Source organism: Nonomuraea sp. NPDC052634 (assembly GCF_040678535.1).
Classification (GTDB): domain Bacteria; phylum Actinomycetota; class Actinomycetes; order Streptosporangiales; family Streptosporangiaceae; genus Nonomuraea; species Nonomuraea fastidiosa.
The window spans coordinates 557,998-781,915 of the sequence record NZ_JBFATY010000001.1; the positions used below are offsets into that span (position 1 = coordinate 557,998).

The following is a 223,918-nucleotide window of genomic DNA, read 5'->3' on the forward strand; positions in this document are numbered from 1 at the left end:
AGCGGGTCGGGCTGGCCGATCGCGCCGCCGCCAGGCCCCGGCAACTGTCCGGCGGGCAGGCGCAGCGGGTGGCGCTGGCCCGCGCGCTCGCCGTACGTCCCGAACTGCTGCTGCTCGACGAGCCGCTGGCCGCGCTCGACGCCCACACCCGCTTGGAGATCCGCTCAGGGTTGCGCCGCCACCTCGCCGATTTCGACGGCGCGACCGTGCTGGTCACGCACGACCCGCTGGACGCCATGGTGCTGGCCGACCGGCTGATCGTCATCGAGAACGGCGCCGTCGTCCAGCAGGGCGCCCCCGCCGAGGTGGCGCGCCGCCCGCGTACCGACTACGTCGCCCGCCTCGTCGGGCTCAACCTCTACCGGGGCACGGCGGACGGGCACCAGGTCAAGGTCGGCGAGGTGCCGCTGCATGCTTCCGAGCAGCTGACGGGGCCGGTGTTCGTGGCGTTCCCGCCCGGTGCCGTCGCGCTCTACCGTTCCCGTCCCGACGGCAGCCCGCGCAACCTCTGGCAGGCCCGCATCGACGGGATCGAACGGCACGGCGACAACGTCCGCGTCCACCTCGACGGCCCGATCGCGGTGTTCGCCGACATCACGCCCGCCGCCGTGGCCGACCTCGACCTGAGCCCGGGTCAGCGGATCTGGGCGTCGGTCAAGGCCACCGAGACCCACGCGTACCCGGCATGAGCGCCTGGCGAGGCCCGCGCCGCTTCCCGTCTGAGCAGGCGGTACGTCGCCCTGCACGCCGCCTCCCGCCTGCTCCTGTGACGGTCGCAGACAGTAAGGGTTGAGGCGTATAAGGCCCTTACGCAAGCCTGTACGCCATGGCGCCATCCGATCACGACATTTCAGGAATCGTCCCGACTTGCCCGTCATGTCGGATCCCGTGAGGGCGGCGGGCCGGTACCGCTGGGTCGTCCTGGGGGTCGCGACGTTCACCCAGGCCGCGGCGGCGTTCTTCGTGCAGGGCATCGGCGCGATGAGCGTCCACCTGCAGCGGGACCTCGACCTGAACACCACCCGCCTGGGCCTGCTGCTGTCGGCGGCTCAGCTCCTGCCGCTGGCCGGGCTGCTGGTGGCGGGACGGCTGCTGGACCGGCACGACGAACGCTGGGTGGTCGGCACCGGCGCTCTCGTCGTCGCCGTGGCGCTGGCCGCCGGCAGCCTGGCCCCCGGATACGTCTCGCTGCTCGCCGCACTGCTGATCGTCGGCGCCGGATACAGCACGATCCAGCCGGGCGGCAGCAAGTCGGTGGCGTCCTGGTTCGACACCTCGCAGCGCGGCCTGGCCATGGGGATCCGGCAGGCGGGGCTGCCGCTCGGCGGGGTGCTCTCCGCCTCCGCGCTGCCCGCGCTGGCCACGGCCTTCGGCTGGCGCTCGACGCTGGTGGCCGGGGCGCTCGTCGCGCTGGCGGGGGCGGTCGCGTTCATGGCCTTCTACCGCCGCCCGCCGCACCGGCCTCCCGCGCGGACGGCGTCCCCCATGCGGCTGGACCTGCTGCGCGAGCCGTACATGAAGAAGGTCATCCTGTCCGGTACGTGCCTGGTGTCGGTGCACAGCGGGCTTGGCGTGCTCACCGTGCTCTACCTGCACGAGGTGGCGTCCATGGAGGCCGCCCCGGCCGCGCTGGTCTATGTGGCGGTCCAGTGCGCCGGTGCGCTGGGCCGGGTCTGCCTGGCGGCCTGGAGCGATCGCCACAAGTCCGGCCGGTACGCCTGCGTGCTGGCCTGCCTGGCCGCGGTGATCGCCGGGATGGCGCTGCTCGCCACCCCCGCCGGCCGCTCCCCCGCCGTCGCCTGCCTGCTCTTCGTCTGGCTCGGCTTCTTCGGCATCGGCTGGTACGGCCCGTGGGTCGCATATGCGGCCGAGGCGGCGCCGCCCGACCGCACCGGCTTCGCGCTGGGGCTGGCCATGGCGGTCAACCAGGTGGCGATCATCCTCGCGCCGCCCGCGCTCGGGCTCCTCACGGACGTGACCGGGGGTTTCGCCGCCGCCTGGGTCCTGCTCGCCGTGCTGACCGGGCTCACGCTGGCTGCGACGGCCCGGCGTACCACGGTAGGCGGTGGCCGGCCAGGGCGGATCGCGTGACGGGTCTGCCATGGCCGCCCTTCCCGTCCGCCGTTCCCCGCTCCTCGGCTGCGCCTTCCGGGCAGCGCAACGATGATGCCACGGTGTTCCCCGCAGGGTGGGGCGCCGAGGGTGTTATCGGTCGATCCCGCGGCCGTCGAGGAGGTGAGCGGCATCGGCACGGTGGTCGCCCGCACCAAGACGACCCCATGTACGAGAACACGATCCTGGTGTTGGAGAACACGCTCATCGACGTCGGCGCATCGGGCGGCGACGAGGCGCTGGAGATAGCACGTGGCAGGCTGGAGCAGCGCGGCTGGAAGGTCGTGGGCTCCAGCTACAAAGTGCTCTTCCTGGAATCCGCCAGGTGGGAGGGGACGTCTGTGAACGTCACCAGCGTCGAGCAGGTGCGGCAGGTCGGGCCCGAGCCGGAGGGGGAGATCCTTCAGGTGATGCGGTCCGATCCCGAGAAGGCGGATGAATACCTGCTGGTGACCATGTCGTCCGAGGGGTGACGGGGTGGGATCGGGAAAGAGGTAGCCGATCCCACCCCGGGTGGTCACGCGTCGGCGATCACGATGTCGTCGAGGTGGAGGACCTCGCCGGCGTCGCCGTCACCCGTCAGCTCCAGGGCGACGGTGGCGGTGCCCGCCGGGGCGGTGAGCTCGGCGGTGAACTCCTTCCAGCTCGTGCTCAGCCCGTCCAGCGTGATCTCGTCGCTGCGCAGCAGCTCCTCGCTCGAGTCGCGCCACAGCACGCTCAGGGTCGCGGCGGAGACGCCGGGGCTGCCCTGCCTGGCCCAGAAGCCGATCTGCTTGCCGCCCTGCCTGGCGGTGAAGCCGGGCCAGTTGTCCGTGGTGACGCCCCAGCCGTGGGCCTCGGTCACCTCGACGCGCAGGCCGTAGCCGCCCTCGTGGGCGGCCTCGGCCGACCGCTCGGCGGAGGCGCTGTACCAGGCGGCCCAGGTGCCGATCGAGCCTTCGAGGGTCGAGGTGTCGGTGTCGAGGGCGTTGGGCGTCGGCGGTTCCTCCGAGGAGCCGTTCAGCGTGCTACCGGCGTCCTGGTTGTACGGGGCGGCGCGCCACACGTCCCAGGTGACCGTCTCGCCCCAGCCCTTGGCGAACTTCCAGTCACCGATGTAGGTGTTGTCCGCGAAGCTGTTGCCGGCGCTGAACATGACGTTCTGCTGGATCTCCGTCACCGTGTACGGCGCCCACGACATGTTGTCGGCGCCCTGGGCGTACAGGGCCTGAACCCCGCAGTAGGTGCCGGCGCAGGGCACGTTCGAACGCTCGAAGCGGAACTCGTTCCCGGTCACCTTCACGTTGCGCGAGTGCCAGCGGCAGTCGGTGCGCAGCGGCTCGTTCGCGATGCCGGTGTAGCAGGGGTGGGTGTCGTTGATGGGGTTCGGGTAGTCGGTGTTGTGCGGTTCCGGGATCACCGTCGGGGAGACGAACGGCGTGCAGTAGCTCTTGCTGGTGTTGCCGTTGCTGTTGCAGAAGCGGTTGGCGTTCTCGAAGATCGAGACGCCGGAGAAGTTGTCCTCGAAGTAGTTGTCGGCGATGTTGAGATCGGTGCTGCCGCTCACCTCGCTCGGGAGCCTCGCGTCACCGCCCGACTCGGAGATGTAGATGGCGGGCGACGGGGAGCCCTGGTTGTCGTTGCCGCCGACCCAGCCGTTCTTCTTGAAGACGTTGCGGGTGATGGTGGCGTTGTAGCTGATCTCGTACCAGATGCCTTCGCTCTCGTTGTGCTCGATCCAGTTGCGGTCGAACAGGAAGTCGACGTTGTTGGTGTCGGCCCAGAGGCCGACGCCCAGGTTGTCGTGCACGTAGTTCTGGGTGACGGTGGCGCCTTCGACGTCCCAGAACTTGACGCCGCCGCTGCAGCCGCAGCCCTGCTCCCTGGTCTCCCAGTCGTCCTGGTTGTTGCCGGCGATCTCGTTGTTGTGGACGACGAGGTCCTTGACCGCCCGCTCGCCCTCGATCTCTTCCCGGTACGCGCTGGCGCCGTACTGGCCGTTGTCCTTCAGGCAGCTGAAGCGGACGGTGTTGGCGTTGCCGAGGAACACGGCGGCGCCGTCGTTGTGGTGGGCGTAGAGGTGCTCCATGACCCAGCCGGAGGCCGCGTCGTGGTTGATGACGCCCTCGTTCTTGTTGTCCGCGCCCCTGCCGAAGTTGCGGATCTCGAGGTAGGCGATGCGCACGTTCGAGGCGTGGCCGGTGAAGGCGTAGACGTTCTTGTTCATGCCGTCGAGGACGGCGCCCGGAGCGCCCAGGAAGGTGCTGCCGTCTCCGGGGGTGATCTGGCTGTACTGGCCGTCGCCCAGAGTGTGGACGCCCGGGGCGAACCAGTACGTCTTGCCGCTCTGGCCGAAGTCGAAGCCCGCGTTGTCGCCGGCCGGGACCACGATGGCCCCCTCCGGCGCGCTCTCCGGGCCGTCCTGCCACGTGGCGTTGTCGCAGACCCGCATGGCGTCCGGTAACTCGGTGTACCAGCCGCCGGACGCGCTCTCCGCCGAGGCGGCGGCGCCGGTGGTCTGCCCGGCCAGGAGGCCGGCGGTCGTGACCACGGCGAGTAACGCGCCCACGACAACAGGGTGTCGCATGAATGCTCCCGTTCTGAGGGTGATGTTCGGTGATCACGCAGGCTAGCGGCGAAGATCACCTTCAGTCAGCCGATTGGCACCTTTCTGCACCCTCTGTCCACTTCGGTCCATCCACCCCCTGCCGCTAATTGATATGAAACTTATATAACATGAGTTTCATATCAGAAGGGACATGTCATGATCCTTGTCACCGGTGCCACCGGCACCATCGGGCGTCCTCTCCTCTCCTTCCTCGCCGCCGAAGGCGTGCAGGTACGCGCCGTCACCCGCGATCCGCAGGCGAGCGGTCTGCGGGCGACGTCGTACGCGGCCCGTACGCCTCCTTCGCCGAGCCGCTGATCCACGAAGGGGACCTGGCGGAGGTCGCCGTGCGGGCGCTCCTCGGCGAGGAGCTCACCTTCATGAAGGTGCCGCTCACCGGCCCGGAGCCGATCTCCCACGAGGAGCTGGTGGTCACGATCGGCGAGTTGATCGGCAGGCCGCTGCGCTATCAGGAGATCCCGCCGGACGCGTACGGGCAGAGCATGATCCGGCGCGGCTTCCCCGAGCCGTTCGTGCAGGCATTGCTGGCCAGGTACGCCAGAGGCATGGGCCCCGCCGAGGCCGTCACCGGCGAGGTCGAGAGGATCCTCGGCCGACCGGCGCGTACGTACGCCGCCTGGGTGGCCGACCACGCCGGCGCCTTCCGCGCCTTGCGCGAGGGCTGACGCCTCAGCGAGGCGTCCCGAGACGCCCTCAGTCTGGCTCGCCGAACGCGATCGGCCCGAGGTCGGCGGCGGTCTGGGCCAGCGCGCGCACGTGCGGGCCGTCGGCGGCCGTCGCCCAGACCAGGGCGAAGTGAAGGGCGGGGGCGTCGCGAAGCGGCACGAAGACGACGCCGGGCGGGCTGTTGTACCGGGCCGCGATCTCGCCGAGCGGGTGGACGCAGCGACCGGCGGCGACCAGGGTGAGGATCTCGTGGAACGTCCGCGCGACCGGCCCGCGAGGGACCCGCCGCCCGGACGGCGTACGGACGGGGACCATGGACGCCACCCAGTACTCGGGCGCGCTTGGCCCGAGGTCCACCACGTGCTCGTCGGCCAGATCCTCCAGGGACGCGCTGCCGCGTTCGGCGAGCGGATGACCGGCCGCGACCGCCAGCACCCGCCCGCTGGTGAGCACGGTCGGGCCGACGGTGAGATCGGGCTCGGCCACCGGTAGCCACAGCACGTGCGCGTCGGCCTCTCCGGCGCGCAGCGCGCCGAACGGGTCGCCGCCGGTGACCTCGCAGAACTGCACGTCGCCGCCGGGGTGGCGGCTGCGGAAGGCGTCGACGAGCGGGCGCAGCACGTACCGGGCATGGCCGAACACGCCCACCCGCAGGGTCCGCGCCGCACCGGCCGCCCTCGCCCGGGCGAGCCCTTCCTGGATCAGCTCGTACGCCTGCGCCAGGTCCTCGCGCAGCCGCCGCCCGACGGGGGTGAGGGTGACGCGGCGGCTGGTGCGGTCGAACAGCGCGACGCCGAGCCGCCGTTCCTGCCTGCTGATGGCCTGGCTGACGCGCGCCTGCGAGACGCGCAGGCGTTCGGCGGTGCGGCCGAAGTGCAGTTCCTCGGCGAGCGTCAGGAAGATCTCGATGTCCCTCAGCTCCACGAATAACCCCCATGTTATGGATCGCCGCTCGAACCTTACGTTGTTCCGCCGCCCCCTCGTTCCGATGCTGGAACCCCAGCATCGGAACGAGGGGGAACCCATGAGCGACATGCGAGCCATCGCCGACCGCGTCGAGATCGAGGCGCTGCGCGGCGAGCTGACCGACGCGGTGCTGACCCGGGACTACGACCGCGTCGAATCCCTGTTCACGCCCGACGCCGCCATGCGGTGGCCGCACATCGGCAGGGAGTTCGTGGGCAGCAAGGAGATCCGCGCCGGGATCGAGTGGGGGCAGGGATTGTGGGAGTTCTTCGTACAGAACGTCCACCCCGGCGTCATCAGGATCGACGGCGACACCGCGACCGGACGCGCCTACATCCACGAGTTCGGGCGCATGCGCGACGGCGCCTCCCACGCGAACTACGCCGTCTACCACGACCGCTACCGGCGCACGCCCGACGGCTGGAAGTTCGCCGAGCGCGTCTACGAGGTCAGGTACGCCGACGACAGCCCGCTCCCGGGCTCGGCACCCACCAGGTGAACCGGACCGGACGGGTCGGCGGAGCGCCGGCCCGTCCGGTCCCGCCGCGCGCGGCTCAGTTCGACAGGGCGGCGAACGCGCCCGGCTGGTACGAGCCGCCCGGGTTGTGCACGATGACGTTCATCCGGGTGGCCGCGTTGATCAGGGAGACCAGGCAGACCAGCGCACCGACCTGGTCGTCGTCGTAGTGCTCGCGCACCGCCGCCCAGGTCTCGTCGGACACGCCGCCGTCACCGAGCCGGGTGCCCTCCTCGGCGAGCGCCAGCGCCGCCCGCTCGGCCTCGGTGAAGACCGTGCTGTGCCGCCAGGCGGCGACCAGGTTGATCCGCAGCGCGCTCTCCCCCGCGGCCGCGGCCTCCTTGGTGTGCACGTCGACGCAGTATGCGCAGCCGTTGAGCTGGGCGACGCGCAGCTCGACCAGCTCGCGCAGGGTCTTCGGCAGCGTGGACTGGTCGAGGATCGCCGAGACGCCGAAGAACCGCTTGGCCACCTTCGCCGCCGTGGGGCTGTCGAACAGGTTGAAACGAGGCTCCATGATTGTCCGTCCTCACTAGGTTTGTCGCGTACTGGACGACCACGAGATGCCGGCGCCCCGCCCCGTGTGACGGCGCGGCGATGTGACATACGCCACCAGCCCCGGATGTCACAGAACGGCGGTGACGGGCATCTCGTGTGCGACCCGGCAGTCAGCGAAACAGGCAGGAGCCGACCCGATGAACGACCCGGCAGGTGTGGACGTGGTGACCGAGGCGTTCGTCACGCATCGGAACCTGCTGTTCACCGTGGCCTACGAGCTGCTCGGCTCCGCCGCCGACGCCGAGGACGTGCTGCAGGAGACCTGGCTCCGGTGGGCGGGCGTGGACGTCGAGGCCGTACGGGACCATCGTGCGTACCTGGTGCGCATCGTCACCAGCCAGGCGCTCGGCCATCTGCGCAGGCTCGGCAGGCGCAAGGAGTCCTATGTCGGCCCCTGGCTGCCCGAGCCGCTGCTGACCTCGCCCGATGTGGCCGACGACGTCGAGCTCGATCTGCGGCGCCTGCTCGGCATCCTCGCGCCGGACGTCGTCCTGCTCACCGACGGCGGCGGGGTCGTACGCGCGGCGCTCGCGCCGATCGTGGGGGCGGACGAGGTGGCCCGCGTGCTCTGCCGGCTCCACTCCACGGTCTCCCTGGAGCCCGCGCAGGTGAACGGCCACCCGGCGCTGATCGCCCGGCAGGGCGGCGAGCTCGACTCCGTCCTGGCGCTGCGCGTCGACGGCTCCCTCATCACCGGCCTGTACGCCGTCCGCAACCCCGAGAAGCTGTCCCGCATGGACCGGGTGACCGCCCTGCGCCGCTGAACGCGCACAAGCCATCACCCTGCGATTACGCCGCCGTGGACGTCGCCGGCCGGCCTGCACGATCACCTCGCGGCCGCCGCGCACACGTCCAGGGCGTCGCGGGGTCGCGCGGAGCTTCTCGCGTGACCGCCGAAGTGTTTCGAGCCGCATAAAATACGCAGGTCGTACCCGCCCGCGGAAGGCCCATCGCATGACGTCCTCGACCTCCGGAGAAGCCGAGCCCGCGCGGCGGCGGCGCCGGGTGACGAGCGAGATCAAGGAGTCGCTGCGCGCGCTGAGCATCCAGCTCTCGCTGCTCAACCATCAGGTCGGTGCGCACGCGGGTCTCAAGGACGTCGATCTGTCGTGCCTGGACATCATCAACCGGTACGGTCCGATCAGCCCCACCGCCTTGGCCCGCCGCGCGGGCCTGCACCCGGCCACCATCACCGGCATCCTCGACCGGCTGCAGCGCGGCGGCTGGGTGACCCGGGAGCGCGACCCGGAGGCGTCCGACCGGCGCGCCGTCATGGTGCGGGCGCTCAAGGAGCGCAACGCGGAGCTGTTCGAGCTGTACGGCGGCATGAGCTCGAAGATGGACGACATCTGCGACCGGTACACCGATGCCGAGCTCGACCTGCTCGCCGACTTCCTCCGCCGCACCACCGACGCCGGGCAGGACGCCACCGGCGACCTCGCCCGCCGCTGAGTTCCACGGCCACCGTCGCCCGCACGCGGCTGAGGCCCGCGGCCGGACGCCGGCACGCCCGGCCTGTCAGTGGGCCGCGCGCGGTCGAGGCCCGAAGCCCACGGCGCGCTTGAGGTACTTCCAGGCCGCCGTGGTGAACCCCCTTCGCCGGAGTCTCCGCGCCCTGCCGGTCGATCTTGGCGTAGAGGGCTGAGCGCAGGCTCCTGTCGTCTCCGGTCATACCTGACGTCGCGTCACCCGCGCCTCAGGATGCGAAGACTTAGCGTATGGTGTACGGTACTTCGTACGACAACGACATGAGGAGGGGCGGCGTGTACCGACCGAGCGCTGACGAGCTGAAGAGCATCGACGACTGGTTCGCCACCTACGACGCGCTGGCCGAGCAGGGCGCGATCGAGGAGCTGGCCGATCTGGCGGTGTTCCCCATGAACGTGGTCACCGACGTGCCTGACGGTTACGCGAGCGTCAAGCAGTGGACGCGGGCCGAGTACATCGAGGCGATGAAGGAGTCGATGGGCGGCGGCACCGCGGGGCTCGATCTGCGCTCGACCCGCACCCCGCGCTTCCTCAGCCCGAACCTGGTGATCGTCGAGACCGAGGCCACGATGACGATCGACGGGCAGGAGCAGCGGATGCACTACGCCGACCTGCTCGTGCGCACCGAGGACGGGTGGGCGTTCCAGACCATGGTGCAGGGCGGCTGGGGGTACGGCTGGCCGCCGGCCAGGCGCGGCTGACCGCTCCCTGACTGCGTGCACGGCCGGCCTCCCGCCGCGCGCGACCGGGCACCTCAGGACGCCGCCCCGCCGCCGTGACGCGACGGCGGCGGGGCCGGGCGTGTACCGGGCGGGACGGCTCGACGCGGCGGCAGCCGTCCGCCGGACACGGTCGTGTGGGGCTCAGACGTCCCAGCGCTGGTTGGCGCCGCCCCAGCAGTCGTACTGCTGGATGCGGGCGCTGTTCGCCGTGGACTGGCCGGACACGTCGAGGCACTTGCCCGAGTGGCGGGCGACGATCTCCACGTAGCCGGTGCCGGACACGGGGCGGAGCTGCCACTGCTGGTTGGTGCCGGTGCCGCAGGCGTACTGGATGACGGGCGCGTTGTTCGCGGTGGAGGCGTTGTTGACGTCGAGGCACTTGCCGGAGTGCTGGGCCACGATGTTGTAGTAGCCGTTGCCGAGATCGCGCAGCTGCCACTGCTGGTTGGCGGCGCCGGTGCAGGTGTACTGGATGATCTCGGCGGCGTTCGCGGTCGACGCCTCCAGCACGTCGGCGCACTTGCCGGAGTTCTGGTTGACGATCTGAGTGGTCGGTGTGCTGCCGCCGTCGTCGACGTCGTCGCCCCAGCCGTAGCGCAGCCGGTCGGCGCCGGACTGGTTGCGGATCGTGAGGTCGAGGTTGGTGCCGCTGCCGCTCTTGGCGTACATCGAGTACCAGTCGTAGCCGATGTCGCCGGGCTTGCCGCCGAGCGCCGGCCAGTACGTGCCGCCCATGGCGTTGTCGCGCATCACCTGGGTGACGGCGCGGATGTGGCGGACGAAGTTGTCCGGGCTGTTGGGGTCGAGGTAGTTGAGCCCGTTGTTCATCGGCGCGCCGAACTCGGTGACGATCGCCCGCGAGGCGCAGCTCCCGAGCCGAGTCTGTACATGGGAGCGCCAGCCGTCGTAGGTGTTCTCCGGATAGAAGAACGCATAGTGGTGGAACGAGAACAGCGTGCCGGCGAAGCGCGAGTCGCCGCACAGATCGCGCAGGTCCTGGCTGTAGCCGGTGCCGCCGATGAGCACCCGGCCGTGCGGGGCCGCGGAGTGCCGGCTCAGCCAGTCGGCGGCGAGGTTGCGCCACTCGGTGGAGCTGTAGCCGTGGGGCTCGTTCATCGGCTCGAAGTAGACGAGGTTGTTGGAGGCGTACTGGGAGGTGACGGTGGACCACATCGAGTGCCACGCCGTCAGGTTGGTGATGCGGCCGCCCGATGCCGCGCCGTCCTCCCAGTACGCGAGGATGACCTTCCACCCGCGCGCCGTGGCGGCGTCGATGGCGCCGCGGTAGGCGTTCCACCAGGCGGTGCCGACGGTGTGGGTGTTGATCGGCAGCCGGACCGTGTTGACGCCGAGCGTGGCCTGCATGTCGTCGTAGACCGCGTTGGCCTTGGCCTGCACGGTGGCGTAGCTGTCGGAGCTGCTGAGACCGTCGATGACGAGCGGGCCGGTGCTGAAGTTGTCGCCGAGCACCGCCCAGTTGACACCGCGGAACTGGGCGGTGGCGGCCACGGCGGGCGTCGCCCCTAAGCTCACCGTGATGATCGGCAGGAGGACCAGCGCCGCCAGCCCGGCGAGCAGCTTCCTGGCTCGGGATGTGTCCATGAGCGAACCCTTCTCGTACGCCGTCGCCCCACGGAGATCACTTCGCCTTACAGCGCCAAGTTAGCGCTAACACGGCGGCGGGAAAAGGCTCGTGAGAACCGGCACCGGCGACCCGCCGCCCCGGCCTTCCGACACGCCCCGCTCGACGTGCGGCTTCGACCCAATGGGCCCCTCCGATGCCGATGAAATTTTCACCTTGCCGAAAGTTTTAGCGGCGCGCCGTTGAACCAAGTCAAAGCCGCTTTCTCACGCCTTCGGCCGTTCTTTCCTGACCACCTCGAGTTGACATGACACAGCCCGAGAGTTGACCTTTTTGGGAGCGCTCCCACGACTTTTCATCCGGCTTGTGGAGATGACACAAGGCGGCACGGTGAGAGCCCTGCCGAGAAAGGACGCCCGCCATGGAAACACTGGTCAAAGAGCGGCAGGATCTCTTCCTGGCCCTCTACAGAATGGTGCTCGGTCTGCTGTTCGCCTGCCACGGCGCCGCCACTCTCTTCGGCGTTCCCGGCGGGCCGCAGGGCGGCGCGCCACCGGCGTTCGCGGAATGGCCGGGCTGGTACGCCGCCGTCATCGAGCTCGTCGCCGGCGGACTGGTGCTTCTCGGCGTGGCCACCCGCGTCGCCGCGGTGATCTGCTCGGGCACCATGGCCTACGCCTACTTCGTCGTCCACCAGCCGCAGGCGTTGTTCCCCATCGAGAACGGCGGCGAGAAGGCCGCCCTGTTCTGCTGGGGTTTCCTGCTGATCGCCGTACTCGGCCCGGGCCGCTGGGCGCTGTCCACCCTGCGTACTCGCCAGGAGGAGTCGCTCGCCCGCTGACGCCGCCTCACGCTGGACCCACGCCCCGTGCGATACACGGGGCGTGCGGGCGTCACCTGCCGGTGGTGCGCGCGGCCAGTTGCTTGGCGACGTCCTTGACCGGGTTCAGCACCCGCTCCTGGCTGAGGGCCGTAGTGCCGGAGTCCGGGCCGGCGGTCGTGGCCACGGTCGACAGACCGCCGAACGTCACCTGGACGACCTGACCGCCCACCCGGTAGACGAGGACCGCCTCGCGCCGGTTGACGATCTGCGTACTCGTCTTGATCTGGACGAACGCCTCCTCGCCGATGCCCGCCACCGCCACCGGCCCGCTGTCCTTCGTCAGCCGCTCGGACACCCCGGCGGGCGTGGCCGCGGCGGCCTTCTTCTTCTCCCGGAACTCGACACGGGCCGCGGCGGCTCCCTTCTTCATGGTCGTGACCTGGACCCGCAGGTCCACCATGTCGTACGCGGTCTCGCCGCTGCCGTCGGGCTCGAAGGTGCTGCTCCAGCTGCACACCGCCCAGCGCTCGTCGGAGTACTCGTTGTTGCGGGCGCTCGTCCTGGCCTTACCGACGTACTTGCGCACGGTCTCCGCCGGGAGCGCCTTGCACACGTCCTGCCCCCTGGAAGCGGCGGTGATCCGGCCGGCCTCGCCGCTGTCGTCGTCCCTCCGGGTGCCGCCCTTCAGCAGCGCGGCGGCGAACGCCTTCGCCGCCTGCTGCGCGGAGCTCATCACCTGCGACTCGGGAAGCCGCCGGTAGCCGCCGTTCAGGCCGGGCAGGCTGTCGTACCCGCTGTAGCGGAGGATCACCAGAGCGCCGGAGAGCTCGAAGGTCACCTCGGCGTCCACGCTCTTCGTGGGCGTGCCGGTGTCCACGGTCGTGAACGCGTACGACGACTCACCCAGGCCGGGAACGCTGGTCAGCCTGCCGAACCTGGTCCCCGGAGGCGGGTCCGCCAGCATCTCCTGGGTGTCCTGCTTCTTGATGCCGAAGTGCCGCTGCGCGTTGAAACCGCCCTGGGCCTTGTCGTAGGTGAGCAGGCTCACCTCGAGGTGGCGCTTGTGATCGATCCTGCCGCTCGGCTGCTCGCCCGAGTTCCACTCGCAGGTGCTCTCGGCGGACGACAGCGTGGAGGTGTCGTCGGCGGGGTTCTCCTCCGCGTTCGGCACCAGCTTCTTCAGCAGAGCGGCGGGGAAGATCGAGCAGAGGTCCTCGCCTTTGTAGGAGGCCAGCCGGACGGCCGCTCGCTCCTTCTCCGGCTCGTTCTCCTCCGGCGCCGTCGCCCCCGTACGCGCGCCGTCGTCGCCGCCGCGCCCCGGCTGGGGCGGCAACGCGCAGGCGGTGGCGCCACCGCCACCGGCCAGGACGAGAGCGAGGATCGACGCGAGCAACGGTTTGTGGGGCGAATACGACATGGCCGCCGATCGTACGAACCCACGTTGGTGCGAAGTTGGTGCGCTTCCGCCTGGACGGCTACTGCGGCGGGTAGCCGGCGGCGCGGAACAGGCGGTCGCGGGATGCCGCCGCCTGCTCGAACACCGTCTCACCACCCTTCAGCACACCGCCCTCCTTCAGGACCCGGCCGCCGACGAGCACGGTGTCCACATTGCCCGCGTGACCGCCCGCGACGATCGCGGCCGCGACGTCGGTGGCGGGCAGCAGGTTCGCGTGGTCGAGCCTGATCATGATCAGGTCGGCCTGTTTGCCGGGCGTCAGGCTCCCCGTACGGTGGTCGATCCCGCAGGCCCGCGCGCCCTCGATGGTGGCGAACGAGATCAGGTCCGCGGAGCCGAAGGTGGGCAGGCCGGGGGCGCGGTCCATCGGGCCGGCCGCCCCGGCGATGACGAGCTGCTGGTAGGCGAGCGCCGCCCGCATGACGCCGAACATGTCGCCACTGACGATGGTCTCGGTGTCGACGCTCAGGCTCGGGCGTACGCCCGCGGCGAGCAGCCGGTTGGTCGCCGGCTGGCCGAGCCCCGGCATGAAGACCTCCAGCGCGGAGGCCACGGACGCGGTGGCGCCGTGATCGGCGAGCATCCGCAGCTCCTCGTCGGTCGAGGTGCAGCAGTGGATGAACGTCATGTCGGAGCCGAGCAGCCCCGCCTCGGCCAGCTTGCGGATGGCCTGCTGCTTGGCGCCCCATTCGCCGAGACCCACGTGCATGCTGATGCGGAGCCCGAGCTCCCTGGCGAGCCGGATGTCGTGCTCGGCCACCTCGAACGTGGACAGTTCGGGGCCGCGGAGCATCGCGTTGAGCGTGACGCGGGCGGTGTCGTCGGCGAGCACCTCGGCGCGTACGCGCCTGATGTCCTCAGGGTGCGTCCTCGCGCTGCCGAACTGCCACTCCTCGGCCTCCGTTGACGGCCAGCCGTGGTCGAAGACGGCGCGGATGCCCGAGTCCCAGTGCGCGTTGATGGCGGCGTCGGTGTGCTCGGAGCTGTTGCTGATGTGCGACTCGTCGCGCACCGTGGTGACGCCGGCGTCGATGGAGAGCAGGTCGGCGGCGAGGTTGCCGATGTAGACGTCCTCGGGCTCGAAGTACTGGCCGAGGCCGATCTGGATGGCGTTGCGGTACTCCTGGTAGGTCCAGGACGGGCCCAGGCTGCGCAGCGCTCCCTGCCAGTTGTGGCGGTGGGTGTCGATGAAGCCGGGGAGCACGGCGCTGCCGGAGCCGTCGATCACGCGGGCGCGGTCGTCCTGGAGGTCGCGGCCGATCGCCTGGATCGTTCCATCGGCGATGAGGACGTCCCCGACGAGGTCGCCGAGCTTTTCGTCCTGCGTCATCAGGTACGCGCCCTTGATCAGGATGCGTTCGTACGACATGGTTCTTCCTTCTCGTGGTTCAGGAGGTCTTGGCGGCCGGCGTGCGGCGGGCGGCGATCGAGACGGCCGCGAAGGTGAGGAGCGCGCCGGCGACGGTGAACGCGCCCGGCGCGTGATCACCGGACGGCAGCACGGCGTCCAGGACGATCGAGCCCGCGAGCTGCCCGGCGATCGATGCCATACCCAGCAGGAGCACGCCGATTCTGCGGACGAGCACGGCGGCGGTGCCGATGAACACCACCCCGCACAGGCCGCCGAGATACATCCACCACGCGGTGGGCTGCGCGGGGCCGGATGGTCCGCCGGCCAGGGTCTTGGCGGTCAGGGCGAGGCCGAGGAAGATCGACCCGACGGCGAAGTTCACCCAGGTGGCGGCGAGCGGCGAGGCGACCGCCGCCCCGGTGGCGCCGTTCATGGCCTGCTGCAACCCCAGCAGGAGACCGCCGAACACGGCGAGCAGCGCGGGGAACAGCACCGTGGCCGCCGACGGCACGCCGGAGAGCCCCGGCAGGGCGGAGACCACCGCGGCCACCAGCGTGAGGAGCGCGCCCGCCAGGCGATGGACGCTGGGCCGCTGCTTGACGCCGCCGCCGACGCCCCGGGCGTCGACGATAAGCCCGCCGATGGTCTGTCCCGCGATGGCCGACACGGTGAACACCGCGATCCCCGTGACGAGCGCCACCGTGGACTGCGCCAGCGCGAACGTCCCGCCCAGCACGCCCGCCAGCAGGTAGCGGCGGGGCAGGCCGCGCTCGCGCGTGGCGGCGGGCACGTCCTTGAGCGCCCGGCGCAGCCCCGGCAGGAAGAGTGCGAGCACGCTCATGATGATCAGGCCGCCGGTGAAGCTGATGGCCGCGGCGGCGATCCCGTCGCCGAGCCGGTGGCTCAGCTCGGCGTTCAGGCGGGACTGCACCGGTACGACGGTGCCCGCCGCGACGGCCGCGACCACGGCCAGGACGCGCGAGCGGGACGGTGACCGGGCGGGCGCCCGGCGAGACATGGTGGTCGAGGTCATGGAGCCTCCCCTGGGTCGGTGTGCGTCAGGAGGCGGCGGCGAGCGCGCCCGCGGCGATGTCGTCGAGGATCGACGGACGCTCCGGGGCCCAGCCGAGGATCCGCCGCGCGGCCTCCCCGCCGGCCTGCTGGTCGAGCAGCAGGGCCTCGCCGAGCAGCCCGAGGCGTTCCAGCGTCTGGACCACCGTCTCAGGGGCGACCCGGCCGTCCAGGCCGATCGTCCGGCTCACGGCCTCGGTGATCTCGCGGACGGTGGGGTTCACGCCGCTCGCGCCGATGAAGTACGAGCCCGCGGGTGCGCCTTCCAGCGCCCGTACGTAGAGGTCGGCGAGGTCGTCGACGTGCACCGTGGCCCAGTGCTGGTCGCCGTGGCCGATCATGGTGAGGGCCGGTGCGTCCCCCTCGGTGCGCGGCCCGGCGGCGACCAGGTTCACCAGCCCGCCGCCGTGGCCGTAGACCAGGGCGGGGGCGATCACGACGCCGCGCACGCCCGGCGCGGCGAGCACGCGTTCCCCGATCGGCACCCGCCAGGCGGTCAGGCGCGGCGGGTTCATCGGGCTCGACTCGGTGATCGCGGCGCCGCTGCCGTGCACCCACGCCCCCGTGGTGTGGACGTACGGCCGGTCGCTGCCCTCGAGCGCGGCGAGGATGCTCGTCGCCGCCGAGTCGTCGATCCGCGCGCTGGATCCGTCGGCGGGGAGCGCCGTGTGGATGACGCCGTCGGCGGCGTCGGCGAACCGTCGCACGGAGGGGCCGTCGGCCAGGTCGCCGATGACGGGCTCCGCTCCCCTGTCTCTTACGATCTCCGCCTTGTCCGGGTCGCGGACCAGTGCGCTGACCTGGTGCCCCGCAGTTACCAGCCTGTGGAGGACCGCCGCGCCGACGTAGCCGGTGCCGCCGGTGAGAAATACGCGCATGAGTCGTCCTTCGTCGCGATGTCGTGGATGGCGGCCTGCATGTCGAGAGCCGCATGCCCACTCTCACCGACGCTGACCTATCGCGTCCAACGAAGAGTTCCGATGCCGTTATCGTGTGCTTCGATAGATGAGGGAGGGCGGCATGGACGAGCGCAGGCTGGAGTACTTCATCGCGGTGGCCGAGGAGATGAACTTCACCCGCGCCGCCCAGCGCCTCCAGGTCACGCAGTCGACGCTGTCGGCGGGCATCAAGGCACTGGAGAGCGAGCTGCGCGTCGAGCTGGTGTCGCGTTCGACCCGATCGGTGCATCTCACCGAGGCGGGGTCGGCGTTCCTGCCCGAGGCCAGGGCCGCGCTGGAGGCCCTCGACCGGGCGCGCGCCGCCGTCGAGCCGGTCTCGTCCGGCCTGCGCGGCAGCCTCACCGTCGGCATGCTGACCAGCATGACCATCGTGGACGTGCCCGCGCTGGCCGGCGACTTCCACCGCAGGCACCCGGGCGTGCTGCTGCGCATCTCCATGTCGCAGCGCGGAACGGCGGGGCTGGCCGAGCACATCAAGGAGGGCCGCATGGACGTGGCCTTCGTCGGCACGCACCTGCGCGACGAGCACCTGCACGTCGTACCGATCAAGAGGTACGACCTGCGGCTCCTCGTCCCCGAGGACCACCCGCTGGCGCGGCGCGAGGCGGTGAGCCTGGCCGACGTCGCGGGCGAGCCGTTCATCGACATGCCGCTGGGGTTCGGCCAGCGGCACCGGGTGGACGAGGCGTTCGCCCGCTCGGCGCTCACCCGGCAGGTGCGGGTCGAGGTCTCCGACATCACCACGATCCCCCAGTACGTCGCCCACGGCCTCGGCGTGGCGCTCCTGCCCGAGGCGCTCGGCGTACCGCCGGGCGTGCGGGCGCTGCGCCTGGACGGGAAGCGGCTGTCCTGGACGCTCTGTGCGATCCGCTCGGCCCGGCACAAGCCGACGCGGGCGCTGCACGCGTTCCTCGACCTGCTCCCCCAGCACATCCACCACGAGCGCGCCTTCTGAACGCCGGCCGGCCCCAGCGGCGGTGCGAGGTCAGCCCGCGGGTGCTTCGATGATGACCGTGTGGCTGGCCTCCGCCGGTCCCGTGCGCGAGTCGCCGGGCCATCGCAGCGTGTAGGTGTACTCGCCGGGCTCCGGGCTGTCTCTGAAGGTGAACGTGCCGATGCCGCCCTGGTAGATGTTGCCGGTGACGGTCTGGCCGTCGCTCTTGCGGGTGCGTTCCATCGGGATCCAGACGTTCTCCGGCCGGTCGGTGCCCACGGCTTCCAGCGATCCCCAGAGCCGCAGCGTTGTGCCGGCGACCGCGGTGGCCGGTCCGTTCAGCGTGAGCACGGCCTGGTATCTGACCATCATGGTGACCGACGCCTTGCTCCACCGGCGCTTGCCGTCTCCGTCCCACAGCACGGTGTAGGTGGTCTGACCGCCGGCCGGGGGTGTGTCGTTGATCGTGTAGGTGCCGTCCTCGGCGGTGGTCACGCCGGGCAGGGTCTCGGTGGTGCCGTCGCCGGCCGTGCGGGTCACGATGAGGGGCTGCGCGCCCGGGGCCGTGCCGTCGGGGAAGGTCAGCCGTCCTGTCATGGTGAACGGGACGTGCACCGTCGCGCCGGGCTCCGCCGTCAGCGTCAGGGAACTCTCCGGCTTCACGTCGTGCAGCCGCCACAGGTAGATGCGCTCGTCCGCCTGCACCAGGCTGTAGATGTCACGGCCGGCGTAGGCGCTGCTTCCGCGTGCCACTTCGCCCTTGGGAGGGTTCGCGGTGAAGAGTTCGGCGCCCGACGCCCTGTCGTACACCGTCATCCCGAAGCCCAGTGTGCGCCCGCCCGCGATGTAGGCGCCGTCCGGGCTGATCGCGACGGACCGGGGGTAGCCCTCGGCCTCGGGTCCCTTCTGGTAGTCGCGCACCTTGGTCAAGGTGACGGCGTCCCACATGCTGAAGGCATCAGGAAGCGTGAACGCCGAGATGATGTACGAGCCGTCCGGAGTGACCGCGACGTCATCCAAGCCGTGATGATCGTGGGCGTGTCCGTCGATCTCGCCGCGCAGGACGGGAGCGGCGCCGCTCACGTCGTAGACGAACAAGTCGGCAGGGCTCAGCGTTTCGCCCAGGACCAGCGTGTCGCCGGCCGCCGCGATGAGCGGACCCGCCTTCAGCAGCGAGGTGTCGACGTTCACCGGCTCGGACTCCGGTGTGGAGAGGTCGAGGCCCAGCACGCCCCTCTCGCCGCAGGAATAGGCGACCCACAGGCGGTCGCCGGTGAGCGCCAGATCGTAAGGGCAGCCGTAGTCGCTGAGGTTGATGCGCCGCGCGATCTCCCGCGTGGCGATGTCGATCTCGGCCACCTCTCCGGAGCCGGACAGCGCCGCGTACACGCGGGTGCCGTCAGCTGTCGCGATCAGTCCGTGGGCGCCGGAAACATCGGTGATCGTTTCCTCGACCTCGCCCTTCCTGTCGGTGAAGACGATGCGATCGTCGAGGGACACGACGACCTTGTCACCCGCGACGACGATGTCGTTGCGGTTCGAGGGGACGGGCCCGAGGTCGGTCAAGGTATCGTCGGCCGCGGCCGTGGGCGCCACGGCGACGACCAGGCCGGCGGCCAGAGCCAGAACTCCACCGATCACGGACGATCGTGACGCGATGGACCTGCGCCGGACAGAGGATAAGAAGCGCACGCACACCTCCGCTTCTCGTGAAGACGAAACCCCACGATCAAGCCAGACGGAGATATGCGCGTCAAGATCGACATCAGTGAAGCCGGTCCTACGTCTGGTGACAGTGCCGCCATCACAACAGGTCAGCATGTGCGCGATCACCGAAAGAGCAACGGCGCGGAAAGCGCGACCACGCGAAATGATCCGCCGTCATTAGGATCGAAGTGATGATCTCCGTTAAGCCACCAGAGAGGCGGCGAACACCTCCGGCGCGGCAAAGGACCATCTCAGGCGAGGACGGGAAACCCATGGACGTCACGGTCATCGCGGAAGGCTCCGATCGAGGAGATTTACTCCGTTCCCTGCGAGACTGGCTGAGCGATGCTCCCGAGTTACGCGGGCGGATCGACGGCGTGGAACGGCCGCCGGAGCCCGGCACCCTGGGTCCGCTGCTGGAGGCGCTGTCGGTGGCGCTCGGGCCGGCCGGGGCGGTGACCGCGTTCGTGACCGGGCTCGTCGCCTGGCTGCGCACCCGCCGTGGTGAGGTGAGCATCAAGGTGACGCTCCCCGACGGCACCTCGCTGGAGCTGACCGCGAAACGCGTCGCCGGTCTCGACAGCACCGCGCTGCAGCAGCAGGTGACCGACGTCGCCGCCCTGCTCAAGCAGCATCAGCGGAACGCCGACGAGCCCGAGCCACGCGCGCTGCCGTGACCGACCTGTCGGGCCCCGGCGTACGGGTGCTGCTGATCGCCACGGCGCATCACGAGAACCCGGGGCTGCCGTCGGTGAAGGCGGTCGCCACCTCCTCCGAGGACCTCGGCAAGGTCCTGACGGAGCGCTGCGGCGTACGGCCCGACCGCCTGCGCACGCTGCTCGATCCGCCCGACGCGCGGACCATGGCACGGGCCGTCGCCGAGGAGGCGCAGCGCGCGGAAACGGTGCTGCTCGTCTACTTCATCGGGCACGGCCTCATCGGCCCGGACGGAGAGCTGTACCTGGCGGCGTCCAGCACCGACCGGCTGACTCCCGGGATGGCCGAGCACCAGGCTCTGTCGTTCTCCTCGCTGCGGCAGGCCCTGGAGGCGAGCCGGGCGTCGTCCGTCGTCGTCGTCCTCGACTGCTGTTTCTCCGGGCGAGCGTCCTTGGGAGGGGGCGCGGCCCTTCCCATGACGCCCGCGCACGGCATGTACCTCATGAGCTCGGCCGAGCAGCTCGCCCTCGCTCCCCCGGATGCGAAGCACACCGCGTTCACCGGCGCGCTCATCGACCTGCTGACGAACGGCGACCCGCGCGGGGTCCAGCCGCTGACCCTGGACGCCGTGTTCGACGGAGTGTTCCGTGCCATGAGCGAGCGGCAGGGGCCGCTGCCACGGCGTCAGGCCGGGGACCGCTCGGGGCACCTCGTCATCGCGCCGAACCCGGCGGTGCCCGCGAGGCCGGAGGTCCAGGAGGAGCCGGAGCCCGCGCCGGGCCGCTGCCCGTACCTCGGTCTCGACGCGTACGGTGTGGACGACGCCGGCGTGTTCTTCGGGCGCGACCGCATGACGGAGCGGTTGTTCGCCGCGCTCGCGGAGGCGGCCGAGCCGGGTCCGCTGATCTTGGTGGGCCCGTCGGGTTCGGGGAAGACGTCACTCCTCAATGCCGGTCTCACGGCGAGTCTGCGCGAACGGGGCTTATCGGGCACCACCTCTTGGCTTCCGCTGCGCCTCACTCCCGGCGGTGACCCGCTGCGGCGGCTGGCGGCCGCGTTCGGGACCGGCCCTGAGGACGCCGACGCTCTGCGCGACAGCCCCGATCACGCCGTCGAGCTGGCGGAACGGCTGCTGGCGGGGCGGCCCGAGCAGCGGCTGATCGTGCTGGTCGACCAGTTGGAAGAGCTGTTCACCCTCTGCCGGGTGCCGTCGGAGCGGGCCGCGTTCCTGCGGGCGGTCACCGCCCTGGCGTCGAGGGCGCCGGTGGTGCTCGCGCTCCGGGCCGACTTCTACGGCCAGGCCGCCGCCCATCCCGAACTGCTCACCGCCCTGCGCGACAGGCAGGTGCTGATCGAGCCGATGACCCCGGACGAGCTCCGTTCCGCCATCGAAGGGCCCGCGGCGGCCGCGGGGCTGATCCTCGACGACGGTCTCGCCGACATCATCCTGCACGAGTTCGGAGCGACCGCCGACCGGCAGCCGACCGCAGGGGCGCTGCCCCTGCTGTCCCACGTGCTGTGGGCGACCTGGCTGCGCCGGGTCGGATCGCGGCTCACCGTCGCCCAGTACCGCGCCACCGGCGGCATCGCGGAGGCGATCAAGACCACGGCCGAGAAGGCGTACGAGGAGCTCGACCAGCAGGCGAAGGAGGCCGCGCGGCTCATGCTGCCCCGGCTGGTGCGCGTCGGCGAGGACTCCGCCGACACCGCCCAGCCCGTCGACCGCTCCACGCTGCTGCAGGGCCTGCCCGACCGCGCGGCCGGGCAGCGGGCGCTGGAGGCGTTCATCGAGGCTCGCCTGCTGACGCTCGACCACGACTCCGCCCGCATCAGCCATGAGGCGCTGCTGCGCGCCTGGCCACGGCTGGCGGAGTGGGTGGACGCCGACCGAGAGTGGCTGCGTGCCCGGCAGCAGCTCGCCGCCGACGCGCGGGCATGGGAGCAGGCCGGACGGGAGCCGTCGCTGCTGTATCGGGGCAGCAGGCTGGCCGCCGTCCGGGCGCGTGCCGAGTCCTCGTCGGCGAGCGCGCTCGAACCCGATCCCGTGATCGCCGAGTTCGTCGCGGCGTCCTGGCGGCAGGAGCGGCGGAGCGTGCGGCGGGCCCGGATCGTGATGGCGTCCCTGCTGGTCCTGGTCGTGCTCGCGGCGTCCGGCGGGGTCGGCTCCTTCGTCTTCCAGCGGCGGGCGGAGCAGGCGTCAGAACGCGACCTCGCCAGGTACCTCGCGGCCGAGGCCGAGAGCCTGCGCGAGGAACAGCCCGGCCTGGCGAAGCAGCTCAGCCTGATGGCGTACCGGATGAACAAGGAGGCGGGGCGCGGCGCGCTGCTCAACAGCAGGCGCACACCCGGTGTGATCAACGAGGACGAGCCGGCCTACGACCTCGCCTTCAGCGGCGACGGGCGCGTCCTCGCCATCTCGGCCGGCAGGGCCGTCGAGCTGCGGTTCGAAGGTGGTTCCCGCCGGGTCGAGCCGCAGGACGTCGACCTGATCGGCCCCGTCGTGCTCAGCCGGGACGGCCGGACGCTCGCCATGGTCACGTACGGGCCGCAGACGAGGATCCGGCTGTGGGACGTCGCCGATCCCCGCCGTCCCCGGCAGGTCTCCGCATCCGACCTGGACCAGGCCGCCTACTCGCTCGCGCTCACCCCGGACGGCGGGATCCTTTACGCCGGTACGCAGGCGGGCGAGATCCGGGTCTGGGACGTCGCCGACCGCGCCAGGCCCCAACCGTTGCCGCCGCTCAAGGCGCATTCCTCGCGGGTGGACTCCCTGGCCGCGTCCACCGAACGCGACCTGCTCGCCAGCATGAGCGTGGACGGCCGCATCCAGATCTGGACGGCGGCAGGCTCCGGACGGCCCGACCGGGTCGCGGTGCTCGAAGGCGCGAAGTACCGCCACGACACCAGGACGAACCCTCAGCCACTGCACCGGGTGGCCTTCGATCCCCATGGGCGGCTGCTCGCGGCAGCGGTGGCGGGGAGCACCTACGACAAGCTCCGGCTATGGCGGCTGGACGAGCCGGGCCGCCCCAGGCGCGTGGGCACGGAAGAGAAAGGGCCGGCAGGCGACCGGCCGTTGCCCGGCTGTCACGACAGCGTGGATTCCGTGGCGTTCAACCCGGCGCACCAGTATTTCGTCGGGACCTGCGGCCGCTCCTGGCACGTCCAGTTCTACACGAGGACCGATGAACCCGCATCGATCAAGACCGGTGCCTCGGGAGAGGGCGCCGCGGCAACGGAACGCGAGGCGGGCATGGTCCTGTTCGACCCCGCTCATCCTCGCAGAATGTTGCAGGCCACGAACCGTGGGGTTCGCGTCTGGGACATCGACAACTACGGCCAGCTCGGCGCCGAATCGGTCATCCCGATAGAGCCCGGAGGCGGAGCTCACTTCGATCACCGCCGGGCGGGGGACAAGGAGCTGCTCGCCCTTGAAGGGAGTACGGGGAATTTCCTCATCGACGTGACGTCCACGCGAGAGAGCGAGGTCCTGGCCGCGACCCGCTCCCCCGGCCTGCTCTACGGCGCCGGCATCGCCCTCAGCCCCGACGGACGTCTGCTCGCCGACGTGGAGATGTTCGAGAAGGTGAACAAGAAAGGCGAGAAAGCAGATTACGTGGGTCTGCGGCTGCGCACGGCCGCCAAAGACGCGCCTTTGCTGGCCACCATCGAAGAGCTGGACAACGGTGTGCAGGGGATCGCCTTCAGCCCCACCCGGCCCATCCTTGCGCTCTCCGATCTCAGCGGCTTCGTCAAGGGGAACCGCAAACCGCCGGTCGTACGGATCTACGACATCGCCGACCCCAGGCATCCGCGGGAGATCAGCCAGATCAAGGCGATCACCAGTCAGTTCGCCTTCTCGCCGGACGGTGAAACCCTCGTCCTCGTCGACGCACCCCGCACGGATCCCGCTCAGCCACAGGCCAACGACAGCGATCTGTTGCAGGGGTGGGATGTCACGGACCCAGCGCGGCCCGAGAAGGTGTGGGAACGGAACGTTCAGGGCGGGATAGGTTCTGCGCGGATCGCGTTCCGGCCGGATGGCAGGCTCCTCGCCGTCTACGACCCCGCCGGGACACTGACCCTGTGGCGTATCGCGAACCCCCGGTCCCCCGAAGCGGTGACCCGCCTCACGCTGGGCAACGACGGCGGTCCCCTCGGCTTCAGCCCCGACGGGACCCTTCTCGCCCTGGTCGCGGACCACGGCGGAACCGGCAAGGAGCGCATCGAGATCTGGGAGGTGAGCGACACGGGCTCTCCCAAGCTGCAGTCTTACCTGCCCAGCGAGTCGTCGAAATCGATCTCGGCACTCGCCTTCAGCCCGGATGGGCGCTTCCTCAACACCGTGCGAAGCGGTGCGGGTGTCGACACCTGGGACATGAGGCCGGAGAGCGTGCTCAGAGACATCTGCGCGGCGGTCGGCGACCCCATCACCCCCGAGCAGTGGCGGCGATACCTCCCTGACCGGCCGTATGAGCCTCCGTGCGGCCAGAAGGTCACCGTTCGATGAAGTGAACGGTACGTTCAGCCGCAGCCTGCGGTTCGTTATAGTGAACGTATGATTCACCCAATAGGGACGGACACCGAACAGGTCAGCGTCTACCTCGACGACACCTACCTGGCAGAGATCGACACGCGGGTGATCGCGACCGGCAAGCGGGACGGCACGTCGTGGGCGGCCGTCGAGCAGTGCCCGTTCCACCCGCAGGGCGGCGGGCAGCCCGCCGATCGGGGCTGGCTGGACGACGAGGAGATCGTCCCGGTACGTGACCACGAGTCGGGCCTGGTGGTGGCGATGGCGCCGGAGGGCGGCAGCCTGCCGCCGTTCACCGAGGGGCAGCCCGTACGGGCGCGGATCGACCTGCGGACCCGGATGCTGCATGCCGCGCTGCACACGGCGGGACACCTGGTCGAGGCGATGGGCCAGCGGCAGGGATGGGAGAAGGTGGGCAACAACCACTTCCCCGGTCAGGCGCGGATCGAGTTCCTGATGCCGGAGGCGGAGACGCGGCTGGCCGATCCGCAGGGCCGGGAGGAGGTGACCGCCACCCTGCAGGCCGCGGTGGTGGAGGCGATCAAGGATGATCTGCCGGTTTTCGCGCGGAACGACGGCGAGCGGCGGCGCATGGTGCACATCGACGACCTGCACGCGGTGCCGTGCGGCGGCACCCACGTGCGCAGCCTCGCCGACCTGGCCGAGGTGACCGTGACGGGGCTGAAGGTCAAGAAGGGCCGCATCCGCGTCTCCTACACCGCCGCCCACAGGAGCGCCTGATGACCGCCCCCGGCCGGCAGCCGGTCAGCAGCACCGCGGCCGCGATCGGCGCGAAGATCCGCCTGCGCCGCCAGCAGCGCGGCATGAGCGCGGCGGAGACGGCGCGGCGCGCCGGGCTGAGCAAGGCCACCTTGTCGCAGCTGGAGGCGGGCAAGGGCAACCCGACCATCGACACCCTGGACGCGATCGCCATCGCGCTGGGCATCCCGCTCGCCGACCTGCTGGCCCGCGAGGCCGACACCGGCCCGGTCTACCGGCCGGGCACGCCCGCCGCGCCAGGTGAGGTCTCACGCGAGCTGCTGCGCCGCATCAGCAGCGGCAACAGCCTGGAGATCTGGCGTCTGCGGGTGCCGCCCGAGACGGAGCTGGCCGGGGTGCCGCATGCGACCGGCACGATCGAGCACCTGCTGGTCTCCTCCGGGCGGGTGACGGCCGGACCCGTCGATGCCCCGCAGGAATTGAACCCCGGCGATATGCTCGCCTTCGCCGGCGACGCCCCGCATTTCTACCGCACCGACACCGAACCCGTGGACATCACCGTCGTCCTGGCCTCTCCTATCAACCCTTGAAAACCACCGATATAAGGAAAGGCGCATTCCGCGCACGGTCGAACACGCAAGTCGAGGCCGCCGAGGGTGGAGCGCGTTCAGGCGAGGGTCTCGGCGTCGAGGCGGCCCTCGCCGCGGCCGGGGATGGTGGCGTCGCACATGAGGATGGCGGCGCCGCCGATGTGGTGCGCCTCGTTGATGGGCCGGTCCCTGGCGGCCGTGGAAGCGCTGGCCGGCTCTGGAACTGGCGAGCACGATCCGCCATGACGGCAACGGCGGCGTCCGGCCTGGACGCGGCGTCGCAGGTGCCGTCCATCGTCCAGTCGGGCGCGGGCCCGCAGGCGAACATCGGCACGTGAGCCGCGCGGCGGCCGGGTGACGGTGTCCGCAGCCATCACCCGGCCCGCTGCCGAGGACGGCCGGGTGATGGCGCGCTGGACCCCCACCACCCGGCCTGGTGTCCCGGGTGCTGGACCGCCACCCCCGGTCTGCTGTCCGGGGCGCTGGACCGCCACCCCCGGTCTGCTGTCCCGGGCGCTGGACCGCCACCCCCGGCCGCCCGCATGGGGACAACAGACTCAATGCGGCATGGGCCCAAGATCGATGCGATGGACCTGCGCCGCCGACTCGATCACCAGTGCCCGCTCCTCCTGCCGCCAGGTCACGGGCCGCCCGTTGCCGAGCGCGCGCACCCCGGTGATCTCCCGGTCGAGCAGCCCGGACGCCCGCCCGAGCCGCCGCAGCACCACCGGTCCCCGAACCGGCTCGGCGAGCGCGATGGCGTAGAGGGACGTGCCGGTGGCGGTGTAACGGATGTCCTCGGCGGTCATCGCGCCGCCCTCGTTGAAGCCCTGGGCCCTGAGCGCGGGCGGGTCGTCCGCCGACGGTCCCTCGCCGAACACCTTCCAGGGGACGGTGTCGAAGATCGCTTCACCGTTGACCGCGAGCCAGTCGCCGATGCCGGCCAGGATCGCCCGCTCGTCGTCGTCGATCTCGCCATCGCCGGTGATCGGGACGCTGAGCAGGAGGTTGCCGTTCTTGCTGACCACGTCGGCGAGCATGCCGATCACCTGCGCCGCGCTCTTGTAGCCGTGCTCGGCGAGCCTGCGCTCGTCGTAGTGCCACGAGCCCAGGCAGGTGCAGGTCTGCCAGGGTTCCGGTTCGATGCGGTCGCTCGCGCCGCGCTCGACGTCCCAGGTGAGGGCGCGCCGCTGCCGCTCGTCGAGGATCTTGCCGCAGACGACCATGTCCTCGCTGAGGTTGTACAGCTCGGCCGCGATCTCCAGCCCGACCGGGCCGCACTGGTGCAGCGGCAGCACGGTGTCGTCGAAGTACACCAGATCCGGCCGGTACTTTCCGGCCAGCTGCAGGGTCCTGGCCTTGAAGTTCGCCTGGTAGGCGGCGTCCGGCCAGTGCTCGGGGTCGGGCCAGTCCCAGGTGCGGTTGACCGTCTCCGGCTGGTCGAAGCCGGGGACCGGCCGGTGGTTCTGGGCGTACAGCTCCTGCGGGTCGAGCCCTTCCCACCAGGTGCCCGCGCCGTCCGCCTTGGTCAGCCGCCCGTCGTACGGCACGCCCGCCAGCGGCCCGCCGGGATCGGCGCCCTGGCTCGGCTCGTACCACGACCAGGCGTGCGCCGCGTGCACGCTCACCCCGAACCGCAGCCCCTGCCCGCGCGCAGCGGCGGCCCACTCCCCCACGATGTCGCGGCGCGGGCCCACCCGCACCGAGTTCCACGCGTGGTGCGGGCTGTCCCACAGGTCGAGGTTGTCGTGGTGGTTGGCCATGGCCACGAAGTAGCGGGCACCCGTACGCGCGTACAGGCCGAGCAGTTCCTCAGGATCCCAGCGAGCCGCCTTCCACTCGTTAATGACGTCTTTGAACCCGAACTGCGACGGATGCCCGTACCGCTCCAGGTGGAACCGGTAGGCGTCGGTGCCCGGGAGGTACATGTTCCGGGCGTACCAATCCCCGAACCCCGGCTGACACTGCGGCCCCCAATGTCCCCAGAGCCCGAACTTGGCCTTCGGGAACCACTCCGGCGTCTCCCGCTCCTCCAACGACTCCCACGACGGTGTGAACTGCACGACTCTCCTCACTCTTCGCCGGCTGTCACAAGGATGGTGCACGAACCCGGAACGCCACCGCCCAGGCCCGCCTGCGTCGCACATCGCACAGGCGTTCCGCGCGGCCGAGGCCGGCTGGAATTCCTATCGGGACGGGTCCCGGCCGGCGCGTGGATACTGACCTCATGTGGTGGCGACGTCGCAAACGGTCCCCGTACGAGCCCGGCGTCCGCGCGTACGGCGCGTGGCGCGTCTACGCCGACTCCGTCGAGGGCAGCGACCACATCGTGGACAGGAAGGACAACGGTCACGTCTACGAGGTGTCCTGGGTCAAGACGGAGGCCATCGCACTGGAGTACCTGCGCCGCCGGGACGTCCGCCGAGAGGGCCACTACGTGATCGTGGAGACGCCGCACCGCGACCTCGGCCGCGACATGATCATGATTTTCGACGAGGCCGACGGCTCCTTGATCGAGATACCCGAGCGCACGCCGCTTCCGCAGCCGACGCCGTCGCCGACCCACTGCGCCCGCTGCGGCTACCCGGTCCTGCCCGTCACCGATGTGACGCCCTCCTCCTGCGGCGACCCGGACTGCGGCCACCCCTGGCACACGGCGGACTTCGCGTGGAGTGCCGACCGGGTGATCCTTGCCGGAGCGGGGTACCGGTGCACGCAGTGCCGGAGCGCCGCTTGCCGGGCCTGCTACGAGGCCACGGGCAGCGAACAGACGACGATCACGCACGGCTTTCTGTGGGATCCGGACGACGAGCAGCCACATCCGTCAGACGAGATCCTGATGCGCCTGTGCTGGATCTGCGGGAGTCCCGTCACGATTCTCGACGAGTGATCGGCCTCGCCGCTCACCGGCGGCCACCGGGCGGCTCGCAGCGGACGGAGGGCGTGGCCGCCGCCGTCACACCGTCGGTCGCGCTTCAGGCTCCTGCGCGCCGCTACCAGGTTGCGGGCGCAGGCCGTCCATCATGACCGTGACGAAGCCGGCGGCGAGCTCCGGGGAGCTCTCGCTGGAGCGGGCGATGGCGTAGGTCGCCTCGCCCAGCAGCACGGTGGTGACGGCGGGGTGGATGTCGGTCCTGATCGCGCCGGCGTCGCGCGCCCGCGCGAGCATGGCGTGCAGGGCGTCGCGGAGCTCGGTGCGCAGCGTGGCGGTCAAGGGGAGCTGCAGGCCCTCGAGCTGCCCGCTCATGACCCGGTGGGCGGCCTGGAAGTCGATCAGTTCGAGCAGGAACGCGCGCAGCGCCGCGCCCGGGTCGTCCTCGGTCAGTGCCTCGCGGGCGCGCTGGACGAGCGGTTCGAGCAGGTCGGCGGTGGCCGCGTCGATGAGCGCGTCCTTGGTGCCGAAGGCCCGTACGACCGTCGCGGCCCCCAGCCCGGCCTGGCGGGCGATGGTCTCCACGGTGAGCGTCGCGCCGGGCCGGACGAGCAGTGTCTTGGCCGCTTCCAAGGCGAGGTTCCGGTTGCGTATCGCATCCGCCCGGCGCGGCTGCTGCTGGGCCGCCTTGGGGGTCGACATCTGGAACGCCCTCCCACGTCAACGAACTGGAACGCTTATTCCGGTTGGACGCTATCCATCTGGGGTGGGCACATGCAAGCTTCACCGCTCACGCACGGTCGAGGACGCGGCGCAGGGCGGTGGTGGCGGCGGCGAACTCGGCGTCGCCGAGGAGCGTCGAGCCCCATTCGAGCAGCGGCCGCCGCGCCTGCTGGATGCGGGCGGCGGCGAGCCGGGCGACCTGCTCGATGGTGTCGCGCTGCACGTCGATGACCGCATCGACCAGGCCCTCCAGGGAGGGCAGGCCGTAGGCGGCGGCGAAGAGCTCTCCGGCGGCGCCGGTCGGGAGGTTCGGGGCAGCGCAGCCGGCGCAGGCATTCGGCGTCGTCGCGGAAGGGGGCGACGGGGGCTTCTGCGGCTCTCCCGGCGCGATCGGGATCGTCTCCAACGGGCGCACCTACACCTGCCGTGGCGGGCACTGGCGACGCTGCCCCGGCCGGTCACGCGTACGCGCGGCAGTGCGCGGTCATGGGGTGCCGGCGTGGGAGCGCTTCTCCTCGTCGGCGAAGCGTTCCCAGGCCGACTGGCGGGTGATGCCGAGCGCCGCGCCGATCCTGGCCCAGCTCACGCCCCGGGCGCGCAGGTCGGCGACCCTGCGGCGCAGGCCGAGCTCGACCTGGGTGCCGACGGCGTCGATCCTGGGCAGGGCGCGCAGGATCTCCTCGTCGGACATGCTCCCCCATTCGGGGATCTCCGGCTGGGACGGCCCGGCGCCGGCGGCCAGGATGTCGTTGCAGGCCGCGACGCATTGGTCGCAGATGTAGATGCCGGGCCCGGCGATGATCTTGCCGACTTCGGCGGCCGCCTTCCCGCAGAACGAGCAGTGGGGCGGAGGAGTGGAGCTCATGCGCGTGCGCCCTTCCGGCGGAGACGTTTGTCAGGTTAGCCCTGACACCTGTACGCGAGAGCATACGGCGTCAGGGCAGCCCTGACAACACGGTCAGCCGGTCACGGTGATGCGGTAGGTGCGGCCCGCGCGGCCTGACACGGTGATGACGTCCGGCTCGGGGCGCTCGACCTTCACGGCGTCGCCGGTCCCGGTGTCGGTCACCTTGACTTCGCCCGTGAACGCGCGGCTGCGGACGTTCACCGTCGCCGTGCGGTCGAAGGCGATGCGGACCTCCGTGGCCGCGCCGGACCTCCAGGTGGCGTCCACCGTGTGACCGCCGCGCCCGCGCAGGCCGCGCACCTCGCCGTTCGGCCAGGCGGGCGGCAGAGCGGGCAGCACGTGCAGCTCGCCGGCGTGGCTGTGCAGCAGCATCTCGGCGATGCCGGACGTGGCGCCGAAGTTGCCGTCGATCTGGAACGGGGGATGCAGGTCGAACATGTTGGGCGCGAGCCGGTCCGTACGGACGAGGAGGCGGAGCAGCTCGTGCGCCCGGTCGCCCTCCTCCAGGCGCGCCCAGTAGTTGATCTTCCAGGCGAGCGACCAGCCGGTGCCGTCGTCGCCGCGCAGTTCGAGGGTGCGCCGGGCGGCGTCGTGCAGCTCGGGCGTGCCGCGCTTGGTGATCTGGTTGCTGGGGTGCAGGCCGTAGAGGTGGGAGACGTGCCGGTGGTTGGTCTCGGGCTCGATCCAGTCGTACAGCCACTCCTGGATGTTGCCGCGCGAGCCGATCTTCATGGGGGCGAGCCGGTCGCGGGCGGCGAGGACCTGCTCGCGGAAGTCCGCGTCGACGCCGAGCGCGTCGGCGGCCTTGGCGCAGCCGTCGAACAGGTCGCGCAGGATCTGGTTGTCCATCGTGGGCCCCGCGCAGACGCTGGCGTCGGGGTGGTGGGCCAGCTCCGGCGAGTTGGACGGATTGGTGACCAGGTAGCCGAGGTTCGGCTCCTCGACGAGCGTGTCGAGGAAGAACTGCGCGGCGCCCTTCATGGCCGGGTAGTGCTCGCGGAGGAAGCCGAGGTCGCCGGTGAAGGCGTAGTGGTCCCAGATGAGGGTGGCCAGCCAGGCGCCGCCGGTCTGCCACATGCCCCAGAACGCGCCGTCCACGACGGACGTGCCCCGCCAGGCGTCGGTGTTGTGGTGGGTCACCCAACCGCCGGCGTCGTACTGCGCCTTGGCCGTGCGTGCGCCGCTGACCGCCAGCTCGTCGATCATCTTGAAGACCGGCTCGAAGCACTCCGGCAGGTTCGTGGTGTCGGCCGGCCAGTAGTTCATCGGCAGGTTGGCGTTGATCGTGTATTTGGAGTCCCACGCCGGGCTCAGCGAGTCGTTCCAGATGCCCTGCAGGTTGGCCGGTTGGGTGCCGGGCCTGGAGGAGGAGATCAGCAGGTAGCGGCCGAACTGGAACAGCAGCACGGAGAACTGCGGGTCGTCGGTGCTCGCGTGCTGCGCGATCCGCACGTCGGTGGGCTGGTCGGCGGCCGCGGTGCGGCCGAGGTCGAGGGTGGTGCGCCCGAACAGCCGCCGGTAGTCGGCGACGTGCCGCCCTCTGAGGTCGTCGTACGCTCTGCCCGCGGCGGCGTCGAGGTGGCGGCGGGCGATGCCCTCGTGGTCGCCGCTGACGTCGCGCCAGTCGCGGTAGCTGGAGCCGATGGAGATCAGCAGCGTCACGCTGTCGGCGTCGCGCACCTGGAGGGTGCCGTTCGAGCTGCTGACGGTGCCGCCCTCGGCGACGGCGCGGGCCAGGGCGAGGAACTTGACGGAGCCCTTCAGCCCTTCCATGTCGCCGGAGACGCCGTCGAGGCCCACGGTGGTCGCGTCGGGGCTGGTCAGCGTCGTCCGCTGGGGGCTTGCGAACGTCGCGGAGAACGTGATCGAGCCGGGTGTGTCGGCGGTCAGGCGGACGGCGATCACCTGGTCGGGGGCGCTGGCGAACACCTCGCGCCGGTAGCGCACGCCGTTCCGCCGGTAGGACACGCCCGTGATCGCGGTGGTGAGGTCGAGGTAGCGGTGGTACTCCGCGACGGCGGCGCCGCCGGGGAAGGTGAGCCGCAGGTCGCCGACCGTCTGGTAGGCGAGCTGCCCGGCGGGGGCGCCGAGCATGGCCTGGTCGATGAGGGCCTGGGCCTCGCTCCACTTGTCCTGGAAGACGAGCTGCCGGATCCGGTCCAGCTCCTGCGCGCCCCTGGGGTTGCTCTGGTCGTACGGGCCGCCCGCCCAGACGGTGTCCTCGTTGAGCTGCAGCCGCTCGGTGTCGGTGTTGCCGAACACCATGGCGCCGAGGCGGCCGTTGCCGATCGGCAGGGCGCGCAGCCAGTCGGTGCCGGCGCTCTCGTCGTACCAGAGGGCGAGGTCGTGGGCGGCGCGCACCTCGGGAGGCGGCGCGACGGCGGCCCTCGCGGTGGCCGTCCAGGACAGCGGGAACATCGCGGCACCGGCACCGACAGCGCCGAACTTCAGAACTTGCCTTCGCGATACATCGGACATCTCTGTGATCGTCCCCTTGGGGGTCGCGGGCTTACGGGGGCGCGCCGACTTCCTGGAGGAAGGTAAAGCGGCATGACGGTGCCCGTCAACCGGCCGATCACGCATCGGACAGGAAAATCGGCGCCCGAAACACCCGGCGAAGGAACGACAACTAACATCGGATCTCTATCGTCAACGCCGCGCCGCCCTGAAAGTTTCAAGCCCGCCGGCGCCGCATCGTGATCTCCCCGGGCGCGAAACGCCAGGCGAGAAGGTGTGCCCGCCGCGACGCCCCCACCGGCGGGCGGATCCCGTCATTGACTCCGCCCAGGCCCTCGGCTGTACTCCGCGACAGGAGCTTCACGTACCCGCTTGATGTTAGCGCTAACAGCACCTGCCACAAGGGAGACCATCGGTGAAATCCGTCCTGCGCACGGTCCTGTGCACCATGGGCCTGCTGCTTCCCAGCGTGCTGTTCCCGTCCGCGGCCGCCGCCGACAACCCGATCGTGCAGACCATCTACACGGCCGACCCCGCGCCCCTCGTCCACGACGGCCGCCTCTACGTCTACACCGGCCACGACGAGGACGGCTCCACGTGGTTCACGATGCGCGAATGGCGCGTCTACTCCACCACGGACATGGCCAACTGGACCGATCACGGCTCGCCCATGAGCCTGGAGACGTTCGCCTGGGCCGACGACAACGCCTGGGCGGGCCACGTCGTCCACCGCAACGGCCGCTTCTACTGGTATGTGCCGGTACGCCACCGCGCCACCGGCTCGATGGCCATCGGTGTCGGGGTCTCCGACAGCCCCACAGGGCCGTTCCATGACGCCCTCGGGCGCCCGCTCGTCAACAACAACGAGATCGACCCGAACGTCTTCATCGACGACGACGGCCAGGCCTACCTGTACTGGGGCAACCCCAACCTCTGGTACGTCCGGCTTAATCCCGACATGATCTCCTACTCCGGCGCCCCGACGCAGATCCCGCTCACCACCGCCGGGTTCGGCACGCGTACCGGCAACCCCGACCGCCCGACCCTGTACGAGGAGGGCCCCTGGGTCTACAAGCGCAACGGCCTGTACTACATCGTCTTCGCCGCCGAGTGCTGCTCGGAGTTCATCGGCTATTCGACCGCGCCCACCCCGACCGGCCCGTGGACGTACCGCGGCACGATCATGCCCACCCAGGGCAGCAGCTTCACCAACCATCCGGGCGTCATCGATTACCGGGGCGGCTCGTACTTCTTCTACCACAACGGCGCGCTCCCGGGCGGAGGTGGTTTCACCAGGTCAGTGGCCGTCGAGAAGTTCAGCTACAACGCGGACGGCACGTTCCCCACGATCACCATGACCACCGCGGGGCCGCCGCAGATCGGCACGCTCGACCCGTACGTCCGCCAGGAGGCCGAGACGACCGCGTGGGCCCAGGGCGTCGAGACGGAGCCGTCCAGCGAGGGCGGCATGAACGTCGGCTATATCGAGAACGGCGACTACCTCAAGGTCAAGGGCGTCGCGTTCGGCGGCGGCGCGTCCTCCTTCACCGCCCGCGTGGCCTCGGCCACCGACGGCGGCCGGATCGAGCTGCGGCTCGACGGCCCCACGGGCACCCTCGTGGGCACCTGCACCGTCACCGGCACCGGCGGCTGGCAGAGCTGGACCTCGGTCAGCTGCCCGGTGTCCGGCGCGACCGGCACGCACGACCTCTACCTCCGCTTCACCGGCGGCAGCGGCTACCTGCTGAACGTCGACTGGTGGCGTTTCACGTCCCAGTGAACCGCCGGACGAGCCCCCGTACCCCCCGTTGAGGAGAGACTTCGATGACCAGGAAACGAACGCGCATCTCTCTCGCCCTGACCATGCTGCTCACCATGACGGCGGGCGCCATCGTGACCGGCCCGCCCGCGCAGGCGCTGGAGAACGGCGTGGGCCGCACCCCGCCGATGGGCTGGAACACCTGGAACACCTTCGGCTGCAACATCAACGAGACGCTGATCAAGCAGACGGCCGACGCGCTCGTCAGCTCCGGCATGCGCGACCTGGGCTACGAGTACGTGGTGGTCGACGACTGCTGGTTCGCGCCCGAGCGCGACTCGGCGGGCAACCTGCAGGCCAACCCGTCCAGGTTCCCCAGCGGCATGAAGGCGCTCGGCGACTACCTGCACGCCAGGGGCCTGAAGTTCGGCCTGTACCAGGCGCCGCTCGACCGGACCTGCGCACAGTACTTCGGCAGCTATCCGGGCGCGACCGGCAGCCTCGGCCACGAGGAGCAGGACGCCCGGCAGTTCGCCGCCTGGGGCGTCGACTACCTCAAGTACGACTGGTGCTCCCCCACCGGCACCATCGACGACCAGGTGCGCACGTTCGCGAAGATGCGCGACGCGCTGGCCGCGACCGGCCGGCCGATCCTCTACAGCATCAACCCCAACAGCATCCACGAGAAGACCGGGCCGCAGCGTGACTGGGGCGACGTCGCCAACATCTGGCGCACGACCGAGGACATCACGAACGCCTGGGACACGGGGCAGACCAACGGCTACCCGATGGGCATCAAGAACATCGTGGACGTGAACGTGCCGCTCGCGGGTAACGCCCGGCCGGGACAGTTCAACGACCCGGACATGATGGTCGTCGGCCGCGGCGGCATGAACGACACCGAGATGCGCAGCCACTTCGCGCTGTGGGCGATCATGGCCGCCCCGCTGATCGCCGGGAACGACATCCGCAACATGGACTCCGCCACCTCGACGATCCTGAAGAACGCGAACCTGATCGCGATCAACCAGGACCCGCTCGGCCTGCAGGCCGTTCAGGTCGGCTTCGACGGAACGCGCCGCGTGCTGGCCAAGCGGCTGAGCAACGGCGACGTCGCGGTCGCGCTGTTCAACCAGGGCGGCAGCACCACCACGATCAGCACCACGGCCGCCGCCATCGGCCTCACCGGCGGCCCGTTCACGCTGCGCGACGCCTGGACGAACGCCGTCACCACGACGACCGGCACCATTTCGGCGACGGTGCCGGCGCACGGCACCGCCGTGTTCCGCGTCAGCGGCGGCACCCCGGCCCCGCCGCCCGTCCGCATTCAAGGGGCGGGCTCGGGCCGCTGCCTCGACGTGACCGAAGCCTCCCAGGCCAACGGCACCCCCGTGATCATCTGGGACTGCCACCAGCAGGCCAACCAGCAGTGGACCGTGACCGCCGACGGCGAGCTGCGCGTCTACGGCGGCAAGTGCCTGGACGTCGAGCAGGCCGGCACCGCCGATGGCACCGCGGTCATCATCTGGGACTGCAACGGCCAGGACAACCAGAAGTGGCGCTTCAACGACGACGGCACCATCACGGCGGTGGGCGCGGGCAAATGCCTGGACGTGGCGGGCAACGCCACCGCGAACGGCAGCCGGCTGCAGATCTGGACGTGCACGGGTGCGGCCAACCAGCGCTGGTCCCGCATCTCATGACGCGTTCCCGTCAGAGAACCAGAGCGGAAGCCACCGCCTCACCTGGAGGACGGCCGACGGTGTCGATCGCATCGGAGCACCAGGCCGAGGTCTGCCCTTTCCGGCGCAGGCGGACTACGCTCAACCGAAGGGAGAGCAAGGAGTGAGCCATGGCACGTGTGCTTGTTCTGGCCGGTGATGCGGCGGAAGAGCTCGACACCATGTACCCCGTCTTCCGGCTCCGCGAGGGAGGACACGAGGCGGTCGTGGCCGCCCCCACCACCCGCGCGCTGAAGCTGGTCGTGCACGACTTCGAACCCGGGTGGGACGCCTACACCGAAAAGCCCGGCCACCAGCTGCAGGTGGATCTCGCGTTCGGCGACGTGCGTCCGGAGGAGTTCCAGGCGCTGGTGATCCCGGGTGGGCGTGCGCCGGAGTACATCCGCACCGATCCCCACGTCGGACCGATCGTGCGCCACTTCTTCGAGCGCGGCCTGCCGGTGGGCACGATCTGCCACGGCCCGCAGGTGCCGGCGGCGTTCGGGCTGCTGCGCGGGCGCAGGACGGCGGCGTTCCCGCCGCTGAAGACGGACATGGAGCTGGCGGGCGCGACGTTCGTCGACGCGCCCGACGTGGTGGACGGCTCCATGGTGTCCTGCCGCGGCTGGCCTGACCTGCCGGAATGGTCGCGGGCCTTCATGCGGGTGCTCGAGGGCGCGGCTGTGACGGTCTAGGCGGGTGTCCCAGGGTCACGGCCCCGGCGTCAAGGGGCCGTGACCCTGGGCGGTCATGCGCAGGTGTAGCCGGACGGCAGGGCGCTGTCGCCGTTCGGCCTGCTGACCTGGAAGCCGACGCTGGTCGTCGCGGCTCCCGGCGCGAGCGTGCCGTTGTGGCCGACGTTCCTGACCGTGACGGTCTGGCCGCTGGTGGTGACGTCGGCGTTCCATGAACCGGTCAGGGTGTGCCCGGCGGGCAGGGTGAAGGTGACGGTCCAGCCGGTGATCGTCGAGGTGCCGGTGTTGGTGACGGTGAGCGGCTGGATGACGTAGCCGTTCCCCCACTCGGACTGCACGGTCGGGACGGCCGAGCAGGTGCCGTCGCTCGGACCCCCTTCCTGGGTGGTGATCTGGACGGTGTCGGAGACCGGCGAGACGTTGCCGGCGGCGTCGCGCGCCCGGACCTGGTAGCGGTAGGTCGTGTTCGGGGTCAGGCCCGTGTCGGCGTACGAGGTCGTGGCCGAGGTGCCGACCTGGGCGAAGGTCCTGCCCGACGCGCCCGGTGCGCGCAGGATGTCGTAGCCGGTCACGCCGGTGTCGTCCGTGGCGGCGGTCCACGTCAAGGTGGTGCCGGTCGCGGTGGTGCCCGAGGCGGTGAGCCCGGATGGGGCCGTGGGCGGCGTGGTGTCGTTCGATTGGGTGGTCAGGCCGAAGAACTCGACGGCGTAGCGGGCCATGCCCGACTGCGGGAGCGCGTGGCCCGCGCCCTGGATGCTGTACGCCTCCACCAGCACGGTGCCGGACGCATCGGCGTAGCGGCTGCGGTTCCAGCCGGCCTGCGGGCTGTCGGTGGAGGTCGGCGTATGGCTCAGCCCGAACACGTCGGTCCACTGCTCGATCGACTCGCGCAGCAGCGAGTACGGCACCAGGGTGTCGGCGGTGCCGTGCCAGAGCTGCACGCGCGGGCGGGCGCCGGAATAGCCGGGGTACGCCTGGCGTACCGCGTCGCCCCACTGCTGGGGTGTGCGGTCCATGCTGCCGCCGGTGCACCTGCTGCTGCCCGGCGGGTAGTCGGAGGCGCCGGCGAAGCAGTCGAACGGCACGCCCATGAAGGACGCGCCCGCCTTGAACACGTCCGGGTAGACGGCGAGCATGTGCTGGGTCATCATGCCGCCGGACGAGCTGCCGGTCGCGTAGACCCGGTCAGGGTCGCCCCCGTAGGTCCGCTCGACGTAGTCGATCATGGACAGGAGCGAGACGGGATCGCTGCCGCCGCCGCGCCGTTTGGCCGCGTCCGACCAGGTGTCGAAGCAGTTGCCGAACCCGGCCGACTGGGTGGCGGTCGGGTAGATGACGATGAAGCCGTACCGGTCGGCCAGGGACGCGAACTCGCTGCTCTGGTGGAAGCCGGGGCCGGAGCCGCCGCAGCCGTGCATGGCGACCACGATCGCGGGCGAGGCGGGGCGCGAGTCCGGTACGTAGACGTGCATCCGCATGTTGCCCGGGTTGCTGCCGAAGTTCGTCACCTCGACCAGGGTCGCGGCGGCGGCCGGTGAGCCGGCCACCACGGTCATGACGGCGAAGAGCGCCGCGGCGCAGGCGTGGGCCAGCACTGTGGTTAATCGTGTCATTTCGCGATCCCTTTCTCCGTCTCAGCGTGTGGATCCGGGTTGCTGGAAAATAAAAGCGCCGCGGCACGTCGTCAATGGACGCCCGGCAGGCGCGTTCACGCGATCATTCGGAGAAAGGCCGTTTCCGCTGGTTATCAAGTACCTTGACATCAAGGTCCTTGATACATGTTCAGGAAACTTACATCGGCGCCCGGGCGCGATATGGTCGGCTGGTGACCGATCCGGCTGTCCCCGCGGCCGCCGCGCCGCACGCACCGCCGCCCCACGTGAGCTATCTGGTGTTCCGGCTGGAACGCCGCATCCGCGCCTGCCTCGACGAAGCGCTCGCCCGGCACGGCATCACGACCACCGAGTACATGGCGCTCAGCGAGTTACGCCTGCGCGACGCGCCCTCGTCGGCCGACCTCGCCCGCATCGCCTTCGTCACCCCGCAGGCGATGAACCTCGTCATCCGCGATCTCGAAAAGCGCGGCCTGATCGCCCGCGAACCTCATCCCGACGGCGGGCGCGCCCTGCGTACCCGTCTCACTGCTGAAGGGCTGCGGAAGCTGCAGCGCTGCGACCGCTCGCTCGACGGCATCGAGGCCGTCATGCTCGCCGACGTCGACGCCGCGGACCGCAGGAGGCTCGCCGAGACGCTCACGCTGTGCGCCCGAGCCCTGCACCCCGAAGCCCACCCCCTCCCTCCGGACCTCCACAGCGCGGAGAACCCGCCTCCGACCAGGCCGTAGCCCTCGCCCGCGGGCCGCGCCTCACCGGCGCAGGCCCGCATGTCACCGCCGCCTGCGGCGCTCCACCCCTAGGTGCATCACGCCGCCTGTGCCGAGGGCGCCAACGACACGTTGGAGCGGCTGGCGGAGGCTCGTGAGAAGGCGAGTTCGGCGGGCTGGTCGGGCTGGAGAAGACCGTGCAGGGCTCGGGCTGGGGCGTGCCGGCCTGGGAGCCGGTCGGCCGTCGTCTGGTGGTCGAGCAGGTCTACGACCACCACGGCAACGTCGGCATGAACACCACCCCGCCGCTCGTCTTCGACGCCCGGGAGCACGCCTGCCACCTGCAGTACCGCAACGTCCGCCCGGACGACGTCGAGAAGCTGTGCGACCTCATCGACTGGAACGGCGTATCGCCCGCTACGACGCCGCGCGCGGCACCTGACGCGGCTCAAGACGGCGGCGTCCGCCCGGCCCGAGCTCGGTCCGTGGGGCCGGGCGGACGCCGCACCTCACGCGCGGAGCGGGATGGGGGTGGGTGCGGGGACCGCACCGGCGGAGTCCCGCGCCGGATGAGCGCGGTCTCGGATATCTCGGTCTCGGCACTCACGCCGAGGGGCTTGCTCTGGTCGTCGATCGCCGGGCATCGCTCACTGCGCCGCGACGACTCCCGGCGGGTCGTCGCAGGGGACGGGGCCTGGGGCCGAGCGGCCCCGGCCACCCTCCTGACGGTTCGGTCACGTGCGTGCCTGACTGCCGTTCTGGCCTTCGCCGATGATCGCCTCGTGGGCGTGCTCGGCGAACTCCGCCGGGCTCGCCCGTAGCAACGAATTGATCAGACGGAGATTGACGGGCCGGCTCTCCTCGAGGTCGGGGCCGGTGATGCTGGCCGTCTGAGGGGCCTTCCCGGTGAAGGTGACCCTCATGCGCCAATGGTGGCGCTCAACGGCGATCACTGGACCCTCGGCGGACGCCACCTTCCATCCGTGGCGGCGCGCGCGTTGGGTTAACGCCTCAGGATGCATGTGATTTGTCTTCCTCGTCGTCGTGGTGGACGCGGCGGCGGAACGGGTCGCGCTCCCCCGGCCGCGCGCGGTCAGAGGTCCGGGTCGAACGCGGAACCTCCGTCGTCGGAGGGTGCACCGGGCACGTTCACGGTGTGCTCGGACTCGGGACGCTCGGAAAATGCCGGACGACCGTACGCCTGCGCGGGCGACGGCGCCGGGGGGTGGCCACTCCCCCGGCCGTGGAAGGGATCGATCGGGCGCGCTGCGCCGCCGGCGGTCGTGCCGCCGTGGTGGGCGTGGTCGCGGCCCGTTGCTTTCACCTCGTCTCGGTGACCTCCCCTGCGCTGTCGATGCTACGCGCGGGAACCGGGTGGCCGGTTCCTCGCTCCTTCCGTAGATGTGATGGGAGGAGCAGGGGCGATGGTTCCCATCGGATCAATCTTGTCCCTGAGCTCGTGAGTTGCGGCGTCCGTACAACGACTTCAGGTCGAGCCGTTTCCTCGAAGAACCGGGGTACACCACGACCAGGTGCTCCTCTTCTCCCCCGCGCGTCACCCGGACGTACACGCGGAGCCGGTAGCGGCCCTTGCCGTTGATCGCGAGGTTCGGCATCGGCGCGCCCGCGCCCACCTCTCCCCCGTCCATCTCCGGGACGGTGAGCCGCCCGCCGCGGGTCGTGATCGGCACCTCGTGCACGGTGTCCCACCCGCCCGTACGGGGCGGCGGCGCCTTGCGGAAGGCTTTGACCGTGAGGCAGAGGCCGGTGACGTCGGCGACGTGCCCGACGAGGACCGCGGTGGGGGTCACCCCGAGCCCCGTCTTGTTGCCCTTCTGGTAAAGCTCGTCCATCGTCCGGTCCTCCCCCTCCCCTTGCTCATCTGCGGGGTCGTAGACGAGGTAGCCGGGGTCGCCGTCGACGAACAGGAAGTAGTAGGCGGTGGCCTGGACGACGCCCTTCGTCCTGGGCCACGGGTCGCGGCACGTCGCGTTGTGCTCGGCGACGTAGTCGATCTCCGCCTGCTTCCGCTCCTCGCTCGACCTCAGCAGATCGGGGTGGGTCTTGCCGACGATCTCCGGGCAGACGTAGACGAGGTCCCACGGATCGGCGCCCCACTCCGCCCGCGGGCTTCCCGCCTCCCTCAGCAGCGCCTGCTGCTTCGCGGGGTCCTGCGTACGGCACAGCGCCCGCCCGTACGCGAGGATCGCCTGGTCCGGCATGCTGTCCGGGAACATGGGCGGCGTCCCCTGGCTGCCCTCGCGCGCCAGGCACAGGAACACGGCCTCGCGCCGCGCCGGGTCCAGGTCGCCGGACTCCGGCCGGTCGTAGCAGTCCTCCGCCGCGCCGGTGAAGGTGCGGCGCGCGTGCTCCTCCGGCTGGACCAGCACGGCGATCGGCAGGAGGGCCAGGGCTGCCACGGCGGCCCGGTACGCCCGCCCGCGCGACCGGCGCCCGGACGCCGACGGGACGGGTGCGACGGGCATCTCCCTGGCGGTCGCCGCGAGATAGAGCGCGCCGGTGAGCCGTATGACGTCGGTGACCACAATCCACACCAGCGGGCCCTCGAAGTCCGAGCCGCCCACGAAGAAGACCGGGTACGCCGACGCGACGGAGACCGTCGACAGCCAGCCCGCGCCCAACGTGCCGCGGCTCCACCGGCCGTCGCGCCACTGCCCGGCGACGGTGAGGGCGGTCGTCGCCAGGGCGGCCACGATGGAGCCCACCGTGTAGACGGTGCCGTATCCGGCATCCGTGAGGCCGAGCGAGCCGAGCAGGTCCACCACCGCCAAGGCCAGCTCGCACGCGAACATCACCCCCGCCACGGCCCGCAGCACCCGGGACCGCCAGCGGATGACGAGCAGCAGCAGCGTGTCGATCGCGGCCCATAGCGCGAGCTGGAAGGCCGCGCCTGCCGCGTCGGAGATCCACGAGATCGGCGCCCACAGCACGAGACCGTCCGCCACCGCCAGATAGAGCAGCAGGCGCAGCGCCCGTTCCCGCCCGCTGAGCGGCCCCGGCTCCGGGGGACGCAGGATGATCCACAGGGCGGCGGCCTTCACCGGAGCGGCGGCGAGCAGCGCCGTGACGACGGCGAGGCCGTAAGGGCTGCGGTGGAAGAACCCGATGTACGGCGGTGGCGACCATTCGACGGCCACCCAGAGCACGTCGTCGCCGAGTATGAGGCCCGCGATCGCGCCCAGCAGGACCAGACTTACCAATCCGATCCTGATATAGCGCCATAAATCAGCTGATAACACGGGAGCGGAGCTTATCGGGCGCCACTCTCAAAAAAGCGGCGCCAGGAAGCGGAAGCCCTTCCCCGCCCGCCGTTCGATATGCGATCGAGACCTGCTCAGACCCGGTACCACGAAAACTCCCCAAAAGCCGCCAAAGAGGCACGGACCGCCGGAGAAAAACGCGAAGGGCGAATACGTCGTGGCACCACGGACATCACATATGATCGCCACCGGCACAGGCCGCACCCGCGCGTTCTCCTTCGGCGGATCGCCGATCGTGCGGCCGTTGGTTCGTGCCAATATGGGGGCGATGCTGGAGTGGGCGAGGGCCTGACACCGAGGGAGCATTGATGCCGGCTGCCGACATGAGCGACCTGAGCGACGTCACTGACGGCACCGGGCTCTGGTCCGCGCCCACGACGCTGCGCGCCCTCGTCGGGGCCCAGTTGCGGCGGCTGCGGGAGGCGCGCGGGGTCAGCCGTGAGGAGGCCGCGTTCCTCCTCCGAGGCTCGACCTCGAAGATCAGCCGGATGGAGGCCGGCCGCACGAGTTTCAAGGTGCGCGACGTCGCCGACCTGCTCACCCTGTACGGCGTCACCGACGAGGGCGCGCGGGCCAGCCTGCTCGCCTTGGTGGAGCAGGCCAACGCGCCGAGCTGGTGGCAGGAGTACCGCGAGGCGATCCCCGACTGGTTCGAGCCCTATCTCGGCCTCGAGCAGGACGCCTACCTCATCCGCGCCTTCGAGGTGCAGCTCGTGCCTGGCCTGCTGCAGACCGAGGCGTACGCGCGGGCGGTCATCGCCCAAGGCGCCACGGGCAGCGTGCTGGAGCAGCGGGTGGCCGTGCGGATGCGCCGCCAGAGCGTGCTCACCGGGGACGATCCGGCGAAGCTGTGGGTGGTGCTGGACGAGGCCGCGCTGCACCGCCGCGTCGCCGACGAGGCCACCATGCGCGCCCAGTGGGAGCACCTGGCGCGCATGAGCGAGCTGCCCCACGTCACCATCCAGGTGCTGCCGTTCACCTCCAGCGAGATCGCCGGCGGCATCGGCCCGGTGACGATCCTGCGCTTCCCGCAGCAGCAGCTGCCCGACGTCGTCTACATCGAGCAGCTCACCACCGCACAGTACGTCACCAAGAGCGCCGATGTGCTGCCGCACCACGCCCTGATGGACGAGCTGGGGCTGGCCGCGCTGCCGCCGGACGAGACCGCCGGCCTGCTGCGCGACCTGGCGGCCACACCGTCAAGCTGAGCAGCGCTCAGGGTTTGCGGGCGACGCCGCAGTACGCGTCCACCGGGTCGGGCGATCCGGTGACCGCCTCCGCCTCGGAACGCCACTGCGAGACCGACACGACACCCGGCTCGATCAGCTCCAGGCCGTCGAAGAACCGCTCGATCCTGGCGGGGGTGCGCAGCTCGTAGCTGTAGACGTGGCCCTCGTCGCGAAGCTGCTCGGCTTCGGCCGCCGCCTCCGGCTTGACCGTCTTGGTGCCGTCCTCGATCATCAGGTAGCTGCCGGACGGCAGCGCGTCCATGTAGCGCCGGATCAGCGCGTAGGCCTCGTCGTCGTCGCGTACGGTGCCGAGGACGCCCAGCATCATCACCGCGGCCGGCCGGCTGAAGTCGAGGGTGCGGGCCGCGCGGGTGAGGATGTCGTCGGGGTCGCGCACGTCGGCGTCCAGGTAGTCACAGCTCCCATCGGGGTGGCTGGTCAGCAGGGCGCGGGCGTGCAGCAGCACCACCGGGTCGTTGTCGACGTAGACGATGCGGCTGGACGGGTCGACGCGCTGGGCCACCTCGTGGGTGTTGTCCTCGGTGGGCAGGCCGGTGCCGATGTCGAGGAACTGGCGGATACCCTCGTTCTCGGCGAGGTGGCGGACCGCCCGGCGCAGAAAGGCCCGGGTGTGCAGCGCGATCTCCTGCATGCCGGGGTAGTGCTTTTCGAGCATGTCCGCGAACTCTTTGTCCACGGGGTAGTAGTGCTTGCCTCCTAACCAGTAGTTCCACGCTCTCGCCTGGCTGGGCCGGCTGGTGTCGATCCGGCTGAGCGGGGAGTCGTCGGCCACGGGCTGCTCCTTGTCGGGGTGAGGGGTGCCGCCTTTTCGGCATTTGCCTGTTCTACCAAGCACCGGCCCCTGTGTCAGGGGAGCCCGCCGGCCGGCACGACTCAGCGGGTGACGGCCGCCTCCGCCTGCCAGCAGTGCGTCCAGTGCCCGTCCCCCAGCTCCGTGCGCCCCGGCACCTCGGCCGAGCACACCGGCAGCGCCACCGGGCAGCGCGGGTGGAACCGGCAGCCGCTCGGCGGTGCGATGAGGCTGGGCGGCTCGCCGTGCCGCTCGCCCGCAGGCGGCGCCACCCGGTCGGGGTCCGGCGCCGACTCCAGCAGCAGCTGCGTGTACGGGTGGCGCGGCGACTGCGTGAGCTCCTCGCTGGGCCCGCTCTCGATCAGCCGGCCCGCGTACATGACCGTGATGTCCTCGGCGAAGTAGCGGGCGCTGGCGATGTCGTGCGTGATGTAGAGCAGCGCCAGCCCGTTGTCCCTGGCCAGCCCCTCCAGCAGGCGCAGCACGCCGAGCCTGATGGACACGTCCAGCATGGACACCGGCTCGTCGGCGATCAGCGCGACGGGCCGGACGGCGAGCGCCCTCGCGATCGCCACCCGCTGCCGCTGGCCGCCGGACAGCTCGTGCGGCATCTTGTCCATGAACTGCTCGACCGGGGTGAGGCTGACGCGTTCGAGCAGCTCGGCGACCTGCTCGCGCTCCTCGGCGTCGGTGCGGGCGTGGCCGTGCAGCCGCAGCGGCCTGGCCAGGTGGTAGCGGACCCGGTGGAAGGGGTTCAGCGACGCGAACGGGTCCTGGAAGATGAGCTGGACCTGCCGCCGGTACTCCTTGAACGCGGGGCCGCGGTGCGCGCGTACCGGCTCGCCGTTGAGCAGCACCTCGCCGGAGGTGGCCGGATAGACCTGGGCGAGCAGCCGGGCGACCGTGCTCTTGCCGCAGCCGCTCTCGCCGACCAGCGCCGTCACCGTGCCGGCGCGCAGCGCGATCGAGACGTCCTCGACCGCCCGCACCGGCGGGCGCTTGCCGAAGCGGCCGCGCGGGCCGCGGGCGGCGGTGAAGTGCTTGGTCAGGTTGCGTCCCTCGAGGACGACGTCGTTCATGGCGGTGTTCATGACAGCCCCCTCCCGTCGTTGAGCAGGCACGCGACCTCGCCGTCCGCCTCGGACCGCAGCACCGGGAGGGTCTGCGAGCACTCCTCCATCGCCTTGGCGCATCTGGGGTGGAAGGCGCAGCCGGGCGGCAGGGTGCGCAGGTCGGGCGGGGTGCCGGGGATGCCGAGCAGCTCCTCGCGCGGGCCGCGCAGACGGGGGAAGGAGCGCAGCAGGCCCAGCGTGTACGGGTGGCGCGGCGCCCGGTGCAGCGCCTTGGCCGTCCCGGTCTCCACGACCCGGCCCGCGTACATGATGGCGATCCTGTCGGAGATCTCCATGAGCAGCGACAGGTCGTGGGTGATGAAGACGACCGCGAAGCCGTACTCCTCGCGCAGCGCCCTGATCTCGGCGAGGATGTCGCGCTGCACCACCACGTCGAGCGCGGTCGTCGGCTCGTCCATGATGATGATCTCGGGGTTGAGCGCCAGCGCGATGGCGATGGCGGCGCGCTGGCGCATGCCGCCGGACAGCTCGTGCGGGTAGGAGCGGCGGCGGTCGGCGCTGATGCCGACGCGCTGCAGCAGCTCCACCGCCCGCTCGGTGCGCTCGGCGCGGGACATGCCCGGCGCGTGGATGCGCAGCACGTCGTCGATCTGGGCGCCCACGGTGCTGACCGGGTTGAGGGAGTTCATGGCGCTCTGGAAGACGACGGCCAGCTCCTTCCAGCGGAAGGCGCGCAGCTCGTTCTTGCCGAGCGAGAGCACGTCCACGGCGGTGCCGTCCTGGCGGCGGTAGGTGACCGTGCCGGAGGTGACGGTGGCGGGCGGGCGCAGCAGCCTGGCCACCGCGTTGGCCATGGTGGACTTGCCGCTGCCGCTCTCGCCGGCCAGGCCGAGGATCTCGCCGCGGCGCAGGTCGAGCGAGACGCCGGAGACCGCGTGCACGGCTCCGGAGCCGGACAGGTAGTCCACGCTGAGGTCGCGGACTTCCAGGACGTTCATGATGCGCGTGCCTTCCTGGGGACCTTGATCGTGCGCAGCCGCGGGTTGGCGATCTCGTCGATGCCGAAGTTCACCAGGGCCAGGCCGGTGCCGATGAGCGCGATGCACAGGCCGGGCGGGATGAACCACCACCAGGCGCCGATGAGCAGCGCCTGCCCGTTCTGCGCGAAGTACAGCATGCTGCCCCAGCTCACCGTGGACAGGTCGGCCAGGCCCAGGAACGACAGCCCGGCCTCGGCCAGGATCGCCGAGACGACGGTGGCCAGGAAGCTGGTGGCGATGACGGGCAGCAGGACCGGCAGGATCTCGAAGAAGACGATCCGCAGCGGCCCCTCGCCGCTCGCCCTGGCGGCCTGGACGAAGTCGCGGCGGCGTACCGACAGGGTCTGGGCGCGCAGCACGCGCGCGCCCCACGCCCAGCCGGTCACCGCGATCACCACGGCGACCGAGGTGACGCCGCGCTGCGGCAGGTAGCCGGCCAGCACGATGATGAGCGGCAGCGCGGGCAGCACGAGGAAGATGTTGGTGAGCACCGACAGCACCTCGTCCACGGCGCCGCCGATGTATCCGCCGACCAGGCCGACCGCGACCGCGAGCACGGTCGCGATGACCGCCGACAGCACGCCGACGCCGAGCGAGACGCGGGCGCCGTAGACGAGCTGGACGAGCACGTCCTGACCGGTCTGGGTGGTGCCGAGCCAGTGCTCGGCCGACGGGGGCTGCAGCCCGGCGTCGCTGGTGGCGGCGGGATCGGCGCCGATGAACAGCGGGCCGAAGATCGCCACCAGCGCGAAGAAGGCGAGGATCCCGGCCCCGATCTTGATCTTCATTCCGACTCCTGCCTGGTCCGGGGGTCGAGCACCACGTACGCCAGGTCGGCCAGGAAGTTCGCGACGAGCACCGCGAGCGAGATGACGAGGAAGATGCCCTGCATGAGCGGGAAGTCCTCGTTCTCCACGCCCTTGAGCAGCATCGAGCCGATGCCCGGGTAGGAGAAGACGATCTCGGTGAGCACCGAGCCGCCCACCACGAAACCGAGCGACAGCGCGAAGCTGGTGATGTTGGGCAGGATGGCGTTGCGGGCGGCGTAGGCCCACATGACCCGGCGCGAGGTCAGGCCCTTGGCCTCGGCCATCACCACGTAGTCCTCGCCGAGCGTGGTCACCATGACGTTGCGCATGCCGAGGATGCGGTCGGCCATGGAGGCGACGACGATGGTGATCGCCGGGAGGGCGGCGTGGTAGAGCACGCTCTGCACGAACTCGGCGTTGAAGCCGGGCGTCACGTCCAGCCCGTACGCGCGGCTGACCGGGAACCACTGCAGGGTCACGCCGAAGACGAAGACCAGCGCGAGCGCCACCCAGAAGTAGGGCACCGCGTGCATGAACGTGGCGGCCGGCAGCACGCCGTCCAGCCAGGTGCCGCGCTTCCACGCCATGATGACGCCGAGCGCGGTGCCGATGAGGTAGCTGATCAGCGTGGCGACGCCGACGAGCCCGATCGTCCACGGCAGGCTGTCGGCGATCACCGTGGAGACCTCGGTCGGGTAGAAGGTGATCGACCGGCCCAGCTCTCCGTGGGAGAGGTTGACCAGGTAGTCCACGTACTGCTGCCACAGGCTCGCGTCGCTGATGCCGAACGCCTTGCGCATCGCGTCGATGGCGGCCGGCTCGACGTTGCCCTTCATGCGGGCGACCAGCAGCTCGACCGGATCCCCCGGCATGAGCCGGGGGATCAGGAAGTTCAGCGTGATGGCGGCCCAGGCCGTCAGGAGGTAGAAGCCGAGCCGCCTGGCCAGGAACCTCACGTGCCCGCCGGCTTCAGTCGCAGCAGCACCATCGCCGCGTCAGGCGAGGTGTAGGGGGACGGCATGGCGTACGGGTCCTGCTCGGAGGGCCAGCCGACGTACTTGTTGGTGCGGAACTGCGCCCAGGACGGGCTGTAGAACAGCGGCAGCGCGGGCAGCTTCTCGATCATGATCTTGGCCAGGCCCTGGGTGGCCTTCTGCTGCTCGGCCAGGTCCTCGGTGGCGGCGTACTCGGCGATCAGCTTGTCGGTCTCCTCGTCCTTCCACCGCTCGTAGTTGCCGGTGGAGGACTCGCCGACGGGCTTGGCGAGCTTGCCGTAGAGCAGGCTGCGGAGCTGGAAGTACGGCGTCGGGCCGGCCGGGGTGCCCCTGATCGACAGGTCGTAGTCGCCCTTGCCGACCTTGGAGACCCAGTCCTGGAAGGCCACTCCCCTGGTCTCGACGGTGATGCCGACCTTGGCGAGGTCCTCGCGGATGAGCTGCGCGGCGTTCACCCAGTCGGTGTACGGCGACGGCACCAGCAGCTCGAACGTGAGCTGCGCCGGGTCGATGCCCTTGAGCAGCTCCTTGGCCTTCTCGATGTCCACCTTGTAGGCGGCGTCGCGGTACTCCTCCGGCACGTACGCCTCGCCGCCCGGCATCGTCACGCCGCTCGGGTGGGCGACCTTGGTGTAGTCGCGCTCGGCGATCCGGACAATCTTCTCCCGGTCGATGGCGAGGCTGATGGCCTGGCGCACCTCGGGCTTGCCCAGCACCGGGTGGGTCAGGTTCGGCAGCAGCGTCACCAGGCCCTCGGGCGGGAAGAAGTACTTGTTCTGCTCCGGCTTGCCCTGCACGTAGATCTTGTCGATGTCGGGCACGAACGCGCCCGCCCAGTCAACCTCGCCCTGCTGCAGCGCCGTCTGCAGCGCGTTGGCCGTGTACGCGGGGAAGCGCACGACCGGCACCTCGGGCTTGCCGGGCTGCCAGTAGGACGGGTTCTTGACCAGCTCGTAGAGCTGGGCGGAGAACTTCGACAGCGTGTACGGCCCCGTGCCGACCGGCTTGGGGTTGGTGAAGGTCGCCGGGTCTTTCTCCTTCTCCCAGATGTGCTTGGGCACGATGGGCGAGTTACCGGCGATGTCGTACAGCTTGGCGTAGGAGGTGGCGGCGAAGTCGATGCGCACCTTGTCGGGCGCGAGCACCTCGGTCCCCTCGATCTCCAGCGCGCTCTTGTTGAGCTGCGGGTGCTTCTTCAGCATGTCGAAGGTGAAGGCGACGTCGTCGGCGGTGAACGGCTTGCCGTCGGACCACTTGACGTTCTGCCGTAGCGTGAACGTCACCGACTTGCCCTTGTCGGACCACTCGTGCTCCAGCGCGAGCCAGGGCGTGATCTCGCCCGGCTTGAGCTTGTTGAAGAACATGAGGGTCTCGTGGATCATCCCGCTGGTGCCGAAGTTCACGCCTTCGAGGTGGTACGGGTTGAAGTCCTCCTGGAAGGTGCCCGCGTCCACGGCGTGCACCACCAGCGGCGGCGCGTCCCCGCTCTTGGCGGCGCCACCGCCGCCCCCGCCGCCGGAGCAGCCCGCCAGTGCCAGTGCCAGCGTGGCCGCCATCGCCGCGATCCGGCTCACCGGTCGTCTCATGCGGAGGCTCCCTTCCCGAAGTACTTGGTGCGCAGCTGCCGCGAGCCCTTGGGGGCGGCGAACGCCTGGGCCCGCTTGAACCCGGCGGGGGCGCCGCGCACGATCGTCAGCGCGCGGTAGTAGTCGACGTAGGGGAAGCCGTAGGTCTCGCCCCTGGCGTAGGCGTAGCCGGTGATGGCCTGCGACCAGATCTCGTACGCCTCCTCCTCGATCTCGACGAACGTGTCGGGCGCGAAGCCTTCGGCGTCCTCCCAGTTGTCGGCGTAGTAGAGCTCGCTCGCCCAGTAGGCCGGGTGCTCGCGCTCCAGGGTCTTCAGCCCGCCGTAGAAGCGGGCGTCCTCGACGATGCGGTGGGTGCGGGCGTGGTCCTTGTGGATCGAGGCGCTCCAGTGCGTGATGATCACGTCGGGGCGCAGCTCCCTGATCATGTCGCCGACGCGCATCTTGGTCTCGTCGTCCTCGGGCAGCAGGCCGTCCTCGTAGTCGAGGAAGCGCACGCCCGCGCCGATCCGCTCGGCGAACGTCTCAGCCTCCTCGCGCTTCTGCTTGGCGTAGTCGGAGACCGGCATGCGGGGGTGGCCGCGCTCGCCGAGCGTCAGGTGCAGCAGCGTCGCGCGGTCGCCGCGCAGCACGTGCTGGGCGAGCACCGCGCCCGCGGTCAGGTCCATGTCGCCCGCGTGGGCCCCGATGGCGAGAACGTGTGTCATGCGGATCGCCTCATCACGTGGAACTTTCTGGTGATCTCGTAGCCGGCCTTGGTGTAGAGGTGGCCGGCGGGGCTGGTGGCGCCGGTCCAGAGGAACCAGGAGGAGTGGAGTCCCTCCGCGCGCATCCTGGTCATGGTGAGGTGGAGGAGGATCTTGCCGAGGCCGGTGCCGCGCAGCTCGGGGTCGACGCCGAACGGGCCGAAGCGCTCGGGGATGCCGCGGTAGGCGGCGTACAGGGCGAAGCCGGCGATGCGGCCGTCCTTCTTGGCGATCACGATGCGCTCGGGGTTCCGGTGCCCGCGGATGGCCTCGCCCCAGTCGGGGTTGAAGGCGCCGGCGGCGAACCTGATCAGCTCGGGCAGCTCGCCCACGGTGGGGCTGCGGAAGTCGTACCCCTCGCGCTCACGCTGCTCGCGCAGCTCGCGTACCTCGGGCGGCGCCTGGTAGCCGACGAGCGTGCGGTCCATGGCGACCGGCGAGTAGAGGGTTGTGAAGCCGAGCTGTCCGAGGAGCCGGTATCCGGCGGGGTAGAGCTCGGCGTCCGCGCCCGGCAGCACGTAGAAGGGGGTGTAGGAGGAGAATTCGATCTTCGTGCGGCCGAGGCCCTCCAGGAACGCGACCGCCTCCTGCAGCAGCCGCCGGCCCAGGCCGCCGCCCCGGCGCTCGGGGACGACGAAGAAGAACGGGATCCAGCCGACGTCCGGCTCCAGGTCGGTGCCCGGCGCTAATGGGATCAGGCGGCGGACGGCGTACGCACAGCCCACCACCTCGTCATCCTCCACGGCCACACGCAGGCCCTCGGGGTCGAAGTTGGGGTCGAGCAGCACGCAGTCCTTGAACCAGCCGGCCGTCGTCGGGTCGGCGGGCATGCTGCGGTTCCAGGCGTCGACCAGCGCGGTCTCATCACCGGGCTGGAACGGGCGGACGGTGGCCATGGGGGGAGCGGTCCTTTCACCTTTGCACTCCCGCCACAGCTTTCCCAGTGTCAACGGGCCAGGTCAAGCGGATTTCGGAAGAAATTTTCTAACAAGTCAGTCATGTGGAAAATTGTTTTCGTATGCGGTATGTATGGATAGTTCACCCTGTTTGAGGTGTATCGCGGGCGCTGATCCCGCGCTGCCTGGATGCCGGCGACCGGGCGCGGGCACGCCGGAAGCCGGGCCCGGCGGCGCCGGACCCGGTCCTGGTGGTGCCGCGTTCAGTCCTTGTCGTGGGCGAGCGGGCCGGACAGCGTACGCGCCAGCAGGCCGAGCAGCGCGTCAGCGGCCTTGCCCAGCAGGGCGAGCAGCAGGATCGACAGCAGCAGGATGTCCGTCCTGCCGGTGTTCTGGCTGTCGATGAGCAGGAAGCCGAGCCCCATCGAGGAGGCGATCAGCTCGGCGGCGACGAGGAACAGCCAGCCCTGGGCGAGGCCGAGCCGCAGCCCGGCGAGCACGGACGGCGCCGCGTACGGAAGCTGGATGCGGGTCAGCAGGCCCACGCCGCGCAGCCCGTACGCGCGACCGGCCTCGACGAGGTGCGGATCCACGTGGGACAGCGCCGAGGCGACGGTGGTGTAGACGGGGAAGAACGCGCCGATCGCCACCAGCACGATCTTGGGGGCCTCGGCGATGCCCAGCCAGAGCACCAGCAGCGGCACCCAGGCCAGCGACGGCACCGCGCGCAGGGCGGCGACGCTGGGCGCGAGCAGCGCCCTGACCGGGGCGTACAGGCCGACCGCCGCGCCCAGCAGCAGCCCGGCGACCGCGCCCGCGGCGAAGCCGAGCAGCACCCGCTGACCGCTGATCGCGATGTGCTGCCACAGCTCGCCGCGCTGGATCAGCTCGCCGACCGCCGCCAGCACGGCCGACGGCGCGGGGAGCTGCGCCGGGGTGAACACGCCCGCCGCCGCGGCGGCCTGCCAGGCGGCCAGCGCGATCAGCGGCACCACCAGCCCGGCGGCGACCCGCCCCACCTGCGCGAACCGCCGCCCTCCCGCCCGTGCGCTCCCCCGGTCCGGCGGCGGGGTCGCGGGGCGTTCCTGCGTGCGGTCCAGGCTCGGCGTTCCGGTGGGGCGGGTGGTCACGACGCCGCCTTCGCCTTCGCGGCGAAGCCCGGCTCGAACAGCGAGTCGAGCGCCTTGCGCGCCTCGTCCTCGGAGCGGACCTGGCTCTCGCGTACGAGGGTCGGCAGGATGCGTTCGAGCACCGTACGCTGCTCGGCGCCCGGCACCGGGCTGATGTCGGTCTTCGTCCGCTCCTTCAGCACCACCGAGGCGACCTCGGGCGTGAGCTTGGCCTCCTGCGCCAGCAGCTTGACGGCCTCGTCGGGGTGCTCGGCGACCCACGCGCGCGCCCGCTCGTAGGCGTCGACCACCTTCTGCGCGAGGTCGGGGTGGTCCTTGATGAAGCCCTCGCGGGCGTTGAGGAAGCCGTAGGTGTTGAAGCCGGGGTTGCGGTAGACGAGCTTCGAGCCGGCCTCCAGCTCGCTCTGCGCCATCATCGGGTCGAGGCCGGCCCAGGCGTCCACGTCGCCGCGTTCCAGCGCCGTCCTGCCGTCGGCGTGCTGCAGGTTGACGACCTCGACGTCCAAACCGCCGAGCCCGGCCTCCTCCAGCGTCTGGAGCAGGAAGAAGTACGGGTCGGTGCCCTTGGTCGCGGCGACCTTCTTGCCCTTGAGCTCCTTGACGTCCTTGATCGGCGAGCCCTTGGGCACGACGAGCGCCGTCCACTCGGGCTGGGTGTAGATGCCGATGGTCTTGATGGGCGTGCCGTTGGCGCGGGCCTGCAGCGCGGCGGCGCCCGCGGTGGAGCCGACGTCGATGGTCTCGGCGCGCAGGTTCTCGTTGGCCTTGTTGCTGCCGGCCGACAGGACCCAGGTGACGGTGGTGCCCTTCAGCTCGTTCTCCAGCCAGCGCTGCCGGCGGATGACCAGGCTGAGCGGGTTGTAGTAGGCGTAGTCGAGCCGGAGCTGCCCCTGCGCGGGCGCCGCGGTGTCGCTCTCGCCCTGCACGCAGCCGGTGGCCAGGGTCGCGAGCAGCGCGGTGGTGAGCAGGAGGCGACGGTGGATCATGGTGTTTCCTTCAGGGGCTTCATGACGGCGCCGCCTCTTCGGCGGGGACGGGCCTGGGCACGCCGAGCCGTTCCAGCAGGTCGGCGCGGAGCTCGGCGAGCTCGGGGTGTGCGCGGTCGCGCGGCCGCGGGTGCTTGACGTCGAGCGTGGTCACCACGGTCGCGCCGGGCTCCGGCGGGACGCTGCCGAGCATGACCACCCGGTCGGCCAAGTGCAGCGCCTCGTCCACGTCGTGGGTGACGAGCAGCACCGTCGTCCCGGCGCCGCGCTGCACGTCGGCCAGCAGGTCCTGCATGCGCAGCCGGGTCAGCGCGTCCAGGGCGGCGAACGGCTCGTCGAGCAGCAGCACACCGGGTTCCCTGGCGAGCGCTCTCGCGAGGGCGGTGCGCTGCGCCATGCCGCCGGAGACCTGGCGGGGACGGTGCCCGTGGAAACCGGCCAGGCCGACGACGTCGAGCCAGTGCCGGACGATGCGGTCGCCCTCCGCCTTGCGGGTGCCCTTGGGCAGGCCGAGCCGTACGTTCCCGGCGAGGTCGCGCCAGGGCAGCAGGCGCGGCTCCTGGAAGACGACGGCGCAGCGCTCGTCGATGCCCGTGACGGCGCGCCCGTCCACCAGCACCTCGCCCGCCGATGGCGTGTCGAGCCCGGCCACCAGCCGCAGCAGCGTCGACTTGCCGCAGCCGCTCGGGCCCAGGATGGCGACGATCTCTCCGGGCGGGAGGTCGAGGTCGATGTCCCGCAGCACGGCGTGACCGTTGCCGAAGGTGTGGCCGAGGGCGCGCAACCGCACCCCTGCGGCACGTGCCGCCATGCCCCTCCCTTTCCGAAAATTCTCATTACCTACAGGTTGTGCATGATTCTGGCACGCGTGACCACTCCTTGGGAAGCCCGTCTCACCTTGTGAACAGTCCGCGTTCGCGGGGGTGGCCGGTTCACCCTCGGTACGGGCGACCGGTGGCCTTGCGGACGGCCTGATCCAGACCGGCATCGACGCCTCCTGAGAGGACGTCGTCGAGGCGAGCGTGACCGCGACCTGCACGATCCCGGTGTCAATGCCGGTGTAGACGAGTACGCCCGTGGACATCACGACGATCAGCCCGTTGGAGTGGTCGGCCCTCTCGATCGGCGGCTCGCCGCCGTCCGGCAACGCCGAAAGCGTGGTCGGCCACGCCTACGTCCGCTTAAGCCTCCGTCCCACGCGTGCTCTCAGCGAGCGGCCGGTTTCACCAGGCCGGCGTCGTAGGACAGCGCCACCACCTGGGCGCGGCTGCGCAGGTCGAGCTTGGCCATGATCCGGTTGATGTGCGTCTTGACGGTGCCTTCGCCGACAGACAGCCGTTCGGAGATCTCCTTGTTGGACAGGGCCCGCCCGACCAGGCTCAGCACCTCGAGTTCGCGAGCGGTGAGCCGGTCGAGCCCGGGTGGCGGCGAGCTGCTCGGCGGGCCGGTGAACGCCTCCATCAGCCGTTTGGTGGCCGACCGTCGAACAGGGCGTGGCCGGCCCGTTGAGCGCCGGTGGGGGTGAGGGTCTTCGTGGTGACGGCAGAGATCTTCCCGTCAGCGACCTGGTAGGAGTGCTCGGTGTCAGGGGTGGCCGTGGTGGGGCGGCCGGGCAGCCATACTTTGGTCAGGCGGCCCAGCCCGTCGTAGGCGAGATGGGTGGTGCGACCTGCCGCGTCGGTCTGCGCGGTCGGACGGCCGTGCGCGGGGTCGAGGGTCTCGGTCGTCACGTGCGCACTGGCCGGGTCGTCGGGGTCGACGGGCGGGCCGGTGGTGGTGACTTTGGTCGTCAGCCCGGCCGTCTCCGTGTACGTGGTCGTCGTCGTGTGACCGAGAGCGTCCGTGACCGCCGTGACCCGGCCGTGATCGTCGTAGGTGGTGCGGGCGGTGGGCACATACCTGGCGGTCGTGCCGTCATGGTCTGCGATCTTCTCCACGCGGGTGACGTCGCCCCTCGTAGGGGTGGTACCGCCGTCGTAGAAGGTGCGCACGTCGGAGACGATGTCCTTCGGCCTCTCAGGTGTTGCGGAGCAGCGGACGGCGACCGTCTCGACGCGTGAGGGCAGCACGCGGATCCACGCGTCGGCGTTGACCGCGTACGTGGTGCGGGTGCACAGGTCGTCGTCATCGCGTGCGATGTCGCCCTGATCGTCTTCCTGGACGGGCAGACCCGTCACGGTGTCGTACTCGGTGTCGGTGTGGGTCTCCCGCCACGTGCCGCCGTCCATGGCGGTCCAGGTATGCCTCGCGGCGACGCCGGTGAGCACCGCGTCTGACGTGCCCCAGGAGCGGGTACGTGAGGCGGTCTTATGCCGCCCTGGCGTGTTGACGGTCTTGCTGTGCACGCTGCCGCCCGGCTTGGTGTAGACGATGTGCTTGAGCTCGAAGCCGGCCAGGTCGTTGTGGTCGGGGTGGGTTCCGCCCTCGCCGTCGGCGACGCTGACGCTTTTGGTACCGCCCGAGGCGTTGAGCCGGTCGCCGTGCATGCCTCGCAGATACAGGCGTTCCTCCAGGGTGAGCGGCTCACCGTCGCCGCCGGTCAGAACCTGGACATGGCCGTAGCCGGGCCACTGTGACCAAGTCTTCTCCTTCGTCTTGGTCAGGCCGTCGTCGTCGTCGAAGTGCCAGGCCGCGCCGCCGAGGTAGCGGTACTCCGTGACCATGTCGGGCCCGCGGGCGGTGCGGTCGGACTCGATGATGGTTGAAGGTGACCTCGGGAAGCGTCACTGCGGTGCCGGACGCCTTGCCCGTGTGCGTGATTCCCTTCAGGAGGAGCGCCCGATCGACGTCGGCGTCGCCCCAGGCGTGCCGCAGGGTCCAGGTGTCCACATCGCGGTAGGTGCCGTCGTCCTGCCTGACCTTGGTGGTGACGCCCGTGAGCCGGTGACGGGACCAGAAGGTGGGGGCGATGAGCCCGGCCTTGGTGCATTGCGACGTGCAGTTCTGGTCCCACGGCACATCCGGCCAATGATCAGGATTGCTGCCGATCTTCGAGGAGGCGCAGTCGAACGCGTCAGTGGGGATGCACCGCTCAGAGGTCTCGAACACCACCTTGGCCGGCGGCGGGGCGAACGGGTCGTCGGAGCGCAGCCCGTACTCGATGTGGGTCAGCCGGCCGCCACGGTCGTACTCGGCGTCGTCGGTGAGCGAGACGTTGCGACCGTAGCTGTTGCGTTCCTTGTCGTAGTAGTACGCGATGGCGTTGCCCCGGGTGTCCACGACGTAGTCGAGGTTCCACCGCCACGCCTGGCGGCAGGACGACCGCGCGAACCCGGCCGTGTCATGGCAGGGCTCGCCGGCGTCGTTACCGAAGACCGGCATCGTCCACGCGGAGGAGGTCTCGCCGCGGTCGGAGGTCCAGCCGGGCAACCGGTTCAGGCCGAAGAAGTACTGGGTGCCATCGGTGGCGGTCGCCTTCCAGTACTCCCCGTCCTTATCTCCGTTCGTGCCGCCGGTCATCTTCTCGAAGCGGGTGCCGTCGTCGCCGCGCATGCGCCACGTGCCGTCCGCAGCCTTTATCAGCTCTCCGCCCCTGCCGTTCCAGATGACGGTGGCGTTGTCGTAGGCCCAGCACTGGTCGCCGGGGTCCACGCCGTTGCTCTTGGGGGCGCCATCGTCGGCGCAAGGCTTGTAGCTGCGTTCGATGAAGCCCGGCCACAGGTCGAAGCCCTCGCCGACCCAGGACGGCTGGTTGTTGGTCGCGGAGGTCCTGCCGTCCACGGAGGCGGCGGAGTAGCCGATCGCGAGCTGCGGGGTAAGGCCGCCCGGCACCGGCGGTACCCGCAGCGGGTACGACCACGTGAAGTCGCCGGAGTTGCCGCTGCTGTTCCAGGTCGCGGCCGGAGCCAGCGGGGTGGCCCGATAGTCGCCGGCGGCACTCGCGGGTGCGGCGACGGCGGCGAGCACGGCGGTGCCTGCGGGGAGGCCGGCGGTGAGGGTGCGGGACTCGGCGTCGTTGCGGCCGGCCACCGGTGTGGCGGTGCGGCATGCGGGCAGGTCGGGGGTGGTCAGCGCGCACTGTGGCAGCTTGACGAGACGTAATCGGGAGCCGTACGAGCCGCCGTAGGCGGTGGCGAAGGGGGCGTAGTCCACGGTTACGGCGGCGGGGCCGGAGCTGTCGACCCTCACTGACAAATCGGCACCCGCTTTCGCGGCCGTGCTCCGGTCGAGGAGGCGAACCCGGGCGGCGCCCGTCGCTCGCACCGCCGACGTGTCTCCCGCGGCCGGCCAGCGGGGTCGCGGCGCGTCCCGGCCTGCCGCGGGGTCCGGGACGCGGGCACGAACCGGCACCTTCTTGCCTCGCACCGCCCACCGATCGTCGCTGACCTCGGGCGGGCCCATGACGGCGGGTTCCTGTTGGGGCGGGACGTGCAGCGGGCTCATCATCACGACGGCCACCGTCACCGCGGCCAACGACGCCTTACCTGTCCGCACAAGACCTCCTCTGACGACCAGCGAAGGAGCATCAGTGACCGGGCCCGGCCGGCTTGGACAAAACGTTAAGGAAGGCGAGGTGGTCGATCATCAATCCGGGACTGGGTCTCTGCCTCCACCGGAGCGTGTACCTCAGGGCGGCCTCTCCACCCTGAGGCGGACGCGACGTACCCCCAGAGGTGGACCCGGATGGTTGACAGCCGTGCGGGCCGTCTAGGGGCGCCGTACGCGGTAGCGGTGGACGACGGCCTTCGAGATCGTGCGCGTCTCGACCAGGTCGAGGTCCACCTGCCGCTTGCCCTGCGGAAAGAACGGCACCCCGCCGCCCACCAGCACCGGATAGACGACGGCCCGGTACTCGTCGATCAGGTCCAGGGCGGCCGCCTCGGCGGCCAGGCTCGCGCCGCCGATCGCGATCTCCCCCTCCCCCGGCTCGGCGCGCAGCCGCGCGATCTCCTCGGCCAGGCCGCCGGTGGCCAGGCGGGCGTTGCCCTTCACCTCGGTCAGCGTGGTGGAGAAGACGACCTTCGGAAGCGGGTTCCACAGCGCGATCCATTCGCGCGTGTCGTCGTCGAGCGACGGCTCCTGGTCGGCGGTCTCCCAGAAGAGCATCGTCTCGTACAGCCGCCGCCCCATCAGGTGGACGCCGACCTGCCGCAGCTCGTCGATGTGGTAGCGGAAGATCTCAGCGTCGGGCTCGGCCCAGGCGAAGCCGCCGTCGGGGCCGGCGATGTAGCCGTCGAGCGAGACGCCCATGGAGTAGGTGACGCTGCGCATCGGGGTTCCTCCTCGGCACTTCGGGTTCCGAGGTATGACCGCCGGCCGCAGCGGAACTCATCGTTCGCGCACGAACCTCGTACGCACGCCCCTGAACTCGAAGTCGTAGACCGTGTGGTTGACCTGGAGTCCGTCCACGGCGCCGATGAACGGGTTGTCGCGGCCCTTGGAGATGCCGAGGCTGAGGCTGATCACCGCGTCCGGCATCTTGGCCTTGAGTTCGGTGAACGAGCACGGCGACGCCTGGGTGCAGGTGATGGCTCCGCCCGTGGCGCCGGTCGCGTACCACCTGCTGCCGTCGGCGGAGGCGTCGTACTGCTGCCACTGGTTGACCTCGCGGGTCGCGGGTGCGGACGGGCTGGTGGAGGTGTCGGGCAGGTAGACGAGGCTGGTGTAGTCGGCCGGGCCGACGTTGGGGTCGGCCTCGATGGTGATGTTCGGCAGGCTGACGCCGGTGAGGCTGTCCATGCCGGCGAACACCCAGTACTTGAGCGTCTTGATGGACGACAGCCGCGTGCCCGCGAAGATCTTCTCATTGCCCCACGCGATCTTTTCGGCGCCGCTGCCGACGATGATGCCGAGGCTGCCGTGCCCGTACGGGGGCGGCTGGGTGGCGGCGAAGGTGGAGCCGGTGCGCCCGTAGGGGCCCTCGCGCAGGACCGCGTTCGGCCCGCCGATGGTGTTGCGCCCGATGATGCCCCAGTGGCTGGCGGTGACGATGCCGGGCAGGACGGCCGCACTCGCCGGAGGACCGGCGTCGGCCTGCTGCGGTTGCGTGTCGCCGTACGCGGCCATGGGTGCGGACATCAGAAGAGCCGCCGCCGTGATGATGAGGCCGGAACACCGGCCATGAAATGCATCCATGAATCCCCCAGAAAACGAATTTCCTTTGAATGTCGCGCATATCGGACATGTCGTCGTGCTAGCCCGACGGCGAGCGCGGATCATGTCTTTTCCTGGGGAAACGCGGGCTAAGCGCGGCCGTCGCCGAATTTGGGGAAATGCTTGATCAGGTACGCGGTGACGTGGTTCCGGTTTTTCGTCCGGAACCCCGCCTCAAGTCGTCGTCAGCGGGAAAAGGCGGGCAGGTTCCCGGAGATCCGCCAGGTACGGCCGCCGGCAGGTCACAGCAGTTTGTCCGGGGTGATCGGCAGGAGCCTCAGAGGCCGGCGTTGGAGGTGCGCGCGTCGCGGCGGTCCGCCTCGGTGGCCTCGGCCAGCGCCTGGCCGATGCCCATCGCGACGCCGCCGATGCCCCGGGAGCGCGCGGTGCGGGGGTTGAGGATGCGGCCGGCCTCGATCACCTTGACGTGCCTGGTCACGCGGACCGTCCCGAGCTCCGGGTCCACCTTCACCTCAGCGAAGTCGGCGCCGAAGGCGCGGCTCGCGATCGTCGCCTCGTGGGGCGGTGGCGGGTTGTGGCCGCCGGTGGCGTCCACGGGCTGGAGCCGGTCGCGGCACAGGATGCTCGCGTACCGCTCGCCCCTGGAGCGGCCGCCGCGGACGTACAGGTAGCCGTCGTCCACCAGGACGTCGTCCGGCGGCGCGCCCCCGCCGGATCCGCTGCAGCGAGTGCGGCCGCTCCTCGTCGTGGACGCCTCGCTCATGCCGCCCGGCGAGCGTGCCGACCGGCCCCGGTTCCGCGAGCCGCGCTACCGCGACCGCGACCTGTTCGACGGCGTCGCGGCGCTGCACGGTCTCCCGGCCGAGGGCGACGACGCGCTGACCCGGCGGTCGCCGCTGACCGGCAGGCTCGACCGCCTGGTCACCCGGCACGCCACCGCCCCGGACGCGGCGAGCCCCGCACTGCGCCACCGTGCTCTGCCCGAAGTGCGCGAGCTCCTGCACGAACGGCTCGACGAGCCGGCGGCGGGCAGGAGCGTCGCGGAGGTGGCCGGCGAGCTGGGCTTCCTCCACCAGAGCCACCTCGACAGGCACTTTCGGCAGTCGTTCGGGATGAGCGCGGGCGCCTTGGCCAAGACCGTACGGTAGCGCGCTCGGCCCCTGCGGCCTGCTCGCCCCGGTAGCGCGCCCGGGGTGCGCCCGGGGGACGTTCGGCCTGGCGGCCCGCAAGAACGCGCCCTCATGCGGCTCAGGCTCTCGCTCTCGCGGGCCGTCCAGGTCAGACTCCGGCCGTCACGTTGACGCCCGAGCCGACCGAGCGCTGGGTGGTCACCTCGGTGACGAGGTTGCCCGTCGAGGTGACGGTGAGCTGGTTGCCGCCCCGCTGGTACGACAGGCCGGTGCCGGAGCCGTTGCCGCGGATGACGTTGCCGGTGACGGCGACGTTCCCGGTGCCGTAGTTGACCCTCGTGATGGCCACGTACGTGGTCCCCGTGCCGCTGAACTGGAAGACGCGGTTGCCCGTGATGGTGCTCGCGGCGTCACCCTGGACGGCGGCCTCGATGCCGTAGGTGGCGAAGTCCTCGATGTAGTTGTCGCTGAGGCTGGTCGCGTAGAGGCGGTCCGCGTTGATGCCGGCACCGCCGACGTTGTAGACGTGGTTGCGCTCGATCACCCAGCCGGCGCTGTTCTCCAGCTTGATCGCGTCGCCCCCGGTCTCATCGATCCAGGTCTCGGTGAGGTTCCAGTCGGTCACCGCATTGTCGCCCTCCTCGACGTAGATGCCGTTCTGCCCGGACTGGTCGATGAAGAGGCCGTGAATGCGGCCGTTGACCATGCCGCCCGTGGGCGCCACTGTCGTCCCATCGCGCGCGATGCTGGTGATGTGGAGTCCGTTGGCCTTGGCGTTCTGGATGTGCAGGTTCTCGATGACGCAGCCCCAGGCGCGGATCAGCACTCCGTCTCCGCCCGAGGCGTTCCCGGCGGCGTTGGCGTCGATGGTGAGATCGCGTAACACGACGCGCCCGTCGGCGGTGGCGTCGTTGTCGGCCCACGACTTGGAGGCAAGCACGGCAGGAAGGTTGCGGTTGTCGGCCTGCTTGAGGAGCGTCGTGGGGCTCTCTCCCCGGTAGGTACGGTCACCGGCCAGCAGGACGGTGCTGGTGATCAAGCAGGGACCGTCGATGATGATCTCGTCGCCCTCGTCGGAGCCGTCGATCACCGACTGGATCCTGGCGGCATCGCCGTCGTTGTTCGCGCAGGTCGCGGTGATCCGCGCCGCCTCCGCCGGATCCGCGTCACCGAGTATCGCGACGCCGGCGGCGGCCACGACGGCGGTCAGGGAAGCGACCGTCAGTACCCGGCGTACGGCGGGCCTCAGATGTGCCATGAAGTCTCCTGTCATCTGCTGCGGAACGCCATGATGATCATGGCGCGCCTTTAGTGAACAATGAGACGAGGCACAACGAAAGTGGTGATTTTTCCGTTACGGGACGAGCGCCGCGACGACGGCCGGAGCGAGGCGGGAACCCGCCTCGGGCGTCAGGTGATCGGCTGCCGGGTGAGGCCCAGATCGGCGCCCTTCGGCTCCTTCACGGCGGTGACGGCGGCCAGCGAGATCACGCAGAGCACCATGATGTAGCCGCCCACCGACAGCGCCGATCCCGTGCTCTGCACCAGGGCCTCCGCGATCGTGGGGGCGAACGCGCCGCCGAGGATCGCGCCGAGCGCGTACCCGATCGCCGCCCCCGAGTAGCGCACCGATGCGGGGAACATCTCGGCGTACATGGCCGACATCGGGCCGTACGACAGGCCGAGACCGACGGCCAGGACGAGGACCGCCGCGGCGAAGAGCCAGATCTGGCGGGTCTCCATCAGCAGGAACAGCGGGATCATCCAGACGAACACCAGCGCGTAGCCGATCTGGAACGTGCGGACGCGGCCGATGCGGTCGGACAGCGCGCCGCCGTACAGGGTGAAGATCAGCCACGCGACCGAGCCGGCGACGGTGGCGAGCAGCACGGACGGACGGGGCAGGCCGAGCGCGGTGGTGCCGTAGCTGATGAAGTAGGCGATGAGCAGGTAGCCCGCCGCGTTGTTGGCGACGAAGATGAGCGCGGTCAGCAGGACGTTCTTGCTGTGGCCGCGGAACAGGTCACGCAGCGGCGCCGACGAGGTCTTAGTGCGCTGCTGCAGCTCCTTGAAGACCGGGCTCTCCTCCACGGCGCGGCGCACGAGGTAGCCGATGATGATCAGGGTCAGCGAGAGCAGGAACGGCACCCGCCAGCCCCACGCCTGGAACTGCTCGGGAGTGGTCACCGTACTCATGATCCACAGGACGCCGGTCGCCAGGATGAGCCCGATCGGCACGCCGATCTGGGGGAACGTGCCCCACCAGCCGCGGCGCTCGCGCGGCGCGTGCTCCACCGCCAGCAGGGCCGCGCCGCCCCACTCGCCGCCCGCGGAGAAGCCCTGCACGATGCGCAGCAGGATGAGGGCGATCGGCGCCGCCACCCCGATCGACCCGTACGTGGGCAGCAGGCCGATGAGCGTGGTGGCCCCGCCCATGAGCAGGAGCGTCATGACCAGCATGCGCTTGCGGCCGAGCCGGTCGCCGTAGCGGCCCGTGACGATCGCGCCGAGCGGCCGGAACAGGAAGCTGATGCCGATCGTGGCCAGTGAGATGATCGTGGCCAGGCCGGGGGCCTGCTCGTTGACCGGAGCCAGGAACAGCGGCCCGAACACCAGGCCGGCGGCCTGGGCGTAGATGAAGAAGTCGTACCACTCGATGGTGGTGCCGGCCAGGGTGCTGGCGAGGACCTTGCGGTCGTCGCCGGTCATGGAGCGGGGTTCACTCGTCACGTCGGCTCCGTTCGTGCTGGTGGGGGGTTCCGGACAAGGGCCGCTGACGATCACCTCGCCGGGGATGGTGCCTCACCATTCAAACGCGCGCGATGTGAATTTGTCAGCGTCGCAATTCGATAACGGGCGTGCCGGAACCCTGGTGCGGGTGCGTCAGGGGCGTAAGTCGCGGGAGGGGCGGATGAGGCCGGTCTCGTACGCGAGGATCACCGCGTGCACCCGGTCGCGCAGCAGCAGTTTGCTCAGCACGTTGCTCACGTGGGTCTTCACCGTCTGCTCCCCGATCGTCAGGTCGGCCGCTATCTCGGCGTTCGATCGGCCACGGGCGATCAGCTCCAGTACCTCCCGTTCCCTGGCGGTGAGCGTGCTGATCTCGGGCGGCGCGGGCCGGGCGGTACGGGCGGGCGGCCGGGCGCGGACGAACTCGCCGATGAGCCGCCGAGTGACCGACGGTGCCAGCAGCGCCTCCCCGGCGGCGACCACGCGTACGGCCTCGACCAGGCCGGACCGGCGCACGTCCTTGAGCAGGAAGCCGCTGGCGCCCGCGCGCAGCGCCTCGAAGACGTACTCATCCAGGTCGAACGTGGTCACCATGAGCACCTTGACCGGGTCGGCCACGCCGTGGCCGGCCAGGCGGCGAGTGGCCTCCAGGCCGTCCATGCGGGGCATGCGTACGTCCATGAGCACGACGTCGGGCCGCCACCGGCGAGCCGCCTCGACGGCCTGCACCCCGTCGGCGGCCTCGGCGACCACCTCCATGCCGGGCTGGGCGTCCAGGATCGCGCGGAAGCCGGCACGTACCAGCTCCTGGTCGTCGGCCACGACGATCCTGATCGTCATCGCGCCCGGCTCCCGATCGCCCTGATCGTCATCGTCCGCCGCCGATCGGGAGCCGGGCCACCACGGCGAAGCCGCCCTCGGGCCGGGCTCCGGCGGTCAGCTCGCCGCCGAAGAGCTGGACACGCTCCCGCATCCCGACCAGCCCGTGCCCGCTCGAACCGTTACCGTCCGCACTCCGCTCGCTGAGACCGTGCCGGTCCGCACCCTGCCCGCTCGGATCGGAGCCGTCGCAATCGTGCCGGTCCAGGCCGTCGCCCCCTCCGCTCCCAGGACCGTCATCGCAGACCTCGATACGAAGGTCGCGTTCACCGTGCCGCACCCGTACGCGCACCCGCGCCCCGCCCGCGTGCTTGACCACGTTCGTCAGCGCCTCCTGCACGATCCGGTACGCCGACAGCTCCACCCCGGGGGGCAACGGCCCGGCGGGCCCGTCCATCTCCAGCGAGGCCGGCACTCCGGACCGGCGCGCCTGTTCGACCAGTTCGGGCACCTGCGCCAGCCCGGGTTGCGGAGCGAGCGCGCCCTCCCCCTGCGGGCTCTCCTCGCGCAGCACGCCCAACAGGCGGCGCATCTCGGTCATGGCCTGCCGCCCGGTCTCGGCGATGGTGTCGAACGTCCGCTCGGCGGCCTGCGGGTCGCGTTCGGCCAGCACCGGCCCGGCCTCGGCCTGCACCACCATCATGCCGACGTGGTGGGTGACGACGTCGTGCAGTTCGCGGGCGATGCGGGCGCGTTCGGCGGCGACCGCGCGGCGGGCTTCGAAGTCGCGTTCGCGGGCCAGCAGCTCGGCGCGCGCCTCCAGTTCGGCCGTGTACGCCCGCCTGATCCGCGCGCTGTCCCCCAGCACCCAGGCTCCGGCCAGCAGCAGCATGGCGAAGGCGACGTCCAGCAGGTCGCTGTCGGTGGCGGGCACCAGCGCGACCACCGCCACGCCGACCCCCGCGAGCACGCCCACGACGGCGGAGACGGTCCTGCCGCACCAGGCGACCATGGTGTAGAGGGCGACGACGCCGCCCGGCGCCACGGGCGTGACCAGGTCCGGGAAGGGCGCGGCGCCGTAAACGGCGGCCACCGCGCCGGCCCCGAGGTTGATCCACAGCGGGTGGCGGCGCCGCCAGGCCAGCGGCAGCGTGCCGAGCAGGACCAGGATCACGGCGAGCGGCCCCGGGCGCGGCATGTGCTCGGCGGCGGCGCGGACGAAGAGCGCGATCAGGGAGATCGCCGCGAGGAGCACGGCGAGCGCCCCGTCGGCGGCCACCGGGTGCTCCCGGATCCAGGCCGCCACGCGTTTCGTCGGCATACGCCCAAGTATGAGGCGCTGCGGCGCGCTTGACCTCCCTCTCAGGAGGGAGCCTCCCCAGGCCGGGTGAGCCGGAGGTTCGGTGCGGCGGGGGATCCGGTACGGCGGCCCGCCGCCTACCGTCAGAGGTCAGAGGGATCCCGCTGGAACACCGGTTCACCGTTCTCCGACCGCTGCCACCAGGAGGTCCCCCATGTCCGAGATGCCGCTCCCCCGCGCCATGGGTGCGTCGCTGCGCGCCACGTTCTGGGATGAGGCGCGCGGCTACCAGCGGCTGGCGTACGTCGTCGGCGCCGCCCTCGTCCTCACCGGCCTCGCGCACGGCGCGATCTGGGCGGTCGTCGGCGGCCCGATCGAGGGGCCGCTGTCGTGGCGCAAGCCGGCCACGTTCGGCCTCTCGTTCGGCCTGACCACGCTCACGCTCGGCTGGATCGGCGGCCACCTGCGGGTGCCGGCGTGGTCGGGGTGGCTGGTGTCGGTGCTGCTGTGCGTCTCGACCGCGCTGGAGGTGGTGTGGGTGAGCGTGCAGCGCGCGCGTGGCGTACCGTCGCACTTCAACGACATGACGGCGCTGGACGGGGCGCTGTTCACGGCGGGCGGCGTCACGATCGCGGTCACCGACATCGCGCTGCTGCTGATCACCGTGGCGGCCTTCACCGCGTGCACCGCGCCCGCGCCGATGGCGTGGGCGATCCGCGGCGGCATGCTGGCGCTGCTGGCCGCGCAGGTGGTCGGGATGTGGATGATCGTGCACGGGATCGGCCTGCTCGACGCCGGCGCCTCGCCGCTGACGCACTCGATGAGCACGTACGGGCGGGCGGGCGCGATGAAGTACGCCCACGCGGTGCCGATGCACGCGATCCAGGTGCTGCCGGGGCTGGCCTGGCTGATGGGCTTCAGCCGGCTGTCCGAGCGGGCGCGGCTGGTGGCGATGAGCGCGGCCATCGCCGGGTACGCGAGCCTGTTCGCGGTCGCGCTTGGCCGTACGGCGCTGGGGCTGGAGCCGTTCGACCTGCTCAGCCTCTCGACGCTGCTGTACCTCGTGCCGGCGCTGCTGCTCGGCGCGGCCTCGGTGGCGACGGCGGCCGGGCTGCGCCGCCGGTCAGGGCTCGGCTGACAGCCGCCTGCGCACGTCGGCGGTCAGCTTGTCCAGCAGCTGGACGAGGGTGGCGCGCTCCTCCGGGGTCAGCCCGGCGACCAGGGACGCCTCGCGGCCGAGCACCGAGTCCACCGAACGTTCGATGAGCGCGTGCCCCTCCTCCGTCAGCGTGACGACGACGCTCTTGCGCCCGGTGCCGCCGGGCGCGCGGTGGATGAGGCCCTCCCGCTCGGCCCTGGCCACCCGCTGGGAGATCGCTCCTGCCGTGACGAGCGTGCGGCGGGCCAGCTCGCGGGTGGTCAGCCGGTACGGCGGCCCGGACCGGCGCAGCACGGACAGCAGATCGAGCGTGGCCGCGTCGATCCCGGCGGCGCGCAGCACGCGGGCGCGGTCGTCGGCGAACAGCTTCGCCAGCCGCCAGATGGGCGTGACGATCTCGATGGACGAGGTCGGCGTGCCGGGGCGCTCGCGCTGCCAGGCGGCGGCGATCTCCGCGGGACTGGTGGGGGCGTCGGCCATCTCGGAACCCTTCGCTATATTTAGCCCTAAACATACCTGCCGTCAGGAGGGACTCATGGGCAGGACCGTACTGGTCACCGGGGGAACCAGCGGCATCGGCCGGGCCATCGCCGCCCGTTTCGCCGCCGACGGCGCGGACGTCGTCATCACCGGCCGCCGCGCCGCCACCGTCGAACCCGCCGCCAAGGAGCTCGGCGTGCGCGGGGCCGCCTGCGACGCCACCCGTCCCGATCAGGTCGCCGCGCTGGCCGCCGAGCTGAGCGGACCGCTCGACGTGCTGGTGAACGCGGCCGGCGGGCTGCCCGCCACCCCACCCGAGGGCACGCCGCCGCTTGAGGCGCTCGCCCTGCAGTGGCAGTCGAGCCTGTCGCTCAACGTGGTCAGCGCCGCGCTCACCACGGCCGCCGTACAGGATCGGCTGGCGCCCGGCGGCACGGTGGTCAGCATCGGCTCGATCGGGGCTGAACGGCGCGGCGGCTCGTACGGCGCCGCGAAGGCCGCGCTCGCCGCCTGGAACGTCTCGCTCGCCGCCGAGCTGGGCCCACGCGACGTCACCTGCAACGTCATCTCGTCCGGTTACGTCGCCGGCACCAACTTCTTCGGCGACGGCATGACCGAGGAGCGCCACCGCGCGCTGGTGGAGGAGACGCTGCTGAAGCGGCCCGGCACGCCCGATGACATCGCGCAGACCGTCTTCTTCCTCGCCTCGCCCGGCGCCCGCCACATCACCGGCCAGACCATCCACGTGAACGGCGGCGCGTTCACCACCCGCTGACCTCGCCCGGCAAGGCCCCGCACCGGCACGGAAAACATGACAGGCGTTGTCGGCTTTTCTCGTTACGTTCGCCGCATGAGCAATCATCCGAACCTGCGAGGCAAGGTCTGCCTGGTCGCCGGCGCGACGCGGGGCGCCGGCCGGGGCATCGCCGTCGAGCTGGGCGCGGCCGGCGCCACCGTCTACGTGACCGGCCGCACCACCCGGCGGTCGCGATCCGAGTACGACCGCCCCGAGACCATCGAGGAGACCGCCGAGCTGGTGAACGCGGCCGGCGGCCACGGCATCGCCGTACCGGCCGACCACCTCGACCGCGACCAGGTCAGGTCGCTCGCCGAGCGCATCGGCCGCGACCACGGCCGCCTCGACGTGCTCGTCAACGACATCTGGGGCGGCGAGCACCTCGCCCAGTGGGACACCCCGCTGTGGGAGCACGACCTGGACGCCGGCCTGCGCCTGCTCCGGCTCGCCGTCGACACCCACGTCATCACCAGCCGCTTCATGCTGCCCCTGCTGATCAAGCGGCCCGGCGGGCTGGTGGTGGAGATGACCGACGGCACCAAGGAGTACAACGACCGCAATTACCGCGTCTCGTTCTTCTACGACCAGGCCAAGAGCGCGGTCATCCGGCTCGGTTACGCGCAGGCGCACGAGCTGCGCCCGTACGGGTGCGCGGCGGTGTCGCTGACCCCCGGCTGGCTGCGGTCGGAGATGATGCTCGACCACTACGGGGTGAAGGAGGAGAACTGGCGCGACGCGACCGCGCGCGAGCCGCACTTCGCCATCTCGGAGTCGCCCCGGTACGTCGGCCGCGCCGTCGCCGCCCTGGCCGCCGACCCTGACGTGATGCGGTGGACCGGCCGGTCGCTGTCGAGCGGGCAGCTCGCGCAGGAGTACGGCTTCACGGACGTGGACGGCTCCCAGCCGGACTGCTGGCGCTACCTGGTGGAGGTCCAGGACCCCGGCAGACCCGCCGACGTCACCGGCTACCGCTGACCTCCGCCGGCGACGGCGGTACTAGACCACGTCGAACTCGTTGCCCTCGGGGTCGAGCATCGCCACCGCGTAGTGGTCGGCCCCGGGCTGCGAGTGCACCCGTACGACGGACGCCCCTGCCTTGACCAGCCGCTCCACCTCGGCATCCACTCGCGCTCGCCTGGTCTCCAGGGGCGTTTCGTCGCGCTTGCCGCCGACCAGCACGTCCAAATGGAACCGGTTCTTCACGACCTTGCCCTCGGGCACCTGCTGGAACCAGATCCTCGGCCCGCGCCCTTCCGGATCGACGATGCTGTCGTTGCCGTCGCCCTCGCCCAGCTCGTCCTCCGGCACGCCGATGCTGCGCCAGTACGCCCGCCACGTATCGAAGCCATCCGGCGGCGGCTCCAGCTCGTAGCGCAATGCGTCCGCCCAGAATCGGGCCATCCGCTCAGGATTCGCACAATCGATCACCAGTTGATACGAGACCATGCCCGCCATCCTGCCCGAGGCCCGGCGATTCGGGGTGCTCGTCAGGCCGAATATCGAGGCCGCTGATCAAGCTCCGGTGACCGGCACGCGAGGAGGCACCGCATGAGCACGATCGCGCCCCGGGCGGGCGACGCGCTCCCGCGTGATCGCTCACGTGTCGAGAGACAGGAGCGGAAGGCTGCGCCCGGAGATGGAGCCGGACGGGGCCAGACCGATCCGGGCGGCGCCCATCGCCAGGTAGAACGGCTCGGCGTGCGGGTCCGCCTCGATCAGCAACCGCACGAAGCCGAGCCTCCGCGCGGCGGTCACCGCGTGCTCGAGCAGCAGGCGGCCGATGCCGTGCCCGATGGCGTCCGGTTCGACGAAGAGCATGCCCAGCTCCCCCTCCGGCGGATCGCCCTCGACGGTGACGAACCCCAGCACGCGGCCGTCCCGTTCGGCCACCGTCGTCCGCCGGGCCTCCACCTGCGATGCCGGGACGGTGAGCTCGTCCCGGCAGGCCGCCATGAACGTCTCGTCGTAGCCCCAGTAGGCCTTCGAGCGCAACGCCAGCTCGCTCAGCGGCTCCGCCTCGTCCGGCCGTGCGGCCCTGACCAGCACGTCCGTTCTCCTGCTCATGCTCTCCTGCCTGGTCACAGGCCCACCGCACCGTCGATGCCCTGACGCAGGAGGTCGGCGTGGCCGTTGTGCCGCCCGTACTCCTCGATCATGTGGAGGAGCACCCAGCGCAGCGTGATCGTACCGCGCCAGGGGTCCGTGCCGGTGATCTCCAGGTTCGCCGCCCCGGCCACGAACCGGTCGGCGAAGTCCACCTCGTCGTGCCAGAGCCGCCACGCCTCGGCGACGATCTCCGCGTCAGGCACGGCGTCGTCGAAGGCCGCGTCGGGACGCTCCTCGGTCTGAAAGTACGGGCCGGCCGGTTGCCCGGCCATGTCCCGGCGGAACCAGCGCCGTTCGACGTCGGCGAGGTGCCGTACGAGCCCCAGCAGCGACAGGTTCGCGAAGGGCACCGACCGGCGGGCGAGCGCTCCCGGGTCGAGGTCCTTGCACTTCAGCTTCAGCGTCTCGCGATGCCAGCGGAGGCAGGCGGCGAGCATCGCCTTCTCGTCCCCCCGGGCCGGCACGGCGGGCCTGGGGTCGCTGTCCTCGGGCACGAACAGCTCGGCGAACATCCGCATGTGGATCTCACCTCGCTCGCGCGGACTCGGCCGGCGCGGCGGCGAGGCGCTCGCGCAGCGCCGCTTTGACGGCGGGCCATTCCGGGGCGATCACCGAGAACATGGCCGAGTCGCGCAGCAGGCCCTCCTCACCCGGCGCCCAGGAGGGTGACCAGCTTCGCAGGACGCCCTCGAAGTGCGCGCCGAGCCGCTCGATCGCCCGGCGTGAGCGGTGGTTGCGGGCGTCGGTCTTGAGATCGACGCGGGTCACGTTCAGCGTTTCGAACGCGTGGGTGAGCAGGAGCAGCTTGGCCTCGGCGTTGATCATGGTGCCCTGGGCCGAGGCGGACAGCCAGGTCCAGCCGATCTCCACCGCGCGCAGCTCGTCCCGGCCCGGCCACGTACGGGGATCCCAGAGCCCGGTGCATCCCACCGCCTTCCCGTCGCTCAGCCGAATCTGGGCGAAAGGGGTCAGCCCCTCGCGGGAGAGCTGGGCGCGCAGGTAGGCCGGGACCTCATCGGCGCGGGGCACGAGGGTGAAGGCGTAGGAGGAGCGGTCCTCCTCGGCGGCCTCCGCCAGATCCGCCGCGTGGCTCATCGCCAGCGGCTCCAGGCGTACGCGAGATCCGGTCAGCACGGGAACGTCGAGCCGGCGGTGCATGCGGTCTGCCACCTTTCTGCCGAGCGGGGTGCGGGGAGCACGGCGTGAGCGTCATCGGCGAGCCTCGGCCGGATTTGTATGGTACACCCTACAAATTAACGGTTGTGGGGGAGCTGCACCGGCATCTGGGGAGGTTCGCCGTGGCCGGGCACGATGCTCCGGCTCACCGCCCTGCCGGACGCCTCCTATGCTGGCAGCACGATCTAGACCCGCATCCGCGAGCAGCTGAAAGGCCATCAAGCAGTGGTACGCCCGCCGGGACCGGACCGGCCGCTCTACATCCGCATCGCCATGTCGCTCAAGGCGCGGATCCTCGCCGGAACCTACCCGCCTGGTAGCCGGCTGCCGCCCGAAGAGGAGCTCGCGGCCGGCTTCGGCGCCAGCCGCAGCACCATCCGCCAGGCCATCGCCGACCTCCGCGGCAAGGGATATCTCACCAGCCGGCGCGGCTCGGGCACCTACGTGAACACCGAACCGCCGATCGAGCCGCTGTCACCTCGTTCGGGGCCGGTCTACACCGGTTTCCTCGACGACCTCGACGATGAGGCCCACCACGTCCACGAGCTGCACCGATCCCGGCGGACCATCATCGCCGACGAGGCGCTCGCCGCTCGGCTGCACATCCCTGCCGGCAGCCCGGCCGTCCGCTTCCGTGGCACCCGGGTGCGCGATGGCAAGGTCTACGGTGTCGCCACCGACATCCTTCCCGCGGACGTCGGTGACCGGATCGACGCCCAGGTGCTCCAGCGCTGTGCGACCGTCGTCGACGCGCTGGCGGCCGTGGGCCATCGCGTCCAGGAAAGCCTCCAGCGCGTCGAACCGACCTCGCTGGACCCCGCCACCGCCCGGCTGTGCGGCGCTTCCCCCGGCGAGCCCGCCCTCTCCATCACCGGCGTCGCCTACCGTAAGGACGGGACGCCGATCGACGCCTACACGCTCGTCGTCATCAGCGGGTACGGCATCGGTCTGCACCTCGTACGCGCCAGTGACCAGGTCACAGACGCCGAGCACTCCCGAGCCGTCGGCCTTCACCTCCAGCCCTGACATGCAGAGCCCGACCCGCACGTGGCGAGCGCGGGTCGCGCGCGGCTTGCGGGGTCTTCACCACCGATACGTGGGCGAAGCCGTCAGCGAACGGCTCGGTTCCACCGCCCGACGGGCGCAGGTTCACGGTCGCGGCGGCCGGTTCCAGCGCGCGGTTCGCCGTTCTGACGTCGGATCGACGTCCACGCACGCGCCGCCCCGCCGCGTGCGGACGGCGCTCGGGTGCTGCACGAAGCCGAACCCGCCGGGGGAAGAGCGCGCACCTCGCGGTTCTCCCCCGCACGGGGACAGCGCTTCCGCCGGCTTGCCCGGACCGGCGAGCGGCGGCGGAGGTATCGGCCTCCGTCGCATGGCCCTCGGAAGGCGGCGTGCCTGGACGGGTTCCCGCCCTTCCCTTCTCGGACGACTTTTCCGCGGCTCGCTCCCGGGCTGCCGCGCTTCGTCTCAGCGACATTCAGGAAACCGTGATCGTGTTGGCGCCGGGTGGTATGGCTGTTTGATCGTCTTCATCTGCGGTGCCGTAGTCGCCGACGAACGCGCCTACATTTTTTCGTTCCCGGCGACCCGGCCGTGCCGGTCGTCCGGTCCGGACCCGGTGCGCGAAACTCACCTCAGCCGGTGAGCAACAGTCGACTTCCCACCTCTTCGTACTTGCTTTCTGAAAGCTTCTTGTACGACTTGCACCGTTCATACCAGAAGTCATACGGATCACCGGCAACTCACGGCACAAAAATCTCGATGAACGGTACAGCGGGCGGCGACGTTGACTGGGACACCCGACGAAGGCCGACACGGGAGTCAACGACACGCACCCGAGAAGGAAACGGCGGCCCACCCTCTGCCGTATACATTTCGGCCGCACCGATTGATCAGATAACGGCTCTTCGAATGCACCCGGACGCCCCAGGTCTATGCACCACTGCTCAACCTGAGTATGATTCAGGCATACGGTCGTTCAATAGGGTCGGAGGGTGCCTATGGACCCAGCCTATGATCACGATCCGTTCTTTGAACCGGTGATCGCCGACCGGTTCGAGCGCCGATTGATTGCCGATCTCGCGGCGGGTCGATGCGCAGCCATTCGAGTGCCGGGCTTTTTCTCGCCAGACGAGTGTGCGCTCGTCTTGGACGCGCTCCTCAAGGTGGAGTTCGCCACGTACGGCCGGCAACGAGTGCGGCCCGAAGTGATGCGCTTCGGCGTAGGCGTCAGCGACTACCGCAAGAACGGAACCATTTCCGACGACTATTGGACCGCGGTCGACGAGAGCAGGCGCGCTTGGGATGACCTGAAGCTTCCGTTCGACCCGTTCGAACTATGCCGGAGCCGATTGGGCGCCGAACTGCCACAGCCAGTGGAAGTCGCCCGGCATGGCGGCCGACCCATGGGCGCCGGAGTCGCCCGCGAGCCCAACCAAGGGTTTCTCGTGCACTTCGACGACGCGCAGCGTGAGTTCTCCGGCCCTTTCCTCGACGCCGACATCATCTGCCAATTCGCCTTCAACCTGTATCTCAGCGTACCGGACGAAGGAGGCGAAACGGTTGTCTGGCGACACCGTTGGCATCCTGCCGACGACAAGCACAAACCCGCTGGATCCTACGGTTTCGAAGAGTCCGTCGTCGGCGATGCCGAATCCTTCCACATGCGGCCACGAACCGGCGAAGCCGTGCTACTCGATCCGAGAAACTTTCATGCGGTACGACCGAGCAACGGCGGCCGCAGAATAGCCCTCGGCTTTTCCGTCTCCATGGCGGATACCGGACAATTACTGACTTGGGGTTGACCACCGCGCCTGCACAACTTCAGCAAAGCGGTTGTCGGCCACTTATCGAAGAGTTTAGCGTGCCCTCATGGAGATTCTGCGGTACACGGCCTTCAGCGAAAGTACCGACGGCGGTAATCCCGCGGGGGTCGTATTCGACGCCGCGGGCCTCGACCCGAAGCAGATGCTCGAGATCGCCGCCGAAGTCGGCTATTCGGAGACCGCCTTCGTCACCGGGAGAGCCGACCGGCACCTAGCCGTCCGTTACTTCAGCCCGATGGTGGAAGTTCCTTTTTGCGGTCATGCCACCATCGCGACGGCCGTGGCCTTCGCCGACCGGCATGGCCCCGGAGAACTGCTGCTGGACACGCAGGCCGGTCCGATCGAAGTGTCGACTTCGGTCACGCACACCGGGCTCACGGTCGCGACCCTCGTCAGCGTGCCACCGCACGTCGATGATCTGGACACGACACTCCTCGACGAGCTTCTTGCAGCCCTGCGCTGGTCGCGAACCGACCTCGATGCCGGCCTCCCGCCGAAAGTCGCTCACGCAGGCGCTTCTCATCCGATCATCGCCGCCCGGACCCGTGAACGCCTTGCGCATCTGTCTTACGACTTCTCCCTGCTCGCCATGCTGATGGAACGTACCGGATGGACGACCATCGACCTCGTCTGGCGGGAGAGCGACGACATCTTCCATGCCAGGAATCCCTTCCCACCCGGGGGCGTCGTGGAAGATCCCGCTACTGGCGCGGCGGCTGCGGCGCTCGGCGGTTACCTGCGCGCGTTGAAGCTCGTCGCGCTCCCGGCGACGGTAACCGTTCTGCAGGGCGAGGACATGGGTCGCCCCAGTACCATCACCGTGTCCATCCCACAGGATCCCGCTAGCGGTATCGCCGTCACAGGATCAGCGCTCAGGCTGTGATCTGAAGGCCCACCTCGCTTCGGCACCGCATCCCGGGTACCGCGTGGCTGGGATCAGCATCACGCAGTGGACGTGGCGTGTCATCATGGTCACCGCCACGATTGGCCGTCGGTCGTTGTCCCTCGAGTGCCGGCACGGACGGGCCAGGGCGGTGATCAGAGCGTTCGCGCCCCTTGGGCCGGATCAGGTCAGCGTCGGTGGCGGGGATGAGCGATGCGGGACCTACGTATCGATGTGCAGCGTCAGCTCAATTTCGACGGGAGCATTCAGGGGTAGCACCGCGACCCCGATCGAAGTGCGCGCGTGCCGTCCCGCTGCTCCGAAAACCTCGCACAGCAGATCACTGGCGCCGTTGACAACGTCGGCTTGTGAGGTGAAGCCAGGCGCCGACGATACATAGCCGACCACCTTCACCACGCGCAGTATCCGGTCGAGCCCCACAGCGGCATCCGCCGCCGCCAGTGCGGCAAGCGCGCACTGCCGCGACAGACCGGCTGCGACCTCCACCGATACTTGATCGCCGACCCTCCCGGTGACGACCACTTCCCCACCGGTCATCGGGATCTGGCCGGATACGAACAAGAAGTCCCCTGCGGCAACAGCCGGGACATAGGAGCCTTTCGCCGGGCTGACGGGCGGCAGCTTCAAGCCGAGTTCTGAGAGCCTCGCAGAAGGAGTTCCCCTTCTCATAGGTACAAGGTACGCGACCGCATGGTCAGCGCACAGCATTTTGCCGGATGTCCGAATTATGCATGATTCGCCGAACTTGACCACTGCGCATCAGCCGCCGCAATCATATCCAATCTTGACATCTTCCTCTTGGGCTACACAAAAGTCCGACTATGGGGACTATCGTGATGAACACCGACCACTAACGGACGATGATGAGACGGAGGGGTAGCGTGGGGAAAGATCGCATCTACGTGGTTTTTATCCATGGCCTCTTCTCAAGCCCCAAGACCTGGAAGCACTTCGAGTGGACAATCCGCACGGATCCTGACCTATCAGACAAAACCACCTTGCTTCACTTCGGCTACTCCTCTCCATTCTTCATCACAAGATTCTCGAGAAAAATACCGACATTCAACGACATTGCCGACAATTTAGGATCGTTCCTTCGAAGCAATGTCGCAGACGGACACAAGGTGTTCCTGGTGACGCACAGCCAGGGAGGCATCGTCGCACAGATCTTCCTGTCAAAGGCCCTGCGGAACGGTGCCTCATACGATCTTTCCCGGATCAGCCACCTGCTCATGTACGCCTGTCCTAACGCGGGCTCAAAGATCGCACTCGGGCTGAGAAGGCTGCTGCTCATCCGGCACCCGCAGGAGTGGCTGCACCGCCGCATGCAAGCGGACGTTCCGGCAATCGAGACCCTTGAGGAGCGTTGCCCCTTCCCCATAACGGCATGCGGCGGTGCCACCGATGGCGTGGCGCCCAACGTCGACGCCACCTATCCCTTCCGCAACAGGGAGACGGTCCCCGGCGACCACAAGTCGATCATTCGGCCGCGCGGCCCGAGCGACGAGTCCTACCAGCTCTTCAAACGTCTTATCCGCCAATATCTGGCATCAGACGGCGGACGTAGCGCTCCACTGGGGGCACCGGCCCCGCCGGCCCCCATCCCCTCCCTCGACGGTATCGCTCAGGTGTCGATCGAACCGCCGTGGTCGCAGCGGGAGGTGAGCGATCTACAGGGTCGCGCCGAGGATGTCGAAGCCATACTGGCCAGCAACGCGAAAGTCCTCGTGCTCGCCGGACTGGGCGGTGTGGGGAAGAGCCGCGTGGCTCTTGAAGCGGCTCACCGGATGCGTCCTCAGCGCGACGTCTGGTGGATCAACGTCACCGAACTTCATACCGCAATGCAGCAACTGGGACTTCGCCTCGGCATTCCGAAGAGCACCCTCGTCGAAGCGACGAGCGCGCGGAACGTTCCGGACGTGATCTGGAACGCACTCGAGAACCATGGACGCCCCTGGCTCATCGTTTTCGACAACGCCGACAACGCCGACTCCCTCGCAGCAGGCATCGGACGAGTCGCCGACGGCAGAGGCTGGCTGCGCACACCCGCTACCGAACACGGCCGGGTCATCGTGACCAGCCATGACCGCAACGAGACCACGTGGGGACCCTGGTGCCAGATCAGGACCATCAATCCCCTGGCAGAAGATGACGGCATAGCGATACTGACCAAGACGGTCGGACAGCCATCAGCCGGGACACGAGAAGACGCGCGACTGCTCTCCAGGACGTTGGGCGGCCTCCCGCTCGCGCTCTGGTGCGCGGCGAGGCACATCAAGAACAGCTTCGAACAGTCCGGGGAGACCGGACACACGTTCACCGCCTATCGGCGTGACCTGGAATCCCGCCTGACAGCGGTCCCCGGATGCGGTCCTTTGGATCAAGAGCTGGGACTGGAGCTGGTGTACGAGGTCTTCAAGATCTCACTCGACGCACTGGCGAAGAGCGGGATGCCTCAAGCGGCACCACTGCTGAAAGTGCTGGCCTGCATGAATCCCAGTGCCATCCCCTATCCGGTGCACACAGCGGAGAAGCTGGCTCACGCCGACTTGTTCGACGGTCACCCCACTCCGGACATCGACAGGATCCTGCAACGACTGAACGATGTCGGCCTCGTCACTTTGCAGCCGGTCCGTGGACAAGGGAACCGGCTGGGTGAATACCTGGCCCAGACCGTCTCCATGCACCCGGCCGTACACCTGGTCCTGCGCACTGACCGCGACGTGATGAGCCGGCCACGTGCCTACTACGGCTTCGCGCTACGACTGCTGGAAGACGCTCTCGGCAAGTCGGATCCCGATCAGAGCGAAGACCGTGCGCTGTGGCAGTTGGTTGCGCCGCATGTCGTGCAAATCACCGACACCGTCGTCGCCACCCTTCCGCACGAGCAGGACCTCATTCGCAAGGCCCTTGGCCTGGCCCGTTCCACGAGCCGCTACTTCATCGCGGCCGGCCTCCTGTCACCGGCCAACGACTTTCTTCCCCGGTTGATCGATCGTTGCGGCTCGTACGGCTTCTCCTCGGATGACAGGGAGATCATGGCACTGCGTCATGAGCACGGACGCATGCTGATCGAGATCGGAGAGGCCGAACTCGCCGAGACACGCCTGCGCGAGCTGATCGCGGATCGCGCGCGCGTACTCGGCGAGAACGACCGCGATACGTGGGCAAGCCGGCACAAGCTCGCCAAAGCGATCCTGGTCCAGGAGGGCCGCTGGCAGGAGGCAGAGCAACTCCTCTGGGGGATTCTCGAAGCCGAGGACGCGCTCGACCCGAACCATACGGACAGCATGGTCGTCAAGCACAGCCTCGCCCGCGCCATCCTCGCGCAAGAAGAAAGACGGGCTCCGCTGGCCGAACGGATGTGCCGGGAAATCCTGAGTCAGTGGGATCCAAGCGGGACTTCACCTCTTAACGAGGTCCTTTTCGTGCGAGGCACGCTGGTCCGCGCATTGCATGTCCAGCGACGTATCGACGAAGCAAGGCAGGAGGCGGAGGCTACGCTCGCGCGCAACCAGGAACGCCTGGATGAGGTCCACGCCATGGCGCTGACCTTCTCCTACATCGCCATCCTGCTGGAGTTGAACGAGCTGAGCAAGGCATACGAGCAGGCCAACGCGCTGCTTGCGCGCCGCGCCCGCGTACTGGGAGATCGTCATCCGGACACCGCACGGACGCGCAAACTCCGTGACGACATCCGGAAACTTCTTCATGGTCCGGAATGAGCGCCCGCCTGCAGGGAAGTCGGCTAATCGTCAACTCCACCAGGCTGACACCGGAGGCGGTTGCAGGCTATTTTGAATGAGCCACGTACACAGATCACCATGTCGAAGGGGACACATATGTCGAAACCAGAGCATGTGCCACAAAGCCCTGCAAGCGACGAAGACCTGACACGCGACGATCTCGCCTTGGTGGAGATTGCCCAGCGACTCGCACGCCAAGCCCTAGAGTCGGAGTACCAAGCCGCCGAATTGAGAGTAAAGGCGGCCGAAATAATCTGAATTCGGCCAGCATGAAACGACAACTCGCCGTGAGCGCACACATGTCGCGCAAGCGGACTGGGCTGGCAACACACCGACCCAGGACGACGCTCACGTCAGGCGACAGGTGAACGATGGCATGCACAGGAGCACGGCAAACGGCGGGCCCGCGTAGCCGACGTCCCAGCAAAGGGGCCCGCCGGACTCTTCGTGCGCTGTCGGGCGACTGCCAGCCGTGAAGTCGAACGGAACACCTACCGCCGGTCACGAACTGCGACGTCGAATGACGTTCTGGAGACACTGAGCGCGCGGCACGAGGTCAGCGTATGGCGACTCGGCGATGTGAACCGCCTTATGTGTCGCAGACAATTCCATAAGGCAGCCCGTCGGATCGTCGCATCGAATTCGACGATTCACCGCGCGAAAAATTCGCCCCACTTTCAGGAATGACTGTGCGACGCGATCGGCAAGCACCGTTCATTATCCATTGGTACGCTCGCTCAACCGCGCCCCTGACGGGCGGATGACGATGAGGACGGTCATGTCGCCCGGCCAGCACCCGATCGGTGGCCATGGCTGAGCATCACGGCGAAATCCACGGTGTTCGTGGCCCCGCGGAGTTCGCGCGTTTCCGGGAATGGCTTGGCGGCGCGGTCGAAAACGATCGTCGATCGAACGGTCAGGTGACGGTGAGGACGAGTTTGCCGCGGGTGCGGCCTTGTTCGCCCTGGCGGTGGGCTTCGGCGGCCTCGGCGAGCGGGTACGTCTGCTCCACCTCGACGGTCAGGTCGCCCTCGTCGATGAGGTCGGCGATGCGGGTGAGGGCGGCGCCGTCGGGCTCCACCAGGATGCCGGTGGCTCGTACGCCCTGCTCGCGGGCGCGGTCGAGCAGTTCGGCGGCCACGCCGGACGGGACGGCGATGAGCAGGCCGCCGGGGCGCAGGACTCCCAGCGAGCGGGTGCTGGTCTGGTCGTGGACGTCGCCGATCAGGTCTATGACCACGTCCACGTCGCGTACGGCCTCCTCGAAGCGCGTGGTGGTGTAGTCGATGAGCTCGTCGGCGCCGAGCGAGCGCAGCCAGTCGTGCTTGGCGGACCGGGCGGTGCCGATCACGTGCGCACCCGCGTTCTTGGCGATCTGCACCGCCAGGTGGCCGACGCCGCCGGCCGCCGCGTGGATGAGCACGCGTTGCCCGCTGCCGATGTGCGCGGTGTCGATGAGGGCCTGCCAGGCGGTGAGGGCGGCCAGGGGCGTACCGGCGGCGGCCACGTGGCCGATCGAGCGGGGCTTGCGGGCGAACTGGCGGGACGGCGCGGTGACGTACTCGGCGTACGCGCCCGCCTGGCGCGGGAACCACGGCATGCCGAACACCTCGTCGCCCGGCTGGACGATGGTCACGCCGAAGCCGACCTCCTCCACCACGCCGGAGACGTCCCAGCCCAGCACGAACGGCGGGTCGCCGAGCACCCCCGCCATGCCGGAGCCCTGGCGGGTCTTCCAGTCGACGGGGTTCACGCCGGCGGCGTGCACGCGTACCAGGATCTCCGTGGGCAGCGGCGCGAGGCGCGGCACCTCGGCCAGGTGCAGCACCTCGGGGCCGCCGAAGGTGTCCTGGGTGATCGCGCGCATGGTGGGTGGCATGGGCTTGGGTCCTCGCTCGGCTCGTACGCCGGACGCCGATCGCCCGGCCGCGACCGGAAGTACCCGGAGCCTGGTAGTGGCTAGCAGAAGGCATTTCTAGCTTTCGGCAAGCAGCGTCCGGTTCTCCTGGTTTCGCGTCCACCCGACTGCTCGACGTCGCCCACGCCGCCCGGCCCGGCCCTCCGCGGCGACCGGCCACACGGCCCGCACCGCTCACAGCCCTCCGCCCCGACCGGTCACACGGCCGCGCGGCCGGACAGCCGCGCGGCCGCATCCCAGCGCTACGGGCGCGTGGTTCCCGCCGGGTACGGGCGGTTGAAGCGGGATGGGGTGAACGGGATGTACCGGGGAGCGGGGTCGGCTCCCAGGCGCGCCGCGCGGGCGTTCATCGCCGGAGCGGACGTCGCCGGCCAGCGGCCCGTGCGCAGCCGGTCGAACATGACGGCCAGCGCGGCGTGCTGCTCCGCCGGTGAGAAGTCGCAGTGGCCGGCGCTCTCGGTGTACGTCTGGCGGAGCAAAGAGCCCGCTCCCGCCCGGCGCACGTTCTCCTCGTACGCCTGCTGCTGGGCCACGGTGGAGATCTGGTCGCCGATGTTCGACAGGGTCAGGACGGGGATGCGCAGCCTGCCGTCCAGCACGAGACCTCGGGCGAACCGCTCGACGGCGTCCGGGTCGGCCGCGATGCGAGGCGCCGCGGCCAGCGTCTTCAGGTCGTCGGCGAGCTTCAGCCCCGCGGCCGTGTAGAGCTCGTCCACGGCGCGCCGCAGCGCGGGCTCGGCCCGGCGGAGTTGCGCGGCGTAGTCGACGCCGGTGTTCCACGACGGGTTTCCGCCCACCACCTGCATGAGCTGGCGGCGGCTGCTCATGGCCTGCCCGACGTACGGCAGGGGGCCTCCGGCGAGCGCGAGGTAGGCGCCCTCTTCGAGAGCGGCGGCGTCGCCGGGTGCGGGCGGCGGTGGCGTGCTGCCGTCGGGGTTCCTGCCCCAGGCGGGAAGCTGGCCGATCGCGGCGGCCAGCGCGATCCTGGCCCGGCCCTCAGGGGTGCGCTGGGCGGCGGCGAGGGCGTCGAACCACGCCTGGCGGGCCGACTCGACGTCCTCCGGGATGTCGATCACCGGGAGTCCCGGGGCGACCAGGCGTTCCAGCACGAACATCGTGTCGAGCTTCTGGTTCCACTGGGCGACGGATCCGCTGAGCCCGCCGCACATGGGGACGGCGGCGTGGAAGGCGCCGGGGTGGAGCTGTGCGGCACCGGCGGAGACGAAGCCGCCCATGGACGCCCCTGAGGCGACGGCGTAGCGGGCCCTGCCGTACGCCTGCTCGAAGCGGGCCAGCGCTTCGGCCTGGTTGTCGATGGCGGCGCGGAGGTTCCAGCCGGTGATCTCCCGGCTGGTCCCGCCTCGGGCGACACCGTCGGCGAGCAGCCGGGCGGTCAGCTCCTCGTTACGGCCGGTGCCGGCGAAGTCGAGGGCGACGACCACGGTGCCGTTCCAGCGGGCCGGGACGACGAACTCGTAAGGCGTGCCGTCGCTGAGCGTGCCGCTGATGCAGGTGGGACGGGCGGGCGAGCCGGGCAGGCACGGCGTCCCGCCCCGCCGTACGTGTGAAGCGGCTGCGGGGGTTGCGGTGGTCTTCCCGGCGGCGGCGCCGGGGACGGAACCGGCGCCGCCACGCGAGACGGCGGCGGCCGGAACGGCCGTGATGGTGGCGGCCGAGACGGCGGTCGTGACCGCGACGGCCAGGCTCAGCATCGCGGATGCGCGGCGGCTCACAGCGACAGCCCCTTCGACTCGACCGTCCAGCCGTCCTCCCCGCACAGCCCGCAGTCCGGGCCGACGAAGCGCGCCCCGGCCTTCCGGTCGCCGCGCAGGGTGTAGTCGAACCAGTCCGCGGCCACCTGCCAGCCCGTCGTCGCCTGGAGCCCGGCGATGAAGCCGACGTGCCCGGCGCTCGCGTTCGAGGCCAGCACGGCGGGGACGTCGAGCAGGGCGTAGTTGTCGATGCTGTTCTGGTACGCGACGTCGTCAGGGCCGCCGTTGACCAGGAGCGTCGGCGTGTGCAGATCGGCGAGGCGGTCGCGTCCGTATCCGCCGAACGCCGGCTCGGGCAGGTACCCGGTGTTGAACCCGGCGACCGCGTCCACGATCGGGTCGGTGCCGGCGGCGAGCGCTTCGACGCCGCCGCAGCTGTGGCCGAGCACGCCGACGCGCGTGGTGTCGGCGCGGCCTTCGAACTGCTTGCGCGCCTGCTTCGATTCGGTGGCCCAGCGGGCGGCGGCGAGCAGCGCCTCGGGGTGCGCGATGGTCTCCTCGGGCGTGCTCGGTACGGGGAAGTCGGACACACCGCCGTTGGCGATCACGATGTACCCCTGGGAGGCAAGGCCGGTGAGGAACGCGATGCCTTCGAGGTTGCTCTTCGCGCAGGCGCCGTTGCCGTGGACGATCACGGGCAGGCTGCCCTTGCGCAGCTTCTTCAGGTCGGCGGGGCGGTAGACGGTGTGGCCGGGGAGCCCGTCGGCGGCCTCTCTGACGGTGGGCAGGACGGTGCGGGCCGCCGCGGGAGCCGGCGGTAAGGGGTTGCGGGCGGGCGAGGCCGTCGCGGCGGGGACGGAGCCGGCGAGGACGACCGCTCCCACGGTCGCCGCCAGCAGCATCCGGGCGGTCTTGAAGCGGGCCGACATCGGTGTGTGCCTCCACATCGGATGGGTGAGGCCGGCAAGAGGGTCGTGCCGGGAAGGGTTGGACGCGGACGAACCCGGCTGGGCCGGGAAGCGGGGTCAGGTGCGGGGGACGAAGCGCAGCGGGGCGGACTTGGGGCCGAATTCGAGCCAGTTGAACATCTCCACCTCGCCGTCCGCCGCGACGAGTGAGGTGCAGGAGAGCAGCTCGCCGAGGGCGGCGGCCAGCTCAAGGCGGGCCATCGCGGCGCCGGGACAGCGGTGCGGGCCGCGGCCGAACGCGAGGTGCCGGTTGGGCCGCCGTTCCAGGTCGAGCCGGTCGGCGTCGTCGAACACCGCCTCGTCCCTGTTCGCCGAGGGGAAGATCATCGCGATCGGCTCACCGGCGCGGATCGTGCGGCCGCCCAGTTCGACGTCCCGGGTGGCGGTGCGGGCGAACACCCGGTAGGGGGCGTACAGCCGCAGCAGCTCCTCGATGGCGGCGGGCAGCAGGCCGGGGTCGGCGCGCAGCCGGTCCTGGAGCGCGGGGTCGCGGGACAGGTGGACGGCGGCGCTGCCGAGCACGGCGTGCGGCGCGCCGATGCCGGCCACGACGGTCTGCCGTACGGTGGCCACGACCATGTCGTGCGGGATCGGCCGCTCAGGGTCGCGGGACGCCTCCAGCAGGCTGGACACCAGGTCCTCGTCCGGGTCTCGTGGGTCGGCGGCGCGTTCGGCGACGATGGTGCGGGCGATGGCGTACAGCTCTTCGCTGGCCGCGGCGACCCTCGCCCGGTCCATCTCCTGGATGGCGAAGCTGTACTCGACGCCGATGCGGCGGATCTCCAGCACCTGCTCGACCGGCAGCCCGAGGAAGATCGCGAAGCACTGCGCCGCGTACGGGAGCGCGAACTCCTGGGAGTAGTCGCCGCGGCCGCGCGCCAGCAGCGGCTCCAGCAGCTCGCGCGCGGCCCGCGCGAAGGCCGGTTCGAGCCGGCGTACGACGGCGCGGCGCAGCACCCGGTCCATGGGGGCGCGGTAGACGCCGTGCTCGGGCGGGTCGAAGTGCAGCGGCGGGCGGCGCTGGGTGCGCGGCACGTGCGGGACGACGTTCTGGGTGGCGGTGCTGAACGTCAGGCTGTCGCGGGCCACCCGCAGCACGTCCTCGTAGCGGGTGGCGGCCCAGAAGCCGCCGAAGGCGTCGCTCCACGGCACCGGGCAGCGCCGCCGCAGGCCGGCGTAGACGGCGTGGGAGCTGTCGAACGTCTCGGGCGCGGTGGGATCCCAGTCGGAGGCGCGGCCGGGGTCCGCGGTGGTGGTCATGGCAGAGTCCCTTCGTCGCGGGCTCGTCCGGTCACGGTCACAGCAGGTGGCGGCGGGCGGTGCGGGCGAGCGTCTCGATGGCGTACACGACGACGGCGATCGCGATGACGATCGCGGCGGTGGTGTCGTAGCGCAGTGTGGCGATCGACTCCTGCATGAGGTAGCCGACGCCGCCCGCGCCCGCGATGCCGAGCACGACCGACTCGCGCAGCGCGAGGTCGGCGACGAACAGGCCGTTCCCGGTGAACGCGGGCACGAACTGCGGCCAGGTCCCGGCGGTGAACGCCTGCCAGCGGCTCGCGCCGACCGAGGTCAGCGCTTCGCGGGGCAGCGGGTCGAGCTGTTCGAGCGAGTCGGTGAAGAACTTGGCGGCCAGCGCCGTGGAGGAGATCCACAGGGCGAGGAAGCCCGCGAACGGCCCGAGCCCGAGCGCGGCGACGAACAGCAGCGCGTACACCAGGTCGGGGACGCCTCTGACCACCACGAGCAGCACCCGCAGCGCCGCGCCGAGTGCGGGCCATGGGGTGGTATTCGCGGCGGTGAGCAGGGCGGCGACCAGCCCGCACGCGGCGCCCGCGGCCGCCGCGCCGAGCGCCATGAGCAGGCTCTCCAGCACCGCCATGAGCAGGTCGAGGGTGAACGCGGGCGGCCACATGCCGGTGAGCAGCGCGCTCAGGTTGGGCCATGCGGACGACAGCCGGCCGGGATCGGGGCGCACCGACCACAGCGCGACCAGGAAGATCACGAGGGCGGCGGTCGCGCCGAGCACGCGCAGCACCCGGCCGCGGTCCCAGCCGACGTCGTACGGTGCCCGCCCGGCGGGCAGCGCGGCGGCGCCCGGCGTCCGCCCGGTCGATCGGCGGCGCAGCGCCACCGACAGCAGTTCGAGCAGCAGGACGAGGGCGACGATCACGCAGATGATGCCGGCGGCGCGGTGGTAGTTGAGGCTGCCGAGCGCGGTCTGCAGCGCCACGCCGATGCCGCCGGCTCCGACGATGCCGAGCACGGCGGAGGCCCTGATGTTGATGTCGAGCCGGTACAGCACGATGGCGGTCAGCGCGGGCAGGACACGGGGCAGGACGGTGGCGGCGGCCACCTGCGCCTCGCGGGCGCCGCACGCGCGCGCCGCCTCGGCGGGGGCGGGGTCGGTCTCCTCGATGGCGTCGGCGAGCAGTTTCGCGATCATGCCGACCGAGTGGACGGCGACGGCGAGCGCGCCGGCCGCCGGGCCGAGCCCGAAGATCCTGACGAACAGGATCGCGAAGGCCAGCGTGGGCACGGCTCTGGTGAGCACGATAATCGCGCGGGCGGCCTGCCGCGTCCACGCGCTTCCGCGGTGGGTGCGCGCGGCGGTGAAGGCCAGCGGTACGGAGGCCACGGTGGCCAGGCCGGTGCCCGCGACGGCGATGAGCAGCGTCTCGGCGATCATGGACGCGACGTCGCCGGCGGCGGGGAAGGTGGGCGGCCACATCCGGGCGAGCAGCCGGGCGGTGTCGTCGAGCCCGGCGGCGAGCGTGGCCGGGGACAGGCCGATCCACCAGAACGCCAGCCAGGTGACGGCCACGGCCGCGCCGAGCAGCCCGGCCGCGACGAGCGCGCGGCCGCTCACCGGCGGCCGGAGGGGGCCGGGGTCCTGCGCGGCGGTGGCGGAAGGGGCAGGGGCGGTGTCAACCATCGCGGGCCCCCGCGAGGTCGTAGATCGTCCGGAGCCGGGCGGCGGTGAGGTCGCGGGCGGGCTCGTCCAGCACCAGGCGGCCGCCGCGCAGCGCCACCACCCGGTCGGCGGTGGACAGCGCCAGCTCGACCTGGTGCAGGCTGCACAGGACGGAGATGCCGTCCTCGGCGCTGATGCGCTTGAGCGTGTCGAGCACGAGCACGCTCGCCGCCGGGTCGAGCGAGGCGACCGGCTCGTCGGCGAGGATCAGCTCGGGGCCCTGCAGCAGCGTGCGGGCCACCGCGACGCGTTGCTGCTGGCCGCCGGAGAGCGTGTCGCAGCGCTGGAAGCGCTGGTCGGCCAGGCCGACCCGGTCGAGCTGCTCGACGGCGCGGGCGCGCAGCGCGCGCGGGTAGCTCATCACCCCGTAGCGGGGCAGGCGCAGCGTGGCGAGGGCTCCCATGAGCACGTTCTCCATCGCCGACAGCCGCCCGACGAGGCCGAACTGCTGGAAGACGAAGCCGACCCTGGCCCGCAGGGCGCGCAGCCGGGCGCGGGAGCAGGCGGCCGGGTTCTCCCCCAGCGTGCTGACGGTGCCGCGGTCCGGCAGGTGCATGCCGTTGACCAGCCGCAGCAGCGTGGACTTGCCGGCGCCCGACGGTCCCGTCAGGGCGACGAAGCTCCCGCGCGGCACCTCCAGGGAGACGCCGTCGAGCACGGTGACGCCGTCGAAGCTCTTGCCGACGTCCGACAGGCGCAGGACCGGGTCGCCGTTCGTGATCTCAGCCACCGGACGTGCACACCTCCGCCTTGGTGACCTCGCAGATGCGGGTGATCGGCTGGTAGGTGGCGTCGGTGGCCTTGACGAACGTCCAGGCGGTGGAGGTGCCGAGCGTGCAGGCGGGGGCGCCGGCGTGCTCGCCCCAGGTCTTCGGCCCCTTGATCTCGCTGCCCTTGCACAGCCCGGCGGAGGCGGCGCCGGTGGCGGTCAGGCCGGTCACGGCTTTGGCGATCTTGTCGCGTACGTCCTGCGGCAGCCAGGTGCCCACCACGATCGGCGGTCCGGGGATGAGCGGCGAGGTCCACACCTTGGTGACCTGTCCGGGCTTGAGCTGGCCGCGGGCGGGCAAGAGCTGGTCGATGAAGACGTCGCCGACGAAGGCGATGTCGCAGTCGCCGGCCAGCAGCGAGGCGACGGCGGTGTCGTGCCCGTGGGTGAACACGGTCTTGACGTCCTTGTCCACGTCGACGCCGGCCTCGCGCAGGGAGGCGAGCGGCTGGAGGTAGCCGGTGGTCGAGCCGGGGTCGGTGAAGCAGACGTCCTTGCCCGCGACGTCCTTGAGCGAGGAGATGCCGCTGTCGCCGCCGCGGGTCACGCCGTAGGCGTACGCGCCGGGCTCGCCGCCGGGTTCCGCGACCGGCACGGCGACGGGCTCGACGTCGGCGCGGGTGCGGGCGAGGTAGTAGCTGAACGCGCCGTAGACGGCGACGTCCACCCGCTTGGCGACCTGCGCCTCGACGACGGCCGCGTTGCTGGTGACGGCCTGGAAGCGGACGGGGATGCCGAGCTCTTTGCCAAGGGCGGTGACGATCGGGGCGAACGACGCCTCGAGGTCGTCGCTCTGCTCTGACGGGATGGCGGCGAAGACCAGCTCGGCGGGCCGGCCTCCGTCGGCGGACGCGCTGCGGGTGGTGCTTCCGGGGCCGGCGCCGCAGGAGGGCAGGAGTGCGATCGCGGCAGCCGCCGCGATGGCGCCCAGAGCTGACTTGCGGAACATCGAGGCTCCTCACATGCAGGTGGTCGGGCCAAAGTAAGCAGCCCTCACACCATTGTCAACACTTATGTGACGACCGTAGGATTTGTGTCGAATAACATCGGCGACTCGATCCGGACGAGCGTCCCTCGATGTGTTGCCTTTCTTTGCGTTGCAGCTTCCCACCCCTGGAGGCGGACATCAATCCCCTTATCGTGATCAAACGGGCATCCTGCGCCGCGACGGTGCTCGCGGCGCTCGCCCTCGCACCACCGGCATCCGCCCAGGCCGCAGGGAACGGCCCGCTCAGTCTCGCGGGCGTGCACCCGAGCGGCGCCACGTACGCGATCGAGGTCCCGCGCGACTGGAACGGCACCGTGCTCTCCTTCACCCCCGGCTACGGCCAGGGCGCCGGTCCCGAGCACCGGCCGGCCGAGCTCGGCGGCGACGCGGCCTCGCGCGCCTGGTTGCTGGCCCACGGCTACGCGCTGGCCGGGACCCGCCCGTACGGCGACGGCTGGGCGGTCGAGGAGAGCCTGCGCGCCTCGGCCGAGACGCTGGCGACGTTCGCGAAGGCCGCCGGCGAGCCGGAGATGACGCTGGCGTGGGGCGCGTCGATGGGCGGCGCCATCGCGGCGGGCCTGGCGGAGCTGCGGCCCGATCTGATCGACGGCGCGCTGCCGTACTGCGCCTCGGTCGCCGGGCCGGTGGCGATGCTCAACCAGTCGCTGGACGCGGCGTTCGCGTTCAAGACCCTGCTCGCACCCGGCGAGGACGCGATCAAGCTGGTCCGCCTGGCCTCGGCGGAAGAGGAGGCCCGCAGCACGGCGGCCGCCCGCGAGGTGCTGGAGGCCGCGCAGCAGACGGCGCAGGGCCGGGCGCGCATCGCGCTTGCGGCCGCCTTCGCACAGGTCTCGACCTGGTCGGTGCCGGATACGCCGGAGCCCGCGCCGCACGACTGGGAGGGGCAGCAGGCCCAGGAGTACGCCGCGTTCATGGCGACCGTCTTCTCCCCGCGCCATCCGCTGGAGCAGCGGGCGGGCGGGAACTTCTCCTGGAACACCGGGGTGGACTACCGCAAGCAGCTGCGCGAGTCGGGGCGCGAGCGGCAGGTGCGCGCGCTCTACGAGCGGGCGGGGCTGGACCTCGACGCCGACCTCGCGGCCCTGGCCAAGGCGCCCAGGGTGGCCGCCGACCCGGAGGCGGTGGCGTACATGGAGGACTACTTCACCCCGCGCGGCCGGCTGGGCGTGCCGGTGCTGACGCTGCACGAGCGCGGCGACAACTACCCCACCGTCACCCAGGCCCGCGCGTACGCCGACGCGGTCAAGCGAGCCGGGAAGGGCCCGCTGCTGCGGCAGGCGTACGTGGACAGGCCCGGTCACTGCCGCTACACCGGTGCGGAGTTCGCCGCCGCGGTCGAGACGTTGCGCGACCGGGTCGCCACCGGCCACTGGAAGGACACCCATGCTCACGGGCTCGGCCGGCTGGCCGCGCGCCTGGCCGACGCCGACCCCGGCCTGGGAAGCGCGCAGTTCACCGATCACCGTCCCGGCCGGTTCCTGCGCCCGCACGTGCCGCGATGAGAGGAGATCGAGATCGGTGAGGACGTAGGATTCAGCCGGCCGCAGCCGACAGGACTTCAGATGATGGGGGGCGCCAGGTGACCGCGTCGCCGGAGCCCGGCGCCCTGCCCAGAGCGCGGCAGGGGGCCGAACCTCAGCGCCTGCTGACCACGCTGCTGGGCGACTACTGGTTCTGGCGGCAGGAGCACATCCCGTCGGCGGCGCTGGTCCGCCTGCTGGAGGAGTTCGGCATCACACCGGCCGGGGCCCGCGCCGCGCTGCGCCGGGTCACCTCGCGCGGGCTGCTGACCAGCTCGCGCAACGGCCGCACGACCGCGTACGGGCTGCCGCCGAGGGCCCATGACGTGATCGTGGCGCACATGCGCAGGCTGCTGACGTTCGGCGCGGTCACGCCGCGCTGGGACGGGCAGTGGACGGTGGTCGCGTTCTCGGTGCCCGAGGAGCAGCGCGACGTGCGCCGCGCGCTGCGCGACGGGCTGCGCCTGCTGCACTTCGGCATGGTCTTCGACGCGGTCTGGGTGTCGCCGCACGACCGGGCGGACGACGCTCTCGCGCTGCTGAGCAGGCTGGGCGTGCGCGGCGCCGCGGTGTTCCGCGCCCGCGAGATCGCCGGCGGCGACCTGGAGCCGGTGCTGGAGCGGGCGTTCGACGTGAACGCGCTGCGCGAGCGCTACGCCCGCTTCATCGAGACCCACCGGCCGATCGCCGAGCGGATCGCGGCCTCCAGCCCGCCGCCCGCGGAGGCGCTGCGGCTGCGCACCGCGATCATGACGGACTGGCGGACGTTCCCCGCGCTCGACCCCGACCTGCCGGCCGAGCTGCTGCCGGACGGATGGCCGCGTGCTGAGGCCAGGCGGCTCTGCGTGGAGATCTACGACTCGCTCGGCAAGCCGGCCGAGGAGCGCTTCCGCGAGATCCTCGCCGGGTTCGACCCCGAGCTGGCCGGGCTGGCGGCGCATCACACCTTCGCGCAGGCGGCCACGCTGGAGTCGCCGGTGATCCGCCGCCGTACGAGCTTCGACGAGGACACCGACCGGGCCCGCCTGGACCTGCTCGACGAGAACGGCCGGTCCCGCCAGAAAGCATGACATCTCGATAACGACCGCACTTGCAAACGTTGTCAATATACTCGGGATGTGAATGATCGGAAGCTGTCTGAGGCAAGAGACATCGACTTTCCGCGCTTCCAGGTGGGCACGCCCCCGCAGCACCTGATCACGACGCTGCTCGGGGACTATTGGATCAGCCGGCCGGAGCAGCTGCCGTCGGCGGCCCTGGTGCGGCTGGCCGAGGAGTTCGGCGTGTCCGCCGTGGCCGCCAGGGCCGCGCTGAGCCGCCTGACCAAGCGCGATCTGCTGGTGTCGTCCAAGTCGGGGCGGCGCACCTATTACCGGCTGACCGACCAGGCCGCCGCGGTGCTGCAGGAGGGCCGCCGGCGGATCATGTCCTTCGGCCTTGAGCAGGGCCCTTGGGACGGCCGGTGGGTGATGGCCGCGTTCTCCATCTCCGAGGAGCAGCGCGACCTGCGGCACACGCTGCGCGCGCGGCTGCGCTGGCTCGGCTTCGCCCCGCTCTATGACGGGCTGTGGGTCTCGCCCAGGGCGGACGCCGACGGCGCGGCGGCGGTGCTGGCCGAGCTGGAGATCCCCATGGCGACGGTGTTCCGCGCCGAGGCGCTCGGCCTGCCCGGCATGCGCGCCCCGCAGCAGGCGTGGGACTTCGACGCGCTGCGGCGCGCGTACGACGACTTCATCGCCCGGTACGAGCCGCTGCTCGACCGCGTGCGCCGGGGCACGGTCGGCGCGTCGGAGGCGCTGGTCGCGCGCACGGGGCTCATGGACACCTGGCGGACCTTTCCCAGCCACGACCCCGACCTGCCCGCCGAACTGCTGCCCGCCGACTGGCCGCGCGCCGCCGCCCGCGACCTGTTCGTGGAAATATACGACACCCTCGGGCCGCTCGCCGAGTTCCGCGTCCGGCAGATCGTCGCCGGGTTCGACCCCGCGCTGGCCGAGCTGGTCTCCCACCACCGGACGGGCTCCATCCTCACCCCCACCTGATCGCCCCTCCTGATCGCGCTTCCCCGCTCTCCGCCGCACAACGGGCCCTTGACAGCTGTGCACCTCAACGTGTGACACTTGCCCCAACGACCGCACATCCAAGTGCATCATTAGCTGGTCGCGGAAGGACCCCCCATGAGACTGTCCAGGACCATGCTCGCGGGAGCGGCGGCGGTGGCTCTCGCCTCCGTCGCGGCGTGCGGCGGAGGCGACGGTGAGGCGCAGCGGCCGGCCGGCGCGACGGCTCTGTACGACGCTCTACCCGATGCCATCAAGGAAGCGGGCGTCATCCGATTTGCCGGTGATTCGCATCCGCCGTACCGGATCGTCGCCGACGACGGCAAGACCGTCACCGGCATCGACAAGGAGCTGCAGGACGCCCTCGGCAAGGCGCTGGGCGTGCGCACCGAGATCTCGATCGTGAGCGGCCTGCCCGCGGCGCTGTCCGGCATGCTCGCCTCCCGGTACGACGCCTTCAACGGCCCGGTCAAGGACACCGCCGAGCGCGAGAAGCAGTTCGACGCGATCGTCTGGATGGTCACCAGGACCTCCTACCTGATCCCCAAGTCCGGCTCCGCGGCCATCAAGAGCTCGGGTGACCTGTGCGGCAAGCGCGTCGCGGGCACGGCGGGCAGCATCGTGGAGGACCAGGTCAAGCGCCTGACCGACTGGTGCGCCAAGCAGGGCAAGCCGAAGATCGACTTCATCGGCTTCGCCGACACCAACGGCACCATCCTCGCCGCCAAGTCCGGCCGCGCCGACGCGGCGGGCATGACCGAGAGCGCCGCGCTCGACGTGCTGAACAAGGAGAAGGACGCCTTCACCTACGTCACCCAGACCGACGAGCAGGGCGCCGGCGTCGATCAGCTCGCGATGCTCGTGCCCAAGTCCAGCGGTCTCGGGCCGGTCATGCTCGACGCGTTCAAGGAGATCTTCAAGAACGGCGAGTACAAGCGGATCATGGACAAGTACGGGCTCCAGAACGTCGCGGTCGAGGAGCCCGCGATGAACACGGCGGCCGGGCGATGAGCGTCGCCCCGCAGGCCGCCGCCCGGCCCGTGGACGTCGCCACGGCCCGGCCGCGCATCCGTCCCCTGCGCTGGGTGGCCGGGGCCGTGCTGCTCGTCCTGGCCGCGCAGTTCGCCTGGTTCCTCGTCACCAACCCGCGCTTCGAGTGGCCGGTGGCCGCCCGCTACCTGTTCGACCCGAACATCCTGCGCGGCCTCGGCATGTCGCTGCTGCTCACCGTCATCGGCATGGTGCTGGGCAGCCTGCTCGGCGTGCTGCTCGCGGCCGGCCGGCTGAGCGGCTTCAAGCCGGTGTCGTGGGCGTGCGCGATCTACGTGGCGGTCTTCCGCGGCATCCCGCCGCTGGTGCAGCTGATCTTCTGGTTCAACCTCGGCTACCTGCTGCCGCGCATCTCGCTGGGCGTGCCGTTCGGCCCGACCTTCGTCTCGTGGCCGACCAACTCGGTGATCAGCTCGCTGACCGCCGCCATCATCGGGCTCACCCTGCACGAGGCGGCGTACATGGCCGAGATCGTCAGGGCGGGGATCCTGGCGGTGGACTCAGGGCAGCGCGACGCGGCCCGCGCGATGGGCTTCACCGCCGCGCAGGGCTTCGTCAAGGTGGTGCTCCCGCAGGCGATGCGGGTGATCGTGCCGCCGACGGGCAGCCAGTTCATCAGCCTGCTCAAGGGCACCTCGCTGGTCAGTGTGATCGCGATGGCCGACCTGCTGTACTCGGTGCAGGTGATCTACAACAGGACGTACGAGATCGTCCCGCTGCTGATCGTCGCCTGCGCCTGGTATCTGGCGGTGGTCACCGTGCTCTCGCTCGGCCAGCGCCGCCTGGAGCGGCACTTCGGGAAGGGGCAGCGGTGAGGGAGACGCCGGTGCTGCGCGTCTGCGACGTGCGCAAGCGGTTCGGCGGCCACGCGGCGCTCGACGGGGTGAGCCTCGACGTGCACGAGGGCGAGGTCGTCACCGTCATCGGCCCGTCCGGGTCGGGCAAGTCCACGCTGGTGCGCTGCGTCCACCAGCTGGAGAGCATCGACGGCGGCGCGATGTACCTCGACGGTGAGCTGCTCGGCTACGAGATGCACCGGGGCCACCTGCGCCCGCTGCCGGACCGCCGGGTGGCCGCCCAGCGCAGCCGCATGGGCATGGTCTTCCAGCAGTTCAATCTGTTCCCGCACTGGAGCGTGCTGCGCAACGTCGTCGAGGCGCAGGTGGCGGTGCACGGCCGCGATCCGGAGCGGGCGCGCGCCGAGGCGCTGCGGCTGCTCGACCGGGTGGGCCTGGCGGACAAGGCGGACGCCCATCCCCGGATGCTCTCCGGCGGCCAGCAGCAGCGGGTCGCCATCGCCAGGGCCCTGGCCACCGACCCGCGGATCATGCTGTTCGACGAGCCCACCAGCGCCCTGGACCCCGAGCTGGTCGACGAGGTGCTGAGCGTGGTGCGCGACCTGGCGCGCGGCGGCATGACCATGATCATCGTCACGCACGAGATGAGCTTCGCCCGCGAGGTGGCCGACCGCTGCGTCTTCATGGAGCAGGGCCGCGTGGCCGCGACCGGCACGCCCGAGGAGATCTTCGACTCCCCCGCCTCGCCCCGCCTGCGGGCCTTCCTGTCGCGCTTCACCGGGCGCGCGGAGGGGGCCCCTTCGGACCACGTGCTTGAGGAGGAGAGCACTTCGTGAGCCTCACGGTGATGGCCGTCGGCGACCTGGTCGTCGACGAGCCCGATCCCGCGTCCTTCTTCGACCCCGCCCGCGAGACGCTGGGCCGTGGCGACGTGGTGATCGGCCACGTCGAGGTGCCGCACAGCACCTCCACCGCCCAGGTCAGCACCGACGTGCCCGCACCGCCCGCCGACCCCGCCGCGCTGCGCGCCGTCGCCGAGGCCGGCTTCCACGTGGTGACGCTCGCCGGCAACCACGTCTACGACGCCGGCGACCAGGGCGTGGCCGACACCATCGCGTACGCGGCCGAGGCCGGGATGGTCACGACAGGAGCCGGCATGACGCTCGCCGAGGCCCGCCGCCCCGCCGTGGTGACCCGCGACGGGCTGCGCGTCGGCGTGCTGAGCTACAACTGCGTCGGTCCCCGCGAGTCGTGGGCGACCAGCCGCAAGCCGGGCTGCGCGTACGTCAAGGTGCTCACCCACTACGAGCTCGACCACGCGAGCCCCGGCGGCCCGCCGACCGTCTACACCTTCGCCGCCCCCGAGTCCCTGGAGCAGATGGCGGCCGATGTCAAGGCGCTGGCCGCCGAGGCGGACGTGGTGCTGGTGTCGCTGCACAAGGGCGTCGGGCACACGCCGGCCGTGCTGGCGATGTACGAGCGGCCCGTCGCGCACGCCGCGATCGACGCCGGCGCGCACGCGGTGTTCGCCCATCACGCCCACATCATGCGCGGCGTGGAGATCTACCGCGACCGGCCGATCTATCACGGGCTGGGCAACTTCGTCACGGTCACCCGGGCGCTGACGCCCGCGCCGGGCGACGAGGGCGAGCGGGCCGCGTGGGCGCGCCGCAGGGTCGAGCTGTACGGCTTCGCCCCCGACCCGGACATGCCGTACTACCCGTTCCATCCGGAGAGCCGCAACACCGCGATCGCGCTGTGCCGTTTCGACCGGAACGGCCTCGTCTCGGCGGGTCTGCTGCCCTGCTGGATCGACGGCGCGGGACGCCCGGTGCCGCTCGGCGACGGCGAGCAGGGCCGCGAGGTGGCGGCCTACATCGAGCGCATCACGCGGCAGGCGGGCCTGGAGACGGAGTTCCGCTGGGAGGGTGATGAGGTGGTGCTGCGTGGCTGAGCGCCCGCTGGCCGGCCGTACGGTGATCGACCTGACCACCGCGCTGTCGGGACCGTACGCGACCCTGCTGCTCGCCGGGCTCGGCGCCCGCGTGATCAAGGTGGAGAACCCGCTGACCGGCGGCGACAGCTCCCGCAACAACGCCCCCTACCTCGGCGCGGACGGCCTGTCGCTGGCCCGCCGCGGCGAGGACGACATGTCGGTGTCGATGCTGCTGCGCGGCCGCAACAAGCAGAGCGTCACGCTCAACCTCAAGCACCCCAAGGCCCGCGACGTGCTGGCCGGCCTGGTCAGGGTCGCCGACATCATGATCGACAACTACAGCGCGGGCGTGACGGCGCGGCTCGGCATCGGCCACGACTGGGCGAGCGCGATCAACCCGCGCATCGTGTGCACGTCGATCAGCGGCTTCGGCGGCCAGGGCGGTCCCGGCTCCGGCAAGGCGATGGACACCATCATCCAGGCGCTGAGCGGCGTGATGATGACCGCGGGCGCGCCGGGCGAGCCGCCGGTCCGCTTCGGGCTGCCGGTGGGCGACCTGGTCGCCCCGCTGTACGCGGTGATCGGCACCCTCGCTGCGGTGCTGCAGGCCGACGCGACCGGCAGGGGCCAGCACGTGGACGTGTCCATGCTGGGCGCGCTCACCTCGCTGGTGGCGTGCGAGCCGTTCGACGCCTACGAGAAGCTGGGCCTGCCCATGCGCACGGGGGCGACCGTGCCCAGGCTGGCCCCGTTCGGAACGTTCCCGGCCGCGGACGGCTGGTTCGCACTGTGCGGACCCACCGACGCGTTCGCGCGCGGCCTGTTCACCGCGATGGGCCGCGACGACCTGGCCGCCGACCCGCGCTTCGCCTCTCGTGACGCGCGCGTGGCCCACGCCGGCGAGCTGCACGAGCTGGTGGGCGCGTGGGCGGCGCAGCGCCCGCTCGCCGAGGTGCTGGACCTGCTGGCGCGGCACGGCGTGCCCGCCGCCGAGGTGCGCGAGCCCGGCGACGCCGTACGCGACCCGCTCGTGCTGGAGCGCGAGGAGGTCGTGCCGCTCGCGCACCCGCGCCACGGCGACCCGGGCGACCTGTACGGCACCGGCGTGCCGATCCGCTTCTCCGGCGCGGAGGCGGCGCTCGACCGGCCGGCGCCGGCGCTCGGCGAGCACAACGACGAGATCTACGGCGGGCTGCTCGGCTATTCCCCCGAGGAGCTGAAGGCGCTGGCCGAGGAAGGGGTGATCTGACGTGGTCACCGCACTGGCCGCCTTGGAGGAGGCCTACGCGCGGCGCGGCGCCCCGCCGCCCGGAAGAGACGGCCCGCCCGCACAGAACGGCTCGATCGCACAGAACGGCGCGGCCGCGCAGAACGACTCGGCCGCGGACAACGACTTGGCCGCGCAGAACGACTCGGTCGTACAGGACGGCCCGGTGGTCGGATACGTCGGCGCGGACGTGCCGGTCGAGCTGCTGACCGCCGCCGGGATGCGCGCGGTGCGCCTGACGGGCGACCCGGAGTCCGGCTCCGCGCTCGGCGACCGCTACCTGGGACGCGGGGTGGACCCGGCGGCCCGCTCGGTACTCACCCGGCTGCTCGAAGGGGCGTTCGGCGACCTGGACAAGGTGGTGGTCTCGCACGACTGCGAGGCGTCGCTGCGGCTGTTCTACGCGCTGCGCGAGCTTCGCCGCGTCGAGCCGGAACGGGGGCTGCCCGAGGCGTACCTGGTGGACCTGCTCCACCTGCCGCACCGCACGACCGCCCGCTACAACCGGCGCAGGATCGGCGAGTTCGCCGCCCGGCTCGAGGCGTGGAGCGGCCGGCCGCTCGATCTCGCGGCAGCGGTGGCGGCGCACGACGAGCGGCGCCGGCTGCTGGCCACCGTCGCCGAGCTGCGCAGGGCCGTGCCGGCCCGGCTCACCGGGCGGCAGTTCCTCGCGGCGGCGAACGCGGCCCTGCCGGTGCACGAGCACGTCGCGCTGCTGCGCCGGCTGCTGGACGAGGCCGACCGGCTCGGCGAGCATCGCGGGCGGCGGGTCTTCCTCAGCGGCAGCGACCACGACACCCCGCACGTGTACGAGGCCATCGAGGCCGAGGGCGACGTCATCGTGGGCGAGGACCACTCGTTCGGCGACCTCGCCGTGACCGGTCCCGTCGGCACGGCGAGCCTCGACGCGCTGGCCGAGCACTATCACCGCCATGGCCTGACCGCGCACCGGGCCACGCCTGGGGCGCGGGCCGCGTACGCGGCGGTGGCCGTGCGCCGCTGCCGTGCCGAGCTGTTCGTCGCCTACTGCCGCGAGTCGGACGAGGCCCCCGCCTGGGACTTCCCCGCCCAGCGCGCCGCCATGAGCATCCCCGCCGTGCTGCTCGAACGCCAGGAGTACGGGCGCGCCGACCTGACCGCCCTGCGGAAGGAGCATCCATGCCCCCAGTGAGCTCGCGCAGCGTGAAGTCGCTCGCCACGGCGGCGGAGGCGGGCAGGCACCAGCGCGAATGGTTCGCCGAGCTGCGCCGCAGGGTCGCGGCGGGCGAGCCGTTCGCCCTGCTCAACGCGGACGTCCCGCACGAGATCTTCCGCACGATGGACATCCCGTACGTGGTGGGCCAGTGGTGGGCGTCCCTGGTGACCGCCAAGCAGCGCTCAGGGCACTACCTCGACCTGGTGCGGCGGCGCGGCTACCCCGACTACTCCGAGCAGTACAACGCGGTCACGCTCGGCTCCGCGTTCGACCCCGAGCCGGATGAGGGCCCGTGGGGGGGCCTGCCGAAGCCGGACATCATCGTCGGCGAGGCCACCGGCGACGTCACCCGCAAGATCTTCGACATCTGGGGGCACGAGCCCGGGGTGACGTTCTTCCCCTTGGAGAGCGCGGCGGAGAACGAGGTCCCGGTCAACTGGTGGGAGCTGATGCCGCACCGATGGGAGGAGGCGGTCGGCACGGCCCGGCTCGACCTGCTCACCGCCGAGCTGGAGAACCTCGTCAGGTTCCTGGAGACCACCACCGGCAGGCGGTTCGAGGAGTCCCGCTTCCGCGAGGTGATGGCCCTGGTCAACGAGCAGGAGGAGTGGAACAGGAAGGCCCGCGACCTCATCGCCCGCGCCCGTCCCGCGCCGTTGAGCGTGGTGGACAGCATCCCCAGCGTCATGCTGCCGCAGTGGCATCGCGGCACCACGTGGGCCCGCGACCTCGCGCGGAGCTTCTACGAGGAGGTGCGCGAGCGGGTGGAGGCCGGCGTGGGCGTCTGCCGCGAGGAGCGGGCCCGGCTGATGTGGATCGGCCGGGGACTCTGGTACGACATGGGCTTCTACCAGCGCTTCCAGGAGGAGTACGGCGCGGTCTTCGTCTGGTCGATGTACCTCGCGATCGCCGCCGACGGCTACATCCGCTACGGCGACGACCCGATGCGGGCGCTGGCGGCGCGCTTCGCCGCCTTCGGCGACCAGCTCTACACGCCGCCGTGGTCGAGCGAGTGGTACGTCAAGGAGGCCCGCCTGCACGGCATCGACGGCGTGGTGCACCTGGTCTCCGACGACCCGCGCGGCAGCTACTTCACGGCGAGGGCGCTGGAGTCGGCCGGGTTCCCGGTGCTCGAGGTGCACGCCGACAACGTCGACACCCGCACGTTCGGCGGCGACGTGGCCGATCGCGTCGCTCAGTGGCTGGAGACCGTGGTGCTGCCGCGGGCGGGCTCGTCACGGACCTCGGCCGTCTCGACGATCTCCGACGCCAGCTTCGCCGCCGGCGGCTCGTAGAGGCGGGCGAGGCGGTGGAAGACCTGCTCGGCGCGGATCGCCGGCCAGTCGGGCGGCAGGTGCTCGGCGGGCAGGTGCGGGTCCTGCCGGATGAGCTGCAGCCAGTCGGTGTGCAGCAGGAGCTGGCGGGCGAGGTCGTCGGCGGCCTCCGGCAAGGGCCGCTCGGTGTCCCAGCGCTCCAGGAAGGCGCGGTAGCGGGCGGCGATCTCCTCGATGCCGAACGCCTTGCGGACGATGTCGGCCGACTCGGTGGGCCCGAGCGCCCTGGCCTGCAGCACGGTGACGTGGTCGGTCACCCGCAGGCCGCTCCCCGCGAGGGAGGCTTCGAGCGATGTGAGGATGCCGCCGACGTCCTTGGTGCCGGGTGCGGCCCACAGGCCGCTCTGCAGCAGCCCGAAGCCGGCCCAGATGAGCTGGGAGCGCAGGTCGTGGCGGGTGGGGCGGAGGCTGTCGGGCAGGGAGAAGCCGACGAGCGTCCAGGTGCCGTCCCACTCGCGGTTGACCGCGCCGGTCTCCCAGACGCGGCGGCGGCCGTCCTCCAGCACCTGCTCCGCGCGTTCCGTCAGCCCGAAGTACGTCTTGCGCCCGCGCCGGTGGCGCTCCAGCAGGTTGCGCTTGGCCATCCGGGCGAGCGTGGACCTGACGGCCTCCTCGGAGACGCCGAGGCGGGCGAACACCTCGATGAAGCTCCCGGAGTACACGGCCGTGCCACGGCCCAGGACGTAGATCCCCAGGAAGCTGAGCAGCAGGGACTGCGGCCGCGCGGCCGAGGCCGCCTGCCGGCTGTCGTTGGCCGTGGTGCTCGCCGTGTCGTTCACGGTGTCGTTCGCCGTGCCGTTCCCGGTGTTGTTCGCCTGCGTACGCGTCACAGCACGAGCGTAGGCAGACCCCTAACGTTGGGCAAATCTTTGACGCCCGTCAGAACAGTGACATATATTCGCTCTCGTCCGCCTTACCACCTCAGGGGGAATCCCATGGATCTTTCCGGCAAGGTCGCCGTTGTCACAGGTGCGGGCCGCGGGCTCGGCCGCGCGTACGCCGAGGCGCTCGCCGCGGCCGGAGCGGCGGTGATCGTCAACGACGTGGACGCGGAGGCGGCGGCCAAGGTCGCCGCGGGCATCACGGATCGGGGCGGCAGGGCGCGCGACGTCGCCGCCCCCGTGGGGTCGTCCGAGGCGGCCGAGCGCCTGGTCGAGGCCGCGACCAGCGAGTTCGGGCGGCTGGATGTGATGGTGACCAACGCCGGCATCCTGCGCGACAGGGTGCTGTGGAAGATGTCGGACGACGACTTCGACGCGGTGATCGACGTGCACCTGCGCGGCACGTTCACCTGCGCGCGGGCCGCCGCGGTCAAGATGCGGGAGCAGGGCGACGGCGGCCGGCTGATCCTCATCTCCTCCCCCGCCGGCCAGCGCGGCAACTTCGGCCAGACCAACTACGCCGCCGCCAAGGCCGGCATCGTCGCCATGGCCAGGACCTGGGCGATGGAGCTGGCCAGGGCGAACATCACGGTCAACGCGGTCGTGCCGGTCGCGGCCACCGAGATGACCAAGACGATTCCGGCGTTCGCGCCCGTCATCGAGGAGGCCGAGCGGACCGGCAAGCCGTTCCCCGACTGGCTGCGCAAGGACGAGGGCATGGGCACCGTCGAGGACGTGGCCGGGCTGATCGTGTTCCTCGCCTCCGACGCCTCCGCCGGGATCACCGGCCAGGCGATCGGCATCGGCGGCGACCGCCTCGCGCTCTGGTCGCACCCCGCCGAGAAGGCCGTCGCCTTCCGTGACGGCGGCTGGACGGCCGACGCCATCGCCGAGTCCTGGCGGTCGGGGGTCGGGGCCGAGCCGGAGACGTACGGCATCCCCGCGCCCAAGGCGCCCGCCGAGACCGGCCAGGGGGCCTGAGATGGCGGGCATCGACGTCGGGAACCTCGTCGCGATCGACGTGCACACCCACGCCGAGATCTCCAAGGACGGCCACCGCTCGCTGAGCCCCGAGCTGTTCGGCGCCTCTGAGGAGTACTTCAAGGCCCACGGCCACCGGCAGCCCACCATCGCGGAGACCGCCGCGTACTACCGCGAGCGCAAGATGGCCGCCGTGGTGTTCACCGTGGACGCCGAGCACGCCACCGGGCACCCGCGCATCTCCAACGAGGAGGTCGCCGAGAGCTGCGCCGAGCACGCCGACGTGCTGATCCCGTTCGCCAGCGTGGACCCGTGGAAGGGCAAGGCCGGGGTGCGCGAGGCGCGGCGGCTGGTCGAGGAGCACGGCGTGCGCGGCTTCAAGTTCCACCCCAGCATCCAGGGCTTCGCGCCCAACGACCCCATGGCGTACCCGCTGTACGAGGCCATCGAGGAGCTGGGCGTGCCCGCCGTGTTCCACACCGGGCAGACCGGCATCGGCGCGGGCGTCCCCGGCGGTGGCGGCATCAGGCTCAAGTACGGCGACCCGATGCTGGTGGACGACGTCGCCGTGGACTTCCCCGAGCTGCGCATCATCCTCGCCCACCCGTCCTTCCCCTGGCAGGACGAGGCGCTGGCGGTGGCCGTGCACAAGCCGTACGTCTACATCGACCTGTCCGGCTGGTCGCCGAAGTACTTCCCGCCGCAGCTCGTCAGATACGCCAACTCGCTGCTGAAGGACAAGGTGCTCTTCGGCTCCGACTACCCCGTGATCACCCCGGACCGCTGGCTCAGCGACTTCGACAAGCTCGAGATCAAGCCAGAGGTCCGCCCCAAGATCCTCAAAGACAACGCCGCCCGCCTGCTCGGCCTGAAGGAGAACGCCTGATGACCATCACCGCGCACGGACTGTCGGAGATCAAGGCCCTGGCCGGCAAGGACCTCGGCCACACCGGCTGGCTGGAGATCACCCAGGACCGCGTCAACACCTTCGCCGACGCCACGAACGACCACCAGTGGATCCACGTCGATCCCGTCAGGGCCGCCGAGGGGCCGTTCGGCGGCACGATCGCGCACGGCTATCTGACGCTGGCGCTGCTCATCCCCCTCTTCGGGGAGCTGCTGGAGATCCAGGGCGTCAAGATGAGCATCAACTACGGCCTGGACAGGGTCCGCTTCCCAGCCCCGGTGAAGGTGGGCGCGCGGGTACGGCTCGGCGGGGTCGTCGCCTCCGTCGAGGACGTCCCCGGCGACGGCGTGCAGATGCACCTCGACTTCACCGTGGAGATCGAGGGGTCGGACCGGCCGGCCTGCGTCGCCCGCGCCATCTACCGCCACTACGCCTGAGCCGCGCCCGATCCTGGCCGATCCCCACGGATCACCGCCGCCCGCCCCTGGCCGATCCCTGCCCGAACCTGCCGATCACCGCCGTCCCCGACCCCTGACCGATCCCTGCCCGAATTTGCCGATCACCGCCGTCCCATACCCCCTGACCGATTTCTGGCCTGTTCCACCTGATCCTGGCCGATCCCCCCGCCGACAGGAGGCCGAACACCGATGCGCAACGCCGGACTGGGATGCTGGCCCGCCCGCAGGGCCAGGATGACGCCGGAGCGGACCGCGTTCATCTTCGCCGACCGGCCCGTCACCTACGCCGAGGTCCACGACCGGACCACGCGGCTGGCCGCGCAGCTGCGCGCGTCAGGGGTGCGGGCCGGCGACCGGGTCGCCTACCTCGGCCGCAACCACCTCGCGTTCGTCGAGACGATGTTCGCCGCCCACGTGCTGGGCGCGATCTTCGTACCGCTGAACTTCCGGCTGGCGGCGCCCGAGGTCGCGTACATGCTCGGCCATTCCGGCGCCGACGTGCTGGTCTACGCGCCCGAGTGCGCCGAGGTCGTGCGCGCGCTGCCCGGCGACGCGGCACGCCCGCGCGAGATCGTCGCGCTCGCCGACCCCGCGCCCGGCGAGCGGCACTACGACAGCTGGCTCGCGCAGGGCGACCCCACCCCGATCGACACGCCCGTACGCCTCGAGGACCCGGCGCTCATCCTCTACACCTCCGGCACGACCGGACGGCCCAAGGGCGCCACGCTCACCCACGGCAACCTGGTGTGGAACTGCTTCAACCTGCTGCTCGGCGTCGACGTCACCAGCGACGAGATGACGCTGATCAGCGCGCCGCTGTTCCACGTCGCCGCGCTGAACCAGACCCTGCTGCCGACGTTCCTCAAGGGCGGCTGCTCGGTGGTCATGCCGTCGTGGGAGGTGGACGCCTGCTACGACCTCATCGAAAAGCACGGCATCACCTGGATGTTCGGGGTCACCACGATGTTCGCCGCGTTCGCCCGCTCGCCGAGGTGGGCCGGGGCGGACCTGTCGTCGCTGCGCCACCTCATGGCCGGGGGCGCGGCGGTACCGGCCGCTTTGATCCGCACGTACCAGGAGCGCGGCCTGGTCTTCTGCCAGGGGTACGGGCTCACCGAGACCGCTCCCGGCGCCACCTTCCTGGAGGCCAGCCAGAGCACGCGCAAGGTGGGCTCGGCGGGGGTGCCGGTGTTCTTCGCCGACGTACGGGTGGTGCGCGCCGACGGCACCGACGCCCCGCCGGGCGAGCCGGGTGAAGTGCTCGTCCAGGGCCCGAACGTGACGCCCGGCTACTGGCGCGACCCCGAGGCGACGGCCGCCGCGTTCACCGGCGACGGCTGGTTCCACTCCGGCGACGTCGCGGTCCTGGACGAGGACGGTCACCTGTACGTCGTGGACCGGGTCAAGGACATGTTCATCTCGGGCGGGGAGAACGTCTACCCGGCCGAGGTCGAGGCGGCGATCTTCGAGCATCCCGCCGTCGCCGAGGTGGCCGTGCTCGGCGTGCCGGACGCCAAGTGGGGCGAGGTGGGCCGGGCGTTCCTGGTCCTGCGTCCCGGCGCTCGGGTCACGGCCGAGGAGCTGCGGGACTTCCTCCGGCCGCGGCTGGCGGCGTACAAGATCCCGGTGTACGTCGATGTCGTGGACGAGCTGCCGAAGACGGGCTCCGGAAAGATCCACAAGCCCCGGCTGCGCGATCTCCCGCTCCCGGTCTCCCGGTGAGGACGCCTCGCGAGGTCAGCGTCGCCCCTGCCGGCCTCCCGGTGAGACGCTTCACGAGATCAGCCCGAACCCCTTGATCGCGCGTGCGAAGTGCCCGCTCAGCTCGGCGTCGATGCGCTCGGACGCGCCGGCGGTGAGCAGCCCGTCCTCGGGTGCGGGGGTGTCCGCACGATCCCCGGCGTCCGTACGATCCCCGGCGTCCGTACGGTCGCGGGCGGCCGCCCGGATCTCGGCCGCGCTCTGCCCGCGTAGCGCGGCGGCCTGCACCGGAGCGAGGAAGCGGCCGTCGCGCAGCAGCCCGTCGAGTTCGGCCGGCTCGGCGTCCGTGGCGACGCGGAGTACCCGCTGAAGCTCCTCGGCCGCCGCGTCCCCGCGCGCCGCCTGGACGAGCCGGGTCAGCGCCCACTCCAGGGCGAGGACCGGCAGGCCGAGCACCGCGCCCAGCCCGCGGCCCATCGTGCCCATGCCGGCGTAGGCGCCGGACGGAGTGCCCGCCGAGCCGAGCGTGGCGCCGATCCGCGTGTGGACGTCGGAGCGTCCCGGCGCCTCCTTGCCGCGCAGCAGCGACTCGCGCCAGACGGCGAGACCGGCGAGCGCGCCGCCGACGATCCGCCCGTCGTCGGGCTCCGCCGCGTACGCCCTGGCGAGCAGCACCACCCGCTGCCGCGGCGACAGCACGAGCCACGGCGGCAGCCCGATCAGCAGCACGCGACGGCGTCCCGCCCGCAGCACCTCGGTGGCCACGGCGAGATCGCACACGGCCAGCGTCTCGGGCGGCTCGACCCCCATCGCGCGGGCCACCCGCTCGGCGGCGGCGTACAGCTCGGGCGCGGCGGAGCGGCCGAGCGCCTCGGCGTCGGCGGGCAACCGGCGCGCCCTGGGCAGCAGCAGCACGCCGATCCCGATGAGCAGCAGCCCGATCAGCCAGAAGACAGCGAGGCGGGCGTTCGCCCAGATGATCCAGCACCCCACGGCCATGAACGCCAGGGTGAGCGCGTGGACGAAGAGCGATAACAGCAGGGCCGCCGCCCTGGACACGCTGCGCATGATCCCACCTTCCGGCCGACGCCCCTGCGGCGATTGAATCAAGCGGCGATCAGGCGCGCCACCGGCGCGTACCCGCACAGAGCATCCGATAGGTTCGTCCCGATTTGTCGCTGATTTCGGGTTGGGGATTGGATGTCGGTACGCCGGACGGTGCTGGGCCCGGCTCTCGTCACGGGCCTCGCGGGTTGCGGAACGCTGCCGCCGCTCATCCCCGGGCCGGCCCAACCGACCCCCACGACGCCGGCCACGACGCGGGCCATGACGCCGGCCACGACGCGGGCCATCGGGTTCCCATCCGCCTCCCCCTCGCCGACGCCCCCGGCCACCCCCGCTCCCTCCCCCACCGGGCGGCCCTTCACCGCCGCCCAGGCCGAGCAGGCATTCCGGCAGTGGGTGGCCGCGTACAACAAGGCGCTCAAGAAGCCGAAGTGGTGGCGGAAGAACGACACGCTCGACGCGCTGTTCACCGAAGGGCCCTGCACGAAGGCGTGCTCGAACGTACCCGCGAGGCGATGGGCACGTCGCCGGGGCACCGGCCGATCGCCATCCAAGGCACTCCGGTCATCTACGTGGTGCGGCCGGAGAACCAGCCGGGTTTCGCGGACTGGTTCATGGCGCAGGCGACGTACCAGGACACCAAGGGCCAGGTGCGCCCGCACCTGCTGAGCTTCCTGCGCCGGAGGGACGAGTCGTCGTTCAAGCTCGCCGTCGCGACGCCGGTGCACTGGGGCCGGCGGGTGCCGAAGGCGGAGCTGGACGCCGACGGCTACGTCAGCATGCCCAGCGACGCGATCGCCCTCGCGGTGACGGCGGAATACCAGAACTTCTGGAACCACGGGAAGAAGGAGGGCGAGTCCGGCTACCGGCTGGCGAAGAACAGCTTCGGCCGCAAGGCGTTCCCCGAGGTCTCCCAGGGCGCGTACGTGGCCTTCCGTGGCCGCAGCTCGATCTACGGCTTCACGACGGCGGACGGCGGCTCGTTCTTCCTGTTCGCCATGCTGAACGACAAAAAGCACGTCAACCCGGTGCTGAACGAGGCGGTACTGGTCCCCAAGGGCAGCAAGACGATCCAGGAGATCGGCGCGAACTGGTTCTCCTGACCCCGCGCCTAGCTCCACCAGCCGGGGACGACCTCGACGTCCTCGCGTTCCAGCGCCGCGTGCCAGACGGGGTCGCGCAGCAGCCGCGCCTCCCACGTGCGCACGATGCCGTCGGGTCCGGTGACGGCGTCCTCGCGCGAGGGGTGCAGGAACAGCTCGCTGGTGCCTTCCGGCAGGTCGGCGAGCCGGCGCAGGTAGTCGTCGCGGAGCCGTTCGTAGGTGCCGAGGTCGGCGGCCGTACGGCGGTTGGTGGCGATCGTCTGCGGCAGGGCGACGCCGAGCGAGTCGGCGAGCGCGACGGCGCCCTCGTGGGCCGCGGCGAGCGGCGGCGGCAGCGGCCCGCCCATGTACGGCTCGGGGTCGCGGGGCAACCGGAACGCCAGGCCGTGGCGGGCGCACCACTGGAGCGTCTCGGCGAGGAACGACCTGCCGTGCAGGCCGTACACGGTGCCGGCGTGGGAATCGGCGGCGACGGGCGCGAGGTCGTGCTCGCGCATCCAGGCGAGCTGGGCGTCGGCCTCGCCGATGACGTCGCCGGCCTTGCCGCGCGCGGCGAAGGCGAAGGGGTCGTCGGTGAGCGTGCCGTCGGGGCCGGCGATGCTCGCCGCGCCGTTGAGCGGCCGCCAGCGCGGCACCCCGCGCTCGCTGGTGAGCGTGATGTGCAGGCGCGGCAGCACGCCCAGCTCCCGCACCCGCCGGGCGGCGCGTTCCGCCTCGGGCGAGACGCAGATGAGCGTGGTGGCGCTGACGTGGCCCTCGGCGAGCAGGGAGGCGATGACCTCGGTCGTGCCGGGCTCGCGCCCGAGGTCGTCGGCGGTGATGACGACGCGGCGGCTCATTTCGGCTGCTCCACGGCGGACTGCTGTTCTGCGGACTGCTGTTCTGCGGGCGTCTCGATCGGGACGGAGATGAAGCGGGCGGCGACCGCGCCGATCGCGGTCAGCACGAACGGATAGACGCACAGGTAGACGCGGAACGCCAGCCCGGGATCGCCGCCGGGGTCGTCGCCCGAGTTGTAGCCGAAGAACACGCCCAGCGAGGTGAGCGCGAGCCCGGTCACCACGCCATTGAGCCGGCCGAAGAAGCCGAACGCCGACAGGAACAGTCCCTCGCGGTGCTCGCCGTTGCGTGCCGCGTCGGCGTCGAGGACGCGGGCGACGATGAGGTCGTTCGTGGCGAGCATGCCCGACCAGCCGGCGCCGACCAGCACGCCCGCGGCGATCGCGGTGACGAGGCCGGTGGCGAAGAACAGGGCGGCGAAGCTGACCGCGAGCACCGCGAACGCCAGCCGCCATGTCCACAGCGCGCCACGGCGGGCGACGACCCGCGTCCAGGCGACCAGGCCGCCGGCCGAGACCAGGATGACGATGCCCTGGAGGTAGAGGGCGTGGCCGACGGGGAGGCCGAGCGAGTAGCGCACGTACAGCTGGATGCCGGAGAGCACGAGCGCCATGGCGACGCCGTAGCAGGCGCCGGTGAGGCCGACCGTCCAGAACAGCCGGTTGCGCAGGATCGACCAGATGCTGCGCAGCAGCAGCGGGCGCTCGCGGGTGGCGTAGCGGGGGTTCTCGCGGGCGCTCAGCGCCATGAACACGATCACGGCGGCCGCGATGACGCCGTAGATGATCGCGGTCGTCCGGAAGCCCTGGGTGGAGGTCTCGGTGCCGAACACCTGCGTGGTGAGCACCGGGGTGACCGCGAGCGAGATCACCAGCGCCACGAGCTGGAAGCCCTGGCGCAGGCTGTTGGCGACGGCGCGATCGCGCTCGCGCGGGTAGAGCTCGGGCAGCAGCGCGCCGTAGTTCGCGTTCAGCATCGAGTCGAAAGCCTCGCACAGGATGGCGAACACCGCGAACCACAGCAGCAGGCCCATGCCCTCCAGTGACTCCGGCGCGGAGAAGAACGCGATCATGCAGGCGGCCAGCATGGGCGCGCCGACCAGCAGCCACGGTCGGCGGCGGCCGAAACGGGTGCGGGTGCGGTCGGACAGGTGGCCGAGCACCGGGTTGTCGATGGCGTCGATGACCGCGTAGATCACCATGACCACGCCGTAGGCGCGTACGTCGAGCCCGAGGATGTCGACGTAGAAGAGGATCATCGACCCCTTGATCATGTTGATCGGGATGGAGGTGCCGAACATTCCGACGGCGTAGCGCCAGGCGGGAGTCCGTCCCGGGGAGGGGGCCGGGCCGGGGAGTGACACGCGATCACCTTCCTTGCCGTTCGCGACTGCCGCGCCGTTGCGCTGCACGGCGACACGTTCGCAGGCCGAGGCGAACGGCGGGTGATGCGCGGGCGGGCCGGACGTCGACAGACAGTGTCGCGCTCGGGGGTCGCGAGCGGGTCACGGCTTTCGGGCGCGCGCGGCTCGGATGCGGGGGCGAAACAGCGAGCGCCGCCGTGCGCTCCCTGCGGAGCTCATCGGCGGCGCGGCGCTTGCAGGGCCGGAACGTCAGATCGCCAGCAGGTCGAAACCGCCGTCGGCGAGCCGGCCGGTGTTGGTGTCGTAGACGTTGACGGTGATGGTGTTGTGCTGCCAGCACGTCGCGGACGGGTTACGGTAGGCGATGTTCGGCAGCCTCCGCGGTTCGCGCGGGGTGAGCTGGATGAGCGTGTGGGGCGCGGACACCTTGTGGCTCAGCTGGATGCAGTACTTGCCAGTGCCTGCCCGCCACGACCGCAAGACGTTCGTCCCGTTGTTCAGGGTGCCGTCGGAGTTGATGATGGCCGCGGCCGTGTCGTAGAAGTCGGCCGGGCTCGTGGACTCGGCGTGCGCGGGAGAAGCCGCAGCCGCGATGAGACCGGCGACCGTCAGAGCGAAAGCGCCTGACACAGTACGACGGAGCATGTGTTTTCCTTTCGTTCGCGTCCCGATAGGAAGCAAGAAAGAAAGTAAGACCGCGTCTGCCGCGATGCCGCGCGCCACCCCGACAAAGATGATCAAGAAACCTTGGTCGTTCTCAAGAGAACCCATGACCATCCCGCCAGGGACATCGGTTCCCCACGGCCTGGACAGGGGATTCCATGAGGAATCCCGGCGCAGGTAAAACGAACGTTTCCGGGCCCTCCCTTTTTGTACCTCCGGACCATTCGTGCGCCCCTTCCGCGGCCATTCCGGCCGTCCCTCGAATTTCGTCTCGGGTGCGCCTTCGCATACCTCTGTACGGCCGTCCTCCGCGCCGTTACCGTAGGGCTGCGAACTTCTCGTGGTGGGGGGAGGTGCCCGTGCCGGACCTGACGTTCGCCACGCAGCGGCTACCCGGGGTGAGCGTGATCTCCGTGGCGGGCGAGATCGACGCCGTCACGGCCGTACTGCTCGACCGGCAACTGCGCGCGACCCGCCGCGCGCCCCATGAGCACCTGGTGATCGACCTCAGCGACGCCCACTTCCTGGGCAGCGCCGGGCTGCGGGTGCTGCTCAACACGCACGCCTTCGCCCGTCAGCACGGCGGCACCCTGCGTCTGGCCGCGCCGCATCCCCGGCTCGCGGCCATGATGCGCTTCACCCGCGCCCATACCGTGCTGCACGTGCACGACACCGTGGAGGAGGCGGTCTTGGCGGCCCTGCGGCTGCCCGCACCGGCGGCCGCGCAACCGGCCATCGAGGCGGCGCCGTCGTAGCGCGTCGCCCGCGGAAGCCCGTCAGTTGAGGCCCGGCCAGCGCCTGAAGCCCGGCCAGCGCCGCCCGGCCTGGCTCATTCGTCGGCCTTCGTCTCCTCCTTGACCGGGGCGGTCTCCTCCGGGTCCGGCATGTCGTGCTGGGTGAACATGTCGATGAGGAGGCGGACGGGCAGGTCGGCCTCCGTCGGGTACCGGAACCGGGCGTCGGGGTTGAGGCTGTACTCGTTGCGCCGGCCGACGCGGTCGATGGTGACGTAACCGGCTTGCTGCAGGTCGGAGACGATGCCCTGGACGGCACGCTCGGTGATGCCGATGCCGGCGGCGATGTCACGGACGCGCGCCCGCGGGTTGCGGGCGATCTCCACCAACACGCGGGCGTGGTTGGTCAGGAAGGTCCAGGAGCTGGATCGGTTCACGGACGTGCTCACGAAATCTCTAGTTGTACCAGATCAGGCGGTTCGCGGCGCGCTCCCCCTCGGACGGGCCGGACACTCGGCCCTCGAACGCAGGACCGCTCGTACGGACGCGTAGACGCTCGGAGATTCGGACGAGGGCCCCAGGACGAAGATCACACGAAGAGCACTTCCGGTATTGCAATTCGGGCATTAGGCTGCAGAGCCTGAGACGAACGTCGGACCGACCTCGCCCGGGAGGACGCCATGCACGTTCACATCGCATACCGGCCCAGCGGCAGCCTGGCGCGCGCCGCATCGCCCCTCACCCTCGAACACCGCCGGCACACCGCGGGCCTGGTGATCACGGTGCTGGGCGAGGTGGACATGACCAATGCCGCCGTACTTGAGCAATACGTCCGCGAGCACGCGTCGCCCGGGGAGCGGGTGGTGCTCGACATGACCATGCTGACGTTCATCGACAGCAGCGGCCCGCGGGTCCTGGAGAACCTGCACGTCGCCCTGCGGCACGCGGGCGGCTCGCTGCACCTGAAGGGCGTCCACGGCGTACTGGCCCGGCTGATGGAGATCACCGGCCTGCTGCCGATACTGAACATGGAGAGCTTCACTGGCTCACCGCCGCCGGGCCCCACACGGCCATGACGGCCGCGTCCACGTCACCGTGAACGCGCAGCGGCACGTACAGGCCGGTGCTGTCCATGAACCTCAGCCCCATGAACCTCAGCCCGCCGAGGTCGAGGATCAGCGGGCGGAGCCAGAGGCGGTCCCGCTCACCTGCGTGTCCGAGGGGGTCCAGGCCCGACGGCAGGCACGGAAGCCGGTCGCGCTCGATGGCGGATTGCGGCCGGTCGGCGTTGGCGGCGTCCAGCCCACCGGCCACGGTGAGCCGGACGCCGCCCCGCAGCGGGGGCTTCCGAGCCTCAGCCGGCCGACACCGAGAAACTCCTGGTGTGGAAGTCCAGACCGCCACTGGACGAGGTGATCTCGTATCCGAACTGCACGTCGCCCAGCGTCACGTCGCCGAACCAGTTCCTGTCGCGCAGCCAGGTCAGCACGGCCTTGATGTCCACGGTTCCCGCGTAGGCGTTGCCCTGGCGGACGAAGGAGAACACCTGGTTGGACCCGTTGGAGCCGCGGTAGACGTCCCAGGAGTGGCCGCCGACCGAGGCGCTGGTCTGGTACGACCCGAGCGGCCCGACCGGGCCGTACTTGTTCATCCAGAGCATGATCTCGTAGGTGTGGCCGTCGCACCAGATGTCGTACGCGGTCGCGTACGCCCCGGCGTTCGGCACCGACACGTCGAACCGGCTGGTCACGCTGCCGAGGGAGCTGATGCGGCGGTTCACGTTCCTGGTGGCGTTGGGGTAGGACTTGACGCCGCCGGTGTTGGGATGGTTCGCCCAGACGCCCCAGTCGCTGTACGAGTTCGCCCAGATGGTCTGCGGGCCCGCGCCGCTGCCCCAGATGTTGTTGTAGAGCGTGTAGCCGCCGTTGGTCCAGGTGCCCCACTGGTCGGACGACGACCAGACGGCGGCCTGGGCCGGCTGGGCGAGCACGGTGACGAGCGCGACGATCACGGAGACGGGGATGAGGAGGCGGAGCTTGCTGAACATGTTCTCCCTTTCCGCTGGGGTCCACCCGCCGGCACCTGTCTGACGGTGTTGTCGAACGCTTGTCGAAGCGCTTCGACAATCGTTCGACGAACAGCAGCTGGGTTCCGGCGGGGAGGTGGAGCCACCGTAGATCCGCGTACGCGAGATGGAAACTGCGACGAGCAAGCCCTCCTAACAGCCGCAGGTCAAGCCCGACCGCCCATGAAACTTTCACACGTTGTGAGGTCTTCGCCCCTCGGAGGCGGTACGCGACCGAACGACTGCCGCCGCTGCTCGATCAACCGACGTGACACATCGTGTAGAGCCCCGCCATGTCCGTATTGATATCCGCGATCACCTGATTGGGGTCGCCACCGGTCATGCCGGTCAGGCGGAAGTTGAGTTCCTGGAACTCAGCGGCCAGCCGCCTGATCGTCGCCGCCACAGGTTCCTCCGCACGGAGACCCGCCCCCATCAGTTCCTGGTACGCCTGTTGAGCCGCGGCCGCCTGACCGCTGCGGCCGGTCCCGGCGTTCCTGCGATATCCGGCCAAGGCCGCCTCCGCCTGGTCGCAGCCGTCGGGCCGGACGGATGCCGGCGTCGGCTCGGCACTTCGCACCTCGTGCGAACGAGGTGACGGCGTAGGTGCAGCAGGCTCGGGCGTCGGGTCATCAGTCGGTGGACCCTCCTGTGTTGGAGGAGATTGAGGGACTTCTTCCGAAGGAGATGGAGTCGGGGTCGGACTCTCGATCACGGTGACGCCCGGGATCGGAGTCGGGGCGGAGGTCCCAGATGTCACCGACGGCCTCAGGTAGGCGACGAGCGCGACCAGAGCCGCAAGCGAACCCGCGATCGCACTCACCGCCGTCCAATTGAAACGCGACCCCACTCCCCCACCACCCGTCCCCGCCGTCCCGCTGTCAGCCATGCGCTCATCGTGGCCGACGCACCGAACCCGGTCCAGGACGTCACCCACAGCCGTTCTTGATCTACCGGAGATGCCGGCCCAGCGGCGACATTCGAATGCCTCAAATCTCGCGGAGGATGACAAATCAACCCGCGCCCTAGCGACCATATCTACAGCCAGCAAAAAGGAGCGACGCACGATGAACCGCGATGCGCCGCCGGGCGCCCATGTCCGGATATATACGGATTTACAAGCGGCGAGGTCATGGCGGGAGTTTGGGCGCTGCGTGCGGGCCTGCTAAGGTCCGAAACTGCATCACGGGTGCTGCTCATAACAAGTACGCATGCCATGCGGACGAATGTTGTCGAAGCGTGACATCTTAGGATTTTGTGGCGGGCGAGACGACCGGTCTGGAAGAGGCCCTCAGTCGCGTGGTGCGGCTGGCGGGCGATCATATCGGCGCGCTCGACTCCACGTTGCGCCACATGGCGGCCCACGCCTGGGTCGGCGGCGGCGCGGCCCCTTTCACCCAAGCCACCCAGGACCAGCGCACCCGGCTTCAGCGGGCCTTCGAAACCGCGGCAGCGCAGATCGTCGAGCGCATCCGGGCCCAGGGCGGAAACGCCACCGCTCCATCACTGGCGACCGCGCTTCCGGTCAGCACGTCGACGCGCGGCGGCTTCTCGGGGATGGACGTGGGAGTGATGACCCGCATGGTGGCCGACCTGGAGCGCGCCGGACACGACCTGCCCGCCGCAGGAAGCCGGCTCTCCGCAGCGTTGGGCTCGGTTTGCGTCAGCCCCGTACCCGCCCAACAAGTCGCGGCTGTGGGCACCTGGGCAACAGGGCAGGCCGCCGACCTGCGCAGGCGGCTGACCGTGCTCCAGCAGCGCCCCGACGGTGCCTTGGCGAACGCGGCCCTGCTCGGCTTCGGGCTGTTCGGCGGGTTCGCACCCGATCCGGACGGCGTCGGCGGCCTCCTCGCCGCCGCCGCGAACGGCGACACCGCGGCGCTGAAAAAGGTGGTGGAGGCACAGAACACCGGCAAGGACCCCACCCTCGCCGCCCGCGTCCACGCCTGGTGGCAGATGCTCGACCCGGCCGCTCGCCAACGCCTCATCGACGCCGAGCCCCGGCTGGTCGGCTCACTCAACGGCGTACCCGCCGCCACCCGCGACAGCGCGAACCGCGCCTATCTCGGCATGCGTAAGAGCGTGATCAACAAGCAGTTAGCGGAACTGCGCGAGATGGCAGAAAACATGAAGGGAGGGGCACGGCAGACTCAGCTACTCTTCGAAATAGATGCGCTGGAGGAGGAACTCCGCAAGATCGCGGCCGTCGAAAGGAGCCTGGCGATGGGCGGAATCGAGGGTCGCCCGCCGGCCCTTCTGCTCCAGGTCGATTTGGCCGGGCTCGGTAAGGCGGCCATTTCGTTCGGCGACCCCGACAAGGCGGACTCAGTGGTCACCTCCGTACCGGGCACGGGCAGCACATTGGAGGGGATCGGCGGTGACGCAAATCGCGCCGCAATGCTGTGGGACCAGTCCAACAGCTCCTCTCCTGACACAAAAGTCGCTTCGATCATTTGGCTTGGCTATAAGGCACCGCAACTCGACGCCAGCGTTCTCTGGGCCGACTCGTCAGTGGCATCGCCCAAGCTCGCCGAAGACGGAGCGGGTCCACTGGCAGGTTTCCTCGACGGTTTGCACGCAACACACCAGCCGACCGGAACGCCTCGCTTCACCGTTCTGGGCCACAGCTATGGCAGCGTGGTGACCGGTATAGCCGCCCAGTCGAGGAAAGGAAGATTCGCCGACCAACTCATTCTGCTGGGAAGCCCTGGCACTATGGCGGCAAAGGCCAGCGATCTCGGGGTGAAGCATGTGTGGGTAGGCGAGTCGCCGCAAGACCCTATCGCCGATCTTGGCCATCTTGGAATGAGCGGCGGACGGCACCCGATCTCGGGCATCCTGCATCCCTGGCTTCCGAACGGCGAAGGCCCTTTCGGGACCGACCCCAGCAACATCGCCTTCGGCGCGAACCGCTTTGTCGTCGACCCTACGCCTGCCGGGTGGACCGGCTACAGCCTTGACGCTCACTCCGGCTACTGGGCTCGGGGTTCATCCTCTTTACTGAACATGGGGCACATTATCACCGGCAGGTACCAGGACGTGGATAAACTGCCGACACCGCGCTCACGCTCTGCTCAGGATCCGGTGCCCCGGTCATCACCCACTTCGCAGTCCTCATCCACATCGCCGGGAGACTGAATGTTCCGCACCGTCCGGTTGATTCTGGTTATCGCGGCAGTGATTAGCATCGCCGGATGCGAACCCGGCGGAACTCTTGGAGGACGCATGAACTCGTCGGCCGACGAGCCAACGATCACCAAGTCGCAGGCGCTCACTCGCATCGAGCAATTGATCAACGGAACCGTCGGAGTGATTCGTCCTAAGCCTCGACTGGAGCTTTATAGGCCCAGCCTCATTGACGGTGTTTGCGACAATCCATTGGGCCCCGGCTTTGAGGACCCGATAGAAGTCAGCCGCGAGTACCACCTGGAAGGACTACCCAAAGACGAGAACGCCCTTAGAAGAGTGGTCGCCGACGTCAAGGCGTACTGGCAAAAAGAGGGGCACAATATCACGGCTGAGCACGAAAACGGACTACAACTGTTCGGGCACTCCCGCCCCGACGACTTCCTCATCACCATCGGTCGAGTAGCCGACAACGTGCTCACCCTCACCGCCACCTCGACCTGCCTCTGGCCCAACGGCACCCCCGAGCCATCCCCTACAACCACACCCTGACGCATCCGCTCGATGGCTCCATCGAAGCTGAGCCCGTTCGTCAGGCAGTGCGATGAATTAGCCGCCTCGCCGCGTATCCGCAGCGCAGCGGGCCCGCCCGCCAGTCCTCATTCGCCTCGGCGACGCTTCTCCAGCGCAGCGCGAGTTCCGCGGGTTCCTCGTCGCCGTCCTCTTCCTCCGGGTCGCATGGGTCTATGACGGTGACGAGCCGGCCGTACTCGGTGTGGACGATCTGAGCATCCCCGTTCGCGTTCCGGGACACGCTCGTAGCCCGGCCGTCGCGCGACAGCCCGGCCGGCAACGGCAGGCGGGAACTTTGGAACCCGTTCGGCTCCGGGACGAGGGTCCCTGGGCCCCAGCTTTCCCGCGTAAGCGGCCCCGTGGTTTCAGGGCGCGCGGCGTAGGCCGCCGTGACCGTCTCGAAGATGGTGCGGTGAGCGATCGTGTCAGGCAGTCCGCCGATCCGGAGCAGCGCATCCTCGGCTTCCGGGCCGTCGCACCACGTCAGGTATGAGAGGTGGGGCATAACTGCCGGTCATCAGAGATCTCGGCCACTCCGCATCTTGGGATCGGCAAGTGTGCGAACCCGGCATGGAGTGTTGCGTCAACAGCCCGCTGAACAGGTGCCCCGATGTCGGGCTTTGGTCGGGCTGACATACTGGCGGGCGTGTTCGATCGGGGTGTGATGCGGGTGGTGGCGGCGGCCGTCGTTGATCAGGGGCGGCTGCTCGTCGTCAGCAAGAAGGCCGCGCCGGGGACGTTCTACCTGCCCGGCGGGAAGCCGGAGGCCGGGGAGAGTCCGGAGGAGACCCTGGTGCGGGAGCTGAAGGAGGAGCTCGGCGTCGCGCCGCGCGATCCGGAGCTGTTCTGCGAGGTCGAGGACGTGGCCGCGCTCGAGGGTGTACCGATGCGCATGACGGTGTTCACGGCCGCGCTCGCCGGACGCCCTGAGCCTGCCGCCGAGCTCGCCGCGCTGGGGTGGACCGATGGGCGTGACGGCTATGAGGCTCGGCTGGCTCCGGCGGTTCGCCATCACGTGGTTCCGCGGCTGATCGAAGCCGGAGCCCTTCGCCCCGCCCCATGAGACCCCACTCCGGGCAGGCGGCCTCTCAGCCAGCCGGTGAGGTGAGGAGTTCGCGGGCCAAGGTTTCGGCCCACCATTGTTCGACGCGGTCCGGGGACCAGCCGCGTTCCACGGTGAGCGTGGTGTAGACGTCGATGTTGCACAGGGCCGCGTAGATGTCGGTGGCGGTGCGGACGTCCAGGCCCGGGCGGAGGGTGCCGTCCGGCCAGGAGGAGAAGACCGTCAGGCGGGTCTCGTCGGCGCGGGCACGGCTGTCGCGGTAGAGAGCGGCGAGCTCGGGCTCGGTGCGGGCGGCTTCGCGCAGCGGCACGATGACGTCTCCGGCCTGCTCGAACAGCCGCCGGTCGAAGGCCGCCATCGCGGCGAGCTGGCGTCCGGGGGTCGCCTCCGGTGCCTCCAGCTCGGCGAGCTGGCGCGAGAGGTCGGCGGACAGGCCGGCGGCGTCCGCCAGCGCCCGGTCAGCCCCGTCTTGTTGCCGTACACCGAATACACCGTCGGCACCGAGACCCCGGCCTCGCGTGCGACGTCGCGTACGGTCGACGCACCCCAGCCGCGCGCGACGAAGAGGCGGCGCGCGGCGCGGGCTATCTCGGCGCGGGTCTCCATCGCCTGCGCCGTGCGGCGCAGCGAATCGTAGCGGCGGCGCGCCGGAGGCAGGGAGCGCGCGGCGAAAGCGCAGCAGAGGCGGGGAGCGCTGTGCGAACGCGCGGCGACGGGTGGAACCGTCGGCGATGGGACGGGCCGGCGGGGCGACCCGTCCCATCGACCAGGCACGGACGGTCGGCGCGACGGGCGGTCAGACCAGGGAGCGGACCGAGCCGGGAGCGCAGGAGGAAGAGGAGGTGGCGTGGAGGCGGTCGGCGAGGGAGTCGGCGATCTCGCCCACGCGTACAGCGGTGTTGGAGAGCAGGGTCGAGGTCAGGCCGTGGGTGTGCTCGCTGGCCCCCTGGACGTAGATGCCGCAGCGCAGCTCGGGTGAGGTGGCGATGCGGTAGTCGCGGCCGAGGCGCACACCGCCACCCGGGAGGCGCTCGCACAGGCGGCCGGTCTCGCCGAGGAGGGTGAGCGGGTCGGTGGGGCGGTAGCCGGTGGCGTAGACGAGGACGTCGGCGTCCAGCAGGGTGCGCTCGCCGGTGGGCAGGAACTGGACGGCGACGCGCAGGCCGTCGTCGTCGCGCGAGACGTCGGTGAGGCGGGAGGCGTTGAAGATGCGCAGGCGTTCCTTGCCCTGCACCTTCTCCTGGTAGTGGCGGCGGTAGAGCTCGTCGATCAGCTCCAGGTCCACGACGGAGTAGTTGGTGGAGGCGTGGTACGCCCGCAGGCGCTCCTTCACGTCGTCGGGGGCGGCGTAGAAGTGGTCGACGGCGGCGGTGTCGAAGATGCGGTTGGCGAAGGAGCTGTCGTCGGCGGGGGTGTAGCCGTACTTGGCGAAGACGGCGCAGACCTCGGCGGCGGGGAACGCCGCGTGCAGGTGGCCGGCCACCTCGGCGGCGCTCTGCCCGGCCCCGACGACCACGAACCTGCGGGGGTCGCGCAGCGCGGGCAGCTTGTCGAGGAGCTCTTCGCTGTGCCAGACGCGCTCGTCGCTCACCACGCCGTCGGGCAGGACGGGTTCGAGTCCGGCGGCGAGCACGAGGTTGCGGGCGCGGCGGGTGACGAGGGTGCCGTCGCCCTGGCGGGCCACCACGTCGAGGAACTCGATGGCGCCGTCCACATGCACCGGGGTGACGCCGACGACTTCGGAGGAGTATTCCACCTGGCCGGTGAAGCGCGCGGCGGCCCATTCGAGGTAGTCGTGGAACTCCAGCCGGGACGGGAACATCGTCTTGTGGTTGATGAAGTCGAGCAACCGCCCCTTTTCCCGCAGGTAGCACAGGAAGCTGAACTCGCTGGCCGGGTTCCGCATCGTGACCAGGTCCTTCAGGAACGACACCTGCATCGTGGCGCCTTCGAGGAGCATGCCGCGATGCCAGCCGAAGGCGGGCTGTTTCTCCAGGAACACCGCGTCGGCTCCGTCACCGTGACGCTCTTTCAGCGCGATGGCCAGGGCCAGATTGGAGGGCCCGAAGCCGATGCCGATGAGGTCATGGACGTGCTGCTCCGAGGAGGACATGGAGGCCTTTCTGACGACCGGACCGGGGATGGAGACGAGGCCCAAATTAGGTTAGCCTTGCCTAATTAAGGTCACCCTAACCGAAGCGGTTCCTCTCGACAAGGAGACACCATGCGGGTCGTGATGTTCGGCTACCAGACCTGGGGGCATCGCACGCTCCAGGCGCTTCTGGACTCCGAGCACGAGGTCGTGCTCGTGGTCACACACCCCAGGAGCGAGCACGCGTACGAGAGGATCTGGAACGACTCGGTGGCCGAGCTGGCCGAGGCCCACGGTGTGCCGGTGCTGCTGCGCAACCGGCCGGACGACGAGGAACTGATGTCCCGGCTCAAGGAGGCCGACCCCGACCTCATCGTCGCCAACAACTGGCGCACCTGGATCCCGCCGGAGATCTTCAACCTGCCCCGTCACGGCACGCTCAACGTGCACGACTCGCTGCTGCCGAAATACGCCGGCTTCTCCCCGCTGATCTGGGCGCTGATCAACGGCGAGAAGGAGGTGGGGGTGACCGCCCACATGATGAACGAGGAGCTGGACGCCGGTGACATCGTGGTGCAGCGCGCGGTGCCGGTGGGCCCGAAGGACACGGCCACGGACCTGTTCCACCGCACCGTGGACCTGATCGGCCCGATCGTCACCGAGGCGCTCGACCTCATCGGCTCCGGAACGGCCGTCTTCACCCCGCAGGACCGCTCGCAGGCGAGTTTCTTCCACAAGCGCTCGATCGAGGACGGCAACATCGACTGGACCTGGCCCGCCGAGGACATCGAGCGGCTGGTCCGCGCCCAGTCCGACCCGTATCCCAACGCCTTCACCTACTACAAGGGCGAGCGGATCAGGGTGACCAAGGCGTCGGTGTCGCGCGGCTTCTACGGCGGCACGCCGGGGCGGATCTTCATCCGTGAGGGTGACGGCGTGGTCATCGTGGCGGGCGCGGAAGCGCGCAAGGGGCGCTCTCACGGTCTGGTGATCGAGCAGGTACGTACGGAGGACGGCGCCGAGCTGCCCGCCACCGAGCTGTTCCGCAGCATGGGCGGTTACCTCACCCGCCGGCCCTAGACCCGGCGGCCCGGAACCCGGCACCCCAGGCCCCGGCAGTCCTGGCCCTGAAGCCCTCGACGCGGCCAACGATCACCCGAGCGTCCAGGCGACGTCCCGCAGCAGGGCGCCCCGCCAGCCCGCCCGGTCGTGGCCCGAGGGCGAGCGCGACACCCGCACGGCGGCTCCGGCCTGCTCGGTGAGGCGTTCGACGCGTTCGCAGTGCGGGAGCATGCGGCGCTCGTGCTCCCCCACGTCGAAGGCGACGCGCAGGCCGGACAGGTCGGGGCGGTCCCGCTCCAGGCGGGCGGCGATGGCGCCGCCTGGCAGGCCGTCGAGCGGGTCGGTGCGGTCTTCCGCCCCGGGCGCCCACCAGAAGGAGCCCGACTGGCAGGCGACCCCGGCCAGCAGGCCGGGGAACTCCAGCGCCGCGTACAGGGCGCTGAGCCCGCCGAGGCTCTGCCCGGCGGCCACGAGCCGGCCGAGGTCGGCGGGCACGCCGCCGCCGGCGATCAGCGGCAGCAGTTCGTCGCGGACGGCCCGCCACAGCTCGGGGCGGCAGGCGTACTCGTGCTCGCGGTCGCGCGCGGGCAGGAAGACGAGCGTGACGGGCGGCACCGCGCCATCGGCCACGGCCGCGTCGAAGGCGGTCATGGCCGGGTGCAGATACAGCCAGTCGTCGCCGTCGAGCAGCAGCACGAGGGGCCCGCCACCGCCCGCCGGATGCACGCGCACGGTGCGCCGCCCGCCGAGCAGCGCGCTGGTCCAGCGCAGGCGGATTTCGGGGAGCGGCAGCACGTCGTCGGGGCCGATGGCGGGCCAGTACGGCTGCCCGGGCACGTCGGGGGTGGCCGCGATGGACCGTTCGCCGCCCGCGCCGACGGGGTTGAGCGGGTCGGCGTGCGCGCCGTCGCCGGTGAGGATCCGGTACGTCACCCGCAGCCGCGCGGGCATGGCGACCTCGGCGTACCAGCAGTCGGTCTCGCCCCAGCGGGCCAGCGGCACCGGCTCCGGCAGGCTCTCGAAGGAGAGGGTGGCCGGGCCGCCGCGCCACAGGAAGAGCGTCATCCAGCCGCCGCCGTCCGGCGCGCTGACGGGCGAGCGCGCCGCCTGCCAGAACTGCTCGGTGCCGGGTTCGCCGGTGAGCCCGTACCGGGCGAAGGTCTCTCCCATGCGCGCGTCCCTTCCCATCGACCGCGAACTAAGGATAGCTTTACCTAAGTCCGATCTTCCCAGCACGAAGGAACTGCCGACGTCGCCATGAGCACGACTGCGATGAAACGTGCCCGCCGGCGGCGGGTTCTCGGCGCGGGCGGGCTCGCGCTGGTCCTGGTGGTCGCGGCGGGCGCGTCGCTGGCCGTCGGGGCCCGCGCGCTCAGCCTCGGCGAGGTCTGGCAGGGCCTGTTCGGAGCGGCGGGCGGCGATCAGCGGCTCACCGAGATCGCGCTCATCGTGCAGACCGTACGGGTGCCGAGGACCGTGCTCGCGATCGCGGCCGGCATCGCGCTGGGCGTGGGCGGGGCGCTGATCCAGGGCTACACCCGCAACCCGATCGCCGACACGGGCCTGCTCGGGGTGAACGCGGGCGCCTCGTTCGCGGTGGTCACCGTGATCATCCTGTTCGGGCTGGCGAACCCGTACCAGTACGTGTGGTTCGCGTTCCTGGGCGCGGCGGCGGCCGGGACGGTGGTGTTCGGGCTGGCCAGCCTCGGCCAGGGCGCGGGCAGCCCGCTGACGCTGGCGCTGGCCGGGCAGGGCATCGCGGTGTTCCTGGCCGCGATGACGACGGCGATCGCGCTGACCGACCAGACCTCGCTGAACGCCCTGCGGTTCTGGAACGCGGGCGGCGTGGCCGGTGTGGGCTTCGACGTGATCTGGCCGGTCGTCGCGTTCATCGGGGCGGGGCTGGTGCTGGCGGCGACCACGCTGCCCGCCATCAACCTGCTCAACCTGGGCGACGACGTGGCCCGTGCGATGGGCGTGAACATCGCGCGGAACAGGACGGTGGGCGTCGTCGCCATCACCGTGCTGGCGGGGGCGGCGACGGCGGCCTGCGGGCCGATCGCGTTCCTGGGGCTCATGGTGGCTCACATCGCCCGGTACGTGACCGGGCCCGACTATCGCTGGCTGGTACCGTTCGCCGGGCTGCTCGGCGCCGTCGTCCTGCTGGCCTGCGACATCCTGGGGCGCGTGGTGACGCGGCCCGGCGAGTTGCCGGCGGGCGTCGTCGTCGCCCTGGCCGGCGCCCCGTTCTTCGCGGCGCTCGTGTGGCGCGGAAGGTTCAGGAAAACGTGATCGGGACCCTGGTTCGAGGCGTGCGGGGCGTCCGGGTCGGCCGCGCGTCGTTCGTGTGGCGGCCGTGGATGGTGTGCGTGACCCTGCTGCTCGCGGCGGCGGCGTTCCTGGTGTTCTGCCTGTCGATCGCGCTCGGCGACTTCCCCATCGCGCTGCCGCAGGTGGTGGCGACGCTGTTCGGGCAGGGCGAGCGGGTGGACGAGTTCGTGGTCTTGGAGCTGCGGATGCCGCGCGCGCTGGCCGGGCTGGTGGTCGGGGTGGTGCTGGGCGTGTCGGGGGCGATCACGCAGTCCATCGCGCGCAACCCGCTGGCCAGTCCCGACGTGCTGGGCATCACCGGCGGCGCGAGCATGGTCGCGGTGTTCCTGGTGACGGTGACGGGCGGGGCCGCGTCGGCGATCGCCGGCACGGTCGGCCTGCCCGCGGCGGCGCTGACCGGCGGCCTGGGCACCGGCCTGCTGGTGTATCTGCTGGCCTGGCGGCGCGGCATCGACGGCTTGCGGCTGATCCTCATCGGCATCTCGGTGAGCGCCGTGGCGGAGGCGATCACGGTGTGGCTGCTCGCCACGGCCGACATCCGCGACGTGGCCAGGGCCCAGGCGTGGCTGGTCGGGTCGCTGGACTCGCGCACCTGGGAGGAGGTGTGGCCGGCGCTGTGGTGCGGGCTGGCGCTGCTCGCCGTGGTGGCGTACGTGGCCTTCCACCTCAAACCGCTGCATTTCGGCGACGAGGTGGCGACCGGGCTGGGCGTGCGGTTCTCGATGGTGCGCGGCGTGCTGCTGCTGTGCGCGGTGCTGCTCGCCGGGGTGGCGGTGAGCGCGGCGGGGCCGGTGCCGTTCGTGGCGCTGGTGGCGCCGCAGGTGGCGATGCGGCTCACCCGGTACGCGACGCCGCCGCTGGTGGCCTCGGGTCTGACGGGCGCGCTGCTGCTGATCGGCGCCGACCTGGTGGCGCGCACGGCGCTGCCGGTGGCGCTGCCCGTCGGCGTGGTGACGGCGGCGATCGGCGGCCCGTTCCTGGTGTACGTCCTGGTGCGGGCCAACCTCAGGAGAACCAGAGGTCGCTAGAAAGTTAGGTTAGCCTTGCCTAACTAGTTCGTGTTACGGTTTGCCTGCCCCACGTCGGTGGTGCAGCCACAGCACGACAGCAAAGGGACTTGCGGATGCTCTCCCCTCGATCCACAGTTGCGAAGACCCTGCGGCGGTTGACGGTGGTGTTGTCCGCCGCGGCCCTGCTCGCGGGGTGCGGGTCCGGAGCCGCGGAGCAGCCGGACGCGACCACCGGCGCGAGCGCCGCCGCCGGCTCGGGCGGCGCGTTCCCCGTCACGGTGGAGCACGCCTTCGGCACCACGGAGATCACCAAGGCCCCCGAGCGGGTCGTCTCCGTGGGTTACACCGACGACCAGGCCGTCCTGGCGTTCGGCATCAAGCCGGTCGGCATGGTGGACCAGTACCCGAACCCGCCGGGCACGACGCCCGACATCAACACCCAGTGGCCCTGGGTGAAGGACAAGTGGGGCGACACCCGGCCCGAGGTCGTCATGACCAACGGCGACTCGGGCCCCAACTACGAGAAGATCGCCGCGCTGCGGCCGGATCTGATCGTCGCGGTCTACTCGGAGATCGACCAGGCGGCCTACGACCGGCTGTCCAAGATCGCGCCGGTGGTCGCCCGTACCAAGGCCGAGAAGGAGCCGTTCAGCGCTCCCTGGCAGGACAACGCGCTGCACATCGCCAAGGCGCTCGGCAAGGCCGAGGAGGGCGCGAAGATGGTCGCGGAGATCGACGCCAAGCTCAAGGCGGCGCGCGACGCGCACCCCGAGTGGGCCGGGAAGACCGCGGTGGCGCTGTCCTGGTACAAGAACTCGGTCGCGCCCTTCACCACCACCGACGTGCGCGGCCGGCTGGTGACGGGCATCGGCTTCAAGGGCCGGCCGGAGATCGACGAGATCGCGGGCGGCAGCTTCTACACGGTGCTGTCCCCCGAGCGCATCGACCTGGTGGACGTCGATCACATCTTCGTCATCGCCGACCAGGCCGACCAGGACGCGCTGAAGAAGTTCAAGCTGTTCGCCAACCTGCCCGCGGTCAAGAACGGCAACGTCTCGTACCTGCTCGACAGCGAGGGCCCGGCGATCGGCGCGGCCATGTCGCAGAGCACGCTGCTGTCGCTGCCGTACGCGATCGACGAGCTCGTCAAGTCGGTGGAGTCGTGACAAGGACGCATTTCCGCGAAGCTTCGGCGGTCCTGGTGTGAGCACCGGGACCGAGACCGCCCTCGCCATCCTGCGCACGGCGAGCGCGCGCGAGGCGGCCAGGTGGGTCGTGGCGCACTGCCGCGACACGCCGTGGCTGACCGCCGCGACCGCCGTGACCACGGTGGCGGGGGCGGCGCTGCAGGTGCTGCCGGTGTTCCTGCTCGGCCAGGTGGTGGACGGCGTGATCGCCGGGAAGCCGCACGACCTGCTGGTCACGATCGGGGTGCTGCTGGCGCTCGCCCTGCTGCTCGGCACGGTGGCCGCCGCTGCGTCGTCGTACCTGATCGGGCGGCTCGGCGCGGACCTGCTCGCCCGGCTGCGCGAGGGCGCGGTGCGGGCGGTGCTGGGCCTGCCGAGCGCCAGGATCGAGCAGGTCGGGCACGGTGACGTGCTGTCGCGGGTGGGTGACGACGTGGCCGTGGTGTCCAAGGGCATCCGCACGGCGATCCCCACCCTGTTCTCTGCGGCGGTGCTGGTCGTCATCGCCACGGCCGGCATGTTCGGCCTGGACTGGCGGCTGGGGCTGGCCGGCGCGGGGGCGCTGCCCGCGTACGCGCTGGCGCTGCGCTGGTACCTGCCCCGCTCCGCGCCGCTCTACCGCCGGCAGCGCGAGGCGCAGGCCGACCGGGCGCAGGCGCTCATCAGCGGGCTGAACGGCATCGGCACCGTGCGGGCCTACCGCCTCGAACCGCTGTTCCGCGAGCGGGTGGCCCGCGAGTCGTGGCGGGTGCGGAACCTCGGCATCCAGGTGTTCCGGCTCTTCGGCCGGTTCGTCGGCCGGGAGAACCGCGCCGAGTTCATCGGGCTCACCCTGATCATCGTCGCCGGGTACGTGCTGCTGGAGACCGGCCAGATCACGCTGGGCGAGGCGTCGGTCGCGCCGCTGCTGTTCCACCGGCTGTTCAACCCGCTCGGCTCGATCATGTTCACCTTCGACGAGGCGCAGAAGTCGGGCGCGAGCCTGGCCCGGCTGGTCGGGGTGCTGAGCGAGGCCACCCAGGAACGCCTGGCGGGCGCCCCTGACATCGCCCCTGCGGGCCCCGGCCCGCAGGCGGTGACGGTGGAGGGGCTGACGTTCGGCTATCCCGGCTCCGACCGGCCGGTGCTGCGCGATGTGAACCTGACGATCCCGGCCGGGCGCTCGCTCGCGCTGGTCGGGGCCACGGGCGCGGGCAAGACGACGCTGGCGGCGCTCATCGCCGGCATCGGCACCCCGCAGGCCGGCTCGGTGCGCATCGGCTCGACCTCGATCTCCGACCTGGACGAGGCGGACGCGCGGGCACTGGTGAGCATCCTCACACAGGAGACGCACGTGTTCTCCGGCACGCTCGCCGACGACCTGCGGCTGGCCGCGCCGGAGGCGAGCGACGCCGAGCTGATGGACGCGCTGCGCACGGTGGGCGCGGAGCCGTGGGTGTCGGCGCTGCCCGACGGCCTGGACACGCTGGTCGGCGAGGGCGGCGAGCGGCTCGACGGCACCAAGGCGGCGCAGCTCGCGCTGGCCCGGCTGGTGCTGGGGCGGGCGCCGGTGGTGGTGCTGGACGAGTCGACCGCGGAGGCGGGCAGCCAGGGAGCCGCCGAGCTGGAGCGCGCGGTGCTGGCCGCGTGCCGGGGGCGTACGGCGCTGTTCGTGGCGCACCGGCTGACGCAGGCGATGACCGCCGACCGCATCGCGGTGCTGGAGGCGGGGCGGGTGGTCGAGGAGGGCACCCACGAGGAGCTGGTGGCCGCGGACGGCCGGTACGCGCGGCTCTGGCGGGCCTGGCGCGAGTCTGGTTAGCCGATCATTGTTAGGTTAGGCTTACCTTACTTACGAACGTCTGAAGGGGCGGCTGAGGTCTTCATGCTTCGACCAAGCACTCGTGTGGTCTCCCTCTCTCCCGAACGGCTGGCCGGCCTGCGCCGCCGGGCCGGCGACCATCCCGACGGGGTTCTGCTGGAGGCCTGTGCGATCGGGCTGGCGTACTGGGCGGACGGGCCGGACGGCATCGACGGGCTCGCGCTCACGCCCGGCACGCCGTTCGCCGACGTGCTGGCCTGGGCGGCGGGCGGCGGCCGCGCACCGGAGCGCTGGCGGGCAGACGGCCTCGGCATCGCCGTCCCGGAGGGCGTCGATCTCGCCGACGCCCAGCTCGCGCTGGACGACCTGGCCGACTTCCCCGACCGGCCCATCGGCACCATCGCCCCGTCGAGCATCGAGATCCGGCTCGCCCAGCTCGCCCGATGGAACGACACCCGCGCCGACCGGGTCAGGCCGACCATCGTGGAGCTCTTCCACGAACAGGTACGCACCCGTCCCGACGCCGTCGCCATCGTGGACGAGCGCCGCACGCTCACCTACCGCGAGACCGCCGAGCTGGCCCACCAGCTCGCCCACCACCTCATCGAGCGCGGGCTGGCCGCCGAGCAGACCGTCGGCATCTCGCTGGAACGCTCGGCCGAGATGGTGATCGGGCTGCTGGCGGTGCTCATGGCGGGCGGCGCGTTCGTGCCGCTCGACCCGCACTGGCCGGCCGAGCGCCGCGCCCAGGTCATCGCCGACGCCGGGCTCGTCGCGCAGCTCGACCGCACCGGCGAGCACGACCCCGCAGAGCCGGACGCGGTGGCCGTGGACCTCGACGCCTGGGGCTACGGCTGCTACCCGGCCACCGAGACCGGGGTGACCGTGCCGGGGCCCGCGCTGGCGTACGTGATCTTCACCTCCGGCTCCACCGGGCGGCCCAAGGGCGCGATGATCCGGCATGAGGCGATCAGCGAGCGGCTGCTGTGGCAGTCGCAGGAGATCCTCGGCTTCGGGCCCGACGACGCCTCGCTGTTCAAGGCGCCGCTGTCGTTCGACATCTCGATCAACGAGATCTTCCTGCCGCTGGTCTGCGGCGGCCGGCTGGTGGTGCTGCGGCCCGGCGGCGAGCGCGACCCCCACCACCTGCTCAGCGTGATCGCCGAGCAGCGGGTGACGTTCACGTACCTGGTGTCGTCGATGCTGGACGTGCTGCTGGAGATGGCCGGCGACTCGGGTCGCCTGGACAGCCTGCGGCACGTGTGGTGCGGCGGCGAGGTGCTCACCCCCGAGCTGTACGAGCGGTTCCGCACCCGTCTCGGCATCCCCCTCTACCACGGTTACGGCCCGGCGGAGGCGACGATCGGCGTCTCGCACGTCATCTACCGGGGCGAAGCCGAGCGCCTGTCCACCTCGATCGGCAAGGCCAACCCCAACACCTGCCTGTACGTGCTGGACGACGAGCTGCGCCCGGTGCCCGTCGGGGTGGGCGGCGAGCTGTACGCCGGCGGTTTCCTGCTGGGCCGCGGCTACGTCAACGCGCCCGGCCTGACCGCCTCCCGGTTCGTGGCCAACCCGTTCGCCTCCGACGGCTCCCGCCTGTACCGGACCGGCGACCTCGCCAGGTTCGCCCCCGACGGGTCGCTGGACTTCCTCGGCCGCGCCGACAACCAGGTGAAGATCCGCGGCATGCGGCTGGAGCTGGAGGACGTCGAGGTCGCACTCGCCGAGCACCCGGGCGTGCGGCACACGTGCGTGGCCGCCAAGAAGCACGCATCGGGCGGCACCTACCTGGTGGGGTACGTGATCCCGGCGGCCGGCCACGAGGACCTGCGGCCTGAGGACGTCCTGGAGTGGGCCGCCGGGCACATGGTCGAGTACATGGTGCCCGCGCACGTCGTCGTCATGGACGCGTTCCCGCTCACCCCCAACGGCAAGCTGGACCGGCGCGCGCTGCCCGACCCCGAGCCGCGGGCCGAGCGGGTCGTCGCGCCCGCCACCGAGGAGGAGCGCGCGGTGTGCGCGGCCGTCGCGTCCGTGCTCGGCCTGGACGAGACCGGCGCGGCCGGCGCGGTCGGCGTGGACCGCAACTTCTTCCGGCTCGGCGGCGACAGCATCCTCGTGATCTCGCTGATCAGCGCGCTGCGCGAGCGGGGCCTGCACATCACGGCGGCGCAGGTCTTCGCCTCCCCCACGCTGGGCGCGCTCGCGGCGGTGGCCCAGCGGGAGGACGCCGCCGCCGACCCCTCCGACGTCGCCACCGGGCCGATCACCGGGTCGCCGATCCTGCGGTGGCTCGGCGAGACGACGGACGCGATCGGCGGGTTCGCGCAGTCGGTGGTGCTCAACACGCCGGACGGGCTGACCGGCGAGGCGCTCGATGCGATGCTCGCCGCCCTGCTCGACCGGCACCCCATGCTGCGGGCGCGGCTGGTGCGCGGCGAGCGCTGGGGCTTCGACGTCCCCGCCGCCGCTGCTCACCAAGGCGGCGCGCTCTGGGAGGAGAGCGACCGGAGCCTTGATGAGTGCGTGGACCGGGCCGTGTCGGCGCTGGACCCGGATGGGGGCGTGATGCTGCGCGCCGTGTGGCGGCGGGCGGAGCGGCAGCTCGTGCTGGCCGCGCACCACGTGGTGATCGACGGCGTCTCGTGGCGCATCCTCATGGACGACCTGGCCACCGCCTGGCGGCGGCTCTCCTGCGGGGAGCCAATCGCGCTGCCGCCCGCGGGCACGTCGTTCCGGCGCTGGACGCAGGTGCTGGAGTCGGCGGACTTCGCGGCCGGCCGCGCGTACTTCGCCCGCCCGCTTCCCGGCGCGGACCTGCCGCTGGGCAGGCGGCCGCTGGAGGCGTCGGACACCGTGGCCCGCGAGCGCACGCACGTCGTCACCGTCGGCCCTGAGGTGACCGCCGCGCTGCTGGGCGACCTGCCCGCGAGGTTCCACGCGAAGGTCAACGACGTGCTGCTGACCGCGCTGGCCGTCGCGCTCGCCCGCCGCCGCCGCGACCTGGGGCAGGAGCAGACGTTCGCGCACGTCGAGCTGGAGGGGCACGGCCGCGAGGGACGGTTCGTCGCCGCGTCGGCCGGGTTCGAGCCCGAGCTGTCGCGGACCGTGGGCTGGTTCACCACGTTGTTCCCGGTGACCGTGGACCCGGGCGCGGCGGACGACTTCACCGACCCCGCATACCTGGCGGCGGCGCTGAAGCGGGTCAAGGAGGACCTGGCCGGGGTGCCGGGCAACGGCCTCGCCTACGGCGTGCTGCGCCACCTGCGCGGCGTCGCGTTCGACGCGCCCGCGCCGCAGGTGCTGTTCAACTATCTCGGCAGGTACGAGGCGGGCACGCGGGCGGACTGGCGGCTCGCGGTCGCGACGGGGCAGCTCGGCGAGCGGCGCGACCCGGGGATGCGGCTGCCGCGCCCCCTGGAGTTCAACGCCATCGCCGAGCCGGGGCCGACGGGCGCGTACGAGCTGGTCACCACGATCTCCTGGCCCGAAGGAGTCTTCACCGGCGCCGACATCGAGGCGCTGGCCGGCTACTACCGGCAGGCGCTCGAGTCGCTGGCCGCGCTCCAAGACGGCGGCCACTCCCCCAGCGACTTCCTGCCGCTCGTCCTCACCCAGGCCGACGTGGACGCCCTCGACGGCCCCGCGCTGCGCGACATCCTCCCGCTGACCCCGCTGCAGGAGGGCCTGTACTTCCACTCGGTCTTCGACGGCGAATCGGCGGGCGGCTACGTCGAGCAGCAGATCATCACCCTGGACGGCCCGGTGGACGCCGACCGGCTCGCCGCGGCGGCCACGAGGCTGCTCGCGCTCTATCCGAACCTGGCGGCGCGGTTCGTGGCGCTCGCCGACGGCCGCGTCGTCTCGGTGCTGGAGGACGGCGTGCGCGCGCCGTTCTCCACGCTGGACCGGCCCGGCATCACCGACGAGGAGCTGCGTGACCTCGCCGAGCGGGACCGGCGCGCCGGGTTCGACCTCGCGACGGGGCCGCTCATGCGGTACACGCTCATCCGCCGGAGCCCCGGCCGGCACGTCCTGGTGCAGACCGTGCACCACATCGTCGCCGACGGCTGGTCGGTGCCGGTGATGCTGCGGGCGCTGCTGGACGAATACCACCGGCCGGGCAGCGGGTACGCGGACGACGGCTTCGCCGCGTACGTACGGGAGCTGGCCGGGCGGGACGACGCCGGGAGCGAGCGGGTCTGGCGCGAGCAGCTCGACGGGCTGGCGGGCCCCTCGCTGGTGGCCGAGGGTCACACCCCGTCGGACCGGTACACCGACGTCACCGAGATCCCGGACGCCGACATCGACGAGGCCGCTCGGGCGGCGGGGGTGCCGCTGAGCGTGGCCGTGCACAGCGCGTGGGCCGCCACGCTGGGCGGCATCCTGCAGCGCACGGACGTGGTGTTCGGCTCCACGGTGTCCGGGCGGGAGGTGGACGTCCCCGGCGTCCAGGACATGGTGGGGTTGCTGATCAACACGATCCCCGTGCGCGCGCGGTGGGACGCCGCTACCACGGCGGGCGAGCTGCTGGAGTCCGTGCGCGCGCACCAGAGCGCGGTGCGCGGCCACCAGCACGTCTCGCTCACCGCGATCGGGCGGGCGGCGGGCGGCGGGCCGCTGTTCGACACGCTCGTGGTGTTCGACGTCGCCACCGACGTGGCGAGCCTGCGCAGGCCCGGCGACGACCTGATCATCACCGAGGTCGTGAACGAGGGCGCGCCGCACTATCCGCTGACCCTGGTCGTGGCGCGGGAGCCCGGCGGCGGGCCGCGCTTCACCCTCATCTACGACGGCGCGCTGCTGCGGGAGCGGGGCGCGCGGCACATCCTGGGCACGTTCACCCGCACGCTCGTCCGGTTGCTCACCCGGCCGGACGGCCCCGTCAGCGAGCCCGCACCGGCCCTGCCCGCACATGGCGGTGAGCACATCACGCTCGGCGGGCTGTTCGACGCCGCCGCCGCGCGGCACCCCGATACCGTGGCCGTCACCCAGTGCGCGCTGGACGGCGGCACCCGGTCGATGACGTACCGGGAGGTGCGGGAGGCCAAGGAGCGGCTGGCCTCGGCGCTGCGCGCGGCCGGGGTGGGGCCCGGCGACCGGGTGGCGGTCGCGATGCCGCGCTCGCTCGAACAGGTCGTCGCGATCATCGCGGCCGTCACGGCGGGCGGCGCGTACGTGCCGCTCGACCCGGCGTACCCGGACGAGCGGCTGGCGTACCTGCTGGCCGACTCCGCGCCCAAGGTGGTGCTCGCGGACCGGGAGCGGCGCGACCGCATGGCGCGGCTGGCCGGCGGGCGGGTGCCCGTGCTCGTCCAGGACGACGACCTGCCGCTCGACCCCTCCAGGCCGCGTGTCGCCGCGCACGACCCCGCGTACGTGATCTACACCTCCGGCTCGACCGGCCGGCCCAAGGGCGTGGTGGTGCCGCACTCCGCCGTTCTGTCGCTGCTCGCCGGCACATGGCCGGACATGCGGTTCGGACCGGATGACGTGTGGGTGCAGTTCCACTCGGCGTCGTTCGACTTCGCGGTGTGGGAGCTGTGGGGCGCGCTGGCGCACGGCGGTGAGCTGCTGGTGCCGGAGTACGCGCTCACCCGCTCCCCCACCGACTTCCACCGCCTGGTGCGCGAGCGCGGGGTGACCGTGCTGAACCAGACACCCTCCGCGTTCTACCAGCTCGCCGAGGCCGACCGGCACGCCGATCAGCGCATGGAGTCGCTGCGGCTGGTGATCTTCGGCGGCGAGGCGCTGGACCTCGGACGGCTGCGCGGCTGGGTCGGGCGGTACGGCACGCGCGCGCCCGAACTGGTCAACATGTACGGCATCACCGAGACCACCGTGCATGTCACCCACCGGGTGCTGACCGACGAGGACTTCGCGGGCTCCGCCGTGTCGCCGATCGGGCGGGCGATCCCCGGCCTGGTCACGTACCTGCTGGATGAGCTGCTGCGGCCGGTGCCGCCCGGCCGGGCAGGCGCCGTTTACGTGGCGGGTGCGCAGCTCGCGCTCGGCTACCTGGGGCGGCGCGGGCTGACCGCGTCGCGGTTCGTGGCGGATCCCTTTGCCGGTGACGGGTCCAGGATGTACCACACGGGCGACCTGGCGCGGCGGACGCTGGACGGGGAGCTGGAGTTCGTCGGGCGGGCCGACGACCAGGTGCAGCTCAAGGGGTTCAGGATCGAGCTCGGCGAGGTCGAGTCGGCCATCCGGGACCTGGACGGGGTCGTGGACGTGGCCGTCACCGTCGCTCCGTCCGGTGACCATCTCGTGGCGCACGTGGCCGGCCGGGTGCCGGACGACTGGGCCGGCCTGCTGGGGGCGCGGCTGCCCGCGTACATGGTGCCGGGGCTGATGCTGCCGATCGACGCGCTGCCGCTGACCGTCAACGGCAAGCTGGACCGCGCCGCCCTGGCCGCCCGCACCGCCGGACAAGCGGACGCCGCCTCCTCTCACCCCTCACCCGCGCCGGGCGTCGAAGCCGTCGTGAGTGCGCTGGTCGGGGTGTTCGCCGAGACGCTGCCGGGTGTCGAGGTGGACGCCGACACCGATTTCTTCCGCGCCGGGGGCGACAGCATCGTGGCCATAGCCCTGGTCAACCGGGCGAGGGCGCTCGGGCTGCCGGTCACACCGCGCGAGGTGTTCCTGTTCAAGACGCCGCGCGCGCTCGCCGAGCACCTGGACGTGCCCGCCGAACCGGCGCCCCAGCCCGTCGCGCCCGCCATGCCCGCCGCCCGTGCGGACGGGCCGTTCGCGCCGACCCCGATCATGCTGCGGCAGCGCGAGCTGGGCGGCTCGCCGGCCAGGTTCGCGCAGGCCAGAACGCTGGCAGTACCGGACGAGGCGGGCTTGGCGGACGTCGAGCGGGCCGCGAACGCGGTCGTCGCCGCCCACCCGGCGCTGCGGCTGCGGCTGCGGATCGAGCACGGCGTGTGGACGCCGTGCACCGAGCCGCCGAGGCCCGTCGCCGTCGTCCGGGCGGCCGGGACCGACGCGAAGGCGGCGGCGGACGAGGCGGCCGGGCGGCTGGATCCCGAGTCCGGAAAGATGGTCGCGTTCACCTGGCTGGAGGCGTGCCGGACACTCGTCGTCACCGCGCACCACCTCGCCGTGGACGCGGTCTCCTGGCTGGTGCTGCTCGACGACCTGGCCGCCGCGCTGAGGGGCGCCGGCCTGCCGCCGGAGACGACGCCGTACGCGGACTACGCCGACGCCCTGGCCGCCACCGCCGCCCACGGCACCGGTTCCCTCGGCCGCTGGCTCACCACCCTGGACGCGCCCCCGCTGCTGCCCGGCACGCCCGGGGGGCGGCGGACGGTGACGGTGGAGGTCGCGCCGGAGGTCAGCGCGGCCGTCACGCGGGACGCGCCCGCCGCGCTCGGCGTCGGCGTGACCGAGCTGCTGTGCGGGGCGCTGCGGGCCGCGCTGACCCGCGTCCAGGACGTACCGGATGATCTGGCGATCGACCTGGAACGGCACGGCCGGGTCCCGGTGCTGCCGCACCACGACTACACGCGCACGGTCGGCTGGTTCACCTCGATCGCGCCCGTCCGGCTGGCCCCGCACACCGACCCGGTGGCGGCGGCGCGCGAGCTGGCCGAGCGGCAGCCGGACGAGCACGCGCACCTCGCCTACGGGCGGCTCCGCTACCTCAACCCGCAGACGGCCCCGCTGCTGACCGGGCGGCCGCAGGTGCTCTTCAACTACCTCGGCCAGGGCAGCGAGTCCCAGGCGGTGGAGGTCACGGGGGACGCGCCTTGCCATTACGCGGTCGAGGCGGACGCCTGGCTGGAGGCGGGCACCGGGGCGCTGCGTGCCACGTTCGCGCTGGCCGAGGGCGTACCGGACGAGCTGGCCGAGCACTGGCGGGACGCGGTCGGCGAGGTCGCGCGGGCCGCGGCGGCGGCCGAGCGGACCGCGCCGGTGACCCCGCTGCAGCAGGGCCTGTTCTACCAGGCGCAGCTCTCCGGCCCCTCCGGGCACTACGTGGCGCAGAGCTGCTTCACCTTCGACCGCCGCCTGGACCCCGAGGCGCTGGCCGACGCGATGGCGTACGTGATCGCCCGGCATCCCGGCGTCGGGGCCGGGTTCACCACCGGCGCGGACGGCGTGCCCGTCCAGGTGCTGGCGGCGGGCCGCCGGGTGGAGGTGCGGACCGTGGAGGTGGCGTCGGACGCCGAGGCCGAGGAGTTGCGCACCCGCGACCGGGCCACCGGCTTCGACCTTGAAGATCCGCCGCTGATCAGGATGACCGTGCTGCGCCGCCCGGGCGGCGGGGACGTGCTGCTGCTCAGCTACCACCTGCTGCTGTGGGACGGCTGGTCGCGCGAGATCGTGCTGCGCGACCTGTTCGCCGCCTACGAGGCGGTGCTCGCCGGCCGGCCGCTCGACCCGGCTCCCGCGACGCCGGGCTTCGAGGAGTACGCCCGCGCGCTCGCCGCCCGCGACCCCGCGCCGGCCAGGCGGTTCTGGGCCGAGCAGCTCGCCGGCCTGCCCGGGCCGACGCTGCTCGCGGGTCCCGCGCCGAAGCTGCGCGACGGGCTGCCGCAGGCGCTCGTACGGACGCTGTCCGCCGAGCGGTCGGAGCGGCTGCGCGCGGCGGCGCGGACGCACGGCGTCACCCTCAACACGGTGCTGACCGGCGCGTTCGGCCTGCTGCTCGGCGCGCACACCGGCCGCTCGGACGCGGTCTTCGGCGTCACCGTCTCCGGCCGCGACGGGCAGCAGTTCCCGGGCCTGGACGGCATGGTGGGCGTGCTGCTCAACACCGTCCCGATGTGGACGCGGCCCCGCCCGGCCGGCACCGTAGGCGACTATCTGGCGGAGGTGCAGGGGGCCAGGGCCGCCGCGATGGAGCACGAGCACCTGGGGCTGGGCGACATCCAGCGCGACACCGGCCACGACACGCTGTTCGACAACCTCTTCGTGCTGCAGAACTTCCTCGACCCGGACGCGCTGGAGGAGATCAACGCCCGGCACGGCATCGTCGAGGTGCGCGCCGACGACTCCACGCACTACCCGTTCACCTGGGTGGTCACGCCGGGCGAGCGGCTGACGGTGAAGCTGGAGTACCGCGACGGCGACACCGCGCGCGCCGAGCGGCTCCTGGACGACTACCTGCTCCTGCTCGACGAGCTGGCCCGCGCCGGCGGCCCGGTCGCGGCCCTGCCCGGCCTGGGCCCGACGCCGGTGCCGGGCCCGCGTACGGACGTCGGCACCGAGACCGTGGTGGACCTGTTCGACCGGGAGGCCGAGCGTTCCCCGCACCGGACGGCGCTCGTCGCGGGCGGCGCGTCGATGACGTTCGAGCAGCTCAAGGAGCGCAGCAGGGCGGTGGCCGGGGTGCTCGCCCGGCGCGGCATCGGCCCCGAGCGGACCGTCGCGCTGGCCGTCCCGCGCTCGCTCGACTCGATCGTGGCGCTGTTCGCCGTGCTGCGGACGGGGGCCGCGTACGTGCCGCTGGAGCTGGACCACCCGGACGAGCGGATCGCCGCGATCGTCGCCGACGCCCGCCCCGACGTCGTCCTCACGGTGAGCGCGGTCGCGTCCCGCCTGCGCGGCACCGCCGCGGAGCTGATCGAGCTGGACCGGCCGCTGCCGGAGGCGGAGCCGTACGTGACGTTCGCGCCCGGCGACCCCGACCGGCTGCGGCACCCCGCGTACGTCATCTACACCTCCGGCTCGACCGGGCGGCCGAAGGGCGTGGTGACGGAGTACGCCGGGCTGACGAACATGCTGCTCAACCACCAGCGCCGCATCTTCGAGCCGGTGCTGGCCGAGCACGGGCACCGGGTGTTCAGAATCGCGCACACGGTGTCGTTCGCGTTCGACATGTCGTGGGAGGAGCTGCTGTGGCTCGCCGACGGCCACGAGGTGCACATCTGCGACGAGGAGCTGCGCAGGGACGCGCCCCGGCTGGTCGCGTACTGCCTGGAGCACGGCATCGACGTCATCAACGTCACCCCCACCTACGCCCAGCAGCTGCTGGCCGAGGGGCTGCTCGACGACCCGGCGCGGCGGCCCGCGCTGGTGCTGCTCGGCGGCGAGGCGGTGACGCCCGGCCTGTGGTCGCGGCTCGCCGAGACCGAGGGCACGTGCGGCTACAACCTGTACGGGCCCACCGAGTACACGATCAACACGCTCGGCGTGGGCACGTTCGAGTGCGCCGACCCGGTGGTGGGCGTGCCGATCGACAACACCGACGTGTACGTGCTGGACCCGTGGCTGCGCCCGGTGCCCGACGGGGTGCCCGGCGAGCTGTACGTCTCGGGCATCGGCATCGCGCGCGGCTACCTCGGGCAGAGCGGGCAGACCGCGCACCGGTTCGTGGCCTGCCCGTTCGGCGAGCCGGGCGAGCGGATGTACCGCACCGGCGACCTCGTGCTGCGGCGGCCCGACGGCAACCTCGCCTACCTGGGCCGCACCGACCAGCAGGTCAAGATCCGGGGACACCGGGTGGAGCCGGGCGAGGTGGAGGCGGCGTTCGCGGCGCATCCGGCGGTGCGGTTCGCCGCGGCGGTGGCGCAGCCCGACCCGGGGGTTGACGGGGCGTACCGGCTGGCCGCCTACCTCGTGCTGGACGGCGCGGACCTCACCTCGGTCGCCGCCGAGGTGTGCGCCGCGCTGCCCGACTACCTGCGGCCCACCCACTACGCGCAGGTCCCCGCGATCCCGCTGACCGTGAACGGCAAGGCCGACACCAGGGCGCTGCCCGAGGCCAAGCCGCTCGGCGCGCTGACCTCCGCGGGCGAGCGGGGGCCCGCGACCGAGACCGAGGCGGTGGTGTGCGCGCTGTTCGCCGAGACGCTCGACCTGGACGACGACGAGGTGAGCGCGGTGAGCGACTTCCTGGCCATGGGCGGGCACTCCATGCTCGCGCTGCGGCTGGCCGGTCTGCTGCGCCGCGAGTTCGGCCCGGTCGTCACCGTACGCGACCTGTTCACCCTGAGAACCCCGCAAGCGCTGGCCCGCCACATCGATGAGCACTCCTGACATGACCGAAGAGACTCCTGTGCGCACGGGCTCCGACGTGCTGCGCGCCGCGCTGCGCCGCAACGCGCGCGCGATGACGGCGGGCACCCTGCTCATGGGGATGTACCAGGCGGCCGAGACCGCCTTCCCCATCGCGCTCGGCCTCATCGTCGAGCACACGCTGCAGGAGCGCAGCCTGGGCTCGCTGGCCCTGTCGATCGCGGCGCTCGCCGTGATCGTCACGACGGTGTCGCTGTCGTGGCGGTTCGGGATGCGCATCCTGCAGAAGGCCAACACGACCGAGGCGCACCGCTGGCGGGTCAGGATCGCCTCCTGCGCGCTGCAGCCGGTCGCCAGGGACACCGGGCTCAAGTCCGGCGAGGTGCTGACCATCGCCACCGAGGACGCCGACCAGACCGCCGACATCATCGAGGTGGTGCCGCTGCTGATCAGCTCGCTGGTCGCGGTCGTGGTGGCGGCGGTGGCGCTGGGCATGGCCAGCATGCCGCTCGGCCTGCTGGTGATCGCCGGCACGGCGGCCATCCTGTCGGCGCTCAGCGTGCTGTCGCGGCGCATCGGCGCCGGCACCCGCGAGCAGCAGGCCAGGGTGGCGCGGGCGGGCGCGAAGGTCGCCGACCTGATCAGCGGCCTGCGCCCGCTGCACGGCTTCGGCGGCGGGCACGCGGCGTTCCTGTCGTACCGGAAGGTCAGCGCGCACGCCCGCGACCAGGCGGTCACCGTCGCCAAGGCCGCAGGCGCGTACGCCGGGACCGCGCTCGCGCTCAACACCCTGCTCGCCGCCGCCGTGACGCTGACGGCGGGCTGGCTGGCGCTGTCCGGGGAGATCTCCATCGGGGAGCTGGTCATGGCGGTGGGGCTCGCGCAGTTCATCATGGAGCCGCTCAAGCTGTTCTCCGAGATGCCCAAGTACGTGACGGTCGCGCGGGCGTCGGCCGACCGGATGGCGCTGGTGCTGGCCGCGCCGCCGGTGGCGGCGCCCGGCTCCGGGCATCCGCCTCCGGACGGCGACCTGGAGGTGGACGGCCTGCGCTTTGGGGCGCTCGACGGGCTGAAGTTCCACGTGCCCGCCGGTTCCTTCGTGGCGATCGCCGCCTACGACCAGCGCGCGGCGGCCGACCTCGTCGCCGTCTTGGGGGCGCGGGTGCCGCCCGGCGCATACGAGGGCGTGGTGCGGATCGGCGGCCGGGACATCCGGGAGCTGTCGGTCACCGGGGTGCGCGAGCATCTGCTGGTGAACCCGTACGACGCGGAGATCTTCGCCGGCACGCTGCGCAGCAACATCGACCCGTCGGGCACCGGCCGCGACGTCGCGGCGGCGGTGGAGGCGTCCATGCTGACCGACGTCGTGGCCCTGCACCCGGAGGGGCTCGACCATCCCGTACGCGACCGCGGCGCGAACCTGTCCGGCGGGCAGCGGCAGCGCCTGTCGCTGGCCCGCGCGCTCGCCGCCGACCCCGCCATCCTCGTGCTGCACGACCCGACCACGGCCGTGGACGCGGTCACCGAGCAGCTCATCGCCCGCAACCTGGCCGCGCTGCGCCGTGGCCGCACCACGGTGGTGATCACCGGCAGCCCGGCGCTGCTGGACGCGGCGGACCGCGTCCTCGTCCTGGACGGCGGCGTGATCGCCGCCGAGGGCGCCCACCGTGACCTGCTGTCCCGCGACGACACCTACCGCCTGGCCGTCGCCAGGTGAAACACCTAGAGAGGAACGAGCATGACCAACCCCTTCGACGACGCGGACGGCCGCTTCCTGGTGCTGGTCAACCCGGAGAACCAGCACTCGCTGTGGCCGTCGTTCGCGCCGGTGCCCGCCGGGTGGACCGTCGTGCTGCCCGAGACCACCCGCGCCGCCTGCCTGGAGTACATCGAGACGCACTGGACGGACCTGCGGCCCCGATCGCTGGCCGAGAGGGCCGGGAGCGCCGGGAGCGCCGGAAACGTGGACACGTGACCTGACCTGATCTCCCGACTGTTTACGAGCCGCCGGTCGGGGCAGACGCGCCGCATGCCTGTTGTGGACCAGACGCTGATGTTGTTGCTCAAGGGATACGCCTGGCTCCCCGACCTGCGCAGGCGGGCGGCGGGCGACGTGGTGCGCACGCGCGTGCTCGGGCGGCGGGCGACCGGCCTGTGCGGTCCCGACGCCGCGCGTTTCTTCTACGACGAGGAGAACGTGGAGCGGCGGGCGGCGCTGCCCGGCCCGGTCAGGAGCACGCTGTTCGGCCACGGTTCGGTGCACGGCCTGGACGGCGCCGCACACCGGGTGCGCAAGGCGATGTTCACCTCGCTGTTCAGCGGGCCCGCCGTGGCCGCGCTCGTCGCGCACGTCACCACCGAGTGGGATCTCGCGGTGGCGTCCTGGGAGGGGCGGCCGGTGGTGCTGTTCGACGAGAGCGCCCTGATGCTGACCAGGGCGGTGTGCGAGTGGACCGGGCTGGCCGTGGACGAGGAGGACCTGCCGGAGCTGGCCGCCGACCTGGTCGCGATGGTGGACGGGCTGGGCACCGCCGGGCCCCGGCACTGGCGGGCCAGGCAGGCGCGGCGGCGGCGCGAAGCCTGGCTGGACCGGCTGGTCCGCGACCTGCGCAACGGCTGCGAGGAGGCGCCGCCCGACTCCGCCGCCGAGGTGGTGGCCGTGCACCGCGACGCCGGCGGCCGGCCGCTGCCCCCGCGCGTGGCGGCCGTGGAGCTGCTCAACGTGCTGCGGCCGACCGTGGCGGTCTCCTGGCTCATCACGTACGCGGCGCACGCCCTGCATCGCCGGCCCGAGCATCGTGCCCGGCTGGCCGGCGGCGACCCGGAGTTCGCCGAGGCGTTCGCGCACGAGCTGCGGCGCTTCTACCCGTTCGCGCCGCTGCTCGGCGGCCGGGCCGCGCGCGAGCTCGACTGGCGCGGCACGCACATCCCCCGCGGGTCGCTGATCCTGCTGGACGTGTACGGCCAGCACCACGACCCGAGGTACTGGCGTGACCCGTACACGTTCGACCCCCGCCGCTTTCTCGGCGCCGCGCCGGGCCCGTACGACCTGATCCCTCAGGGCGGCGGCGACGCGCACAGCGGCCACCGCTGTCCCGGCGAAGCGCTCACCATGGCACTGCTGCGCGCTGTCGCGCCCCGCCTGGCCAGGCTCGACTATGAGGTGCCGCGCCAGGACCTGACCATCTCCCTGCGCCGGATGCCCGCCCGCCCGGCCAGCGGCTTCATCCTCGTCCCCGCCCGCCCCGCACCCCTGGCGTCCCCGGCCTCTCCCTTCCCGCACGCCGGGCGCCGCGCCCCCGCCTGACCCTTCGCCTTGCGCTGCCTTGCCTGGCTCGCCGCGCGAGCGGAGCATGGGTGCCCATGATCAGAGAACCGCAGATCCTCGCCTGCTCCGGCGCGCTGTACCCGCCCGCGGACTACCGCCACCCCGGCGCCCAGATCTGGCAGGCCATGCGGCTGGCGGACGTCCGCAGGCCGCGCGTGTGCCTCATCGCCACGGCCACCGGCGACTCGCGCGAGCACATCACGGGCTGGTACGAGCGGGCCGGCTCGTTCGGGGACGCGGAGCTGTCCCACCTCACGCTGTTCACCCAGCCGAACGTGCCCGACGTGCGGGCGCACCTGCGCGCCCAGGACGTGATCTTCGTCTCCGGCGGCAGCGTGGTCAACCTGCTCGCCGTCTGGCGCGCCCACCGGCTGGAGGAGATCCTGCGCGAGTGCTGGGAGTCGGGGGTGGTGCTGGCCGGGCAGAGCGCGGGCAGCCTGTGCTGGCACCTCGGCGGGGTGACCGACTCCTTCGGCGACCGGCTGGATGTGGTCGCCGACGGCCTGGCGTTCCTGCCGTTCTCCAACGGGGTGCACGAGGACGGCGTGGCCCTGCACTATGTGGGGACCCGCTTGCATGAGGCGGTGGCCGTGCTGCCGGAGCGGCATGCCTGCTTCATCGAACCGGGGCCGGGCGGAAGCCATCGGGAGACGGCGATACCTGCTCGGCTCTGGATGCCCTGAGAGTTTCGTCTCGGACGCTTCCGTGGCGGCGCATCCATATTTTATGCTTTTCCTACCCGAACACTGGGTTATTGTCGCCGACCGGAACAGGAAGACGCACCGATGAGCTCCGAGTTCCTCTGGTACATCCCGAACCAGAACGACCCAGGCCACCGCGGCGACGACGTCGTGGAGGGCCACAACAGCCTGGAGACCCTCACCAGTCATGCCCTGGCGCTGGAGAAGCACGGCTGGGAGGGGGCGCTCATCGGCACCGGCTGGGGGCGTCCCGACACCTTCACCGTCGCCACGGCGCTGGCCGCGCGCACGACGACGTTCCGGCCGCTGATCGCCGTGCGGCCCGGCTACTGGCATCCCGCCAAGTTCGCCTCCGCCGCCGCCACCCTCGACCACCTGACCGGCGGGCGGGTGCTCGTCAACATCGTCTCCGGCAAGGACAACCTCGCCGCCTACGGCGACAGCGAGGGCGACCAGGCCCAGCGCTACGCCCGTACCAGGGAGTTCCTGCAGATCGTGCGGCGGCTGTGGACCGAGGAGGACGTCACCTTCCACGGCGAGCACTTCCAGGTCACCGGCTCCACCGTGCGGCCGCGCCCGGTCGTCAGGGGCGAGCGCCGCCATCCGAGGCTCTACTTCGGCGGCGCGTCCGAGGCGGCCGAGCGGGTGGCCGCGACGGACGCCGACGTGCAGCTCTTCTGGGGCGAGCCGCTAGACGGGATCGCCGAGCGCATCGACCGCCTCAAGACGCTCAGCGAACGGCTCGGCAGGGAACTGCCGCCGCTGGAGTTCGGGCTGCGGGTGACCACGTTCGTCCGCGACACCACCGAGCAGGCGTGGGCCGACGCCGAGGCCAAGGTCGCCAAGATGTCGCAGGACGGCACCTTCCGCGACCCCAACCGGCACACCGCCGTCGGCCAGCAGCGCCTGCTCGGCCTGGCCGCCCGTGGCGAGGTGCTCGACGACAACCTCTACACCGCGCCCGGCAAGTACGGCGGCGGCGGAGCCGGCACCACGTGGCTGGTGGGCTCGCCTGAGGACGTCGCCAAGTCGCTGCGCCGCTACCAGGCGCTCGGCATCACGCACTTCATCCTGTCCGACACGCCGTACCTGCCGGAGATCAAGCGCCAGGGCGAACAGCTCCTGCCCCTGCTCCGCGCCTGACCCCGCCCCCTTCTGTGCTTTCACGTGCCCGGCGGGCTTCTCCTTGGTCCGCCGGGCTCTTTCTCCGCCGGCCGGCACCTTGTTTCTTCGCCGGCCGGCACCTTGTGGTTGCACCGCCCCCGACTTCCCAGCCCGCGACCGCGAGGCGGTGTCCGGCTCATGAGGAGGCTGCTCGTCCTGGTGGCGGCGCTGGCGCTGACCGCCTGCGGGCAGGCGCCTGCCGGCCCCGAGCCTCGGGAGCGGGGTTTCTCGTCACGGTGGAGAACTGCGGCCGTACGCTCACCTTCGGCCGCCCGCCGTCCAAGGCGGTGACCGGCTACCACCCGCCGCTGGAGACGCTGCTCGCGCTCGGGCTGGGTGACCGGGCGCACGTACGTCGGGGAGAGCGCGTTCCTGCCGGGCCAGAAGGAGCAGTACGACAAGATCCCGCAGATCTCCGGCACGACCATGCTGCCGCAGAGGGAGGTCATGCTCACCCAGGGCGCGGACTTCGTCCTGGACAACAGCGTGGCGGAGCTTCGACGCCGCCGGCGGCTACGCGACCGTGGAGGAGCTGGACGCGGCCGGCAGCCCCGTCTACATCCTGGGCGGCCGGTGCGGCCCCGAGGAGGTGCCGCAGTTCAGCATCGACGACACGCTCACCGGCCTGCGCTGCGAGGTGCTCACCGCCGAGCCGATCGCGCAGGTGTACGGAGTTCGCGCGACGCGCCGCACCCAGCTCGTCGTCGACCGCCTCGAGGACGACTGAGACCCCTGCCGGTCATCACAAACGGATGAGGTCGGCGACCTCCTCGGACAGGCCCGGCGAGGTCATGACATGGCCCATCCCGGGCACGACGTGCAGGACCGCGCCGGGAATCGCGGCCGCCAGCGCCTCACCGTGGGCCAGGGGATAGAGCGGATCCCGGTCGCCGTGCACGATCGAAGTCGGCGCGCTGATCGACGACAGCGGGGCGTCCAGGGAGGGATCGTCCAGCCACACGGCCCGGTGATGGCTGGCCGCCGCGCCCGGATCGACGGCCCGCGACAGGGCCAGCTCCAGCATCGCCCGGGCGGCCGGCTCACCCGCCAGTGCCCGCTTCATCGCCGGCCTCGGATCGTGCCCCATCGGCGAGCTGGACATGATGGTCAACGACCGCGCCCGGTCCGGCGCATGCGCCCCGAGCCACTGGGCGATCATGCCGCCCAGCGAGGTGCCCGCCACGTGCGCGGCGCCGACCCCATCACCATCAGCACGGCGGGATCATCGGGATCTCCGGTCCGTTCGGTCCATGACCGCACCGGCCCGGAGTCCACGAACCGCTCCTGCGCGTTCAGCATGGAGGCACGCTAGCGGCCGCCTGCCGCCGGGCTCCAACCCTTATCGGATTCGAGGTGCGAGCGCCGGCCTCGGCAATCCGCCGGGCCGGCACGTGGCCCTGCAGGCCGGCAGGACCACGCGGCCGAGCTGGGCGCCATCCCCGCGAACCCCGCGAAAGTCGAGGTGCATCCGCGGGTGCCGCAACAGCCCCGACCCGACACCGAGGCGGTCACAGCCGACGCGCTGATCGACCTCGTCGCCGGCGGGGCGGTGGCCCGCCGCCTGCGCCGGCTTCAGGCCGAGGCGCGGGCGGAAGGAGGCTCCCGGCGGAGCGCCGACCGCGGCGAAGAGCCGCCGAACCGCGGTGAGTCAGTCGGTGGGTTCGGCGTCAGGGCGGATCTCTTCGTCGTCGGTCGCCGCCTCGCGCCGTTCGTCCTCGACCTTCTGCTCGAGGTCGGGCGGTGGATCGATGGGCTCGGCCGGGATGGGGCGGCGGCTGGCTCTCAGCTCTACGCCGGCCCGCTTGGCGATCGTGTCGCTCTCCCCGTTCACCTTGCCGACGGCCGGGGGCAAGGAGGTGCCTTCGTCCTGTTGTGTCATGCCCGGGCCCCTGCCCGGGAACGGGGTCGCCACTCCACACAGCGATCGCACAAAACGGACATATGCATAGATTTGGGGCGATGTGGGTAGGTTGCGAGCAGGGATCGATTGCCCACCCCGCAAGGAGTGCTCCGGCTGTGGGGAAGCAGCCGGAGCACTCCTTGCCTCGGCTCACCAGGCCACGGCGAACGTCCCTCCGCCTACGAGCCGGCGGGTCTCATGCGGGAGTGCGTCGCCAAGGATCGGTTGGCGGCGATGTCGGTGCCGGTGGAAGCGGCCGATGAGGGTGAGGGCGGAGCCGACGCTCTCCGGGTCCTCCACGCGTTCGTCACCGTGCGTGTCATCGTCGCTGATCGTGAAGCGCAGCCCCGTCCATCAGGTGATCCAAAGCGTGCGGTTCGCCCCCGCGCCGCCCGCCGGTTGCCGGGCGAGAACGGGTCGAAGGAGACGATCACGCGCCCATCGCGGGCGTCGTCGCTCCTGCGTGGGCGGCTGGACGACGTGGACGCCGGCCACGCTCAATCGCTCGTACTCGGCTTCGATGTCATCGGCCTCGAACAGCACGTAGCCGGGCACGCCGGAGGGCGTCTCGGGCCATTGCGGATCGGCCTTCATCAGCACCGGGCGGGTGCCGCCGCCGGGAGGCGCGACCTCCAGCCATCGGTTCTCGCCGTAGGGCATGTCCCCAGCGTCGCACGGCACTACGACGACGACGGAACAAATTCGTCCGAAGATCCTACGATTCTATTGTCGGTGCCGGGTGATATGCCGGAGGATGTCAGTGCTTGAAGGAGGCATCGATGGCTGAGTCCCGTACCGCGATTCTCGACGGCTTGCGCATGCACTACCTCATCGAGGGCGACGGCCCGCTGCTGGTGCTGCTGCACGGATGGCCGCAGACCAGCCACTGCTGGCATCGGATCATGCCGGAGCTGGCGAAGCGGTTCACCGTCGTCGCGCCCGACCTGCGCGGCTACGGCCTGACCGACAAGCCCACCAGCGGTTACGACAAGCGCACGATGGCCGCCGACGTCCGCGCGCTCGTACGTTCGCTCGGCCACACGAGGGTGACCCTGGTGGGCCACGACCGCGGCGCGCGGGTCGCGCACCGCTACGCGCTCGACCACCCCGACGAGGTGGAGCGCCTGGTGGTCATGGACATCGTGCCCACCAGGGAGATGTGGGCCCGTTTCGACATGAAGACCGGCGTGGCGCGCGGCACCTGGCACTGGACGTTCCATCTGCAGCCCGACCTGCCGGAGCGGCTGGCGGGTCACGACGTGCGCGGCTACCTGGACTACTTCTTCGACAAGTGGACGGTGCACCGGGCCGGGCTCGACGTCGAGGAGTACGTCAGGGCGTTCGAGCGGCCGGGCGCGCTGCGGGCGGGCTTCGACGACTACCGCGCCTCGTTCCCCGACGACGCCGAGCACGACGAGGCCGACTGGCGGGCGGGCCGGCGGCTGGAGATGCCGGTGCTGGCGCTGTGGGGTTCGGCGGGCCTGCTGAGCACGCTGCCGGTGCTCGACATCTGGCGGAAGTACGCGCGTGACGTGCGCGGCACGGTGATCCCCGAGTGCGGGCACTTCCTGGCCGAGGAGCGTCCCGATGTGGTGCTCGCGCACCTGCGCGACTTCTTCGACGGCGCGGCGGAGCCGCCGCGGCCCGAGGAGCGGCCGGTCCGCGCGGACGTGACGCTCGGCGAGATTCAGATCCGCGACCCGTTCCTGCTCAGCGTGGGCTCCACCTACTGGCTGTACGGCAGCACGGACCCCGACATCTGGTCGGGCCCCGGCGTGGGCTTCGACACCTACCGCAGCGAGGACCTGCGCACCTGGGAGGGGCCGTTCCCGGCGTTCCGTCCGCCCGCGAAGTTCTGGAGCAAGGGCCAGTTCTGGGCGCCGGAGGTCCACCCGTACAGCGGCCGCTACTACATGTTCGCCACGTTCACCGCGCCCGACGGCTACCGGGGCACGCAGGTGCTGGTGGCCGACACGCCGGAGGGGCCGTTCCAGCCGTGGAGCGACGGCGCGGTGACCCCGCGCAAGTGGCAGTGCCTCGACGGCACGCTGTTCGTGGACGAGGCGGGCGATCCCTGGATCGTCTACTGCCAGGAGTGGCAGCAGGTGCACGACGGCGCGATGTGGGCGCAGCGGCTCAGCGCCGACCTGCGCGAGACGGCCGGCACGCCGGTGTTCCTGTTCAACGCCTCCGACGCGCCCTGGGTCAGGCCGCTCGACCGTCCGTCCACGCGTGATGCGAAGCTGCCGTCGTACGTCACGGACGGCCCGTTCCTGTTCCGGCTGTCCAGCGGCCACCTGCTCATGCTGTGGTCCAGCTACGGCGATAAGGGTTATGCGATGGGCATCGCCCACTCCGAGAGCGGCCTGGTGACCGGGCCGTGGACGCAGGAGGAGCGGCCGCTGTGGGCGGAGGACGGCGGCCACGGCATGATCGTGCGGCTGCGTGACGGCTCGCTCGCCCTCACCCTGCACCAGCCGAACGATTCACCGAACGAGCGGGCGGTCATCCGTCCGCTGGTCGAGCACGAGTCGACGGTCACGCTGGCCGAGCCGTCCGGCGCCTGAGTCACACCGCGCCGCGCGACGGCTGAGTCACACCGCCCGGCCCGGCACGGCCTCGAGCAGCGCGCGCAGCAGCTCGCGCGCCGCCGGGGCCGAGCCGGTGCGGGGTGTTCACGAGCTGCGCGGCCAGCCCGTCCACGAACGTGTGCAGCACGCCCGCCCACAGCTCGACCTGCGGGTGGGGGTGCGGGCGGAGCGCCGCGTCGGGGTCGCGTACCGGCTCCTGGCCGCGCAGCACGGCGACGCACTGGCGGCACAGCGCCCGCTGGTCGTTCCAGACCGGGGAGCCGTCCTGCGAGGGGCGACGGCGCTCCCAGGCGACGACGGCCGACCACAGCGCGTACTCCTCTCGCCGGTCGTCGTCCAGCGGCAGCAGCTCCTCCAGCAGCGAGACAGTTACCTCATCCCCCGGCGGGACGGGCAGCGCGCCGCTGAGGCCAGGTCCTTCACCGCGGGCACGATGCTGCTGCTGGGCTCGGGACGTGGCTGTTCGAGTTCGCCACGGCGGTGCCGTACTTCGCCGCGATCGGCCTCATGACCTCGGCGGGGCTGGCCGCGGCGGAATGGCTGCCGCTGCTCGGGGCGTACGTGGTGATCATGGTGCTGCCCGGCATCCTGCCCTAAGCCGCCTGGACCGCGCTGGGCGAGCGGACGCGCGGGCGGTTGGAGCGGTGGCGGGCCAGGCTGTCGTCCGGCTCGCGCACCACGGTCAGTTGGATGGTCTGGATCGCCGGCATCTTCCTCGTCGTGGACGCCGCGAGCGTGCTGTTCCCCGAGACGGTCGGCGTTCCGTGGCGCTGACGGGCACCCGTACGGCCGAGACGTCCGGCTCCGCACTCACCGTCGCGCCGGGCTCAGCGCGGCGCCCTGACGGAGGTGGCGATGCTCCACGGGTCGTTCCTCGCGACCTTCACCTGGGCGGTCGTGCCGTTGACCGCTTGACGCCTACCTTCCGGCACGTTGCCCGAACGGATCGTCACCTTCCCGATGGGGCGGGCGCGGCGTGCCGATGCGACCCGCCGTGCGCAGCCGGCGCGGCGGCCCCGGTACGGCGCGGCAAGAAGAACGCGATCAGGAACGCCAGCAGCGCCGCGCCGCCGCCGATCGCCAGCACCACGCGGAACCCGTCGTCCGACGGCAGCTCGGCGGGCCCGAACCTGATCGTCATCCCGGCCAGGACGGCTCCGGCCACGGCGCTGGAGACCGAGGTGCCGATGGCGCGCATGAGCGTGTTGAGGCTGTTGGCCGCGGCCGTCTCGGTGACCGGCACGGCGGCCATCACCAGGGCGGGCATGGACGCGTACGAGAAGCCGATGCCGGCGCCGATGACGACGGAGACCAGCACGAGGTGCCACACCTCGGACATGAGCACGATGTCGAGCCCGTAGCCGCCGGCCACGATGAGCGCGCCGATCATCAGCGTCAGCTTGGGGCCGCGCGCGGCCGTCACGCGGGCCGCGATGGGCGAGAGCAGCAGCATGACCAGGCCAGACGGCGCCATCACCAGGCCGGCCACCAGCATCGACCGGCCGAGCCCGTAGCCGGTGGCCTCGGGCAGCTGCAGGATCTGCGGCAGCACCAGCGACATCGCGAACATCGAGAAGCCGAGCATGATGGAGGCGAGGTTCGTCAGCAGCACCTGGCGGCGCGCGGTGGTGCGCAGGTCCACCATCGGCTCGCGGGTGCGCAGCTCCCACCACCCCCACAGCAGCAGCACCACGACCGCCCCGGCGAACAGGCCGATCGTCAGCGCGTCCGTCCACCCCCAGTCGGCCCCCTTGGAGATGGCCAGCAGCAGGGCCACCAGGGCGGCCGACAGCCCGATGGCGCCGACCAGGTCGAAGCGGCCGCCGCTGCGGACCGCCGATTCCGGCACGAGCGCCACCACCAGCACGAACGCGACGGTGCCCAGCCCTGCGGCGGTCCAGAACAGCACGTGCCAGTCGAAATTCTCAGCGAGCAGCGCGGCGGCGGGCAGGCCGAGCGCGCCACCCACGCCGAGCGAGGAGCTCATGGACGCGATCGCCGAGCCGAGCCGCTCGGGCGGCAGCTCGTCGCGCATGATGCTGATGCCGAGCGGGATGACGCCCGAGGCGAGGCCCTGCAGCGCGCGTCCGGCGATCATGGGGGTCAGCGCGTCGCTCAGCCCGCAGATGACCGAGCCCGCGACCAGCATGAAGAGGCTCACCAGCAGCATGCGGCGCTTGCCGTACATGTCGCCGAGCCGTCCCATCACCGGCGTGGCCGCGGCGCTGGCCAGCAGCGTCGCGGTGACCGCCCAGGCGGCGTCGGCCGCGGAGGCGCCGAGCAGCGTGGGCAGCTCGGGCACCAGCGGGATCACCAGGGTCTGCATCAGCGACACCGCGATCCCGCTGAAGGCGAGCACCACGACGAACGTGGACGCCCGCGGCGGACCGGCCGCGTGGGCGGCGCGGGGGGACGGGTTGGTCATGCGGAGGCCTCCGGTTGTGGGAGTGGGACGGCAGCGCGGAGCAACGAGTTAAATCAAGCGCTTGAGTTAAAATTAGCAGGATCGATGTTTCCGGCTCGTTGCGACTCTGGTAACCGGAGCCGAATTTGGCGAAGCCGCCTGCGGCTGCAATCATGGCGCCGGACGTCGGGCGCAGGGCAGGCGAGCAGTTCCGGTGCGGTGATGATGATGAGCAGGACCATCCGGGCCGAGCGCGTCGGCGTGACCCGCGAGCAGATCCTCACGGCGGCCGAGCGGCTGTTCGCCGAGTACGGCGTGTGCGCCGCGTCCAACCGGCGCATCAGCGAGGCCGCAGGGCAGGGTAACACCGCGGCCGTCGGCTACCACTTCGGCGGTAAGGCCGACCTCGTCAGGGCGATCGTGCGCCGGCACGCCGTGCCCATCGAGGAGCTGCGCGCCCGCATGGTGGCCGCCGCCGAGGGGTCGGACGACGTACGCGACTGGGTCTCGTGCATGGTGCGGCCCGTCACCGAGCACCTCGCCGCGCTCGGCTCCCCCACCTGGTACGCGCGCTTCCTCGCCCAGGTGGGCACCGACCCGGCGCTGTGCGAGATCCTCGACGAGGAGAATCGCACGTCGCCGTCTCTGCGCCGGGCCGTCGACGGGTTCACCCACTGCCTGCCCGAGCTGCCCGCCGCCGTCCAGGCCGAGCGGGGCACGATGATGCGCCAGCTCATCCTGCACACCTGCGCGGAGCGCGAACGCGCCCTGGCGCGGGGCGCGGCCACGCCACGGGCGAGCTGGCACGACGCCGCGACCGGCCTCATCGACGCCCTAGTGGGCCTCTGGCTGGCACCGGTCACCCACCCCTCCTGACCTCGCTCCGGTCACCCACCCCTCCTGACCTCGCGCCGATCATCCACCCCTGTGACCTCGTGGCCGAGAAGGCACGCACCACGGCCACATCCTGCACGCGGTCCGCACTCAGGCCCGTCCCGGCCAACGCGCCCACCAAACCGGAGGAGCAGAGCGCGCAGCCCAGGCCCCGGCCCGCCCGACCACCCCCAGCCGTTCCGACCGGCGGAACGCGCCATCACCCGCGCCACCACCGCGCTCAGGCCGCACCCACTCACCGCGCCTCCGGCCGGCGGCGGCGGGTGCGCAGTGCCGACGCGACGCGCGCGGGTTGCGGACCCTCATCCTGGAGGTCTAATATCCAGATTCATGAGGATGAGCGAAGGCGTGGAGTGGGCGATGCACAGTTGCCTGAACCTCGCCTGGCTCGACTCCGACGAGGCGATGACCGCGGCGCGGCTGGCGGCGTTCTACGACCTGCCGCCGGCGTACCTGAACAAGCAGCTTCAGGCGCTGGCACGGGCCGGCATCCTCACCTCGACGCCGGGACCGCGCGGCGGGTTCCGGCTGGCCCGGCCGCTCGAGCAGATCACCCTGCTCGACGTGGTCACGGCGATCGAGGGTCCGGGGGATGCGTTCCGTTGCGAGCAGGTGCTGCGCAAGGGCCCCGAGGGGCGGGACGACGTCGACTACCGCAAGTCGTGCTTCATCTCGCAGGCGATGCGGCAGGCCGAGCTGGCCTGGCGCAAGGAGCTGGCGGGCCAAACCTTGGCCGACATCAAGGCGAAGGTGGAGCGCGCCTCCCCCGGCACGCCCAGGGCCACGCGCGAGTGGTTCGCCCGCCGCAGGTCCTGACGGTGAGCGGCCCCGCCGAGCCCTTTCGCTTCGCCAAATTCTGGATATCAAATACCCAAATTATCGACAAAGGAGTGACGACATCATGCGCATGGACGTCAAGCGCCCCGCCGCCGAAGGGCTGAAGGGCATGTACGCGGTGGAGGCGTACCTCAACGCGGGCCCGGTGCCCCGCACCACGCTCGACCTGCTGCGACTGCGGGTCAGCCAGATCAACGGCTGCGCCTTCTGCGTGGACATGCACTCCAAGGAGGCCAAGGAGGCGGGCGTGCCCGAGCGGAAGCTGCACGCGCTGGCCGCGTGGCGGGACGCGCCGTTCTTCTCCGAAGAGGAGCGGGCCGCGCTGGCGCTCGCCGAGGCGGCGACCCGGCTGGCCGACAACCCGGAGGGCGTGCCGGACGACGTGTGGGACGCCGCGGCCGACGTGTACGACGAGGAGCAGCTGGCCGTGCTGGTGATGGCGACCGCCCAGATCAACGCGTGGAACCGGCTGAACGTCACCGTCCGCAACGCCCCCGCGGCCTGATGACCGGGCGGCGCCCCTGGGGACCGCTTCGCCCCCGGGCGCGCCGCCCCCGACCCCGGCGTGCCCGCGCAGGTGATACCGGCGAGCCCTGGTCTGCGCAGAGCCGGCCGGCTTCGAGGCCATGCCGCGCGCCGAGCGCAACATGATCTGCCGGGGTGATCCTCGGCCCCATGCGCGAGGGGTGTTCCCCGAACGGGAGGCGATCTTGCGTTCCTCGTGGTCTACCCGCCGCCGACCGGCTCTCCGTCGGCGGAGCGGCCGGCGACTCCGGCGGCCCTGCGGTAGTCGCGCGGGGCGAGGCCCGTCACGCGTTTGAAGGCGTTGCTGAGCGCGCTGACCGAGGCGTAACCGACCTCGCGGGCGATGGACTCCATCGTGGCCCCGCCGTGGCGCAGCCGTCCGGCGGCCAGCTCGATGCGCCATCCGGTGAGGTACTCCAGCGGTCCTCGCCCGACGACCCGCTTGAACCGGGCGGCGAGCGTCGAGCGGGACACCGCGCTGACGCCGGCCAGCTCCGACACCGTCCAGGCGTGGGCGGGGCGCGCGTGCATGGCGCGCAGGGCCGGTGCCACGACGGGGTCGGCGAGACCGGCCAGCCAGCCGGAGGTCCCGCCCGGCGTGGCGGCGAGGTGCAGGCGCAGCAGGTGGATGAGCATGACGAGCGCGAGGTGCTCGGTGACCAGGGCGGTGGCGGGCTGCGGGTCGCGCAGCTCGGCGGCGATGAGCTCGAGCGCCCAGCGTACGGTGGTGGCCTGCGCCGTACGCCCGGGCACGTGGATCACCGGCGGCAGCACGTCGAACAGCAGCTCCCTGGCCCGCTCGCCGAAGTCGAACCGGCCGCCCATCAGCTCCACGTCGTCGCCGTCGCCCGCGCGCGCCAGATCGCTCCCCGCCGCTTTGAAGACCGGCGCCGCCGGTACAGGCGCCACATCAGGCCCGCCGGCCAGTGTGAAGGCGCGCGGCTGGACGAGCAGGAAGCAGTCGCCCTCGCGCAGCTCGATCGGCCCGGGCACGCCGTCCACGGTGAGCAGGCAGTGGCCGCGCCGTACGGCGTTGAACTTGACCCCCTGTGGAGGGTCGAACGCGAGCGCCCACCGGCCGCCGGCCACCAGCCCGGTGGACAGGCGGCTGGTGGTGCCGACGAGCGTCAGCACGTCTTCGAGCGGGTCGGCCGGTCGGACTGTCACGCAACAATCCTGGACGTTTGAGGCTTCTGCGTCCAATCGGAGCTTCCTAGGGTTGCTCGCATGACACGTATCAGCACCCCTTTCACCGCCAGGAGCACCGCCGCCGAAGTACTCGAAGGCGTCGATCTGACCGGCCGGCGGATGATCGTGACCGGCGGGGCGTCCGGGATCGGGCTGGAGACCGTACGCGCTCTGCGGGGTGCCGGGGCGGACGTCACGGTCGCCACCCGCAACCCGGCCGCCGGCGAGCGGCGGCTCGATCTGAGCGATCTCGGCTCCGTACGCGCGTTCGCCGCCTCCTGGAGCGGCCCGCTGCACGTGATCGTCGCGAACGCCGGTGTCATGGCGCTGCCCACCCGCCAGGTCGCGGCGAACGGCTGGGAGCTGCAGCTCGCCACGAACTTCCTCGGCCACTTCGCGCTGGTCACGGCCCTGCACGAGAATCTGCGGCAGGCCGGAGACGCGCGGGTGGTCGTGGTCGGCTCAGGCGCGCAGCTGCGGGAGCCGTTCGACTTCGACGATCCGCATTTCGAGCGGCGCCCGTACGACCCGTGGGCGGCGTACGCGCAGTCGAAGACGGCCGGGGTGCTGCTCGCGGTCGGCGCGGCGCGGCGCTGGGCGGGTGACGGCATCACCGCCAACGCCCTCGAACCCGGCTACATCCACACGAACCTGCAGCGGCACGTGGACGCGGCGACGATGCGGGCGATGGGCGCGATGGACGAGCAGGGCCGCCTGTTGACCCCCGCCTGCTTCAAGACGCCGGAGCAGGGGGCCGCCACCTCGGTGCTGCTCGCCGGGTCTCCGCTGGTGAAGGGCGTGACCGGCCGGTACTTCTCCGGCAACCAGGAGGCCGCGGTGGTCCGGGGCGGGCCCGAGGTGATGACGGGCGTGGCGTCGTGGTCGGTGGACCCGGACGCGGCGGACCGGCTCTGGGCGTACGCGCACGAGGCGATCACCGCATGAAGGTCTCAACAGATGGTTCAACGATACCGTCGAATCCCGCGCACGGCGTCGATGCCGCCGCCCTCATGAGCCTGCTGCCGTCCCGGCCGCGCCTGCTCGCCGTGGGCGAGCCCACCCACGGCGACGAGACCCTGCTCGCGCTCCGCAACGAGCTGTTCGTGCGGCTCGTCGAGCAGCAGGGGTACCGGTGCGTCGCGATCGAGAGCGACTGTTTGAAGGGTCTGGTGGTGGACGACCACGTCACCACGGGCGCGGGCGACCTGGACGAGGTCATGGAGCGCGGCTTCAGCCACGGGGCGGGGGCGTGGCGGGGCAACCGGGAGCTGGTGCGGTGGCTGCGGGCGTACAACGCGGGGCGGCCGGCCGCCGAGCGGGTGCGCTTCGCGGGCTTCGACGCACCGCTGGAGATGACCGGCGCGGGGAGCCCCCGGCAGGCGCTCACCGCCCTTCACGCGTACCTGGCCGCGCACATGGACACCGGCGTGCGCGCGGACGTCCTCGATCGGCTGCTGGGGCCCGACGAGCGGTGGGCGAACGGCGGCGCGATGCTGGACCCCTCGCGGTCGATCGGCCGCTCGGACGCGGCGGGGCGGCTGCGGCTGCTGGCCGACGACCTGGCCGCGCTGCTCGGCGCGCACGCGCCGGAGCTGGTCGCGGCGACCTCGCGGGAGGCGTGGGAGCGGGCCTGCCTGTACGCCCGTACCGCCATCGGCCTGCTGCGCTACCACGCCCGCATGGCCGACACCGCACCCGGCCGGGCCGACGCGATGATGGGCCTGCGTGATGCGATGATGGCCGCCAACCTGCTCGCCCTCGCAGAACGCGGCCCGACGCTCGTCCACGCCCACAACCGGCACCTGCAGCGGCACCGCAGCACGGTGCTGCTGGGCGGGCTGCGCTCGGCCCCGCCGACCTGACCGGCAGCGACGCCCTCTGCTACGTCAGGGACCTGCCACCGGGCTGAGCGCGGATCGCGGCCGGGCGTCCGGTCCGACAGAATGCCGTGGTGATTCCTACACGTTTACGCGCTCTGTCCCTCGCGCTGCTCCTTCTGCCGGTCTCCGGCTGCGGGCTCGTCGAGGTGGCTCGCGGCGGTTTCACCGTCAGCATCTCGAGCGAGTCCATGGAGCCGACGCTCAAGAAGGGCGCGCACCTGTCCGTCCGTCCGATCGGCGACCGTGTTCCCCGTACCGGGGACATCGTGGTCTTCCGCACGCCCGAAGGCTGGACGGGCACCACCGCGGGCGCGGAGCGCGTCGGGCGGGTCATCGGCATCCCGGAGAGCACGGTGACATGCTGCGACGCCGATGGCCGGCTGGAGCTGAACGGCCAGCCGCTGGATGAGCCCTACATCGCACGGCCGCCCGCCTCCGACGTGACGTTCGACGTCCGGGTGCCGCCCGGCCGGCTCTGGATCATGAACGACAACCGCCACGTCGCCCTGGACTCCCGCGCCCACCAGGGCGCCCCCGGCAACGGGACCATCGAGGTCACCGACGTCGTCGGGGTGATCGATACATCCCGCCGGTAGCGAGGGGGTCAGGGGCGGGCTGCGCGGCTGACCATCACGTCGATGATGTCGTCGGCGCCGATCCCCTTGTGCGCGAAGTCACCCACGGTGACCAGCTCGGCCACGCCGTGCGCGCTGGCCAGCAGGGCCGCGAGCGCGGCCTTGTCGCGACGGCCTCCGCCGGCGATGTCGACGCTCAGCGCGGACATGATCTCGTCGATGGCCTGCTCCACTTCGGGATGCCGCCCGGCGACGAACATCGAGGAGAACACCAGCCGGTATTCCTCGGGGTGCTCCACGGCGTACTCGACGTAGCTGCGGTAGAAGGCGCGCAGCCGCTCCTCCTGGCCGCTCTGCGGGAGCACGGCGGCGGCGATGTGGGCGGCGATGTCGGTCATGACGCGGGCGGCGACCGCCGCGAGCAGCGCCTTCTTGTCGGCGAAGTGACGGTAGGGGGCCATGCGCGACAACCCGGCCAGCTCGCCGACCGCGCGCAACGTCACGCCTTCGAGCCCCTGCTCGCGCAGCAACGTCAGCGCGCTCTCTATCAGCCGGGACCTGGTGCCGTCGATCATGGCATCACTCTCTCACGACCTTCTGTGTTGACAATGTCAGCATAGTTGTTGACACTGTCCACATATCCCGATGTTGACAGCGTCAGCAGGAGAGCTATGAAGATCACGGTGAACGGCGAGCCGCACGAGGTGGCCGCCGGACGCGACGACCCCGTGGTGGACGTCCTGCGCGACGGCCTGGGCCTGACCGGGACCAAGGCGGTCTGCCGTACGGGCGTGTGCGGAGCGTGCACGATCGCGGTCGACGGCACCCCGCAGGCCGCCTGCCTGCTGCCGGCCGCGGCGGTGGAGGGACGCGCCCTGACCACCGCGGAAGGGCTCGACCATCCGGTCCAGCGGGCCTTCGCCGCCCACGACGGCCTGCAGTGCGGATACTGCACGCCCGGCTTCGTGGTGGAGGCCGCCGCTTTCGTGGACGCCTGGCGGGCCGGGCACGGCGACGTCGAGCCGCCCAGAGAGGAGATCGCCGCCGCCCTGGCCGGTCACCTGTGCCGTTGCGGCGCGTACGGACGTATCTACGAGGCGGTCGCGGCCGCCTGCCGGGGCGAGCACGACGACGGCGAGGTCACGCCCGCCAGGGTCGAGGCCATGGAGAAGATCACCGGACGCGCCCGCTACACGACGGACGTCCGGCTGGACGGCATGCTCGAAGGGGTGATCATCCGTTCGGCGCGGGCGCACGCGCGGGTCACCTCGGTGGAGGTGGACGGCTCCCCCGTGGTGGATCTGCTGCCGGAGGACCGGATCGTCCGTTACGCCGGGCAGCCGATCGCCGCCGTCGCCGCCGCGACCCGCGGGGAGGCCGAGGCGATCGCCGCGAGCGCGCGGATCGGGTACGAGCCGTTCCCCGCCGCGTTCGGCGACGGCCCGGACGCCCCGCCCGTTTACGACGAGCGGAGCAGGAAGAACGCCCCCAGCTCCAGCGAGGGCATGACGCTGCCCGCCTCCTGGGACGGCAACGTGCGCGGGCCGTTCAGCGGGGCGAGCAAGCGAGGCCGCAAGGCGGCCGAGCTGATCGACGCGGCCCGGAGACGCGGCGATCCGCTGCTGGTGACGGGCACGTTCAGCACCGCCGTGCAGGTGCACACGCCGCTGGAGCCGCACGCCTGCCTGGCCAGGTGGGACGAGCGCGGCGACCTTCACCTGCACCTGTCCACCCAGACGGTGGCCATCGCCGCCGAGCAGGCCGCCAGGCGCTGGAAGCTCGACCCGGGCCGGGTGCAGGTCGTCGCCGAGCACGTGGGCGGCGGTTTCGGCGCCAAGTCCGGGATCACCGTGGAGGCGGTCGCGGCGGTCGAGCTTGCGCGGGCCTGCGGCGCGCCCGTACGCGTCGTGTTCAGCCGCGCGGAAGAGCTGACCGACGCCGGCAGCCGGCCGGGCAGCACCACGAACATCGCGCTGCTGGCCGGCCGGGACGGGGAGCTCGCCGCGCTCGCGATGGACGTGCGCAGCCGGGGCGGCGTCGCCGTCGGAGGGATGTCGGCGGCGCTGGCCCGCTTCGTGTACGGCACCGCGCCCCGGCGGCTGCGCGACTACGACGTGGTCACCAACGAGCCGCCCGGCACGCCGTTCAGGGGGCCCGGTGCCCCGCCGATGCTGTGGGCGCTGGAGCAGGCCGTGGACGAGATGGCGCACCGCCTCGACGTCGACCCGATCGTGCTGCGCCGCCGCTGGGACGGCAACCCCAAGCGGCACGCGCTCTACGAGCGGGCTCTGGCGCTGCCCGTCTGGCGCGACCGGCCGCGCAGCGGGTCGCAGACGGGACGGTTCCGGCGCGGCGTCGGCGTGGCCATGGCCAGCTGGATCTACGCGATCACCCCGGCGACCCAGGTCGAGCTGGAGGTCGTGGGCGATGTGGTCGTGGCCCGCACCGCCACCCAGGACATCGGTACGGGCGTGCGCAGCGTCATCGCCGGCGTCCTGCAGGAGGAGCTGGGGCTGCCCGCCGAGCGGATCCAGGTCGAGATCGGCCGCTCCTCCGCACCTCCCGGCCCGCCCGCGCTGGGCAGCCGCAGCACCACCTCGGTGGCCCCGGCCGCCCGCGACGCCGCCCGCCGCCTGCTCGCGCAGGGTCTCAAGCCCGGCACCGAGGTCGTCGGCAAGCGGCGGCGCGACCGCGGCGGCTACGTGACGCCGTTCCCGATGAACGGCATGGCGCTCGGCCGCGGGTTCAGCGGCGCGGTGCACGTCACCGAGGTCGAGGTGGACACCAGGTTCGGCACGATCAGGCCGCTCAGCGTCTGGGGCGGCATCACCGCAGGGCGCATCTACGCCGAGAAGCCGGCGCGCAACCAGTGCGAGGGCGGCATCATCCAGGGCATCGGGTACGCCCTGTACGAAGAACGCCTCATCGACCCCGTCACCGGCACCGTCCTCACCTCGAATCTGGAGGACTACCGCATCCCCGGCATCGGCGACGTACCGGAGATCACCTTGCACTTCCATCAGGAGGGGTGGGACCACGTCAACGGCGGCGGCGTGGGGCTCGGCGAGGTCTCCACGGTCGGGGTGGCCGCCTCGGTGGCCAACGCCGTGTACAACGCGACGGGCTGGCGGCCCCGCGACCTTCCGATCCGCCCCGACCGCGTCCTCGAGGGCCTCTCCCCGTGACCACTTCGGCCACTCCTCGAAAGACTCCCGGGCGACCGCCGCCTCGAAGAACTCCTCCGCTCCGCATCTCGAAGGGAACAGACGTTGACCGTCTCCACCGATCTTCTCCAGGCCGCCCGGCACGGCGTGCCGCGCGCGGGCGGCACCGACCTGATGAGCCGGCGCGTGGCCGGTCCGTTCGTGGACCTGGCCGGGCTGCGCGACGCTCCCGAAATATCGGGCATCACCTGGCAGCCGGACGGCTCCGCCCGCATCGGCGTCCTCACCACCGTCGCCGAGGTGGCCCGCGACGAACGGCTGCGTGCGGCGTACCCGGCGCTGGCGCTGACCGCGCGCGGGCTGGCCACCCCGCAGATCCGAGCGGTGGCCACCGTCGGCGGCAACCTGCTCCAGCGCAACCGCTGCTCGTACTACCGCAACCCCGCCTTCACCTGCCACCAGGACGGCGGCGACTCCTGCCCGGCCCGTGCGGGCCAGAGCATGTACACCGCCGTCATCGACACCGGCCCCTGCCTGGCACCCCATCCGTCGTCCCTGGCCATGGCGCTGCTGGCGTACGACGCGGTCGTGGAGGTGCACGGCAGGGACCCGTTCCCGATCGCCGAGCTGTACGGCGACGGGTCCGACCCGACCCGCGACCACCTCCTCGGCCCCGGCGAGCTGCTCACCTCCGTGCATCTGCCGCCGCCGGTGGCCGGGGAGCGCGCCGCGTACCGTCGCGCCATCGCACGGTCTGAGGCCGAGTGGCCGCTGGCGGAGGCGACCGCCCGCCTGGTCACGGAGGGGTCGAGGATCACCGCCGCCGCCGTTGCCGTCGGCGGCGTCGCGCGGGTGCCGCTGCGGCTCGGCGAGGTCGAGGACGCGGTGCTGGCCGGGCAGCCCTTCGAGACCGCCGCCGGGCTCGCCGCCGCCCGCTGCACCCCCGCCGCCCGCAACGGCTACAAGGTCACCCTGCTCACCGCGACCATCCTGGAGGTCCTCGAACGCGCCGCGACCCCCAGCTGATCCCCGCCCCCGCCTCGCTGCCTTCACGGCACGGGTGGTCCGGAGGCGCACCGGTGGTCGGCGGCGGGATCTCCGAGCGCACGCACGCACGCGCTGCCGGGCCGGAGCACCCGTAACACAGGCGGGGCGCCCGTGGCGCCGGAGACCGCAGTCGGCGACGGGGTCTCCGGCGCTACGGGCGCGCGGCCGTGTCGCTAAGCGCCGCGTCGTTGAACGGCGTGTCGCTGAACGCCGTGTCGCTGGGCGGCGCGTCGTTGAGCGACGTGTCGCTGGGCGGCGCGTCGTTGAGCGACGTGTCGTTGAGCACTGGTCAGGTGCACTTGCCCTGGAGCCAGGCGCGGTACTCCTTCGTGTAGTTCGTCATCACGCTCTTCGGCGCCTGGGCCAGCACCTCCGTCCAGCGGGCGGTGTTGCCGGTCCAGGACGGCGGCGGTTCCTCCCAGCCGACGCTGTCGGTCCAGCGGGCCTGGGAGCCCTTGAGCAGGCCGGGGTGGCGCTTGGCGAGCTCGGACTGGATCCAGGAGTCGTTCGAGTAGACGAGGATGCGCATCGACGCCTGGCGCTCCTTGATCGGGTCGGAGACCTCCTTCCACGCCTGCGCCCCGTACGTCGGGTCGGACAGCACGGGCCGGGCCTCGGGCTTGATCTCCAGCAGCGCGATCATGCCCCGCGACTTCACATGGTCCAGCCACTGCCGCAGCGTGTGCACCTTCTGTCCCTTGTAGGGCCCGCGCGAGATGCTGCGGTCGCGCAGGTTGTCGCTGCCGGCCGCCCACCACAGGTCGGTGATGTTCTTCCTGGTGCCGGTCAGGCCGTTGGTCGTGGTGTTGTGCCACATGACGGCCTTGGTGCCCTGCCTGGTGACCTGGACGTCCCCCTCCACCCCGTCGGCGCCCCACGCCTTCTGGTCGTCGATGCCGCGGGCGTGGTTGGGCTGGCGGATCTGGTCACGGTCCCATGGGTTCGGCCCGGTGGGGTAGCCGCCGTGGCCGAAGACCTCGGGACAGGCGACGGCGGCCGGCCGGGCGTGCGCCGCAGGTGCTGCGAGCGTCGTGCCGAGCGCGGCCAGCGTGGTCAGTAACGCCGCCTTCTTCATGATCGTCATGCGTGCTGACTCCCTAGCGTCGGGGATGATCGGCACGGGCAGGCTAAGCATCGAACCGCTAAATGATCAAGCATTGGCGGCGACCAGGCCGAAGCAGGCGTGCCGCGCCGCCACGCTCCTCGTCCGGACCCTTGAAGGGTGGGCGGCTCGGGCTCGCCGGTTTGGTGATGACCGGTTCGAAGGGGGCGGGCGGAGCGCCGCCCGGCCTCACCCAGAACCCCGAGCCGAAGCGCTGCCGTCGCCCGCAGGCCCTTCCACGGTGCCGCCGCCGATCAGGACGCCGTTCAGCAGGGCGTTCAGGTAGCGGGAAGCGACGCCCGGATCGCCGGGGTGCGGGGTGTGGTTGACCGCGTACGCGATCCCGCAGATCAGCACGAGCAGGTCGAGCGCGTCGATGCCGGGCCGCATGACGCCATCGGAGACGGCGCGGGCCAGCAGGTCGCGAAGCAGCCCGGCCAGCTCGTCCCGCAGCTCGCGAGTGCGCTCGGTGGTGGGCGCCGGGCCGAGCGCCTCGGCGGCGAACGCCTTGTCCTCGAGGTACGCGGTGAGCCCGTGCTCCAGGATCTCCCGCAGGGCGGCGCGGACGTCGGGCGCGGCGGTGGCCTGCCTGACCTCCTCGATCAGCTCCTCGAACCGCTGCTCGGCGAGCGCGGCGAGCAGCGCCTCGGGGGTCGGGAAGTGCCGGTAGACGGTGCCCACGCCGACGTCGGCCTCCCGGGCGACGGCGTTGAGCTGCAGGGTGGCGCCCGCGTCGAGCATGGCCCTGGCCGTCTGCAGGATCTGCCGGCGGTTGCGTGCGGCGTCTTTCCTCAGCGGTGCGGCGGGCATGTGCCCCACCCTACAACCGGATATGTCATCCGCGACCTCAAGAGGACGTGGCCCGCAGGGCGCGCAGCAGCGTGTCGGTGAGGTCGTCGAGGTAGGTGGGGCCCGCCTCGGCGGCGCGTACCACGAACCGCCAGTAGACCGGGGCGGCGATCAGGTCGAGCGCGAGCTCGATGTCGGTGTCCTGCGGCAGCTCGCCGCGCGCGATCGCGCGCCGGAAGATCTCGGCCGTACGCTCCCGCTTCGGCTCCCCCACCAGCAGCCCCACGACCTCGCCCAGCTCGGGGTTGCAGACCATCTCGGCCACGAGGTCGGGCAGGACGCGCGCGAAGCGCGGGTGGGTGAGCCACCCGGTCACGGACTCCAGGGAGGCGCGCAGGTCGCCGCGGAGCGTGCCGGTGTCGGGCACGTCGAGCGTGGCGATGAAGTGGTCGCAGATCACCGCCATGGCCATCTCCTGCTTGGACTTCCAGCGGCGATACAGCGCGCTCTTGCCCACGCCGGCCCGTTTGGCGACCCCCTCCATCGAGAGCCTGGCGTAGCCGTGCTCGGCCAGCTCGTCCAGCACGGCCTCGGTGATGGCCTCGGTGACCTGGGGCTGCAGCACGGCTGCGCCGGTGGGAGTGCGGCGGCTCATGGCACGCAGTCTAGCGATTGGACGATACGGGACCGTTCCGTCTATGGTGGACGTCGGGACGGTACCGTACCGTCGCGACGTAGAGAGGATTGCCATGGAAGCCACTGAGCTGGTCGAGCGCGGCATCGCCCTGCTGCTCGCCAAGGACATGTCGGGCTTCGCGGGCCTGTGGGCCGAGGACGGCGTGATCGAGTTCCCGTTCGCACCTCCCGGGTACCCGCGCAAAGTGGAGGGACGCGAGGCGATCAGGGAGTACCTGCGCGACTATCCCGAGAAGTACGACGTGCGGGAGGTCGTCCGTAAGGTGATCCACCGGACCGAGAACCCCGAGGTGGTGGTCGTGGAGCTGGAGGTGGCCGGAATCGTGCCGCGCAGCGGGGAGCCGTACCGGATGGAGTACGTCGCGATCATCACCGTGCGGGACGGCGAGATCCGCCACTACCGCGACTACTGGAACCCGCTGCAGGCCGCCCGGGCGATGGGCGGGCTCGAGGCGCTGACGAAGGCGTTCGCCGGAGGTGCGGCATGAGCGAGGTGCTGGTGATCGGGGCGACCGGCACGACCGGTTCGCGGGTGACGGCCTTCCTGCGCGAACGCGGCGTGCCGGCGCGGCCCGCAAGCCGCAAGGCCGACCGGCCGGGCTTCGTGCGCTTCGACTGGACGGAGCCGGAGACTTACGCGCCCGCGCTGTCCGGCGCGCGCGCCGTCTACGTCCTGCCGCCCATCGGGGTGACCGAGCCGGCCCCGCTGGTGGAGCCGTTCCTGCATGAGGCGGTACGCCAGGGCGTGCGGCGCGCGGTGCTGCTCGGCACGTCGGCGCGCCCCGAGCGCACGCCCGGGGCCGTGGCGCTGTACGAGCTGGTCCGTACGGTGATGCCGGAGTGGGCCGTGCTGCGGCCCTCGTGGTTCATGCAGAACTTCACCGGCCAGGCGCTCGCGCTGCGCCTCCGCGACGGCGAGCTGATCTCCGCGACCGGCGCGGGCCGGGTGGCGTTCGTGGACGCGGGCGACATCGCGGCCGTGGCCGGGCACGCGCTGACCGACCCGGAGCCGCACAACACCGAGCACGTGATCACCGGCCCGGAGGCGCTCGGCTACGACGACGTGGCCGCGCTGCTCACCGAGCTGGGCGCGGGCCCGCTGCGGCACCGCCCGGTCACCGAGGACGAGCTCGCCGCGCACTTCGCCGCCCACGGCATGCCGCGGGACTTCGCGGCCATGCTGGCCGCGCTGGACACCGACATCAGCCTCGGCACCGAGGACCGCGTCACCGACACGGTGCAGCGCGTCACCGGCCGCCCGCCGCGCAGCTTCCGCGCCTTCGCCGCCGCCGAGCTGCGCTGATCACGGGGGTCAAAGCCGCACCGAATCAGGCAAGGAGGTATATTCCGCTAAACCTACTAATTTGGTAAGCAATGGTGGAGTTTACGTTGAACAGGAAGTTCGCCGGCGTCGCGGTCGCACTGGCCCTCGCACTCGCCGCGTGCGGCTCCGGCCCGGAGGACGCGTCGCCCAGCGGCGCCCCGGCCGCGCCGGCCACGATCGAGATCGGTTCCCTCTATGAGCCGCAGAACCTCGACAATACCGCCGGCGGCGGCCAGGGGATCACCGAGGCGTTCAACGGCAACGTCTACGAGGGCCTGTTCCGGCTGACCGACGAGGGCAAGGTGGAGCCGCTGCTGGCCGAGAGCCACACGGTCTCCGACGACGGCCTGACCTACACGTTCACGCTGCGCAAGGGCGTGACGTTCCACTCGGGCAAGGCGCTGACCGCGGACGACGTCAAGCGCAGCATCGAGCGGGTGACGGCCGAGGACTCCCAGTCGGCCCGCAAGAGCAACCTCGAGGTCATCAAGTCGGTCGAGGCGCCCGACGAGAGCACGGTCGTGGTGAAGCTGAAGCACCGCTCGATCTCGCTGATCTACAACCTGAGCTACGTGTGGGTGGTCAACGCCGACGCCAAGGACCTGGCGACAAGCGCGGACGGCACGGGGCCGTACAAGCTGGGGTCGTGGAAGCGCGGCTCGACGCTCAGCCTCGAGCCGTTCCCCGGCTACTGGGGCCCCAAGCCGGCCAACGGCGGCGTGGTGTTCCACTACTTCACCGACGCATCGGCGCTCAACAACGCGCTGCTGACCGGCGCCGTGGACGTGGTGACCAGCCAGCAGAGCCCCGACGCGCTCTCGCAGTTCGACAACAACCCCGACTACAAGGTCAGCGAGGGCAAGTCGACGACGAAGCTGCTGCTCGCGTTCAACGACCGCAAGGCGCCGTTCGACAAGCCGCAGGTGCGCAAGGCGGTCGCGGCGGCCATCGACGACGCCAAGCTGCTGGAGTCGGTGTGGGCCGGGCACGGCACGCTGATCGGCTCGATGGTGCCGCCGACCGACCCCTGGTACGAGGACCTCACCTCGCTCGACACCTACGACGTCGAGGCGGCCAAGCGCGAGCTGGCCGCCGCCGGGTACGCCAAGGGCTTCCGCTTCACGCTGGACACGCCCAACTACGACCCCCACCCGACGGCCGCCACGTTCATCAAGAGCGAGCTGGCCAAGGTCGGCATCACCGTGGACATCAACGTGATCACCGCCGACGAGTGGTACACGAAGGTGTACAAGAACCACGACTTCGCCGCCACCCTGCAGGAGCACGTCAACGACCGTGACGTGGTCTGGTACGGCAACCCCGACTTCTACTGGGGTTACGACAACCCGCAGGTCTCCACGTGGATCGAGGAGGCCGAGCGGGCGCGTACCGAGGCCGAGCAGACCGAGCTGCTGAAGAAGGCCAACAGGAAGATCGCCGAGGACGCCGCGAGCGAATGGCTCTACCTGTACCCGCAGATCGTGGTGGCCTCGTCCGACCTGTCGGGCTACCCGGTCAACGGCCTGAACTCGCAGTTCTACGCCTACGGGATCAAGAAGGGCTGATGGGGCGCTACCTGCTGCGCCGTACCGCGTTCCTGCTGGCCTCCTTGCTGCTCGCCGCGTCGCTGCTGTTCGTGCTGCTGCGGTTGCTGCCGGGCGATCCGGCCAACGCGCTGCTGCCGATGGGCGCGACGCCCGAGCAGATCGCGGCGGCCCGCCACGAGGTCGGCTCGGACCTGCCGCTGCCGCAGCAGTACGCGGCCTGGCTCGGCGATCTGGCCCGGCTCGACCTCGGCACCTCCTACATCAGCAAGCTGCCGGTCGGCGAGGAGATCGCCGGCCGGCTGGCCGTCACGGTGCCGCTGACGCTGCTGTCGTTCGCGCTTGCGGTGCTGGTGGCGCTGCCGGTCGGGTTCCTGGCCGCGTACCGGGCGCACCGCTGGTACGGCGCGCTGCTCAGCGGCCTGTCCCAGCTCGGCATCGCGGTGCCGGTGTTCTGGATCGGGATGCTGCTGGTGACGGTGTTCGCACTGAAGCTGCGGCTGCTGCCCGCGGGCGGCTTCCCCCGGCAGGACTGGGCCGAGCCGGGCCGCGCGCTGACCTCGCTGACGCTGCCGGTCGTGACGATCGCGCTGGTGATGTCGGCCTCGTTGATCCGGTACGTACGTTCGGCCACGCTCGACGTGCTGACCGCCGACTACCTGCGCACGGCGCGGGCCATGGGCGAGTCGTTCGCCGGCGCCATGTGGCGGCACGGCCTGCGCAACGCCTCGGTGCCGGTCATCTCGATCCTCGGCATCGAGCTTGCGACCACGTTCCTCGGCGCGGTGGTGGTGGAGAGCGTGTTCGCGCTGCCCGGGCTCGGCACCATGCTGGTCAAGGGCATCGCCGAGCACGACTATCCGGTGATCCAGGGCGTGCTGGCGGTCAGCACGCTCGCGGTGCTGGTGATCGGGTTCGCCGCCGACGTGGTGCAGCGGCTGGTGGACCCGCGGCTGCGGACCAGGCTGGGGCGCTCATGAAGTCTTTCGTGACGGGCTGCGTGCTGGTCGGTTTCGTGGTGCTCGTGGCGGCGGTGTCGCTGGTGTGGCTGCCGTACGATCCGGCCGACACCTCGGGCGGGCGGCTGGCGCCGCCGGGCGGCGAGCACCTGCTGGGCACCGACAAGCTGGGCCGCGACCTGCTCACCCAGCTCATGATCGGCGCGCGCATCGCGCTCGCGGCCGGCGCCGGATCGGTGCTGCTCGGCGGGCTGCTCGGGGTGGCGGCGGGCCTCGCGGCCGGGTTCGCCACCCGCTGGCTCGACGACGCGCTCGCCGCCGTGCTGGACGCGCTCATCGCGTTCCCGACGCTGCTGCTGGCCATGCTGGTGGTGGCGGTACGCGAGGCGTCGCTGGGCTCGGCGATCCTGGCCATCGGGCTGGCCATGTCGGCGGTGGTGGCCAGGCTGACGCGGGTGCTGGTCAAGCGGGTGCTGGCGCAGGACTACATCACCGCGGCCCGCACCTCGGGCAGCTCGTGGCCGCGGATCATCGCCGAGCACGTGCTGCCGAACATCTGGCCGACGCTCATGGTCAACCTGGCGCTGCAGCTCGGCCTCGCGGTGCTGGCCGAGGCGTCGCTGTCGTACCTGGGGCTCGGCCCGCCGCCGCCGAACGCCTCGTGGGGCCGGCTGCTGCAGGAGGCGCAGGCGACGGTGCTGACCGCGCCGGTCGGTGCCGTCGCGCCGGGCGTGCTGCTCGTCGTGCTGGTCATCGGGACGAACCTGGTCGCCGACGGGCTGCGCGACCTCAGCGGAGGGAGGTCACGGTGAGCGAGCTGCTGTCGGTGGAGAATCTGTCGGTACGCCGCTCCGACGGCCACGAGCTGATCCACGGCCTGTCGTTCGGCCTCGCCCCCGGCGAGCGGCTCGGCCTGATCGGCGAGTCCGGCTCCGGCAAGTCGCTGACCGCCCTCGCCGTACTCGGCCTGCTGCCGCCCGGCCTGACCGCGCACGGCAGCGTGCTGCTGTCGGGCACGCAGGTCGTCGGCGCGCCCGGCAGGCGGCTCGACCGGCTGCGCGGCCGGGCCGCCTCGGTCGTCTTCCAGGAGCCGCTGACCGCGCTCGACCCGCTCATGCGCATCGGCAGGCAGGTCGCCGGGCCGATCCGGCGGCGGCGCGGGCTGCGCGGCGCGGCGCTGCGCTCGGCGGTCCTGGCCGCGCTGGAGGAGGTGGCGCTGCCGGAACGCGTCGCGCGGGCGTACCCGCACGAGATCTCCGGCGGGCAGCGGCAGCGGGCGGCGATCGCGATGGCGCTGGCCTGCGAGCCCGCGCTGCTGATCGCCGACGAGCCGACCACGGCGCTGGACGTCACCGTGCAGGCCGAGGTGCTGGCGCTGCTGGACCGGCTGATCGCGGCCAGGGACATGGCGCTGCTGTTCATCGGGCACGACCTGGCGGTGGTCGCGGGCGTGGCGGACCGGCTGATCGTGCTGAAGGAGGGCTCCGCGGTGGAGTCGGGAAGGACGCGGGACATCGTGCGCGAGCCACGCCACCCCTACACGCGGTCCCTGGTGGACAGCGCCAGGGAGCTGGAGGCCGAGCTGGATCGGATGGCGCCGTGACGATCATGGAGGCGCGGGAGGTCGGCTTCGCCTACCGGGGCGGGGCCGAGGTGCTGTCCGGCGTGTCAGTCGAGGTGACGCGCGGGCGCAACCTGGCGATCGTCGGCGAGTCCGGCGCGGGCAAGACGACGCTGCTGCGGCTGCTGCTCGGGCTGGCCAGGCCGACGTCGGGGCAGGTGCTGTTCGACGGCAGGCCGGTGACGTCCGCGCGGGACCGGAAGTTCCGGCGGGCGGTGCAGCCGGTGTTCCAGGACCCGTACTCGTCGCTCGACCCGCGCCAGCGGGTCCGCAGGATCGTCTCCGAGCCGCTGCGGGCGCTGCGCGCCTGCCCGCGCGACGAGATCGGTGACCGGGTGGCCGAGGCGCTGCGCTCGGTGGGCCTGCCGGCCGACGCGGCCGAGCGCTATCCGCACGAGTTCTCCGGCGGGCAGCGGCAGCGCATCGCGATCGCCAGGGCCATCGTGTGCGAGCCGCGGGTGCTGCTGGCCGACGAGCCGGTCAGCGCGCTGGACGTATCGACCCGGGTGCGGGTGGTCGAGCTGCTGAAGGAGCTCAGCGCCTCCCGTGACCTGACCGTCGTGATGGTCTCGCACGACCTGGCGGTGGTGGCCGCGCTGTGCCAGGAGATCGCGGTCATCGAGCGAGGCAGGATCGCCGAACGCGGCGCCGCCGCCGACGTGCTGGGCTCGCCGTCGCACCCGTACACGCGGCGGCTGGTCGAGAGCGTGCCCAGGCTCAGCCGGTACTGACGCCGGCCTCAGCCGCCGGCGTCGTCCGGCGCGGGCGGCAGGCGGAGCGCGATGACCGCGATGTCGTCGAGCCCGGTCGTCGGCAGGCTGCTGAGCACCTGGTCGCAGAAGCGGTCCAGGGGGCAGCGGGCGAGCGCGCCGGCCAGGTGGCGCAGCCGTTCGAGGCCGTCGTCGATGTTCTCCCCGGGCCGCTCGATGAGGCCGTCGGTGTAGAACAGCACCGTGGAGCCGGGCGGCAGCGGCTCGATGCTGGAGCGGCAGCCGTCCTCGTTCGGGAAGCCGAGCAGCGGGTTGACGCAGCTCTCCAGGAAGCGGCCCGCGCCGTCCTCGGTGACCAGCAGCGGCGGCGGGTGGCCGGCGACCGCGTAGTTGAGCCGGTACCGGCCGCCGTACTCCTCGATCCTGGCCAGCACGCACGTCGCGGTGACGTCCGACGACAGCGAGCTCATGGCGATGTTGAGCCTGGTGAGTATCTCCCCCGGCGGCTCGCACCGGTCCATGGCAAGAGCCCGCAGCATGTTGCGGATCTGGCTCATGGCGACGGCCGCGCCGAGGTCGTGACCCGCGACGTCGCCGATGGCCATGACGGGGACGCCGTCGGGCAGGACGAACGAGTCATACCAGTCGCCGCCCACCTCGGCCGCCGACGGGCTGGCCCGGTAGCGGGCCTCGATGCGCAGGCCGGCCAGCTTGGGCGGCTCCACGAGCAGGCTGTGCTGCAGGGCCAGCGCGATCTGCTGCGTGCGCTGGAACCGTATGGCGCTGCTCAGCGCGTCGTGCGCGTGGTCGAACATGCGGCTCAGCAGCGCGATGTCGGCCCGGCTGATCGGCGGGCGGTCGCCGCAGGTCATCAGCGTCACGACGGCGGGCACCGCGCCGTCCACCACGACGGGCAGCACGACGATGCTGTTGGCCTTGTTCGCCACCATCCACTGCTGCGACCAGGACGGTGCCACGCCGGGCGGCGGGCAGCCGGGCGGGAACCGATTCGACAGCGGGCGGCGCCGCCGCGCGGCCTGCACGACCGCGTTGTCGGGCGGCAGCCGCTCCTCGCCGTACGGCGGAAGGCGGGGCAGGCCGGGCCGCGCGGCCGTGGCGACCCGCTCGACCACGAACGGCGCCCCGCTGCGCTGTTCGCCGGTGAGGTCGGTGACGAGGTGGACGCCGCAGCCGTCGGCCAGCTCCGGCACGATGACGTTGGCGACCGCGCCGAGCATCTCCTCCAGGTTGGTCCGCTCGGCCGTGGCGGCGGCGGCGCGGTCGAGCAGCTGCTGGCAGCGCTGTTCCTGCCACTGCTGCTCGATGTCGGTGCAGGTGCCCACCCACTCCACCAGCTCGCCGTGCTCCTTGATCGGCACGGCCGTGACCGCGTAGTGGCGGTAGGAGCCGTCGACGGTGCGCAGCCGGTAGGCGTACTCCCAGACCTCCATCCTGCCGAGGGCCTCAGCCCACGAGGCCATCGCCGCCTCCCGGTCGTCGGGGTGCACCATCTTCAGCCAGCCCTGCCCCTGGTACTCCTCCCACGGCTGGCCGGTCACCCGCTCCCAGCTCGCGCTGTGCTCGATCACCTCGCCCGTGGGCCCGGCCACCCAGAAGATCTGCGCGCTGACCTGCATGATGCTCTGGTAGCGGCGCAGGATGTGGCTGCGCTCGTTGGCGAGGGCCTCCACCTGCCGGGCGGCCGTGATCTGGTCGGTGACCTCCACCGCGACCACCAGCACGCCGTACTCGCCGCCCCCGAACGACACCCGTGACAGGCTCGAGGTGAAGTACCGGTCGGGCTCGTCGGTGCTGGCCGGGGCGGCGGTGAGCACGACCGGCTCGCCGGTGGCGTACACCCGGTCGAGCAGCTCCCGGTAGTGCTGCCGGCGGCCGTCGGCGAACGACCTGGGCAGCGGCGACCCGATCGGGCGGTCGCCGAGTTCCGCGCGGTAGGCGTCGTTGGTGTAGACGAGCCGGTGATCGGCCCCGCGCGTCACCGCCACACTGACCGGTGCCGGATCCAGCACCTCGAACGGCAGCCCGCTGATAGCGCGATCACACTCATCCCCCATCGTGACCTCCCCCGAATGGCCACATCTCCCCTCATGCCTACCCCTGTCCGGCCCGAGCGGAACGCCGGGTTCCGCCCGGGCTTGCCGGATACGTCACAGGGCGCTGAACGTCTCCTCCGCGCGGTCGCGCTTGGTGAACATGTCCCAGGCGGTGTCGGCGATGGCGTCGGGATCGAGCGTCTTTCCGCCCAGCTCGGCGAGGCGGGCCGGGTCGGCGGCGATGTACCGGTGGATGTCGCCGCGCTCGACCAGCCCGCCGATCGTCAGGCTGCCGGCGTAGACGCCCTGTCCGGCCAGGGCGGCGTTGAGGGTCAGCGCGTACGTGCGCAGCGCCGCCGCGGCCGGTGCGAGCGCGCCGAGCGGCGGCATCGGCAGGACCGCGCTGAGTCCGCCCGCGAACAGCAGCCCGCCCTCGCCCCTGCCGACCATGCCGGGCAGGACGTGGCCTGCGACGTCGACGGCCGCGTACACCACGCTCATCGCCTTCCTGACGTCGTCGGAGGTGGTCTCGGTGATCGGCTCGGGCATCGCGGTCACGTCGGCGGCGCCCGGGCCGTAGTAGAGCAGGCCGATCGGGCCGAAGCGGGCGGTGATCTCGTCGAGGGTTTCGAGCACGCGGTCGCGGTCGTGGACGTCGGCGACGAACCCGGCGGCCTCGACGCCCGACTCGGCGAGCTCGGCGACGTAGCCGGGGTGGCGGTCGGGTGAGCGGGAGATGAGGGCGACGGCGTAGCCCTCGCGGCCGAAGCGGCGGGCCATGGACATGCCGAGTCCCGGACCGGCTCCGGCGATGACGGCGGTCTTACGTGCGGGCATGGCGGGTCCTCCCGAGATAAGTTGAGGGATGCCTCAAGTTCTTGCTCGCGACCGTACCACGAGCGCCCGGGCAAGAACGAGACGATGGGCGGGGCCGCGACGGACGGGCGGCGACGGCGTCATGAAGGCCGGCTCGCCTTCGTAGGATGTCTGCCATGGCAGCCGCACCCAAGCCGCTGCGGTCGGATGCCGCGCGCAACCGCGACAAGCTCCTGGTCGCGGCCACCGAGATCTTCGCCGACCGCGGCCTCGACGCCCCCCTCGAACACATCGCCCGCCGCGCCGGCGTCAGCATCGGCACCCTCTACAACCACTTCCCCACCCGCGAGGCGCTGCTCGCGGCGGTCCTGCCCGACCAGCTGGCCGCGCTCGAGCGGGTCACCGAGGCGGCGCTGGCCGACCCCGACCCGTGGGACGGGTTCGTGACCTTCCTTGAAGGGCTGTTCGCGCTGCAGTCGCGGGATCACGGGCTCAACGACGCCCTGACCCGGGGGTTCACGCTCGCCACCGACGTGCTCGAAGTCTGCAAGCAGGGCTTCCTCGACGCGGAGCGGATCGTCGTCCGGGCCAAGGAGGCCGGCCGGTTGCGCGCCGACTTCGGCATGCCCGACCTGGTCACCCTGATCTGGGCGATGTCGCGGGTCATCCGCGAGTCGATGGACACCGCGCCGGACACCTGGCGGCGCTGCCTGTCGTTCTTCCTCGACGGCCTGCGGGCCGAGGCCGCCCATCCCCTGCTGCCCGGCGCGCCCACCCAGACGGACAACCGTCCGTAGAACGATCGCTTGGCAACGTGTACGCCACTTCACCCGTACCCTTGACTCTATAAGCGCGGCTGAGGCGGGCACCGCTATGCTCTCCCCGGCCGCCGCTGTGCGGACATCCGGCCGCGAGGGTCTAGAGTCGGGTCCCGCGGGACCCCGACGCAGGGAGGCGTATTCATGGCACGTGCTGACACCGGCCCCGACTTCATCGAGGCGCTCGCACGCGGCCTCGACGTCATCAAGGTCTTCCAGCCGGGCCGGCCGGTCATGTCGCTGACCGAGGTGGCCACCGCCGCCGGGCTCGCCCGGCCCACCGCCCGCCGCATCCTGCTCACCCTCCAGGAGCTGGGGTACGCCCGCAGCGAGCCGCGCGGCTACGCGCTGACGCCGCGCGTGCTGGAGCTCGGCGTGTCGTACGTGCGGTCGATGGGGCTGTGGGAGGTTGCACGGCCGCACATGGAGCGGCTGGTGGAGCAGACGCACGAGTCGTCGTCCATCGCCCAGCTCGACGGCTCCGACATCGTGTACGTCGCCCGCGTCTCCGTCCCCAAGATCGTCACCCTGTCGGCGCAGATCGGCACCCGGTTCCCCGCGCTGCAGACGTCTTTGGGCAAGGTGCTGCTCGCCGCGCTGCCGCCCGAGGAGGTCGACCGGGTGCTGGCCGAGCCCAGCCGCTCCGGCATCGAGCCGCGCTGGCGTCCCGGCGCGGCCGAGCGCGAGGCGGCGCTGCGCGAGGTCAGGGCCAAGGGGTGGGCGCTGACGGACGAGGAGCTGGCGCTCGGCATCCGCAGCGTGGCCGCGCCGCTGCGCGACGGGCTCGGCAACGTCATCGCCGCCATCAACGTCAACGTCAACGCGGCCGAGACCTCGGTCGAGCGGCTGACCGAGGAGTATCTGCCGCTGCTGCTCAAGACGGCCGGCGCGATCAGCGCCGACTGGGCCGCCTACGACACCGTCCCCCACGCCACCCTCGCCCCCTGACCACCCCACCTGGCGACGGGAACGGCGAGCGGCGCAGCAGCGGACCCGGCAGCGGCGCGAAGGCCATGCTGCCGGGTGACGCGAGCGACCGGTCAGGGCGGGGTGAGGACGAGGCGGCCGGCGGCGGTGCCGGTGCTCTGGCGGTGCCAGGCGGAGGCGACGTCCTCCAGAGGCACCGCCTCGTGGTCCACGTGCAGCCGGCCCGAGACCGCGAGCTCGGCCACCTTCGCCATGACCTCGGCCCGCTGCGTGCGGCTCAGCTCGGTGTTGGTGTAGCCGAGCAGGCGCAGGGAGCGGCTGCGCAGGGTGGAGGAGTCGAACGGCGAGGTCTCGCCGGCGGAGGCACCCAGGTTGACGAGCCGGCCATGGGGCCGCAGGACGCGGGCCGCCGCGGCGGCGGGAGCGCCGAAGAGCGGGTCGAGCACCAGGTCGAGCGGGCCGTCACAGGCGTCGGCCAGGCGCTCGGCCAGCTCGGCCACGTCCTCGGTGTCGAGCGCGACGACGGCGTCCGCGCCGGCCCGCGCGGCGCGTTCGCACCCGGCGGCCGAGCGGGTGGCGGCGACGACCCGGCGCGCCCCGGCGACGCGGGCGAGCTGCACGGCCGCCTGCCCGACGACGCCGCCCGCGCCCAGCACCAGCACCTGCTCGCCGGGGGCCAGCTCGCCGCGCCAGGTGAGCGCCTGGTACGCGGCCACCGCCGACAGCCCGAGCGCGGCGACGGCGACGGGGTCGGCGCCGTCGGGCAGCTCGACGAGGTCGCCGGCGGGCACGCACGCCAGCTCCGCCATGCTGCCGTCGCCCGGCGCCATGCCGGCCGAGGTGGGGAACCACACCAGCCGCCCGTCCACCGTCCCGACGCCTTGCACGCCCGGCACGTACGGCGTGGCGGGCGCCCCGAAGTAGGAGGCGCCGCCGGCGCACAGCAGGTCGAGCGGCGTGATCGGGGCGGCGAGCACGCGCACCAGCCGCTCGGACTCCCCCGGCTCGGGCGCGGGCCGGTCGGCCGGGCGCGGCGGCCGGCCGCACGTGTCGATCTGCGCGGCCCTCATCACGTGGCGATGTCCGGGTACGGCAGCTTGTGGTGCGACAGCCGGCGGGCGTACTCGTGCTGGAAGCCCAGCGGCTCGGGGTAGTCGCGCTCGAACATCGCGATGAACAGCGTCAGCGTGAGGAACGGATGGGCGCCCAGCTCGAACAGCTTGCCGTAGTCGTGGGTGGCCAGCGCCTCACGTTCGACGTCGTCGAAGCGCAGCCAGGTGGACGCCTCGCCGGCGTGGCAGTTGAGCAGGCGGTTGGCGTACTCGGCCTCCCACCACTCGACGGTCGCGCGCGGCTCTTCGCGGTAGCGCTCGACCAGCTCGGGGTCGCGATCGACGGTGAAGAGGAACTTGTCCAGCAGGTACTTGCTCATGCGCGCCCGCCTCCCTTGGGATACCAGGTGAAGTACGCCTCCATGGTGTGGAACAGGTCGTAGGTGTCCACGTAGTCGGCCTTGGCGCCCTCGCCGGCGACACCCATCATCAGCATGAAGTCCATGAAGCCGTGGGTGGCGTTGCCGGGGTTCCACAGGCTGTCGAGGGTGACCTCCGACAGGCAGCCCTCGATGTCGCCGGTGGAGATCCACTCGACGGCCTTGCGGTCGAACTCGGGGTCGGGGCCGTGCGGCCCGAACTGGCGGGGGCCGCCCAGCTCGAGCGACAGGTGCCCAGTGCCGATGACCGCCACCCGCTGGTCACCCGGCCACGACTCGACCAGCTCGCGGATGGCCTGGCCGAGCTGGATGAAGCGTTTCGGCTGCGGCAGCGGCGGGGCGAAGATGTTGGTGTAGACGGGCACGATCGGCAGGTCGTTCTGCGGGCGCAGGGTGATGATCGGGCACGTGATGGAGTGGTCGATCCGCAGCTCGTTGGAGAAGGCGAGGTCGAAGCCCATGTCGATGCCGCCGCGCAGGATGTGCGCCGACAGCTCCTCCTGGCCGGTGAAGAACATCCGGGGCAGGCCGAACTCGCGTTCCTCGTTGTACCAGTTGGCGTCGTAGAAGGGCGCCTTGCCGACGAGGAACTGCGGCATGTTGTCCAGCCAGAACTGGTGGAAGTGGTCGGAGCCGACCATGACGAGGACGTCGGGGTTCGCCCTGGTCAGGGTCTCGCGGAAGGCTTCGACCTTGCGTACCCACTCGTCGGCGAACGGCGGCCGGTCCTCCCCCGTGGCGGTGGAGGCGCGGTAATAGAACGGGTGATGCGTGGATGCGATGACCGCGACGAGTTCAGCCATGCAAACCTCCGTAGGGCTCGGGATCGATCGGCCGGTTGTTGAGGTCCACCGACAGGAAGATGTCGTTGGCGACGGGGTTGCGCAGCTCCTCCGCGAGCTGCCCGATGAGCCCCGCGGTCCTGGCCAGCAGGGCGAACGCGCGCAGCAGCTCCAGCGGCAGTCCGAGGTCGGCGAGCGCGGCGCCGCACACGCCGGCGCCGTTGAGCGGCAAGGTACGGCCGAGCACCTGGGGGTGCACGCGGCCGATCGCGGCGAACAGCGACAGGTGGGGGCCGTAGAGCCCTTCCTCGGCGGCGATCTCGAACAGCCGGGGCGTGCGCGGGTCGCCTTCCTTGTGCACGTGGTGGCCGAGCCCGGGGATGAGCTTGCGCTGCTCGCGGCGCTCCCGCACGGTGCGCAGGGCCAGTTCGTCCCAGTGGGCGTCGTCGGCGGGCAGCGGGTCGCCGTGCTCGCGCAGCACGTCGTCGAGGAAGCGCCCGCAGTCCTCGGTGACGCCGAGGAAGCGCGAGCCACCGCCGAGCAGGCCCGCCGCCAGCGCCCCCTGCACGGAGTCGGGCGCCGACAGGTACGTCAGCCGCGTCACGATCGCGGTCGGCGTGAACCCGTGGTCGGCCAGCGCGGCCAGCACGGCCTCGAAGACGCGTACCTCGCCGGGTGACGGGCGGCGCTGGGTGGCCAGCCAGAACGCCAGCTCGCCGAAGCCCACCTCGCCCATGACGTCGCCGGCGAGGTCCTGCCCGAGCAGCGTGATCTTCTTCAGGGACGACGCTCCGAGCGCCGTGGGATATTCGCGCTCGCTCATGCCCGCTCCCCTTGCCCGCCGGTCGTGGCCAGCCACTTGCGCAGCTCCGCGCCGTGCTCGTCCAGATCCGGCGGCGGCAGCGTATAGCTGACGGGCGTCTCCGAGAACCGGATGGGATGCCGGGTGGTCGGCACGGCGCGCTCGCCCTCGCCGACCTCCACGATCGGGTCGAGGCCGAACCGCTCGGCCATCGCGAAGCCGCCGTCGATGGTCTGGATCGGCCCGCTCGGCACGCCGGCCTCGACCAGCAGCTCGAACCACTCGACGGCGCCGCGGGTGCGCAGCCGCTCGACGAGGATCGGGCGCAGCACGTCGCGGTTGGCGGTGCGGTCGGCGTTGCGGGCGAAGCGCGGGTCGTCGGCGACCTCGGGGATGCCGAGCACCTCGCACAGCTTGCGGAACTGGCCGTCGTTGGCGGCGGTGACGATGAGGTCGTTGTCGGCGGTGGGCAGCGGCTCGTACGGGAACACGCTGGGGTGCGCGTTGCCCATCCGGTACGGGATCACCCCGCCGGCCACGTACGCGGAGCTGTGGTTGACCAGCCCGGTCAGCGCCGACGACAGCAGGTTGATCTCGACGTGCTGCCCCCGGCCCGTGGCGTCGCGGTGCCGCAGCGCGGCCAGGATGCCGATGACGGCGTGGTTGCCGGCCATCACGTCGAAGACGGAGATGCCGGCCCGGTACGGCGGCCCGTCGGGGTCGCCGGTGAGGCTCATCAGCCCGGAGATGGCCTGCACCATGAGGTCGTAGCCGGGCACGCGGGCGCCTTTGCCGGAGCCGAACCCGCTGATGGAGGCGTAGACGATGCCGGGGTTGGCGGCCTTGACGGCGTCGTAGTCGAGTCCGTACTTGGCCAGGCCGCCGGGGCGGAAGTTCTCGATGAGCACGTCGGCGCGCCTGGCCAGCTCCCTGGCCGCGGCCGCGTCCTCCTCGTCGCGCAGGTCGAGCGCGATCGAGCGCTTGCCGCGGTTGACGCCGAGGTAATAGGTGGACACCTCGCCGCGCGTGGGGGGCATCCAGCCGCGGGTGTCGTCGCCGTTCGGGCTCTCGACCTTGATGACGTCGGCGCCCAGGTCGGCCAGGAGCATCGTGGCGTACGGACCCGCCAAAATCCGGGAGAAGTCGGCCACCAGCACGCCGGACAGCGGCCCGCCCCCCGCCGGTCCGTTCGTTGCGGCGTCTCGTGTCATCCTGTCTCCCCTTCGATTTCACACCGTTCGTTCAGCGGACATATGTCCGCCATCGGGATTCTGGCACACTGCCCTGCGCTCAGGCCATAGCGCGGAGCGACCTTGACAGCGTGCGGTGCGCTCGTAGAGTTACCGGCAGAATGACCGTTGTACGGACAGATGTTCGCGCTTTTTGCTTTCCTTGAGGAGTTATGACGATGACCGAGTTCGAGGCCGGGCGGCCGCTGGTGCTGCGCAACGGCACCGTGCTGCCGATGGACGGCAGGCGGGTGCTGACAGAGACGGACGTGCTGGTCACCGGTGACAAGATCGCCGCCGTCGGTCCCCGGCTTAAGGTGCCCGAGGGCACGGCCGAGATCGACGCCTCCGGCGGCATCGTCATGCCCGGCATGATCGACACCCACCGGCACATGTGGCAGACCGCGATGCGCGGCTACGGCGCCGACTGGACGCTCACCCAGTACTTCGTCTGGTACTACCTGGAGTACGGCAAGCTGTTCCGCCCTGAGGACGTGCACGCGGGCAACACCCTGGCCGCCATCGAGGCCCTGGACGCCGGCGTCACCACCGTCGTCGACTGGTCGCACGGCCTGCGCACGCCCGACCACGCCGACGCCGCCGTGGACGCGCTGCAGGCGGTGCCCGGCCGGTACGTGCTCGCCTACGGCAACATCCAGGCGCCGCCCGCCGAGTGGACCACCGCGCCCGAGTTCCGCGACTTCGTGCGCCGCCGCATCTCCGGCGACGACATGCTCGGCTTCCAGATCGCCTTCGATGTGACGGGCGACCCGTCGTTCCCCGAGAAACCCGCCTTCGAGGTGGCCCGCGACCTCGGCGTGAACGTCACCACGCACGCCGGCGTGTGGGGCGCCACCAGCGACGAGGGCATCCGGCTCATGTACGAGCACGGCTTCATGACGCCCGGCACGGTCTACGTGCACGCCGCCTCGCTGTCGGCCGACTCCTACAACCGCATCGCGGCCACCGGCGGCTCCATCTCGGTCTCCACCGAGAGCGAGCAGAGCGCCGGCCAGGGCTACCCGCCCACCTGGGCCATCCGCCTGCACGGCATCCCGGTCTCGCTGTCGATGGACACCAGCGTGTGGTGGAGCGGCGACCTGTTCTCCGCCATGCGCACCACGCTCGGCGCCGACCGCGCACGCGAGCACCTGGAGGCGCAGGCCAAGGGCGAGACCGTCACGCACGCCGCGCTCCGCGCCGACCAGGTGGTGCACTGGGCCACCCGGGGCGGCGCCGACGCCATCGGCCGCGACGACCTCGGCGTCATCGAGCCGGGCAAGAAGGCCGACATCGTGCTCATCAAGAACGATCACTCGCCGGTGTCGTTCCCGCTGCTCAACCCGTTCGGGCACGTGGTGTTCCAGGCGCAGCGCGGCGACGTGCACACGGTGCTGGTCAACGGGCGGGTGGTCAAGCACGAGCACCGGCTGGTCGGCATCGACCTCGCCGCCGCCCGTGCCCAGGTGGACAGGACCGTCGAGTACCTGCGCGGCGAGCTGGGCGAGGAGGCCTGGGAGAAGGGCATGAACCCGGACATCCCCACGACGAAGGTGCTCGACAACCCGTACACGTACACCGACTACCGCAGCGACGCCACCCACCGCAGGTAGCCGTCGCTCGCTTGCGTCCTTCCGCGCCGGTGCGCGGGCTCGGGATACCGGCGCGAGAGTCCCGCGTGCCGGCGCGGAAGGAGCGGACATCGGTCATCCCCCTTGCCCGCCCGCTGTCAGCGGGCGGGCAGCACCCCGACGCCGGCCAGCGCCTCCAGCGATCGCTCCGGGTAGGGGTCGTCCTTGCGCGGCCGCCACTCGCTCAACGGCACCAGGCCCGGATCGATCAGCTCGAACCCTTCGAACAGGCCGGCGATCTCCTCGCGGGTGCGCGCCCGCATCGGGTTCGTGGTCTGCCGGTACACGGCCTGCCCGCCCTCCACCTCCTCCTGCGACACGTGGTCCACGCAGGCGTGAGATAACGCCAGGCAGGAGCCGGGGGCGAGCGCTTGCCGGATCTGCGCCTGGTACTGGTAGACCTCGTCTTCGGGCAGGAAGTGCCACACCGCGATCGTCAGCACCCCGACCGGCTGATCGAGGTCGAGCAGCCCGGACACCTCGGGGCCGGCGAAGATCTCGGCCGGCTTGCGCAGGTCGCCCTCCACGGTCACCACGCCCTGCTCGTCCCGCAGCGCGCGGCCCTTCGCCAGCACGATCGGGTCGTTGTCCACGTACGCGACCCGGGCGTCCGGCACCACCTTGCGCGCGATGTCGTGCACGTTCGGGTAGATCGGGATGCCGCAGCCGATGTCGATGAACTGGCGGATGCCCAGCTCGGCCATCGCCCGGGTGGCACGCAGCACGAACCCGCGCGTCGCGCGGGCCGAGTTGCGCGCGTTCGGCACGGCCAGCATGAACGTCTTGGCCGCCTCCCGGTCGACCGCGAAGTGGTCACAGCCGCCCAGAAGGTAGTCATAGATGCGCGCCGACGACGGCTTGGAGGCGTCGAGCTCGGTGGGGGAACTCACCATCATGTCCCTTCTCGGAGTTGATCGCGGATGGCAGCGAGCATCAGCGCGGACTCGGCCGGGGTGCGCGCGACGCCGGCGAGCTGGTCGAGCAGCAACCCGTACCGCTCGTGCTCGCGCAGGTCGCCGAGCTCCTCGCCGCCGAAGCGGTGGAACACGATGACCTGCTGATCCGGCAGTCGCAGCACCGTGAACGGCTCCGGCGGCAGGAACGCGGAGTCCGCGGGAAGTATCTGGAGGGTGATGTCCGGCTCGCGGGACGCCTTGAGCAGCTCGTCGAGCTGCCGGACGTGCGCGGCCACGTCGCCGCCGAGCGGGCGCCGCAGCACCGTCTCCTCGATGACGGCCCACAGGCGGGCCCGCCGGCTCTCCTGGCGGCGGCGCAGGTTCTCGGCCTTCGCCAGCGTCACCTCGCCGGGCGGCGTCGGGAACTGCACGGCACGCTGCACGGCCTGCTCGTACTCCGGCGTGCGCAGCAGGTCCGGCACGAAGTGCGTCGCGTACGTGCGGATGAGCGTCGCGGCCTGCTCGTGATGCCACAGCACGGTCTCTTCCAGCGGGACCGTCTGGTCCCACCAGCCCGGTTCCCGCCGCCCCACGGCCACGGAGATCAGCGCCTCCTGCTGGTAGGGGTCGGTGATCCCGTACAGCGTCAGCAGCCGGGACAGGAAGGCGCGGTCGAACGGGGCCTGGCCGCGCTCCATGCGGGAGAGCGTCGGCGCCGAGCTGCCCGTCTCCGCGGCCACGGCTTCCAGGGTGAGTCCACGGTCGAGCCGCAGATGGCGCAGCCGAGCGCCCACCGTCTGTCTGGCGGCCGCCGTGCTCGCGCCGTTCACGTGCCCCCTTCACGCGGGCCCGGCACGCCACCGGACCGCCCGACCGGATTTTCAGTGATCGCCAGACTCTATGTAGACATATCGCATTAGTCCATGTAAAGGGGGCACTGCCCTTCGCTTGGAAGATCACAGATTTTTCAGCGAGGGAATCACCGAGCGGGCGGCGCGTCAGGGCACGTAGTGGGCGACCCCGTCGCCGAAGGACCAGTCGATCGGCCCGTTCTCGGTCACCGAGATGAAGACGTCGCGCGGCTCGGTGCCCGCGTACTCGCGGGCACGCTCGGCGATCCGCCGGTACATGGCCTTCTTCTGCTCGGGCGTACGGCCCGCCCGGAAGGTGATCGCGATGAAGACGACGTCGTCGGTACGGCGCAGGCCGGGGAACGTGCCGTACCGCATCACGCTGCGGGCGCCGTCGTGCGAGGTCAGCACCTGGAACAGGTCGTCGGACGGGATGCCGATGGTCTCGACCATGGCGTCGTGGACGGCACGGCCGAGCGCGTCGAGCCGCTCGGGGGCGGCTCGCATCGCGTCGATGCGGACGAACGGCATGGTCGTCTCCCTTTCGGATGCGGGGCTATCGGGTGAGCATGCTGAGCGCGCCTTCGACGGCCGTGGCGAACACCTGGGCGTCGCCGGCGGCGCGGGCCAGCACATACCCGCCCTGAAGCGTCGCGACGAGCGCCGTGGCCGTGACCCTGGGGTCGAGCGCGGGGTCCAGCTCCCCTGCGGCGCGGCCCTCTTCGAGCAGCTCGGCGATGCGTCCGGTGAGCCAGGCGAACGTCTCCTCGACCGGCCGCCGCAGCCCGGGGTCGGCCATCACGTCGGGGTCCTGGGTGAGGCGGCCGACGGGACAGCCCTTGAGCGCGTCGCGCTCGCGGCGCAGGTAGGCGGCGACGCGTTCGACGGCGCTGCCCGGCCCGGTGAACGCGGCCTCGGCCCGCTGCCTCAGCTCCGCGGCGCTGCGGTCGATGGCGGCCAGGGCGAGGTCCGGCTTGCCGCTGAAGTGGTGGTACATGCTGCCTTGCCCGGCCCCCGACCGCTGCTGGATCGCCTTGGGGCTGGTGCCGACATAGCCGCGCTCCCACAGCAGCTCGCGGGTGCTCTCGATGAGCCGTTCCCTGGTGTCCATGCTGGACATACTAGTAGGTACAGGACGTGCTGCGCTGGGTGCGTACGACACCGTGAAGCTCCTGCGCCCCCGGGATTGTCGGTGCGGCAGGCCATACTGCGCCGAGCCGACATGATCACGAAGGAAGGGTGTGGCACATGGCGCAACTGCTGCGAAGGCTCGATGACGAGGTGCACATCGAGTACAACACGTTCGGTCTGGACGGCACCGATCTGCTGTGGAGCTCACCCACCGAGGAGATCCACCACTTCACCGCCGCCGTACGGCTCGAGTCGTGGGACGCCGAGCCGGAGCCCGCGGACGCTTCATGGACGCCGGTCAGCACGCAGACGTTCGTCGCGGAGCGCGGCGTGGTCGCGATCACCTCGATGATGGAGTACAGGGGACACGACTTCCTGATCGGGCCGCCGCACTTCGAGTACGGCGTGCAGATGTACTTACGCGAGCCCCGGCCCGGCGACGGACACGGCACGGGCAAGAGCGACGAGACGTGGATGCTGAGGTTCTGGCCGATCCGGGACGTCTTCGACCCCATCGAGCACGCGGCGCCGGAGCACTATTTCGTGCCCGGAGTCGGGTACCACTCGATCGACATCGAGCCCGAGCGGCTCGTGCCGCCTCCGGCGCGGCGGAAGGTGCCGGTGCCGGTCTCGGCGGTGTCCGACTGGGTGTCGCTGTGCCCGGACCCCGACCTCGACACCTTCGACGGCTGGCTGCGCCGGGAACGCCGCACGGCCGAAGCCGACGGCGTCACCATCTACCAGCGGCTGCGCGCGCACGGGATCGACATCGAGGACGGCGCGGACCTCACGCTGGCCGCGTGCGCCCCGCCGTACTGGCGCGCCGGCCGGTACGAGGATCCGGTGATCGACTGCTACTACGCCGAGCAGGCGAGGCGGGACTCGTTTGCGAACCTGGCCGAGTACGGGCTGCGCGAGCGCGCCGACGCCGATCGCATCGCCAAGGAGTTGTGCCGCCGCGGCACGCCCACGTTCTCGGTGCCCGTCGAACGCCGCAGTGTCGCACCCGGCGACAGCCTCCGTGTGTGGCGGTGGGAGACCGACTACCTCGGCGGCGCGCTGCGGGGCGGCGGGCTGACGGTGGATCGGCAGGTGGTGGCCGAGAATCCGTGGACCAGGCAGATTCTCGTCTCCGGCATCGTGACGATTTTGCGCAGCGACGAAACAAGGCACTGCGGCGGCGGCCCCGACTGGTACGCGGCGCGCAACGCAGAACCGCACGAGGCGGCCAGGGTGCTGTGCGCGGAGGCCACCTGGGAGGAGGACCCCGAGCAGCGCCGGGCCCTGGACGAGCTGGTCAAGGAGAAGCTCGCCGAGCTGCGAGCCGCCCATGGGAGCGGGAAGTGATGATCTGCTCGGCCTCACCCCTCGTGCGGCCTCGCAGCAGGCACGGGCTTTGCCCGCTTGTACCGGCCTCCGCCGCTCGTACGCGTCTTTGTCGCACGTCGGAGGCGGCGATTCGGGGGGTGCGGCCCGCCGTGGAGGGACGGCGGGCTTGGGCACGGTCGCGCCCGGCGGTCACGACGGCCGCCGGGGCGGGTCAGCGGGGGGCGTGGGTGCGGAGCAGGTCGGAGACCGTCGGCGCCTGCATCATGTGGGGGTCGAGCGCCTCGGCGCGGCGGCGGGGGATGCCGCCGGCCAGGGCGGCCTCGGTGAGCGCCTCCTTGACCCACCGGACGTCCACGGGGTGCCCGTCCTCCTGCTTGATGAGCGGCTCTCCAGGGGTCCTGGACGACGACAGCGTACGCAGCAGGGGCCTGGCCACCGGCGGGACCGGGAAGGCCACGAGGTCGCCGCGGCCGTCGGCGACGGTGACGATGGCGGGTTCGCCGGCGGTCACCGCCCGCAGGTCCTGCAGGGTGATCCCGGCCAGCGAGGAGACCGGCGCGCCGGTGGCGTCGAGCAGCGCGACCGCGACGGCCTCGGCGGGCTTGCCTTCGGCGGCCAGCCGGGCGACGCCCTTGCGCAGCAGCCGCCGGTCGCCGGGGGTCAGCGCGGGGATGGGGCCGGGCCGTACGGCGCCCCGCTGCCAGGCGAACGTGTAGAACGCCGACAGCATCGCCCGCTTCCTGGACACGGTGGTCGGCGACAGCGGCCTGCCCGGGGTGCGCACGCCGACGGTCAGCGTGCCGCTGAGCGCGCCGTTGCAGTAGGCGTCGAGGTGGGCGCCGGTGGCCGCGAGCGGGTCGAGGGCGGGCTCGGCGTCCTGGAGCCAGCGCAGGAACGCGGCCAGCACCTGCAGCCTGGCCTGCCGGGTCGCCTTGGAGGGCTTCTCGGTCAGCCAGGCCACGACCGTACGGCGGGTCGGCGCCGCCAGCCCGTCCACGAAGTCGACGTCGGCACCGGCCACCTCACCCCCGTCACCGGGCCTGCGGCGCGGCCGGAGCCCTGGAATCCGGCCGACGCTCCCGGCCCGCGGCTCCGCCGTCCCGGCATCAAGGTCACCTTGTCCGCTCGCCTGCGGCTCGGACGTACGAGGGTCACCGTCTTCCGGCCCGCCTGTCATTCCCGGGTTCCGATCGTCCGGCCCGCCTGCCGCGCGAAGGGCATGGCCCTCCGGCTCACCTGCCGTGCCAGGACTCGCCCCGGCAGGGCCGGAGCGGGAACCGCTCGCCCTGGCGGCCAGGCGGCTGGGGAGCCGGGAAGGGCCGGGCAGCGGGTCCGGCGGGTGCGCGGCGCGTTCGTCGCCCGGCAACGAACCCGGCAGGTGCGGCGCGGCAAGCTCACCGGGCAAGGAGCCGGACCGGTGTGGCGCGGCGAGGTCGCCGGTCAGCGGGTCAGGCCCGTGCAGGGAATGGTCATCGCCGGACGTTAAGGACTGCGCGCCTCCGGAGACGGCGGGGACGGCGGCGTCGTCGTGGGCTTTCGGCATGCTCAGCACTCGACCGCACCCGTCCTCTCCACGACAGCGGCATGGCCGAGCAGCCCCGGCCGCGCGAAGGACGTCACGGAGGAGTCGGTGGCCGTCGCGCGGGCATCGTGAGCGCCCGGGCGGCCTGAGCCAGGCAGTCCAATCATGATCTCGATCTTCTCACGGAGCGGCCCCATCTCCTCCGCGTTCCGCCCCGTTCGTCACCCGGCATGTCCGGCTTCCAGGCGACCGACCCTCCTGAGCCGAAATACATCGACCCTGTCGGTGCTCCACACCCTGTCGCGCAAGGGCCCGATGCGGCTCACCGACCTGACGGCGACCGAGCAGCTCAAGCAGCCCGCGCTGACCAGCCTCGTGGCGAAGCTGGAACGCGAGGGGCTGGTGTCACGCCGTCCCGACCCCCGCGACGGGCGGGCCGTCCTGCTGTCGCTCACGCCCGAGGGCCGGCGGATCGTCGACTCCCGGCGCGCCGACCGCGTCGCGCGGCTGCGCCGCCTGGTGGACCACCTGGACGGCGACGACCGGGCCGCGCTCGCCGACGTGATGCGGGTACTCGGCCGGCTGACCGAGATCGCCGAACGACTGGAGGATCGACCATGAACAGGCCGCCGGAGCCGGTGCCGCTGCACGTGCACTTCATGCGCCGCCCCGGGGCTGGGCCGGATCCGGTGCCGCTGATCTTGAGCCACGGCTGGCCATGGACGTTCTGGCACTGGTCGAAGGTCGTCGACGCGCTGGCGGATCCGGCCGCGTACGGGGGCGACCCGGCGGAGTCGTTCGACGTGATCGTGCCGTCGCTGCCCGGGTTCGGCTTCTCCACGCCGCTCACCGCCCGTCCCGACATGATTTCTGGAAGATCGTCGACGTCTGGCACGAGCTGATGACTGGCGTGCTCGGGCACGAGCGGTATGCGGCGGCGGGCTGCGACGTGGAGCGGGTGTTCAGCAAGGACGACCTGCTCACGCACGCGACCATCTACTGGGCGGGCGAGTCGATCGCCTCGTCTATCCGCACGTACGCCAACAACAACCGCTACCCGTGGACGCCGTCGCACGGCCGATGGCCGGTGGTGGAGGCACCGACGGGCATCACGTTCGTCGGCTACGAGAACCCGCCGGGCGTGACGACCGGCGAGCAGCGCATCCGGCAGTTCCTGGAGAGCGACCGGGCGGCCTGGTACAACCACGCCGGCGTCACCTGCCACGATCGCGGCGGGCACTTCATCCCGTGGGAGATCCCGCAGGAGTGGGTGTCCGACCTGCGCCGCACGTTCCGCGGCCGCCGCTGACACCCCGGCACACGCTCAGACGCCGAGCCGTACCGAGCGGCGCGTGCGTGAGCCCATAACCGGCCGGCCTAGGGCCTCCCGCAGCGTCAGCAGGACAGGACGAAGAGGGTCACCAGGGCGGAGATGAGCAGCACCATGCCCAGCACGGCGGCCACCTCCCAGTTGCCGACCTGCGAGGCGAAGCGCTGCGGGTTGTCCTCGCCGACTCTGGCGTTGAAGGCGCTCAGCCTGCTGGCCAGGCGCGCTTCGGTGTGGCGCAGCTCCAGCTCGATCTCCGCCAGGATGAGCTGCTCGTGGGGCGACAGGCCGTCCACGATGCTCACTCCTTCTCCGCGGCGGCTTCGACGGCGGGAGGAGCCGAGTGGGGGTAGTGCAGGTCGAAGGCGGGCCGCTCCGAGCGGATGCGCGGCAGGCTGGTGAAGTTGTGGCGCGGCGGCGGGCAGCTCGTCGCCCATTCCAGGGAGTTGCCGAAGCCCCACGGGTCGTCCACGGTGACGCGGGGCGCGTGACGGGCGCTCCACCAGACGTTGTAGAGGAACGGCAGCGTGGACAGTCCCAGGATCAGCGCGCCGATGGACGAGATGAGGTGCAGGTCGGTGAAGTGGTCGATGGCGCTGTAGTCGGCGTACCGGCGCGGCATGCCGGCCACGCCCAGCCAGTGCTGCACCAGGAACGTGGTGTGGAAGCCGATGAACAGCATCCAGAAGTGCACCTTGCCGAGCCGTTCGTTCAGCATCTTTCCCGTCATCTTGGGCCACCAGAAGTAGAAGCCCGAGAACATCGCGAACACCACCGTGCCGAAGACCACGTAGTGGAAGTGGGCGACGACGAAGTACGTGTCGGTGATGTGGAAGTCGAGCGGCGGCGAGGCCAGGATCATCCCGGTCAGCCCGCCCAGCAGGAAGGTGACGAGGAAGCCGACCGCGAACAGCATGGGCGTCTGGAAGCTGATGTGGCCGCGCCACATGGTGCCGGTCCAGTTGAAGAACTTCACGCCCGTGGGGATGGCGATGAGGAACGTGGTGAAGGCGAAGAACGGCAGCAGCACCTGGCCGGTGCCGAACATGTGGTGCGCCCACACCGTCATCGACAGTCCCGAGATGGCGATGGTCGCGCCGACCAGGCCGATGTAGCCGAAGACGGGCTTGCGGCTGAAGACCGGGATGACCTCGGTGATGATGCCGAAGAACGGCAGCGCGATGATGTAGACCTCGGGATGCCCGAAGAACCAGAACAGGTGCTGCCAGAGCATGGCCCCGGCGTTGGTGGGGTCGTAGACGTGGGTGCCGAGCTTGCGGTCGGCCTCCAGCGCGAGCAGCGCGGCGGCCAGCACCGGGAACGCCATCAGCACGAGCATGCTGGTGAGCAGCGTATTCCAGGTGAAGATCGGCATCCGGAACATCGTCATGCCGGGGGCGCGCATGGTGATGATCGTGGTGAAGAAGTTGACCGAGCCGAGGATGGTGCCGAGTCCCGACAGCGCCAGGCCCATGATCCACAGATCGCCGCCGATGGTGGGGCTGAACGTGGAGTGCGAGAGCGGGGTGTAGGCGAACCACCCGAAGTCGGCGGCGCCGCCGGCGCTGAAGAAGCCGCTGACGGCGATGAGGCCGCCGAACAGGAAGAGCCAGAAGCTGACCGCGTTGAGCCGGGGGAAGGCCACGTCGGGGGCGCCGATCTGGAGCGGCATGATCACGTTCGCGAACCCGGCGAACAGCGGGGTCGCGAAGAACAGCATCATGATCGTGCCGTGCATGGTGAACAGCTGGTTGTACGCCTCGGGGCTGACCAGGTCCAGGCCGGGCTGTGCCAGCTCGCCCCGGATGACCAGGGCCATGATCCCGGCCAGCAGGAAGAACAGGAACGAGGCGATCAGGTACATGTAGCCGATGATCTTGTGGTCCGTGCTCGAGAGCCAGGCCACGATGAGCCGCCCCTTGCCTTTGGCCTCGACCGGCGACAGGGCGGACGTCAACGGTTCGTCAGTACGCGGTTCCTCAATGGTCACCGAAGCCCCCCATTTTGCCCCCACATGCCTGCGCTGCCCTGTTTTCGCAGGTCAGCGCCGTACGACGGGCTTACCCTCTCCGTCCAGACCTATGCTCAGCGCACCCCGCGGCGCCCGTGACCCACCTGTGTCCACCGAGCACCACCAGGCGACAGCCGCACAGCCGACCTCCGATAGCCCTTTGAACCGGCCACCCCCACCGCCACCCCGCACACAGCCGACAAATCAACCTCCGACAGCCTCCCTGAGTCGAACACCGCCCACACCACCTCACACACACCACCAGCCCACAGCCGAGAAATCGACCTCCGATAGCCTCCTGAATCGACCACTTGGGGAGGTATTGGGTGTCGGGGGTTGTCGCGGCGTTCGCCGCTCTGGTGTCGGTCGCCGTACTCGGCTACGTCATCGGGGCCACCGGACTGCTGCGGGCGAGCGACGAGCTGACGCTGTCGCGGCTGGCGTTCTTCGTGGCGACCCCGGCGCTGATGTTCGCCACCGTCTCCAAGGCCGATCTGGCGGCGCTGCTGTCGCCGGTGCTGCTCACCGAGGTCATCGCGGTGGCGTTCACGCAGCTGGTCTTCGTGCTGGTGGCCAGGCTGGTGTTCCGTCGCGACACCCGGCAGGCCACGATCGGCGCCCTGGCCTCCTCGTACGTCAACGCCGGAAACCTGGGCGTGCCGATCTCCCTGTACGTGCTGGGCGACGCCGCCCTGATCGCCCCCATCCTGCTCTTCCAGCTTCTGGTGCTGACCCCGGTGTCGTTCCTGATCCTGGACAAGGGCGCCCGCTCCCCGCGCGCCGCCCTGCTGCTGCCGTTCAGGAACCCGCTCACGGTCGCCTCGCTGCTCGGCCTGGCGCTCGCGGTGAGCGGCGTCTCGCTGCCGGTCGCGGTCATGCGCCCGATCGACCTGCTGGGCGGCGCGGCCGTGCCGGTGGCGCTGCTGGCGTACGGCCTCAGCCTGTACGGCTCCCGCCGCCAGGCGCCCGCCCCCGAGGAGGACGGCGTGGGCAAGGACATCGCGCTGGCCGTGGCGCTCAAGGCCGTCGCCCAGCCGACGGTGGCGTACCTGACCGCGCGTTTCGCCCTCCACCTCGACGGCCTGCACCTGCTCGCGGCCACCCTCTTCGCCGCGCTGCCCACGGCCCAGAACATCTACGTGTACGCCGTCACCTACGACACCGCCCGGCGGCTGGCGCGCGGCACCATCTTGGTGACGACCGGCCTGTCCATCCCGATCATGACCGCCATCGGCGCCGTACTGGGTTGACCGCCACCGCGCCTGTACGAGTTGTGCAGAGCCGGTCGCACCGCGTACGGACTTCCGGCGGCGCTTCGCCGACGAGGTGGCCGCCGCCCGCAAGGTCAGCGGCGCCTTCACCGCCCCGCTCATCGACGCCGACACCGACGCCGACCTGCCGTGGCTGGCCACCCGCCTACGTACCGGCCCCTCCCTGCACCAGGCCATCGCCGGCCGAGGCGCGCTCCCCCTGGAGTCCGTGGCCGTACTCGGGGCCGCTCTGGCCGAGGGGCCGGCCGCCGTGCACATGAGCGGGATCGTGCACCGCGACCTCAAACCCGCCAACGTACTCTTGGCCGAGGACGGGCCCCGGCTGATCGGCTTCGGCATCGCCCGAGCCCTCGACGGCACCTCCACCACCCACACCTCCACCGTCCTCAGCACGGCGGCGTTCATGTCCCCGGAACAGGCCCGCGCGCAGAAGGCCGGTCCGGCGGCGGACGTGTTCTCGCTCGGCTGCGTGCTGGGCTTGCCACTCTCCCACTGCTCACCTCAACCGGCGCCGGTCACCGGAACGGAGGCGACGGACCGTATGGCGTCCCCCGAGTGGTCCCGCCGCATGACGGAGCGACGGGAGTTCGGCACGTAGTACCGCCGCCTGGTGCGGGGCCGTGCGGCCCCTCGGGCCTGCCAGCGGCGTCAAGCGGGCCGCTAGGCGGGCTGCGCGTTCCCGCAGGGCGGGCGTGTCCTGAGTGAGGATCGGAGCCAGCGCTTCCCGCACGACGCCGGCGCGGGTCGCGTCGCGCAGCACCGCCTCGCCCGCCCACTCCAGCGCCGCACGCAGCAGCCTCTCCTCCGGCCGGGACGTCAGTGCCGTCAATGCCTGACCGAACAGCCTCTCGTCCAGCCGCCCCGCCTCCTCAAGACGCCAAAGCTGCGACACTGCCATGTCCGCGACCGCGACCGGGCCGGTGGGCAGCAGGCGTACGTAGTCGGCGGCGTGCGCGGCCGACTCATCGATGGTGAGGTTGAGGCGATCATGCAGGCCCACGAGCTGGGCCGGTGTCAGGCACCCGGCGCGTGGGGCGGCGCCCTCGTCCCGTATGGGCCGCTGCTCGAACTGGCCCGAGTGATGGGCGGAGCGGGTCAGGCGGCCGAGGAGGGCCTCGATGACGTTCGCCCGGTCGAGCAGCCCGTCTTCGACGAGCCGCACCACCGTACCGACCAGTGGCCACAGTTCGGCGTGCGGAAGGCCGTCGATGTCGAGCAGGCGCGGCGCGTACGCGGCGAGCAGCGGATCGTCCACCTGCGTGCCGGACCACGCTGATCGCCGTGCTCGCAGTGACCGCAGCCAGCCCACGACGAACGCTCTGTCCTCGGGTGGTGCGATGCCGGTCTCGCGCACCAGCGCGGCTGCCACGTCCCAGTGCCGCAGCTCCGGCAACCTCAGCCGGGACGCGATGTGGCATGCCGCCTCGGCCCGCCACTCCAGCGGCCTGCTCCGCAACAGCCGAAGGAGACGCCGACTCTCCACGCCCTCGCTCCCCGAGCTACCGCCCTCCGCGCGCCCTCTTTCCGCGCTGCCGCCCTTCGCACGCTCGCCCTCCGCGCTACCGCGACGCGAGCCGCAGCCCTCCGCGCGTCTACTTCCCACGCTGCTTTCCGCGGGCCCGCTTCCCCCGCTGCCGCCCTCCTTGCACTCGGCCTCCGCGTGCTCGGCCTTCCCGCAGCGTCCTGCGCTTTCGCTCTCCGCTCCCCTGCCCTCGCGTCGCGCCGCGTTCCCTCCTCCGATGCCGTGCTGCTCGCGCGTCCCACCTCCTCCTCTCGCGCTTTCGCCAGGGGCGCTGTGTTCCCGGAGCTCTGGGCGGAAGAGCCAGGCCGCGACCTGCGACGGGTCGCTCAGGCAGCCCACCCCGGCCAGCAGCAACGGCCCAGCCTGCCGTCCCAGGCCGGGCGTGCGGGCGACGTAGCCGGGCAGTTCGGCCGCGATCGCGGCGCGTGCGGCCGGGTCCAGCGTGCTGACGTATCGCTCGGTGCCGGGCACGTCACCCGCTCGGGCGAGCGTGAGCAGCTTCGCCCACGCTTCCGCGACCCCCGGCCGCCGTGCCGGCATCACCGCATCCACCATGGCCAGGACCATAGCGAGCGCCCACGACAATTCCAGATCTCGAACGTGATCACGAAAACGTGATATGATCATTTTGTCATGAAGACTCATGACAACTCCGGCCCTGCCGATGCCGCCGCCCGCTTCGTCGAGGCTATGAATTCCGGCGGCTCCCTCGATCACGTTTACGAAGACGGCGCCGTACTCATCCCGGTGCCCGGCCACCCCGTCACCGGTTCCGCCCTCGCCGCCGCCAACCGCCACTTGCAGAGCTTCGGGGTGCCGATGGAGGCGGTCCCGCGTCAGGTGTACGTCGCCGGGGACATCGCCCTGCTCATCGTCGACTGGTCGATGCGCGGCACCGCCCGCGACGGCACCAAGATCGATATGAGCGGCACCGCGACCGACGTCCTCAGGCGCGGCGCGGACGGGCAGTGGCGGTACGTCATCGACAACCCGCACGGCACCGCCACGTTCCCGAGCTGACGACCACTGCTGCCGAGACAGCCGGCGCCGCCCGGACCCCGCGCCGGCCACGCCCTGCACCGCCAGCTCAACCGCCGCCGCCAATTCAACCAGGTGCGAGTCTGTGGGGGCGAGGTCCACGATGCTCGTTCCGCCTCGGGTGCCGAGAAGGGGATGCGGGCCAAGCCAGCGCGGGGCAGGCCGGCGCAGAGCCGGCGCGTGCCGTTCCGCGAGGGCGAGGGCGAGGGCGGCGCGGCTGGGGCGGCGCATGGCCCACAGCGTGGCCGCGCAGGCGACCGAGGAGGGGCGCGGGGCTGGGAGCAGTGCGGAGTCCAGACCGGCGCGGCTGCGCATGCGGCCGTGCGGCGACCGCACGGGCGGACCGACGGCGACCGCGCACGACGTTGAGAGGTGACCGCGCAGGACGTCAGAAAGTGATCGCACCGGCCGGCTGAAGAGCGGTCCGAGGAGGCCGCAGGGCGGTCAGGGGGTTGCGGGGGTTACGTCTAGGACGGCTTTGCCGGCGACTCGGCGCTCCAGCAGGTCACGGGCGGCGGTCGCCACGTCCTCCCAAGGGCCGCGGCGGCTCACCTCCGCCTTCAACCGTCCGGTCGCGAGAAACCGGAGCAGCGTGGCCAGGTCAGGGCCGACCTCGTGGACGTCGCCGAACGTGCTCATCGTCTTCGCAGGCCCGATCGAGAACAGCGAGTACGGCTTGAAAACGGCGGGTTCGTCCGATGCCCAGCCGATGTTCTGGACGTTCCCACCGGGCGCGAGAAGTTCCCAGGCGGCGGCGAGCTGGGGGCCGCCGACGGTGTCGAGGATGAGGTCCACCGGCTGGTCGATCCCCTCCAGCCCGATCACGACCTCGTCGGCGCCCAGCTCGGCCAGGCCCTCGGCGCGGGCGGGTGAGCCGACCGAGGCGATGACGTGGGCGCCGCCCAGGGCGGCGAGCTGGACCGCGTACCGGCCTACTCCTCCGGCCGCGCCGGTGATCAGTACGCGGTGGCCGAGTATCGGGCGGGCGCGGAGGGTGCGCAGCGCGGTGACGCCGGCGATCGGCAGGGCGGCGGCGTCGGCCGGATCGACGCCGTCGGGGATTTCGGCGACCGCCGTGGTGTCCACGGCCATCCGCTCGGCCCACGCGCCTTCCCCGAAGGCCACGACGGGGGCGCCGACGGCGGGTCCCGTCCCGTCGGCGGCGGCTCGTACGACAACGCCGGCGGCGTCGTGGCCGTGCACGGTCCCGGGCGGACGGCGGGCGGCGAACGCGACCTCGCCGCGGTTCAGCGAGATGTGCCGGACGTCGAGCAGGAGCTGGTTGGGGGCGGGTTCGGGTTCGGGGGCGGTGCCGAGGCGGATGGCGGATGGGACGTCGGGGTCGATGAGGAGTGCGCGCACGGGTCGAGGCTCCTATGGGTGTCGGGGGTGATGCGAAACGTTCGCATCGCCCATTCGGACCGCTGGTCCGGTTTTCCCGAACGGTAGCATATGCGGACCGGCAGTCCGTATCGTGTGAACCCGGTGCCCGGCCCGGCCGGCAGACGAGAGCGCGACGCCATGCGCAGAGGGGAACCCCATGACCCGTACAGAACGTGCCGACGCCGCTCGTAACCGCCGCGCGGTGCTCGACGCCACCGAACGGCTGCTCGCCGAAGGCGGCGGCGACCACGTGTCGCTCGATCGGGTCGCGGCGCTGGCCGGGGTGGGCAAGGGCACGGTGTTCCGGCGGTTCGGCAGCCGCGCGGGATTGCTGCAGGCGCTGCTGGAGGAGCGTTCACGTGAGCTGAAAGAGGCCATCATGACCGGGCCGCCGCCGCTCGGCCCGGGGGTGCCGGCCAGGGAACGGCTGACGGCGTTCCTCGATGCGCTGGGCGCGATCGCCGAGGGCAACGCCGTGCTGCTGTCGGCGCACGAGCAGGCGTGCGCCGAGGACAAGTACGCCGACCCGAGCTACCGCTTCTGGCACCGGCACCTCAGCGAGCTGCTGGCCGAGGCACGCCCGGGGCTGGACACCGAGTTCGCGGCCCACGCGGTGCTCGCGGTCTTCGACGGCGACCTGATCCGCCACGTGACGCCGCCGGGCGATCCGCGCTACTTCACGCGTTCCGTCCAGCGAATGGTGGCCGTGCTCCTCGGCGACCAGGAGGACGTCAGGACGTGATGAGCGTCAGCCCCAGGGCGGACAGCGCCTCGGCGACCGGCTGGAAGAACGTGGTGCCGCCGGACGCGCAGTTGCCCGAGCCGCCCACGGTGATGCCCTGGGCCTGGTCGCCCGAGACGAACGGCGCTCCCGACATGCCGGGCTCGGAGCAGACGTTCGTGCGCACCAGGCCGGTGATCACGCCTTCGGGGAAGTTCACGGTGACGTTGCGCTGCTGAATGATGCCGCAGTGCCAGCCGGCGCCGGGAGCGGCCCGGCAGACGGACGCGCCGACGGGCGCGGGGGTGGCGCCGCGGATGAGCTGCTCGGTGCCGCCGGCGGCGACCGCGCCGCGCGCGGTCCAGCCGGGGTAGAGGGTGACCCAGGCGTAGTCGTAGCCGGAGCCGGAGGAGTAGGCGAAGACGCCGATCGGGGTGCCGTCGGTGGTCGTGGCGATGTCGCCGGGCTGGCCGCAGTGGCCGGCGGTGAGGAAGCCGTCGGTGGTGCCCTGCCGTGCGGTGAAACCGACGATGCAGCGTCCCTTGCCCTCGACCATGAAGCCGTCGCCGCCGCGGATGCCGGCGTAGGGGACGGGCCTGGCGGCCGACGGCTCGACGCGTACGGCGGAGGCGTCCACCCCTGCGGCCTCGACGAAGGCGGCCGCCTCGGCCGGGTCGGCGGCCAGGATCACGACGTCGTTGGCGGCCACGTCCACGTACCAGGCGTGCACGTCGGGACCGGCCGCGCGGGCGGCGGCGTCCAGGCGGGCCTTGGCGGCGTCGAGCGCGGCCAGCGGGCGGGTGACGACGTCGGCGCGGGCGCCGGCCTTCGCGATGGCCGGAACGCGGGCGGCGTCCGTGGTGGCGGCGACGAGCGTCCCGTCATCGGCCAGCCAGGTGCCCGCGAAGGCGTCTCCGAGCTCTCGCCGTAACTCCGTCTCCGCAGCACTGGCGCGCTCCTCGGCGGCGAGCCGGGCGGCGGCCTGTCCGGAGGCGAGCCCGAGGTCCCGCTCCATCGCCGCCGCCACATCGGCGTCGGGGCCGGGTGCGAAGGCCGACACCGAAGGGCCGGTGATGAGGGCGAGTCCGAGGGTGAGCGCCGTGGCGGCAAGGCGGTACGCGTTCATGCGGGTTGGGCCTCCTGGCAGCAACCGTAGATCGTGAAGCCCGCCGCCCGCCTCATATCACTTTGCACCTATCACGGCGTTATGGCCGACCCGCCGACGATGCCGCGCAGGACCAGGTCGATTCCGCTCAGGAACCGCTCGCGGTCGTCGTGCGCGCGCACCTGGCCGGCGATGGCCTTCATGAACGGGTACTCGCCGGGGTCGAGGTCACGGTGAACCGGTCGCGGGCCGGCACGCCCAGCGCCTGGGCGGCCGAAGCTCTCGAAGACCCGCGGCGTCACCGGCCCCCAGGGCTTGCGGGTGATCCGCACGGCGAGCTGGGCGGCGAGCCAGGGACGCCGGCGACCGCTCCTTCCACCAGGACACCGCGCTCCGTCGGGACATCGCACTCGAACGCGAAGCCGCACCCTCCTAAACGGGACAACTCTCCCGTTAGCGTGCTACAGTGCTTAACGGTAAATCCGTTCCGTTTAGGAGGGCATTGTGGAATACAGGCGGCTTGGCGGGCTCGACGTGCCCGTGCTGAGCTTCGGCGCCGGCACGTTCGGCGGCAGGGGCGAGCTGTTCGGCGCTTGGGGCAACACCGATGTGGCCGAGGCCAGGCGGCTGGTGGACGTGGCGCTGGACGCGGGGATGACCATGTTCGACACGGCGGACGTCTACTCCGACGGCGCCTCGGAAGAGGTGCTCGGCCAGGCCGTCAAGGGGCGGCGCGACAAGGTGCTCATCTCCACCAAGGCCGGCCTGCCCATGCACGACGGGCCGAACGGCGCGGGCACCTCGCGCTCCCGGCTGATCAAGGCCGTGGACGACGCGCTGCGCCGCCTCGGCACCGACTACATCGACCTGTTCCAGCTCCACGCCTTCGACGCGGCCACCCCGGTCGAGGAGGTGCTGGACACGCTCGGCGACCTGGTCACGGCGGGCAAGCTCCGGTACGTCGGCGCGTCCAACTTCTCCGGCTGGCAGCTCATGAAGTCGCTGGCGCACGCCGACCGGCACGGCCGCCCCCGGTACGTGGCCCACCAGGTCTACTACTCGCTGGTCGGCCGCGACTACGAGTGGGAGCTGATGCCGCTCGCCCTCGACCAGGGCGTCGGCGCACTGGTGTGGAGTCCGCTCGGCTGGGGACGGCTGACCGGCAAGATCAGGCGGGGCAGCCCGATCCCGGAGGGCAGCAGGCTGCACAAGACCGCCGTGTACGGCCCCGCCGTGGACGACGAGCTGCTCTACCGGGTCGTGGACGTGCTGGACGAGCTCGCCGCCGAGACCGGCAGGAGCGTGCCGCAGATCGCGCTCAACTGGCTGCTGACCCGGCCCACCGTGTCCTCGGTGATCGTGGGCGCGCGCAATGAGGAGCAGTTGCGCGAGAACCTCGGGGCCGTCGGCTGGCGGCTGACCCCCGAGCAGGTCAGCAGGCTGGACAAGGCGAGCGAGGTCACCGCGCCTTACCCGTACTACCCGTATCGGAACCAGGAGGGGTTCGCGCGGGTGAACCCGCCGATCGAGCGGCTCATCGCGGCCGGGCTCGCGGGGTGAGGCTCACTCCCATACGAGCCGCGCCCGATCGACCTTGCCCGTCTGGTTGCGCGGCACCTCCCGTACGAACACCACGTCGCGGGGCACCTTGAACCCGGCCAGCTCCTCCTTGACGGCCTGGCGCAGCTCGTCGGCCGACAGCTCGACACCGTCCTCGGGGACGACGTACGCGGCGAGCCGCTGCCCGAACTCCTCGTCGGGCACGCCCAGCACGGTGACGTCGGCCACGCCCGGCCTGGCCGCGAGGAAGTCCTCGACCTCCTGCGGGAACACGTTCTCGCCGCCGGAGACGATCATGTCGTCGTCGCGGCCGTCGATGAACAGCCGCCCGTGCTCGTCGCGGTGGCCGAGGTCGCCGGTGGGCAGCGGCCCGCCGGGGCCGAACGTCAGCCCGCCCGCCACGACCACCCGGCCCACCTCCCCGGGCGGCAGCTCCTCGCCCGAGGCGTCCTCGATGCGGACGGTGGCGCCGCGCGGCGGGCGGCCGACGGTGCCGGGGGCGTCGCGCAGGTCGGCGGGGGTGGCCAGGGCGGCCCAGCCGGCCTCGGTGGAGCCGTACAGGTCGTGGAGCACGTTCCCGTACGTGTCCATGAAGCGGGTGGCGAGGTCGGCGGGCAGCGCGGAGCCGCCGGAGACGACGACGCGCAGGCGGGGCAGCGGCCTGGGCGGCAGCTCCAGCAGCCGCCGCAGCATGACCGGCACCGCGATCAGCGCGCCCGCCCCGGTGCGGTCGAGATCGTCGAGCACGGCGGCGGCGTCGAAGCGGCGGCGCAGCACGACGGGGCAGCCGAGGACGAGCGCGGCGGCGTACCAGAGCAGGCCGAGCCCGTGGAACAGCGGCGGCGCGATCAGCATCGGCTCGCCACTGCGCAGTGGCACGGTGGCCAGCATCGACACGAACGGCTCGGCCAGCGCCGCCATCGACAGCCGGCGCGGTGCCCCCTTGGGGGTGCCGGTCGTGCCGGAGGTGAGCAGCACCAGCCGCCCCGGCCGCTTCGGGTACGGCGGCTCATCCCCCGGCGCGGAGCCGGCGAAGTCGTCGAGGTCGCTCACGCGCGGCCCGTCGAACTCGACCTCCCACAGGCCGGGCGCGGCGACGAGCAGGTGCACGCCCTCGCGCCGCAGCACCTCGCGCAGGCGCGGCCCGGCCAGGCCGGTGTTGAGCAGCAGCAGGTCGGCGCCGAGCCGCGACACCGCGCCCGCGGCGGCGGGAAATCCCCGGTCGTTCGGCCACATGACGGCGACCGTCGTGCCGGGCCCGACGCCGAAGCGCCGGTGCAGCCCGGCCGCCAGCGCGGCGGCGCGCGCGTCCAGCTCGGCGAAGGTGACCTCGCCTTCCTCGTCGATGACGGCCGGGCGGTCCGGCCAGCGCGCCGCGGCGACGGCCAGGCCGGTCGCGGGGGTGAGGTGGAAGTGCCGGTACGCCTCCACGACGCGGGCGAGCGCGGCCGGATGGACCGGGCCGAGCAGCCCGTTGCGGGTGAGCGTGGCGACGGCCTCCACTCCGAAGCCGCCCAGGTCGATCAGCCGTCCGAGCACCGGCGCCCCCTCACCTTTCCGGTACGAGCCAGGAGGAGGTACGCGTACCCGCTGAAGCCCGGACGCAACCTCCGGTCAGCCGGACGCGCCACCAGTCGCGGAACATCCACGCGTCGAACTCCGTGAGCTGCGACGCGCTGCCGGCCTTCATGAGGAAGCAGCAGACGCCGCTCGGCGTCCAGTCGTAGAAGTCGTCCAGGCCGAACGAGTGGCCGATCTCGTGCAGCAGGATGTGCATGTTGTCGGCGTCGAGGTTCGACATGTAGTACTCGCTGCCGACGCGCTGCCCCCAGTCGCCGCCGGCGCCGCCGCCACCGGCCAGGTGGTCGGCGGCGGCCAGCTCGGCGGCCCGCGTCTCGGGACGGCCGAGGTCGCGAGCGTCTACACCCGCATCGGCTACCGCACGGCGGGCGAGATGCCGCACATCTCGCTGCGCTGACCGGCTTCAGGCGCTCGTGACGTAGCGCTGGATCACCGGTCCGATGTCGCGTACGAGGTCGTCCACCTCGGCCTCCACCATCGGCGGCAGGCGCAGGATGTAGCGGGTCAGTGCCAGGCCGAGCATCTGGGTGCTGACCAGCCCGGCCCGGTACGCCGCGTCGTCCGCCCCCGTCACCCGGCCGATGAAGGCGGCGATCTGCGTCTCGAAGACCTCGCGCATGCGCTCGGCGGCCATGGGGTTGGTGCTGGCCGAGCGCAGCAGCAGGATCAGCACGTCGTCGGAGAGGTCGCCCTCCCAGCGGGCCAGGAAGTGGCGTACGAGCAGCTCGCCGAGCCGTTCGACGGGCGGATCGTCGACGGCGGCGAGCTTGAGGTCGACGTCCACGGCCGCGCTGAACAGCCCGGCCTTGCTGCCGTAGTAGCGCATGACCATCGAGGGGTCGACGCCGACCATCGAGGCCACCGCCCGGATCGTCATCGCCTCGTAGCCACGCTCGATGAGCAGCTTCCTGGCGGCGGCGAGTATCGAACTCCTGGTCGCCGCCGATCTCTCCGTGAACGCCATGACAACAAGTGTAGGCCAACGCTTGTATGACATGTCCCGGAGGCCGGGGGCCGGTCCCGAGAGCGAACCGTACAGCGGAGATCGACGCGGAGGGAACGCATGGGCAGAAGGACGCGCGCAGGATTGATCGTCGTGACGCTCGCCGCCCTGGTCACGGTGCCGGCACTCCTGCTGACCGGCCCTTCCGGCCAGGGCAGGCGGCAGGAGACGCCACAGGCGGGCACCGCTCCTCCCACCGCCGCCACCCCTCCCAGCACTCCTGCTGCTCCCGGGACGACGACGACCGCGTCATCTGAGACCGACCCCACACTCGATCCCTGTTACATGCTGAGCCTGTCGGTGTCCGGCCGGATTTTCGCCGAGGTGAAGGCCGTCAGCGGCAAGAAGAAGGACTCCGCGTTACGGGCCGAGGCCGCCAGGACCTACCGGAGGTTCGCCGATCAGCTCCTCCTTGACGCGGCCCAGGCCCCCGGGCGACTACAGCCGACATTGATCAAGTGCGCCTCCGCCAGCACCGCGGTCGCGCGATACGTCACCGAGCACAAGCCCCGGCCCGGCATCGTCATCGACTACGGACCCGCCCGCAAACGCTGGCTTGCGGCGCAGAAGACGGCCGAGAAGTTCTGCGGGCATGAGCTTCCCGGCGGCCCGGACGCCAAGTGACGCCCATCAGGGGCGGAAGGCGGCGGCGTGGCGGGCGGCCCAGCCGGCGAAGGTGCGCGCCGGGCGGCCCAGGACCACGGCCACGTCGGGGCTGACCTGCTGCTCGGCCGCCGTCGGCGCGCCGAGGACGTCCAGCGTGGCCTCGACGACCTCGGCCGGCATGAACCTGGACATCTCCGTACGGGCCTCCTCCCGGCTCTGCTCGGTGAAGCGCACCTCGGCGCCGAGCGCCCGCCCGATGGCCGCGGCCCGCTGGCGTGGGGTGATCGGCTCGGGCCCGGTGAGCACGTACGTGCGGCCCGCGTGCCCGTCCTGCCGCAGCACCGTGGCCGCGACCTCGGCGATGTCGGCCGGGTCGATGAACGGCAGCGCGACGTCGGCGAACGGCGCGGCGGCGGCCTGCCGGGCGCGCACGGATCCGGCCCAGGCCAGCGTGTTGGTGTAGAAGCCGCTGGGACGCAGGATCGTCCACTCCAGCCCTGAGGCGCGGACGGCGTCCTCGAAGGCGGCCGGGTGCGCGTACTGGCCGGGCCTGGTGCCCGCGCCCTGCGAGGAGAGCAGGACGACGCGCCGGATCCCCGCCTCCTTTGCCGTCTTCATGACGGCCTCCGGCTCCTGCCCGGCGACCAGCAGCAACAGCGCGCTCGCTCCGGCGAAGGCGGCCTCGAGGCTCGCCGGGTCACCCAGGTCGGCCGCGACGTGACGGACGCCCGCCGGCTGCGGTGCGGGGTTGCGCGAGACGGCCGTGACCTGCTCTCCTGCGGCGGCGAGCAGGCGGACGACCTCTGCGCCGACGTTCCCCGTGGCTCCCGTGATGACGAACATGGACGTGCTCCTCAGTTCTTAGTTAGTTGACTAACTTAGAGCTGCGACCATAGCGGGCCCGAGGCGCGGTTGTCTATAGTTAGTCAGGTGACTGACTCAAAGCGGCCGGGAAAGCGGGAGCGGCTGGCGAGCGCCGCCGCCCAGGTGCTGCACGAGCGAGGGGTCGAGAAGACGACTCTGGCGGACATCGCGCGCGCCGCCGACGTGCCCGTGGGCAACGTCTACTACTACTTCAAGACGAAGGACCAGCTCATCCAGGCCGCGATCGACGAGCACGACCGCGAGCTCGACACCGTCATCGCCGAACTCGACCGGCTCGGCACCCCGCAGGAGCGGCTCAAGGGGCTGGTACGCGGCTGGATGAGCCGGCCTGAGGTCACCGCCCGCTACGGCTGCCCCACCGGCACCCTCGCATCCGAGCTGGACAAGCGCGACGACGGGCTGGACAAGGCGATCGCCGGGGTGATGCGGCGGGTGCTCGACTGGGTGGAGGCGCAGTTCGCCGCCATGGGGCGGGGGGACGCGCGGGAGCTGGCCGTCGGGCTGTTCGCCTCGTACCAGGGCGTCTCGCTGCTCACCAACACCTTCCGGGAGCCCGAGCTGATGACCGTGGAAGGCCGCCGCTTGGAGCGCTGGATCGACTCCCTGACCTGACCTGGGTCGGAAGCGCCGTTGGCGGCCTCCCCTGACCTGCCCCGGCTCGGGCAGACCCCTGCACGGCGACGAGGGCCTGCCCAGGAGCCGGGTCAGGCGAGGCCCGGGTGGCGGGTCACACGGGGCCCGGGTAGGCGGGGGTCAGGCGAGGACCGGGTAGTTGGCGCGCAGCACGCCGTGCGGGTCCCTGGCGCGCTTGATCGCGCGCAGCCGCTCCAGCACGGGCGCGGGGAAGGCGGCCGAGGCGCGCTCCCCGTACCCGAGCAGCGTGTACGGCTTGCGCCCGCTCGCCCGCTCCCCCAGCTGACCGGCGAACCACCGCAGCCGCTCCCCCGCCGCCTCGGCCAGCTCGGGTGTGAAGGCGGGCCCGAGCAGGTACAGCAGGTACGGCTCCGCCACCGGGCCGCTCGGCCCGGCGTTCGGCCAGGAGGCGGCCAGCGCGCCGCCGAGGTGCCGCACCTGCGCGACGGCCAGCGGCGCGAGCGGCGCGTCCAGCACCAGATCGGCGACCTCGTCGTCCAGCCCGGTCAGCAGCTCCGAACGGGACCTGCCGGGGGTGGGATCGACGGGCTCGGCGGTGATCGAGCCGAGGTCGGCCACCGCGAGCGGCCCACGGGTGTCGCGGAGCACGTCATCGATCTTGCCGAGCCGGTCGAGCAGCGCGCGCCCCTTCTGCTCCTCGCCGAGGAACGCGGCGTCGATCGTCACCATGGGCGGCAGGTTGGGCAGGTTCACCCGGCCGAACCACAGCGCCAGCTCGTCCGGCGCCTCCGCGGTGAGCTCGCGGTAGGCGTCGAACACCTCGCGCGCCCGGTGCGCCGGCCACGCCACCCGGCCTCCGTACAGGGCCGGGGCGGGGAACAGCTCGAACTCGACGGCCGTGACCACCGCGAAGTCGCCACCGCCGCCGCGCAGCGCCCAGAACAGCTCCGGGTCCGACTCGGCCGTCACCGTGGCGGGCTCACCGTCGGCGCGTACGACGTCAAAGGCCCGTACGGCGTCGGCCGCGAACCCGTACCGCCGCCCGAACCAGCTCAGCCCGCCGCCCAGCGTGTACCCCGCCACGCTCACGACCGGGCTGCTGCCCGCGAGGCCCGTCAGCCCGTGCCGGCCCGCCTCGGCCAGCACCTCGCCCCACTTCACGCCCGCGCCCACCCGGGCGACCCGCTCATCGGGGCGCACCTCGACGCCGCCCAGGCGGGTCGTGCGCAGCAGGATCACCCCCTCGGTGTCGCCCGTCGCGCCGTGCCCGCCCGCCTGGGCGGCGACCGCGATCCCCGACTCGGCGGCGTACCTGACCACCGCCGCCACCTCTTGCGCGTCGCCGGGCTCGACGACGGCGGCGACGGGCTGGCGGACCGACGCGTTCCACGGCCTGGCCGCCTCCTCGAACCCGACGTCGCCCGGCAGCAGCACCCTGCCGCCCGGCACGGCCGCGCGCAGCTTCGCGTTCGTCATATGTCCTCTGCTCCTTTGGATCGTTCCGACGGCCCCGGAGAATCGATTCGGGGTCACCGGCTATGACGAAATCGGCGGGGAGAGTGTGACCCGCGGCTTCGTCACCCTGCCGCTCCAGCGCACATCCTGTGCGGTTCCTCCCCGAGTCCCGCACGCACGCACCTTCACCTCACTCCCCAGGGCCGTGCGTCAGGGGGTGGCGCGCAACCAGGCGGCGTGCGGGCCTTGGGCTCCGGCGGCGAGCCAGGCGGCTGCGGCTGCGGTGTCGCCGGCGATCGTGACCGGGGTGGTCCATCGCTTCTCGCACAGCCGCCGGACGTGCTCGCGTACCGGGCCTTCGGCGGTCAGGACGCCGCCGGCCAGCACGATCGGCGACGTCTCCCCGGGCGCGCGCACCTGAGCCAGCGTGGCGAGCAGCCGTTCGGCGGCGGACTCGACGATCGCGACGGCGGCCGGATCGCCCGCCTGGGCGGCCTTGCCGACCAGCGGCGCCAGCGGGGCGAGCGTCGCCACGGGCGCGGCCTGCGCCCGGATGATGAGGAGATCGGCGATGCGCGCCGTCGGCTCCGCCCCGGGCCCGGCCACCGCCTCGGCCACCAGCCGCACCAGCTCACCCGCGTGACCGGCATCGGCAGGACGGTCCGAGCGGCCGTCCACCGTCCGCTCGCCGGTCGCGTTTCCGGCGGCCGAACCACGCGAGCGGCCGTCCACCGTGTGCTCGCCGGTCGGATCCGCGGCGGCGGAAGCGGGCGAGCGGCCGGTTTCCGTGCGCTGCTCGCCCGCCGAGCCGGTGGTGGGCGGATGAGTCGAGCTGCCGCCTGAGATGCCGGGCTCAGGCAGGGCTGCCGGAGTGGCGGTGAGGTGGCGGATGGTGTGGCGGGCGGCGGCGCGGCCGAGCCAGAAGCCCGAGCCCTCGTCGCCCAGCAGCCAGCCGTGACCGTCGGCGACGTGGGTCACGCGCCTGTCTTCGACGCGCAGGGCGACCGCGCCCGTCCCCGACAGCAGTACGTGCCCGGACGGCTGCGGGGTGCCCGCGACGAAGGCGAGCAAAGGGTCTTCGAGGCCGCGTACCGGGAAGCGCAGCCCGCAGCCGGCCCAGGCGCGGGTGAAGGCGGCGTGCACGGCGGAGTCCTGGAGGGCTCCGAGGCCGGCGAGCCCGATGACGCCGTTCGCCACCCGGCCGGGGTCGATCTCGCCGAGCGCCTGCTTGACGGCGGCGGTGATCTGGGCGAGCGCGGCATCGACGCCGTGCGCGACGGGGTTCCCGCCTCCGGCCAGGCCGTAGCCGACGCGTTCGCCGGTGGAGGTGGTGAGCAGGGCACGCGTGGAGGTGCCGCCGGCGTCGATGCCGAGGTACAGGTCCATGGTCGCTCTCTCGTCGTGCTGGGGGATCGGCGCGCACTGTACTCGTCATGCCCGCCGAGCGCCGCCCCACCGGCCCGCCCGGCGGACAGGGCCGGATCACAGGGGCGGGGCACCCGGGTGGGCGTGGGATACTGCGGAAATGGCGCGGATCGTCTTCATCGGGGTCGGTGACGTGGAGCTGACGCGCCGCGTGGTCTCCGCGCTGGTGCTGGGTCCCGGCCTGCGCGGCGAACTCGAGATCATTCTGCACGACGACGACCCGGGCAAGCTCGTCACGACCGAGCGGCTGGTACGCGCGATCGACGCCGAGGCGGGCGCGGAGGCGAAGATCCGCAGCGTCTTCGACCGGCGGCAGGCGCTCAAGGGCGCCGACTTCGTGGTGAGCCATCTCGACGTGGGCGGGTTCGACGCGACGTTGCGCGACTTCGAGATCCCCCACCGTTACGGCCTGCGCCAGACCATCGGCGACACGATCGGCATCGGCGGCGTCTTCCGCGGCCTGCGCACGATCCCGGTGCTGGTGGAGCTGGCCGGGCAGATGGCCGAGGAGTGCCCGGACGCGTGGCTGCTGAGCTGCAGCGACCCGATGGCGATGACCGGGTGGGCGGTGCACGAGGCGACCGGGTTCGAGCGGTTCGCCGGGCTGTGCCACGCGGTGTGCGACACGCACGCGTACCTGGCCGATCTCGTGGGACGCGACGAGGACGAGGTGACGTTCCTCAGCGCCGGGCTCAACCACCAGTCGTTCGTGCTGCGCTTCGAGGCGGACGGGCGCTCGCTCTATCCGGAGCTCGACGCGGTGCTGGAAGCCGACCCGCAGCTCCGGCGGCACGTACGCGTCGAGCTCTACCGCACGTTCGGCTACTTCCCGACGCAGTCGAGCGAGCACGCCGCCGAGTACGTGCCGTGGATCATGCGCCACCCCGACGAGACGGCGCGGCTGGGCGTGCCGGTCGAGGAGTACCTGCGGCGCGTCGGCAAGAGCCTGCACCTGTACGAGGAGACGCGGCGCGCCCTGTCGGCGGGCCACCCGCTGCTGATCCGGTGGCAGCATCAGGAGCCGGCGGCTGCGATGATCCTGGCGATGCTGACCGGTGAGGAGAAGGAGATCTACGTCAACGTGGCCAACCGGGGCCTGATCGGCAACCTGCCGGAGGGGTGCTGCGTGGAGGTGCCGGCCGTGGTCGGCGCGGCGGGGGTGCGGCCCCGGCCCGTCGGCGACCTGCCGGTGCAGCTCGCCGCGCTCAACCGGACGTTCCTGAACGTCGTGGAGCTGACCGTGCGGGCGGCGCTCGACGGAGACCGTTCGCACGTCTACCACGCGGCGATGCTCGACCCGAACACGGGCGCGACGCTGCCGCTGCCCAAGATCAAGGAGCTGTGCGACGAGCTGATCGAGGCGCACGGCGACCTGCTGCCCGCGGCGGTCCGTGCGTGATGGAGCAGATGCCGACGGAGGTGCGGCGCGAGCGCATGCTGGCGATGCTCGCCGAGCAGGAGTTCGCGCGGGTGGCGGAGCTCGCCGAGGCGTTCGGTGTGTCGAGCGTGACCGTGCGCGCCGACCTCGACGCGCTGGAGGAGCAGGGCAAGGTACGCCGGGTGCGCGGCGGCGCGATGATCGCCGGGCCCGCGCCGCACGTGGAGCCGTCGTTCGAGCTGTCGCTGGGCACGGCGGCGGTGGAGAAGTCGCTGATCGCGAAGGTGGCGGCGCGGCTGGTGACGTCCGGCGAGTCCGTGCTGATGGGGGCGGGCACGACCACCTCGTACGTGGCCCGCGAGCTGGTGGCGCGCACCGATCTGACCGAGGTGACGGTGTTCACCAACGGGCTGCGCACCGCGCTGGAGCTGGAGCCCGCGCTGCCCCGGATCTCGGTGGTGGTGACCGGCGGGACCCTGCGCCGCCAGCAGCATTCGCTGGTCGATCCGCTGGGCGGCAAGCTGCTCGAGGGCATCAGGGCGCACACGGTGATCATGGGCTGCGGCGGCATCGACCCGGTCGCCGGGGTGACGAACGTGAGCCTGCCCGACGCCGAGATGAAGCAGCGCATGCTGCGGGCGGCGGCCAGGAAGATCCTGGTGGCCGACGCGTCGAAGCTGGGCGTGGTGGAGATGGCGCCGATCTGCGCGATCGGGGAGATCGATCTGCTGATCACCGGGGAGTCGGCCGATCCCGAGTGCGTGGCGGCGCTGCGGGACAAGGGGCTTGAGGTCGAGATCGCCCGCTGAGCCCGGTCCGGCCCCTGGGCCGTCGCTCCCCGTCCCGCCGGCCGCCGCCGCGCGCCCGACCCCCGCGGCGGGCCCGGGCGCGGATGGGGTAGCCGGCCCGGACGCAGGTGGGGCGACGGGCCCGAACGCGGGTGCGGGCGACGGGCCCGAACGCGGGTGCGGGTGGCGGGCCCGGACACGGGTTCGGGTGGCGGGCCTGGGCGCGAGTGCGGGTGGCGGGCGCGGGTGAGGCGGCGGTGGTCAGGCGCGCAGCGCCTCCGGGAGCAGGTCGCCGTGTGCCCGGGTCAGGTCGTCGGCCATGGCCCAGATCTGGTCGAGCGTCAGTGACGCGGCCGTGTTCGGATCGACCATCAGGGCGTGCCTGACCAGGCGGGGGTCGCCTTCCAGCGCGGCGCGCACGGTCAGCTCGTTGACGCTCACGTACGCCCGGTTCAGCGCCGCGCACTGCGGCGGCAGCGCGCCGACGGCGGTGGGCCGGACGCCGGTGGCGTCCACCGCGCACGGTACTTCGACGACGCAGCCTTGCGGCAGGTTCGAGATGAGGCCGTCGTTGACGACGTTGCCGTAGACGACGCGCGGCGTGCCGGTGACGATGCTGTGGATGATCTGCGGCGCGTACTCGTCGGTTCCTGCGATGTCCAGCTCGCCGCCGCTCCGCACGAGATCGCGGGTGCGCTTGTACTCGGCCAGATTCTCCTCGCTGACCCGCAGGTATTCGCCGACGGGGATGCGCAGCCGGTCGATCTCGCCGTCGTGGTGCATCAGCCACGGCACGTACTCGGCGGAGTGCTCGCTGGTCTCGGTCGGGTAGTAGCCGAGCCGCCGGTACATGTCGATTCTGACCCGCCTGCGCAGTTCGGGGTCGTCCACGTCGAGCCGCGGGTAGAGGTCCTCGCCGTCGCGTTCGAAGCGCAGCACCCACGCCTGGTGGTTGACGCCGGCCGCGACGTACGACACCTCCTCGTACGGCACCGACACGAGATCGGCCAGTCCCCGCATGGTCCAGTAGACGGAGTGGCACAGGCCGACGACGTTCTTGACCTTGCCCGACAGGTACCACACGTTCATCGCCATCGGATTGGTGTAGTTGAGCAGCAGCGCGTCGGGGCAGACCGCGCCGATGTCGGCGGCGAGGGCGTCGAGCAGGGGGAACGTGCGCAGCGCGCGGAACACGCCGCCGGCGCCGATGGTGTCGGCGATGGTCTGGCGCAGCCCGTACCCGGCGGGGATCTCGAAGTCGGTCACGGTGGCGTCGTAGCCGCCGACCTGCACCATGTTGATGACGAAGTCGGCGCCGTCGAGCGCCTCGCGGCGGTCGAGGTGGGCGGTGACGGTGGCGGCGCCGGCGGTGATGCGGCGGGCGACGGCCTCGGCGACCTCCAGGCGCTCGGCGTCGATGTCGTGCAGCGCGATGCGCATGCCGCGCAGCTCGGGGAAGGCGACCAGGTCGGCGAGCAGTCCCTGGGTGAAGACGACGCTTCCCGCCCCGACGAACACGATCTTCTTCATGACGTTGCTTCCTCCCAGGTGGGCTGCGCCGCGGTGCCGCCTGCGGCGCGGGTGGAAAGGGTGCCGCAGGTCACGGCCACGGTCATGGCCTGCTTGAGCGGCTGGCCGCGCAGCAGCGCGGCGAGCAGGCCGGCGTTGAAGCTGTCGCCCGCGCCGACGGCGTCGACCACGGTGGCGGGCGTGGCGGGCACCTCGGCGGGCTCTCCGTCGGCGAAGGCGAGCGCGCCGAGCGCGCCGCGCTTGACGACGGGCAGCGTGCCGCGGGCGGCCAGCTCGCGTACGGCCCACTCCACACCGGCGCCGCCGGGCGGCGGGCCCGCGACGGCGGCGGCGATGGCGAGCGCTTCGGCCTCGTTGGGCAGCAGGACGTCGGTGACGGGCAGGACCTCCGCCAGGCCCGCCCACCGGCCGGCGGGGTCGTCGTTGGTGTCGAGCGAGGTGGACGCGCCGGCCGCTCTGGCCAGGGCGAACAGCCCGGGGAGCCCGGCGGCGAGCCGCGGCTGGAGGAAGTACGACGAGACGTGGACGTGCGCGGCCCGCTCGACGAGCCCGCGCGGCACGTCGTCGGCGGCGAGCCGGTCGAGGCAGCCGGAGGCGGTGAGTATGGCCCGGTCGTCGCCGTCCACGAGCACCACGGTCATGGCGGTGGGCACGTCGGGGTCGACGACGCAGGCGGAGACGTCGACGCCGCCGCCGCGCAGGGCGTCCAGGACGAAGGCCCCGGCGGGGTCGTCCCCCACCCGGCCGACGAACGCGGTGCGCAGGCCGAGCCGGGCGGCGCCGTACGCGGTGATCGCTCCGGAGCCGCCGAGCACCAGACCGGCGGCGGGGACGAGCTGTTCGCGCTGGCCGAACTCGGGATGGCGAGGCGCGCCGGAGACGATCACGTCCGGGTTGGCGTCGCCGACGACAAGCAGGTCGAAGGTCGTTCTGGACACCACGGCACCGTTTCAGGTGTTGTGGAAGCTTGTCAAGTCTTGCGATTTTTCGAAGGTATTGACAAGACTTCGAAAGCCACCATGATTGGCTCCAATCATTCCGGGAGGAGCATCCACAGTGCGAAGAAGAACCGCGGCGGCCCTGGTCGCGGCGATCGTCCTGGCGGCCGCGGGCTGCGGAGGGTCGGCGCAGGAGGGCGCGAAGACGGTGGACCCGCAGGCGAAGGTGAAGCTCACCTGGTGGACGGGCCAGACGGCGGACGCGCAGAAAGTCCTCGAAGGGCTGGCCGCAAAGTTCACCCAGCAGCACCCCAACGTCACGATCGAGGTCTCCTCCGGCGCCTCGACCACCGACGACCTGCTGCAGAAGCTCTCCGCCGGCTTCGCGAGCGGCGTCTACCCCGACATCTCCTACGCTTTCGGAAGCTGGGCCTCGCAGCTCCAGGAGTCCGGCAAGACCCTCGACCTGACCGAGAAGGTGAAGGACCCGTCGGTCGGGTGGGAGGAGTTCCCCGAGGCGGCCCGCTCGACCGCGACGCCGAACGGGCAGGTCATCGGCTTCCCCGCGATCGTGGACAACCTCTCGCTGCTCTACAACAAGAAGCTCTTCGACGCCAAGGGCGTGCCGTACCCGACCGATGACTGGACCTGGGACGACTTCCGCGAGGCGGCGAGGAAGCTCACCGACCCGGCGGAGAAGATCTACGGGACCGCGTACTCGGTGAGCGCGTCGGAGGACACGACCTGGCACTTCTGGCCGCTGCTGTGGCAGCGCGGCGGCAGCATCCTGACGCCGGATCACAAGAAGCCCGCGTTCAACTCGCAGGCCGGGGTGGACGCGCTGGAGTTCCTGCGGGCGATGGCGGTGGACGACAAGAGCGTCTACCTCGACCAGACCGACGAGCGGTACGCGCCGCTGTTCGCCGACGGCCGCATCGCCATGATCATCAACGGGCCGTGGTCGCTGTACGACCTCAAGCGGAAGAAGACCGACTACGGCGTGGCCTTCCTGCCCGGCACCAACGGCGACCACCAGACCGTCTCGGGGCCCGACCTGTGGACGCTGTTCGACAACGGCGACGCCAACCGGGCCTACTGGTCGTTCGAGCTGATCAAGTGGCTCACCTCGGCGGAGGGCGACGCCCAGTGGAACCTCACGCAGGGCAACCTGCCGCTGCGCACCTCCGAGACGGAGCTGCCCGAGTACGAGACGTACATCAAGGAGTACCCGGGCGCGGAGAAGATGGTCGCCAACCTGGCCAACGCCAAGCAGGCCAGGCCCACGGTCAGCGGCTACGTGGAGATGTCGCGGCACGTCGGCGAGGCCATCGCCAAGGCCATGCAGGGCGCGGCGACGCCCAAGCAGGCCCTTGACGAGGCGGCGCAGAAGTCGGCCCTGGCGCTGGCCGGGGGCTGACGATGTCGGTGCTGTTCGCCGGGCGCCGTCCGGCCGCACACGCGGCGACGCTCCCGTCCGGCCGGGTGCGGTGGCTGCATCGCACGCTGACCGGATGGGGCTTCGCCGGCCCCGCCACCCTGCTCGTGGTCGGCCTGTCGATCTTCCCGGCGGTGTGGGCGTTCCTCATCTCCCGGCAGAAGTGGAACGGCATCTCCCCCGCCAAGCCGATCGGCTGGCTCAACTACGAGCTCATGGTCCAAGACCCCGATCTGCTCGCGGCCGTGCGGCACACGCTGGTGTTCACGGTGCTGTTCGTCCCGTCGTCGATCTTCCTCGGGATGCTCATCGCGGTCGCGCTCAACCGGCCGATCAAGCTGGTCGGCTTCTACCGTACGTGCATCTTCATCCCGTTCGTCGCCTCGGCCGCGGCCACCGGCATCCTCGCGAACTTCGTCTTCAACCCGCAGTACGGCGCCGCCAACAGCGTCCTGCGCGTGCTCGGCCTGCCGCAGCAGCAGTTCCTGGAGAGCCAGTCGCAGGCGCTCGCGGTGATCTGCCTGATCGCGCTGTGGGGGCAGGTCGGCTTCACCGTGGTGGTCTACCTGGCCGCGCTGCAGGACATCCCGAAGGACGTGGTGGAGGCGGCCCGCATGGACGGCGCCGGCCGCTGGCAGGTCTTCCGGCACGTCACCATGCCGCAGCTCGGCCCGGTGACCGTCTTCACCTCCATCTGGCAGACGATCACCGCGCTGCAGCTGTTCGACCTGGTCTTCACCACCACCAGGGGCGGGCCGCTCGGGGCGACGCAGACGATCGTCTACTACGTCTACGTCCAGGCGTTCAAGCTCACCAAGTTCGGCTACGGCTCGGCCGTCGCGTACGGGCTGTTCGCCGCCACCATGCTCATCACCGTCGGGATGATCCTCTACTCCCGGCGCAGCAAGATCGAGGCCTTCTGATGCGACGCCTGCCGTTCAGCCCGTGGCACCTGCTGCTCATGCCGCTGGCGCTGCTGTTCGCGCTGCCGCTGGTGCAGATGGTGCTGACCGCGTTCATGCCGGACAGCGACATCAACCGCTTCCCGCCGCGCTTCATCCCGAGCCGGCTCACCCTCGACGGGTTCGCGGGCCTGTTCAGCCAGTCGCAGGCGCTGCTGTGGCTGCTGAACACGGTGATCGTGGCCGCCGTCTCGGTCGTGTCGCACCTCGTCCTGTGCTCCATGGCCGGGTACGGCTTCGCGCGGCTGAAGTTCTTCGGCAAGCAGGCCGGGTTCCTGATGATCCTCGCGACCATCATGATCCCGACCCAGCTGCTGATGATCCCGACGTACGTGATGTTCAGCCGGCTCGGCCTGATCGACACGCTGGCGGCGGCGTTCGTGCCGTGGCTGGCGTCGGCGTTCGGGATCTTCCTGATGCGGCAGTTCTTCCTGTCGCTGCCCGCCGAGCTGGAGGACGCCGCCCGCATCGACGGGTGCACGACGTTCGGCGTGTTCTGGCGGGTGGTGCTGCCGCTGGCCAGGCCCGCGCTGGCCACGCTGACGGTGTTCACGCTGCTCGGCTCGTGGAACGACCTCATCTGGCCGCTCATCGCCATCAGCGACGAGAACATCTACACGATCCAGCTCGGCCTGGCCAACTTCCAGGGCACCCGGCACACCCAGTGGTCGCTGCTCATGGCCGGGAACGTGGTGGCGACGCTGCCGCTCATCGTCGGGTTCGTCGCGGCGCAGCGGCAGTTCGTCGCCACCATGACGTTCACCGGGCTCAAGGGCTGAGCCTTCTACCAGGGGCGCCTACCAGGCGACGGGCAGGGAGGTGAGGCCGTACACGACGTTGAACGAGCGGAACTCGGCGGGCGGTCCCTCCTCGCGCAGCCCGGGGAAGCGCTCGAACAGCGCGGGGAACGCGATGGTCATCTCCATCCTGGCCAGCGGCGCGCCGAGGCAGTGGTGCACGCCGTGGCCGAAGGCGACGTGGCCCATCTCGCCGCGCGAGATGTCCAGCCGTTCGGGGTCGGGCACGAACGCCGGATCCCGGTTGGCGGCCGGCAGCGCGCACACCACCAGCTCGCCCTCCGGGATCCGCACACCTGACACCTCCACCTCGGTGGTGGTCACCTTGATCGTGCCCGAGTGCACGATGCTGAGCCAGCGCAGCAGCTCCTCGACCGCCGCGCCCCACCGCTCGGGCTCCTTGCGCAGCAGGCCGAGCTGGTCGGGGTGGCGCAGCAGCGCCAGCGTGCCGAGGCCGAGCATGTTGGACGTGGTCTCGTGGCCGGCCAGCAACAGCAGGCTGCCGATGCCGACCAGCTCATCGGCGGACAGGTCGTCGCCGTGCTCGCGGACGAGCATGCCGAGCAGGTCGTCGCCGGGGTCTTTGAGCGCGCGGCCGACCAGCTCGCTCATGTAGGCGCGCGATTCGAGCTGCGCGGCGGCCCGCCGCTCCACCGGCTGCGACAGGTCGAGCATGGTGCCGCTGCGGCGCTGGAAGTCGGCGCGGTCCTCGTACGGGACGCCGAGCAGCTCGCAGATCACCAGCGACGGGATCGGCAGCGCGAACGACGTCACCAGGTCGGCGGGCGGACCCGCCGCCTCCATGGCGTCGAGGTGGGCGGTGACGATGTCCCTGACGCGCGGCTCCAGGCGGCGCATGCGGCGCATCGTGAACTCGGGGGTGAGCATGCGGCGCAGCCGGGTGTGCTCGGGCGGGTCGAACATCAGCAGGTTGCCCGCCCGTATGCGCCGCAGCTCGTCGTCGGTGAGCCGCGGCGCGCCCGGCGGCCGGTGACCTGCCGAGCGGGCGTTGCTGAACCGGGGGGGATCGCCCAGCACCTCTCGGACGTCGGCGAACCTCGTCACCATCCAGACATCGAGTCCGAACGAGGTGCTGACCTTGCGCACGCCCTCCTCCTCGCGGATCCTCGCCAGCTCGGGATCCGGGGTGAAGGTCGAGCGCCGCATGTAGACGGGCATCTCGGGCGCCGTCGTGGAATCAGTCATCAAGTCGCTCCCCCTTTGGCCTCCATTAAACGCCTGGGGAAGAGCCGGTGCGCGGAAGCGGGTCCCGGCCGCGCGCCTCTCGGCGTCTGTGGCCGTGCGCTTTCGGCGTCCGTGGCGGTGCGCTTTCGGCGTCTGCGGCCGTGCGCGGCCGGGACCGTTCCGAAGACCGTCAGCCGAGTGCGGCCGGGTCGCCGAGCGCCACCGCCGCAGGGCGCTCGCACGTGCTCTCGACGTCCACCGACCTGCCGGAGCGGGCGGAGGCGAGCAGCGACTCCATGACGTCCAGGACGTGGAACGCCAGCGTCCCGCCCGCCCTGGGCTCCCGATCGGACAGGAAGTCGATGAGGCCGACGCCGCGTCCCGCCTCGGCGTACCCGGCCGAGACGGGCAGCTCCCGCGCCTCACCGTCGCCGAGCTTCGTCAGCAGCACCTGCCCGTCGAAGCGGTTGGGGTCGGGGACGACGAGCGAGCCCCGCTCACCGTGCACCTCGATGTTGGGCGCGCGGGTGGCCACCGCGTCGAAGCTCATCACCAGCGTGGACAGCACGCCCGACTCGTGCACGAGCACGCCGGTGACGTGCGTGTCCACGGTGACCGGGATCTCCTCGCCCTGACGCGGGCCCGAGCCGATCGTGCGCTTGGAGCGGGTCCTGCTGGCCGCGCCGATGACCGAGCGCACCGGCCCGAGCATGGTGATCAGGCTGCTGATGTAGTACGGGCCCATGTCCAGGAGCGGGCCGCCGCCCGGCACGTAGTAGAAGTCCGGGTTGGGGTGCCAGCGCTCGTGGCCGGGCGTCATCATGGTCGCCGTCGCCGCGATGGGGCGGCCGATGAGACCGTCGTCGATGGCGGCGCGGGCCGTCTGCGTGCCGGTGCCGAGCACGGTGTCGGGCGCGCAGCCCACCCGTACCCCGGCCTCGCGGGCGGCGTCCAGCACGCGCCGGGCGTCCTCGCCGGTCGCGGCCAGCGGCTTCTCGCAGTAGACGTCCTTGCCCGCCGCGATGGCCTGCAGCGCGATGTCCGCGTGCGCGGCCGGGATGGTGAGGTTGAGCACCACCTGGATGCGCGGGTCCGCGATCAGCTCGGCCACGCCCAGCGCCTCGACGCCCGCGTACTGCTCGGCCGCCGCGCGCGCCCGCTCGGGGTCGAGGTCGGCCACGGCGACGAGCTTCACCTGGGGCAGGCGGTCGATGGTCTTGAGGTATTGGGCGGAGATGGCTCCGCAGCCCACGATCCCGACGGTCAGCGGCTGGCCCACAGCATGCCCCTCTCGATGATCGTACGTACGCTGTCGTGCTGCAGAACGTCCAGGCTGTGCCCCGGGGTCGTGACGAAGATCCGCCCCTTGCCCCAGCGTCGGGTCCAGATGGCCGGCGAGGTCACCTCGCGGTGCCAAGGGTCCCACGGGCGCACCTTCTGCGTCGTGGTGGCCAGCACGTCGATGTAGTCGTCGGTCAGCACCCAGTACTGCTCGGTCACCAGGTCGAAGTCCTCGATGCCCTCCGTGATCGGGTGCGCGGCCGCCTCCGGGAGCATGTTCACCGTGTACGGGACGAAGTTGTGCCGCTCGGTGCCCGCGTCCGGGTCGTCGGGATGCTTGCCCGGGTGACAGGCGAACTGCCCGCCGATGAGGTGCAGGTAGTCGGAGGAGTTGCGGAACGAGTCGGCGATGCCGCCGTGCCAGCCCGCCATCCCCGTGCCCGCCTCGATCGCCGCCCGCAGGCCCTTGAGCTGATCGGGCTCGATCGTGCCCATCGTGTAGCACTGCACGATGAGGTCGATCTCGGCCATGAACGCGGGGTCGGCGTACGGGGCCGGGCTGTCGGACAGCCGCACCTCGAAGCCGTTCTTCTCCAGGAAGGGCACGAAGAGGTCGGTGGCCGCCACCGGGGCGTGCCCCTCCCATCCCCCTCGCACCACGAGAACCTTGCGCGTGTGCTCGCCCGCCATGCAATCGCCAATCACTCGTTGAACGATAAACCGTTGTGTACCGCCCATTCCACGAATAGCGGCACACTTCGCCAATTCTGTCTGACTTCCCCCGAAACCCCCACCCCCTTTCTCCTACCGGCAACGAGAAGTTCGCCTCACCTCGAAGAAACCTGGACCCCTCTCCGGCGAAAGGCCGCAGCCACCACTCTCCCCAGGGGGGCGGTGGAGGACGGGGCGCCCCGGCCCCGGCGTGATGGCACAACGGGCGGCCCCTCCGGGGGCGGCCTGGCGGGCGGTCGCCCCCGGAGGGGGTGAAATGTCGCGGGCGGCCGCCCCCGGAGCGGGTCAAACGTGGCGAGCGGCCACCCCCGAAGGGAGTGCAACGCGGCGAGCGGCCATCCCCGAAGCGGGTCAAACGTGGCGAGCGGCCACCCCCGAGAGAGTGCAACGCGGCGAGCGGCCGCCCCTCCCGAGGGGACACGTGATGGGTGACCCTTCAGGGGGTGAGGGCGTGGCGGGCGTAGGCGCGGACGTCGGCGTCGGGGTCGGTCAGGGCTCCTTCCAGGGCGGCCGAGACGGTGGCGTCGGCGGCCCACGGGGTCAGGGCCAGGACGGCGGCCTTGCGGACGTCCAGGTTGCCGTCCGAGAGGGCGCCCACCAGGGGTTTCGTGGCGGTGTCCGGGTCGGCGGCGGCGAGGCAGCGGGCCGCGCCGACGCGGACCTGCCAGGCCGGGTCGGACAGCGCGGGCAGGGCCTGGGCGACCAGGGGCGCGCCGGTGGCGGCCGACGCCTCCAGGGCGGCCGCCCTGACGAGGGGGTCGGCGTCCCGTGCCAGATCGGCGAGGACGGGCGTGGGGCGGCCGATGAGGCCGAGGCCCTTGGCGGCCCAGACGCGTACCTCGCGGGACGGGTCGGACGCGGCGGCGGCCAGTTCGTCCGGCGCGTCGAGCGAGACGAGCCCGCGGATGGCGGCGATGCGCACCCGGTGGTCGCCGTCGCCGATCGCGGCGCGGAAGATCTCGACGCTGCCGAGCCGCAGCGCCCGCAGCACGTCGAGGACGGCGGCGCGGACGAAGGCGTCGCCGCCGGCGAGCCGCGCGGTCAGGGCGGCGCCCAGGCCGGCGGAGGCGGGCAGCACCTCGACGAGCTCGGTGAGCCCGGTGGCGGCGGCCCTGCGTACGGTGCCGTGCGGGTCGGCGAGCGCCTCGGCCAGCGCGGTCCCGGTGCCCTCGGGGACGGTCTCGGTGAGGGTGGCGATGGCGGCCCTGCGCACCTTGGGGTCGGCATCGGCGAGGTAGGGAGCGAGGTCGGTCAGGGTCGGCTGCTCCTCGGCGAGCCGGTGCAGCTCCAGGATGCGCGGCGAGCGGCCGACCGCGGCCTCCTGGCGGCGCTCGCGGGTGCCGCGGCGCGCGACGACGGCCGTGCCGACGGTGCCGAGCACGACGGGCTCGGCCTGGACGGGCGTGAACTCCTCGACCGGCACGAGGTACGGCTCCACGGGCCGCTTGACGAACTCCATGGCCCCGTCGTCCCGCTTGCGCAGGTTGAGGTGGAACAGCCATTCGGCGTCGTCGCGTTGCGGCAGGTCGGCCCGCTCGTGGTAGAGCCCCCACCGGCTCTCGGTGCGCGCCAGCGAGGCTCGCGCCGCCATCTCGGCGCAGTCGCGGATGAAGTCGACCTCGGCGCAGCGCATCAGCTCGTGCGGCGTGCGCGCCCCCATGGCGGCGATCTCGTGGCGCATCCGCTCGAACGACTCCAGCCCGATCTCCAGCTTGGCCGCCGTCTTGGGCGGCGCGACGTAGTCGTTGACGAAGCGGCGCAGCTTGTACTCGACCTGCCGCTGCGGCGTACCGTCGGGGTTGCGCAGCGGCCGGTAGACGAGCTCGTGTGCGGCGGCGACCTGGTCGGCGGGCGGTTCGGCGAGCGGGGCGTGGTGCGCAGCGGCGTGAGCGCCGGCGAGGTCGCCGAAGACGAACGCGCCGATCATGTAGTTGTGCGGCACGCAGGCCAGGTCGCCGGCCGCGTACAGGCCGGGGACGGTGGTGGCGCCGTTCTCGTCCACCCAGACGCCGGATGCGGAGTGGCCGCCGCACAGCCCGATCTCGGAGATGTGCATCTCGACGTCGTGGGTGCGGTAGTCGTGGCCGCGCCCGGCGTGGAACGTGCCACGGGTGGGCCGCTCGGTGGTGTGCAGGATGTTCTCGATGGCGGTGATGGTCTCGTCGGGCAGGTGGGTGAGCTTGAGGTAGATGGGCCCGCGGGCGGAGGCGATCTCGGCGGAGACCTCGGCCATCATCTGCCCCGACCAGTAGTCGGAGTCGACGAACCGCTCCCCCTTGTTGTTGACCTGGTAGCCGCCGAACGGGTTGGCGACGTACGCGCAGGCGGGCCCGTTGTAGTCCTTGATGAGCGGGTTGATCTGGAAGCACTCGATGCCGCTCAGCTCGGCCCCCGCGTGGTAGGCCATGGCGTAGCCGTCGCCGGCGTTGGTGGGGTTCTCGTACGTTCCGTAGAGGTAGCCGGAGGCGGGCAGCCCGAGCCGCCCGCAGGCGCCGGTGGCCAGGATGACGGCGCCGGCCGAGACGGTGACGAACCGCCCGCTGCGGGTGTCGAACCCGGCCGCGCCGACGGCCCGCCCGCCGGAGGTGAGCACCCTGACCGGCATGAACCGGTTCTCGATGCGCACCTTCTCCCGGATGTGGCGCTGCCGCAGCACCCGGTAGAGCACCTTCTTGACGTCCTTGCCCTCGGGCATGGGCAGCACGTAGCTGCCCGAGCGGTGCACGCGGCGCACCGCGTAGTCGCCGTGCTCGTCCTTTTCGAACTTCACGCCGTACCGCTCCAGGCGGCGGACCATGTCGTAGCCCCTGGTGGCGGTCTGGTTGATGGTCTTCTGGTTGACGATGCCGTCGTTGGCGCGGGTGATCTCGGCGACGTAGTCCTCAGGGGTGGCCTTGCCGGGGATGACGGCGTTGTTGACGCCGTCCATGCCCATGGCGAGCGCGCCGCTGTGGCGGACGTGGGCCTTCTCCAGGAGCAGCACCTGCGCGCCGTGCTCGGCGGCGGTGATGGCGGCCATGGTGCCGGCGGTGCCGCCGCCGATGACGAGCACCTCGCACTCCAGGTGCAGGCGGTCTTCGATCGCGGGGATCTCCATCGTTCACAACTCCTTGAGGATCTGAGCGCGCAGCCCGGCACGATCGGCGGCTCCGGTTGCGGGGGCACGAGGGCAGGGGACGTCGATGACGGAGCGCACGGCGCCGTGGCCGAGCACCACGACCCGGTCGGCGAGCAGCAGCGCCTCGTCCACGTCGTGGGTGACGAACACGACGGTCGCCTGGGTGTCGCGCAGCACGTCGAGCAGCAGGGCCTGCATGCCGGCACGGGTCTGGGCGTCGAGCGCGCCGAACGGCTCGTCCATGAGCACGGCCCTGGGCGCCCCGGCGAGTGCGCGGGCGAGCTGGACGCGCTGGCGCATACCGCCGGACAGCTCGCGGGGCAGCCGGTCCTCGTGCCCGGCCAGGCCGACGCGGGCGATCCACTCCTCGGCGACGGCCCGCCGCCGCGCCTTGGACCAGCCGCGGATGCGCAGGGGCAGCTCGACGTTGCCGCGTACGGTGCGCCAGGGCAGCAGCGCGTCGTCCTGGAAGACCATGGCGCGCTCGCCGGAGGTGGCGGTGATCTCCGCGCCGTCGGCGACCACGCGGCCGTCGCGCGGGCGCAGCAGCCCGGCGATGGCGCGCAGCAGCGTGGACTTGCCCGACCCGGACGCGCCGACGATCACCAGCACCTCGCCGGGCCGGACGGCCAGGTCGACGTCGCGCAGCACGGGCCCGCGCCCGTAGCCGAGGGTCAGGGACTCCATGGTGATGCCGAGCGTCATGACGCGGCCTCCTCCGCGCGTGGCAGCCACCGCGTCAGGCGCCGGCCGGCGAGTTCGACGGCGGCCGAGGTGAGCCAGCCGAGCAGGCCGATGGTGATCATGCCGACGATGACGGAGGGGTAGTCCACGATCGTGTACGACATCCAGGTGCGGTAGCCGACCCCGAACTCGCCGGAGATCATCTCGGCCGAGATGACGCAGATCCACGACACGCCCATGCCGACCGACAGCCCGCCGAAGACCCCGGGCAGGATGCCGGGCAGTACGACGTTCAGCAGCACGTGGCGGCGCCCGCCGCCGAGCGTCCTGACGGCGTCCTCCCACAGCGTGGGCAGGGCTCGTACGGCGTGCCGGGTGCTCACCATGATCGGGAAGAACGCGGCGGCGAACGTGATGAACACGATGCCCTGCTCGTCGGTGGGGAACAGCAGGATGGCGACCGGCACCAGCGCGATCGCCGGGATCGGCCGCACCGCCTCCAGCAGCGGCAGCAGCACGTCACCGGCCTTGGCGGACCTGGCGACCAGGATGCCCGCCGCCACGCCCGCCACGGCGGCGAGCCCGAAGCCCGTGCAGATCCTGATGAGGCTCTGCAGCAGGTCCAGCCAGTAGAGCCGGGTGGCGAGCAGGCTCGCGGCCCGCTCGGCGACCTCGACGAGGGTGGGCAGCCGGTCGAACCTGAGCCACAGCCGGGCGTCGGTGACCGTCAGCAGCTGCCACAGCCCGGCCGCGGCGAGCAGCGAGGCGAGGCGGACGAGCCGCCTGCGCGCCCTGCCCGCCCTGCCCGCTCGGCCGCCGCCGCGCACGCGCGGCCTGCCGCCGGAGGCGGGCAGCGCGGGTGCGCGTACCTCGGTGCCGGCGGTCATCGGTCGTCACCTCCTGCGGCCTTGAGCGCGTCGGCGTAGCTGACGGGCCTGGTGTCCGGGTGCTTCGCGCGGTAGGCGTCGGCGCCCTCCTGCGTGGTGAACGGCAGGAACCGGTGATCGGGGTCGGCATCGGGGTCGCGCAGCCAGACCGAGCGGTCGGCGAACCAGCGGGTGCCGGTCGTGGTGTCGGGCACGTACGCGGCCCGCACCTGCGCGTTCGCGGCGGCCACCTGACGCAGCAGGCAGGTGGGCGTGGCGGCGGGCCTGGTGTCCTTCTCCCCGGTCAGCCACAGCTCGGAGGCGGTCCCAGGGGCGTTGACGGGCGTGCCGCAGGCGCTGTCGGTGCCGGTGACGGCGGCGGGGTTCGCGGTCGAGGCCCGGTCGGCGTCGTAGTTCGCCCCGTACGCCTTGCGCAGGTAGGAGTCGTTGACGAACGCGGCCACGTCCACGCCGGAGAAGTCGGGGCTGATCCGCTTGAGGTAGGCCACGTCCCGCTGATGGGCGGCCTGCAGCGGCTCCTTGAGCGTGACGTCGAAGGTGGCGATGCCGCCGCGCCCGTTGTAGAGGTAGACGACCTCGGGCGGCAGCCCGGTCGCCTCGGCCACCGACTCGGCCGCCTCCACCGGGTGCTCGTGCAGGTAGCGGGTGGCGTCGATCTGCGCCTTGAGGAAGGCGTCCACGACCTCGGGGTGCTCTTCCGCGTACGCCTTGCGGGCGACGACGCCGTGGAAGGTCGGCACGTCCAGCGCGGAGCCGTCGTAGATGAGCCGGCCCTTGTCCTGGAAGGCGAGCAGGCCGGGCCAGGCCACGAACTGGGCATAGCCCTGCACGCCGCCCGACTCGAGCTGGGCCGCGCCGACGGCGGGCTGGTGGTTGACCACGTCGGCGCTGATGCCCGACCGCTCCATGGCCTGCACGAGCGTGCCGTGCCCGGCCGAGCCGACGCTGGCGGAGATCTTGGTGCCGGCCAGGTCGGCGAGCGTGCGCGCGGACGACGCGGGCGAGACGAGCACCATGTTGAGCCCGCCGCGCAGGTTGTAGCCGGTGATGGAGATCATCTCGGTCTTGGCCGAGGGCACGTTCTGGGTGCGGGCGGCGTTGATGAGCAGCGGGTAGTCGCCCATCGAACCGATGTCGATCTTCCCGGCGACCATCTTGGCGGTGATGGGGGCGCCGGTGTCGTAGTCCTGCCACTCGACGGTGTAGCGGGGGCCGAGCCGCTTCTCCAGGTAGCCGAGCGAGCGGAGCAGGGTCCCTGCGGTGACGGTGTTGATGGTCTTGGACTGGTAGCCGACGACCACCTTGGTCGTGCCGCCGCCATGGGAGGCGCCGGAGTCACCGGAGCCGCCGCCGGCCGCGCCGGCCACCGAGCAGCCGGTCGCCGCGAGCAGCAGGGCGGTGGCGGCGGCCATGAGTGCTGTGCGCATCGGGCGTTCCTTCATCGCAGCAGGTAGGGGATGTTGATGGTGACCGCGTCCACGGGGCAGCGGGCCGCGCAGGGCCCGCAGTACCAGCACTCGTCCACGTGCATGTACGCCTTTCCGGTCTCGTCGCTGATGGCCAGCGAGTCGAGCGGGCACGCCTCCACGCAGAGCGTGCAGCCGTCGATGCACAGGGACTCGTCGATCGTGACCGGGACCTCGACGCGCTGGTCGATCAGGGCCATGCGTGCTCCTCTTTCTCGCTACGCCGCAGGTGACCGCGCATCGTCAGGCGGTCGCCGCGGAAACGGATGAACTCCAGGTCCACGGGCCTGCCGTCGGCCAGGTGGGTGAGCCGCTCGACCATGAGCAGCGCGGCCCCGCGCGGCGCGCCGAGCACGGCGGCGGTGTGCGGGTCGGCGTTGACCGCCTCCAGGGTCAGCTCGGCGGTGCCGAGCGGCTGGCCGGCGATGTGTTCGAGCAGGACGAAGATGTCGTTGCCGGTGAGGTCGGCGTCGAACAGCGGCTCGCCCACGTCGCGCACCAGGTAGGTGAGGTCGAGGGAGAGCGGCAGGCCGTTGAGGCTGCGCAGGCGTTCGAGGTAGACGACCTGCTCGCCGGGCGCCAGCCCGAGCCGGTGGCTGACCGGGGCGGGCGGCTCGATGAGCGTCATCGTGCGCACCTGGTTGACCACCTGGCCGTGCTCGTGCAGCGTCTCGGCCAGGCCGAGCAGGCGGTGCAGGCCGTGCGGGTACTTCTCGGCGGCGACCGTGGTGCCAACGCCGGGACACCGTTCGACCAGTCCTTCCTCGCGCAGCAGGTCCAGCGCCTGGCGCACGGTGTTGCGCGAGGTGTCGAACTCGCGGGCGAGCGCGGACTCCAGCGGGAGCTGCCCGCCGGGGTATCCGCCGTGGATGATCTGTCTTCTCAGCAGGTCGGCGACCTGCCGGGCGCGGTCCGCCCGGCGCCGCCGATCGTCGAGGGCCACCCGTTCCATGGCTCTTCAACCTACTCAATCGGTAGGAAAAATGGGATAACGGGTGGATTGCGCCACTAGGCGGAGCCTATGTACCCGCGCTGACCTGCGGTTCCGTGCTGGATCCTGGAAGATCTGCCACCCTTTCCGCGGGCAATCGGGGCACGGCGGCGACCAGTTCGTGCGTGTACGGGTGGCGCGGCCGCAGGAACACCTCGGCCACCTCGCCCTCCTCCACGACCTGGCCGTCCTTCATGACCAGCACCCGGTCGGCGACGTGCTGGACGACGCCGAGATCGTGGGAGATGAACACCATGGCGGTGCCGTACTCGGCCTGCAGCTCGGCCAGCAGGTCGAGCACCTGGGCCTGGATCGAGACGTCCAGCGCGGAGACGGGCTCGTCGCAGAGCAGCACGTCGGGGCGGGTGCCGAGGGCGCGGGCGATGGCGACGCGCTGGCGCTGGCCGCCCGACAGCTCGCGGGGGTGCCGGTCGGCCACGTCCTGCGGCAGGCCCACGCGGGCCAGCAGGTCCAGCACGCGGGCCCGCCGTTCGGCCTTGGGCAGCCGCAGCGGCTCGGCCACCAGGCGGCCGACCTTGTGGCGAGGGTCGAAGGAGTCCAGCGGGTTCTGCGTGATCACCTGGATGCGGGGGCGCAGCGGCCTGCGCTCGCGCTCGCGCAGCTCGCTCCACGGCCGCCCGAGCAGGGTCACGCCGCCCTCGTCCGGCTCCAGCAGGGCCATGCACAGGCGGGCGAGCGTGGTCTTGCCCGAGCCGGACTCGCCGACGATGCCCAGCGTCTCGCCCTTGCGCAGGGTGAAGGAGACGTCGTCCACGGCGCGGCGGGCGCCGTACGTGCGCGTCAGCCCGGTGGCCGCCAGCACCGGCCCGCCCTCCGCGGTTGGAGCAGGGCGGGCCAGCGGGCGGCCGTCGGTGAGCCGGGTGCCGCGCGAGGCGGCCGACGGTACGGCGGCCAGCAGCGCATGGGTGTAGTCGTGCCGTGGCCGGGTCAGCACGTCGCGCGCCGGGCCCTCCTCCACCACCCGGCCGTCGTGCATGACGAGGATGCGGTCGGCGATCGACCCGACCACGGCCAGGTCGTGGCTGATGAGCAGCAGCGCCGTGCCTGCCGCCTTCTGCCCGGCGAGCAGCCGCAGGATCTGGGCCTGCACGGTCACGTCCAGCGCCGTCGTGGGCTCGTCGGCGATGATCAGCGCCGGGTCGGCGGCGATGGCGGAGGCGATGAGCACCCGCTGGCGCAGCCCGCCCGACAGCTCGTGCGGGCGCTGCTCCGCCCGCAGCTCCGGCTCCGGCACCCCG

207 protein-coding genes and 3 pseudogenes (2 of these 210 running past the window's edge) are annotated in these 223,918 nt (G+C 71.5%); 99 read left to right on the plus strand and 111 right to left on the minus strand.

Features of this window, described 5'->3' with window-relative positions; translation table 11 throughout:
* From AB0K67_RS02715 to AB0K67_RS02725, 3 genes are all read left to right on the plus strand, one after another.
* A protein-coding gene (locus AB0K67_RS02715; protein WP_364051740.1) for an ABC transporter ATP-binding protein crosses the window boundary here: on the plus strand, positions 1–689 show its 3' portion. It extends 343 nt beyond the left edge of the window; the window shows 689 of its 1,032 coding nt (coding positions 344–1,032); the start codon falls outside the window, past its left edge; its stop codon occupies positions 687–689.
* Positions 690–876: 187 nt separating this feature from the next.
* On the plus strand, positions 877–2,091 hold the full coding sequence (locus AB0K67_RS02720) for an MFS transporter (protein ID WP_364051743.1): 1,215 nt from the start codon (positions 877–879) through the stop codon (positions 2,089–2,091).
* A 188-nt stretch (positions 2,092–2,279) separates the two neighbouring features.
* Positions 2,280–2,585 (plus strand): hypothetical protein, encoded by a 306-nt coding sequence (locus AB0K67_RS02725; RefSeq protein ID WP_364051745.1) that lies wholly within the window; start codon positions 2,280–2,282, stop codon positions 2,583–2,585.
* 44 nt (positions 2,586–2,629) lie between these two features.
* On the opposite strand, the gene AB0K67_RS02730 is transcribed toward AB0K67_RS02725, so the two are convergent.
* On the minus strand, positions 2,630–4,678 hold the full coding sequence (locus AB0K67_RS02730) for a right-handed parallel beta-helix repeat-containing protein (RefSeq protein ID WP_364051748.1): 2,049 nt from the start codon (positions 4,676–4,678) through the stop codon (positions 2,630–2,632).
* Positions 4,679–4,855: 177 nt separating this feature from the next.
* Here AB0K67_RS02730 and AB0K67_RS02735 point away from each other — a divergent pair, with 177 nt between their 5' ends.
* Positions 4,856–5,017 carry an NmrA family NAD(P)-binding protein gene (locus tag AB0K67_RS02735; protein ID WP_364051751.1) on the plus strand — a complete coding sequence of 54 codons (162 nt, stop codon included), beginning with the start codon at positions 4,856–4,858 and terminating at the stop codon, positions 5,015–5,017.
* Positions 5,018–5,046: 29 nt separating this feature from the next.
* Complete coding sequence (locus tag AB0K67_RS02740; RefSeq protein ID WP_364051754.1) at positions 5,047–5,385, plus strand: hypothetical protein; 339 nt, start codon at positions 5,047–5,049, stop codon at positions 5,383–5,385.
* 28 nt (positions 5,386–5,413) lie between these two features.
* Here AB0K67_RS02740 and AB0K67_RS02745 read toward each other — a convergent pair whose 3' ends face one another.
* Entirely contained in the window at positions 5,414–6,310 is an 897-nt protein-coding gene (locus AB0K67_RS02745) for a LysR family transcriptional regulator (protein WP_364051757.1), read from the minus strand.
* A 100-nt stretch (positions 6,311–6,410) separates the two neighbouring features.
* Here AB0K67_RS02745 and AB0K67_RS02750 point away from each other — a divergent pair, with 100 nt between their 5' ends.
* A complete protein-coding gene (locus AB0K67_RS02750; protein WP_364051760.1) occupies positions 6,411–6,851 on the plus strand; it encodes a nuclear transport factor 2 family protein in 441 nt (146 codons plus the stop codon).
* Between the two features lie 55 nt (positions 6,852–6,906).
* On the opposite strand, the gene AB0K67_RS02755 is transcribed toward AB0K67_RS02750, so the two are convergent.
* Positions 6,907–7,386, minus strand: a complete 480-nt coding sequence (locus AB0K67_RS02755) for a carboxymuconolactone decarboxylase family protein (RefSeq protein ID WP_364051763.1) — start codon at positions 7,384–7,386, stop codon at positions 6,907–6,909.
* 178 nt (positions 7,387–7,564) lie between these two features.
* Between AB0K67_RS02755 and AB0K67_RS02760 the strand changes: the two genes are divergently transcribed.
* The 3 genes from AB0K67_RS02760 to AB0K67_RS02770 all read left to right on the plus strand — a co-directional run bounded on the left by AB0K67_RS02760 (position 7,565) and on the right by AB0K67_RS02770 (position 9,616).
* Entirely contained in the window at positions 7,565–8,191 is a 627-nt protein-coding gene (locus AB0K67_RS02760) for a sigma factor (protein WP_364051766.1), read from the plus strand.
* 190 nt (positions 8,192–8,381) lie between these two features.
* Complete coding sequence (locus tag AB0K67_RS02765; RefSeq protein WP_364051769.1) at positions 8,382–8,879, plus strand: MarR family transcriptional regulator; 498 nt, start codon at positions 8,382–8,384, stop codon at positions 8,877–8,879.
* A 311-nt stretch (positions 8,880–9,190) separates the two neighbouring features.
* The gene (locus AB0K67_RS02770; protein ID WP_364051772.1) at positions 9,191–9,616 is read left to right on the plus strand and encodes a nuclear transport factor 2 family protein; all 426 of its coding nucleotides are present in this window, start codon (positions 9,191–9,193) and stop codon (positions 9,614–9,616) included.
* Between the two features lie 162 nt (positions 9,617–9,778).
* Here AB0K67_RS02770 and AB0K67_RS02775 read toward each other — a convergent pair whose 3' ends face one another.
* Positions 9,779–11,239: an RICIN domain-containing protein gene (locus AB0K67_RS02775; protein ID WP_364051775.1), complete on the minus strand. Its 1,461-nt coding sequence runs from the start codon at positions 11,237–11,239 to the stop codon at positions 9,779–9,781.
* 401 nt (positions 11,240–11,640) lie between these two features.
* Here AB0K67_RS02775 and AB0K67_RS02780 point away from each other — a divergent pair, with 401 nt between their 5' ends.
* On the plus strand, positions 11,641–12,060 hold the full coding sequence (locus AB0K67_RS02780) for a DoxX family protein (RefSeq protein ID WP_364051778.1): 420 nt from the start codon (positions 11,641–11,643) through the stop codon (positions 12,058–12,060).
* A gap of 52 nt (positions 12,061–12,112) precedes the next feature.
* On the opposite strand, the gene AB0K67_RS02785 is transcribed toward AB0K67_RS02780, so the two are convergent.
* From AB0K67_RS02785 to AB0K67_RS02800, 4 genes are read right to left on the minus strand one after another with little or no spacing between them, the layout of a single operon-like run.
* On the minus strand, positions 12,113–13,459 hold the full coding sequence (locus tag AB0K67_RS02785; protein ID WP_364051781.1) for a hypothetical protein: 1,347 nt from the start codon (positions 13,457–13,459) through the stop codon (positions 12,113–12,115).
* A gap of 58 nt (positions 13,460–13,517) precedes the next feature.
* On the minus strand, positions 13,518–14,867 hold the full coding sequence (locus tag AB0K67_RS02790; protein WP_364051784.1) for an amidohydrolase family protein: 1,350 nt from the start codon (positions 14,865–14,867) through the stop codon (positions 13,518–13,520).
* Between the two features lie 19 nt (positions 14,868–14,886).
* Complete coding sequence (locus AB0K67_RS02795) at positions 14,887–15,882, minus strand: DMT family transporter (RefSeq protein ID WP_364051787.1); 996 nt, start codon at positions 15,880–15,882, stop codon at positions 14,887–14,889.
* A gap of 25 nt (positions 15,883–15,907) precedes the next feature.
* The gene (locus tag AB0K67_RS02800) at positions 15,908–16,798 is read right to left on the minus strand and encodes an NAD-dependent epimerase/dehydratase family protein (protein WP_364051790.1); all 891 of its coding nucleotides are present in this window, start codon (positions 16,796–16,798) and stop codon (positions 15,908–15,910) included.
* A gap of 142 nt (positions 16,799–16,940) precedes the next feature.
* Between AB0K67_RS02800 and AB0K67_RS02805 the strand changes: the two genes are divergently transcribed.
* Positions 16,941–17,834, plus strand: a complete 894-nt coding sequence (locus AB0K67_RS02805) for a LysR substrate-binding domain-containing protein (RefSeq protein WP_364051793.1) — start codon at positions 16,941–16,943, stop codon at positions 17,832–17,834.
* A gap of 30 nt (positions 17,835–17,864) precedes the next feature.
* Here AB0K67_RS02805 and AB0K67_RS02810 read toward each other — a convergent pair whose 3' ends face one another.
* A complete protein-coding gene (locus tag AB0K67_RS02810) occupies positions 17,865–19,454 on the minus strand; it encodes a hypothetical protein (RefSeq protein ID WP_364051796.1) in 1,590 nt (529 codons plus the stop codon).
* Positions 19,455–19,792: 338 nt separating this feature from the next.
* On the opposite strand from AB0K67_RS02810, the gene AB0K67_RS02815 reads away from it, so the two are divergent.
* The 4 genes from AB0K67_RS02815 to AB0K67_RS02830 are packed head-to-tail and all read left to right on the plus strand — an operon-like array spanning position 19,793 to position 26,021.
* Positions 19,793–20,197, plus strand: coding sequence for a hypothetical protein (locus tag AB0K67_RS02815; protein WP_364051799.1), 405 nt, complete (start codon positions 19,793–19,795; stop codon positions 20,195–20,197).
* A complete protein-coding gene (locus AB0K67_RS02820) occupies positions 20,194–24,687 on the plus strand; it encodes an AAA family ATPase (RefSeq protein WP_364051802.1) in 4,494 nt (1,497 codons plus the stop codon). The genes AB0K67_RS02815 and AB0K67_RS02820 overlap by 4 nt, the downstream gene beginning before the upstream one ends.
* Before the next feature lie 48 nt (positions 24,688–24,735).
* Positions 24,736–25,452 (plus strand): hypothetical protein, encoded by a 717-nt coding sequence (locus AB0K67_RS02825; RefSeq protein WP_364051805.1) that lies wholly within the window; start codon positions 24,736–24,738, stop codon positions 25,450–25,452.
* A complete protein-coding gene (locus tag AB0K67_RS02830) occupies positions 25,452–26,021 on the plus strand; it encodes an XRE family transcriptional regulator (RefSeq protein ID WP_364051808.1) in 570 nt (189 codons plus the stop codon). The genes AB0K67_RS02825 and AB0K67_RS02830 overlap by 1 nt, the downstream gene beginning before the upstream one ends.
* Positions 26,022–26,578: 557 nt before the next feature.
* Here the strand turns inward: AB0K67_RS02830 and AB0K67_RS02835 are convergent.
* Positions 26,579–28,084 (minus strand): alpha-L-fucosidase, encoded by a 1,506-nt coding sequence (locus tag AB0K67_RS02835; protein ID WP_364051811.1) that lies wholly within the window; start codon positions 28,082–28,084, stop codon positions 26,579–26,581.
* Between the two features lie 164 nt (positions 28,085–28,248).
* On the opposite strand from AB0K67_RS02835, the gene AB0K67_RS02840 reads away from it, so the two are divergent.
* Entirely contained in the window at positions 28,249–28,911 is a 663-nt protein-coding gene (locus AB0K67_RS02840) for a hypothetical protein (RefSeq protein ID WP_364051814.1), read from the plus strand.
* A 66-nt stretch (positions 28,912–28,977) separates the two neighbouring features.
* On the opposite strand, the gene AB0K67_RS02845 is transcribed toward AB0K67_RS02840, so the two are convergent.
* The 4 genes and pseudogenes from AB0K67_RS02845 to AB0K67_RS02860 form a co-directional block, all read right to left on the minus strand.
* Positions 28,978–29,595: a TetR/AcrR family transcriptional regulator gene (locus AB0K67_RS02845; RefSeq protein WP_364051817.1), complete on the minus strand. Its 618-nt coding sequence runs from the start codon at positions 29,593–29,595 to the stop codon at positions 28,978–28,980.
* 88 nt (positions 29,596–29,683) lie between these two features.
* Positions 29,684–30,022, minus strand: coding sequence for a hypothetical protein (locus AB0K67_RS02850; RefSeq protein ID WP_364051820.1), 339 nt, complete (start codon positions 30,020–30,022; stop codon positions 29,684–29,686).
* Positions 30,023–30,355: 333 nt separating this feature from the next.
* A pseudogene (locus AB0K67_RS02855) lies at positions 30,356–30,481 on the minus strand (ClpX C4-type zinc finger protein); the annotation flags it as partial.
* A gap of 93 nt (positions 30,482–30,574) precedes the next feature.
* The gene (locus tag AB0K67_RS02860; protein WP_364051823.1) at positions 30,575–33,001 is read right to left on the minus strand and encodes a glycoside hydrolase family 95 protein; all 2,427 of its coding nucleotides are present in this window, start codon (positions 32,999–33,001) and stop codon (positions 30,575–30,577) included.
* Positions 33,002–33,395: 394 nt separating this feature from the next.
* Here AB0K67_RS02860 and AB0K67_RS02865 point away from each other — a divergent pair, with 394 nt between their 5' ends.
* From AB0K67_RS02865 to AB0K67_RS02875, 3 genes are all read left to right on the plus strand, one after another.
* Positions 33,396–34,760, plus strand: a complete 1,365-nt coding sequence (locus tag AB0K67_RS02865; protein WP_364051826.1) for a glycoside hydrolase family 43 protein — start codon at positions 33,396–33,398, stop codon at positions 34,758–34,760.
* Positions 34,761–34,804: 44 nt separating this feature from the next.
* A complete protein-coding gene (locus AB0K67_RS02870) occupies positions 34,805–36,442 on the plus strand; it encodes a lectin (protein WP_364051829.1) in 1,638 nt (545 codons plus the stop codon).
* A gap of 149 nt (positions 36,443–36,591) precedes the next feature.
* Complete coding sequence (locus AB0K67_RS02875) at positions 36,592–37,155, plus strand: DJ-1/PfpI family protein (RefSeq protein ID WP_364051832.1); 564 nt, start codon at positions 36,592–36,594, stop codon at positions 37,153–37,155.
* Between the two features lie 53 nt (positions 37,156–37,208).
* On the opposite strand, the gene AB0K67_RS02880 is transcribed toward AB0K67_RS02875, so the two are convergent.
* Positions 37,209–38,768, minus strand: coding sequence for a PHB depolymerase family esterase (locus AB0K67_RS02880; protein WP_364051835.1), 1,560 nt, complete (start codon positions 38,766–38,768; stop codon positions 37,209–37,211).
* 212 nt (positions 38,769–38,980) lie between these two features.
* Between AB0K67_RS02880 and AB0K67_RS02885 the strand changes: the two genes are divergently transcribed.
* Together AB0K67_RS02885 and AB0K67_RS02890 are read left to right on the plus strand one after the other, a co-directional pair.
* On the plus strand, positions 38,981–39,499 hold the full coding sequence (locus AB0K67_RS02885) for a MarR family transcriptional regulator (protein WP_364051838.1): 519 nt from the start codon (positions 38,981–38,983) through the stop codon (positions 39,497–39,499).
* A 230-nt stretch (positions 39,500–39,729) separates the two neighbouring features.
* A complete protein-coding gene (locus tag AB0K67_RS02890) occupies positions 39,730–40,299 on the plus strand; it encodes a Fe-Mn family superoxide dismutase (RefSeq protein WP_364057405.1) in 570 nt (189 codons plus the stop codon).
* Here the strand turns inward: AB0K67_RS02890 and AB0K67_RS02895 are convergent.
* Positions 40,213–40,401: a hypothetical protein gene (locus AB0K67_RS02895; protein WP_364057579.1), complete on the minus strand. Its 189-nt coding sequence runs from the start codon at positions 40,399–40,401 to the stop codon at positions 40,213–40,215. The two genes, AB0K67_RS02890 and AB0K67_RS02895, sit on opposite strands and share 87 nt — an antisense overlap.
* Positions 40,402–40,917: 516 nt before the next feature.
* Positions 40,918–42,699, minus strand: a complete 1,782-nt coding sequence (locus AB0K67_RS02900) for a hypothetical protein (RefSeq protein ID WP_364051841.1) — start codon at positions 42,697–42,699, stop codon at positions 40,918–40,920.
* Positions 42,700–43,067: 368 nt separating this feature from the next.
* On the opposite strand from AB0K67_RS02900, the gene AB0K67_RS02905 reads away from it, so the two are divergent.
* Positions 43,068–43,967: a helix-turn-helix transcriptional regulator gene (locus tag AB0K67_RS02905; RefSeq protein WP_364051844.1), complete on the plus strand. Its 900-nt coding sequence runs from the start codon at positions 43,068–43,070 to the stop codon at positions 43,965–43,967.
* Positions 43,968–43,974: 7 nt separating this feature from the next.
* Here the strand turns inward: AB0K67_RS02905 and AB0K67_RS02910 are convergent, their stop codons facing one another.
* The 17 genes from AB0K67_RS02910 to AB0K67_RS02990 form a co-directional block, all read right to left on the minus strand.
* On the minus strand, positions 43,975–44,781 hold the full coding sequence (locus AB0K67_RS02910) for an SAM-dependent methyltransferase (protein WP_364051847.1): 807 nt from the start codon (positions 44,779–44,781) through the stop codon (positions 43,975–43,977).
* Positions 44,782–44,882: 101 nt separating this feature from the next.
* Entirely contained in the window at positions 44,883–45,890 is a 1,008-nt protein-coding gene (locus AB0K67_RS02915) for an ABC transporter ATP-binding protein (protein ID WP_364051850.1), read from the minus strand.
* The gene (locus tag AB0K67_RS02920; RefSeq protein ID WP_364051853.1) at positions 45,887–46,870 is read right to left on the minus strand and encodes an ABC transporter ATP-binding protein; all 984 of its coding nucleotides are present in this window, start codon (positions 46,868–46,870) and stop codon (positions 45,887–45,889) included. The genes AB0K67_RS02915 and AB0K67_RS02920 overlap by 4 nt, the downstream gene beginning before the upstream one ends.
* A complete protein-coding gene (locus AB0K67_RS02925; protein WP_364051856.1) occupies positions 46,867–47,700 on the minus strand; it encodes an ABC transporter permease in 834 nt (277 codons plus the stop codon). The genes AB0K67_RS02920 and AB0K67_RS02925 overlap by 4 nt, the downstream gene beginning before the upstream one ends.
* Positions 47,697–48,677: an ABC transporter permease gene (locus AB0K67_RS02930; protein ID WP_364051859.1), complete on the minus strand. Its 981-nt coding sequence runs from the start codon at positions 48,675–48,677 to the stop codon at positions 47,697–47,699. The genes AB0K67_RS02925 and AB0K67_RS02930 overlap by 4 nt, the downstream gene beginning before the upstream one ends.
* A complete protein-coding gene (locus AB0K67_RS02935; RefSeq protein ID WP_364051862.1) occupies positions 48,674–50,302 on the minus strand; it encodes an ABC transporter substrate-binding protein in 1,629 nt (542 codons plus the stop codon). Before AB0K67_RS02935 ends, AB0K67_RS02930 begins: the two co-directional genes overlap by 4 nt.
* Positions 50,299–51,009, minus strand: a complete 711-nt coding sequence (locus AB0K67_RS02940; protein WP_364051865.1) for a PIG-L family deacetylase — start codon at positions 51,007–51,009, stop codon at positions 50,299–50,301. Before AB0K67_RS02940 ends, AB0K67_RS02935 begins: the two co-directional genes overlap by 4 nt.
* Positions 51,006–51,944, minus strand: coding sequence for a GNAT family N-acetyltransferase (locus tag AB0K67_RS02945; RefSeq protein ID WP_364051868.1), 939 nt, complete (start codon positions 51,942–51,944; stop codon positions 51,006–51,008). Before AB0K67_RS02945 ends, AB0K67_RS02940 begins: the two co-directional genes overlap by 4 nt.
* 263 nt (positions 51,945–52,207) lie before the next feature.
* Positions 52,208–53,074 carry an ABC transporter permease gene (locus tag AB0K67_RS02950; RefSeq protein ID WP_364051871.1) on the minus strand — a complete coding sequence of 289 codons (867 nt, stop codon included), beginning with the start codon at positions 53,072–53,074 and terminating at the stop codon, positions 52,208–52,210.
* Positions 53,071–54,060 (minus strand): aliphatic sulfonate ABC transporter substrate-binding protein, encoded by a 990-nt coding sequence (locus AB0K67_RS02955; protein WP_364051874.1) that lies wholly within the window; start codon positions 54,058–54,060, stop codon positions 53,071–53,073. The genes AB0K67_RS02950 and AB0K67_RS02955 overlap by 4 nt, the downstream gene beginning before the upstream one ends.
* A 19-nt stretch (positions 54,061–54,079) precedes the next feature.
* Complete coding sequence (locus AB0K67_RS02960) at positions 54,080–54,871, minus strand: ABC transporter ATP-binding protein (protein WP_364051877.1); 792 nt, start codon at positions 54,869–54,871, stop codon at positions 54,080–54,082.
* Positions 54,872–55,266: 395 nt separating this feature from the next.
* Positions 55,267–55,521 carry a helix-turn-helix transcriptional regulator gene (locus tag AB0K67_RS02965; protein WP_364051880.1) on the minus strand — a complete coding sequence of 85 codons (255 nt, stop codon included), beginning with the start codon at positions 55,519–55,521 and terminating at the stop codon, positions 55,267–55,269.
* Positions 55,521–56,546 carry an RHS repeat domain-containing protein gene (locus AB0K67_RS02970; protein WP_364057408.1) on the minus strand — a complete coding sequence of 342 codons (1,026 nt, stop codon included), beginning with the start codon at positions 56,544–56,546 and terminating at the stop codon, positions 55,521–55,523. Before AB0K67_RS02970 ends, AB0K67_RS02965 begins: the two co-directional genes overlap by 1 nt.
* 37 nt (positions 56,547–56,583) lie before the next feature.
* Positions 56,584–58,188 carry a hypothetical protein gene (locus AB0K67_RS02975; RefSeq protein WP_364051883.1) on the minus strand — a complete coding sequence of 535 codons (1,605 nt, stop codon included), beginning with the start codon at positions 58,186–58,188 and terminating at the stop codon, positions 56,584–56,586.
* Between the two features lie 519 nt (positions 58,189–58,707).
* Positions 58,708–59,271 carry a dihydrofolate reductase family protein gene (locus AB0K67_RS02980; RefSeq protein WP_364051886.1) on the minus strand — a complete coding sequence of 188 codons (564 nt, stop codon included), beginning with the start codon at positions 59,269–59,271 and terminating at the stop codon, positions 58,708–58,710.
* Between the two features lie 57 nt (positions 59,272–59,328).
* Positions 59,329–60,078, minus strand: coding sequence for a hypothetical protein (locus AB0K67_RS02985; protein WP_364051889.1), 750 nt, complete (start codon positions 60,076–60,078; stop codon positions 59,329–59,331).
* Positions 60,079–60,430: 352 nt separating this feature from the next.
* A complete protein-coding gene (locus AB0K67_RS02990) occupies positions 60,431–60,877 on the minus strand; it encodes a molybdopterin cofactor-binding domain-containing protein (RefSeq protein ID WP_364051892.1) in 447 nt (148 codons plus the stop codon).
* Between AB0K67_RS02990 and AB0K67_RS02995 the strand changes: the two genes are divergently transcribed.
* A complete protein-coding gene (locus tag AB0K67_RS02995) occupies positions 60,843–61,262 on the plus strand; it encodes a hypothetical protein (RefSeq protein WP_364057581.1) in 420 nt (139 codons plus the stop codon). The genes AB0K67_RS02990 and AB0K67_RS02995 overlap by 35 nt on opposite strands.
* Positions 61,263–61,392: 130 nt before the next feature.
* Here the strand turns inward: AB0K67_RS02995 and AB0K67_RS03000 are convergent, their stop codons facing one another.
* The 4 genes from AB0K67_RS03000 to AB0K67_RS03015 all read right to left on the minus strand — a co-directional run bounded on the left by AB0K67_RS03000 (position 61,393) and on the right by AB0K67_RS03015 (position 66,114).
* Positions 61,393–62,502, minus strand: a complete 1,110-nt coding sequence (locus AB0K67_RS03000; RefSeq protein WP_364051895.1) for a right-handed parallel beta-helix repeat-containing protein — start codon at positions 62,500–62,502, stop codon at positions 61,393–61,395.
* A 152-nt stretch (positions 62,503–62,654) separates the two neighbouring features.
* Positions 62,655–63,953 carry an MFS transporter gene (locus AB0K67_RS03005; protein WP_364057411.1) on the minus strand — a complete coding sequence of 433 codons (1,299 nt, stop codon included), beginning with the start codon at positions 63,951–63,953 and terminating at the stop codon, positions 62,655–62,657.
* Between the two features lie 174 nt (positions 63,954–64,127).
* Positions 64,128–64,814 carry a response regulator transcription factor gene (locus AB0K67_RS03010; RefSeq protein WP_364051898.1) on the minus strand — a complete coding sequence of 229 codons (687 nt, stop codon included), beginning with the start codon at positions 64,812–64,814 and terminating at the stop codon, positions 64,128–64,130.
* 28 nt (positions 64,815–64,842) lie between these two features.
* On the minus strand, positions 64,843–66,114 hold the full coding sequence (locus tag AB0K67_RS03015) for a histidine kinase (protein WP_364051901.1): 1,272 nt from the start codon (positions 66,112–66,114) through the stop codon (positions 64,843–64,845).
* Positions 66,115–66,307: 193 nt separating this feature from the next.
* Here AB0K67_RS03015 and AB0K67_RS03020 point away from each other — a divergent pair, with 193 nt between their 5' ends.
* Positions 66,308–67,231: a hypothetical protein gene (locus tag AB0K67_RS03020; protein ID WP_364051904.1), complete on the plus strand. Its 924-nt coding sequence runs from the start codon at positions 66,308–66,310 to the stop codon at positions 67,229–67,231.
* Here AB0K67_RS03020 and AB0K67_RS03025 read toward each other — a convergent pair.
* Positions 67,217–67,732 carry a MarR family transcriptional regulator gene (locus AB0K67_RS03025; protein ID WP_364051907.1) on the minus strand — a complete coding sequence of 172 codons (516 nt, stop codon included), beginning with the start codon at positions 67,730–67,732 and terminating at the stop codon, positions 67,217–67,219. The two genes, AB0K67_RS03020 and AB0K67_RS03025, sit on opposite strands and share 15 nt — an antisense overlap.
* Before the next feature lie 55 nt (positions 67,733–67,787).
* Between AB0K67_RS03025 and AB0K67_RS03030 the strand changes: the two genes are divergently transcribed.
* Positions 67,788–68,507 (plus strand): SDR family oxidoreductase, encoded by a 720-nt coding sequence (locus AB0K67_RS03030; RefSeq protein WP_364051910.1) that lies wholly within the window; start codon positions 67,788–67,790, stop codon positions 68,505–68,507.
* A 75-nt stretch (positions 68,508–68,582) separates the two neighbouring features.
* Positions 68,583–69,503 carry an SDR family oxidoreductase gene (locus AB0K67_RS03035; protein WP_364051913.1) on the plus strand — a complete coding sequence of 307 codons (921 nt, stop codon included), beginning with the start codon at positions 68,583–68,585 and terminating at the stop codon, positions 69,501–69,503.
* A 21-nt stretch (positions 69,504–69,524) separates the two neighbouring features.
* Here AB0K67_RS03035 and AB0K67_RS03040 read toward each other — a convergent pair whose 3' ends face one another.
* The 4 genes from AB0K67_RS03040 to AB0K67_RS03055 all read right to left on the minus strand — a co-directional run bounded on the left by AB0K67_RS03040 (position 69,525) and on the right by AB0K67_RS03055 (position 71,792).
* A complete protein-coding gene (locus tag AB0K67_RS03040; protein WP_364051916.1) occupies positions 69,525–69,983 on the minus strand; it encodes a VOC family protein in 459 nt (152 codons plus the stop codon).
* 141 nt (positions 69,984–70,124) lie between these two features.
* Positions 70,125–70,592 carry a GNAT family N-acetyltransferase gene (locus AB0K67_RS03045; protein ID WP_364051919.1) on the minus strand — a complete coding sequence of 156 codons (468 nt, stop codon included), beginning with the start codon at positions 70,590–70,592 and terminating at the stop codon, positions 70,125–70,127.
* Positions 70,593–70,606: 14 nt separating this feature from the next.
* Positions 70,607–71,152, minus strand: coding sequence for a DinB family protein (locus AB0K67_RS03050; RefSeq protein WP_364051922.1), 546 nt, complete (start codon positions 71,150–71,152; stop codon positions 70,607–70,609).
* Between the two features lie 7 nt (positions 71,153–71,159).
* The gene (locus AB0K67_RS03055; protein WP_364051925.1) at positions 71,160–71,792 is read right to left on the minus strand and encodes a GNAT family protein; all 633 of its coding nucleotides are present in this window, start codon (positions 71,790–71,792) and stop codon (positions 71,160–71,162) included.
* Between the two features lie 243 nt (positions 71,793–72,035).
* Here AB0K67_RS03055 and AB0K67_RS03060 point away from each other — a divergent pair, with 243 nt between their 5' ends.
* The 3 genes from AB0K67_RS03060 (at position 72,036) to AB0K67_RS03070 (ending at position 75,521) form a co-directional block, all read left to right on the plus strand.
* Positions 72,036–72,836 carry a GntR family transcriptional regulator gene (locus AB0K67_RS03060; protein WP_364051928.1) on the plus strand — a complete coding sequence of 267 codons (801 nt, stop codon included), beginning with the start codon at positions 72,036–72,038 and terminating at the stop codon, positions 72,834–72,836.
* Positions 72,837–73,813: 977 nt separating this feature from the next.
* Positions 73,814–74,617 carry a hypothetical protein gene (locus AB0K67_RS03065; protein WP_364051931.1) on the plus strand — a complete coding sequence of 268 codons (804 nt, stop codon included), beginning with the start codon at positions 73,814–73,816 and terminating at the stop codon, positions 74,615–74,617.
* 67 nt (positions 74,618–74,684) lie between these two features.
* The gene (locus tag AB0K67_RS03070) at positions 74,685–75,521 is read left to right on the plus strand and encodes a PhzF family phenazine biosynthesis isomerase (protein ID WP_364051933.1); all 837 of its coding nucleotides are present in this window, start codon (positions 74,685–74,687) and stop codon (positions 75,519–75,521) included.
* 222 nt (positions 75,522–75,743) lie between these two features.
* Here AB0K67_RS03070 and AB0K67_RS03075 read toward each other — a convergent pair whose 3' ends face one another.
* Complete coding sequence (locus AB0K67_RS03075; protein ID WP_364051936.1) at positions 75,744–76,211, minus strand: RidA family protein; 468 nt, start codon at positions 76,209–76,211, stop codon at positions 75,744–75,746.
* A gap of 212 nt (positions 76,212–76,423) precedes the next feature.
* Between AB0K67_RS03075 and AB0K67_RS03080 the strand changes: the two genes are divergently transcribed.
* Positions 76,424–79,267, plus strand: a complete 2,844-nt coding sequence (locus AB0K67_RS03080; protein WP_364051939.1) for a hypothetical protein — start codon at positions 76,424–76,426, stop codon at positions 79,265–79,267.
* Positions 79,268–80,204: 937 nt separating this feature from the next.
* On the opposite strand, the gene AB0K67_RS03085 is transcribed toward AB0K67_RS03080, so the two are convergent.
* The 7 genes from AB0K67_RS03085 to AB0K67_RS03115 all read right to left on the minus strand — a co-directional run bounded on the left by AB0K67_RS03085 (position 80,205) and on the right by AB0K67_RS03115 (position 88,578).
* Positions 80,205–81,167 (minus strand): NADP-dependent oxidoreductase, encoded by a 963-nt coding sequence (locus AB0K67_RS03085; RefSeq protein ID WP_364051942.1) that lies wholly within the window; start codon positions 81,165–81,167, stop codon positions 80,205–80,207.
* A 281-nt stretch (positions 81,168–81,448) separates the two neighbouring features.
* Complete coding sequence (locus AB0K67_RS03090) at positions 81,449–82,939, minus strand: hypothetical protein (protein ID WP_364051945.1); 1,491 nt, start codon at positions 82,937–82,939, stop codon at positions 81,449–81,451.
* Positions 82,936–83,847 (minus strand): hypothetical protein, encoded by a 912-nt coding sequence (locus AB0K67_RS03095; RefSeq protein ID WP_364051948.1) that lies wholly within the window; start codon positions 83,845–83,847, stop codon positions 82,936–82,938. Before AB0K67_RS03095 ends, AB0K67_RS03090 begins: the two co-directional genes overlap by 4 nt.
* Before the next feature lie 96 nt (positions 83,848–83,943).
* Positions 83,944–85,146: a cytochrome P450 gene (locus AB0K67_RS03100; protein WP_364051951.1), complete on the minus strand. Its 1,203-nt coding sequence runs from the start codon at positions 85,144–85,146 to the stop codon at positions 83,944–83,946.
* A 37-nt stretch (positions 85,147–85,183) separates the two neighbouring features.
* A complete protein-coding gene (gene phnE, locus AB0K67_RS03105; RefSeq protein WP_364051954.1) occupies positions 85,184–86,821 on the minus strand; it encodes a phosphonate ABC transporter, permease protein PhnE in 1,638 nt (545 codons plus the stop codon).
* Complete coding sequence (locus AB0K67_RS03110; RefSeq protein ID WP_364051957.1) at positions 86,814–87,590, minus strand: phosphonate ABC transporter ATP-binding protein; 777 nt, start codon at positions 87,588–87,590, stop codon at positions 86,814–86,816. Before AB0K67_RS03110 ends, phnE begins: the two co-directional genes overlap by 8 nt.
* On the minus strand, positions 87,583–88,578 hold the full coding sequence (locus AB0K67_RS03115) for a phosphate/phosphite/phosphonate ABC transporter substrate-binding protein (protein ID WP_364051960.1): 996 nt from the start codon (positions 88,576–88,578) through the stop codon (positions 87,583–87,585). Before AB0K67_RS03115 ends, AB0K67_RS03110 begins: the two co-directional genes overlap by 8 nt.
* Before the next feature lie 191 nt (positions 88,579–88,769).
* On the opposite strand from AB0K67_RS03115, the gene AB0K67_RS03120 reads away from it, so the two are divergent.
* From AB0K67_RS03120 to AB0K67_RS03165, 10 genes are all read left to right on the plus strand, one after another.
* Positions 88,770–90,140, plus strand: a complete 1,371-nt coding sequence (locus AB0K67_RS03120; protein WP_364051963.1) for a hypothetical protein — start codon at positions 88,770–88,772, stop codon at positions 90,138–90,140.
* A 77-nt stretch (positions 90,141–90,217) separates the two neighbouring features.
* Entirely contained in the window at positions 90,218–91,228 is a 1,011-nt protein-coding gene (locus AB0K67_RS03125; RefSeq protein WP_364051966.1) for a PaaX family transcriptional regulator C-terminal domain-containing protein, read from the plus strand.
* A 48-nt stretch (positions 91,229–91,276) separates the two neighbouring features.
* On the plus strand, positions 91,277–92,200 hold the full coding sequence (locus AB0K67_RS03130; RefSeq protein WP_364051969.1) for a PaaX family transcriptional regulator C-terminal domain-containing protein: 924 nt from the start codon (positions 91,277–91,279) through the stop codon (positions 92,198–92,200).
* A 135-nt stretch (positions 92,201–92,335) separates the two neighbouring features.
* Positions 92,336–93,229, plus strand: a complete 894-nt coding sequence (locus AB0K67_RS03135; RefSeq protein WP_364051972.1) for a transporter substrate-binding domain-containing protein — start codon at positions 92,336–92,338, stop codon at positions 93,227–93,229.
* Entirely contained in the window at positions 93,226–94,083 is an 858-nt protein-coding gene (locus AB0K67_RS03140) for an amino acid ABC transporter permease (protein WP_364051975.1), read from the plus strand. Before AB0K67_RS03135 ends, AB0K67_RS03140 begins: the two co-directional genes overlap by 4 nt.
* A complete protein-coding gene (locus AB0K67_RS03145) occupies positions 94,080–94,901 on the plus strand; it encodes an amino acid ABC transporter ATP-binding protein (protein WP_364051978.1) in 822 nt (273 codons plus the stop codon). Before AB0K67_RS03140 ends, AB0K67_RS03145 begins: the two co-directional genes overlap by 4 nt.
* Positions 94,898–96,019 (plus strand): CapA family protein, encoded by a 1,122-nt coding sequence (locus tag AB0K67_RS03150; protein ID WP_364051981.1) that lies wholly within the window; start codon positions 94,898–94,900, stop codon positions 96,017–96,019. The genes AB0K67_RS03145 and AB0K67_RS03150 overlap by 4 nt, the downstream gene beginning before the upstream one ends.
* Positions 96,012–97,250 (plus strand): CoA transferase, encoded by a 1,239-nt coding sequence (locus AB0K67_RS03155; RefSeq protein ID WP_364051984.1) that lies wholly within the window; start codon positions 96,012–96,014, stop codon positions 97,248–97,250. The genes AB0K67_RS03150 and AB0K67_RS03155 overlap by 8 nt, the downstream gene beginning before the upstream one ends.
* Before the next feature lies 1 nt (position 97,251).
* The gene (locus tag AB0K67_RS03160; RefSeq protein ID WP_364051987.1) at positions 97,252–98,439 is read left to right on the plus strand and encodes a 2-hydroxyacyl-CoA dehydratase family protein; all 1,188 of its coding nucleotides are present in this window, start codon (positions 97,252–97,254) and stop codon (positions 98,437–98,439) included.
* A complete protein-coding gene (locus tag AB0K67_RS03165; RefSeq protein WP_364051989.1) occupies positions 98,427–99,758 on the plus strand; it encodes a 2-hydroxyacyl-CoA dehydratase family protein in 1,332 nt (443 codons plus the stop codon). The genes AB0K67_RS03160 and AB0K67_RS03165 overlap by 13 nt, the downstream gene beginning before the upstream one ends.
* Here AB0K67_RS03165 and AB0K67_RS03170 read toward each other — a convergent pair.
* Entirely contained in the window at positions 99,659–100,627 is a 969-nt protein-coding gene (locus AB0K67_RS03170) for a PaaX family transcriptional regulator C-terminal domain-containing protein (RefSeq protein ID WP_364051992.1), read from the minus strand. The two genes, AB0K67_RS03165 and AB0K67_RS03170, sit on opposite strands and share 100 nt — an antisense overlap.
* Before the next feature lie 105 nt (positions 100,628–100,732).
* Between AB0K67_RS03170 and AB0K67_RS03175 the strand changes: the two genes are divergently transcribed.
* From AB0K67_RS03175 to AB0K67_RS03190, 4 genes are all read left to right on the plus strand, one after another.
* A complete protein-coding gene (locus tag AB0K67_RS03175) occupies positions 100,733–101,659 on the plus strand; it encodes an SDR family oxidoreductase (RefSeq protein ID WP_364051995.1) in 927 nt (308 codons plus the stop codon).
* A 10-nt stretch (positions 101,660–101,669) separates the two neighbouring features.
* Entirely contained in the window at positions 101,670–102,545 is an 876-nt protein-coding gene (locus tag AB0K67_RS03180) for an amidohydrolase family protein (protein WP_364057414.1), read from the plus strand.
* Complete coding sequence (locus AB0K67_RS03185; RefSeq protein WP_364051998.1) at positions 102,545–103,003, plus strand: MaoC family dehydratase; 459 nt, start codon at positions 102,545–102,547, stop codon at positions 103,001–103,003. Before AB0K67_RS03180 ends, AB0K67_RS03185 begins: the two co-directional genes overlap by 1 nt.
* Positions 103,004–103,213: 210 nt before the next feature.
* Positions 103,214–104,746, plus strand: coding sequence for a long-chain fatty acid--CoA ligase (locus tag AB0K67_RS03190; protein WP_364052001.1), 1,533 nt, complete (start codon positions 103,214–103,216; stop codon positions 104,744–104,746).
* Positions 104,747–104,797: 51 nt separating this feature from the next.
* Here AB0K67_RS03190 and AB0K67_RS03195 read toward each other — a convergent pair whose 3' ends face one another.
* Entirely contained in the window at positions 104,798–105,793 is a 996-nt protein-coding gene (locus tag AB0K67_RS03195) for a hypothetical protein (RefSeq protein ID WP_364052003.1), read from the minus strand.
* Positions 105,794–106,281: 488 nt separating this feature from the next.
* On the opposite strand from AB0K67_RS03195, the gene AB0K67_RS03200 reads away from it, so the two are divergent.
* Positions 106,282–106,893 (plus strand): hypothetical protein, encoded by a 612-nt coding sequence (locus AB0K67_RS03200; RefSeq protein ID WP_364052005.1) that lies wholly within the window; start codon positions 106,282–106,284, stop codon positions 106,891–106,893.
* An 8-nt stretch (positions 106,894–106,901) separates the two neighbouring features.
* Here the strand turns inward: AB0K67_RS03200 and AB0K67_RS03205 are convergent, their stop codons facing one another.
* The 3 genes from AB0K67_RS03205 to AB0K67_RS03215 all read right to left on the minus strand — a co-directional run bounded on the left by AB0K67_RS03205 (position 106,902) and on the right by AB0K67_RS03215 (position 109,741).
* Complete coding sequence (locus AB0K67_RS03205) at positions 106,902–107,732, minus strand: ChbG/HpnK family deacetylase (RefSeq protein ID WP_364052007.1); 831 nt, start codon at positions 107,730–107,732, stop codon at positions 106,902–106,904.
* Positions 107,729–109,096 carry an MFS transporter gene (locus tag AB0K67_RS03210; RefSeq protein ID WP_364052010.1) on the minus strand — a complete coding sequence of 456 codons (1,368 nt, stop codon included), beginning with the start codon at positions 109,094–109,096 and terminating at the stop codon, positions 107,729–107,731. The genes AB0K67_RS03205 and AB0K67_RS03210 overlap by 4 nt, the downstream gene beginning before the upstream one ends.
* A gap of 249 nt (positions 109,097–109,345) precedes the next feature.
* Positions 109,346–109,741, minus strand: a complete 396-nt coding sequence (locus AB0K67_RS03215; protein ID WP_364052013.1) for a hypothetical protein — start codon at positions 109,739–109,741, stop codon at positions 109,346–109,348.
* A gap of 377 nt (positions 109,742–110,118) precedes the next feature.
* Between AB0K67_RS03215 and AB0K67_RS03220 the strand changes: the two genes are divergently transcribed.
* Positions 110,119–110,514, plus strand: a complete 396-nt coding sequence (locus AB0K67_RS03220) for an STAS domain-containing protein (protein WP_364052016.1) — start codon at positions 110,119–110,121, stop codon at positions 110,512–110,514.
* 74 nt (positions 110,515–110,588) lie between these two features.
* Here the strand turns inward: AB0K67_RS03220 and AB0K67_RS03225 are convergent, their stop codons facing one another.
* Entirely contained in the window at positions 110,589–110,942 is a 354-nt protein-coding gene (locus tag AB0K67_RS03225) for a helix-turn-helix domain-containing protein (protein ID WP_364052019.1), read from the minus strand.
* 231 nt (positions 110,943–111,173) lie between these two features.
* Here AB0K67_RS03225 and AB0K67_RS03230 point away from each other — a divergent pair, with 231 nt between their 5' ends.
* Entirely contained in the window at positions 111,174–111,569 is a 396-nt protein-coding gene (locus AB0K67_RS03230) for an STAS domain-containing protein (protein WP_364052022.1), read from the plus strand.
* Here the strand turns inward: AB0K67_RS03230 and AB0K67_RS03235 are convergent.
* The 3 genes from AB0K67_RS03235 to AB0K67_RS03245 all read right to left on the minus strand — a co-directional run bounded on the left by AB0K67_RS03235 (position 111,532) and on the right by AB0K67_RS03245 (position 113,138).
* Positions 111,532–111,807 carry a hypothetical protein gene (locus tag AB0K67_RS03235; protein WP_364052025.1) on the minus strand — a complete coding sequence of 92 codons (276 nt, stop codon included), beginning with the start codon at positions 111,805–111,807 and terminating at the stop codon, positions 111,532–111,534. The genes AB0K67_RS03230 and AB0K67_RS03235 overlap by 38 nt on opposite strands.
* Positions 111,808–111,847: 40 nt before the next feature.
* Positions 111,848–112,540 carry a hypothetical protein gene (locus tag AB0K67_RS03240; protein WP_364052028.1) on the minus strand — a complete coding sequence of 231 codons (693 nt, stop codon included), beginning with the start codon at positions 112,538–112,540 and terminating at the stop codon, positions 111,848–111,850.
* A gap of 277 nt (positions 112,541–112,817) precedes the next feature.
* Positions 112,818–113,138, minus strand: coding sequence for a hypothetical protein (locus tag AB0K67_RS03245; protein ID WP_364052031.1), 321 nt, complete (start codon positions 113,136–113,138; stop codon positions 112,818–112,820).
* A 677-nt stretch (positions 113,139–113,815) separates the two neighbouring features.
* On the opposite strand from AB0K67_RS03245, the gene AB0K67_RS03250 reads away from it, so the two are divergent.
* Complete coding sequence (locus AB0K67_RS03250) at positions 113,816–115,696, plus strand: alpha/beta hydrolase (RefSeq protein WP_364052034.1); 1,881 nt, start codon at positions 113,816–113,818, stop codon at positions 115,694–115,696.
* Positions 115,697–116,236: a hypothetical protein gene (locus AB0K67_RS03255; RefSeq protein WP_364052037.1), complete on the plus strand. Its 540-nt coding sequence runs from the start codon at positions 115,697–115,699 to the stop codon at positions 116,234–116,236. It abuts the gene before it with no gap.
* A gap of 40 nt (positions 116,237–116,276) precedes the next feature.
* Here the strand turns inward: AB0K67_RS03255 and AB0K67_RS03260 are convergent, their stop codons facing one another.
* Entirely contained in the window at positions 116,277–116,762 is a 486-nt protein-coding gene (locus AB0K67_RS03260; RefSeq protein WP_364052040.1) for a hypothetical protein, read from the minus strand.
* Between the two features lie 105 nt (positions 116,763–116,867).
* Here AB0K67_RS03260 and AB0K67_RS03265 point away from each other — a divergent pair, with 105 nt between their 5' ends.
* The gene (locus tag AB0K67_RS03265; protein WP_364052043.1) at positions 116,868–117,320 is read left to right on the plus strand and encodes an NUDIX domain-containing protein; all 453 of its coding nucleotides are present in this window, start codon (positions 116,868–116,870) and stop codon (positions 117,318–117,320) included.
* A 25-nt stretch (positions 117,321–117,345) separates the two neighbouring features.
* Here the strand turns inward: AB0K67_RS03265 and AB0K67_RS03270 are convergent, their stop codons facing one another.
* The 3 genes and pseudogenes from AB0K67_RS03270 to AB0K67_RS03280 form a co-directional block, all read right to left on the minus strand.
* Positions 117,346–117,678, minus strand: coding sequence for a hypothetical protein (locus AB0K67_RS03270; protein WP_364057584.1), 333 nt, complete (start codon positions 117,676–117,678; stop codon positions 117,346–117,348).
* A 161-nt stretch (positions 117,679–117,839) separates the two neighbouring features.
* A pseudogene (locus AB0K67_RS03275) lies at positions 117,840–117,926 on the minus strand (TetR/AcrR family transcriptional regulator); the annotation flags it as partial.
* Between the two features lie 190 nt (positions 117,927–118,116).
* Positions 118,117–119,433 (minus strand): lysine N(6)-hydroxylase/L-ornithine N(5)-oxygenase family protein, encoded by a 1,317-nt coding sequence (locus tag AB0K67_RS03280; RefSeq protein ID WP_364052046.1) that lies wholly within the window; start codon positions 119,431–119,433, stop codon positions 118,117–118,119.
* A 111-nt stretch (positions 119,434–119,544) separates the two neighbouring features.
* On the opposite strand from AB0K67_RS03280, the gene AB0K67_RS03285 reads away from it, so the two are divergent.
* Complete coding sequence (locus tag AB0K67_RS03285) at positions 119,545–120,492, plus strand: methionyl-tRNA formyltransferase (RefSeq protein ID WP_364052049.1); 948 nt, start codon at positions 119,545–119,547, stop codon at positions 120,490–120,492.
* Positions 120,493–120,564: 72 nt separating this feature from the next.
* Here AB0K67_RS03285 and AB0K67_RS03290 read toward each other — a convergent pair whose 3' ends face one another.
* Positions 120,565–121,644, minus strand: a complete 1,080-nt coding sequence (locus AB0K67_RS03290) for an alpha/beta hydrolase-fold protein (protein ID WP_364052052.1) — start codon at positions 121,642–121,644, stop codon at positions 120,565–120,567.
* A gap of 87 nt (positions 121,645–121,731) precedes the next feature.
* Between AB0K67_RS03290 and AB0K67_RS03295 the strand changes: the two genes are divergently transcribed.
* The 11 genes from AB0K67_RS03295 to AB0K67_RS03345 all read left to right on the plus strand — a co-directional run bounded on the left by AB0K67_RS03295 (position 121,732) and on the right by AB0K67_RS03345 (position 143,697).
* The gene (locus AB0K67_RS03295) at positions 121,732–122,766 is read left to right on the plus strand and encodes an iron ABC transporter permease (protein WP_364052055.1); all 1,035 of its coding nucleotides are present in this window, start codon (positions 121,732–121,734) and stop codon (positions 122,764–122,766) included.
* Positions 122,763–123,833, plus strand: a complete 1,071-nt coding sequence (locus AB0K67_RS03300) for an iron chelate uptake ABC transporter family permease subunit (RefSeq protein ID WP_364052058.1) — start codon at positions 122,763–122,765, stop codon at positions 123,831–123,833. The genes AB0K67_RS03295 and AB0K67_RS03300 overlap by 4 nt, the downstream gene beginning before the upstream one ends.
* A gap of 143 nt (positions 123,834–123,976) precedes the next feature.
* Entirely contained in the window at positions 123,977–124,981 is a 1,005-nt protein-coding gene (locus AB0K67_RS03305; RefSeq protein ID WP_364057417.1) for an iron-siderophore ABC transporter substrate-binding protein, read from the plus strand.
* Positions 124,982–125,018: 37 nt separating this feature from the next.
* Positions 125,019–126,803: an ABC transporter ATP-binding protein gene (locus tag AB0K67_RS03310; RefSeq protein ID WP_364052061.1), complete on the plus strand. Its 1,785-nt coding sequence runs from the start codon at positions 125,019–125,021 to the stop codon at positions 126,801–126,803.
* A gap of 84 nt (positions 126,804–126,887) precedes the next feature.
* Entirely contained in the window at positions 126,888–137,798 is a 10,911-nt protein-coding gene (locus AB0K67_RS03315) for an amino acid adenylation domain-containing protein (protein ID WP_364052064.1), read from the plus strand.
* A gap of 1 nt (position 137,799) precedes the next feature.
* The gene (locus AB0K67_RS03320) at positions 137,800–139,494 is read left to right on the plus strand and encodes an ABC transporter ATP-binding protein (RefSeq protein ID WP_364052067.1); all 1,695 of its coding nucleotides are present in this window, start codon (positions 137,800–137,802) and stop codon (positions 139,492–139,494) included.
* A gap of 21 nt (positions 139,495–139,515) precedes the next feature.
* Positions 139,516–139,752 (plus strand): MbtH family protein, encoded by a 237-nt coding sequence (locus tag AB0K67_RS03325; protein ID WP_364052070.1) that lies wholly within the window; start codon positions 139,516–139,518, stop codon positions 139,750–139,752.
* Positions 139,753–139,806: 54 nt separating this feature from the next.
* Positions 139,807–141,084: a cytochrome P450 gene (locus tag AB0K67_RS03330; protein ID WP_364052073.1), complete on the plus strand. Its 1,278-nt coding sequence runs from the start codon at positions 139,807–139,809 to the stop codon at positions 141,082–141,084.
* Positions 141,085–141,140: 56 nt separating this feature from the next.
* A complete protein-coding gene (locus AB0K67_RS03335) occupies positions 141,141–141,788 on the plus strand; it encodes a Type 1 glutamine amidotransferase-like domain-containing protein (protein ID WP_364052076.1) in 648 nt (215 codons plus the stop codon).
* A gap of 102 nt (positions 141,789–141,890) precedes the next feature.
* Positions 141,891–142,949 (plus strand): LLM class flavin-dependent oxidoreductase, encoded by a 1,059-nt coding sequence (locus AB0K67_RS03340; protein ID WP_364052079.1) that lies wholly within the window; start codon positions 141,891–141,893, stop codon positions 142,947–142,949.
* Between the two features lie 544 nt (positions 142,950–143,493).
* Positions 143,494–143,697, plus strand: coding sequence for a hypothetical protein (locus AB0K67_RS03345; RefSeq protein ID WP_364052082.1), 204 nt, complete (start codon positions 143,494–143,496; stop codon positions 143,695–143,697).
* A 15-nt stretch (positions 143,698–143,712) separates the two neighbouring features.
* On the opposite strand, the gene AB0K67_RS03350 is transcribed toward AB0K67_RS03345, so the two are convergent.
* The 4 genes from AB0K67_RS03350 to AB0K67_RS03365 form a co-directional block, all read right to left on the minus strand.
* Positions 143,713–144,129, minus strand: a complete 417-nt coding sequence (locus AB0K67_RS03350) for a hypothetical protein (RefSeq protein WP_364052085.1) — start codon at positions 144,127–144,129, stop codon at positions 143,713–143,715.
* Positions 144,126–144,269 carry a hypothetical protein gene (locus AB0K67_RS03355; protein ID WP_364052088.1) on the minus strand — a complete coding sequence of 48 codons (144 nt, stop codon included), beginning with the start codon at positions 144,267–144,269 and terminating at the stop codon, positions 144,126–144,128. Before AB0K67_RS03355 ends, AB0K67_RS03350 begins: the two co-directional genes overlap by 4 nt.
* A 349-nt stretch (positions 144,270–144,618) precedes the next feature.
* Complete coding sequence (locus AB0K67_RS03360; RefSeq protein WP_364052091.1) at positions 144,619–144,849, minus strand: hypothetical protein; 231 nt, start codon at positions 144,847–144,849, stop codon at positions 144,619–144,621.
* Between the two features lie 375 nt (positions 144,850–145,224).
* Positions 145,225–145,530 (minus strand): hypothetical protein, encoded by a 306-nt coding sequence (locus tag AB0K67_RS03365; RefSeq protein WP_364052094.1) that lies wholly within the window; start codon positions 145,528–145,530, stop codon positions 145,225–145,227.
* A gap of 119 nt (positions 145,531–145,649) precedes the next feature.
* On the opposite strand from AB0K67_RS03365, the gene AB0K67_RS03370 reads away from it, so the two are divergent.
* Positions 145,650–147,437, plus strand: a complete 1,788-nt coding sequence (locus AB0K67_RS03370) for an alpha/beta fold hydrolase (protein WP_364052097.1) — start codon at positions 145,650–145,652, stop codon at positions 147,435–147,437.
* A gap of 1 nt (position 147,438) precedes the next feature.
* Here the strand turns inward: AB0K67_RS03370 and AB0K67_RS03375 are convergent, their stop codons facing one another.
* The gene (locus tag AB0K67_RS03375) at positions 147,439–147,858 is read right to left on the minus strand and encodes a TetR family transcriptional regulator C-terminal domain-containing protein (RefSeq protein ID WP_364057419.1); all 420 of its coding nucleotides are present in this window, start codon (positions 147,856–147,858) and stop codon (positions 147,439–147,441) included.
* A 239-nt stretch (positions 147,859–148,097) separates the two neighbouring features.
* Between AB0K67_RS03375 and AB0K67_RS03380 the strand changes: the two genes are divergently transcribed.
* On the plus strand, positions 148,098–148,235 hold the full coding sequence (locus AB0K67_RS03380) for a hypothetical protein (protein WP_364052100.1): 138 nt from the start codon (positions 148,098–148,100) through the stop codon (positions 148,233–148,235).
* Between the two features lie 175 nt (positions 148,236–148,410).
* On the opposite strand, the gene AB0K67_RS03385 is transcribed toward AB0K67_RS03380, so the two are convergent.
* Complete coding sequence (locus AB0K67_RS03385; protein ID WP_364052103.1) at positions 148,411–149,886, minus strand: MFS transporter; 1,476 nt, start codon at positions 149,884–149,886, stop codon at positions 148,411–148,413.
* 204 nt (positions 149,887–150,090) lie between these two features.
* On the opposite strand from AB0K67_RS03385, the gene AB0K67_RS03390 reads away from it, so the two are divergent.
* The 3 genes from AB0K67_RS03390 to AB0K67_RS03400 all read left to right on the plus strand — a co-directional run bounded on the left by AB0K67_RS03390 (position 150,091) and on the right by AB0K67_RS03400 (position 152,101).
* Positions 150,091–150,741: a TetR family transcriptional regulator gene (locus AB0K67_RS03390; protein WP_364057422.1), complete on the plus strand. Its 651-nt coding sequence runs from the start codon at positions 150,091–150,093 to the stop codon at positions 150,739–150,741.
* Between the two features lie 348 nt (positions 150,742–151,089).
* Positions 151,090–151,575, plus strand: a complete 486-nt coding sequence (locus AB0K67_RS03395; RefSeq protein ID WP_364052106.1) for an Rrf2 family transcriptional regulator — start codon at positions 151,090–151,092, stop codon at positions 151,573–151,575.
* An 85-nt stretch (positions 151,576–151,660) separates the two neighbouring features.
* Positions 151,661–152,101 carry a carboxymuconolactone decarboxylase family protein gene (locus AB0K67_RS03400; protein ID WP_364052109.1) on the plus strand — a complete coding sequence of 147 codons (441 nt, stop codon included), beginning with the start codon at positions 151,661–151,663 and terminating at the stop codon, positions 152,099–152,101.
* Between the two features lie 221 nt (positions 152,102–152,322).
* Here AB0K67_RS03400 and AB0K67_RS03405 read toward each other — a convergent pair whose 3' ends face one another.
* Positions 152,323–153,288, minus strand: coding sequence for an AraC family transcriptional regulator (locus AB0K67_RS03405; RefSeq protein ID WP_364052112.1), 966 nt, complete (start codon positions 153,286–153,288; stop codon positions 152,323–152,325).
* A 60-nt stretch (positions 153,289–153,348) separates the two neighbouring features.
* On the opposite strand from AB0K67_RS03405, the gene AB0K67_RS03410 reads away from it, so the two are divergent.
* The 3 genes from AB0K67_RS03410 (at position 153,349) to lepB (ending at position 155,785) form a co-directional block, all read left to right on the plus strand.
* Positions 153,349–154,254: an SDR family NAD(P)-dependent oxidoreductase gene (locus AB0K67_RS03410; protein WP_364052115.1), complete on the plus strand. Its 906-nt coding sequence runs from the start codon at positions 153,349–153,351 to the stop codon at positions 154,252–154,254.
* Between the two features lie 65 nt (positions 154,255–154,319).
* Positions 154,320–155,171 carry an erythromycin esterase family protein gene (locus AB0K67_RS03415; protein WP_364052117.1) on the plus strand — a complete coding sequence of 284 codons (852 nt, stop codon included), beginning with the start codon at positions 154,320–154,322 and terminating at the stop codon, positions 155,169–155,171.
* Between the two features lie 89 nt (positions 155,172–155,260).
* Positions 155,261–155,785, plus strand: coding sequence for a signal peptidase I (lepB, locus tag AB0K67_RS03420; RefSeq protein ID WP_364052119.1), 525 nt, complete (start codon positions 155,261–155,263; stop codon positions 155,783–155,785).
* An 8-nt stretch (positions 155,786–155,793) separates the two neighbouring features.
* On the opposite strand, the gene AB0K67_RS03425 is transcribed toward lepB, so the two are convergent.
* A complete protein-coding gene (locus tag AB0K67_RS03425) occupies positions 155,794–156,339 on the minus strand; it encodes a TetR/AcrR family transcriptional regulator (RefSeq protein ID WP_364052121.1) in 546 nt (181 codons plus the stop codon).
* Between the two features lie 96 nt (positions 156,340–156,435).
* On the opposite strand from AB0K67_RS03425, the gene AB0K67_RS03430 reads away from it, so the two are divergent.
* The 3 genes from AB0K67_RS03430 (at position 156,436) to AB0K67_RS03440 (ending at position 160,310) form a co-directional block, all read left to right on the plus strand.
* Positions 156,436–158,949 (plus strand): molybdopterin-dependent oxidoreductase, encoded by a 2,514-nt coding sequence (locus AB0K67_RS03430; protein WP_364052123.1) that lies wholly within the window; start codon positions 156,436–156,438, stop codon positions 158,947–158,949.
* Between the two features lie 84 nt (positions 158,950–159,033).
* On the plus strand, positions 159,034–159,954 hold the full coding sequence (locus AB0K67_RS03435; protein ID WP_364052126.1) for an FAD binding domain-containing protein: 921 nt from the start codon (positions 159,034–159,036) through the stop codon (positions 159,952–159,954).
* A 233-nt stretch (positions 159,955–160,187) separates the two neighbouring features.
* Positions 160,188–160,310 (plus strand): hypothetical protein, encoded by a 123-nt coding sequence (locus AB0K67_RS03440; RefSeq protein WP_364057425.1) that lies wholly within the window; start codon positions 160,188–160,190, stop codon positions 160,308–160,310.
* Here AB0K67_RS03440 and AB0K67_RS03445 read toward each other — a convergent pair.
* The 3 genes from AB0K67_RS03445 to AB0K67_RS03455 form a co-directional block, all read right to left on the minus strand.
* The gene (locus tag AB0K67_RS03445) at positions 160,265–161,059 is read right to left on the minus strand and encodes a glycerophosphodiester phosphodiesterase family protein (RefSeq protein WP_364052129.1); all 795 of its coding nucleotides are present in this window, start codon (positions 161,057–161,059) and stop codon (positions 160,265–160,267) included. The genes AB0K67_RS03440 and AB0K67_RS03445 overlap by 46 nt on opposite strands.
* A 207-nt stretch (positions 161,060–161,266) precedes the next feature.
* Entirely contained in the window at positions 161,267–161,887 is a 621-nt protein-coding gene (locus AB0K67_RS03450) for a TetR/AcrR family transcriptional regulator (RefSeq protein WP_364052132.1), read from the minus strand.
* Between the two features lie 37 nt (positions 161,888–161,924).
* Positions 161,925–162,521 (minus strand): TetR/AcrR family transcriptional regulator, encoded by a 597-nt coding sequence (locus AB0K67_RS03455; RefSeq protein WP_364052135.1) that lies wholly within the window; start codon positions 162,519–162,521, stop codon positions 161,925–161,927.
* A gap of 94 nt (positions 162,522–162,615) precedes the next feature.
* Here AB0K67_RS03455 and AB0K67_RS03460 point away from each other — a divergent pair, with 94 nt between their 5' ends.
* The 7 genes from AB0K67_RS03460 to AB0K67_RS03490 all read left to right on the plus strand — a co-directional run bounded on the left by AB0K67_RS03460 (position 162,616) and on the right by AB0K67_RS03490 (position 168,741).
* Positions 162,616–163,050 carry a nuclear transport factor 2 family protein gene (locus AB0K67_RS03460; RefSeq protein ID WP_364052138.1) on the plus strand — a complete coding sequence of 145 codons (435 nt, stop codon included), beginning with the start codon at positions 162,616–162,618 and terminating at the stop codon, positions 163,048–163,050.
* Entirely contained in the window at positions 163,047–163,865 is an 819-nt protein-coding gene (locus tag AB0K67_RS03465) for an ergot alkaloid biosynthesis protein (RefSeq protein WP_364052141.1), read from the plus strand. The genes AB0K67_RS03460 and AB0K67_RS03465 overlap by 4 nt, the downstream gene beginning before the upstream one ends.
* Before the next feature lie 86 nt (positions 163,866–163,951).
* Positions 163,952–165,451: an ABC transporter substrate-binding protein gene (locus tag AB0K67_RS03470; RefSeq protein ID WP_364052144.1), complete on the plus strand. Its 1,500-nt coding sequence runs from the start codon at positions 163,952–163,954 to the stop codon at positions 165,449–165,451.
* On the plus strand, positions 165,451–166,410 hold the full coding sequence (locus tag AB0K67_RS03475; protein ID WP_364052147.1) for an ABC transporter permease: 960 nt from the start codon (positions 165,451–165,453) through the stop codon (positions 166,408–166,410). Before AB0K67_RS03470 ends, AB0K67_RS03475 begins: the two co-directional genes overlap by 1 nt.
* Positions 166,407–167,201, plus strand: a complete 795-nt coding sequence (locus AB0K67_RS03480; protein WP_364052150.1) for an ABC transporter permease — start codon at positions 166,407–166,409, stop codon at positions 167,199–167,201. Before AB0K67_RS03475 ends, AB0K67_RS03480 begins: the two co-directional genes overlap by 4 nt.
* Positions 167,198–167,992, plus strand: a complete 795-nt coding sequence (locus tag AB0K67_RS03485; protein ID WP_364052153.1) for an ABC transporter ATP-binding protein — start codon at positions 167,198–167,200, stop codon at positions 167,990–167,992. The genes AB0K67_RS03480 and AB0K67_RS03485 overlap by 4 nt, the downstream gene beginning before the upstream one ends.
* Positions 167,993–167,997: 5 nt before the next feature.
* A complete protein-coding gene (locus AB0K67_RS03490; protein WP_364057428.1) occupies positions 167,998–168,741 on the plus strand; it encodes an ABC transporter ATP-binding protein in 744 nt (247 codons plus the stop codon).
* 8 nt (positions 168,742–168,749) lie between these two features.
* On the opposite strand, the gene AB0K67_RS03495 is transcribed toward AB0K67_RS03490, so the two are convergent.
* Complete coding sequence (locus AB0K67_RS03495) at positions 168,750–170,795, minus strand: SpoIIE family protein phosphatase (RefSeq protein WP_364052155.1); 2,046 nt, start codon at positions 170,793–170,795, stop codon at positions 168,750–168,752.
* A 93-nt stretch (positions 170,796–170,888) separates the two neighbouring features.
* Positions 170,889–171,611: an SDR family NAD(P)-dependent oxidoreductase gene (locus tag AB0K67_RS03500; RefSeq protein WP_364052158.1), complete on the minus strand. Its 723-nt coding sequence runs from the start codon at positions 171,609–171,611 to the stop codon at positions 170,889–170,891.
* A gap of 155 nt (positions 171,612–171,766) precedes the next feature.
* Here AB0K67_RS03500 and AB0K67_RS03505 point away from each other — a divergent pair, with 155 nt between their 5' ends.
* Together AB0K67_RS03505 and AB0K67_RS03510 are read left to right on the plus strand one after the other, a co-directional pair.
* A complete protein-coding gene (locus tag AB0K67_RS03505; protein WP_364052161.1) occupies positions 171,767–172,387 on the plus strand; it encodes a helix-turn-helix domain-containing protein in 621 nt (206 codons plus the stop codon).
* 165 nt (positions 172,388–172,552) lie between these two features.
* Entirely contained in the window at positions 172,553–173,356 is an 804-nt protein-coding gene (locus AB0K67_RS03510; RefSeq protein WP_364052164.1) for an IclR family transcriptional regulator C-terminal domain-containing protein, read from the plus strand.
* A 92-nt stretch (positions 173,357–173,448) separates the two neighbouring features.
* Here AB0K67_RS03510 and AB0K67_RS03515 read toward each other — a convergent pair whose 3' ends face one another.
* From AB0K67_RS03515 to AB0K67_RS03535, 5 genes are read right to left on the minus strand one after another with little or no spacing between them, the layout of a single operon-like run.
* Complete coding sequence (locus tag AB0K67_RS03515; RefSeq protein ID WP_364052167.1) at positions 173,449–174,405, minus strand: zinc-binding alcohol dehydrogenase family protein; 957 nt, start codon at positions 174,403–174,405, stop codon at positions 173,449–173,451.
* Positions 174,405–174,767, minus strand: a complete 363-nt coding sequence (locus tag AB0K67_RS03520) for a hypothetical protein (RefSeq protein ID WP_364052170.1) — start codon at positions 174,765–174,767, stop codon at positions 174,405–174,407. Before AB0K67_RS03520 ends, AB0K67_RS03515 begins: the two co-directional genes overlap by 1 nt.
* The gene (locus AB0K67_RS03525; RefSeq protein ID WP_364052173.1) at positions 174,764–175,630 is read right to left on the minus strand and encodes an extradiol ring-cleavage dioxygenase; all 867 of its coding nucleotides are present in this window, start codon (positions 175,628–175,630) and stop codon (positions 174,764–174,766) included. The genes AB0K67_RS03520 and AB0K67_RS03525 overlap by 4 nt, the downstream gene beginning before the upstream one ends.
* Complete coding sequence (locus AB0K67_RS03530) at positions 175,623–176,432, minus strand: citryl-CoA lyase (RefSeq protein WP_364052176.1); 810 nt, start codon at positions 176,430–176,432, stop codon at positions 175,623–175,625. Before AB0K67_RS03530 ends, AB0K67_RS03525 begins: the two co-directional genes overlap by 8 nt.
* Entirely contained in the window at positions 176,429–177,622 is a 1,194-nt protein-coding gene (locus AB0K67_RS03535) for a CaiB/BaiF CoA-transferase family protein (protein ID WP_364052179.1), read from the minus strand. The genes AB0K67_RS03530 and AB0K67_RS03535 overlap by 4 nt, the downstream gene beginning before the upstream one ends.
* Positions 177,623–177,819: 197 nt before the next feature.
* Between AB0K67_RS03535 and AB0K67_RS03540 the strand changes: the two genes are divergently transcribed.
* A complete protein-coding gene (locus tag AB0K67_RS03540; protein ID WP_364052182.1) occupies positions 177,820–179,253 on the plus strand; it encodes an amidohydrolase family protein in 1,434 nt (477 codons plus the stop codon).
* Positions 179,254–179,369: 116 nt separating this feature from the next.
* Here the strand turns inward: AB0K67_RS03540 and AB0K67_RS03545 are convergent, their stop codons facing one another.
* From AB0K67_RS03545 to AB0K67_RS03560, 4 genes are all read right to left on the minus strand, one after another.
* Positions 179,370–180,167 (minus strand): SAM-dependent methyltransferase, encoded by a 798-nt coding sequence (locus AB0K67_RS03545; RefSeq protein WP_364052185.1) that lies wholly within the window; start codon positions 180,165–180,167, stop codon positions 179,370–179,372.
* The gene (locus tag AB0K67_RS03550) at positions 180,164–180,997 is read right to left on the minus strand and encodes a helix-turn-helix transcriptional regulator (RefSeq protein WP_364052188.1); all 834 of its coding nucleotides are present in this window, start codon (positions 180,995–180,997) and stop codon (positions 180,164–180,166) included. The genes AB0K67_RS03545 and AB0K67_RS03550 overlap by 4 nt, the downstream gene beginning before the upstream one ends.
* A 168-nt stretch (positions 180,998–181,165) precedes the next feature.
* A complete protein-coding gene (locus tag AB0K67_RS03555) occupies positions 181,166–181,549 on the minus strand; it encodes a tautomerase family protein (RefSeq protein WP_364052191.1) in 384 nt (127 codons plus the stop codon).
* Between the two features lie 25 nt (positions 181,550–181,574).
* Positions 181,575–182,129 carry a TetR/AcrR family transcriptional regulator gene (locus AB0K67_RS03560; protein ID WP_364052194.1) on the minus strand — a complete coding sequence of 185 codons (555 nt, stop codon included), beginning with the start codon at positions 182,127–182,129 and terminating at the stop codon, positions 181,575–181,577.
* Positions 182,130–182,266: 137 nt separating this feature from the next.
* Between AB0K67_RS03560 and AB0K67_RS03565 the strand changes: the two genes are divergently transcribed.
* A complete protein-coding gene (locus AB0K67_RS03565) occupies positions 182,267–183,496 on the plus strand; it encodes a hypothetical protein (RefSeq protein ID WP_364052197.1) in 1,230 nt (409 codons plus the stop codon).
* Between the two features lie 193 nt (positions 183,497–183,689).
* Here AB0K67_RS03565 and AB0K67_RS03570 read toward each other — a convergent pair whose 3' ends face one another.
* Positions 183,690–184,499 carry a hypothetical protein gene (locus AB0K67_RS03570; protein WP_364052200.1) on the minus strand — a complete coding sequence of 270 codons (810 nt, stop codon included), beginning with the start codon at positions 184,497–184,499 and terminating at the stop codon, positions 183,690–183,692.
* A gap of 666 nt (positions 184,500–185,165) precedes the next feature.
* Here AB0K67_RS03570 and AB0K67_RS03575 point away from each other — a divergent pair.
* The 3 genes from AB0K67_RS03575 to AB0K67_RS03585 are packed head-to-tail and all read left to right on the plus strand — an operon-like array spanning position 185,166 to position 186,309.
* Positions 185,166–185,621, plus strand: a complete 456-nt coding sequence (locus AB0K67_RS03575; protein WP_364052203.1) for a MarR family transcriptional regulator — start codon at positions 185,166–185,168, stop codon at positions 185,619–185,621.
* Positions 185,618–185,902, plus strand: a complete 285-nt coding sequence (locus AB0K67_RS03580) for an alpha/beta fold hydrolase (protein ID WP_364052206.1) — start codon at positions 185,618–185,620, stop codon at positions 185,900–185,902. The genes AB0K67_RS03575 and AB0K67_RS03580 overlap by 4 nt, the downstream gene beginning before the upstream one ends.
* Entirely contained in the window at positions 185,902–186,309 is a 408-nt protein-coding gene (locus tag AB0K67_RS03585; RefSeq protein ID WP_364052209.1) for a hypothetical protein, read from the plus strand. The genes AB0K67_RS03580 and AB0K67_RS03585 overlap by 1 nt, the downstream gene beginning before the upstream one ends.
* 86 nt (positions 186,310–186,395) lie before the next feature.
* On the opposite strand, the gene AB0K67_RS03590 is transcribed toward AB0K67_RS03585, so the two are convergent.
* The gene (locus AB0K67_RS03590; protein ID WP_364052212.1) at positions 186,396–186,632 is read right to left on the minus strand and encodes a DUF3040 domain-containing protein; all 237 of its coding nucleotides are present in this window, start codon (positions 186,630–186,632) and stop codon (positions 186,396–186,398) included.
* Positions 186,629–188,284, minus strand: a complete 1,656-nt coding sequence (gene ctaD, locus AB0K67_RS03595; protein ID WP_364052215.1) for a cytochrome c oxidase subunit I — start codon at positions 188,282–188,284, stop codon at positions 186,629–186,631. Before ctaD ends, AB0K67_RS03590 begins: the two co-directional genes overlap by 4 nt.
* A 380-nt stretch (positions 188,285–188,664) precedes the next feature.
* On the opposite strand from ctaD, the gene AB0K67_RS03600 reads away from it, so the two are divergent.
* The gene (locus AB0K67_RS03600) at positions 188,665–189,588 is read left to right on the plus strand and encodes an AEC family transporter (RefSeq protein WP_364052218.1); all 924 of its coding nucleotides are present in this window, start codon (positions 188,665–188,667) and stop codon (positions 189,586–189,588) included.
* Between the two features lie 70 nt (positions 189,589–189,658).
* A pseudogene (locus AB0K67_RS03605) lies at positions 189,659–190,207 on the plus strand (serine/threonine-protein kinase); the annotation flags it as partial.
* Here AB0K67_RS03605 and AB0K67_RS03610 read toward each other — a convergent pair.
* On the minus strand, positions 190,106–191,776 hold the full coding sequence (locus AB0K67_RS03610) for a hypothetical protein (protein WP_364052221.1): 1,671 nt from the start codon (positions 191,774–191,776) through the stop codon (positions 190,106–190,108). The pseudogene AB0K67_RS03605 and the gene AB0K67_RS03610 sit on opposite strands and share 102 nt — an antisense overlap.
* Here AB0K67_RS03610 and AB0K67_RS03615 point away from each other — a divergent pair.
* Entirely contained in the window at positions 191,765–192,151 is a 387-nt protein-coding gene (locus AB0K67_RS03615) for a DUF4440 domain-containing protein (RefSeq protein ID WP_364052224.1), read from the plus strand. The two genes, AB0K67_RS03610 and AB0K67_RS03615, sit on opposite strands and share 12 nt — an antisense overlap.
* 462 nt (positions 192,152–192,613) lie before the next feature.
* Here AB0K67_RS03615 and AB0K67_RS03620 read toward each other — a convergent pair whose 3' ends face one another.
* Positions 192,614–193,531 (minus strand): zinc-binding dehydrogenase, encoded by a 918-nt coding sequence (locus tag AB0K67_RS03620; protein ID WP_364052227.1) that lies wholly within the window; start codon positions 193,529–193,531, stop codon positions 192,614–192,616.
* 178 nt (positions 193,532–193,709) lie between these two features.
* Between AB0K67_RS03620 and AB0K67_RS03625 the strand changes: the two genes are divergently transcribed.
* Entirely contained in the window at positions 193,710–194,294 is a 585-nt protein-coding gene (locus tag AB0K67_RS03625; RefSeq protein ID WP_364052230.1) for a TetR/AcrR family transcriptional regulator, read from the plus strand.
* Here the strand turns inward: AB0K67_RS03625 and AB0K67_RS03630 are convergent.
* Positions 194,284–195,399, minus strand: a complete 1,116-nt coding sequence (locus AB0K67_RS03630; protein ID WP_364052233.1) for a S1 family peptidase — start codon at positions 195,397–195,399, stop codon at positions 194,284–194,286. The genes AB0K67_RS03625 and AB0K67_RS03630 overlap by 11 nt on opposite strands.
* Positions 195,400–195,882: 483 nt before the next feature.
* Here AB0K67_RS03630 and AB0K67_RS03635 point away from each other — a divergent pair, with 483 nt between their 5' ends.
* Positions 195,883–196,938, plus strand: a complete 1,056-nt coding sequence (locus AB0K67_RS03635) for an aldo/keto reductase (protein ID WP_364052236.1) — start codon at positions 195,883–195,885, stop codon at positions 196,936–196,938.
* Between the two features lie 3 nt (positions 196,939–196,941).
* Here AB0K67_RS03635 and AB0K67_RS03640 read toward each other — a convergent pair whose 3' ends face one another.
* The 3 genes from AB0K67_RS03640 to AB0K67_RS03650 are packed head-to-tail and all read right to left on the minus strand — an operon-like array spanning position 196,942 to position 199,483.
* Entirely contained in the window at positions 196,942–198,477 is a 1,536-nt protein-coding gene (locus AB0K67_RS03640) for an AMP-binding protein (RefSeq protein WP_364052239.1), read from the minus strand.
* A gap of 10 nt (positions 198,478–198,487) precedes the next feature.
* A complete protein-coding gene (locus tag AB0K67_RS03645) occupies positions 198,488–198,901 on the minus strand; it encodes a hypothetical protein (protein WP_364052242.1) in 414 nt (137 codons plus the stop codon).
* A 21-nt stretch (positions 198,902–198,922) separates the two neighbouring features.
* On the minus strand, positions 198,923–199,483 hold the full coding sequence (locus tag AB0K67_RS03650) for a TetR family transcriptional regulator (RefSeq protein ID WP_364052245.1): 561 nt from the start codon (positions 199,481–199,483) through the stop codon (positions 198,923–198,925).
* Between the two features lie 99 nt (positions 199,484–199,582).
* Between AB0K67_RS03650 and AB0K67_RS03655 the strand changes: the two genes are divergently transcribed.
* The gene (locus AB0K67_RS03655) at positions 199,583–200,146 is read left to right on the plus strand and encodes a hypothetical protein (protein ID WP_364052248.1); all 564 of its coding nucleotides are present in this window, start codon (positions 199,583–199,585) and stop codon (positions 200,144–200,146) included.
* Between the two features lie 6 nt (positions 200,147–200,152).
* On the opposite strand, the gene AB0K67_RS03660 is transcribed toward AB0K67_RS03655, so the two are convergent.
* The gene (locus AB0K67_RS03660; RefSeq protein WP_364052250.1) at positions 200,153–200,971 is read right to left on the minus strand and encodes an NAD(P)H-binding protein; all 819 of its coding nucleotides are present in this window, start codon (positions 200,969–200,971) and stop codon (positions 200,153–200,155) included.
* Positions 200,972–201,058: 87 nt separating this feature from the next.
* On the opposite strand from AB0K67_RS03660, the gene AB0K67_RS03665 reads away from it, so the two are divergent.
* The gene (locus tag AB0K67_RS03665) at positions 201,059–201,625 is read left to right on the plus strand and encodes a TetR/AcrR family transcriptional regulator (RefSeq protein WP_364052253.1); all 567 of its coding nucleotides are present in this window, start codon (positions 201,059–201,061) and stop codon (positions 201,623–201,625) included.
* A gap of 141 nt (positions 201,626–201,766) precedes the next feature.
* Here AB0K67_RS03665 and AB0K67_RS03670 read toward each other — a convergent pair whose 3' ends face one another.
* Positions 201,767–203,083 carry an FAD-binding oxidoreductase gene (locus tag AB0K67_RS03670; RefSeq protein ID WP_364052256.1) on the minus strand — a complete coding sequence of 439 codons (1,317 nt, stop codon included), beginning with the start codon at positions 203,081–203,083 and terminating at the stop codon, positions 201,767–201,769.
* Between the two features lie 189 nt (positions 203,084–203,272).
* Positions 203,273–204,448: a BadF/BadG/BcrA/BcrD ATPase family protein gene (locus AB0K67_RS03675; RefSeq protein WP_364052259.1), complete on the minus strand. Its 1,176-nt coding sequence runs from the start codon at positions 204,446–204,448 to the stop codon at positions 203,273–203,275.
* A gap of 139 nt (positions 204,449–204,587) precedes the next feature.
* Between AB0K67_RS03675 and AB0K67_RS03680 the strand changes: the two genes are divergently transcribed.
* Both AB0K67_RS03680 and AB0K67_RS03685 read left to right on the plus strand, forming a co-directional pair.
* On the plus strand, positions 204,588–205,886 hold the full coding sequence (locus AB0K67_RS03680) for an alpha-glucosidase/alpha-galactosidase (RefSeq protein ID WP_364052262.1): 1,299 nt from the start codon (positions 204,588–204,590) through the stop codon (positions 205,884–205,886).
* 8 nt (positions 205,887–205,894) lie between these two features.
* Entirely contained in the window at positions 205,895–206,674 is a 780-nt protein-coding gene (locus tag AB0K67_RS03685; protein ID WP_364052265.1) for a DeoR/GlpR family DNA-binding transcription regulator, read from the plus strand.
* Between the two features lie 240 nt (positions 206,675–206,914).
* On the opposite strand, the gene AB0K67_RS03690 is transcribed toward AB0K67_RS03685, so the two are convergent.
* Positions 206,915–208,183 carry an alpha-glucosidase/alpha-galactosidase gene (locus AB0K67_RS03690; protein WP_364052268.1) on the minus strand — a complete coding sequence of 423 codons (1,269 nt, stop codon included), beginning with the start codon at positions 208,181–208,183 and terminating at the stop codon, positions 206,915–206,917.
* Positions 208,180–209,121: a carbohydrate kinase family protein gene (locus AB0K67_RS03695; RefSeq protein WP_364052271.1), complete on the minus strand. Its 942-nt coding sequence runs from the start codon at positions 209,119–209,121 to the stop codon at positions 208,180–208,182. The genes AB0K67_RS03690 and AB0K67_RS03695 overlap by 4 nt, the downstream gene beginning before the upstream one ends.
* Before the next feature lie 118 nt (positions 209,122–209,239).
* Between AB0K67_RS03695 and AB0K67_RS03700 the strand changes: the two genes are divergently transcribed.
* The 3 genes from AB0K67_RS03700 to AB0K67_RS03710 are packed head-to-tail and all read left to right on the plus strand — an operon-like array spanning position 209,240 to position 212,297.
* On the plus strand, positions 209,240–210,538 hold the full coding sequence (locus tag AB0K67_RS03700) for an ABC transporter substrate-binding protein (protein WP_364052274.1): 1,299 nt from the start codon (positions 209,240–209,242) through the stop codon (positions 210,536–210,538).
* A gap of 2 nt (positions 210,539–210,540) precedes the next feature.
* Positions 210,541–211,479: a sugar ABC transporter permease gene (locus tag AB0K67_RS03705; protein WP_364052277.1), complete on the plus strand. Its 939-nt coding sequence runs from the start codon at positions 210,541–210,543 to the stop codon at positions 211,477–211,479.
* The gene (locus tag AB0K67_RS03710; RefSeq protein ID WP_364052280.1) at positions 211,479–212,297 is read left to right on the plus strand and encodes a carbohydrate ABC transporter permease; all 819 of its coding nucleotides are present in this window, start codon (positions 211,479–211,481) and stop codon (positions 212,295–212,297) included. The genes AB0K67_RS03705 and AB0K67_RS03710 overlap by 1 nt, the downstream gene beginning before the upstream one ends.
* 18 nt (positions 212,298–212,315) lie before the next feature.
* Here the strand turns inward: AB0K67_RS03710 and AB0K67_RS03715 are convergent, their stop codons facing one another.
* The 10 genes from AB0K67_RS03715 to AB0K67_RS03760 all read right to left on the minus strand — a co-directional run.
* A complete protein-coding gene (locus tag AB0K67_RS03715) occupies positions 212,316–213,521 on the minus strand; it encodes a cytochrome P450 (RefSeq protein ID WP_364052283.1) in 1,206 nt (401 codons plus the stop codon).
* Positions 213,522–213,690: 169 nt separating this feature from the next.
* Positions 213,691–214,779, minus strand: a complete 1,089-nt coding sequence (locus tag AB0K67_RS03720; RefSeq protein WP_364052286.1) for a Gfo/Idh/MocA family oxidoreductase — start codon at positions 214,777–214,779, stop codon at positions 213,691–213,693.
* A complete protein-coding gene (locus tag AB0K67_RS03725) occupies positions 214,764–215,438 on the minus strand; it encodes a ThuA domain-containing protein (protein ID WP_364052289.1) in 675 nt (224 codons plus the stop codon). The genes AB0K67_RS03720 and AB0K67_RS03725 overlap by 16 nt, the downstream gene beginning before the upstream one ends.
* Before the next feature lie 511 nt (positions 215,439–215,949).
* Entirely contained in the window at positions 215,950–218,610 is a 2,661-nt protein-coding gene (locus AB0K67_RS03730; protein WP_364052292.1) for a fumarate reductase/succinate dehydrogenase flavoprotein subunit, read from the minus strand.
* 3 nt (positions 218,611–218,613) lie between these two features.
* Entirely contained in the window at positions 218,614–219,336 is a 723-nt protein-coding gene (locus AB0K67_RS03735) for an ABC transporter ATP-binding protein (RefSeq protein WP_364052295.1), read from the minus strand.
* Complete coding sequence (locus tag AB0K67_RS03740) at positions 219,333–220,202, minus strand: ABC transporter permease (RefSeq protein ID WP_364052298.1); 870 nt, start codon at positions 220,200–220,202, stop codon at positions 219,333–219,335. Before AB0K67_RS03740 ends, AB0K67_RS03735 begins: the two co-directional genes overlap by 4 nt.
* Positions 220,199–221,629, minus strand: a complete 1,431-nt coding sequence (locus AB0K67_RS03745; protein WP_364052301.1) for an ABC transporter substrate-binding protein — start codon at positions 221,627–221,629, stop codon at positions 220,199–220,201. The genes AB0K67_RS03740 and AB0K67_RS03745 overlap by 4 nt, the downstream gene beginning before the upstream one ends.
* Before the next feature lie 11 nt (positions 221,630–221,640).
* Positions 221,641–221,868, minus strand: a complete 228-nt coding sequence (locus AB0K67_RS03750) for a 4Fe-4S dicluster domain-containing protein (protein WP_364052304.1) — start codon at positions 221,866–221,868, stop codon at positions 221,641–221,643.
* Positions 221,859–222,620, minus strand: a complete 762-nt coding sequence (locus AB0K67_RS03755) for a GntR family transcriptional regulator (RefSeq protein ID WP_364052307.1) — start codon at positions 222,618–222,620, stop codon at positions 221,859–221,861. The genes AB0K67_RS03750 and AB0K67_RS03755 overlap by 10 nt, the downstream gene beginning before the upstream one ends.
* 67 nt (positions 222,621–222,687) lie before the next feature.
* Positions 222,688–223,918, minus strand: partial view of an ABC transporter ATP-binding protein gene (locus AB0K67_RS03760; protein ID WP_364052310.1) — the 3' portion only. 455 nt of this gene lie beyond the right edge of the window; 1,231 of the gene's 1,686 nt are visible here — the last part of the coding sequence; the start codon falls outside the window, past its right edge; it ends in the stop codon at positions 222,688–222,690.

Bases quoted from the DNA above. Each gene is read 5' to 3' on its own strand.
- AB0K67_RS03495 (WP_364052155.1), bottom strand. From the start codon at position 170,795: ATGGGGGATGAGTGTGATCGCGCTATCAGCGGGCTGCCGTTCGAGGTG.
- AB0K67_RS02790 (WP_364051784.1), bottom strand. From the start codon at position 14,867: ATGTCGTACGAACGCATCCTGATCAAGGGCGCGTACCTGATGACGCAG.
- AB0K67_RS03095 (WP_364051948.1), bottom strand. From the start codon at position 83,847: ATGTCGGCCCGCTTCAAGACCGCCCGGATGCTGCTGGCGGCGACCGTG.
- phnE (WP_364051954.1), bottom strand. From the start codon at position 86,821: ATGGTTGACACCGCCCCTGCCCCTTCCGCCACCGCCGCGCAGGACCCC.
- AB0K67_RS03390 (WP_364057422.1), top strand. From the start codon at position 150,091: ATGATGAGCAGGACCATCCGGGCCGAGCGCGTCGGCGTGACCCGCGAG.
- AB0K67_RS03015 (WP_364051901.1), bottom strand. From the start codon at position 66,114: ATGCCGACGAAACGCGTGGCGGCCTGGATCCGGGAGCACCCGGTGGCC.
- AB0K67_RS03285 (WP_364052049.1), top strand. From the start codon at position 119,545: ATGCGGGTCGTGATGTTCGGCTACCAGACCTGGGGGCATCGCACGCTC.
- AB0K67_RS02860 (WP_364051823.1), bottom strand. From the start codon at position 33,001: ATGTCCGATGTATCGCGAAGGCAAGTTCTGAAGTTCGGCGCTGTCGGT.
- AB0K67_RS02925 (WP_364051856.1), bottom strand. From the start codon at position 47,700: ATGAAGATCAAGATCGGGGCCGGGATCCTCGCCTTCTTCGCGCTGGTG.
- AB0K67_RS03585 (WP_364052209.1), top strand. From the start codon at position 185,902: ATGACTGGCGTGCTCGGGCACGAGCGGTATGCGGCGGCGGGCTGCGAC.
- AB0K67_RS03415 (WP_364052117.1), top strand. From the start codon at position 154,320: ATGAGCCTGCTGCCGTCCCGGCCGCGCCTGCTCGCCGTGGGCGAGCCC.
- AB0K67_RS03370 (WP_364052097.1), top strand. From the start codon at position 145,650: ATGGCTGAGTCCCGTACCGCGATTCTCGACGGCTTGCGCATGCACTAC.
- AB0K67_RS03040 (WP_364051916.1), bottom strand. From the start codon at position 69,983: ATGGCGGGCATGGTCTCGTATCAACTGGTGATCGATTGTGCGAATCCT.
- AB0K67_RS03490 (WP_364057428.1), top strand. From the start codon at position 167,998: ATGGAGGCGCGGGAGGTCGGCTTCGCCTACCGGGGCGGGGCCGAGGTG.
- AB0K67_RS03010 (WP_364051898.1), bottom strand. From the start codon at position 64,814: ATGACGATCAGGATCGTCGTGGCCGACGACCAGGAGCTGGTACGTGCC.
- AB0K67_RS03045 (WP_364051919.1), bottom strand. From the start codon at position 70,592: ATGAGCAGGAGAACGGACGTGCTGGTCAGGGCCGCACGGCCGGACGAG.
- AB0K67_RS03020 (WP_364051904.1), top strand. From the start codon at position 66,308: ATGTCCGAGATGCCGCTCCCCCGCGCCATGGGTGCGTCGCTGCGCGCC.
- AB0K67_RS02735 (WP_364051751.1), top strand. From the start codon at position 4,856: ATGATCCTTGTCACCGGTGCCACCGGCACCATCGGGCGTCCTCTCCTC.
- AB0K67_RS02720 (WP_364051743.1), top strand. From the start codon at position 877: ATGTCGGATCCCGTGAGGGCGGCGGGCCGGTACCGCTGGGTCGTCCTG.
- AB0K67_RS03165 (WP_364051989.1), top strand. From the start codon at position 98,427: ATGCCCCCAGTGAGCTCGCGCAGCGTGAAGTCGCTCGCCACGGCGGCG.
- AB0K67_RS02840 (WP_364051814.1), top strand. From the start codon at position 28,249: ATGTGGTGGCGACGTCGCAAACGGTCCCCGTACGAGCCCGGCGTCCGC.
- AB0K67_RS03325 (WP_364052070.1), top strand. From the start codon at position 139,516: ATGACCAACCCCTTCGACGACGCGGACGGCCGCTTCCTGGTGCTGGTC.
- AB0K67_RS03255 (WP_364052037.1), top strand. From the start codon at position 115,697: ATGTTCCGCACCGTCCGGTTGATTCTGGTTATCGCGGCAGTGATTAGC.
- AB0K67_RS03750 (WP_364052304.1), bottom strand. From the start codon at position 221,868: ATGGCCCTGATCGACCAGCGCGTCGAGGTCCCGGTCACGATCGACGAG.
- AB0K67_RS03265 (WP_364052043.1), top strand. From the start codon at position 116,868: ATGTCGGGCTTTGGTCGGGCTGACATACTGGCGGGCGTGTTCGATCGG.
- AB0K67_RS02730 (WP_364051748.1), bottom strand. From the start codon at position 4,678: ATGCGACACCCTGTTGTCGTGGGCGCGTTACTCGCCGTGGTCACGACC.
- AB0K67_RS02845 (WP_364051817.1), bottom strand. From the start codon at position 29,595: ATGTCGACCCCCAAGGCGGCCCAGCAGCAGCCGCGCCGGGCGGATGCG.
- AB0K67_RS03685 (WP_364052265.1), top strand. From the start codon at position 205,895: ATGCCGACGGAGGTGCGGCGCGAGCGCATGCTGGCGATGCTCGCCGAG.
- AB0K67_RS03730 (WP_364052292.1), bottom strand. From the start codon at position 218,610: ATGGAGATCCCCGCGATCGAAGACCGCCTGCACCTGGAGTGCGAGGTG.
- AB0K67_RS03755 (WP_364052307.1), bottom strand. From the start codon at position 222,620: ATGGAACGGGTGGCCCTCGACGATCGGCGGCGCCGGGCGGACCGCGCC.
- AB0K67_RS03035 (WP_364051913.1), top strand. From the start codon at position 68,583: ATGAGCAATCATCCGAACCTGCGAGGCAAGGTCTGCCTGGTCGCCGGC.
- AB0K67_RS03625 (WP_364052230.1), top strand. From the start codon at position 193,710: ATGACCCGTACAGAACGTGCCGACGCCGCTCGTAACCGCCGCGCGGTG.
- AB0K67_RS03680 (WP_364052262.1), top strand. From the start codon at position 204,588: ATGGCGCGGATCGTCTTCATCGGGGTCGGTGACGTGGAGCTGACGCGC.
- AB0K67_RS03510 (WP_364052164.1), top strand. From the start codon at position 172,553: ATGGCACGTGCTGACACCGGCCCCGACTTCATCGAGGCGCTCGCACGC.
- AB0K67_RS03520 (WP_364052170.1), bottom strand. From the start codon at position 174,767: ATGAGCAAGTACCTGCTGGACAAGTTCCTCTTCACCGTCGATCGCGAC.
- AB0K67_RS03450 (WP_364052132.1), bottom strand. From the start codon at position 161,887: ATGCCCGCCGCACCGCTGAGGAAAGACGCCGCACGCAACCGCCGGCAG.
- AB0K67_RS03430 (WP_364052123.1), top strand. From the start codon at position 156,436: ATGAAGATCACGGTGAACGGCGAGCCGCACGAGGTGGCCGCCGGACGC.
- AB0K67_RS03195 (WP_364052003.1), bottom strand. From the start codon at position 105,793: ATGCGCAGCGTGTCCAGGGCGGCGGCCCTGCTGTTATCGCTCTTCGTC.
- AB0K67_RS03675 (WP_364052259.1), bottom strand. From the start codon at position 204,448: ATGGACCTGTACCTCGGCATCGACGCCGGCGGCACCTCCACGCGTGCC.
- AB0K67_RS02960 (WP_364051877.1), bottom strand. From the start codon at position 54,871: ATGGCGGCACGTGCCGCAGGGGTGCGGTTGCGCGCCCTCGGCCACACC.
- AB0K67_RS03655 (WP_364052248.1), top strand. From the start codon at position 199,583: ATGGGCAGAAGGACGCGCGCAGGATTGATCGTCGTGACGCTCGCCGCC.
- AB0K67_RS03455 (WP_364052135.1), bottom strand. From the start codon at position 162,521: ATGAGCCGCCGCACTCCCACCGGCGCAGCCGTGCTGCAGCCCCAGGTC.
- AB0K67_RS03740 (WP_364052298.1), bottom strand. From the start codon at position 220,202: ATGACCGCCGGCACCGAGGTACGCGCACCCGCGCTGCCCGCCTCCGGC.
- AB0K67_RS03290 (WP_364052052.1), bottom strand. From the start codon at position 121,644: ATGGGAGAGACCTTCGCCCGGTACGGGCTCACCGGCGAACCCGGCACC.
- AB0K67_RS03445 (WP_364052129.1), bottom strand. From the start codon at position 161,059: ATGACGATCATGAAGAAGGCGGCGTTACTGACCACGCTGGCCGCGCTC.
- AB0K67_RS02825 (WP_364051805.1), top strand. From the start codon at position 24,736: ATGATTCACCCAATAGGGACGGACACCGAACAGGTCAGCGTCTACCTC.
- AB0K67_RS03280 (WP_364052046.1), bottom strand. From the start codon at position 119,433: ATGTCCTCCTCGGAGCAGCACGTCCATGACCTCATCGGCATCGGCTTC.
- AB0K67_RS03715 (WP_364052283.1), bottom strand. From the start codon at position 213,521: ATGACTGATTCCACGACGGCGCCCGAGATGCCCGTCTACATGCGGCGC.
- AB0K67_RS02830 (WP_364051808.1), top strand. From the start codon at position 25,452: ATGACCGCCCCCGGCCGGCAGCCGGTCAGCAGCACCGCGGCCGCGATC.
- AB0K67_RS02760 (WP_364051766.1), top strand. From the start codon at position 7,565: ATGAACGACCCGGCAGGTGTGGACGTGGTGACCGAGGCGTTCGTCACG.
- AB0K67_RS02965 (WP_364051880.1), bottom strand. From the start codon at position 55,521: ATGGAGGCGTTCACCGGCCCGCCGAGCAGCTCGCCGCCACCCGGGCTC.
- AB0K67_RS03545 (WP_364052185.1), bottom strand. From the start codon at position 180,167: ATGATGGTGAGTTCCCCCACCGAGCTCGACGCCTCCAAGCCGTCGTCG.
- AB0K67_RS03480 (WP_364052150.1), top strand. From the start codon at position 166,407: ATGAAGTCTTTCGTGACGGGCTGCGTGCTGGTCGGTTTCGTGGTGCTC.
- AB0K67_RS03710 (WP_364052280.1), top strand. From the start codon at position 211,479: ATGCGACGCCTGCCGTTCAGCCCGTGGCACCTGCTGCTCATGCCGCTG.
- AB0K67_RS03505 (WP_364052161.1), top strand. From the start codon at position 171,767: ATGGCAGCCGCACCCAAGCCGCTGCGGTCGGATGCCGCGCGCAACCGC.
- AB0K67_RS03350 (WP_364052085.1), bottom strand. From the start codon at position 144,129: ATGATCGCCCAGTGGCTCGGGGCGCATGCGCCGGACCGGGCGCGGTCG.
- AB0K67_RS02785 (WP_364051781.1), bottom strand. From the start codon at position 13,459: ATGTCGTATTCGCCCCACAAACCGTTGCTCGCGTCGATCCTCGCTCTC.
- AB0K67_RS03240 (WP_364052028.1), bottom strand. From the start codon at position 112,540: ATGTTCAGCAAGCTCCGCCTCCTCATCCCCGTCTCCGTGATCGTCGCG.
- AB0K67_RS03295 (WP_364052055.1), top strand. From the start codon at position 121,732: ATGAGCACGACTGCGATGAAACGTGCCCGCCGGCGGCGGGTTCTCGGC.
- AB0K67_RS03140 (WP_364051975.1), top strand. From the start codon at position 93,226: ATGAGCGTCGCCCCGCAGGCCGCCGCCCGGCCCGTGGACGTCGCCACG.
- AB0K67_RS03030 (WP_364051910.1), top strand. From the start codon at position 67,788: ATGGGCAGGACCGTACTGGTCACCGGGGGAACCAGCGGCATCGGCCGG.
- AB0K67_RS02880 (WP_364051835.1), bottom strand. From the start codon at position 38,768: ATGACACGATTAACCACAGTGCTGGCCCACGCCTGCGCCGCGGCGCTC.
- AB0K67_RS02750 (WP_364051760.1), top strand. From the start codon at position 6,411: ATGAGCGACATGCGAGCCATCGCCGACCGCGTCGAGATCGAGGCGCTG.
- AB0K67_RS03580 (WP_364052206.1), top strand. From the start codon at position 185,618: ATGAACAGGCCGCCGGAGCCGGTGCCGCTGCACGTGCACTTCATGCGC.
- AB0K67_RS03070 (WP_364051933.1), top strand. From the start codon at position 74,685: ATGGAGATTCTGCGGTACACGGCCTTCAGCGAAAGTACCGACGGCGGT.
- AB0K67_RS03735 (WP_364052295.1), bottom strand. From the start codon at position 219,336: ATGACGCTCGGCATCACCATGGAGTCCCTGACCCTCGGCTACGGGCGC.
- AB0K67_RS03425 (WP_364052121.1), bottom strand. From the start codon at position 156,339: ATGATCGACGGCACCAGGTCCCGGCTGATAGAGAGCGCGCTGACGTTG.
- AB0K67_RS03630 (WP_364052233.1), bottom strand. From the start codon at position 195,399: ATGAACGCGTACCGCCTTGCCGCCACGGCGCTCACCCTCGGACTCGCC.
- AB0K67_RS03135 (WP_364051972.1), top strand. From the start codon at position 92,336: ATGAGACTGTCCAGGACCATGCTCGCGGGAGCGGCGGCGGTGGCTCTC.
- AB0K67_RS03115 (WP_364051960.1), bottom strand. From the start codon at position 88,578: ATGTTCCGCAAGTCAGCTCTGGGCGCCATCGCGGCGGCTGCCGCGATC.
- AB0K67_RS03745 (WP_364052301.1), bottom strand. From the start codon at position 221,629: ATGCGCACAGCACTCATGGCCGCCGCCACCGCCCTGCTGCTCGCGGCG.
- AB0K67_RS02875 (WP_364051832.1), top strand. From the start codon at position 36,592: ATGGCACGTGTGCTTGTTCTGGCCGGTGATGCGGCGGAAGAGCTCGAC.
- AB0K67_RS03215 (WP_364052013.1), bottom strand. From the start codon at position 109,741: ATGCTCCGTCGTACTGTGTCAGGCGCTTTCGCTCTGACGGTCGCCGGT.
- AB0K67_RS03650 (WP_364052245.1), bottom strand. From the start codon at position 199,483: ATGGCGTTCACGGAGAGATCGGCGGCGACCAGGAGTTCGATACTCGCC.
- AB0K67_RS02940 (WP_364051865.1), bottom strand. From the start codon at position 51,009: ATGACACACGTTCTCGCCATCGGGGCCCACGCGGGCGACATGGACCTG.
- AB0K67_RS03055 (WP_364051925.1), bottom strand. From the start codon at position 71,792: ATGCACCGCCGGCTCGACGTTCCCGTGCTGACCGGATCTCGCGTACGC.
- AB0K67_RS02990 (WP_364051892.1), bottom strand. From the start codon at position 60,877: ATGAGCGAGGCGTCCACGACGAGGAGCGGCCGCACTCGCTGCAGCGGA.
- AB0K67_RS03335 (WP_364052076.1), top strand. From the start codon at position 141,141: ATGATCAGAGAACCGCAGATCCTCGCCTGCTCCGGCGCGCTGTACCCG.
- AB0K67_RS02725 (WP_364051745.1), top strand. From the start codon at position 2,280: ATGTACGAGAACACGATCCTGGTGTTGGAGAACACGCTCATCGACGTC.
- AB0K67_RS02895 (WP_364057579.1), bottom strand. From the start codon at position 40,401: ATGAGGGTCACCTTCACCGGGAAGGCCCCTCAGACGGCCAGCATCACC.
- AB0K67_RS02935 (WP_364051862.1), bottom strand. From the start codon at position 50,302: ATGAGACGACCGGTGAGCCGGATCGCGGCGATGGCGGCCACGCTGGCA.
- AB0K67_RS03190 (WP_364052001.1), top strand. From the start codon at position 103,214: ATGCGCAACGCCGGACTGGGATGCTGGCCCGCCCGCAGGGCCAGGATG.
- AB0K67_RS02970 (WP_364057408.1), bottom strand. From the start codon at position 56,546: ATGCACGGCGACCGGCTCAACGCCTCGGGCGGTACCAAAAGCGTCAGC.
- AB0K67_RS02870 (WP_364051829.1), top strand. From the start codon at position 34,805: ATGACCAGGAAACGAACGCGCATCTCTCTCGCCCTGACCATGCTGCTC.
- AB0K67_RS03400 (WP_364052109.1), top strand. From the start codon at position 151,661: ATGCGCATGGACGTCAAGCGCCCCGCCGCCGAAGGGCTGAAGGGCATG.
- AB0K67_RS03230 (WP_364052022.1), top strand. From the start codon at position 111,174: ATGCACGTTCACATCGCATACCGGCCCAGCGGCAGCCTGGCGCGCGCC.
- AB0K67_RS03555 (WP_364052191.1), bottom strand. From the start codon at position 181,549: ATGCCGTTCGTCCGCATCGACGCGATGCGAGCCGCCCCCGAGCGGCTC.
- AB0K67_RS03355 (WP_364052088.1), bottom strand. From the start codon at position 144,269: ATGCTGAACGCGCAGGAGCGGTTCGTGGACTCCGGGCCGGTGCGGTCA.
- AB0K67_RS02905 (WP_364051844.1), top strand. From the start codon at position 43,068: ATGCCGGCTGCCGACATGAGCGACCTGAGCGACGTCACTGACGGCACC.
- AB0K67_RS03560 (WP_364052194.1), bottom strand. From the start codon at position 182,129: ATGGACACCAGGGAACGGCTCATCGAGAGCACCCGCGAGCTGCTGTGG.
- AB0K67_RS03320 (WP_364052067.1), top strand. From the start codon at position 137,800: ATGACCGAAGAGACTCCTGTGCGCACGGGCTCCGACGTGCTGCGCGCC.
- AB0K67_RS03535 (WP_364052179.1), bottom strand. From the start codon at position 177,622: ATGACACGAGACGCCGCAACGAACGGACCGGCGGGGGGCGGGCCGCTG.
- AB0K67_RS02805 (WP_364051793.1), top strand. From the start codon at position 16,941: ATGGACGAGCGCAGGCTGGAGTACTTCATCGCGGTGGCCGAGGAGATG.
- AB0K67_RS02915 (WP_364051850.1), bottom strand. From the start codon at position 45,890: ATGAACACCGCCATGAACGACGTCGTCCTCGAGGGACGCAACCTGACC.
- AB0K67_RS03475 (WP_364052147.1), top strand. From the start codon at position 165,451: ATGGGGCGCTACCTGCTGCGCCGTACCGCGTTCCTGCTGGCCTCCTTG.
- AB0K67_RS03690 (WP_364052268.1), bottom strand. From the start codon at position 208,183: ATGAAGAAGATCGTGTTCGTCGGGGCGGGAAGCGTCGTCTTCACCCAG.
- AB0K67_RS03000 (WP_364051895.1), bottom strand. From the start codon at position 62,502: ATGGCACATCTGAGGCCCGCCGTACGCCGGGTACTGACGGTCGCTTCC.
- AB0K67_RS02755 (WP_364051763.1), bottom strand. From the start codon at position 7,386: ATGGAGCCTCGTTTCAACCTGTTCGACAGCCCCACGGCGGCGAAGGTG.
- AB0K67_RS03705 (WP_364052277.1), top strand. From the start codon at position 210,541: ATGTCGGTGCTGTTCGCCGGGCGCCGTCCGGCCGCACACGCGGCGACG.
- AB0K67_RS02765 (WP_364051769.1), top strand. From the start codon at position 8,382: ATGACGTCCTCGACCTCCGGAGAAGCCGAGCCCGCGCGGCGGCGGCGC.
- AB0K67_RS03185 (WP_364051998.1), top strand. From the start codon at position 102,545: ATGACCATCACCGCGCACGGACTGTCGGAGATCAAGGCCCTGGCCGGC.
- AB0K67_RS03050 (WP_364051922.1), bottom strand. From the start codon at position 71,152: ATGCGGATGTTCGCCGAGCTGTTCGTGCCCGAGGACAGCGACCCCAGG.
- AB0K67_RS03205 (WP_364052007.1), bottom strand. From the start codon at position 107,732: ATGAGCCGCCGCGTCGTCATCACCGCCGACGACCTCGGGCGCGAGCCC.
- AB0K67_RS03465 (WP_364052141.1), top strand. From the start codon at position 163,047: ATGAGCGAGGTGCTGGTGATCGGGGCGACCGGCACGACCGGTTCGCGG.
- AB0K67_RS03500 (WP_364052158.1), bottom strand. From the start codon at position 171,611: ATGCCCGCACGTAAGACCGCCGTCATCGCCGGAGCCGGTCCGGGACTC.
- AB0K67_RS03260 (WP_364052040.1), bottom strand. From the start codon at position 116,762: ATGCCCCACCTCTCATACCTGACGTGGTGCGACGGCCCGGAAGCCGAG.
- AB0K67_RS02800 (WP_364051790.1), bottom strand. From the start codon at position 16,798: ATGCGCGTATTTCTCACCGGCGGCACCGGCTACGTCGGCGCGGCGGTC.
- AB0K67_RS03395 (WP_364052106.1), top strand. From the start codon at position 151,090: ATGAGGATGAGCGAAGGCGTGGAGTGGGCGATGCACAGTTGCCTGAAC.
- AB0K67_RS03615 (WP_364052224.1), top strand. From the start codon at position 191,765: ATGAAGACTCATGACAACTCCGGCCCTGCCGATGCCGCCGCCCGCTTC.
- AB0K67_RS03270 (WP_364057584.1), bottom strand. From the start codon at position 117,678: ATGGCGGCCTTCGACCGGCGGCTGTTCGAGCAGGCCGGAGACGTCATC.
- AB0K67_RS03005 (WP_364057411.1), bottom strand. From the start codon at position 63,953: ATGACCGGCGACGACCGCAAGGTCCTCGCCAGCACCCTGGCCGGCACC.
- AB0K67_RS03175 (WP_364051995.1), top strand. From the start codon at position 100,733: ATGGATCTTTCCGGCAAGGTCGCCGTTGTCACAGGTGCGGGCCGCGGG.
- AB0K67_RS02955 (WP_364051874.1), bottom strand. From the start codon at position 54,060: ATGATCCACCGTCGCCTCCTGCTCACCACCGCGCTGCTCGCGACCCTG.
- AB0K67_RS03340 (WP_364052079.1), top strand. From the start codon at position 141,891: ATGAGCTCCGAGTTCCTCTGGTACATCCCGAACCAGAACGACCCAGGC.
- AB0K67_RS03515 (WP_364052167.1), bottom strand. From the start codon at position 174,405: ATGAGGGCCGCGCAGATCGACACGTGCGGCCGGCCGCCGCGCCCGGCC.
- AB0K67_RS03085 (WP_364051942.1), bottom strand. From the start codon at position 81,167: ATGCCACCCACCATGCGCGCGATCACCCAGGACACCTTCGGCGGCCCC.
- AB0K67_RS03530 (WP_364052176.1), bottom strand. From the start codon at position 176,432: ATGAGCGAGCGCGAATATCCCACGGCGCTCGGAGCGTCGTCCCTGAAG.
- AB0K67_RS02775 (WP_364051775.1), bottom strand. From the start codon at position 11,239: ATGGACACATCCCGAGCCAGGAAGCTGCTCGCCGGGCTGGCGGCGCTG.
- AB0K67_RS02780 (WP_364051778.1), top strand. From the start codon at position 11,641: ATGGAAACACTGGTCAAAGAGCGGCAGGATCTCTTCCTGGCCCTCTAC.
- AB0K67_RS03525 (WP_364052173.1), bottom strand. From the start codon at position 175,630: ATGGCTGAACTCGTCGCGGTCATCGCATCCACGCATCACCCGTTCTAT.
- AB0K67_RS03360 (WP_364052091.1), bottom strand. From the start codon at position 144,849: ATGACACAACAGGACGAAGGCACCTCCTTGCCCCCGGCCGTCGGCAAG.
- AB0K67_RS03575 (WP_364052203.1), top strand. From the start codon at position 185,166: ATGATCTCGATCTTCTCACGGAGCGGCCCCATCTCCTCCGCGTTCCGC.
- AB0K67_RS02815 (WP_364051799.1), top strand. From the start codon at position 19,793: ATGGACGTCACGGTCATCGCGGAAGGCTCCGATCGAGGAGATTTACTC.
- AB0K67_RS03565 (WP_364052197.1), top strand. From the start codon at position 182,267: ATGGCGCAACTGCTGCGAAGGCTCGATGACGAGGTGCACATCGAGTAC.
- AB0K67_RS03100 (WP_364051951.1), bottom strand. From the start codon at position 85,146: ATGACCACCACCGCGGACCCCGGCCGCGCCTCCGACTGGGATCCCACC.
- AB0K67_RS03670 (WP_364052256.1), bottom strand. From the start codon at position 203,083: ATGACGAACGCGAAGCTGCGCGCGGCCGTGCCGGGCGGCAGGGTGCTG.
- AB0K67_RS03460 (WP_364052138.1), top strand. From the start codon at position 162,616: ATGGAAGCCACTGAGCTGGTCGAGCGCGGCATCGCCCTGCTGCTCGCC.
- AB0K67_RS03660 (WP_364052250.1), bottom strand. From the start codon at position 200,971: ATGTTCGTCATCACGGGAGCCACGGGGAACGTCGGCGCAGAGGTCGTC.
- AB0K67_RS03385 (WP_364052103.1), bottom strand. From the start codon at position 149,886: ATGACCAACCCGTCCCCCCGCGCCGCCCACGCGGCCGGTCCGCCGCGG.
- AB0K67_RS03365 (WP_364052094.1), bottom strand. From the start codon at position 145,530: ATGCCCTACGGCGAGAACCGATGGCTGGAGGTCGCGCCTCCCGGCGGC.
- AB0K67_RS02980 (WP_364051886.1), bottom strand. From the start codon at position 59,271: ATGCGCAGCGTCACCTACTCCATGGGCGTCTCGCTCGACGGCTACATC.
- AB0K67_RS03540 (WP_364052182.1), top strand. From the start codon at position 177,820: ATGACCGAGTTCGAGGCCGGGCGGCCGCTGGTGCTGCGCAACGGCACC.
- AB0K67_RS02985 (WP_364051889.1), bottom strand. From the start codon at position 60,078: ATGTCCGCACCCATGGCCGCGTACGGCGACACGCAACCGCAGCAGGCC.
- AB0K67_RS03330 (WP_364052073.1), top strand. From the start codon at position 139,807: ATGCCTGTTGTGGACCAGACGCTGATGTTGTTGCTCAAGGGATACGCC.
- AB0K67_RS02920 (WP_364051853.1), bottom strand. From the start codon at position 46,870: ATGAACGTCCTGGAAGTCCGCGACCTCAGCGTGGACTACCTGTCCGGC.
- AB0K67_RS02945 (WP_364051868.1), bottom strand. From the start codon at position 51,944: ATGGCCACCGTCCGCCCGTTCCAGCCCGGTGATGAGACCGCGCTGGTC.
- AB0K67_RS03410 (WP_364052115.1), top strand. From the start codon at position 153,349: ATGACACGTATCAGCACCCCTTTCACCGCCAGGAGCACCGCCGCCGAA.
- AB0K67_RS03025 (WP_364051907.1), bottom strand. From the start codon at position 67,732: ATGGCCGACGCCCCCACCAGTCCCGCGGAGATCGCCGCCGCCTGGCAG.
- AB0K67_RS02795 (WP_364051787.1), bottom strand. From the start codon at position 15,882: ATGACCTCGACCACCATGTCTCGCCGGGCGCCCGCCCGGTCACCGTCC.
- AB0K67_RS03075 (WP_364051936.1), bottom strand. From the start codon at position 76,211: ATGAGAAGGGGAACTCCTTCTGCGAGGCTCTCAGAACTCGGCTTGAAG.
- AB0K67_RS03065 (WP_364051931.1), top strand. From the start codon at position 73,814: ATGGACCCAGCCTATGATCACGATCCGTTCTTTGAACCGGTGATCGCC.
- AB0K67_RS03610 (WP_364052221.1), bottom strand. From the start codon at position 191,776: ATGAGTCTTCATGACAAAATGATCATATCACGTTTTCGTGATCACGTT.